Origin of the sequence: Aureimonas sp. N4, assembly GCF_001463925.1 — a bacterium.
Lineage (GTDB): Bacteria > Pseudomonadota > Alphaproteobacteria > Rhizobiales > Rhizobiaceae > Aureimonas > Aureimonas ureilytica_A.
Window position 1 is genome coordinate 1 of the sequence record NZ_BBWS01000055.1, and the last position, 192,117, is coordinate 192,117.

186 protein-coding genes, 6 tRNA genes and 1 pseudogene are annotated in these 192,117 nt (G+C 63.6%); 115 read left to right on the forward strand and 78 right to left on the reverse strand.

Translation table 11 applies throughout. The annotated features are described in order from the left end of the window. Positions 1-3 precede the first annotated feature (3 nt). Entirely contained in the window at positions 4-1,812 is a 1,809-nt protein-coding gene (locus tag AUL28_RS18550; RefSeq protein WP_058633707.1) for a DEAD/DEAH box helicase, read from the reverse strand. A 710-nt stretch (positions 1,813-2,522) separates the two neighbouring features. On the opposite strand from AUL28_RS18550, the gene AUL28_RS18555 reads away from it, so the two are divergent. From AUL28_RS18555 to AUL28_RS18570, 4 genes are all read left to right on the forward strand, one after another. Further along, on the forward strand, positions 2,523-3,539 hold the full coding sequence (locus AUL28_RS18555) for a sulfate ABC transporter substrate-binding protein (protein ID WP_062235565.1): 1,017 nt from the start codon (positions 2,523-2,525) through the stop codon (positions 3,537-3,539). 186 nt (positions 3,540-3,725) lie between these two features. Next, a complete protein-coding gene (cysT, locus tag AUL28_RS18560) occupies positions 3,726-4,577 on the forward strand; it encodes a sulfate ABC transporter permease subunit CysT (RefSeq protein WP_062235568.1) in 852 nt (283 codons plus the stop codon). Beyond that, positions 4,567-5,457, forward strand: a complete 891-nt coding sequence (gene cysW / locus AUL28_RS18565; protein WP_062235571.1) for a sulfate ABC transporter permease subunit CysW — start codon at positions 4,567-4,569, stop codon at positions 5,455-5,457. The genes cysT and cysW overlap by 11 nt, the downstream gene beginning before the upstream one ends. 17 nt (positions 5,458-5,474) lie before the next feature. Then, complete coding sequence (locus tag AUL28_RS18570) at positions 5,475-6,518, forward strand: sulfate/molybdate ABC transporter ATP-binding protein (protein ID WP_062235574.1); 1,044 nt, start codon at positions 5,475-5,477, stop codon at positions 6,516-6,518. An 11-nt stretch (positions 6,519-6,529) separates the two neighbouring features. On the opposite strand, the gene AUL28_RS18575 is transcribed toward AUL28_RS18570, so the two are convergent. Together AUL28_RS18575 and AUL28_RS18580 are read right to left on the reverse strand one after the other, a co-directional pair. Next, positions 6,530-7,462, reverse strand: coding sequence for a response regulator transcription factor (locus AUL28_RS18575; RefSeq protein ID WP_062235576.1), 933 nt, complete (start codon positions 7,460-7,462; stop codon positions 6,530-6,532). Next, positions 7,455-10,844, reverse strand: coding sequence for a hybrid sensor histidine kinase/response regulator (locus AUL28_RS18580; protein ID WP_062235579.1), 3,390 nt, complete (start codon positions 10,842-10,844; stop codon positions 7,455-7,457). Before AUL28_RS18580 ends, AUL28_RS18575 begins: the two co-directional genes overlap by 8 nt. Positions 10,845-11,002: 158 nt before the next feature. Here AUL28_RS18580 and urtA point away from each other — a divergent pair, with 158 nt between their 5' ends. The 5 genes from urtA to urtE all read left to right on the forward strand — a co-directional run bounded on the left by urtA (position 11,003) and on the right by urtE (position 16,775). After that, complete coding sequence (urtA, locus tag AUL28_RS18585; protein ID WP_374701441.1) at positions 11,003-12,307, forward strand: urea ABC transporter substrate-binding protein; 1,305 nt, start codon at positions 11,003-11,005, stop codon at positions 12,305-12,307. Positions 12,308-12,425: 118 nt separating this feature from the next. Continuing rightward, positions 12,426-14,081 (forward strand): urea ABC transporter permease subunit UrtB, encoded by a 1,656-nt coding sequence (urtB, locus tag AUL28_RS18590; protein WP_082640572.1) that lies wholly within the window; start codon positions 12,426-12,428, stop codon positions 14,079-14,081. Further along, positions 14,078-15,235 carry an urea ABC transporter permease subunit UrtC gene (urtC, locus tag AUL28_RS18595; protein ID WP_062235581.1) on the forward strand — a complete coding sequence of 386 codons (1,158 nt, stop codon included), beginning with the start codon at positions 14,078-14,080 and terminating at the stop codon, positions 15,233-15,235. Before urtB ends, urtC begins: the two co-directional genes overlap by 4 nt. A 5-nt stretch (positions 15,236-15,240) precedes the next feature. Further along, positions 15,241-16,080, forward strand: coding sequence for an urea ABC transporter ATP-binding protein UrtD (gene urtD, locus AUL28_RS18600; RefSeq protein ID WP_244493567.1), 840 nt, complete (start codon positions 15,241-15,243; stop codon positions 16,078-16,080). Positions 16,081-16,082: 2 nt separating this feature from the next. Beyond that, positions 16,083-16,775: an urea ABC transporter ATP-binding subunit UrtE gene (gene urtE, locus AUL28_RS18605; RefSeq protein WP_062235583.1), complete on the forward strand. Its 693-nt coding sequence runs from the start codon at positions 16,083-16,085 to the stop codon at positions 16,773-16,775. 3 nt (positions 16,776-16,778) lie between these two features. Here urtE and AUL28_RS18610 read toward each other — a convergent pair whose 3' ends face one another. Next, complete coding sequence (locus AUL28_RS18610) at positions 16,779-18,749, reverse strand: acetoacetate--CoA ligase (RefSeq protein ID WP_062235585.1); 1,971 nt, start codon at positions 18,747-18,749, stop codon at positions 16,779-16,781. Positions 18,750-18,908: 159 nt separating this feature from the next. Between AUL28_RS18610 and AUL28_RS18615 the strand changes: the two genes are divergently transcribed. Next, positions 18,909-20,954, forward strand: a complete 2,046-nt coding sequence (locus AUL28_RS18615; RefSeq protein ID WP_062235590.1) for a WecB/TagA/CpsF family glycosyltransferase — start codon at positions 18,909-18,911, stop codon at positions 20,952-20,954. Positions 20,955-21,077: 123 nt separating this feature from the next. Here the strand turns inward: AUL28_RS18615 and AUL28_RS18620 are convergent, their stop codons facing one another. After that, positions 21,078-22,598, reverse strand: coding sequence for a phospholipase D-like domain-containing protein (locus tag AUL28_RS18620; protein ID WP_062235593.1), 1,521 nt, complete (start codon positions 22,596-22,598; stop codon positions 21,078-21,080). A 379-nt stretch (positions 22,599-22,977) separates the two neighbouring features. Between AUL28_RS18620 and AUL28_RS18625 the strand changes: the two genes are divergently transcribed. After that, entirely contained in the window at positions 22,978-25,278 is a 2,301-nt protein-coding gene (locus AUL28_RS18625; protein WP_062235596.1) for a mechanosensitive ion channel family protein, read from the forward strand. Positions 25,279-25,290: 12 nt separating this feature from the next. Here AUL28_RS18625 and AUL28_RS18630 read toward each other — a convergent pair whose 3' ends face one another. From AUL28_RS18630 to AUL28_RS18660, 7 genes are all read right to left on the reverse strand, one after another. Further along, positions 25,291-26,313 carry a LacI family DNA-binding transcriptional regulator gene (locus tag AUL28_RS18630; RefSeq protein ID WP_062235599.1) on the reverse strand — a complete coding sequence of 341 codons (1,023 nt, stop codon included), beginning with the start codon at positions 26,311-26,313 and terminating at the stop codon, positions 25,291-25,293. A gap of 122 nt (positions 26,314-26,435) precedes the next feature. Then, a complete protein-coding gene (locus tag AUL28_RS18635; RefSeq protein WP_062235602.1) occupies positions 26,436-27,446 on the reverse strand; it encodes a zinc-dependent alcohol dehydrogenase family protein in 1,011 nt (336 codons plus the stop codon). A 67-nt stretch (positions 27,447-27,513) separates the two neighbouring features. Continuing rightward, positions 27,514-28,284 carry an L-iditol 2-dehydrogenase gene (locus AUL28_RS18640; protein WP_058633692.1) on the reverse strand — a complete coding sequence of 257 codons (771 nt, stop codon included), beginning with the start codon at positions 28,282-28,284 and terminating at the stop codon, positions 27,514-27,516. 34 nt (positions 28,285-28,318) lie between these two features. After that, entirely contained in the window at positions 28,319-29,443 is a 1,125-nt protein-coding gene (locus AUL28_RS18645) for an ABC transporter ATP-binding protein (RefSeq protein WP_062235605.1), read from the reverse strand. Positions 29,444-29,454: 11 nt separating this feature from the next. Next, positions 29,455-30,282 carry a carbohydrate ABC transporter permease gene (locus AUL28_RS18650; protein ID WP_062222335.1) on the reverse strand — a complete coding sequence of 276 codons (828 nt, stop codon included), beginning with the start codon at positions 30,280-30,282 and terminating at the stop codon, positions 29,455-29,457. Positions 30,283-30,293: 11 nt separating this feature from the next. After that, positions 30,294-31,184: a carbohydrate ABC transporter permease gene (locus AUL28_RS18655; RefSeq protein WP_062235608.1), complete on the reverse strand. Its 891-nt coding sequence runs from the start codon at positions 31,182-31,184 to the stop codon at positions 30,294-30,296. A 187-nt stretch (positions 31,185-31,371) separates the two neighbouring features. Next, the gene (locus AUL28_RS18660; protein ID WP_153005285.1) at positions 31,372-32,652 is read right to left on the reverse strand and encodes an ABC transporter substrate-binding protein; all 1,281 of its coding nucleotides are present in this window, start codon (positions 32,650-32,652) and stop codon (positions 31,372-31,374) included. Between the two features lie 353 nt (positions 32,653-33,005). Between AUL28_RS18660 and AUL28_RS18665 the strand changes: the two genes are divergently transcribed. The 3 genes from AUL28_RS18665 to AUL28_RS22815 all read left to right on the forward strand — a co-directional run bounded on the left by AUL28_RS18665 (position 33,006) and on the right by AUL28_RS22815 (position 35,510). Then, complete coding sequence (locus tag AUL28_RS18665) at positions 33,006-33,992, forward strand: tagatose kinase (protein ID WP_062235614.1); 987 nt, start codon at positions 33,006-33,008, stop codon at positions 33,990-33,992. Position 33,993: 1 nt separating this feature from the next. After that, positions 33,994-35,262: a D-tagatose-bisphosphate aldolase, class II, non-catalytic subunit gene (locus tag AUL28_RS18670; RefSeq protein ID WP_062235616.1), complete on the forward strand. Its 1,269-nt coding sequence runs from the start codon at positions 33,994-33,996 to the stop codon at positions 35,260-35,262. Positions 35,263-35,342: 80 nt separating this feature from the next. Next, positions 35,343-35,510: a hypothetical protein gene (locus AUL28_RS22815; protein WP_156420074.1), complete on the forward strand. Its 168-nt coding sequence runs from the start codon at positions 35,343-35,345 to the stop codon at positions 35,508-35,510. A 1-nt stretch (position 35,511) separates the two neighbouring features. Here the strand turns inward: AUL28_RS22815 and AUL28_RS18675 are convergent. Continuing rightward, positions 35,512-35,586 (reverse strand) — tRNA-Val (locus AUL28_RS18675). A gap of 110 nt (positions 35,587-35,696) precedes the next feature. Next, positions 35,697-36,467, reverse strand: coding sequence for an HAD family hydrolase (locus AUL28_RS18680; RefSeq protein ID WP_082640574.1), 771 nt, complete (start codon positions 36,465-36,467; stop codon positions 35,697-35,699). Positions 36,468-36,717: 250 nt separating this feature from the next. On the opposite strand from AUL28_RS18680, the gene rpiA reads away from it, so the two are divergent. From rpiA to AUL28_RS18705, 5 genes are all read left to right on the forward strand, one after another. Then, the gene (rpiA, locus tag AUL28_RS18685) at positions 36,718-37,413 is read left to right on the forward strand and encodes a ribose-5-phosphate isomerase RpiA (RefSeq protein ID WP_062235619.1); all 696 of its coding nucleotides are present in this window, start codon (positions 36,718-36,720) and stop codon (positions 37,411-37,413) included. 95 nt (positions 37,414-37,508) lie between these two features. Further along, positions 37,509-38,039, forward strand: a complete 531-nt coding sequence (locus tag AUL28_RS18690) for a DUF2059 domain-containing protein (protein ID WP_058599575.1) — start codon at positions 37,509-37,511, stop codon at positions 38,037-38,039. A gap of 81 nt (positions 38,040-38,120) precedes the next feature. Continuing rightward, complete coding sequence (gene gor / locus AUL28_RS18695; protein ID WP_062235622.1) at positions 38,121-39,515, forward strand: glutathione-disulfide reductase; 1,395 nt, start codon at positions 38,121-38,123, stop codon at positions 39,513-39,515. After that, positions 39,508-40,155, forward strand: a complete 648-nt coding sequence (locus AUL28_RS18700; RefSeq protein WP_058599577.1) for a gamma-glutamylcyclotransferase family protein — start codon at positions 39,508-39,510, stop codon at positions 40,153-40,155. Before gor ends, AUL28_RS18700 begins: the two co-directional genes overlap by 8 nt. Before the next feature lie 157 nt (positions 40,156-40,312). After that, on the forward strand, positions 40,313-41,695 hold the full coding sequence (locus tag AUL28_RS18705; protein WP_062235626.1) for a class II 3-deoxy-7-phosphoheptulonate synthase: 1,383 nt from the start codon (positions 40,313-40,315) through the stop codon (positions 41,693-41,695). Positions 41,696-41,782: 87 nt separating this feature from the next. Here AUL28_RS18705 and AUL28_RS18710 read toward each other — a convergent pair whose 3' ends face one another. Next, positions 41,783-42,466 carry a DedA family protein gene (locus AUL28_RS18710; RefSeq protein WP_062235630.1) on the reverse strand — a complete coding sequence of 228 codons (684 nt, stop codon included), beginning with the start codon at positions 42,464-42,466 and terminating at the stop codon, positions 41,783-41,785. 240 nt (positions 42,467-42,706) lie between these two features. On the opposite strand from AUL28_RS18710, the gene AUL28_RS18715 reads away from it, so the two are divergent. Both AUL28_RS18715 and gltX read left to right on the forward strand, forming a co-directional pair. Then, positions 42,707-43,021 (forward strand): hypothetical protein, encoded by a 315-nt coding sequence (locus AUL28_RS18715; RefSeq protein WP_156420075.1) that lies wholly within the window; start codon positions 42,707-42,709, stop codon positions 43,019-43,021. A 51-nt stretch (positions 43,022-43,072) separates the two neighbouring features. After that, complete coding sequence (gene gltX, locus AUL28_RS18720) at positions 43,073-44,446, forward strand: glutamate--tRNA ligase (protein ID WP_062235635.1); 1,374 nt, start codon at positions 43,073-43,075, stop codon at positions 44,444-44,446. A gap of 33 nt (positions 44,447-44,479) precedes the next feature. On the opposite strand, the gene AUL28_RS18725 is transcribed toward gltX, so the two are convergent. Beyond that, on the reverse strand, positions 44,480-46,795 hold the full coding sequence (locus AUL28_RS18725; protein ID WP_062235639.1) for an NADP-dependent malic enzyme: 2,316 nt from the start codon (positions 46,793-46,795) through the stop codon (positions 44,480-44,482). Between the two features lie 203 nt (positions 46,796-46,998). Here AUL28_RS18725 and AUL28_RS18730 point away from each other — a divergent pair, with 203 nt between their 5' ends. Both AUL28_RS18730 and AUL28_RS18735 read left to right on the forward strand, forming a co-directional pair. Beyond that, positions 46,999-47,832 (forward strand): UDP-2,3-diacylglucosamine diphosphatase, encoded by an 834-nt coding sequence (locus AUL28_RS18730; protein ID WP_058599583.1) that lies wholly within the window; start codon positions 46,999-47,001, stop codon positions 47,830-47,832. 88 nt (positions 47,833-47,920) lie between these two features. Beyond that, positions 47,921-49,174, forward strand: a complete 1,254-nt coding sequence (locus tag AUL28_RS18735; protein ID WP_192843495.1) for an MFS transporter — start codon at positions 47,921-47,923, stop codon at positions 49,172-49,174. Here AUL28_RS18735 and dgcA read toward each other — a convergent pair. Then, a complete protein-coding gene (dgcA, locus tag AUL28_RS18740) occupies positions 49,126-50,112 on the reverse strand; it encodes an N-acetyl-D-Glu racemase DgcA (RefSeq protein ID WP_062235645.1) in 987 nt (328 codons plus the stop codon). The genes AUL28_RS18735 and dgcA overlap by 49 nt on opposite strands. A 126-nt stretch (positions 50,113-50,238) precedes the next feature. Between dgcA and AUL28_RS18745 the strand changes: the two genes are divergently transcribed. From AUL28_RS18745 to AUL28_RS18760, 4 genes are all read left to right on the forward strand, one after another. Then, entirely contained in the window at positions 50,239-51,423 is a 1,185-nt protein-coding gene (locus AUL28_RS18745; RefSeq protein ID WP_062235649.1) for an ABC transporter permease, read from the forward strand. Further along, complete coding sequence (locus tag AUL28_RS18750; RefSeq protein ID WP_058599587.1) at positions 51,404-52,243, forward strand: ABC transporter ATP-binding protein; 840 nt, start codon at positions 51,404-51,406, stop codon at positions 52,241-52,243. The genes AUL28_RS18745 and AUL28_RS18750 overlap by 20 nt, the downstream gene beginning before the upstream one ends. Beyond that, positions 52,233-53,900 (forward strand): MlaD family protein, encoded by a 1,668-nt coding sequence (locus AUL28_RS18755; protein ID WP_062235653.1) that lies wholly within the window; start codon positions 52,233-52,235, stop codon positions 53,898-53,900. Before AUL28_RS18750 ends, AUL28_RS18755 begins: the two co-directional genes overlap by 11 nt. A gap of 91 nt (positions 53,901-53,991) precedes the next feature. Continuing rightward, on the forward strand, positions 53,992-54,588 hold the full coding sequence (locus AUL28_RS18760; protein WP_062235657.1) for an ABC-type transport auxiliary lipoprotein family protein: 597 nt from the start codon (positions 53,992-53,994) through the stop codon (positions 54,586-54,588). 397 nt (positions 54,589-54,985) lie between these two features. Here AUL28_RS18760 and AUL28_RS18765 read toward each other — a convergent pair whose 3' ends face one another. After that, the gene (locus tag AUL28_RS18765) at positions 54,986-62,101 is read right to left on the reverse strand and encodes a hypothetical protein (protein ID WP_062235659.1); all 7,116 of its coding nucleotides are present in this window, start codon (positions 62,099-62,101) and stop codon (positions 54,986-54,988) included. 396 nt (positions 62,102-62,497) lie between these two features. On the opposite strand from AUL28_RS18765, the gene AUL28_RS18770 reads away from it, so the two are divergent. Together AUL28_RS18770 and AUL28_RS18775 are read left to right on the forward strand one after the other, a co-directional pair. Then, on the forward strand, positions 62,498-62,836 hold the full coding sequence (locus AUL28_RS18770) for an Hpt domain-containing protein (protein WP_156420076.1): 339 nt from the start codon (positions 62,498-62,500) through the stop codon (positions 62,834-62,836). Positions 62,837-62,873: 37 nt separating this feature from the next. Beyond that, entirely contained in the window at positions 62,874-63,194 is a 321-nt protein-coding gene (locus AUL28_RS18775) for a 2Fe-2S iron-sulfur cluster-binding protein (RefSeq protein ID WP_062235666.1), read from the forward strand. 6 nt (positions 63,195-63,200) lie between these two features. Here AUL28_RS18775 and AUL28_RS18780 read toward each other — a convergent pair whose 3' ends face one another. Further along, on the reverse strand, positions 63,201-63,806 hold the full coding sequence (locus tag AUL28_RS18780; RefSeq protein ID WP_062235670.1) for a DUF922 domain-containing protein: 606 nt from the start codon (positions 63,804-63,806) through the stop codon (positions 63,201-63,203). A gap of 126 nt (positions 63,807-63,932) precedes the next feature. On the opposite strand from AUL28_RS18780, the gene folP reads away from it, so the two are divergent. After that, positions 63,933-64,796 carry a dihydropteroate synthase gene (folP, locus tag AUL28_RS18785; protein WP_062235672.1) on the forward strand — a complete coding sequence of 288 codons (864 nt, stop codon included), beginning with the start codon at positions 63,933-63,935 and terminating at the stop codon, positions 64,794-64,796. Next, a complete protein-coding gene (gene folK / locus AUL28_RS18790) occupies positions 64,793-65,311 on the forward strand; it encodes a 2-amino-4-hydroxy-6-hydroxymethyldihydropteridine diphosphokinase (RefSeq protein ID WP_062235675.1) in 519 nt (172 codons plus the stop codon). Before folP ends, folK begins: the two co-directional genes overlap by 4 nt. Here folK and AUL28_RS18795 read toward each other — a convergent pair. The 3 genes from AUL28_RS18795 to AUL28_RS18805 all read right to left on the reverse strand — a co-directional run bounded on the left by AUL28_RS18795 (position 65,308) and on the right by AUL28_RS18805 (position 68,457). Then, positions 65,308-65,835: a hypothetical protein gene (locus tag AUL28_RS18795; RefSeq protein WP_062235678.1), complete on the reverse strand. Its 528-nt coding sequence runs from the start codon at positions 65,833-65,835 to the stop codon at positions 65,308-65,310. The two genes, folK and AUL28_RS18795, sit on opposite strands and share 4 nt — an antisense overlap. Before the next feature lie 112 nt (positions 65,836-65,947). Continuing rightward, a complete protein-coding gene (locus tag AUL28_RS18800; RefSeq protein WP_062235681.1) occupies positions 65,948-67,003 on the reverse strand; it encodes a YcjF family protein in 1,056 nt (351 codons plus the stop codon). Continuing rightward, the gene (locus AUL28_RS18805; protein ID WP_062235683.1) at positions 67,000-68,457 is read right to left on the reverse strand and encodes a YcjX family protein; all 1,458 of its coding nucleotides are present in this window, start codon (positions 68,455-68,457) and stop codon (positions 67,000-67,002) included. The genes AUL28_RS18800 and AUL28_RS18805 overlap by 4 nt, the downstream gene beginning before the upstream one ends. Before the next feature lie 354 nt (positions 68,458-68,811). On the opposite strand from AUL28_RS18805, the gene dksA reads away from it, so the two are divergent. The 4 genes from dksA (at position 68,812) to cckA (ending at position 73,922) form a co-directional block, all read left to right on the forward strand. Next, positions 68,812-69,228, forward strand: coding sequence for an RNA polymerase-binding protein DksA (gene dksA, locus AUL28_RS18810; protein WP_058599599.1), 417 nt, complete (start codon positions 68,812-68,814; stop codon positions 69,226-69,228). 72 nt (positions 69,229-69,300) lie between these two features. Next, complete coding sequence (locus AUL28_RS23385; protein ID WP_244493568.1) at positions 69,301-70,338, forward strand: hypothetical protein; 1,038 nt, start codon at positions 69,301-69,303, stop codon at positions 70,336-70,338. Between the two features lie 341 nt (positions 70,339-70,679). Then, complete coding sequence (locus AUL28_RS23390; protein ID WP_062235689.1) at positions 70,680-71,267, forward strand: hypothetical protein; 588 nt, start codon at positions 70,680-70,682, stop codon at positions 71,265-71,267. An 84-nt stretch (positions 71,268-71,351) separates the two neighbouring features. Continuing rightward, entirely contained in the window at positions 71,352-73,922 is a 2,571-nt protein-coding gene (gene cckA / locus AUL28_RS18825; RefSeq protein ID WP_374700782.1) for a cell cycle histidine kinase CckA, read from the forward strand. On the opposite strand, the gene AUL28_RS18830 is transcribed toward cckA, so the two are convergent. Together AUL28_RS18830 and AUL28_RS18835 are read right to left on the reverse strand one after the other, a co-directional pair. Then, positions 73,923-74,843 carry a pseudouridine-5'-phosphate glycosidase gene (locus AUL28_RS18830; protein WP_062235692.1) on the reverse strand — a complete coding sequence of 307 codons (921 nt, stop codon included), beginning with the start codon at positions 74,841-74,843 and terminating at the stop codon, positions 73,923-73,925. After that, the gene (locus AUL28_RS18835; protein ID WP_062235695.1) at positions 74,840-75,802 is read right to left on the reverse strand and encodes a PfkB family carbohydrate kinase; all 963 of its coding nucleotides are present in this window, start codon (positions 75,800-75,802) and stop codon (positions 74,840-74,842) included. The genes AUL28_RS18830 and AUL28_RS18835 overlap by 4 nt, the downstream gene beginning before the upstream one ends. Positions 75,803-75,948: 146 nt before the next feature. On the opposite strand from AUL28_RS18835, the gene recA reads away from it, so the two are divergent. From recA to AUL28_RS18850, 3 genes are all read left to right on the forward strand, one after another. After that, positions 75,949-77,028 (forward strand): recombinase RecA, encoded by a 1,080-nt coding sequence (gene recA, locus AUL28_RS18840; protein ID WP_058602449.1) that lies wholly within the window; start codon positions 75,949-75,951, stop codon positions 77,026-77,028. A 169-nt stretch (positions 77,029-77,197) separates the two neighbouring features. Then, positions 77,198-79,846: an alanine--tRNA ligase gene (alaS, locus tag AUL28_RS18845; protein ID WP_062235698.1), complete on the forward strand. Its 2,649-nt coding sequence runs from the start codon at positions 77,198-77,200 to the stop codon at positions 79,844-79,846. 361 nt (positions 79,847-80,207) lie between these two features. Continuing rightward, positions 80,208-81,458: an MFS transporter gene (locus AUL28_RS18850; RefSeq protein ID WP_062235980.1), complete on the forward strand. Its 1,251-nt coding sequence runs from the start codon at positions 80,208-80,210 to the stop codon at positions 81,456-81,458. A gap of 9 nt (positions 81,459-81,467) precedes the next feature. On the opposite strand, the gene AUL28_RS18855 is transcribed toward AUL28_RS18850, so the two are convergent. Next, a complete protein-coding gene (locus tag AUL28_RS18855; protein ID WP_058602451.1) occupies positions 81,468-82,685 on the reverse strand; it encodes an NADP-dependent isocitrate dehydrogenase in 1,218 nt (405 codons plus the stop codon). Positions 82,686-82,887: 202 nt separating this feature from the next. On the opposite strand from AUL28_RS18855, the gene AUL28_RS18860 reads away from it, so the two are divergent. After that, on the forward strand, positions 82,888-83,670 hold the full coding sequence (locus tag AUL28_RS18860) for an RNA methyltransferase (protein ID WP_062235701.1): 783 nt from the start codon (positions 82,888-82,890) through the stop codon (positions 83,668-83,670). Beyond that, a complete protein-coding gene (gene murI, locus AUL28_RS18865; RefSeq protein WP_062235704.1) occupies positions 83,667-84,449 on the forward strand; it encodes a glutamate racemase in 783 nt (260 codons plus the stop codon). The genes AUL28_RS18860 and murI overlap by 4 nt, the downstream gene beginning before the upstream one ends. 20 nt (positions 84,450-84,469) lie before the next feature. Here the strand turns inward: murI and AUL28_RS18870 are convergent, their stop codons facing one another. Next, on the reverse strand, positions 84,470-84,985 hold the full coding sequence (locus AUL28_RS18870) for a hypothetical protein (protein WP_062235707.1): 516 nt from the start codon (positions 84,983-84,985) through the stop codon (positions 84,470-84,472). A 113-nt stretch (positions 84,986-85,098) separates the two neighbouring features. On the opposite strand from AUL28_RS18870, the gene AUL28_RS22300 reads away from it, so the two are divergent. From AUL28_RS22300 to AUL28_RS18885, 4 genes are all read left to right on the forward strand, one after another. Further along, positions 85,099-85,257: a YqaE/Pmp3 family membrane protein gene (locus AUL28_RS22300; protein ID WP_082640577.1), complete on the forward strand. Its 159-nt coding sequence runs from the start codon at positions 85,099-85,101 to the stop codon at positions 85,255-85,257. Between the two features lie 204 nt (positions 85,258-85,461). Next, positions 85,462-86,079, forward strand: coding sequence for a 30S ribosomal protein S4 (gene rpsD / locus AUL28_RS18875; RefSeq protein ID WP_058602455.1), 618 nt, complete (start codon positions 85,462-85,464; stop codon positions 86,077-86,079). A gap of 99 nt (positions 86,080-86,178) precedes the next feature. After that, the gene (gene ttcA, locus AUL28_RS18880) at positions 86,179-87,063 is read left to right on the forward strand and encodes a tRNA 2-thiocytidine(32) synthetase TtcA (RefSeq protein ID WP_062235710.1); all 885 of its coding nucleotides are present in this window, start codon (positions 86,179-86,181) and stop codon (positions 87,061-87,063) included. Then, positions 87,060-87,884, forward strand: a complete 825-nt coding sequence (locus tag AUL28_RS18885) for an inositol monophosphatase family protein (RefSeq protein ID WP_062235713.1) — start codon at positions 87,060-87,062, stop codon at positions 87,882-87,884. The genes ttcA and AUL28_RS18885 overlap by 4 nt, the downstream gene beginning before the upstream one ends. Positions 87,885-87,917: 33 nt before the next feature. Here the strand turns inward: AUL28_RS18885 and AUL28_RS18890 are convergent, their stop codons facing one another. The 9 genes from AUL28_RS18890 to purC all read right to left on the reverse strand — a co-directional run bounded on the left by AUL28_RS18890 (position 87,918) and on the right by purC (position 95,113). Next, complete coding sequence (locus tag AUL28_RS18890) at positions 87,918-89,195, reverse strand: multidrug effflux MFS transporter (RefSeq protein ID WP_062235717.1); 1,278 nt, start codon at positions 89,193-89,195, stop codon at positions 87,918-87,920. A 162-nt stretch (positions 89,196-89,357) separates the two neighbouring features. Continuing rightward, positions 89,358-89,702, reverse strand: a complete 345-nt coding sequence (grxD, locus tag AUL28_RS18895) for a Grx4 family monothiol glutaredoxin (protein ID WP_062235720.1) — start codon at positions 89,700-89,702, stop codon at positions 89,358-89,360. A gap of 91 nt (positions 89,703-89,793) precedes the next feature. Next, positions 89,794-90,030 (reverse strand): BolA/IbaG family iron-sulfur metabolism protein, encoded by a 237-nt coding sequence (locus tag AUL28_RS18900; protein WP_062235723.1) that lies wholly within the window; start codon positions 90,028-90,030, stop codon positions 89,794-89,796. Between the two features lie 71 nt (positions 90,031-90,101). Beyond that, a complete protein-coding gene (gene purL, locus AUL28_RS18905; protein WP_062235983.1) occupies positions 90,102-92,312 on the reverse strand; it encodes a phosphoribosylformylglycinamidine synthase subunit PurL in 2,211 nt (736 codons plus the stop codon). Between the two features lie 85 nt (positions 92,313-92,397). Then, positions 92,398-92,691 carry a hypothetical protein gene (locus AUL28_RS18910; RefSeq protein WP_062235725.1) on the reverse strand — a complete coding sequence of 98 codons (294 nt, stop codon included), beginning with the start codon at positions 92,689-92,691 and terminating at the stop codon, positions 92,398-92,400. Between the two features lie 103 nt (positions 92,692-92,794). Further along, a complete protein-coding gene (locus AUL28_RS23395; RefSeq protein WP_244493570.1) occupies positions 92,795-93,346 on the reverse strand; it encodes a hypothetical protein in 552 nt (183 codons plus the stop codon). Further along, positions 93,343-94,026: a phosphoribosylformylglycinamidine synthase subunit PurQ gene (purQ, locus tag AUL28_RS18920; protein WP_058602313.1), complete on the reverse strand. Its 684-nt coding sequence runs from the start codon at positions 94,024-94,026 to the stop codon at positions 93,343-93,345. Before purQ ends, AUL28_RS23395 begins: the two co-directional genes overlap by 4 nt. A 12-nt stretch (positions 94,027-94,038) precedes the next feature. Continuing rightward, positions 94,039-94,281 carry a phosphoribosylformylglycinamidine synthase subunit PurS gene (purS, locus tag AUL28_RS18925; protein ID WP_062235728.1) on the reverse strand — a complete coding sequence of 81 codons (243 nt, stop codon included), beginning with the start codon at positions 94,279-94,281 and terminating at the stop codon, positions 94,039-94,041. 67 nt (positions 94,282-94,348) lie between these two features. Then, the gene (purC, locus tag AUL28_RS18930; protein WP_058602324.1) at positions 94,349-95,113 is read right to left on the reverse strand and encodes a phosphoribosylaminoimidazolesuccinocarboxamide synthase; all 765 of its coding nucleotides are present in this window, start codon (positions 95,111-95,113) and stop codon (positions 94,349-94,351) included. Positions 95,114-95,313: 200 nt separating this feature from the next. Here purC and AUL28_RS18935 point away from each other — a divergent pair, with 200 nt between their 5' ends. Further along, positions 95,314-96,075: an HpcH/HpaI aldolase family protein gene (locus AUL28_RS18935; RefSeq protein ID WP_062235732.1), complete on the forward strand. Its 762-nt coding sequence runs from the start codon at positions 95,314-95,316 to the stop codon at positions 96,073-96,075. A 6-nt stretch (positions 96,076-96,081) separates the two neighbouring features. Here AUL28_RS18935 and AUL28_RS18940 read toward each other — a convergent pair whose 3' ends face one another. Further along, a complete protein-coding gene (locus tag AUL28_RS18940) occupies positions 96,082-96,639 on the reverse strand; it encodes an RBBP9/YdeN family alpha/beta hydrolase (RefSeq protein ID WP_062235989.1) in 558 nt (185 codons plus the stop codon). Between the two features lie 43 nt (positions 96,640-96,682). Beyond that, the gene (gene cls, locus AUL28_RS18945; RefSeq protein ID WP_058602316.1) at positions 96,683-98,128 is read right to left on the reverse strand and encodes a cardiolipin synthase; all 1,446 of its coding nucleotides are present in this window, start codon (positions 98,126-98,128) and stop codon (positions 96,683-96,685) included. 218 nt (positions 98,129-98,346) lie between these two features. Here cls and AUL28_RS18950 point away from each other — a divergent pair, with 218 nt between their 5' ends. Beyond that, entirely contained in the window at positions 98,347-99,162 is an 816-nt protein-coding gene (locus tag AUL28_RS18950) for an endonuclease/exonuclease/phosphatase family protein (protein WP_062235735.1), read from the forward strand. Positions 99,163-99,206: 44 nt separating this feature from the next. Here the strand turns inward: AUL28_RS18950 and purB are convergent, their stop codons facing one another. The 3 genes from purB to AUL28_RS18965 all read right to left on the reverse strand — a co-directional run bounded on the left by purB (position 99,207) and on the right by AUL28_RS18965 (position 102,666). Further along, positions 99,207-100,514 carry an adenylosuccinate lyase gene (gene purB, locus AUL28_RS18955; protein WP_062235738.1) on the reverse strand — a complete coding sequence of 436 codons (1,308 nt, stop codon included), beginning with the start codon at positions 100,512-100,514 and terminating at the stop codon, positions 99,207-99,209. 91 nt (positions 100,515-100,605) lie between these two features. After that, positions 100,606-101,610, reverse strand: coding sequence for a P1 family peptidase (locus tag AUL28_RS18960; RefSeq protein ID WP_062235741.1), 1,005 nt, complete (start codon positions 101,608-101,610; stop codon positions 100,606-100,608). A gap of 3 nt (positions 101,611-101,613) precedes the next feature. Then, positions 101,614-102,666 (reverse strand): ABC transporter substrate-binding protein, encoded by a 1,053-nt coding sequence (locus tag AUL28_RS18965; RefSeq protein WP_082640578.1) that lies wholly within the window; start codon positions 102,664-102,666, stop codon positions 101,614-101,616. 142 nt (positions 102,667-102,808) lie between these two features. Here AUL28_RS18965 and AUL28_RS18970 point away from each other — a divergent pair, with 142 nt between their 5' ends. Beyond that, entirely contained in the window at positions 102,809-104,023 is a 1,215-nt protein-coding gene (locus AUL28_RS18970) for an ABC transporter substrate-binding protein (protein ID WP_062235745.1), read from the forward strand. 43 nt (positions 104,024-104,066) lie between these two features. On the opposite strand, the gene AUL28_RS18975 is transcribed toward AUL28_RS18970, so the two are convergent. The 5 genes from AUL28_RS18975 to AUL28_RS18995 form a co-directional block, all read right to left on the reverse strand. After that, positions 104,067-104,405, reverse strand: a complete 339-nt coding sequence (locus tag AUL28_RS18975; RefSeq protein WP_058635383.1) for a DUF3140 domain-containing protein — start codon at positions 104,403-104,405, stop codon at positions 104,067-104,069. Between the two features lie 83 nt (positions 104,406-104,488). Then, positions 104,489-105,781 carry a branched-chain amino acid ABC transporter permease gene (locus AUL28_RS18980; RefSeq protein ID WP_062235748.1) on the reverse strand — a complete coding sequence of 431 codons (1,293 nt, stop codon included), beginning with the start codon at positions 105,779-105,781 and terminating at the stop codon, positions 104,489-104,491. Beyond that, positions 105,781-106,773 carry a branched-chain amino acid ABC transporter permease gene (locus AUL28_RS18985; RefSeq protein ID WP_058635381.1) on the reverse strand — a complete coding sequence of 331 codons (993 nt, stop codon included), beginning with the start codon at positions 106,771-106,773 and terminating at the stop codon, positions 105,781-105,783. Before AUL28_RS18985 ends, AUL28_RS18980 begins: the two co-directional genes overlap by 1 nt. A gap of 28 nt (positions 106,774-106,801) precedes the next feature. Further along, a complete protein-coding gene (locus AUL28_RS18990) occupies positions 106,802-107,506 on the reverse strand; it encodes an ABC transporter ATP-binding protein (RefSeq protein ID WP_062235751.1) in 705 nt (234 codons plus the stop codon). Next, positions 107,503-108,297, reverse strand: coding sequence for an ABC transporter ATP-binding protein (locus AUL28_RS18995; RefSeq protein WP_244493573.1), 795 nt, complete (start codon positions 108,295-108,297; stop codon positions 107,503-107,505). Before AUL28_RS18995 ends, AUL28_RS18990 begins: the two co-directional genes overlap by 4 nt. A gap of 210 nt (positions 108,298-108,507) precedes the next feature. Here AUL28_RS18995 and AUL28_RS19000 point away from each other — a divergent pair, with 210 nt between their 5' ends. The 6 genes from AUL28_RS19000 to AUL28_RS19025 all read left to right on the forward strand — a co-directional run bounded on the left by AUL28_RS19000 (position 108,508) and on the right by AUL28_RS19025 (position 113,892). Next, a complete protein-coding gene (locus tag AUL28_RS19000; RefSeq protein WP_306302770.1) occupies positions 108,508-109,017 on the forward strand; it encodes a flavin reductase in 510 nt (169 codons plus the stop codon). A 57-nt stretch (positions 109,018-109,074) separates the two neighbouring features. Beyond that, positions 109,075-109,977 (forward strand): AAA family ATPase, encoded by a 903-nt coding sequence (locus AUL28_RS19005; protein WP_374701442.1) that lies wholly within the window; start codon positions 109,075-109,077, stop codon positions 109,975-109,977. Between the two features lie 97 nt (positions 109,978-110,074). Beyond that, positions 110,075-111,232, forward strand: coding sequence for a vWA domain-containing protein (locus AUL28_RS19010; RefSeq protein WP_244493571.1), 1,158 nt, complete (start codon positions 110,075-110,077; stop codon positions 111,230-111,232). Positions 111,233-111,242: 10 nt separating this feature from the next. Beyond that, positions 111,243-111,572, forward strand: a complete 330-nt coding sequence (locus AUL28_RS19015) for an XdhC family protein (protein WP_082640579.1) — start codon at positions 111,243-111,245, stop codon at positions 111,570-111,572. Next, positions 111,572-112,279, forward strand: a complete 708-nt coding sequence (locus AUL28_RS19020; protein WP_062235757.1) for an XdhC family protein — start codon at positions 111,572-111,574, stop codon at positions 112,277-112,279. Before AUL28_RS19015 ends, AUL28_RS19020 begins: the two co-directional genes overlap by 1 nt. After that, positions 112,276-113,892, forward strand: coding sequence for an NTP transferase domain-containing protein (locus tag AUL28_RS19025; RefSeq protein WP_062235759.1), 1,617 nt, complete (start codon positions 112,276-112,278; stop codon positions 113,890-113,892). The genes AUL28_RS19020 and AUL28_RS19025 overlap by 4 nt, the downstream gene beginning before the upstream one ends. 4 nt (positions 113,893-113,896) lie before the next feature. On the opposite strand, the gene AUL28_RS19030 is transcribed toward AUL28_RS19025, so the two are convergent. Further along, complete coding sequence (locus AUL28_RS19030; protein ID WP_062235762.1) at positions 113,897-114,097, reverse strand: DUF2256 domain-containing protein; 201 nt, start codon at positions 114,095-114,097, stop codon at positions 113,897-113,899. A 187-nt stretch (positions 114,098-114,284) separates the two neighbouring features. Here AUL28_RS19030 and AUL28_RS19035 point away from each other — a divergent pair, with 187 nt between their 5' ends. Next, positions 114,285-114,569 carry an usg protein gene (locus tag AUL28_RS19035; RefSeq protein WP_058635374.1) on the forward strand — a complete coding sequence of 95 codons (285 nt, stop codon included), beginning with the start codon at positions 114,285-114,287 and terminating at the stop codon, positions 114,567-114,569. Here AUL28_RS19035 and radC read toward each other — a convergent pair whose 3' ends face one another. The 3 genes from radC to phaC form a co-directional block, all read right to left on the reverse strand. Beyond that, entirely contained in the window at positions 114,570-115,307 is a 738-nt protein-coding gene (gene radC, locus AUL28_RS19040; protein ID WP_244493574.1) for a RadC family protein, read from the reverse strand. Between the two features lie 61 nt (positions 115,308-115,368). Continuing rightward, positions 115,369-116,220, reverse strand: a complete 852-nt coding sequence (map, locus tag AUL28_RS19045; protein WP_062235767.1) for a type I methionyl aminopeptidase — start codon at positions 116,218-116,220, stop codon at positions 115,369-115,371. Positions 116,221-116,352: 132 nt separating this feature from the next. Then, complete coding sequence (gene phaC / locus AUL28_RS19050; protein WP_062235770.1) at positions 116,353-118,161, reverse strand: class I poly(R)-hydroxyalkanoic acid synthase; 1,809 nt, start codon at positions 118,159-118,161, stop codon at positions 116,353-116,355. A 175-nt stretch (positions 118,162-118,336) separates the two neighbouring features. Here phaC and AUL28_RS19055 point away from each other — a divergent pair, with 175 nt between their 5' ends. The 5 genes from AUL28_RS19055 (at position 118,337) to recJ (ending at position 124,392) form a co-directional block, all read left to right on the forward strand. Further along, positions 118,337-118,747 (forward strand): hypothetical protein, encoded by a 411-nt coding sequence (locus AUL28_RS19055; protein WP_156420078.1) that lies wholly within the window; start codon positions 118,337-118,339, stop codon positions 118,745-118,747. A 129-nt stretch (positions 118,748-118,876) separates the two neighbouring features. Then, positions 118,877-120,088, forward strand: coding sequence for an LL-diaminopimelate aminotransferase (locus AUL28_RS19060; RefSeq protein ID WP_062235779.1), 1,212 nt, complete (start codon positions 118,877-118,879; stop codon positions 120,086-120,088). A 52-nt stretch (positions 120,089-120,140) separates the two neighbouring features. After that, a complete protein-coding gene (locus tag AUL28_RS19065) occupies positions 120,141-121,445 on the forward strand; it encodes a homoserine dehydrogenase (protein ID WP_062235781.1) in 1,305 nt (434 codons plus the stop codon). 85 nt (positions 121,446-121,530) lie between these two features. Further along, complete coding sequence (glpX, locus tag AUL28_RS19070; RefSeq protein ID WP_058602126.1) at positions 121,531-122,520, forward strand: class II fructose-bisphosphatase; 990 nt, start codon at positions 121,531-121,533, stop codon at positions 122,518-122,520. 75 nt (positions 122,521-122,595) lie between these two features. After that, entirely contained in the window at positions 122,596-124,392 is a 1,797-nt protein-coding gene (gene recJ / locus AUL28_RS19075; protein WP_062235784.1) for a single-stranded-DNA-specific exonuclease RecJ, read from the forward strand. Between the two features lie 119 nt (positions 124,393-124,511). Here the strand turns inward: recJ and AUL28_RS19080 are convergent. From AUL28_RS19080 to AUL28_RS19100, 5 genes are all read right to left on the reverse strand, one after another. Further along, positions 124,512-124,586, reverse strand: a tRNA-Glu gene (locus AUL28_RS19080). A gap of 147 nt (positions 124,587-124,733) precedes the next feature. Beyond that, a tRNA-Glu gene (locus AUL28_RS19085) sits at positions 124,734-124,808 on the reverse strand. Positions 124,809-124,954: 146 nt separating this feature from the next. Next, positions 124,955-125,029: transfer RNA gene (locus tag AUL28_RS19090), tRNA-Glu, on the reverse strand. 59 nt (positions 125,030-125,088) lie between these two features. Then, positions 125,089-126,177, reverse strand: a complete 1,089-nt coding sequence (locus AUL28_RS19095) for a YcbK family protein (RefSeq protein ID WP_156420079.1) — start codon at positions 126,175-126,177, stop codon at positions 125,089-125,091. A gap of 168 nt (positions 126,178-126,345) precedes the next feature. Then, a complete protein-coding gene (locus AUL28_RS19100) occupies positions 126,346-126,786 on the reverse strand; it encodes a VOC family protein (protein WP_058602108.1) in 441 nt (146 codons plus the stop codon). Between the two features lie 336 nt (positions 126,787-127,122). On the opposite strand from AUL28_RS19100, the gene AUL28_RS19105 reads away from it, so the two are divergent. The 5 genes from AUL28_RS19105 (at position 127,123) to AUL28_RS19125 (ending at position 128,821) form a co-directional block, all read left to right on the forward strand. Further along, a complete protein-coding gene (locus AUL28_RS19105; protein ID WP_156420099.1) occupies positions 127,123-127,713 on the forward strand; it encodes a cold-shock protein in 591 nt (196 codons plus the stop codon). Further along, positions 127,710-128,180, forward strand: a complete 471-nt coding sequence (locus tag AUL28_RS19110) for a DUF192 domain-containing protein (RefSeq protein WP_156420080.1) — start codon at positions 127,710-127,712, stop codon at positions 128,178-128,180. Before AUL28_RS19105 ends, AUL28_RS19110 begins: the two co-directional genes overlap by 4 nt. A gap of 104 nt (positions 128,181-128,284) precedes the next feature. After that, positions 128,285-128,361: transfer RNA gene (locus AUL28_RS19115), tRNA-Pro, on the forward strand. 45 nt (positions 128,362-128,406) lie between these two features. Next, positions 128,407-128,712, forward strand: coding sequence for an ETC complex I subunit (locus AUL28_RS19120; RefSeq protein WP_058602124.1), 306 nt, complete (start codon positions 128,407-128,409; stop codon positions 128,710-128,712). Between the two features lie 33 nt (positions 128,713-128,745). Next, positions 128,746-128,821, forward strand: a tRNA-Arg gene (locus AUL28_RS19125). A gap of 58 nt (positions 128,822-128,879) precedes the next feature. Here AUL28_RS19125 and AUL28_RS19130 read toward each other — a convergent pair. The 11 genes from AUL28_RS19130 to AUL28_RS19180 all read right to left on the reverse strand — a co-directional run bounded on the left by AUL28_RS19130 (position 128,880) and on the right by AUL28_RS19180 (position 133,939). After that, positions 128,880-129,986: a tyrosine-type recombinase/integrase gene (locus AUL28_RS19130; RefSeq protein WP_062235790.1), complete on the reverse strand. Its 1,107-nt coding sequence runs from the start codon at positions 129,984-129,986 to the stop codon at positions 128,880-128,882. A 331-nt stretch (positions 129,987-130,317) separates the two neighbouring features. Continuing rightward, positions 130,318-130,581: a hypothetical protein gene (locus AUL28_RS19140; RefSeq protein WP_062235796.1), complete on the reverse strand. Its 264-nt coding sequence runs from the start codon at positions 130,579-130,581 to the stop codon at positions 130,318-130,320. Continuing rightward, positions 130,578-130,841, reverse strand: coding sequence for a hypothetical protein (locus AUL28_RS19145; RefSeq protein WP_062235798.1), 264 nt, complete (start codon positions 130,839-130,841; stop codon positions 130,578-130,580). Before AUL28_RS19145 ends, AUL28_RS19140 begins: the two co-directional genes overlap by 4 nt. Beyond that, positions 130,831-131,013, reverse strand: coding sequence for a hypothetical protein (locus AUL28_RS23075; protein ID WP_062235801.1), 183 nt, complete (start codon positions 131,011-131,013; stop codon positions 130,831-130,833). The genes AUL28_RS19145 and AUL28_RS23075 overlap by 11 nt, the downstream gene beginning before the upstream one ends. Next, positions 131,010-131,483, reverse strand: coding sequence for a hypothetical protein (locus AUL28_RS19155; RefSeq protein ID WP_062235804.1), 474 nt, complete (start codon positions 131,481-131,483; stop codon positions 131,010-131,012). The genes AUL28_RS23075 and AUL28_RS19155 overlap by 4 nt, the downstream gene beginning before the upstream one ends. Next, positions 131,477-131,731, reverse strand: coding sequence for a hypothetical protein (locus tag AUL28_RS19160; RefSeq protein ID WP_156420081.1), 255 nt, complete (start codon positions 131,729-131,731; stop codon positions 131,477-131,479). The genes AUL28_RS19155 and AUL28_RS19160 overlap by 7 nt, the downstream gene beginning before the upstream one ends. After that, entirely contained in the window at positions 131,728-131,880 is a 153-nt protein-coding gene (locus tag AUL28_RS22825; protein WP_156420082.1) for a hypothetical protein, read from the reverse strand. Before AUL28_RS22825 ends, AUL28_RS19160 begins: the two co-directional genes overlap by 4 nt. Continuing rightward, complete coding sequence (locus tag AUL28_RS19165; protein ID WP_062235810.1) at positions 131,877-132,311, reverse strand: hypothetical protein; 435 nt, start codon at positions 132,309-132,311, stop codon at positions 131,877-131,879. Before AUL28_RS19165 ends, AUL28_RS22825 begins: the two co-directional genes overlap by 4 nt. Next, positions 132,308-132,592, reverse strand: coding sequence for a hypothetical protein (locus AUL28_RS19170; protein WP_156420083.1), 285 nt, complete (start codon positions 132,590-132,592; stop codon positions 132,308-132,310). Before AUL28_RS19170 ends, AUL28_RS19165 begins: the two co-directional genes overlap by 4 nt. A gap of 108 nt (positions 132,593-132,700) precedes the next feature. Beyond that, positions 132,701-133,270: a hypothetical protein gene (locus tag AUL28_RS19175; RefSeq protein ID WP_062235817.1), complete on the reverse strand. Its 570-nt coding sequence runs from the start codon at positions 133,268-133,270 to the stop codon at positions 132,701-132,703. Positions 133,271-133,336: 66 nt separating this feature from the next. After that, positions 133,337-133,939 (reverse strand): helix-turn-helix domain-containing protein, encoded by a 603-nt coding sequence (locus tag AUL28_RS19180; RefSeq protein ID WP_082640581.1) that lies wholly within the window; start codon positions 133,937-133,939, stop codon positions 133,337-133,339. 99 nt (positions 133,940-134,038) lie between these two features. Between AUL28_RS19180 and AUL28_RS22830 the strand changes: the two genes are divergently transcribed. The 8 genes from AUL28_RS22830 to nusG all read left to right on the forward strand — a co-directional run bounded on the left by AUL28_RS22830 (position 134,039) and on the right by nusG (position 137,537). Further along, positions 134,039-134,269: a helix-turn-helix domain-containing protein gene (locus AUL28_RS22830; RefSeq protein WP_156420084.1), complete on the forward strand. Its 231-nt coding sequence runs from the start codon at positions 134,039-134,041 to the stop codon at positions 134,267-134,269. After that, on the forward strand, positions 134,266-135,153 hold the full coding sequence (locus AUL28_RS19185) for a hypothetical protein (RefSeq protein WP_062235822.1): 888 nt from the start codon (positions 134,266-134,268) through the stop codon (positions 135,151-135,153). The genes AUL28_RS22830 and AUL28_RS19185 overlap by 4 nt, the downstream gene beginning before the upstream one ends. A 174-nt stretch (positions 135,154-135,327) precedes the next feature. Beyond that, positions 135,328-135,744, forward strand: a complete 417-nt coding sequence (locus AUL28_RS19190) for a hypothetical protein (protein ID WP_062235825.1) — start codon at positions 135,328-135,330, stop codon at positions 135,742-135,744. A 141-nt stretch (positions 135,745-135,885) separates the two neighbouring features. Continuing rightward, a complete protein-coding gene (locus AUL28_RS19195) occupies positions 135,886-136,206 on the forward strand; it encodes a DUF6074 family protein (protein WP_062235828.1) in 321 nt (106 codons plus the stop codon). After that, positions 136,203-136,436, forward strand: coding sequence for a hypothetical protein (locus tag AUL28_RS19200; RefSeq protein ID WP_062235831.1), 234 nt, complete (start codon positions 136,203-136,205; stop codon positions 136,434-136,436). The genes AUL28_RS19195 and AUL28_RS19200 overlap by 4 nt, the downstream gene beginning before the upstream one ends. After that, complete coding sequence (locus AUL28_RS19205; RefSeq protein WP_156420085.1) at positions 136,433-136,858, forward strand: hypothetical protein; 426 nt, start codon at positions 136,433-136,435, stop codon at positions 136,856-136,858. Before AUL28_RS19200 ends, AUL28_RS19205 begins: the two co-directional genes overlap by 4 nt. After that, positions 136,855-137,022, forward strand: coding sequence for a hypothetical protein (locus AUL28_RS22835; RefSeq protein WP_156420086.1), 168 nt, complete (start codon positions 136,855-136,857; stop codon positions 137,020-137,022). Before AUL28_RS19205 ends, AUL28_RS22835 begins: the two co-directional genes overlap by 4 nt. Then, complete coding sequence (gene nusG, locus AUL28_RS19210; protein ID WP_062235836.1) at positions 137,019-137,537, forward strand: transcription termination/antitermination protein NusG; 519 nt, start codon at positions 137,019-137,021, stop codon at positions 137,535-137,537. The genes AUL28_RS22835 and nusG overlap by 4 nt, the downstream gene beginning before the upstream one ends. Positions 137,538-137,653: 116 nt before the next feature. On the opposite strand, the gene AUL28_RS19215 is transcribed toward nusG, so the two are convergent. After that, positions 137,654-137,896, reverse strand: a complete 243-nt coding sequence (locus AUL28_RS19215) for a hypothetical protein (protein ID WP_062235839.1) — start codon at positions 137,894-137,896, stop codon at positions 137,654-137,656. An 863-nt stretch (positions 137,897-138,759) separates the two neighbouring features. After that, positions 138,760-139,200 (reverse strand): hypothetical protein, encoded by a 441-nt coding sequence (locus AUL28_RS19225; RefSeq protein WP_062235845.1) that lies wholly within the window; start codon positions 139,198-139,200, stop codon positions 138,760-138,762. 77 nt (positions 139,201-139,277) lie between these two features. Between AUL28_RS19225 and AUL28_RS19230 the strand changes: the two genes are divergently transcribed. The 21 genes from AUL28_RS19230 (at position 139,278) to AUL28_RS19330 (ending at position 163,311) form a co-directional block, all read left to right on the forward strand. Continuing rightward, on the forward strand, positions 139,278-139,763 hold the full coding sequence (locus tag AUL28_RS19230; RefSeq protein ID WP_156420087.1) for a terminase small subunit protein: 486 nt from the start codon (positions 139,278-139,280) through the stop codon (positions 139,761-139,763). Then, a complete protein-coding gene (gene terL, locus AUL28_RS19235) occupies positions 139,711-141,255 on the forward strand; it encodes a phage terminase large subunit (protein ID WP_062235850.1) in 1,545 nt (514 codons plus the stop codon). The genes AUL28_RS19230 and terL overlap by 53 nt, the downstream gene beginning before the upstream one ends. After that, positions 141,252-143,195, forward strand: a complete 1,944-nt coding sequence (locus AUL28_RS19240) for a hypothetical protein (protein ID WP_062235853.1) — start codon at positions 141,252-141,254, stop codon at positions 143,193-143,195. Before terL ends, AUL28_RS19240 begins: the two co-directional genes overlap by 4 nt. Then, entirely contained in the window at positions 143,192-143,419 is a 228-nt protein-coding gene (locus AUL28_RS19245) for a hypothetical protein (RefSeq protein WP_062235856.1), read from the forward strand. The genes AUL28_RS19240 and AUL28_RS19245 overlap by 4 nt, the downstream gene beginning before the upstream one ends. A gap of 1 nt (position 143,420) precedes the next feature. Beyond that, positions 143,421-144,452 (forward strand): hypothetical protein, encoded by a 1,032-nt coding sequence (locus AUL28_RS19250; protein ID WP_062235859.1) that lies wholly within the window; start codon positions 143,421-143,423, stop codon positions 144,450-144,452. Positions 144,453-144,464: 12 nt separating this feature from the next. Continuing rightward, complete coding sequence (locus AUL28_RS19255) at positions 144,465-145,445, forward strand: phage major capsid protein (RefSeq protein ID WP_062235862.1); 981 nt, start codon at positions 144,465-144,467, stop codon at positions 145,443-145,445. 83 nt (positions 145,446-145,528) lie between these two features. Then, positions 145,529-146,029 (forward strand): hypothetical protein, encoded by a 501-nt coding sequence (locus AUL28_RS19260; protein WP_062235865.1) that lies wholly within the window; start codon positions 145,529-145,531, stop codon positions 146,027-146,029. Positions 146,030-146,035: 6 nt separating this feature from the next. Continuing rightward, on the forward strand, positions 146,036-146,431 hold the full coding sequence (locus AUL28_RS19265; RefSeq protein ID WP_062235868.1) for a hypothetical protein: 396 nt from the start codon (positions 146,036-146,038) through the stop codon (positions 146,429-146,431). Next, positions 146,428-147,975, forward strand: a complete 1,548-nt coding sequence (locus AUL28_RS23080; RefSeq protein WP_062235871.1) for a hypothetical protein — start codon at positions 146,428-146,430, stop codon at positions 147,973-147,975. The genes AUL28_RS19265 and AUL28_RS23080 overlap by 4 nt, the downstream gene beginning before the upstream one ends. Then, entirely contained in the window at positions 147,972-148,400 is a 429-nt protein-coding gene (locus tag AUL28_RS23085) for a GNAT family N-acetyltransferase (RefSeq protein ID WP_062235874.1), read from the forward strand. Before AUL28_RS23080 ends, AUL28_RS23085 begins: the two co-directional genes overlap by 4 nt. Then, positions 148,393-149,913, forward strand: a complete 1,521-nt coding sequence (locus tag AUL28_RS19280; protein WP_062235877.1) for a tail fiber domain-containing protein — start codon at positions 148,393-148,395, stop codon at positions 149,911-149,913. Before AUL28_RS23085 ends, AUL28_RS19280 begins: the two co-directional genes overlap by 8 nt. After that, positions 149,913-151,580: a transglycosylase SLT domain-containing protein gene (locus AUL28_RS19285; RefSeq protein ID WP_062235879.1), complete on the forward strand. Its 1,668-nt coding sequence runs from the start codon at positions 149,913-149,915 to the stop codon at positions 151,578-151,580. Before AUL28_RS19280 ends, AUL28_RS19285 begins: the two co-directional genes overlap by 1 nt. Next, a complete protein-coding gene (locus AUL28_RS19290) occupies positions 151,577-155,179 on the forward strand; it encodes a hypothetical protein (RefSeq protein WP_062235883.1) in 3,603 nt (1,200 codons plus the stop codon). The genes AUL28_RS19285 and AUL28_RS19290 overlap by 4 nt, the downstream gene beginning before the upstream one ends. Positions 155,180-155,227: 48 nt before the next feature. Continuing rightward, positions 155,228-155,863 (forward strand): hypothetical protein, encoded by a 636-nt coding sequence (locus AUL28_RS19295; protein ID WP_156420088.1) that lies wholly within the window; start codon positions 155,228-155,230, stop codon positions 155,861-155,863. Then, entirely contained in the window at positions 155,860-156,219 is a 360-nt protein-coding gene (locus AUL28_RS19300) for a hypothetical protein (RefSeq protein WP_062235889.1), read from the forward strand. Before AUL28_RS19295 ends, AUL28_RS19300 begins: the two co-directional genes overlap by 4 nt. Beyond that, the gene (locus AUL28_RS19305; RefSeq protein ID WP_156420089.1) at positions 156,209-157,195 is read left to right on the forward strand and encodes a hypothetical protein; all 987 of its coding nucleotides are present in this window, start codon (positions 156,209-156,211) and stop codon (positions 157,193-157,195) included. The genes AUL28_RS19300 and AUL28_RS19305 overlap by 11 nt, the downstream gene beginning before the upstream one ends. Further along, positions 157,192-158,175 carry a DUF7483 domain-containing protein gene (locus AUL28_RS22840; RefSeq protein WP_156420090.1) on the forward strand — a complete coding sequence of 328 codons (984 nt, stop codon included), beginning with the start codon at positions 157,192-157,194 and terminating at the stop codon, positions 158,173-158,175. Before AUL28_RS19305 ends, AUL28_RS22840 begins: the two co-directional genes overlap by 4 nt. Beyond that, positions 158,172-158,669: a hypothetical protein gene (locus tag AUL28_RS19315; RefSeq protein WP_062235898.1), complete on the forward strand. Its 498-nt coding sequence runs from the start codon at positions 158,172-158,174 to the stop codon at positions 158,667-158,669. The genes AUL28_RS22840 and AUL28_RS19315 overlap by 4 nt, the downstream gene beginning before the upstream one ends. A gap of 420 nt (positions 158,670-159,089) precedes the next feature. Beyond that, the gene (locus tag AUL28_RS19320; protein WP_156420091.1) at positions 159,090-162,548 is read left to right on the forward strand and encodes a hypothetical protein; all 3,459 of its coding nucleotides are present in this window, start codon (positions 159,090-159,092) and stop codon (positions 162,546-162,548) included. A gap of 47 nt (positions 162,549-162,595) precedes the next feature. Further along, the gene (locus AUL28_RS19325) at positions 162,596-162,820 is read left to right on the forward strand and encodes a hypothetical protein (protein WP_062235904.1); all 225 of its coding nucleotides are present in this window, start codon (positions 162,596-162,598) and stop codon (positions 162,818-162,820) included. After that, on the forward strand, positions 162,817-163,311 hold the full coding sequence (locus AUL28_RS19330) for a lysozyme (protein ID WP_062235907.1): 495 nt from the start codon (positions 162,817-162,819) through the stop codon (positions 163,309-163,311). The genes AUL28_RS19325 and AUL28_RS19330 overlap by 4 nt, the downstream gene beginning before the upstream one ends. A gap of 41 nt (positions 163,312-163,352) precedes the next feature. Here AUL28_RS19330 and AUL28_RS19335 read toward each other — a convergent pair whose 3' ends face one another. After that, entirely contained in the window at positions 163,353-163,610 is a 258-nt protein-coding gene (locus tag AUL28_RS19335) for a hypothetical protein (RefSeq protein WP_156420092.1), read from the reverse strand. Between AUL28_RS19335 and lysC the strand changes: the two genes are divergently transcribed. The 5 genes from lysC (at position 163,600) to AUL28_RS19355 (ending at position 167,425) form a co-directional block, all read left to right on the forward strand. After that, on the forward strand, positions 163,600-163,893 hold the full coding sequence (lysC, locus tag AUL28_RS19340) for an Rz1-like lysis system protein LysC (RefSeq protein ID WP_062235914.1): 294 nt from the start codon (positions 163,600-163,602) through the stop codon (positions 163,891-163,893). The two genes, AUL28_RS19335 and lysC, sit on opposite strands and share 11 nt — an antisense overlap. A 29-nt stretch (positions 163,894-163,922) precedes the next feature. Beyond that, positions 163,923-164,369: a hypothetical protein gene (locus AUL28_RS19345; protein ID WP_062235917.1), complete on the forward strand. Its 447-nt coding sequence runs from the start codon at positions 163,923-163,925 to the stop codon at positions 164,367-164,369. 151 nt (positions 164,370-164,520) lie between these two features. Then, positions 164,521-165,063, forward strand: a complete 543-nt coding sequence (locus tag AUL28_RS19350) for a DUF6932 family protein (protein WP_062235920.1) — start codon at positions 164,521-164,523, stop codon at positions 165,061-165,063. Further along, a complete protein-coding gene (locus tag AUL28_RS22845) occupies positions 165,060-166,058 on the forward strand; it encodes a hypothetical protein (RefSeq protein ID WP_156420094.1) in 999 nt (332 codons plus the stop codon). The genes AUL28_RS19350 and AUL28_RS22845 overlap by 4 nt, the downstream gene beginning before the upstream one ends. 665 nt (positions 166,059-166,723) lie before the next feature. Then, positions 166,724-167,425: a pyridoxamine 5'-phosphate oxidase family protein gene (locus tag AUL28_RS19355; protein ID WP_156420095.1), complete on the forward strand. Its 702-nt coding sequence runs from the start codon at positions 166,724-166,726 to the stop codon at positions 167,423-167,425. Positions 167,426-167,431: 6 nt separating this feature from the next. Here the strand turns inward: AUL28_RS19355 and metC are convergent, their stop codons facing one another. Next, entirely contained in the window at positions 167,432-168,613 is a 1,182-nt protein-coding gene (metC, locus tag AUL28_RS19360; protein ID WP_062235927.1) for a cystathionine beta-lyase, read from the reverse strand. A 192-nt stretch (positions 168,614-168,805) separates the two neighbouring features. Between metC and AUL28_RS19365 the strand changes: the two genes are divergently transcribed. From AUL28_RS19365 to AUL28_RS19385, 5 genes are all read left to right on the forward strand, one after another. Further along, entirely contained in the window at positions 168,806-169,825 is a 1,020-nt protein-coding gene (locus AUL28_RS19365) for an amino acid ABC transporter substrate-binding protein (RefSeq protein ID WP_058602104.1), read from the forward strand. A 75-nt stretch (positions 169,826-169,900) separates the two neighbouring features. Beyond that, positions 169,901-171,091 carry an amino acid ABC transporter permease gene (locus AUL28_RS19370; protein WP_062235930.1) on the forward strand — a complete coding sequence of 397 codons (1,191 nt, stop codon included), beginning with the start codon at positions 169,901-169,903 and terminating at the stop codon, positions 171,089-171,091. A gap of 10 nt (positions 171,092-171,101) precedes the next feature. Then, entirely contained in the window at positions 171,102-172,592 is a 1,491-nt protein-coding gene (locus AUL28_RS19375; RefSeq protein ID WP_062235933.1) for an amino acid ABC transporter permease, read from the forward strand. A gap of 77 nt (positions 172,593-172,669) precedes the next feature. Then, positions 172,670-173,452: an amino acid ABC transporter ATP-binding protein gene (locus AUL28_RS19380; protein ID WP_058602101.1), complete on the forward strand. Its 783-nt coding sequence runs from the start codon at positions 172,670-172,672 to the stop codon at positions 173,450-173,452. Positions 173,453-173,567: 115 nt separating this feature from the next. Then, the gene (locus AUL28_RS19385; RefSeq protein ID WP_062235938.1) at positions 173,568-174,728 is read left to right on the forward strand and encodes an AI-2E family transporter; all 1,161 of its coding nucleotides are present in this window, start codon (positions 173,568-173,570) and stop codon (positions 174,726-174,728) included. Positions 174,729-174,796: 68 nt separating this feature from the next. On the opposite strand, the gene AUL28_RS19390 is transcribed toward AUL28_RS19385, so the two are convergent. After that, a complete protein-coding gene (locus tag AUL28_RS19390) occupies positions 174,797-175,789 on the reverse strand; it encodes an OmpA family protein (protein WP_082640583.1) in 993 nt (330 codons plus the stop codon). A gap of 476 nt (positions 175,790-176,265) precedes the next feature. On the opposite strand from AUL28_RS19390, the gene AUL28_RS23090 reads away from it, so the two are divergent. Continuing rightward, on the forward strand, positions 176,266-176,418 hold the full coding sequence (locus AUL28_RS23090; RefSeq protein ID WP_192843497.1) for a hypothetical protein: 153 nt from the start codon (positions 176,266-176,268) through the stop codon (positions 176,416-176,418). A 673-nt stretch (positions 176,419-177,091) separates the two neighbouring features. On the opposite strand, the gene AUL28_RS19395 is transcribed toward AUL28_RS23090, so the two are convergent. Then, positions 177,092-178,243, reverse strand: coding sequence for an FAD-dependent monooxygenase (locus AUL28_RS19395; RefSeq protein WP_062235941.1), 1,152 nt, complete (start codon positions 178,241-178,243; stop codon positions 177,092-177,094). 12 nt (positions 178,244-178,255) lie between these two features. Next, entirely contained in the window at positions 178,256-178,501 is a 246-nt protein-coding gene (locus tag AUL28_RS19400; protein ID WP_058602390.1) for a zinc-finger domain-containing protein, read from the reverse strand. 129 nt (positions 178,502-178,630) lie between these two features. Here AUL28_RS19400 and AUL28_RS19405 point away from each other — a divergent pair, with 129 nt between their 5' ends. The 3 genes from AUL28_RS19405 (at position 178,631) to AUL28_RS19415 (ending at position 180,655) form a co-directional block, all read left to right on the forward strand. Beyond that, positions 178,631-179,404, forward strand: a complete 774-nt coding sequence (locus AUL28_RS19405) for an alpha/beta fold hydrolase (RefSeq protein ID WP_062235944.1) — start codon at positions 178,631-178,633, stop codon at positions 179,402-179,404. A 121-nt stretch (positions 179,405-179,525) separates the two neighbouring features. Next, the gene (gene cysE / locus AUL28_RS19410) at positions 179,526-180,347 is read left to right on the forward strand and encodes a serine O-acetyltransferase (protein WP_058635348.1); all 822 of its coding nucleotides are present in this window, start codon (positions 179,526-179,528) and stop codon (positions 180,345-180,347) included. 98 nt (positions 180,348-180,445) lie between these two features. Continuing rightward, positions 180,446-180,655 (forward strand): DUF3126 family protein, encoded by a 210-nt coding sequence (locus AUL28_RS19415; RefSeq protein WP_058602374.1) that lies wholly within the window; start codon positions 180,446-180,448, stop codon positions 180,653-180,655. 51 nt (positions 180,656-180,706) lie between these two features. Here AUL28_RS19415 and AUL28_RS19420 read toward each other — a convergent pair whose 3' ends face one another. Together AUL28_RS19420 and AUL28_RS19425 are read right to left on the reverse strand one after the other, a co-directional pair. Next, positions 180,707-181,303 carry a transglutaminase-like cysteine peptidase gene (locus AUL28_RS19420; RefSeq protein WP_062235947.1) on the reverse strand — a complete coding sequence of 199 codons (597 nt, stop codon included), beginning with the start codon at positions 181,301-181,303 and terminating at the stop codon, positions 180,707-180,709. A 451-nt stretch (positions 181,304-181,754) separates the two neighbouring features. Beyond that, a complete protein-coding gene (locus AUL28_RS19425; protein WP_062222484.1) occupies positions 181,755-182,360 on the reverse strand; it encodes a PilZ domain-containing protein in 606 nt (201 codons plus the stop codon). A gap of 165 nt (positions 182,361-182,525) precedes the next feature. Here AUL28_RS19425 and AUL28_RS19430 point away from each other — a divergent pair, with 165 nt between their 5' ends. Both AUL28_RS19430 and AUL28_RS19435 read left to right on the forward strand, forming a co-directional pair. Further along, complete coding sequence (locus AUL28_RS19430; RefSeq protein WP_062235950.1) at positions 182,526-183,278, forward strand: rhomboid family intramembrane serine protease; 753 nt, start codon at positions 182,526-182,528, stop codon at positions 183,276-183,278. Positions 183,279-183,354: 76 nt separating this feature from the next. Beyond that, positions 183,355-183,789, forward strand: coding sequence for a CBS domain-containing protein (locus AUL28_RS19435; RefSeq protein WP_058635420.1), 435 nt, complete (start codon positions 183,355-183,357; stop codon positions 183,787-183,789). A 7-nt stretch (positions 183,790-183,796) separates the two neighbouring features. On the opposite strand, the gene AUL28_RS19440 is transcribed toward AUL28_RS19435, so the two are convergent. The 3 genes from AUL28_RS19440 to folE form a co-directional block, all read right to left on the reverse strand. Further along, positions 183,797-184,783, reverse strand: coding sequence for a patatin-like phospholipase family protein (locus tag AUL28_RS19440; protein WP_062235953.1), 987 nt, complete (start codon positions 184,781-184,783; stop codon positions 183,797-183,799). Positions 184,784-184,872: 89 nt separating this feature from the next. Further along, positions 184,873-185,310, reverse strand: a complete 438-nt coding sequence (gene hisI / locus AUL28_RS19445; RefSeq protein ID WP_062235956.1) for a phosphoribosyl-AMP cyclohydrolase — start codon at positions 185,308-185,310, stop codon at positions 184,873-184,875. Continuing rightward, positions 185,307-185,930: a GTP cyclohydrolase I FolE gene (gene folE / locus AUL28_RS19450; RefSeq protein WP_058602379.1), complete on the reverse strand. Its 624-nt coding sequence runs from the start codon at positions 185,928-185,930 to the stop codon at positions 185,307-185,309. Before folE ends, hisI begins: the two co-directional genes overlap by 4 nt. A 225-nt stretch (positions 185,931-186,155) precedes the next feature. Between folE and AUL28_RS19455 the strand changes: the two genes are divergently transcribed. The 3 genes and pseudogenes from AUL28_RS19455 (at position 186,156) to thrS (ending at position 188,971) form a co-directional block, all read left to right on the forward strand. Further along, positions 186,156-186,602 (forward strand): iron-sulfur cluster assembly scaffold protein, encoded by a 447-nt coding sequence (locus AUL28_RS19455; protein WP_062236010.1) that lies wholly within the window; start codon positions 186,156-186,158, stop codon positions 186,600-186,602. Next, a pseudogene (yidD, locus tag AUL28_RS19460) lies at positions 186,599-186,853 on the forward strand (membrane protein insertion efficiency factor YidD); the annotation flags it as partial. The gene AUL28_RS19455 and the pseudogene yidD, both read left to right, overlap by 4 nt. Before the next feature lie 156 nt (positions 186,854-187,009). After that, on the forward strand, positions 187,010-188,971 hold the full coding sequence (thrS, locus tag AUL28_RS19465) for a threonine--tRNA ligase (protein ID WP_058635343.1): 1,962 nt from the start codon (positions 187,010-187,012) through the stop codon (positions 188,969-188,971). Between the two features lie 48 nt (positions 188,972-189,019). Here the strand turns inward: thrS and AUL28_RS19470 are convergent, their stop codons facing one another. After that, positions 189,020-190,129, reverse strand: coding sequence for a hypothetical protein (locus AUL28_RS19470; RefSeq protein WP_062235962.1), 1,110 nt, complete (start codon positions 190,127-190,129; stop codon positions 189,020-189,022). Positions 190,130-190,284: 155 nt separating this feature from the next. On the opposite strand from AUL28_RS19470, the gene AUL28_RS19475 reads away from it, so the two are divergent. The 3 genes from AUL28_RS19475 to AUL28_RS19485 form a co-directional block, all read left to right on the forward strand. Further along, positions 190,285-190,869, forward strand: coding sequence for a nitroreductase family protein (locus tag AUL28_RS19475; RefSeq protein WP_062235964.1), 585 nt, complete (start codon positions 190,285-190,287; stop codon positions 190,867-190,869). Then, entirely contained in the window at positions 190,869-191,504 is a 636-nt protein-coding gene (locus tag AUL28_RS19480) for a flavin reductase family protein (protein WP_058635340.1), read from the forward strand. The genes AUL28_RS19475 and AUL28_RS19480 overlap by 1 nt, the downstream gene beginning before the upstream one ends. Positions 191,505-191,590: 86 nt before the next feature. After that, a partial coding sequence (locus AUL28_RS19485; RefSeq protein ID WP_156420096.1) for a DUF2336 domain-containing protein occupies positions 191,591-192,117 on the forward strand: 527 nt, incomplete at its 3' end.

The window sequence follows — 192,117 nt, forward strand, 5'->3', positions numbered from 1 at the left end:
GGCTCAGTCTCGGTTAGCGCGAGGCTTGCGCGGACGACCCTCGGGCTTGCCCTCGGAGCGGTTGCCTGCGGGGCGGCGATCCGGCTTGCCCGGGCCGCCGGGCTTTTTGTTGAAGCGCGGGCGCTCGGTCGAACGCTCTGCAGGGCGTTCGCCTCGTGGCGCGGGACGCTCGCCCTTCGGTGGCGCGTCGGCCGAGGCGATCGTGATGTCGTCGTCCAGTCCTTCGGCACTGGCGGCAAAGCGCTTGGCGGCCGCGTCCACGATCTCAAATCGGGTTTCCCGATCGAAAATACGGATCGCGCCGATGTCTTCGCGAGTGATCTTGCCCCGGCGGCAGAGGAGCGGCAGCAGCCATTTCGGATCGGCATTGTTGCGGCGGCCAATATCCATGACGAACCACGAGGTCGGCCCGACGTCGCGCGAACGCGGCGCGCGCTCGGCTCGATCGCTGCGCTCGGGGCGGCCCTCGTCCTCACGGCGGGGCTTCACGCTGCGCGGCTCGCCGGGATCATAGACATCCTCCGGCGCGGGCAGGCGCTGGCGGTACAGGCGGGCGAAGGCGCCGGCGATTTCCTCGGGCGTGCGCTTGGCGATGAGATCGCGCACGACGTCCTGATCTTCCTCGCCGATCTCCTCGGACAGGATCGGGTCGCTCAGAAGCCTTTCGCGATCCAGCGCACGAATCTCGTCGGCGGACGGTGCCGCCATCCAGTTCGGCTTGATTCGCGCATCCGACAGGAGGCGCTCGGCCTTGCGACGACGCGACAGCGATACGAGCAGAACCGATACGCCCTTGCGCCCGGCACGGCCCGTGCGGCCGCTGCGATGCTGGAGCGTTTCCGCGTCGTTGGGGAGTTCGGCATGGATGACGAGGCCAAGGCTCGGCAGATCGATGCCGCGCGCGGCGACGTCGGTCGCCACGCAGACGCGCGCGCGACCATCGCGCAGCGCCTGCATGGCTTGATTGCGCTCGGCCTGACCGAGCTCGCCGGACAGGGCGACGGCGGCGAAGCCGCGATCGACGAGCCCGGTGTGGAGGTGGCGGACCTGTTCGCGCGTGTTGCAGAACACGATGGCCGACTGCGAATCGACCTGACGCAGGATGTTGACGACCGCGAGTTCGGACTCGGTCGGCGCAATGCGCACCGCGCGATATTCGATGTCGGCATGGCCGCTATCGCGCGACGTGGCCTCGATTCGCATCGCATTGCGCTGGTAGCGCTTGGTCAGGCTGACGATGGGCTTGGGCAGGGTCGCCGAGAACAGCAGCGTCCGACGCTCGTCGGGCGTGGCTTCCAGAATGAATTCGAGATCTTCGCGGAAGCCGAGATTGAGCATCTCGTCGGCTTCGTCCAGCACGACGACGCGAAGACGGCCGATCAGGAGACGACCGCGCTCCAGATGGTCGCGAAGGCGGCCCGGCGTGCCGACGACGATATGCGCGCCGCGCGCCAGAGCGCGCTGCTCGGCGCGCGGGTCCATGCCGCCGACGCAGGTGATGATGCGCGCATCCACCTTCGAATAGAGCCATTCCAGCTCGCGCTGAACCTGAAGCGCCAGTTCACGCGTCGGCGCGACCACCAGCGCCAGCGGCTCGCCGGCTTCCGGCAGGGCGTCTGATTCGCCGAGCAGCGTGCTGGCGAAGGCGAGGCCGAAGGCCACTGTCTTGCCGGAGCCGGTTTGGGCCGAGACGAGGAGATCGCGCTCGCCGACACTGGGGTCGAGAACGGCGTCCTGAACGGGCGTCGGGTCTTGGTATCCACGCTCCTCGAGCGCGGCGGCGAGGGCGGGGTGTGTCGGGCGGAAGGGCACCGGATTTTCCTTGAAGACTGTGCCGTTCCATCGAACGACGGCTGATGGCCGTCGCTTCCCGTCATGGCTCCATTGATCACGCGGGATCGCAATCCCTATCGCGCAATGGGCCAGCCTTCCGGCACCCATAGAAAGCCGGCTCGCCGATCCAAACGCGAGAATGACGCGTCTATACGCGCAAACACGGGAGATGGCGACCCCTTGTCGAACAGGGCGTGCAGCGGCTCGCGAATGGAACCGTAAGCCCTCTGATCAGATCGCCAGTGCGATGTTCAAAGCCGCCAGCCAGAACACCGAAGACAGGAGAGCCCCGATCGTCAGGCCTCGCCCCATGGCGAGGGGATCAAAAGAATGATGCATCGAAGTCCTCCCGTTGAAGGCAGCGTTGGAGGTTTTCCTCGTTTCTGAGCGTCTGCCCTCGATCGTTAAAATTGCACCCTTTTTTCCTTACGACAAAGGATTTTTGCGCACGATTCCTTTTGCGAAGCTGCCGCCGGCGGAAAAAGGAAGATGGTCATCTCCTGAGTTGCGTAGCTCGAAGTCTCGACGGATGAGCCGTTCCCGGCTGAGGGTAGAAATTTCCCATCGATCGGCCTGTCGCGATCGTTCTTTTCTCTCTTGCGGCCTCGACCGGCCGCTTCGCCGCCTTGTTTGGAATCGTTTCGAAAGCGAGGATCAATCCATTCTATCGATGGAGTTTGATGTAACCCATGAAACGACTTTCCTTCGGACTTCTCGCCATGGGTCTCGTGATGGCGGCGGTACTTCCGGCCGGCGCGCAGACGACGCTCCTCAACGTGTCCTACGATCCGACGCGCGAACTCTATCGTGACTACAATTCGGAATTCTCGAAGTTCTGGCAGGGGCAGGGCCATGACGCGGTCACCGTTCGCCAGTCGCATGGCGGATCGGGCGCGCAGGCGCGTACGGTGATCGACGGGCTGGACGCCGATGTCGTGACGCTGGCGCTGGAGGCCGACATCGACGCCATCGCCAAGGCGACGAAGAAGATTCCCGGAGACTGGCGCACCCGCCTGCCGCACAATTCCGCACCTTATACCTCGACCATCGTTTTCCTTGTGCGCAAGGGCAATCCCAAGGCGATCCATGACTGGAACGACCTGGTGAAGGATGGCGTGCAGGTGATCACACCCAACCCGAAGACGTCGGGAGGTGCGCGCTGGAACTATCTGGCCGCTTGGGCCTATGCCAACAAAGCGTTCGGCAACGATCCGGAAAAGACCAAGCAGTTCGTCGGCAACATCTATCGCCACGTTCCCGTTCTCGACACCGGCGCTCGCGGCTCCACCACGACCTTCGTACAGCGCGGCATCGGCGACGTTCTCCTTGCTTGGGAGAACGAGGCGTTCCTGGCGCTGGAAGAACTCGGCCCCGATCAGTTCGAGATCGTGGTGCCCTCCATCTCGATCCTCGCCGAGCCGCCGGTCGCGCTGGTGGATGGGAATGTCGATGCCAAGGGCACACGCGAGGTCGCGACCGCTTATCTTCAGCATCTCTACAGCGATGCCGGCCAGACGATCGCGGCCAAGCACTACTATCGCCCCTCCGAGCCGGAGAAGGTGACCGATAAGGCGCTTCTGGAGCGCTTTCCGAAGCTGGAACTCGTGTCGATCGACGATCCGCAGTTCGGCGGTTGGGCGAAGGCGCAGCCCGAGCATTTCGGAGACGGCGGCATCTTCGACCAGATCTACAAGCCGGGCAAGTAAGCGACCCGTTCCCCAAGCGTTCCTCCCACGACTTGGGGACTTCACCCCGGCGGGACTTGTCCCGCCGGGTTCTTTGTACGGATAATGCCGGGTCACGGCAGGAATGAAGGGGTTCTCATGCTCGACCGGACGGCTTTCCGGCGGCGGCTTTTTTCGCGCTCGATGCTCCCTCGCGTGGCTTGAGCGATGGCGTCGTCCGTTCTGCCGCGCTTTCGCGCTCCCAGCGTCATACCGGGTTTCGGTCTCGCGCTCGGTTTCACGCTGACCTATCTCACGCTCCTCGTTCTTATCCCGCTTTCGGCCTTGGTTCTGCGCAGTTCCAGCCTTGGTTGGGAGGAGTTCGTGCGGCTGGCCCTCGATCCGCGCGTTCTGGCGGCGCTGCGCCTGTCCTTCGGCGCGTCCTTCTTCGCGGCGCTCATCAATGCCGTGTTCGGCCTGCTGATCGCTTGGGTGCTCGTGCGCTACGATTTTCCTGGCCGGCGCTTCGTGGATGCGGTGATCGATCTGCCTTTCGCGCTGCCGACCGCCGTTGCCGGCATCGCGCTGACGGCGCTCTACGCGCCCAATGGATGGGTCGGGCAATTTCTGGCGCCGCTGGGCATCAAGGTCGCCTACACGCCGCTCGGCATCGTGGTGGCGCTAGTCTTCGTGTCGCTGCCCTTCGTCGTGCGCACCGTACAGCCCGTGCTGGAAGAGATCGACGCCGAGGTGGAGCAGGCGGCTGCGACGCTCGGCGCCAACCGCTTCCAAACGGTGACCCGCGTCGTCCTGCCCAGCGTCATGCCGGCTTTGCTGACGGGTTTTGCTTTGGCGCTCGCCCGCTCGGTCGGGGAATACGGCTCGGTCATCTTCATCGCCGGCAACATTCCCTACGTCTCGGAAATCGCGCCGCTGCTGATCGTGATCCGATTGGAAGAGTTCAACTATGGCGGGGCGACGGCGGTCGCGGCCATGATGCTCGCGATCTCCTTCCTGATGCTTCTCGCCATCAACCTCATTCAGGCCTGGAGCCGGCGGAGATACGGTCATGGTGCTTGACGCCTCCTTGGGTGCGACGCCCGCCGCTCCCACGCGCCGCCGACCGGTGACGAGCGAAGCGCCGGCGGTCAAATGGACCCTGATCGCCGTCGCGCTGGTCTTTCTTGCCTTCTTTCTGTTTCTGCCTCTGGTCGCCGTCTTCGTGGAAGCCTTCCGCAACGGGCTGTCGCTCTATTGGCAGGCGATCATCGAGCCCGACGCGCTGGCCGCGATCCGCCTGACGCTTCTGGTGGCGGCGATCTCGGTGCCGCTCAATGTCGTGTTCGGATTGGCTGCGGCCTGGGCGATCGCGAAATTCGAGTTCAAGGGAAAGGCGCTGCTGATCACGCTGATCGACCTGCCATTCTCGGTCTCGCCCGTAATCGCGGGTCTCGTCTACATCCTCCTGTTCGGAGCGCAGGGCTATCTCGCGCCGCTGCTTCAGGGCACGGGAATCCAGATCGTCTTCGCGTTGCCCGGCATCGTGCTCGCCACCGTCTTCGTCACGCTGCCCTTCGTCGCGCGCGAGCTGATCCCGCTCATGCAGGAGCAGGGAACGGGAGACGAGGAGGCGGCCATCTCACTGGGCGCGAGCGGCTGGAAGACCTTCTTCCGGGTCACGCTGCCCAATGTGAAATGGGCGCTGCTCTACGGTGTGCTTCTGTGCAACGCCCGCGCCATGGGTGAGTTCGGCGCGGTCTCGGTCGTTTCGGGCCGTATTCGCGGTCAGACGAGCACGATGCCGCTGCATGTCGAAATTCTCTACAATGAATACAGCTTCTCCGCTGCCTTTGCGGTCGCGTCCATTCTGGCCTTCCTGGCGTTGATCACGCTTGGCCTGAAGGCGCTTCTGGAATGGCGATACGCCGGCGACATGGCCTCTTCGCGCGGCGGACATTGAGTTTGGGAAACAGCTTCATGGACATCAAAGTTCGCAATATCCGCAAGGAGTTCGATCGCTATCCCGCGCTGCATGACGTTTCGCTGGATATCCGCTCGGGCGAGCTGATCGCGCTTCTGGGGCCTTCCGGCTCAGGCAAGACGACTCTGCTTCGGCTGATCGCGGGACTGGAATTCCCGACCGCCGGGCAGATTTTCTTCGGCGCGGAAGACGCGTCCGAGAAGAGCGTTCAGGAGCGTAATGTCGGCTTCATGTTCCAGCACTATGCGCTGTTCAAGCATATGACCGTCGCCGAGAATATCGGCTTCGGTCTTAGCGTTCGCGACCGAGCGACCCGGCCCGGCAAGGCGGAGATCCGCCGCCGCGCCAGCGAACTGCTCGATCTCGTGCAGCTGTCAGGTCTTGAGAAGCGCTATCCCAACCAGTTGTCGGGCGGTCAGCGGCAGCGCGTGGCGCTGGCGCGCGCGCTCGCCATCGAGCCGCGCGTCCTGCTTCTGGACGAGCCCTTCGGTGCGCTGGACGCGAAGGTCCGCAAGGATCTGCGCCGCTGGCTTCGCGAACTGCACGACAAGATCGGCCTCACAACCGTCTTCGTCACCCACGATCAGGAGGAGGCGCTGGAACTGGCGGACCGGGTCGTGGTCATGAGCCAGGGCCGGATCGAGCAGGTCGGCTCGGCCGACGACATCTACGACCGTCCCAGCACGCCTTTCGTCTTTTCCTTCATCGGTCAGTCGAACCGGCTGCCCGTCGACGTGCGCGGCGGCGAAATCCGCCATGGCGACATCGTTCTCGGCCGAACCGCCGAGGCCGACGGGCGCTGGAACCTCTATATGCGCCCGCACGATCTCGATCTCGTGGATGCCGGGGCGCCGGGGCTGACGGGTACCGTGTCGCTGTCGCGCCGCGCTGGCGGCTCGCGCATCTCCGAGTTCGAGTTCGGCCCGGAGCGGCACCGGATCGAGGTCGAGCTGCCCGCCGACTTAGGCGGCGAGCCCGGCACCGAACTGCGCGTTCGCCCCCGCCGCTGGCAGCTTTACCGCGAGGGCGCGGCGGCCTGAGGGGCAGCCTGTCAGCGCTCGCTCAGCGTCTTCATCACGAGAAAGCTTGCCGTCGCCCGGTTCTCGACGCCGAGCTTGGTGAAGACGACCTCCAGATGCTTGTTCACCGTCCTCGGGCTGAGATCGAGGATGGTGGCGATGTCGCGGTTGGATTTGCCGCGCGTCAGCCAAAGAAGCACGTCCGCCTCGCGAGCGGTAAGGTTGAAATGCCGGCGCAGCAGAGCTTCCTCGCCCGCTGTGTCGTCCACCGTCAGGCGAAAGAGATGCTCGTTCTCGCCCACCTTGCCGAGGGGGCTGAGTTGAAGGCGCATTCCGTCCTCCGACGTCAACTCACCGCCGGGCGGCGAAGGCGCAGGTGAGCCGGCGCGAAGCCAGTCGCGTAGCGGGGCGGGCAGGGCGGGGCGGCCCTCGACCTCCGCCAGAGCGCCCGCCAGAAGGCGTGTGGCCTGTGGTGTGGACCAGAGAACGAGCCCTTCGCCATCGACCGCCAGAAGAAACCGGCCGGCCGTGTCCAGAGCCGCGCGGGCGTTCTGCGCAGCGCGGGCATTGGCGAGATGAACGCGCATTCGCGCCAGAAGTTCGTCCGGTACGATGGGCTTGGTGACGTAATCGACGCCGCCCGCGTCCAGCCCGCGCACGACATGTTCCGTTTCCGCGAGCCCGGTCATGAAGATCACCGGCACATGGCGCAGAGCGGCGTCGGCCTTGAGGCGGCGCGTCGTCTCGAACCCGTCCATGCCCGGCATGACGGCGTCCATCAGAACGATGTCGGGCGTGATGGCCTCCGCGATGCCGAGCGCCTGCGCGCCGTCGAGCGCGACGAGAACGGTTGCCCCGCCAAGCTCGATCGCGTCCGTCAGCATGCGCAGCGTGTCGGGCGAATCGTCCACGACGAGAACGATGTCGCGCTCCCGCTCGGGCGTGGACGTTGCCTTGCTAGTCATCCCGCGCGGTCTCCAGCGCCTCCGCCAGCCGCTTGAGATCGAATCCGTTGAGGTGAACCCTCATCGCTTGGCTGAAGGGTCGATATTGCGGATCGTCGTCCAGAGCGGCCAGCTTCTGTTCGATCCCCCTTGCATAGCCGATCCGGCAGAAGCGGAGAAGTTCGGCGATGTCGGCGGGCGGAGGAAAGCGGAGCGGTTGGGTGACCGGCTCGGCGGCTGGCTTGGCGGTCGCGCCCGTCCATTCCAGTCCGAGCACATCGCGCACCGTCGCCAAGAGTTGGCGCAGGTCGAAGGGTTTGGGCAATTGGGCCGCCGCGTCCGACCCGCTCTCGCCCGCGCGGGGCGCTTCGGCGAAGGTGGCTGAGAGCATGACCATGCGTCCCGTCTGGCCGCTGGCCCGCAGCGCTGTCGCCAGTTCCCATCCGTTCATACCGGGCATCTGGACATCCAGAAGGAAGAGATCGGGCCGCATCTCTGCGGTCACAGCCAGGGCGGCAGGCCCGTCGGGCGCTGTCAGAACGATAAAGCCGAGCGGGCGCAGAACCTCGACCATCAGATCGCGATGTGTTTCGTCGTCGTCCACAACGAGGACCGTGCGGCGCGAGCCGGCATAGCCCTCGATCGCAAGCGGTGCGCCGGGGTCGGCGGAAACAGGGACGGTCGCCTCACGCGTGGCGGCGACGGCCGAGAGCATCACCCGCACTTCGAACCGGCTTCCCTTGCCAGGGGCGGAGGAAACCTTGATGTCACCGCCCATGAGATTGGCCAGAAGCCGCGTGATGGTGAGCCCCAGGCCGAGGCCCGGCGCCTTGCCCTGCGCGGCGCTGCCCCGCTCGAACGGCTCGAAGATACGCTCCAACTCAAGCGGTGGAATGCCAGGGCCCGTGTCGGACACGGTGATGATGGCAACCTGGCTGCGATAGGCGACATCGAAGCCGACGCTGCCGGCTTCCGTGTATTTCACGGCATTGGAGAGGAGATTGATGAGAATTTGGCGCAGTCGCTTCTCGTCGGTCCGCACCACTTCGGGGAGCGTCTCCGGCCGCGTGAAGCGAAACTCCAGCCCCTTGGCGCTGGCCTGGAGGCGGAACATATCGACGAGCTGAGCCAGAAAATCGCCGAGGCGCACCTCGCCGCGCTGGAGCTGAAGCCGCCCCGTTTCGATCTTGGAGATATCCAGAAGCCCGTCGATCAGGCCCGACAGATGCTCGGCCGAGCGGCGGATCGTCTTGATGCCACCGAGCTTGGCTTGCGGGATGGCGGTATCCTGTTCCAGAAGCTGGGCATAGCCGAGGACGGCGTTGAGCGGCGTGCGCAATTCATGGCTCATGCCGACGACATACCGGCTTTTCGCCAGACTCGCCGCTTCGGCCATTTCCTTGGCTTTTTGGAGGGCCGCATCGGTGCGCCGATGCGCCTCGATTTCCTTCAGGAGCAGCTGTGTTTGGCGGGCCGATTCCTCCTGCGCCACCCGCCGCGATTCCTGCGCCAGCACGAAGAACCATGTGGAAACACCGGCCACGATCATCAGCACGAAGAAGGCCGCCCAAAGGGCCTTCGCGATGACGTCCGTATCGTCGGGGCTGGCCAGGATCGCCTGATAGTAGATCAGCGACAGAACGACCGAGATGACGCCCGCCAGAAGGGCGAGGCCGCCGATATAATGGCCGACCTTGGCGTCGATCCTTCGGCGCAACCGCTCCGGCAGGGCCGCCTTGCCCGCCGATGCCATCTGCGCGGAAAAGCGCGCCTTGGGTTTGCAGAGATCGTGGCAGCGCGCGTCCAGTGAACAGCAGAGCGAGCAGATCGGCGCGGCATAGGCCGGGCAATAGGCCATATCCTCGGGCTCGAACGGGTGTTCGCAGATCGAGCAGGTGATCTCCGTCCGCGTCTGCCACTCGGCGCGCGGCTTGCGGGCGAGATAGAACCGTCCGCCCGTGGCAAATGCGATGATGGGCGCGGTGACGAGGGCGACACCCAGCGCCACGAAGGCCGACAACGCCTGAGCCGTTTCTCCGAACACGCCGCCGAAGGCCAGAAGCGATACCAGCGTCGCCAGACCCATCGAACCCAAGCCCACCGGGTTCAGGTCGTAGAGATGCGCGCGCTTGAACTCAATGCCTTTGGGCGAGAGGCCGAGCGGCTTGTTGATGGCGAGATCGGCCACGATCGCGCCGAGCCAGGCCACCGCGACATTCGCAAAAAGGCCGAACGTCACCTCTAGCGCCTCGTAGATCCCGAGTTCCATCAGAAGGAGGGCGATGGCGACGTTGAAGACCAGCCAGACGACGCGGCCGGGATGGCTATGGGTGAGGCGCGAGAAGAAGTTCGACCATGCGAGCGACCCCGCATAGGCGTTCATCACGTTGATCTTCAGCTGCGAGACCACGACGAAGGCCGCCGTGAGGAACGCCGCTGCCACCGGACTCGGCAGCACGTAGCCGAAGGCGACGTCGTACATATGCGCAGGCTCGGCTGCGTGTTCGGCCGACACGCCGGCCCGCAGCGCGAGAACGGCGAGGAAGGAGCCGAACAGGAGCTTGGGCGCACCGAGCACGATCCAGCCCGGCCCGGCCGATAAAAGCGCCAGCCACCAGGATCGCGTCGCCGGGTCGCGCCAGGATGTCGTCTTGGGCTTGGGGAGAAAGCGGAGGATATCCACCTGCTCGCCGATCTGCGGCATGAGCGCCAGAATGACCGACGCCGCCGCGCCGAACTTCACCAGCGACAGGCCATTCCCATCCCCAACGTTCAAGCCGGGGAAATGCAACCAGGCCTCGACCGAGCCCCAGTCGTGCCAAAGGATGAAGCCGACCGGCAGAATGTTGAGACCGATCCAGAGCGGCTGGGTGGCGAGCTGGAACCGGCTGATCCAGGTGACGCCGTGGGTCACGAGGGGCACGACCGCGACAGCCGAGATGATGTAGCCGAGCCAAAGCGGCAGGCCGAAGGCGAGTTCCAGCGCCGCCGTCATGATCGACGCTTCCACCGCGAACAGGATGAAGGTGAAGGTCGCATAGATCAGCGATGTGACGGTCGAGCCGATATAGCCAAAACCCGCGCCGCGCGTCAGAAGGTCGATGTCCACCCCATAACGCGCGGCATAGAGGCTGATGGGCAGGCCGGTGACGAGTAGAAGGAAGCCGACGACGAGAATAGCCAGCGCCGCGTTCGAGAAGCCGAAGGAGAGGGTGATCGCGCCGCCCACGGCCTCCAGCGCCAGAAAGGAGATCGCCCCGATCGCCGTCTGCGACACTTGCGGCGCGCTCCAGCGCCGGGCGCGCTTGGCGGTGAAGCGCAGCGCGTAGTCTTCAAGCGTCTGGTTGGCGACCCAGCGATTATAGTCGCGGCGCACGGGCAGGATACGCTGGCGTCCCGTCATGTCGAACGTCCTGATCAGCGCCGACAGGGCGCGCTTCCTCCATAGCCGGATCGCGCGGCGAGGGGGTACGTCATTTGACGTATACCCGCTCTTCACCATTCCGCCGATGGTCCCCCACGGCGGCAATGAGAGCCGCGACGAATTTGAGGGGACCTTCCATGCGACTTTCCCGAAAGGCCGGCTGGCTCTTGGGCGCTTACGCCGCCACCATGCTCTCGGGCCTCGGCGCCCATGCCGCCGAGGATACGATCAAGGTCGGCATTCTCCACTCCCTGTCCGGCACGATGGCGATTTCAGAAACGACGCTGAAAGACGCCATGCTCATGCTCATCGACGAGCAGAACAAGAAGGGCGGTCTTCTCGGCAAGAAGCTCGAAGCCGTCGTCGTGGACCCCGCGTCCGACTGGCCGCTTTTTGCCGAGAAGGCTCGGCAGCTGATCGCGCAGGACAAGGTCGCCGCGACCTTCGGCTGCTGGACCTCGGTGTCGCGCAAGTCGGTTCTGCCGGTCTTCAAGGAGCTGAACTCGATCCTCTTCTACCCCGTGCAGTACGAGGGCGAGGAGTCCGAGCGCAACGTCTTCTACACCGGCGCTGCCCCCAACCAGCAGGCCATCCCCGCCGTCGACTACCTCATGAAGGAAGGCGTGCAGCGCTGGGTTCTGGAGGGCACGGACTACGTCTATCCGCGCACCACAAACAAGATCCTCGAAGCCTATCTGAAGTCCAAGGGCGTCGCGGCCGAGGACATCAAGGTGAACTACACGCCCTTCGGCTTCTCCGATTGGCAGACCGAAGTCTCCGCCATCAAGGACTTCAGCGGCTCCGGCAAGAAGACCGCCGTGGTCTCGACCGTGAACGGCGACGCCAACGTGCCCTTCTACAAGGAACTGGCGAACCAGGGTGTCTCGGCCGAGACGACGCCGGTCATGGCCTTCTCGGTGGGTGAAGAGGAACTCGCCGGCATCGACACCGCGCCGCTCGTCGGCCATCTCGCGGCCTGGAACTACTTCGAGTCGGTCGACACGCCAGAGAACGAAGAGTTCATCGCGAAGTGGAAGGAGTTCACCAAGGACCCCAAGCGCGTAACCAACGACCCGATGGAAGCCAGCTATATCGGCTTCAACATGTGGGTGAAGGCCGTCGAGGCCGCTGGCACGACCGATCCGGACAAGGTCATCGACGCGATGGTGGGCGTCGCCGTTCCCAACCTTTCGGGCGGTTATTCCTCGATGGGCGCGAACCACCACATCACAAAGCCGGTGCTGATCGGTGAAATCCAGGCCGATGGCCAGTTCGAGATCGTGGACCAGACGCCCGGCCTCGTGCTTGGCGATGCGTGGTCGGACTACCTGCCGGAATCGGCGCCGCTGATCGCCGACTGGCGCAAGCCCATGAGCTGCGGCAACTTCAATACGAAGACTGGCAAGTGCGGCGGTGCCGACGCCAAGGCAGCCTCCAACTAAGCCCAACGCGCCCGCCCTATCTGCGCGGGTGAGCCCGGCGAAACGGCCCCCCGCCGAGGGCGGGCCGTTTTCTCGTCTGATCGGCCGATGATCCGGCCCTCTCGAAACAGGCTTTTCCATGTTGAAGATGCTTCGCGCCCCATGGGCGGGCACTTTGGAGGCGTTGGCTCTCGGGCTTGCGCTTCTTCTGGGCCTCGCTCTCGCGACCGCTGGTCCCTCTCGCGCGCAGGGAGCGGACCCGGCTGCCATCATCGCCGGCTTTGCGGGCAAGAAGAGCTTCGAGGAGACCGAGGCCAATGTGCGCGCGCTGGCCGCGACGGGTGATCCCCGCGTGTCGACCACGCTGGACGCGCTGGCCTCCGGCGATCTCTATTACTCCAAGACCGACAACCGCGTCGTGATCGCGAGTGGCAAGGGAGCCTCCTTCGCCACCTCCGACCCGCTGACCGGCGCGTCGCTGGGCGATGCGCCGAAGGCGAGCCTGGAAAAGGTTCGCGTCAAGAATTCCATTCGCGCGCTCGTGGCGGAGTTGAAGGGCGGGCTGACGCTCGGCTCCAGCGACCCGGCCGAGCGCATGGCCGCCGCCGTCAGCCTGTTCGATAAGGCCTCGCCCGATCAGCTGGCCGTGCTGGACTCTGCCATCGCCAAGGAAACCGATCCGGCGATCCGCGCGCGGTTTGCCGAGGCGAGGGCGGTGGCCGTGCTGCGCTCCGACCGCCCCTCGGAGGAGCGGCGCGAGGCGGCGCAATTGGTGGCCGCGCGTGGCGACCGTGCCGCGCAGAACGTTCTTTCGGCCTTCACCGCTGACGCCGATCCCGCCGTCGCAAAGGCTGCCACCGCTGGCGCCGCTTCGATCGCCCAGACGATCGCGCTTTGGGGGCAGGCGCAAAACATCTGGTACGGCCTCTCGCTCGGCTCGGTCCTGCTTTTGGCCGCGATCGGCCTCGCCATTACCTTCGGCGTGATGGGTGTCATCAACATGGCGCATGGCGAGATGGTGATGATCGGCGCCTACACGACCTTTGTCGTGCAGCAGGCGCTGCGCCTCCACGCGCCGCAATGGCTGGACTGGAGCCTCGCGCTCGCCCTGCCGCTCGCCTTTCTCGTCGCCGGCTTCGTCGGCTTCGTCATGGAGCGCGGCATAATCCGCTTCCTCTATGGGCGTCCGCTCGAAACCCTGCTCGCAACCTTCGGCGTGTCGCTGATCCTCCAGCAGGCGGTTCGTACGCTCTTCGGCCCGACCAACCGCGAGGTGTCCAATCCCTCTTGGATGTCCGGCTCCTTCGATGTCGGTCTCATGGCCGTTACCTGGAACCGGCTCTGGATCATCGTCTTCGCGCTCGCCGTCTTCGCCGCGCTTCTCTTCGCGCTGAATCGCACCTCGGCCGGCCTGAAGATGCGCGCCGTCACGCAGAATCGGCGCATGGCCGCCGCCATGGGCATCCGCACGCCGATGGTGGATGCCATGACCTTCGCGCTCGGCTCCGGCATTGCCGGCATGGCAGGCGTCGCGCTCAGCCAGATCGACAATGTGTCGCCCGACTTGGGCCAGGGCTACATCATCGACAGTTTCATGGTCGTGGTCTTCGGCGGCGTCGGCAATCTCTGGGGCACCCTGGTCGGGGCCATGAGTCTGGGCATCGTCAACAAGTTCCTTGAGCCCTATGCCGGCGCGGTGCTCGGCAAGATCGTGGTTCTCGTCCTCATCATCCTCTTTATCCAGAAGCGCCCGCGCGGCCTCTTCGCCCTCAAGGGAAGGTTCGTCGACGCATGATCACCGCTCGCTTTCTGGGGCCTCGTGCCCTCTGGCTCGCCGGACTTCTCGTTCTCGTCGCCGTGCTCGTGCCCCTCTCGAACCTCACGCTCGACGTCGGCCATCCCTTGCGCGTGCCAGACCATCTCGTACCCCTTCTCGGCAAGTATCTGTCCTACGCCATCCTGGCGCTCAGTCTCGATCTCGTCTGGGGTTACGTCGGAATTCTCTCGCTCGGCCACGGCGCGTTCTTCGCGCTCGGCGGCTACGCGATGGGCATGTATCTCATGCGCCAGATCGGTAGCCGGGGCGTCTACGCCAATCCGGTCCTGCCAGATTTCATGGTCTTTCTGAACTACAAGGAACTGCCTTGGTTCTGGCACGGGTTCGACCAGTTCTGGTTCGCGGCGCTCATGGTGCTGCTGGTGCCGGGGCTCCTGGCCTTCCTCTTCGGCTATTTCGCGTTCCGCTCGCGTGTCACCGGCGTCTATCTCTCGATCATCACGCAGGCCCTGACCTACGCGCTGCTCCTCGCCTTCTTCCGAAACGACATGGGCTTTGGCGGCAATAACGGCCTGACCGATTTCAAGGACATTCTCGGCTTCTCCATCCAGGCGGGCTCGACCCGCGCCGCGCTCTTCGCCGCGACGGCAATCGTGCTCGCGCTCTTCGTGCTGATGGTTTCGGCGGTGACGCGCTCCAAGCTCGGGCTCCTGATGGTGGCGGTGCGCGATGCGGAAAGCCGCACGCGGTTCCTGGGCTGGCGAGCCGAGCATGTGAAGCTTTTCGCCTTCACGCTGTCGGCCGTCATGGCGGGTGTGGCCGGCGCGCTTTACGTGCCGCAGGTCGGCATCATCAATCCCGGCGAGTTCGCGCCGCTCAACTCGATCGAGGTCGTGGTCTGGACGGCGGTCGGCGGGCGCGGAACGATCCTCGGCCCCGTGCTTGGCGCGCTACTCGTCAATGGCGGCAAGAGCTATTTCACCGCCGCCGCGCCCGAAAGCTGGCTCTTCGTCCTCGGCTCGCTCTTCGTGGTGGTCACGCTCTTCCTGCCGCGCGGCATCGTCGGCACGATCGATCATGGCTGGCGCGCCCTAACCGAGCGCCGCCGCGCGGCCCGTGCCGAGAAGGGCGTCGCTTCCGACGCCGCCACCAACCCTAGCCCGGCGGAGTGACCCTCATGAGCATGACGAACGCGACCCCGGCGCGCATTTCCCCCCATCCTTACGCGACGCTTCTGGCCGAGGCCCGCGAGAAAGAGGCTGCCGGCCGCCCGCCACGCGGCGAGACGCTTCTCTATCTCAACGGCGTGACGAAGAGCTTCGACGGCTTCAAGGCGATCAACGATCTCTCGCTGGTGGTCGCGCGCGGCGAAATGCGGGCGATCATCGGCCCGAACGGTGCCGGCAAGACGACGATGATGGACATCATCACCGGCAAGACCCGGCCAGACACCGGCGAGGTCTATTTCGCCGGAAACACCGATCTGACGCGCCATGACGAGGCGGAAATTGCCTCCATGGGCATTGGCCGCAAGTTTCAGAAGCCCACCGTTTTCGAAAGTCATACGGTGGAGGACAATCTGGTTCTCGCACTCTCTGGTCACCGCGGCATCTTCTCGACGCTGTTTCACAAACGGTCAGAAAGCGATTCCAAGCGGATCGATACAATCCTCGAAACCGTTCGCCTGACGGCCAAGCGGCACCTGCCGGCGGCCGATCTCAGCCATGGGCAGAAGCAATGGTTGGAAATCGGGATGCTGCTGGCGCAGGACCCCGAACTCCTTCTGGTGGACGAGCCGGTGGCGGGCATGACCGACGCCGAAACCGAGGAAACGGCCAAGCTCCTGCGCGAGATCGCCGAGACGCGCTCCGTCGTCGTCGTCGAGCACGACATGCACTTCGTTCGCGCATTGGGCGTGAAGGTGACGTGCCTGCACGAGGGCCATGTTCTGGCCGAAGGCCCGCTCGATCAGGTCTCGTCCGATCCGCGTGTCATCGAAGTCTATCTGGGGCGCTGACCATGCTGAGTGTTTCGAACGTCGATCTCTACTACGGCGCGGCGCAGGCTCTGCGGGGCGTTTCCATCGAGGCCAAGAAAGGCGAGATCACCTGCGTCCTCGGCCGCAACGGCGTCGGCAAGACCTCGCTCATGCGGGCCATCGTCGGGCAGCAGGCGATCCGCTCCGGACAGATCGCGCTGGATGGCTCCGATCTGAAAGGCGAAGCGCCTTATACGCGCGCCCGTCGCGGCATCGGCTTCGTGCCGCAGGGGCGGGAGGTGTTTCCGCTGCTTTCTGTGAAGGAAAATCTCCAGACGGGGTTTGCTCCGGTCAAGCGCGGTGAGCGTACGATCCCCGATCATGTGTTCAAGCTTTTCCCGGTCCTGAAAACCATGCTCTCACGGCGCGGCGGTGATCTGTCGGGCGGCCAGCAGCAGCAACTCGCCATCGGCCGGGCCTTGGTGACGCGCCCCAACCTTCTCGTGCTGGACGAGCCGACCGAGGGCATCCAGCCCTCGATCATCAAGGATATAGGCCGAGCCATCCGCTACCTGAAGGAGGCGGGCATGGCCGTTCTCTTGGTCGAGCAATATCTCGAATTCTGCCGGGAACTGGCCGATAAGGTCTATATCATGGACCGCGGGCAGATCGTGTTCGAGGGCGTCGGGGCCGATCTGGACGACCCCGACGTGCGCAAGCATCTGACCGTCTGACGCTCAGGCGCGGAGTTCCGGCAGGTCGCGATAGAGGTCCAGAGCCTCGGGGTTCGCCAGAGCCTCCTTGTTCTTCACCTCGCGGCCATGCACCGTATCGCGCACGGCCAGTTCCACGATCTTGCCGCTTTTGGTGCGCGGGATGTCGGAGACCTCCACGATCACGGCCGGAACATGGCGGGGCGACGCGCCCGCGCGGATCGTCCGACGGATCGTGTCTCGCAACGCGTCATCCAGCGTCGCACCGTTGCGCAGCGTGACGAAGAGCACGACGCGTACATCCCCTTCATGCTCCTGCCCGATGCAGATGGCCTCGTTGATCTCGGGGATTGTTTCCACCTGCGCATAGATTTCGGCCGTGCCGATCCGCACGCCGCCGGGGTTGAGCGTCGCATCCGAGCGGCCGTGGATCACCAGCCCGCCATGCTCAGTGCGCTCGGCGAAGTCGCCATGGCACCAGACGCCGGGAAAGCGCTCGAAATAGGCGGCGCGATATTTCGCGCCGCTGTCATCGGCGAAGAAGCCGAGCGGCATCACCGGGAAGGGTTGGGTGCAGACGAGTTCGCCCTTTTCACCCACCGCAGCCGGCTTGCCCTCGTCCGTCCAGACCTCGACCGCCATGCCAAGCCCCGGCCCCTGAATCTCGCCCGGCCAGACGGGCCGCGTCGGATCGCCGAGCACGAAGCAGGAGACGATATCCGTTCCGCCCGAAATCGAGGTGAGATGCAGGTCGGTCTTGATGCCCTCGTAAACGAAGCGGAAGCCCTCGATGCTGAGCGGCGAGCCCGTGGACATCATGGCCCGAAGCTTCGTCAGGTCATGGCTCTCGGCAGGGCGCACGCCGGATTTGCGTAGCGCGTCGATATATTTGGCTGATGTGCCGAAATGGGTCATGCCCTCCCGCTCGGCATAGTCGAACAGCACGGCGGGGGAAGGGTGGAAGGGCGAGCCGTCGAAGAGCAGCAGCGTCGCCCCGCGCGCTAGACCCGACACGAGCCAGTTCCACATCATCCAGCCGAGCGTCGTGAAATAGAAGAGCCTGTCTCCGGGCTTCACGTCCGTATGCAGCCCGTGCTCCTTCAGATGCTGAAGCAGAACGCCGCCGGCGCGGTGGATGATGCATTTGGGAGCGCCCGTCGTGCCGGACGAAAAGAGAATGAACAGAGGATGGTCGAACGGCAGACGCTCGAAGCGCAGCTCGGCCGGCGCGAAGTTTTCGATATAGGCATTCCAGCCGATCGCCTTCGGCAGCGCCGATGGATCGAGACCGTTCTCTGTCAGCGGAATGACGACGACACCTTCCAGCGAGGGAAGCTGCGGTAGAACATCGGCCAGCTTGTCGCGCAGGTCGATCCGCTTTCCGGCATACCAATAGCCATCGACGGTCACCAGCAGCTTGGGCTCGATCTGGCCGAACCGATCCAGAATGCCGCGCGGCCCGAAATCCGGGGAGGCGGAGCACCAGACGGCGCCGAGCGAGGTGGCCGCCAGCATCGCCGCGATGGATTCGGGAATGTTCGGCAAAAGACCGGCCACGCGGTCTCCCGCCGCAATGCCGGCAGCGGCCATAGCCTGTTGCAGGCGGGAGACTTCGGCCCTCAACCGGTTCCAGGACCAGCGGCGCTCGCTTTTGTCTTCGCATAGGGAAATGATGGCGTCGGCCTCGCCATCGATTCCATCCAACTTGCGCAGGAGGTTTTCGGCGAAGTTGAGCCTGGCTTCCGGCAGGAAGCGCGCGCCGGGCATGGCGCTTTCGTTCTCGATTGGCACCGAGCCCTTCTCGCCGACGACGCCGAAGAAATCCCAGACGGCATCCCAGAACGCGGTCGGTTGTCTCAGCGACCAGTCATGCAGCGCCGGCGTGTCGGCAAAGCTCGACCCCGACCGCTTTTCGCAGAACGCGCGAAACGCCGCCATGCCGGACGCGGCTGCGCGGTCGGCTGACGGGCTCCAGAGCGGAAGGGAAGTGACCATGGATCGGGCCTCGCTGAAATGGGATGAAACGATGGGAGTATGACGTGGGCTCAGGCGTCAAGAAGTCACTGTAAACCAAGTCCACAGATGATCTTGGGAATGAAACATCCTGTTAAAGGCCGTCCTCATACCTTGGCTCCGATACGGAAGGGCCACCGGATGATATCGACGATCGATTACCTCGGGATGCGATTTCTCGACGCGAATCTGGCCGGCGTTCGGTCGGCCTTCCGCGAGGCGCTGCGGGGGCGATTCGGCTATGTCGTCACGCCCAATGTGGACCATGTCGTTTCCTATCATCGTGGCGACGCCGCCTTGCGCGAAGTGTATGATGGTGCGCTCTTTCAGATTTGCGACAGCCGCGTCCTATCGCGACTGGCTGGCCTGTCGGGTCTTCACCTGACGCCTTGTCCCGGCTCCGACCTGACGCGGGACCTGCTCGAACGCCCGCTCTTTCCGGCGATGCGGATTGCCGTGATCGGCCCCGATATGGACGCCTTCCGCGATCTCCAGCAGCGCTTTCCCTCGGTGTCATTGACGCTGATTCCATCGGCGCAAAGGCTCTCCATCGGCTCGCCGGAATGGAAGGAAACGGTGGCGCGCACGGCAGGCACGCGGTGGGACCTGCTGCTCGTCTGCTTATCCTTCCCCAAACAGGAGTTCTTCGCGCACGATCTCGGCCGGGCGGGGCGGGTGCATGGGTTGGCGCTTTGCGTCGGGGCGAGCATCGATTTCCTGACCGGGCGGCAGAAACGCGCGCCCGAATTCTTTCGCAAGGCCGGGCTCGAATGGCTGCACCGTTTGGCGCAAGACCCTCGGCGAATGGCCTCGCGCTATCTTCAGCGGGGGCCTGCCGTCTTCGCCTTGGCCGGCCGGGAATGGGCGCGACTGCGTCAGGAGGGACCCATGGTGGCGGATCGGCCAGGGTCGCCCAAACGCGTTCTTTTTCTCACGACCGTCATGCCGCACGAGCGGATGACGGGCGGCGAAATCGCCTCCATGAACTTCATCGATGGACTCAAAGCCTCGGGCTGCGAGGTCGAGGTGATCGCCTATCGGCGGGAGGGACAGGCGGACGACCTGCCGGTCGGTTTCCTGTCGCCCGTGGACTGGCCGATCGAGAGTGCGGGTCGTCCCGTGCGCAGCGGGGCCTGGATGGCGTCGGCCTTTCTGGCGAGGCGTCCTTATTCCGTGCAGAAATACGTTTCCCGCGCCATGCGCCGCTTCGTGCGCTTGCGCTTGCGCAGCGTGCGCGCGGATCTGGCTGTGATCGACCATGCCCAGGCCAGTTGGCTTCTTCCGCTTTTGCCCGCCGATCTGCCGACCGTTCTGATCGCTCACAATGTCGAGCATCAGCTTTACGAGGGGCATGGCGACGCCCTGTCCGGTGTGGCGAAGCCCCGTCTTCGCGACCGTCTGAAAGCGCGGATCTATCGACGCGAGGGCGAACGGCTTCTAGCGGTCGAGCGGAAGACCATGGCCCGTGTGCGAGAAGTCTGGACCCTGGCGGAGGATGATGCGGCGGCCTTGACCCGCCTGTCGCCGCAGACGCCGGTTCGCAGTTTCGGCTTGCCCGGCCAACCCTTCCTGTTGGCGGCGGAGACCCTGCCGGAGCCGACGATCGATGTCGGCCTTTTGGGAAGCTGGGTCTGGGACGTCAATCGCGCCGGCCTTGACTGGTTTCTCACGGCTGTCGCACCCCGCTTGCCCGGTCATGTGAAAGTCGTCGTCGGCGGCAAATCGCTCCATCCGCCGGGTACCGTGATCGGCTCCGTTCGCTTCGCCGGGTTCGTGCCGGATGCCGGGGCGTTCTTGCGGTCCTGCTCCGTGGTGGTCATTCCTAGCACCACGGGATCGGGCGTGCAGATCAAGACGATCGAGACCCTCGGGCTGGGCGTACCCACCGTCGCGACGACGGTTGCCCTCCGCGGCATCGACGATCCGCCGCTGGATCTGCGCCTTGCTAATAGCGCGACCGATATGGTCAACGCCATTCTGGAAACGCTGCAAGCACCGCGCCCGGACGGGCGCGATGGCGCGGCCTGGCGTCTGGCGCGCGAGCGGGCCTTCGAAACCGATATTCGAAACGCTTTGTCCGGGCTGTTGTCGCCGCAGACGAGCGATAGGACCTCGAAGGACGTGGCGGATCGTATTCGGTCGACGCGGCAAGCGCCGCCGGCGCGGATCACGGAAGACGCTGCATAGGAGCTATGTGCAGGCTGCGCTTCTCCTGCACGAGCAAAGCTGGTTTATTCAGCAGGCAACACTTCCTCCCAGATCGTTGCACGTTTCGAGCCCGCTCCGTCCTCCCCGGAGCGGGCTTTTTCTTTAGGTCTTCCGGCGCCATTTCCCGCTGGGGCGCAGCCGGCGAAACAGCCCGCGCTTGCTGAACGGTTCGAACATCTCGTCTGGTCCTTCGGGGTCGAGCACCTCGTTGTCGGCCAGCCATTCTTCGATCGACGTCAGTTCCGGCGGCTCGTAGGGGCGCAGAGACTTGCCGGAATCACGTAACGCTTCGATGGCGGCGATCAGCGAACCGGTTCGCTCGATCTCGGCCGTGACTTCGCTCTGCGGTCTGTTCAGATGCTCGGCCAGAAGATCGTCCCGCAGCGCCCGGATCGTTGAGGCCTTATCGAAATTGCCCGGAAGCGCGGTATCGACCGTCACGTCGCATTCCGTGTCGAGGCGCATGGAGCGATTGTTGAGGTTGGACGAACCGACGCGCAGGATGCGGTCATCCACGATCAGGATTTTGGCGTGCACATAGATCGGGTCGCCGCCCTCGGTGAAGGGGTGGTAGATGCGAAACCGTCCATGCCGGTCATGCCGGCGTAGCACCTCGTGCAATCGCGCGCGCGCCGTATCCATCGCCAGCGGTTCCAGCCAGCCTTGCGCGGACAGTGGATTGATCAGGACGATCTCGGGGCCGTCCTCCTCATCCAGGCGTTTGGCGATGGCCTCCGCGATCCGCCGCGAGGCGAAATACTGGCTCTCGGCATAGATCACCCGCCGCGCGGTGGCGATCTGTTCGAGATAGAGGTTTTCGATTTCGAGGATCGGGCCGTGCGACGGATTGGGCGGGCTCGACCGTGATACCGCCATTCTCACATTCTCGAAATGGGGAACCAAGCGCTCCGGCCAGGGATCGTAGACCCGGCCCAGCGGCTCCATCGGGCGTCCTCCGGCATCATGCCAACGATCGCGCGCGACCTGCGCGAGGGCGAGGGCCATCGGCCCGTCCACGGCCGTCGTCGCATCGTGCCATGGCTTGTGCGGTTTGCCGCTGACCAACAGACGGCGCGGGTCGTGGTGGATATGGGCCCGCGTGTCCCAGCGTTCCTCGGTCATGTCGATGCCGCCGCAGAAGGCGAGGCTTTCGTCGATGACGACGATCTTTTGATGGTGGGAGGCGCCGGGCGGGTGCACGCTGTCGAGCTTGGTGTGAATGCGGTGATGGGCCATCCACTTGAACACGGTCAGCATGGTCGAGCCGCGCGTCAGCGTCTTCAGAGCGCCGAGGTCCCAGCGCAGAAGGAAGACTTCCAACGCCGGGTTCTGCTCGACCAGCCAATAGATGAAATCGCCGATCTTTTCAGGTGCCCGATCCCCGGCGGATCGGCCGAGGCGAATGCGGGCGTCGAAGTCCCAGCCGATCAGCACGATGCGCCGCTTGGCCCGCAACATGGCCGCGCGCGCATGGGCGAAATAATCATCCGCATCGATGATCAGCGCGGCGCGATGGGCTTCGGCGACGCAGAGGCAGTTTTCGAGGGGTCGAAAGGGCGAAACCTCGGCCTCTCTTGAAAGGGCCGGGGGCGAGGCAGGCGTTTCCGGGGCTCGACCGTGCATGGCGTCCTTCGATGCTTCCAGGCTTTGGGGATCATAGGCTCCCCGATGTGCAGTCCTATGACGCTCAGGCGCCTAACGGGTTCGTGAGAACATGCGTCACGTTGTCGTTCGGGCAAGCGGTGAAGGCCTCTACCGACGGGGTTTGAAGAAATCACGCCTGCGTGAACTCATATAATTTCCATCCAGGGGCTGACGATTGGGAAAAGCTCACCATTCTTTTGCTGCATGGCAGCATCAAAGGCGGTTGACCCCGCATCTCGACGGGCTTGAGTTCCGCCCGGCTTTGACAAACCGACAGCGCTCGACCCGGACGCTTTGATGATCGCTGAGTGGCAGCGATTTCGCGTTGCGGTCCGGAGCGAAACCGAACGAGGCCTCCTTGCAGAAGCTCTTCGCCGCGATCGCAACGCTTTGCCTGTTTTATGCGACACTCGGCTTCCCATCGACGGCACGGGCCCAAATCCCCGCTATTCCCGGACTCACGACGGCCGCAGCGTCCAAATCGGAAACCGCCGCCAGCGCGGAGACGAACCCGCAGGCCGATCGTGAAGCCCTCCAGAGGGTGATCGGCCTCCTGTCCGACGATACGAGGCGGGCCGCACTTCTGAACGAATTGCGGTCGGTGGAAAGTGCGTTGGGCACCAACTCTTCCGGCACGGCCGACGCTGGCAAGGCGACCGGCGCGCCCGCCGAGGCGCCGGCGAAGGACGAGGCCGCGCCGATCATCGGCGACAAGGGCTTGATCGGCGCGATCTCCTCCAGCCTCGCGGAAAGCGGGCAGGGCATGGAAGCCACCAGCCTCGGCGCTCCCGTGGAAGAAAAGCTCGGTCGCGCCGTGGATGAGCTTCAGGCGCGCATCGACAGCTCGCTGGGTGGGCAGGCCACGATCGACTTCCTTCAATGGGCTCTGCCGGGCGGTGCCGTGGTCATCGGCCTTGTTCTCATCCTGTTCCGCAACAGCTGGCTGCGACGCCATCGCGAGTTGCAACAACGGCCGGGGGGCACGGCCTTCCAGATTGCGCGCGCCATTGCCAAATGCGTTCCGTTCGGCCTCATTCCACTGTTTCTAGTGGTGGCTGCGGCCTCTGGCTGGGCGGCTGCCTTCGCGCCCTCCTGGCAAGACGGGCGTTTGTTCCTGGCGCTTTTCTCGCCGCTCTTCGCCGCGCTCGCGACGCGCCAGATTCTCTACTATCTCCTGATGGCGCTGGGGCCTTCTCGGGGTTGGCGTCTCGTCGGCTATGCGCAGCGGCGGCTTTTGGGTTGGGTCGGCCTTCTCGCGGCCCTGGCGGCGACGGCGGGCGTGCTGCGCGAGTTCTCGCTGCGGGTGGTCGTGGGCTTCGACGTGGCAGACGTCGCCTCGCTGCTGATCGACCTCGGCCTCGCCGTGCTGACGGCGGCCTTCATCCTGCGCCATCGCCTGACAGTGCGTAGCCTTCTGATCCGAGGCCACCGCGACCGGGAGGGGCAGGACCATTCATCCGGCATCTTCTCGTCGGCCTTCCACGCGCTCGCCGGCTCCTGGCATCTGGTTGCCTTGGCCTTCGTCGTGGCCAATGTCGTCGCGCGCCTCACCGGCACGGGCAATGGCCAATTCATTCTCGAAAGCTCGGGCGCGCTTCTCTACATCTTCGGCGGCCTTGCCCTGCTGGCGGTCGCCAATGCCGGCTTCAAGCGCATGGCGGACAGCATAGGCCGTGGGCGTGTGACGCTGCGCAGTGCCATCATGCTGCGCTATCTCGATATTTTCCACCTCCTCTTCCAGATCGCCGTCGCGGCCTTCGTTCTGGTGCAGGCCGTCGATGTCTGGGGGTTCGATCTCGCCGGCTGGCTCGGCTCGGAGCGGGGGCAGCGTTTCCTGCGCCCGGCCTTGTCGCTGATCCTGGTGCCGGCCGTGATCTATGCGATCTGGACGACGATCGACACGGCCGTCACGCATTCGCTTCAGCCGACCGACAGCCGAGGCCGAACGCGCAACCGCTCGGGCCGCATTCGCACGCTTCTGCCTCTCCTGCGCAATCTCGTCTTCGTCGTGCTGTCGGTCGTCACGGTGATCGCCATGCTCGCCAATATCGGTGTGGACGTCACGCCGCTTCTGGCCGGCGCGGGCGTTATCGGCTTGGCCTTCTCTTTCGGCGCGCAGCAGCTCGTGCAGGATGTCATCACCGGCTTCTTCATCATCTTCGAGGACACGATCGCGGTGGGCGATGTCATCTCGACGGGAGATCGGACGGGCACGGTCGAGGGCCTGACGATTCGCACCGTGCGTATCCGCGACGGAAACGGGGCGCTTCATTCCGTGCCCTTCAGCCAGATCAAGGCCTTGCAGAACAATTCGCGCGGCTTCGGCATCTTTCCGCTCAACGTCTCCATCGCCTTCGGCGCAGACGTGGACCGGACCATGGAGATCATGCAGGAGGTCGGCCGCGATCTCCTGACGGACGCGACCTATGGGGATATGATGCTGGCGCCGATCGAGATATGGGGCGTGGACGGGTTCACGCGTGAGGGCGTGGTGATCAAGGGCGCGATCCGCTGCAAGCCGCTCCAGCAATGGGGGGTCGGACGCGAGTTCAATAGACGGCTGAAGCGCCGACTGGATGACGAGCATATCCGCTTCTTCGCCGCCGAACAGCGCATTGCCGTTCACGACGATCAATCGCTCCGCGTCGTCGCCAACTGACCGAGAGCGCCGTCAGGCGGATTCGCGAAGCACCATCTGCGAGGGGAGGAGCACATGCTCCTCTTCCGCAGCGTCCAGGTCAGGATCGCCTTCCCGCTCGGCGGCGATCTTGCGCAGGAGGATGGCCATGGCTCGCCCGCCGATCTCGCTATAGTTCTGCGCCACCGTGGTCAGCGGCGGACTGGCGAAGCGCGAGAGCGGATGATCGTCATGCCCGGCGATCCGCAACGCGCTGTCGCCCTCGTGCCCGACCTTCACTCCGGCCTTCCAAGCGGCGGATAGCGCTCCGAAGGCGACGCGATCATTGGCGCAGAGGAGGGTCGAAGTCGGAAACCCGTCCTCGCGCAGGATGCGCGACACCTCGTCAAAGCCGAAGCTTTCGAAATCCCAAGTCAGCTCGGCGCTGATCGGCACGACATGAGGCTGGAGCCCCAACCGATCCATGGCTTCGATATAGGCGAGGCGGCGGTTGGAGGCGTTGCTGTTGACCTCCGGCATACCGAGAAAGCAGGGCGGGGTACCGGAGCGGCAGAGATAATCCACCATGATCTGAAACGAGCGACGATTGTCGGTCCCGACGAAGGCCGTACCCTCATCCAGCGGCAAGTCCACATAGATGAGCGGGATCGCGGCGGAGAAGCGCTCCAGCGCCGCCGCGCGGGAATGAAGCCCCAGCGGCGCGACCACGGCCCCCGCGACGTTCATCGACGTCAGCGTTTCCAGAGCGCGCTCTTCCAGTTCCGGGTCGCCGTCCGACGAGAGGACGAAGGTGAGGTAGCCTTCCTCGCGCGCGATCGCTTCCACGCGCCGGGTCAGGGCATTGTAGAAGGGGTCGGCCGATGTCGGAATGAGCATTCCGATGATATTGGAGCGGCGACGATTCAGGTTGACCGCGAACATATTCGGCCGAAATCCGGATTCGCGGATGGCCGCTTCAATCATCTCGCGCGTCTTGCGGCGAACCGAATTGGGGTCGTTGAAATATTTGGAGACGGTCGGACGTGACAGGCCGACGAATACGGAAAAATCCTCCATCGTCCTGACCGGCCTGTCCATTCCTCTGTCCTTTCTCACCGGTGCTCTCGGCTCCGGTCCATGCCCATAGGCCTCCCGTCTCGATCCACACAGACGCGCCGTCTCCGTCAAGACGCGATCAATCAGCCTGCCGCGAACTGAACCTTCATGGTGGCTGCGGATGCGCCGCCTTTCTCGAAAAAAGGCAGCATCTCGGCCATGGGCAAGCGGTGCGAAACGAGCCGCGCCATGGTTCCGTCATCGGCTTGGAGAAGCGTCAAGGCGTCTTGGATCTGGCCGTTCAGCGAATGCGAGCCGCAGAGGCGGAGTTGCCGTCGGAATATTTCGAAGGGCGAGATGGCGATGCGCGCCTCCGGCGCACAGACGCCGAAGAACAGGACGGTCCCGCCATCGCTCGCATAATCGATCAGGCTCTCGGCAACGCCCGCGACGCCGGTCGCATCCGCCACGAAATCGAAGCCCTGCCGTTGTCCTTTCAGCTGATCCGAGCCGGAAGGCAGGGCGCCGAGGCCGAGACTGTCCGCAAAGGCGAGACGGGATTCGTTGAGATCGGCCACCGACACCGATTCGACGCCGCGTGCCTTCAGCGCAAGCGCGAGCAGAAGGCCGATCGGGCCGGCACCGACGACGAGGGCCTTCTCCGGGCGTCGCGGATCGCTGTCGAATCCGGATGCGCCCAATCCATTGAGGACGCAGGCAAGCGGCTCGGCCAAGGCGGCCCGATCGAACGGAAGCGAGCCGATTGGGTGCAGATGCTTGGCTCTTACGACGCTGAATTCGGCAAAGCCGCCGTCATGCGTGACGCCATAGGCCTTCAGATCGGTGCAGAGATTGGTGAGACCCCGCCGGCAAGCCCGGCAGGTGCCGCAAGGAATATTCGGATCGACGGCTACCCGGTCGCCTACCAACACGCTGGTCACGTCGTCGGCTACCGCTTCCACGATCCCGGCATATTCATGCCCCGGCACGACAGGAAAGGCGCTCGAACCGTAACGACCATGGAGCACGTCGATGTCGGTATGGCAGAGGCCGGATGCCATGACGCGGATCAGCGCATGGCCGGGCTGGAGTTCGGGCTCCGCCAAGTCGGCGAAACGCGCCTCGCCTTTGCCGACGAAATGAATGGCCTTCATGGGATCGACCTTGGGAACGCTTTGAGAGGAGGCGTGCCGACGCGCATGTGCCGGCACACCGCGAGCTTCAGCTCATCCAGTTGCCGCCGTCGACATTATAGGTCTGGGCGAGGATATAGTCGCTGTCGGCCGAAGCCAGGAACACGGCGAGGCCTTTGATGTCGTCGGGCGTTGCGAAGCGGCCGATGGGCACCGACTTGGCGACCTGCGCCTTTTTCTCGCCGGGCGCGAGCCCTTCCCACTTGGCGAACTCCGCATCCACCACTTCCCAATGCTCGCCATCCACCACACCGGGCGCGATCGCGTTCACATTGATCCCGTGCTTCACGAGAGCCAGCGCTGCGGATTGCGTGGCGGAGATGACCGCGGCCTTGGAGGCGCAGTAGAGCGTCACCAGCGCTTCGCCGCGCCGTCCCGCCTGGCTCGCCATATTGATGATCTTGCCGCCGCGACCGCGCTGGATCATGACGTTGGAGACCGCCTTCATCATGAAGAGTGGTCCCTTCAGATTGATGTCGAAGACGCGCTCGTAGCTCTCTTCGGTGATGGCGTTGATTGGCGCCATGTCGAAGATCGCGGCGTTGTTCACCAGAATGTCGATGCCGCCGAACTCGGCATCGACTTCGGCGACGAGTTTTTCGATCTCCTCGACCTTGGTGACATCCAGCGCCTTGGCCGTTGCGGCCGGGCCGATTCCGGCGGCCGCCGTGCGGGCCCGCTCGATATTGATATCGGCGATGATGACCTTTGCACCTTCCTTGACGAAGGCTTCGGCAAAGCCGAGGCCGATGCCACGCGCGCCACCGGTGATGAGGGCGATCTTGTTCTGAAGTCTCATGAAATATTCCCTGGGAGAAGGGCTTGGGGAGGGGTCAGCGGACGGCCTTGGAAATCGATCCGGCCAGCGCATGGCGATGGAGCCGGGGCAGGGCATGGCCATTGCCGTCGAAGAGATGAGCCGCGTTCGGGTCGAAGCTGAGCTGCACGGTCTCGTGAAGACGCGCCGTGCTGTCACCGCCCGCTTCCGCGATGATCAGGTCGCCATTGCCGGCCTGGATGTAAAGATAGGTCTGGCCGCCGAGCCGTTCGATCACGACGATCTCGCCGGGCAGCATGGCTTGCCCACCGGGAGAAAGATGCTCCGGCCGGATGCCGAGCTGGAGCTTCTCGCCGGGCCTCGCCCCTTCGCCGAAGACGGGCACCTGCAGCGTCGCGCCTGAGAGAAGGCGCACAGTGACGCCCTCCGGCCCGGTGCTCACGACCTCGCAGTCGAGGAAATTCATCTTCGGGGAGCCGATGAAGCCCGCGACGAAACGGTTGACCGGGTGATGATAAAGCTCCAGCGGGGTGCCCACCTGCTCGATCCGCCCGTCGCGCAAGACGACGATCTTGTCGGCCAGGGTCATGGCCTCGACCTGATCGTGCGTGACATAGATCATGGTCGCATTCAGTCGCTCGTGCAGGCGCGACAGCTCGATGCGCATCTGAACACGCAGCGCCGCATCGAGGTTGGAGAGCGGCTCGTCGAACAGAAAGACCTTGGGCTCTCGCACCATGGCGCGGCCGATGGCGACGCGCTGACGCTGGCCGCCGGACAGCGCCTTGGGCTTGCGGTCCAGATAGGGATCCAGCTGAAGAAGGCGGGCGACGTCCTGAACCTTGCGGTCCTGCTCGGCCTTGGGAACCTTAGCGAGCTTCAGCGCGAAGGCCATGTTCTCGCGAACGCTCATATGCGGATACAGAGCGTAGGTCTGGAACACCATCGCCAGGCCGCGCTCGTCGGGCGGGATGTCGTTGGCACGCTTGCCGTCGATGTCGAGATCGCCTTCGGTGATCTCTTCCAGCCCTGCGATCATGCGCAGAAGCGTGGACTTTCCGCAGCCGGACGGCCCGACGAAGACGACGAATTCGCGGTCTGCGATGTCGAGGTTCACGCCCTTGATGACGTCCACCGCCGCGAAGGACTTCTTGACGTTCCGAAGGTGCAAAGTGGCCATGGGGAACTTCCTTACTTGACGGCGCCGAAGGTGAGGCCGCGCACGAGCTGGCGCTGCGTCATCCAGCCGAAGACGAGAATGGGGGCGACGGCGAGGGCGGAGGCCGCCGAAAGCTTCGCCCAGAAGAGGCCCTCGGGCGAGGAGAAGGAGGCGATGAAAGCCGTCAGCGGAGCGGCGTTCGAGGCCGTCAGGTTGAGGCTCCAGAAGGCTTCGTTCCAGCAGAGGATGGTGGAGAGAAGCGCCGTGGACGCGATGCCGGGCAGGGTTAGCGGCAGGAGGAGATGGCGCATCTGATCCTTAAACTTGGCGCCATCCATGCGCCCCGCCTCCAGGATCTCGTGCGGCACTTCCTTGAAGAAGGAATAGAGCATCCAGACCACGATCGGCAGGTTCGACAGGGTGAAGACGATGATGAGGCCGAGCCGGGAGTCGAGAAGGCCCGTATCGCGGAACAGGAGATAGATCGGGACAAGCACGCCGACCGCCGGGAGCATCTTGGTGGACAGCATCCAGAGAAGCAGGTTCTTCGTCTTCGGGCCGGGGTAGAAGGCGGCCGCATAGGCGGCGGGAACGGCGATGGCGAGCGAGACGATCGTCGCGCCGATGCTTTCGATCACGCTGTTCAGGGCATAGCGCATGTAGTCGGCGCGCTGGTTCACAGCGGCGAAATTCTCCAGCGTCGGCTCGAAGAAGAATTTCGGCGGCGTCGCCACGGCGTCGATCTCGGTCTTGAAGGCGGCGAGCGCCATCCAGAAGATCGGGAAGAACATCAGCAGCGCCGCTGCCCAGCCGATCACGCCGGCCCAGAATGTCGCGCGGCTCGCACGTCGTTTGGCCATGGATCGCGCTCCTAGTTTTCGAGGTTGCGGGCGACGGTGCGGATCAGCACCGCGGCGACGACATTGGCGAGAAGGATGGCGACCACGCCGCCGGCGGAGGCTCCGCCGATGTCCCACTGAAGAAGGGCCTTCAGGTAGATGAAATAGGTGAGGGTGGTGGTCGCGGAGCCCGGGCCGCCCGATGTCGTGACCTGAATTTCGGCGAAGACCGACAGAAGGAAGATCGTCTCGATCATCACCACGACGGAGATCGGCCGCAGGAGATGAGGCAGGATGATATGGCGGAACATCACCAGCCCGCGCGCGCCGTCGAGCCTTGCCGCCTCCATCTGCTCGCGGTCGAGCGACTGCATCGCCGTCATCAGGATGAGCGTGGCGAAGGGAACCCATTGCCATGCCACGATCATGATCAGCGACAGCATCGGATATTGGACGAACCAGTCGATGGGCGTCAGCCCGACGCTGCGAAAGATCGCGGCGAAGAAACCGTTCACGGGGTGCATCAGGAGGTTCTTCCAGATCAGCGCGGCGACGGTCGGCATGACGAAGAAGGGCGCGATGACCAGCAGGCGCGCGATGCCGCGTCCCTTGAAGTCCTGATCGAAGACGACGGCCAGCAGCGTCCCGAAGACGATGGTCAGCGCCAGAACCGAGCCGGTCATGATCAGCGTATTGGCGATCGCGTTCCAGAGCCCGGCGCTCTTCAGGAGAAAGCGATAGTTCGAAATACCCGCAAAACCCGTCAGGAACGGGTTCAGAAGATTATAATGCTGGAACGAGAACCACAGCGTCATCGCCAGTGGGACAATCATCCAGGCGAGAAGAAGGACGACCGACGGCGCGAGAAGTGGCCCGGTTCGAACGGCGCGTCTGGATCGACCAGCGGCAGCGACGGCGCTCATGATCGGTTCTCCCTCGAAACGAAAGGCTTGGCCATCCGATCACCAACCCATGCGGGGGTCGCGGTCGACACGGCAGTGGTCGAACGCAGCTCGGACATCCGGGGCGAGCCCGGAGTTCAACGAACAGCCTCGACAAAGGCGGGTAAGGGTCATGGAGGGCCGGCCTCGAAAGGCCGGCCCGATCCGCTTATTTCGGGTAGCCGGCCTGTTCCATCATGGCTTCGACCTGACCCTGAGCGCCATCGAGAGCGGCGTCCACCGACTGCTGACCGGCGACCGCCGAAGAGACGGCCTGACCGACGAGCGTGCCGATGGCCTGAAATTCGGGGATCGCGACGAACTGGATGCCCGTATAGGGAACCGGGTTCAGCGTCGGCTTGGTCGGATCGGCGGACTCGATCGCCTTGATCACGGTCGCGGCGAAGGGGGCGGCCTTCTGGTAGTTCGGGTTGTCATAGGTCGACTGGCGCGTGCCGGGCGGCAGGGCCACCCAGCCCTCTTTCTCGCCGACGAGCTTGATGTAGTCCTTCGACGTCGCCCATTTCACGAAGGATTTTGCCGTGTCGGCCTTCTTGGTCGATTTCGGGACGGCCAGATTCCAAGACCAAGCCCACGATGACCCGTTCGGCGTGACCTTCACAGGTGCCTTGGTGAAGGCGATCTTGTCCGCCACCTGGCTCTGCTTGGGGTCGTAGAGGCGGCCGGCGGCCGAGGTCGCATCGATCCACATAGCGCAATGGCCGGTGGCGAAGAGCGCCTGATTTTCGTTGAAGCCGTTGGACGTGATGCCGGGAGGACCATAATCGGCCATGGCCTTCACATACCAGCCGATCGCATCCTTCCAGGGCTGGGAGGAAATCTGCGGCTTCCACTCCATGTTGAACCACTCGCCACCATAGGTATTCACGAGTGTACCGAGATAGGCCATGTTCTCGCCCCAGCCCGGCTTTCCGCGCAGGCAGAGACCATAGACGCCCTTCGACTTGTCGGTGACCTTGGCCGCGTATTCCGCGATCTGATCGTAGGTCGGAGCCTCCGGCATCTTGATGCCGGCCGCATCGAAGAGGTCCTTGCGGTACATGGTGAAGGAGCTTTCTGCGTAGAACGGCACGGCGAAAAGCTTGCCGTCCACGGTCAGACCCGCCTTAACCGGGGCGATCAGATCGGCATAGTCATAGTCGCTGCCGAGATCGTCCAGAGCCGTCAGCCAGCCGGCCTTGCCCCAGATCGGGGTTTCGTAGCCGCCGATCGTCATGATGTCGAACTGGCCGCTGCCGGTCGCGATGTCTGTGGTAACGCGCTGGCGCAGGACGTTTTCTTCGAGCACGACCCAGTTGATCTTGTTGCCCGTTGCCTTCTCCCATTCGGGCGAGAGCTTCTGCATGACGATCATATCGGCATTGTTGACCGTGGCGATCGTGATGTCTTCCGCCGAAGCGAGGCTCGCCGAAAAGCCGAGCGCCGCCATCGAACACGCCGTCAACAACGCAGTCCGCTTGATCCGCATAGTGTTCCTCCTCCTACGATGCGTTGCGCGAAACTATGCACGCGTAAAAGAATGTGTCAAATCCGTAACCCATATCGTTTGTGCGAAAACCAATAATTCCTCGCCGCACTGCAAACTTCGCTCTGCTGCAGTGCGTTCGCCGCGACGGTGCATGGAAGCCACGAGGCCAATCAGCCGACAGGCTTTTCGCGCGTAAACTTTGATTGACAGTTGAACAGGGCTTCGACAGTCTGTGCGAAGCCCCGAACGAGCATGACTGGGACTGAGACGCGAACATGTTCCAGGAGTGCGCGGGGGGCCGAGAGGGAGATGACATGACGATTCGCACGGCGCGGGGTCTCGCCCCCGAAGCCCTCGGGCCGACGGTGACGATCGGGGAAATCCTGGTGGAGATCATGGCGGAAACGCCCGGCGTCGGCTTTCTGGAGCCGCAGCTTCTGACGGGCCCTTACCCAAGCGGCGCGCCGGCCATCTTTATCGATCAGGTGGCGCGCCTCGGCGGTGCGGCCGGCATTGTAGGCTGCGTGGGCCATGACGATTTCGGACGGTTGAACATTGAGCGCTTGCAGCGCGACGGTGCGGATGTTTCCGCCATCTCGATCCACCCCGAGCTTCCCACGGGCAGCGCCTTCGTGCGCTATCGCCCGGACGGTGCGCGCGATTTCGTTTTCAATCTGACGCGCTCGGCTGCGGGACAGATCAGCTTGGACGATGCCGCGAAGGCGCTTCTGGATCGGGTAGGGCATCTTCACGTCATGGGCTCGGCCCTGTCGATTCCCGGCGCCTGGGACTTGATCCGCTACGGACTGGATCGGATCGCGGAGTGCGGCGGCTCGGTGTCGCTCGATCCCAATGCCCGCAAGGAGTTGCTATCGGGCGACGAGGCGGCCGGGCAATTTGCCGCAATCCTGGCTGAGGCAGACCTCTTGCTCCCCTCGGGGGACGAACTGTTCGCTGCCGCTGGTTGCGAGGGCGAGGACGCGGCTCTCGCAGCTCTTTTCGCCCAAGGCGTCTCGGAGGTCGCGCTGAAGCGTGGGAACAAGGGTGCGACGGTTTTCCGCCATACGGGCGAGCGGACGGATGGCGCGGCTTTCCAAGTCGAAGAGATCGATCCGACGGGCGCCGGCGATTGTTTCGGGGCGGCCTATCTCACATGCCGGCGCATGGGATTTCCGCCGGACCGCGCCCTTCTCTACGCGAATGCCGCCGGCGCGCGGAACGTGACCCGAAAAGGCCCGATGGAAGGCGCGGGCAGCTTCGATGAACTCGACACCTTTATCGCCAACACATCGAGGGCCTGACATGTCGTCTTTTCTCACTGGTCTCGCGGGCGACCTACGCGCCGGCCATCCGCGCGGCGTGACATCCGTTTGCTCGTCGCATCCGATCGTCATCCGCGCCGCCTTGCGCCGCGCTGTGCTGGATGAAAGTGAAGTCCTGATCGAGGCGACCTGCAATCAGGTCAACCAGTTTGGCGGCTATACCGGGATGCAACCGGCCGACTTCGTGCGATTCGTTCTGCAGATCGCTGATGAGGAAGGGTTGGCGCCGGCGCGGATCGTGTTCGGCGGCGATCATCTCGGGCCCAATCCCTGGAAGGGGGATGCGCCAGAGGCCGCGATGGAGAAAGCGGAGGCGATGGTCGAAGCCTATGTCGCCGCCGGCTTCCGAAAGATTCATCTGGACGCATCCATGGGCTGCCTCGGCGAGCCGGTGGCGTTGGACGACGAGACGACGGCGGGCCGCGCTGCGCGTCTGGCCAGCCGGGCGGACGCTGTGGCCCGAGAGAAGGGCCTGCCACTTCCGCTCTATATCATCGGGACGGAAGTGCCTGTGCCCGGCGGAGCCGACCACGCTCTCAGCGATCTTCAGCCCACCGCGCCAGAAGCGGCGCGGCATACGATCGAGGTTCATCGCCGAATTTTTGCAGAGCGCGGGTTGGACGGCGTTTTCGAGCGAGTCCTGGGCGTCGTGGTTCAGCCGGGTGTGGAGTTCGGCAGCGAGAACGTCATTCCCTATCAGCCCGAAAAGGCGACCTTGTTGAATGCTGTCCTGGAAGAGGAGCCCAAGCTCGTCTTCGAAGCGCACTCCACCGACTATCAGTCGCAGGCCGCACTGACGGCTCTGGTGCGGGACGGCTATGCGATCTTGAAGGTCGGGCCGGGTCTCACCTTCGCCCTGCGCGAGGCCTTGTACGGGCTGGATCTGGTGGCGAGCGAGTTGGAGCCGACCTACGGCGACCGGCCGCTGCGCGCCGCCATGGAGCATATCATGCTGCGCGAGCCCAAGGATTGGAAGGGGCACTATCACGGCACGGATGCCGAGCAAGCGCTGCAGCGCCATTACAGCTATAGCGACCGCATTCGCTATTACTGGAATCGCCCGGAGGCGGAAGCCGCCGTCGCTCGCTTGCGCGATGCGCTGGACGGGCGCGTGATCCCCGAGACGCTGATGCGTCAGTTCCTGCCTTTCTTGGATGTTGGGCTCGGGCGGGCCGGAAGCGTGGACAACATTCTTATTGCGTCCGTCGATCGCGAGCTCGCCACATACGCCGCAGCCTGCCAGGCGTAAGCGCCGAAAAGGCTTGGAAACGAGGGGCGACACGGTTTGCCCTTCGCTTTCGACACTCGCGGCGAGTCATAGGCCGATAAATGAGTTCCGCTAAGGAGCCGCTCGCTACCGATGGCGAGCGTCGGTTCATGATCGGAGGGAGGATCGCCGCCGCAATCAAACGCATCGCCGGCGGGATCATCGTGTCGCCGCAAGGCTCGATAAAACCCGTGAGCCACTCGTACAGCTTAACTTATGCGGTGATTTGAATGGTGGGCGCGACAGGGATCGAACCTGTGACCCCCTCGGTGTGAACGAGGTGCTCTCCCGCTGAGCTACGCGCCCGCTCTTGCCGTTCGTTGTCGGCCAGCGGTGAGTGGTCGTATAGAAGCGAACGGCGCGGGCGTCAATCGGATCGATGCGTTTTTCAGCCTGCGTGCGCCAAGTCTCTGTTTTTACACCGCTTGAACGCGCAAGGCGCGAGGTTCGAAAAGCGAATCGATCAAATGCGGGGTCAGATCGGAGAAGCGCTCGATGGAGCAGGTCGCGCCCGAACGGGCCTCCGAGCCCGGATCGTAACCGAACAGCACGAGTATGGATGGCACGCCCGCCGCCCGCGCAGCGAGAATGTCCGTGTTGGTATCGCCAACCATGAGAGCGTTTGACGCCGAGCCACCCGCTTGTTCGATCGTGCCGAACAGATGAATCGGATCGGGCTTGCGCGCCGAGAACGTGTCGGCCCCACAGATCGTCGAGAAGCGCGACGCGAGTTCCATTTCTTCCAATAACCGCCGCGCCAGACGCTCGGTCTTGTTGGTGCAGATCGCAAGCGTCAGCCCGGCTTCGCTCAACCGATCCAGCATGGCGAGGCCACCGGGAAACAGCGCGGATTCCACTGCGATATGGGCTTCGTAATGTTGCAGAAAGCAGGCTGTCTGCTCGGCGAGTTCCTCGGCCCCAAGCGGGCGCTCCGCCAGCCGGTAGGCCTCACGCAGCATGGCCTGCGCTCCGTGACCGGCATGGGGACGCACGATCTCCAGAGGAAGCGGGGGGAGGCCGATACGGGACAGGCAATGATTGAGACTGCCCGCGAGGTCGGGCGCGGTGTCCACCAACGTTCCGTCGAGATCGAAGACGATGGTCCGCTGCGATGGTCCTCTGGTAGCCGCTTCGAACAAGTGGGCTTCGTGGGCCAAGGAACGATGGATCGGGAGGGCTGCGCTCATGATCGGACTTTGGCCTCAAAGCAGGGAGGGTCAAGCGGACAAGGCCCGAACGGGGCTCAACGAAGGATCAGGACGCCGTTCGGGTCTTTGCCTGACGCAGGCGAGCCACAGTCTGGCGCTCAGGCCATCAACAAACCGTTAGGGACGATCTGTCGGGATGACGGCTGCCGAGATCACCCTGAGCGTTTGGCGATGGCGGCGCGATATCGTAAAGCGACGGCTTAAAGGCGCGCTACGGAGGGACAGAGCAATGGATGCGGCAGCGATGAAAGACGAGGTCGCGCGTGCGGCGCTCGCCCATGTCGAGCCGGGTATGCGGCTTGGCATTGGTACGGGGTCAACCGCCGAGGCATTTATTCGCGCTCTGGCCGGCCGCGTGTCCGAAGGATTGCGGATCGTCGGTGTGCCGACCTCTGAGCGCAGCGCCAAACTGTGCGGCGAACTCGGCATTCCCTTGGCGACGCTGGAAGACCTGCCGGAACTCGATCTGACGATCGACGGGGCCGACGAGGTGGACGCGAGGCTTCGTCTGATCAAGGGCGGCGGCGGCGCGCTTCTGCGCGAGAAGATCGTGGCCGCGGCCTCGGCGCGGATGCTGGTGATCGCTGATGCGTCCAAGAAAGTCGAGCATCTCGGCGCCTTCCCGCTGCCGATCGAGGTGAACGGCTTCGGCGTCCTGGCCACGACGCTGGCGATCGAGAAGGCCGGCGCGATGCTGGGGCTTTCGGGCTCCATCCGCCTTCGCATGGTGGGCGACAAGCCCTTCATCACCGACGGCGGGCATCTCATCATCGACGCATCATTTGGCCTCATTCCCGATCCAGAAGCCCTGTCTGCTGCTTTGCACGCCATTCCGGGCGTGGTCGAGCATGGTCTCTTTCTCGGATTGACGTCCTCCGTGCTCCTCGCCGGGCCGGAAGGGGTCGAGCGGCTCGGCGCTGCGTGAGGCGCGCCGGTCGCATCGGGATATTCGGGGCTTGCGGCTCGAACCGGAGTTTGGCACGGGTGCGCCGATCAGGAATTGATGGAGTAGGAAGTCCGATGGTTTTCAGCCAAACGCTGCGTGGCGGTCTCTTCGCTGCAGTGACCCTCGTGGGTCTGGCGGTCTCGCCCGCTCTGGCGCAGGAGATTAGCCCGTCGCATCTCGCCGCCGCGCGTGAGGCTGTGGACGCGATCGACACGAGCGAGCAGTTCGATCAGATCCTTCTCAATGCCGCGACGCAGATCAAGGCGGAGCTGATCGTCAACAACCCGGATCTTCAATCGAAGATTTCCGAGATGGTCGATGACAGCGCGATCGCCCTTGCGCCCCGTCGCGCCGATCTGGAAAACGAGATCGCCCGCGTCTACGCCAAGATGTTCACCGAACAGGAGCTGCGCGAGATCTCGCAGTTCTACAATTCGGAAGCCGGGCGCAAGTTGATCAAGCAGGGTCCGCAGGCAACGCGCGAGATGATGGCGGCCGCCGATGTCTGGACCAACGGTATCGTTCGCGACCTGCGCGACAGTGCCATGAAGGGGATGCAGAAGCTCGCGCCTGCGACGGCGGCGGCTCCCGCAAAGTCGAAGTGACGGTCGCGAATCGTCCGCTATAAGGATTCATAAGGGCGGCCACTCGGTCGCCCTTTTTCGTGACGGAAGAGGCGTCTTGGCATGTCGGCATTCGACTACGACCTGTTTGTGATCGGCGGCGGTTCAGGTGGCGTGCGCGCGGCGCGACGAACAGCGGCCCTGGGGCATAAGGTTGGCATCGCCGAGGAATATCGCTACGGCGGAACCTGCGTCATCCGCGGCTGCGTTCCCAAGAAGCTACTCGTCTACGCCTCGCAATATTCGGAAGCCTTCGAGGACGCGGCTGGCTATGGCTGGTCCGTCGGGGAAACGAAGTTCGACTGGCCGAGCCTGATCGCCGCCAAGGATCGCGAAATCGATCGGCTGGAGCAGATCTATCGCCGCAACCTCGAGAAGGCCGGCGCCGAGATCCTCAAGAGCCGCGCCGTGTTGGAGGGACCGAACCAGATTCGCCTCCTTGCGACCGACAAGATCGTCACTGCCGAGCGCATCCTGATCGCGGCCGGCGGGCGCGCCAATCCGTTCGCCGACATGCCGGGCGCGGAGCACTGCATCACCTCGAACGAGGCTTTCCACCTCCAGCGCCTGCCCGAGTCGATCGTGATCCTCGGCGGTGGTTACATCGCGGTCGAGTTCGCCAATATCTTTCTCGGGCTCGGCACCGCGGTGACGCTGGTCTATCGCGGCAAGGAGATCCTTCAGGGCTTCGATGACGATCTGCGCCATGAACTGCACCAGGCCATGCTGCGCAAGGGCTGCCGGATCGTCTGCGAGGACACGCTCGTTCGGGTCGATCAGAAGGCGGACGGCCGTTTTCAGGCGCACCTGAGGGGCGGAGAATGCCTCGACGCGGACGAGGTGATGCTCGCTGTCGGTCGCCAGCCCAACACGATCGACCTCGGCTGCGAGAAGGCCGGCGTCGAGCTGGATTCCAAGGGCGCGATCAAGGTCGACGACTATTCCCGCACCAGCGCCGAGAATATCTGGTCGATCGGCGACATCACGGGCCGTATCCAGTTGACGCCGGTCGCCATCCACGAGGCCATGTGCTTCGTCGATACCGTATTCCTGAACAAGCCGACCAAGCCGGACTTCGACCTGATCCCGACCGCCGTGTTCTCGCAGCCCGAGCTGGGAACGGTCGGCCTGACGGAAGCCCAGGCGGCCAAGGATCTCGGCGATCTCGACATTTTCCGCGCCCGCTTCAAGCCGATGCGCCACACGCTGACGGGCCGCGAGGAGTTCATGTTGATGAAGCTCGTCGTGGACGCCAGGACGAATGTCGTGGTTGGCGCCCATATTCTGGGACCCGATGCCGGCGAGATGGGGCAGCTTCTTGGCATCTGCGTGAAGGCGAAGTTGCGCAAAGACGATTTCGATCGCACCATGGCGCTTCACCCTTCGGCGGCAGAGGAACTGGTCACCATGTACGAGCCGACCTATCGCATTCGCGGCGGAGCGCGCGTGGATGGCTGATGTCGAGCCGCCTATTCATCAGGACGATCCGCAGCTGGAGCGGCTCGCCCGTGAGGGGCGGGTCATCGCCTATTTCGGCTATGGCTCGCTGGTGAACAAGCGGACGCTGCGCACCAAGTTCTTGGGCATTCGCCGTGCCGAGGTCTTGGGATGGCGGCGGGCCTGGCTGCCGCGCAAGGGGCAGTCCATGGCGCTTCTGTCGGTGCGGCCGGACGAAGCGGCGCTGACGCAGGGCGTCGTCGTCTACGATCTGGCCGACCATCTGCCATCGGTGGACGAGCGCGAGGCGGCCTATCATCGCCGCGTCGTTATGCCAGGCCATATCACCATTCGCGGCCACGCCCTCCCGGATGTGCCGCTCTTCATCTACGAGGGCAAGCCGGAGGAACCGGACGCCTCGCAGACCGGGGCGGCGATTCTGCAATCCTATCTCGACGCGGTGATGCAAGGCTTCTACTCGCTTTACGAGGAGGCCGGGCTGCGGCGTTTCATGGCGGAAACCGAGGGGTTCGAGACCTCCATCCTGAAGGATCGCGCCGCGCCGCTCTACCCCCGCCCGGTGACGCTGGCCGACGGCGAGGCGGAGCTGTTCGACCGCCTCGTCACCCAGCGCGGCGCGCGCTTCATCGAGTGCTCGTGAGAAGCACGTAAAGCCATTCGTGACAAATGCTGCGGTTCGTGCCACTACGCCACGACCGAGCGTTGATGGCCTCTTGATTGGCCTGCCCGCGAAGCCGTCCCGAAAAGACAGAACCCGAAGGGAGACGGCCGGACAAGGCTCGGGAAAGGAGAGGTTCATGGCCAAGGATTGGAACCCCGCGAGCTGGCGCAGCAAGGCGATCGAGCAGGTCCCGCTCTATCCCGACCCGAATGCCCTGGCGGAAACCGAGAAGCGCCTTGCCACCTTTCCCCCGCTTGTCTTTGCAGGCGAAGCGCGAAAGCTGAAGCGGGCTTTGGGCGACGTGGCCGAAGGCCGCGCTTTCCTGCTTCAAGGCGGCGACTGCGCGGAAAGCTTCGCCGAGCATGGCGCGGACAATATCCGCGATTTCTTCCGTGCCTTCCTCCAGATGGCGGTCGTCCTGACCTTCGCGGCCTCGTCGCCGGTGGTGAAGGTCGGCCGCATCGCCGGCCAGTTCGCCAAGCCGCGTTCGTCGGGTTCGGAAACCAAGAACGGCGTGACGCTGCCGTCCTACCGGGGTGACATCATCAATGGCATCGAGTTCGAGGAAGCCTCGCGCATCCCGAACCCGGAACGCCAGGAGATGGCCTACCGGCAGTCGGCGGCGACGCTGAACCTGCTGCGCGCCTTCGCGCAGGGCGGCTACGCCAATCTCGACAATGTGCACCAGTGGATGCTCGGCTTCGTGTCCGGCTCGCCGCAGGCGGAGCGATACGGCGAGCTCGCGGATCGCATTTCCGAGACCATGGCCTTCATGCGCGCCATCGGCATCGATTCCGAGACGCATCCCTCGCTGCGTGAGACCGACTTCTTCACCAGCCACGAGGCGCTGCTGCTGGGCTACGAGCAGGCTTTGACGCGCGTCGATTCGACCAGCGGCGAGTGGTACGCGACATCGGGCCACATGATCTGGATCGGCGACCGCACGCGCCAGATCGACAACGCGCATGTCGAATATTGCCGTGGCATCCGCAATCCGCTCGGCCTGAAATGCGGCCCGTCGCTGGCGCCGGACGATCTCCTGCGCCTGATCGACATTCTGAACCCGCAGAACGAGGCCGGCCGCCTCACGCTGATCGGCCGCTTCGGCCACGAGAAGGTCGGCGATCATCTGCCGGCGCTGATCCGTGCCGTGGAGCGGGAAGGGCGTAAGGTCGTCTGGTCCTGCGACCCGATGCATGGCAACACGATCACCGTGAACGACTACAAGACGCGCCCCTTCGACCGCATCCTGAGGGAGGTCGAGACCTTCTTCGAGGTTCATCGTGCGGAAGGCACCCATGCCGGCGGCATCCATGTCGAGATGACCGGCAAGGATGTCACGGAATGCACGGGTGGCGGCGCGCGTCCGGTTCTGGCCGAAGATCTGTCGGATCGCTACCACACGCATTGCGACCCGCGTCTCAACGCCGATCAGGCGCTCGAGCTGTCCTTCCTCGTGGCGGAGCGGATCAAGAAAGAGCACGAGACCCGCGCACCGAAGTCCGTCGTCAATTTCTGATCGGCTAGTCTCTCTAGCGTTAGAACGAAAAGGCCGGGTCGATCGACCCGGCCTTTTTCATGTCGGCTATAAGGGAATTAAAGGCCGTCAGCGGCGTGGGGCGTCGCGATCGGACGAGACGGGGCGGGAGCCGACCTGCGCTTCCACAGGCTCCGTTCCTGCAGTTTCGTCGCGGTCCTTGCGCAGTCGCGACACCAGACGATCCCGGATCACCGAGCCGCCCTGCTGCCATGCGAAGAACAGCATCAGCGCGAGGGCCAGCACCGCGAGGAAGATCATCATGCCGTGTTCCATCATCTCCAGATGCTGGAACACGGAAGTGATCGAATAGCCGAAGACATAGCCGATCGTCGTGAACAGGCCGGCCCAGATCGCCGCGCCGATGAAATTCAAAATCATGAAGCGGGGAACGCTGATCGAGGATAGGCCGAGCGCGATCAGACCCGGCATCCGCAGCCCGTAAATATACCGATTCACGATGACGAAATAGGCTTGGTAGCGATCCACGAGACGCAGCGCCTTGGTGAATTTCGGCTTGCGCTTCCAGCGCTTGACCCATTCGCTGTTGGAGAAATATCGCGAAAACAGGAACACGGCCAGATCGCCGCAGAAGGAGCCGATGAAGGCGAGGCTGCTCATGAGCCAGAGCGGATGCGTTCCGCGATAGGCGAGGAAGCCGCCGATAATGGCAAAGACTTCGCCTTCGAAGAACGTGCCGACGAACACGATGCCAAGACCGAAACGGTCGATCAGTGCAAGGATTTCGTACACGCGTGCTCCGGTGACTCGGCGACCCCGTGGGGTCATCCCACCCTATGTCGGGCGCGAGGGAGAATTTGCAAAGGCTAAGTTTGCCTCGGCCCTTTCCGTTCCCCATTCGGGGTTCGTCTGTTGCCCTAGAGTTTCGACCTGTCGATAAGCTGGATCAGGGAAAAGCTCTTCGCGGCGATGCCTATCTTTTGTGCCATGCGAACGTGCCATCTTCATGACTTCCATTCGAGAGACCGCGACGTGCCGATCGAATTTCCTCCACTGTCCGACATCGCAACCGCTTTTGTTTTTGTGGGTTTGCTGTTTTTCCTGCGCTTCATTCTGGCCGTACGTCGTCTGCGCGGCGAAAGCCGTCAGGCGGAGCCCTTCCTCGCCGCGATGGCGCATGTTCGGATCGCGGGCAGTTTTGGCGATGAGTATGAGCCGGAGCGCCGCCATGCCTTGCGCCAGATCTACATCGGGGTCGTTTTTTGGGTCGTTGGGTTCGCGCTGCTCTTCTGGATCCTTGTGGCACATCTCCTCGGGCTCGCTCCGCCGATCAGCACAGGCACCTGACAACCGCCCTTTTCATTGCGGGACAAGCGGCCATGCGCTATCGCCCGCCGCATGACCCACTCCGTCCGCTTCGCGCCCTCTCCAACGGGCTATCTCCATATCGGCAATCTGCGCCCCGCGCTGTTCAACTGGCTGTTTGCGCAGCGCGAGGGCGGGCGCTTCGTCTTGCGCTACGACGACACGGATACCGAACGCTCCAAGCGCGAATATGCCGACGCAATCCTAGAGGACATCCGTTGGATCGGCATTCAGCCGGACGAGATCGCCCGGCAGTCCGATCGCATCGCGCTCTATGACGCCGCTGCCGAGCGCCTGCGCGTCACGGGCCTGCTCTATCCCTGCTTCGAGACGGCGGACGAGCTGGAGCGTCGGCGCAAGCGGCGCATGGCGCGGGGGCTGCCGCCGATCTACGGGCGCGAGGCCCTCGCCCTGACGGAGGTCGAGCGACAGGCGTTCGAAGCCGAAGGACGTCGGCCGCACTGGCGGTTCCGCCTTCCCAATTTCCGCGACGATCCGATGCAGCCGGAGCGCACGGAGGTTCATTGGGACGACGTGGTGCGCGGACGGCAGACGGTGGATCTGGCGTCCTTGTCCGACCCCGTCCTGATCCGCGAGGACGGAACCTATCTCTATACGCTGCCCTCCGTGGTGGATGATGGCGAGATGGGTATCACCCATGTGCTGCGCGGCGACGACCATGTAACGAACACGGGTGTTCAGATCGCGCTGTTCGAGGCGCTGGATTATCGCGCGCCGGCTTTCGGCCACTTCAACCTCCTGACGACGATCGACGGCGAGGGCCTGTCCAAGCGCACCGGCGCTTTGTCCCTCAGGAGCCTGCGCGCAGACGGTTTCGAGCCCATGGCGGTCGCCTCGCTGGCGGTGCTGACCGGCCTGTCGGGCTCGATCGAGGCCATGCCTTCGCTGGAAGCGCTCGGCGAACGGCTGAACTTCGACGGCGTTTCGGCGTCGAGTTCGAAGTTCGATCCGGCGGAGCTGACGCGTCTCAACGCCGATCTCGTTCACGCCATGCCGGTGGAGGTCGTCGCCGAGCGGCTTCTGGAATGGGGCGTTCCCGACAGCGATCTCGCTCCGTTCTGGAGTACCGTGAAGGGTAATCTTTCCAAAGTGCCGGATGCCCAGGAATGGGCTGCGATCGTCTATGGCGACGCGCGAGCGGACCAGGCTTTCAATGATGAGGACGCCGCCTTCCTGCGAACGGCGTTCGATCTTCTGCCGCCCGCGCCTTTCGACCGTTCGACGTGGAAGACCTGGACCGACGCGATCAAGCCCGCGACAGGTCGCAAGGGAAAGGGGCTCTTCATGCCGTTGCGCCTGGCCCTGACCGGCCTCGATCACGGACCGGAACTGGCGGAACTGCTACCGCTCATCGGCCGCGAGCGCGCCTTGCAGCGCCGGCCCTGAGGGCCGGCGCCAAATGCCTCGTGATGCCAGCCGCTAGCGGCTGGCGTCTCCCTGCTGCACGGCCTGGGCGACCGCGATCGCCGCCATGTTCACGATGCCGCGTGACGTCACGGACGGCGTCAGGATGTGCGCCGGCGTCGCCGCACCGAGCAGGATCGGGCCGACGTGAAGCGCATCGGTCATGACCTTCACGACATTCATCGAGATGTTGGCCGCGTCCAGCGACGGGAAGAGCAGGAGGTTCGCGTCTCCCGTCAGCGTCGAGTTCGGCATCACGCGCTGACGCAGCGTCTGCGACAATGCAGCGTCGCCATGCATCTCGCCGTCGATCTCCAGATCGGGCGCGCGCTGATGAACCAGCGATAGCGCCTCGCGGAGCTTGATCGCGTCCGGGTAGTCGCTGGTGCCGAAATTGGAATGCGAGAGGAACGCGGCGCGCGGCGTGATGCCGAACCGCTTGACCTCCTTGGCCGCAAGACAGGCGATCTCGGCCAGTTCCTCGGCGTTCGGGTTCTCCTGCACATAGGTGTCGGCGAAGAACACCGTGCCATACTGAGACAGAAGAAGGCTGAGACCCGAAAGGCGCTTCACGCCCGGCGCGATGCCGATGACCTGCTTGATGTCCCGGATATGGCGCGAGAACCGCCCGCCCAGGCCGCAAAGCATGATGTCGGCGTCGCCGCGTGACACGGAAACCGCCGCGATCACCGTCGTGTTGGTGCGCACCAACGCGCGCGCCGTGTCCGGGTTAACGCCGCGCCGGCCGACCTTCGAGAAATAATGATCCACATAGTCGCGGTAGCGCGGATCGTCCTCGGGGTTCACCACCTCGAAATCCTGGCCTTGGCGAATGCGCAGCGCAAAGCGTTCCAGCCGAGTCTGGATCACGCTCGGACGCCCGACCAGAATCGGCTGGCAGATCTTCTCCTCCAGCATGACCTGCGCCGCGCGCAGCACGCGCTCGTCCTCGCCATCGGCGAAGATGACCCGCTTGCCGGAGTTGCGCGCGATCTGGAAGATCGGCTTCATGACGAGGCCGGAGCGGAACACGAAGCGGTTCAGCCGGTCGATATAGGCGTCCCAATCGGCGATCGGGCGCGAGGCGACGCCGGAGGCCTCGGCGGCCTTCGCGACGGCGGGCGCGATCTTGAGGATCAGGCGCGGGTCGAAGGGCGAGGGGATCAGATATTCCGCGCCGAAGACCGGCGTCTCCGAGCCATAGGCCTTGGCCGCGACTTCCGAGACTTCCTCACGCGCCAGCGCCGCGATCGCGTCCACGGCCGCGATCTTCATCTCCTCGTTGATCGTGGTCGCGCCGCAATCCAGCGCGCCGCGGAAGATGAAGGGGAAGCAGAGGACGTTGTTGACCTGATTGGGGAAGTCCGACCGCCCCGTACAGATGATCGCGTCCGGCCGCACGGCGCGCGCGAGATCGGGCATGATCTCCGGCGTCGGATTGGCGAGCGCCATGATCAGCGGCCGGTCGGCCATCTTCTCCAGAAGCTCGGGCTTCAGCACGCCCGCCGCCGACAGGCCGAGGAAGATATCCGCGCCCTCGATCACCTCGGCCAGGGTCTTGGCCGCTGTCTCCTTGGCATAGACCGCCATCCAGCGATCGATCCGGCCCTCGCGGCCTGTGGAAACGACGCCATCCTTGTCGGTGCAGATGATGTTCTCGACCTTGGCGCCGAGCGAAACCAGAAGGTTGAGGCAGGCGATGGCCGCCGCGCCCGCACCCGAGGTGACGATTTTCACGTCCTCGATGCGCTTGTTGCCCAGAAGCAGCGCGTTGCGCACCGCTGCCGCGACGATAATGGCCGTGCCATGCTGATCGTCATGGAAAACGGGGATGCTCATGCGCGCGCGCAGGCGCTCTTCGACATCGAAGCACTCGGGTGCCTTGATGTCTTCCAGATTGATGCCGCCGAAGGTTGGCTCCAGCGCGGCCACGACATCGACGATCCGGTCGATCTCCTGCGCGTCGATCTCGATATCGAACACGTCGATATCGGCGAATTTCTTGAAAAGGACGGCCTTGCCTTCCATCACCGGCTTGGAAGCGAGGGGGCCGATATTGCCGAGGCCCAGAACCGCCGTGCCGTTGGATACGACCGCGACCAGATTGGCGCGGCTCGTGTAATCGGCGGCGAGATTGGGGTCGTCCGCGATCGCTAGGCACGGCGCGGCAACGCCCGGCGAATAGGCGAGCGCCAGATCGCGCTGGTTGCCGACGGGTTTAGTGGCCTGGATCGCCAGTTTACCGGGCTTGGGATGGCGGTGGTAGAAGAGCGCCTGCTCGTTCAGGTCTGCGGCGGCTGCCTGCCGTTTGGTTTCGTCGGCGCTCGACATGCTCTCTCCATCGCTGCAATTCAGGGCGAACGCGATGACTTGGGAGCACGCGCGTCCACGTCCTTTAGCCTCTAAGCCAGATGCGCCCCGAAGGGCAATCGGCAAGACACGGGCCGACGCGCCGGCGCGGCGTCATACGCCTGCAACAGGCTTAAGGCAGTTTAACGATCGCGAGGCCGAAGAGCGAACGGGCGGGCAGGCAGATGGAACAATGGAATGCGACCCGCCATGTGCGAACCTTGTTCCTATCGGACATTCATCTGGGGTCGAGGGCAGCGCAAGCCGATCTGCTGATCGATTTCCTGCGCTGCGTCGATGCCGAGAAAATCTATCTCGTCGGCGACATCGTAGATGGATGGCGTCTGAAGCGCACGTGGCACTGGCCCCAGTCGCATAATGATGTCGTACAGAAGCTCCTGCGCAAGGCTCGCAAGGGCACCGAGATCATCTACATTCCCGGCAACCACGACGATTTCCTGCGCGATTTCGTGGGAACACATTTCGGCGGCATCGAAGTCCGGCTGAACGACGTCCACACGACGGCCAACGGTCAGCGCCTTCTTGTAATGCATGGCGACGAGTTCGACGTGGTGGTGCGCCATGCCAAGCTCATCGCCCATCTCGGCGACTGGGCCTATGATATGGCGATCGCCATCAATGTCGCGCTGAACTGGACGCGCCGACGCCTCGGCTTCGGCTACTGGTCTTTCTCGTCCTGGGCCAAGGGCCGCGTGAAGCGGGCCGTGAACTTCATCGGCGCCTTCGAGGAAGCGCTGTCGGGCGAAGCCAAACGGCAGGATTGCGAAGGCGTGATCTGCGGCCATATTCACCATCCCAAGATCGAGACCCTCGGCGACATGCTCTATGTCAACACCGGCGACTGGGTGGAGAGTTGCTCGGCCATCGTGGAGCGCCATGATGGAACGCTGGAACTGGTGCATTGGACAGCCTTCGAGCGTGTGGATGAGACGAGCGATCCTCGGCTCGGCCTGCGCTTCCTGAAGCCGCGCGAGCGTTTGCCGGAAGCGGCCGAATAAGGACGCTGGCCGCATCTCCAAGATGAAGGGTTTGTCGGGCCGGGCTCGGTTTGATAGGCGGATGGTCCAACCGCCGCGAGCCTCGTTCATGACATCTGATCTTTCGGTGCCGGCCGCAACGCGGCGCATGTTCGACCGGCGGATGTCCTTCGTCTTTGCCGGCAATTTCGTAACGCTCGGTATCTTCTTCCCCTTTTTCCCAGTCTGGCTTGGGCACAAGGGGTTGGATGGCGACGAGATCGGTTTGATTCTCGCGCTTCAGATCGGGCTGCGCGTTCTCGTCTGCCCGCCTGTTCTGCGCCAGGCCGATCGCTCCCGGGATCGAGCCCATCTGCTGATCGCAGCGGCTTTCGCCAGCCTCGTAGCCTCGCTGCCCTTCTTCCAGGTCGAGGGATGGAGCCCCATTCTTCTGGCGACATTGGTTCTGGCGGCGGTGTGGTGCCCGGCCATTCCGCTGACCGATGCCATCGCGCTGTCGGGGGTACGGCGGTTGGGGTCGGATTACGGGCGCTCGCGCCTTTGGGGTTCGATCAGCTTTATCGCCGCCAATATCGCTGGGGGTGTTCTGATCGGCTGGCTCGGCGTCGGTCGGTTTCCTCTCGTGCTTTGCTTGGCATTTCTGACGGCGGCTCTGGTGACGCTGGCCGCGCCGCGGTTGGGGCAGCCTCTCAAAGCCTCACCTCTGCCACTCGCGCCACCGCAGGAGCCTTGGACGCCGTCGCCATCCTTGGTTCAGCGCCTGCGGCGGCTTGGTCCCGCGCCGGATATGAAGCGGCTTCTGCCGCCACTCATCGGCATCGCGCTGATTCAAGCGAGTCACGCGCTTCTGAACGGTTTTGCGTCGCTCCAATGGGCCAAGCTCGGCTATGGCGCGGTCGAGATCGGTGTGTTCTGGGCGATCGGCGTGGTGGCCGAGGTCATTCTGTTTCGCTTGGCGGCCCAGCCGCTTCGTCGCTTCGGCATCAAAGCCGTGCTGCTGGCGTCCGCGCTGGTGGCCGCCGCGCGTTGGACTCTCTTCACGCATGATCTCGGTTTGGTCGGCTTCGCGCTTCTCCAGACCGCCCATGCGATGACCTTTGCCGCCGCGCATGTCTCCCTGCAAATGCTGATCGGCTCGTCGGTCGCGGAAAACCGCTTCGGCGCGGCCCAAGGGTTGAGCTTCGCGCTTCAGACGACGCTCATGGCCTCAGCTACGTTCGGCGGCGGCGTTCTTTATCAACAAGGCGGCGCAGAGGCCTTCTACGCCATGGCCGCCATGGCAATTGCCGCTTTCGTCATCATCGCCTTGTCGCCTCAGCCCCAAAGCGCGGGTGAGGGCGGGAAGACCCGCGAGCCGCCATAGCGCAACCCATTCGGCCGGTCTTCGCGCAGCAGCAAGGGGCCGTCGAGATCGACCAGTTCCGCCCCTTGCGCCAAAAGGAGCGCCGGCGCCATGGCGAGCGACGAGCCGACCATGCAGCCGACCATGACCCCGAACCCGAGGCGCCTCGCTTCCTCCAGGAAGACCAAGCCCTCCGTCAAGCCCCCGGTCTTGTCGAGCTTGAGGTTCACGTAATCATAGCGGCCGATCAGCGTGTGAAGGTCGCCGCTTCCATGCACGGATTCGTCGGCGCAGATCGGGACGGGATGCGGGGTTCGAGCCAGGATGTCGTCCTGCCCCGCGGGAAGCGGCTGCTCCACGACGAAAGCGCCGATCGACGCCGCGACGAGCAGATGGGTTTTGAGATTGTCGCTGGTCCAGCCCTCGTTCGCATCGATGATCAGGCGCGTGCCAGGCGCGGCGTCGCGCACTGCGCGCATCCGGTCCGCATCCTCCGCGCCTCGCCCGACCTTGACCTTCAGCACGCTGCGATTCGCCACGGCGCGGGTTGCCGCCGCCATCTCGTCCGGAGATCCGAGCGAGATCGTGTAGGCTGTGTCGACCGGATTTAGACCGGGCAGCCCGGCCAAGGTGGACGCGGACGTGCCGGATATCTTGGCCTCGAGATCCCAAAGCGCGCAGTCCACGGCGTTGCGCGCCGCGCCAGGCGGCATGATCTTCGCCAACTCCTCCCGAGTCAGCCCGTCTTCGAGGGAACTGCGCAAGGACTCGATGGCCTCGACGACGCCGTCCACGGTTTCGCCATAGCGCGCATAGGGAACGCACTCGCCCCGGCCGATCGCATCGCCTTTCGTGATCGAGCAGGTAACGACCACGGCTTCGGTCTTGGCCCCGCGCGCGATCGTAAATTGTTTGGCCAGCGAAAAAACGTCCACTGTGACCGAAAGACGACTCGTCATTTTTATCCCTTAACCGATCTTAACATCACTATTCGGCGTCACAGGCGGACGCTACGTGTGCAATGCAGGATGTGGAAGAGCCGCGTATCGGGCTGTCCATCGCCAACAGAGGCTGTAACTCTCGGAATGCTCAATAAACCCAAGTCCGACGAGGGACGCGGCCGCGGGGAAGCCGAGGCCGCTCCCCCTTCCATCGAAGCTGAAAAGAACCAGAAGGGCATCGTGCTCAAGCTGGCCGGCGACTGGCTGTCCCGCACGATCGGCTCCGTCGAGGAGAAGATCACCGAGACCAGCAAGGCCGATCTCGGCAAGTCTCTCGTCGTGGATTGCAGCGGTATCGGCCGCATGGATACATCGGGCGCGTTCCTGATCGAGCGTCTGGCCCGGCAGATGGGCGAGAAGGGCCGCAAGGTCGAGTTTCGCGGCGCCGATAAGGACAAGACGCTGTTCGAGGCCGTTCGCAAGGCTTTGGACGTCAAGCGCACACCACCGCAGGCGCCCAAGCGCACCAGCCTGACGGACGTCTTCGCCAAGATCGGCGAAGGCGTCTTCGCCATGGGGCGCGAAGTGACGAGCGGCCTCAACATCGTAGGCGCCGCGCTCTACGGCGCGGGTCGGCGCATGACGGGCCAGACGCAGATCCGGCCGGCCGCGATCGTCAATCAGATGGATCGCATGGGCGTTCGCGCGGTGCCGATCATCGCCCTCATGAGCTTCCTGATCGGCGCGGTCATCGCGCAGCAAGGCGCGTTTCAGCTTCGCAATTTCGGCGCGGAAATCTTCGTCGTGGATCTCGTCGGCATTCTTCAGCTGCGCGAGATCGGCGTTCTCCTGACCGCCATCATGATCGCGGGCCGCTCGGGCAGCGCGATCACGGCCGAAATCGGTTCGATGAAGATGCGCGAGGAGGTGGACGCGCTGCATGTCATCGGACTCAATCCGATTGGCGTTCTGATCTTCCCCCGCCTCGTCGCGCTGGTGATCGTTCTTCCGCTTCTGGCCTTTATCGCCGATCTGGCCGGACTTCTGGGCGCAATCGTCGTCACCTGGGTGTATTCCGGCATCACGCCGGATGCCTTCCTCATGCGCTTGCGCGGCGCCATCGATGTCGGCACCGTGTTCGCCGGCCTCATCAAGGCTCCGTTCATGGCTATCGTCATCGGCATCATGGCGTCCATGGAAGGCATGAAGGTCGGCGGCAGCGCCGAAAGCCTCGGTCGCCACGTCACCGCATCGGTGGTCAAATCCATCTTCCTTGTCATCCTGATGGATGCTGTTTTCGCGATTTTCTATGCCGCCATCGGATACTGACAAACATCGCAAGACCGATCACGACGTGATTATCCGTGCCACGGATGTGACCGTTCGCTTCGGTTCGAAAACCATTTTGGACGGGCTCTCGCTGGATGTTCGGCGTGGCGAAATCCTCGGCTTCGTCGGCGCGTCCGGCACGGGCAAATCCGTGCTGCTGCGCACGATCCTCGGTCTCAATCCCAAGCAGGGCGGAAAGATCGAGGTCTTCGGCGTCGATTACGACCGGGCGAGCGACGCCGAGCGGCTCACCGTCGAGCAGCGCTGGGGGGTTTTGTTTCAGCAGGGCGCTCTGTTCTCGTCCTTGACGGTGCTGGAGAACATCCAGGTTCCCATGCGGGAATATCTCGATATCTCGCCGCAGCTGATGGAAGAACTCGCCCGGCTCAAGATCGATCTCGTCGGCCTTGCGCCCGATGCGGCGGAAAAATACCCGTCCGAATTGTCGGGCGGCATGATCAAGCGCGCCGCACTCGCGCGAGCGCTCGCGCTCGATCCCGACATCGTCTTCCTGGACGAGCCGACATCGGGCCTCGATCCGATCGGCGCGGCCGATTTCGACGAATTGATCATGACGCTGCGCGATACGCTCGGCCTCACCGTTTACATGGTGACGCACGACCTCGACAGTCTATTTATGGCGTGCGATCGAATCGCGGTGCTCGGGCAGAAGAAGGTCCTCGTCGAAGGGCCGCTCCAGACCATGCTCGAGAACGACGACCCTTGGGTTCGATCCTATTTCCACGGCAAGCGCGCCCGGACTGTGGTGCCGAAAGACGAAAATCCGCACTACGCGGTGAAGGACAGTGATGGAAAATAGAGCGAATTACGTCCTTGTCGGCATTTTCACGGTCGTCGTTCTCGCCCTGAGCTTCGGCTTTGTTTACTGGTCGGCCAATGTGTCGGACAAGGACCAGCGCACGACGCTGCTCATCCGCATCGAAGGCTCCGTCTCCGGCCTCAGCCAAGGCAGCCAGGTTCTGTTCAACGGCTTGAACGTCGGCTCGGTGCAGGGCCTCAAGATCGATCCCAACAATCCGCGCGTTGTTATCGCCACGACGCAGGTCGATCGCACGACCCCGATCACCACATCGACAACTGCGACCATCGGTTTCCAGGGCCTGACCGGCATCGGCTTCATCGGCCTGACGGGCGGCAATGTGAACGATCGCAACATTCTCCAGTCCGCGATCGAGCAGGGCACGACGCCCGTTATCCGCGCCAACCCGTCCGATGTGACGGACATTCTGGCAACGGCACGAGACATTGCCGATCGCGCCAACAATATACTCGGCGAGTTCGAGTCGATCGTTCAGGCGGTGGGCCCTTCGGTGCGCACAACGGCCGAAAATGTCGCGCAGACATCCACCAATGTTCGCACCTTCACCGATAGTCTGGCCGCCAATGCCAACCAGATCGATGACTTTCTGGGCAGCTTGGCTCGATTGTCCACGAGCGCCAACAATGTCGCCGAGCGTCTGCCGCCCCTGATCGACAGCGTCGGCAATTTCATCTCGGCGCTCAATGTCGGGGCGGTCAACGACTCCATCCAGAACATTGCCGCCATCACGCAGAGCGTTCGCGGACAGACGGACAATTTCGTTACCGCCCTCGCTTCCATCGGCGAGACGGCACGCAGCCTCGGCTCTGTCGGCGAAGTCATCCGCCAAAACACACCGAGCCTGAACGCCTTCCTTGGACGGCTCGATCCGATCAGCGCAACGGCGGACCGGGTCGCGACGAAGCTGGACACGACGTTGGGCGACGTGAATCGACTCACCGCCGCCGTCAATGCCGACGAAGTTCGTTCCGTGGTGGACAATGTTTCCGGCTTCGCCGCCGCGCTGAATGGACAGTCGAGCCGGATCGGAACGGTGGTAGCTGCCACCGATACGGTGCTCGCAACGCTGAACAACGCTCTCACCGGCGTGAACGGGACACGGGCACGCGTCGATAATCTTCTCGCCGGCATCCGCGCGGACGACATTTCGCGCGCCGTCAACAATGTCTCGTCGGCTACGACGAACATCGCCAGCGCGGCCGACTCGGTCCGCGCTGTGGCGGACGACATCGGGAGCCGACGCGAGGACATCAACGCCATCATCGGCAATGCCCGTGACACGAGCGCCAATCTGAAGGTGGCGTCGGCGCAGGTTCAGACCGTGATCAACTCGGTCAACAATCTCGTCAACAGCCCGGACGGGCAGGGCTTGACGGCCGAGGCACGCGATACGCTGCGCACCATTCGCCAGACGGCGCAGACCATCCAGGCGGCGGTCGGCCCCATCTCGTCCAATCTCGACAGCTTCACGGGTCAGGGCCTTCAGGAGGTGCGCAATCTCGTTCGCGAGACGACGCGCGCCGTGACGCGGATCGAGCAGGCGATCACCAACCTGTCCGCCAATCCGAGCCGTATCCTGTTCGGCGGTGATGGTGCCGGTGACATCCGACAGTTCGATGGGCGCACCCGCCGCTGATGTCTCGAGCGTCGTCGACTGCATCTTGCAGTCGACGGCTCCTATTCCACGCGGCTCCGCCGCCCCTCTCTCCATGTATCGAGGACGAAGGATGGCCCGTCAGCCCTCTCTCCAGATTGTTTCGGTTTCGTTGCTGGCCATGCTGCTTTCGGGCTGCGCGTCGCTGAAGGAACCGCCGGCCACGTTCGAACTGTCGGCGCCGCCCCCGGCCGCGACGCGAAATGCAGCGACGCGCGCGCAGATTCTCATCCCCGAGCCCACGGCCGCCAAGTCCCTCGACAGCCAGCAGATTGTGGTTCGTCCGACGCCCCAGACCATCGAGACCCTCGCCGCCAGCCAGTGGAGCGATCGTCTCCCGCGCCTCGTCCAGCTGCGCCTGCTTCAGGCTTTCCAGAATACGGGCCGGGTCGGCGCGGTCGGCGTTCCCGGCCAGGGCCTCGCCATCGACTATCAGATCGTCACGGAGCTCCGGCGGTTCGAGGTGACGGTGGATGGCGGGTCGATGGTCGTGGTCGAGATCGCCGTGAAGGCCTTGAACGACAAGACCGGCGTGGTCCGCGCCACCCGGATCTTCCGTGGCACGGCACCGCTCGCCGGCACGGGCAACGCGGCCTATGTCGCGGCGCTCGACAAGGCGTTCGGGGAAGTTGCGGACGAGATCGTCGGCTGGACGCTGAAGCTGATCTGATCCAGCGCCTCAAAGAGTTATGCTTCGAAAGCCCGCCTCGTCTGGCGGGCTTTTTTGTTGCCGCGAGTCCGGGCGTCATACTGCAGCGCCAGCAATTCTCGGCGAGTGCAAGATCGTGGAGACCCAAAGGCGTATCGACGACGCGCGAGAGACGGCGGACTTCGTGGGTTTTCGTGTCGGCTTCCGGATGGTGGCCTTGGCGCTTCGCCCTGGAGGTGACACCCCTGTCCGCCTGACGATCGCCGGACAAAGACGCGACTGTGCACTTGGATCGTTCGCGCGCTGCGCTCGGTTCATCCGAGCCGAACCCTGATCTGCTACCTGCACACACGTCCATCCAAACGAAAACGGGCGGCCCCAAGGGACCGCCCGTTTGATTTGGAGAGGAAAGCTTGTCTTATTCGAAGCGGCCAGAGGCGTGAGCTAGCATCGTGTAGACCTTGCCGGTATCCGATGTCAGGTAGCTCTTGCTCTTCGAGTTGTCCGGATCGTTGCGAGACGCCTCCTGCAGCAGCATTTCGAAGTCGCCGATGTAGCGATCGACCGCGTGCTTGAAACTCGCATCGCGCTGATACTTGCGACGGATCTCGTCGAATGTCTGCTGACCCTTCATCGTGTAGAGCCGACGCGTAAAGACGTTCCGCTCGCCACTGCGGTAGCGGTCCCAAAGTTCGACCGACACATTGTGGTCGATGGCGCGGGCGATATCGACCGACAGCGAGTTGAGCGAATCCACGACATGGGCCTGAGAACGCTCGGCGCGGGCTGGCGCCTCCGCCGGAACCACAGGCGTCGTTGCTGGCGCTTCGGCGGAAGCGTCAGTGTCGTCATCCTGCGAGGCGCGGCGCAGAAGATCAGACACCCAACCCCCTTGGCGATCGCCGTCCGACGCCGGGGTCTCAGTCGCAGCTTCCGGCTGAGCCGCCGGACGCAGCGGGGAGAGATCGGCGCGCGGCGCGACGGGTGCCGGTGCCGCCGCGCGGATTTCGACCGATCCACGCGTGTCGCGAGCCAGATTGCCGTCGGTGACGAACCCTCCCGCCATGCGGGTCTCGATCTCGTTCCGGCGAGCCGCTTCGGCCCGCTGCTGCACGGCCGGGGCCGGACGAACAGCTACGTCGGTTGAACGCGAGCTGAGCGAAGTCGAGCGCGAGGCACCGGCATCGGGCGTGCGCACGTCGAGGGAGCGACCCGACTGGGTCACGATATCCGTCAGCTCGCGCAGGGCGCGGATCTGGTCGGACACGGCGCGGCGCATGGCACGGGTGCTTTCCTTGGTTTCCTCGGGGAGTTCGAAGACGCCCTTGCGGATTTCGGTGCGCGCCCCTTCCAGTTCGCGGCGGATGTCCGCTGCGGCCCTGTGCATGTCGCTCGTCGCGCTGCCGAAGCGCTGCGTCGCCTCTTCGACCACGCCACGGATCGTCTCCCGAACCTGCTCTGCGGCAGCGGTGGACCGACGCTCGGTCTCCTCGAGATGGCGACCGGCTTCTTCCAGCGTGCTGGTGAGTTCGCCGCTGATCGTCTCCACCACGGTGTGCGAGCGACGCTCGGCTTCCGCAAAGAGCCGATCCACCACGCCCTCGAAGGACAGAAGCATCTTGCCGACATCGTCGGAACGCGTGGCGAGACCGCTGGCCAGAGCCTCGAGGCCTTCGCGGCGCCCTTCCAGGGTTTCCTGCAGGTTCGACTGCGTGGCGTCGAGAAGCGCCGCAGCCTCGGTCAGCATCTTCTCGTGCTCGCCGAGCTTTTCGCCGAGCGTCGACAGACGCACCAGAGCCTGCGCGGTCGTGTCGTCCATGCGAACGACATTGTGCTCGAGACGCTCGGACGACGCGGCGATCTCGCTGCCGACGCGATCCGCCTCGTCGCGGAACCGAGCGCCGGTTTCGCTGAGCGCCGATTCGGCCCGGCCAAGATTCTGCGCGGCATTGTCGAGGAGATGCCGCAGAGCGGAGTTGCCGCTTTCCAGACGCTCCGCCAGCGAACCGATGTCGCGGCCGAGAAGCTCGCGAGCGTCGGAGATGGAGGAGGTGAGGGAGCCGGAACGATCGTCCAGCGCCGCCAGAAGACCCGACGAGGATACGCCGAGATGTTCGACGGTCTCTTCGGCGCGGCGAACGAAATCCGCCACGATGGCGTCGTTCTCGCTGCGCAGACGATCGGCAACCTGACGGGCGGCCTGTTCCAAAGCCTCGACGGCGCGCGAACCGGTGTCCGACAGGCGATCCACGATCGGACGGGTTTCCGTGTCGATGAGGCGCGCGATCTCGGCATTGCGGCTGGCGAGGAGATCGGCCAGATCGCGGGTGCGCTGGCTCATCGCCTCGCCGACCGCGTCGGCGCGTTCCACGAGATGGCTCTCGGTGGCTGCAACGCGCTGCGACAGCTCGTGGCCGAACGCACCGGTCGATTCGGCGATCTGCTCGCGGATGCGATCGGCTTCCACCCGGATGGCCGTGGCAACACCCGACAGGCGCTGCGTAATCTCCGATCCCTCCGCCATGAGGTTTTCGCGGGCCAGTTGCGCATCGCGAAGGATCTGACCGGCCATGCCCGTCGCATCTTCTCGCATGGTGCCGGACACCGACGCCAGCTCGCTGCGGATACCCGAGGCGGCCGCTTCGATCTCGGCGCGCAAGGCCGCGGCCGAGGCGCTCAGATCGTCGCGAACACCCTCGGTTGTGCCGTCGATGACCTGCGACAGCTGCACCGAAAGGCCCGAAAGTTCGGCGGCAAAGCGCGTCGCGCGCTCGTCCAGGGAGGAGGAGGACCGATCCGTTTCGCCGCGAATCTGCGCGGTTGCGTCCTGGACCCGAAGGGCGAAAGCTTCCGCATCGCCACTGAGGCGGTTGCGAGCGGCTTCGGCCTGCTCGCTCATCGACAGGGCAACGGCGTCCAGCTCTTCGGAGAGGCGCAGGGCATCGGCCGCCAGACGCTCGCGCGTCTCGCCGGCGCCGGCTTGGAGACGTTCCGTCGCCGCAGACACTTCGTCCACGATCCGACGCGCCTGCTCGGCGACCTCGTCACGCAGACGATCGGTCTCGCCGCGCAGCGTGGTGGCGACAGTGCCGACCTGCTCCGCGATGCGACCGGCGTCTTCGAGAAGGAGACGACGCGACGACTCGCCGGTTTCGTGAAGATGTCCGCTGGCATTCTGGAACTCGGCCACGATCGCCGCCGCCTGTCCGGCGACCTCGCGCCGAACGAGATCAGAACTCTCGCGGATCTGGATCGCGGCAGCCGCCACCTCCTCGCGGATCTGGCCGGCATCGGCGGCGAACTGCTCGCGGGTCTGATTGCCCACGATGCGCAGCTTGTCGGCCGCGCCTTCGAAATCGCCAGACAGGGCGATCGCTTGGTTGGCGACGACTTGACGAGCCGCTTCCGCATCCTGACGCAGACGCTCAGCCATGTCCTCAAGACCACCGGCGAAGTCGTTCGCCACCAGCGCGAGGCGCTCGCGGGCCGCTTCGGCCTCGGCGCGCATTGCGAGGGACGCACCGCTAATCTGCGCGCTGAAGCTCGTGCCCTCGACGGCGAGGCTCTCGCGAACCTCTTCGGCTTCCGTGCGCATCCGGGTCGCGACATCGGCCACCGTGCGGCCGAGCGTTTCGGCTTCTTCGGCAAAGCGCTGACGCGCATCCTCGCTCAGCTGGCGGATCGTCTCGGCCGTGGCCGCGATGCCCTCCGCCACGCGATCACCTTCGCCGGACAGTTCGGTGCGGGCCATGGCCGACACGTCCTGCACCGACTGGGTGACGAGGCGAATGCGATCCTCGAACTTGCCGACCTCTTCGACGAACTTGGCCTGTGCCTCTTCCGAGGATGTGCGGAAGACGTTGCCCAACTCGCCGATCACCAGGGCAATCTTCTGCGTTTCGGACTGGAGGCCGAGGCGAGCGCGATCGGCTTCCTCACCCATATTCGTGGTGGCTGCGACGATCGTATCGCGCAGCGTGTCGGCAATCAGCGTCGCGCGACCCGACAGGGTGCGCTCCACATTGGCCAGACCCCGCTCCAGGGTCGAGGTCATCGATTCCGTGCGCTCGTCCACCGCCAGCGCCAGGGTAACGACACCGGCTTCGAGAGCCGCGACGATTTCCTCGCGCTTGGTTTCGAGCGAGCGCGTCACGTTGCTCGTGCTCTGCTCCATGACGCGGCGAACATCGTCCGCGCGGTCGCCGAGAGTGGCCGCAAGCGAACTCGCGACATCCTCGATCGCGGAGGTCAGATTCTCGCGGCGCTCGTCCATCGCGGCGGCCAGCTGGCCGTCGGACTCAAGCAAAGCCTCACGCAGCGCGCCGATGCGCTGGTCCAACGTGCGTGCGATCGCGGCGTTGCCCTTGTCGAGCTCCTCTCCGAAGCTCGCCGTGCGTGCGTCGAGATCGGTGAGCAGGGAGGACTGGGAGGCATCGGCCAGTTCGCGCATGGCGATGACGCGGTCGTCCAACCCGTCCAGCAGCGCCAGACGCGCGGTTTCCACACTTTCGCGCAACTGGGTTCCACGACCTTCCAGACCTTCCAGAAGCGAGGAGAGGGCGGTCTCGACAGCGGAAAGGATGGTGCGCGCGCTCTGATCGGCCTCCTGCGAGAAGGCGCCGCTGCGCGATTCCAAGCTTCCGACGAGGCTGTCGCGGGACGTGTCAATGAGGTTGCGCAACTCGTCGACGCGGGTCGAGAGATCGGCGGCAATGCGCTCCACCGACCCTTCGAACACGGCCTCGACACCCGATGTCTGCAGCTCCAGGCGCGTCAGGAATTCCTGGCGACGGTCTTCACCCGAGGTCAGAACGGATTCCAGACGACCGATCACGTCTTCGCTGACGCGTGAGGTGTAGAGGTTGAGCGACTCGGTCAGGCGCTCGCCGCTATCGCGCATGAAGGCCTCGCTGGCGGCGAGGCGATCGGACAGGCTGGTGGAAAGGAGACTGGTGCGCTCATCGATCTCCGACAGCAGGCGGCCGGAATGATCCGACATAACGCTGCTGAAAGTCTGCGAACGGGCGTCCAGAGCGCTGTCGATCTGACGGGAGTGTTCGTCCAGCACGACGTTGATCGCGTCGCGCTTCTCGGCCAGCAGGGCATTGATGCGGGTGAGGCGATCGTCGAGATCCGATCCCAGAAGGTTCCGGCCGTCCTCGATCAGACGCTGAACCTTGTCGGCATGCGTATCGAGCGACTGGCGAAGCTCGCCTGTCTTGCCGTCGAGACCCGCCACGAGGCGTTCATCCGCGCCTTCCAGTGCGCCTTCGATGCGCGTCACGCTCGCCTCGACCGCCTGCGTGATGGCGAGGCTCTTTTCATCCAGCGTCGCCGCCAGCGACTGCTGGGCGAAGGAGAGGGACGTGTCGATGTCGGCCGCGCGATCGCTCAGAACCGAACCGAGCGTTCCGATTCGCTGCTCGAACGTGGTGTGAAGCTCGTTCGCCTTGGACTGGAACACGGCATCGACATGCGCCACCGCCTCGTTCGCCGTCTGCGAGATCGTCGCCTGACCGCTGGAGAAGGCACGGCCGATTTCGCCCGTGCGCTCGGACAGAACGCTGGCGAATTCGCCGGTGCGTTCGCGCAGCGCCTCGGCGATGCGATCGGCCGAGCGGTCGATGGCCGCAGCGCGGGTTTCGATCGCCGTGACGAGAGCCGAGCCCTTGCCGGACAGGGCCTCCTCGAGTTGGGCCAGACGCTCGTCGAAGCGACCCAGAACCTCGGCGTTGCGCTCGTTGAGCAGAGCCGTCGCGCGCTCGATCCGGGCGTCGAACCCTTCGTCCATCAGGCCGACGACGCGCTGCGCCTCCGTCGACAGGCGTTCGGCGCGCTGGTCGAGCTGGCCGGTAAGCGAACCAACCAGAGCCTCGCTGTCGGCGCGCATACGGGCCGAGCGGGCGTCGATCGTATCGGCGATGACCTTATCGAACTCCACCCCTTGGGTCGAGAGCGTCTCGGCCCGTTCGGCGAGGACCCGCAGAACCGACTCGTTGGACTCGTTCAGGCGGGCGTTCGTCTGCTCGTTGACTTCGGACACATGCCGCAGAAGCTCGGCGGAACGGGCTTTCAGGGCCTCCATCTGTTCGGCAAGGGAGCGGGCGATCTCGTCAGCGGTCTGGCGAAGCTGGCCGGTCGTGATGTCGGCGGTCTGGCTGATGCGCTCCACCACGGCTTGGCTGTTGCCGAGAAGGGCACTGTCGACCTCGCGGCTGCGCTCGTCGAACAGCGCCATCAAGGCACGGCTGCGCTCGTCATAGGCGCGCGAGAGTTCGGCGCTGCGCTCGTCCAGAAGCGCGTTCAGGCGGGCGGAGGCTTCTTCCACCTGCGAGAGGATACGACCGGACACGCCATCGACATCGCCCACGAGACGGTCATGCGAGCCGACAATGGAACTGCGCAGATTCTCGGCATGAGAGAGCATGGCTTCGCGCTCGGTGCCAAGATCGGCGACGAGCGAGCGAATCTTGACCTCATTGTCGGCGTAGGCGCGCTCCAGCGAGGAGACCTCTGCGTTGACGAGGGTTTCGAGTTCGCTCATGCGGGCCAAGGCGCGCTCGACGCCCTCGCCGAGGACGGAGACTTCGCGGCGCACGGCCTGGCCGACCGTAGTGACACGATCCGAGGCAAGGCTTTCCGGCTCGGCGAGACGCAGCGCGACCTCGGCCAATCCCCGGCTCATGAGACGCAGATCCTGCGAGCGACGCATCATGACCGAGAAGCCCATGATCATGAGCGGGGGCAGGACAACGGCGGCCGCAAGCGGTGCCAGCAGAGGAACGATATTGGAAGCGAGGCCAGACTCGCTGGCAAGGAAGGAGTAGGAGGCGGAGGCCGACAGGGCCGCCCAGGCAGCCGCGACGACGCCGCCGATCACGACCGGCTTGTTGGACGTGCGACGGCTCAGAAGCGCGTCTGCCATGACGGCAGCCGAGCGCTGCTCGTCATTGGCGACATCACCCTTGAAGGACCGGGAACCGCGCACCGGGTCCGCCAAAGGCGCGGCGGCGGAATGGCGCGGGTCGGCCTTCTGGGACGGCGCGCGGGAGCGACGCTCCGAACGGATGCGCGAGCTTTCGTCCGCTGCGGCCAGAACGGTGGCCGAAGGCTTGTCGTCCTCGTTGCTCGCCAATTCGGGCTGGGTCGCGTTCTGGGCGGCTGCACCGATCTGCACCACGGGTGCCTTGTCCAGCGGCGCGTCAGCTTGGCTCAAGGTGTCGAGCGGTAGAAAGTCGGTGTCTTCGAAGCGGAACTCGTCCAGACCCTGGGTGGCGTTATGGGGCGAGCCGAGATTGGCTTCGTCGCGCAGGGCCTTCGTGGCTTCCTCGACCGTGCGGTCGAAATCGCTCAGAGCGAATTCGATCGACATGTCGTCGGCGCGAAGCGTCTGCTTCTCGACATGGCCTGCCGCCTTGCCGGAAAGACTGGTCGTCTCTGCTTCCGGCTTGAGAAAGTCCTCGTCCTGGAGGGCGGCCTCCAGTTCGTTCACGGCTTCCTCGGAAAGCTGTTCGGCCGTCTTAATCTTCGACATCGTGCGCCGCGCCTCGATACTCGTTACATTGGGCTCGATGCATCAGGCCGACCATGCAATGCATGTCCCGACGCCGTTGGCTTCGAACCTCGCCACCCTGCCGCCCGCGAATCCACGCAAACGAAGGGCATATCCCTAACGTCTAAGGTAAATACGGGAGCGTCGGAAGGAAACTGCAAAATCGGGAGAAGGCGACAAGTTTAAACATTTGGTTAACGTTCCGCCCGTCCCTGTTGCCGTCTCGCGTCTTCGTCAGCATTCGGAATAACCCATTTCGCCGCTCGAAGGGCGACAATGACGAAGCGGACCTCACCTCACCATTCAAAACTTCCGTAGAATTTAACTTTCCCCTGCTTTTTGAATGGGCCTCTGACCAACACGGATCGTCGGTGGACTGTGCCAGCATCCTCTCAAGAGCCGGCTATATTTACTTTCTCAGCCTTGCTGCACTGCTGCGACGGCGATGAGGTCCTGGCTCGCGACGTCGCCGCGCTGATGTGCATCGAGATCGATCGGGCACGTCGGACCCTGGAGGACGCGGATGGCGACGCGCGGCAACGATGCGCGCACGCGATCAAAGGCGCTGCGCTGAATTGCGGTGCCGTCAATCTCGCCTGCAAGGCGGCTCGTCTGGAGGAGGTGCCGCACGATCGCGTCCGGATTCGTGAGATGATGGAGGAACTCGCGCTCGTCGATCGTGAGCTGCGGGTTCTGGAGGTCGGCGCTGAATCGTGAGGTTGACCTCATCCACGCCTCGGTCTACCCGACAGTCATGACCGCCATCGTCTTCATCGCCCATGACGGCACGCGTTATGACATCGATGCTCCCAATGGGTCGAGCGTGATGGAAAATGCCGTGCGTAACGATATTCCCGGCATCGATGCCGATTGCGGCGGGGCCTGTGCCTGCGCGACCTGCCACGTCTATGTGGACGAAGCTTATGTGGCGCGAATTCCCGAGATGCAGGCCATGGAAGAAGACATGCTGGACTTCGCCGTGGATGTACGAGCGAACTCGCGGCTGTCCTGCCAGATTCGCATCCATCCCGAACTCGATGGGCTGACGGTGCGTGTGCCCGAGCGCCAGCCCTGAGGCGCCCTATCTGGACGCGACCCGATGAAGCTGTTGGTTGATCTTGCGCTCCAGTCTCGCGTCGATACGCTTGGACTCAGCGGCATCGAAAGCGAGTTGCTCGTCGTCGTGCTGCTTGAGAAGCGCTCGGGTTTCTGAATTGACGAGAGCCTCCATGCGGGCGCAACTGGGCTGCGGTTTGAGCGAGCGGATCGTGGCCTCTATCCGCTTCAGCCAGGATTTGGCGATGCGCGAGTGCTCCGCCTCATGGGTGGCGATGTCGTCGCGCAGGATTTTCCAGAGGATCTGCGTCTCTCTCGAGCCGTTCTTCGGCCCGCTCCAGCGCGGCAGGGTCGTGTGCAGGTCGAGGCGAACCTCGGCGTGGGCTATGCCGCAGCCCCCGGTCGTCGGCTTGTAGGTGGCATTGGCTTTGAAGGCCACGTCCGTCGAGCCAGCGTGGCGCTCGCCCTGGCCAAGGTCCGGGCCCTTCATGCCGAGTTCGCGATACAGATCATCGAAGCTTTTGCCTCGAACCATGAAGAAGGTCGTCCGCTCCCGAATCTCCCCCGATATGGCATGAGTGGCCGGCAGGGTGGCGCCGACGGTCAGGCACAGGGCGAGAATTCGTTTCATGCGTCGCTCCCACAGGCTTGAAACATTCCACCCCTACGCTAACCGATCGTTGACGCGGCACAAGCCATTTGTGTGAGGAATTTTCGCTTTGTTTTCTCTGATTGTTTCCTTTCGGTCTTTCGTCTGATGCCCGCCGAAAACGTCCGGTCGCGCGTCTGGACCCTTGCTCACGGCCGAAGCCTGGAGCTCGGATCGCAGTCCGTGCTTATGGGCATCCTCAATGTGACGCCTGATAGCTTTTCCGACGGAGGTGCCTATCGCGGCGACGTGTCGCGGGCTGTGGATGCGGCTTTGAGAATGATCGAGGAAGGGGCGGCGATCATCGATATTGGTGGCGAGTCGACCCGTCCGGGCGCCGAGCCGGTGGCGGCGGAAGAGGAGCGCCACCGCGTTCTGCCCGTCATCGAAGCCTTGGCGTCACGGTCGGATTGTCTGATCTCGATCGACACCTATCGCAGCGAAACGGCCCGGGCCGCCGTCCAAACCGGGGCCCATATCGTCAACGACGTTTGGGGCGCTCAGCGCGATCCCGCCATTGCGGAAGTCGCGGCGACGACCGGGGCAGGGCTGTGCCTGATGCACACGGGGCGCGAGCGCGTTCGCGAGTCCGATGCGATCGCGGATCAATTTCAATTTCTGGAAACGTCGCTGCGAATTGCCGCAGATGCCGGCGTCTCGACCGCGCAGATCGTGCTCGATCCCGGTTTCGGGTTTGGCAAAGATGCCGCGGAGAATATAAATCTGATGATGCGGCTCGATGAGCTGAAAGCTTTCGGATACCCGCTTCTGGTCGGCACGTCCCGTAAGCGTTTCGTGCGCTCGACCTTGGATCATAGCGAAGCGGACGCGGATGTCGCAACGGCTGCGACCAGCGTTCTCCTGCGGGAGCGAGGCGCCGCCATCTTCCGCGTTCACCGGATCGGTCCGAACCGGGACGCATTGGCTATGGTGGACGCAGGGCTTCACGCGATGGCGATGGCCAAATCATGAGGTCTGTCTGGATCGGTCTGGGTGGAAATCTCGGTGATCCACAGCGCCAGATGGGAGAAGCCCTTCGGGCCTTAAATGCGCGAGACGACGTCTCTGTCGTCGCCGTCTCGTCACTCTATCGCACGCCCCCTTGGGGGCTGACGGAGCAGCCGGATTTCCTGAACTGCTGCGCGGGGCTCGAAACGAACCTGCCGCCCGATGCCGTGTTGCGCATCTGCCTCGACGTCGAGCGCCAGCTCCATCGCGAGCGCGGTGTGCGTTGGGGGCCGCGCACGATCGACATCGACCTTCTGGATTATGACGGGTTGGTGACCGAGACCGAGGAACTCGTTCTCCCGCATCCTCGAATGACGGAGCGCGCCTTCGTTCTCGTCCCGCTGGCAGAAATCGCCCCCGAACTCAAGATAGCAGGTCGGTCGGTCGCCGCCTGGAGGGACGCAGTGGAGCGCGGCGACATTCTCCAGTTGCAAACTGATCCGGATTGGTGGCGAACCGAACGGTCGATCTGCGATTAGTCGATCGACGCGCGCTTGACGGTTTCGTCGCGCTTCAGATGCATCCCGATCACCGGCACCAGCTCATTGGCGACTTGCACGGAGATCGTGACGTTCAGCTTGTCCTTGCCGTCGATGCGCGCCACCATCGCGCCCTTCAACTGCTTGCGGTCAAGGCCAACCGTGATCTTATCGCCCGCCACGTCTCCCGACACGATGTCGAGGCCCTTGCCGGCGGAGCCGTCGAGGAAGGAGCCCTTGTAGGAGGAGCCGCCCTTGATGAAGGTCGCCGACATGGGTTGTGAGAACATGCCAACGCGGCATGAGCCATCCAGCGACATGCCGACATCCTTCATCGGCTTGGCACCCGTCAGATCGCAGACGAACTTCGTGCCTTTATACTTGCCGGCGACGATCTCGCCCGGGCCGCTCCAGCGGCCGAAGACGTTCTGAAAGAAGGCCTCGTCCTTGTCCGCGGCCGAAACGGGCACGGATGCGCCGGACAGAACCAGAAGAGCGAGGCTGGCAGCGAAGGGGCGAACCATGGAAGACCTTCCGGAGTGTTCGGGAAGCGGATCGATACCCCCTTTTATCACGCCGGAGGGTTAATCAAACCTTTCGCCAAACCGTCCAAACGCTCACTGTTGCCGGAAGACCTCAGCGCGACGTTTCGCCCGACCCCGGCGTAAGGTCGCGCAAGAAGTCTCCGATCTTCGGCCTTTGAACCGAGAGGAAGGGAAGCGGGCGGCACAGGTCCATGGCGGCCAGACCCACCCGCGCCGTCAGCAGGCCGTTGACGACACCTTCGCCGAGCTTCGAGGAAAGACGCGCGGCGAGCCCGTGGCCGACGACCTGCTGGACCAGACTGTCGCCCACCGCGATGGAGCCGGTGACCGCGAGATGAGCCAGCACATCCCGCGTCAGACGGACAAGACCGATCGTGCCGGGGCGCGCGCCATAGAGTTCGGACACCATACGAATGACACGCAGCGTCTCGAACAGGACGAAGGCGAGATCGACGACGGCACGGGGGCTGACGGCGGTGACGACCGACACCCGCCTGGACGACGCCAGAACCAGCGCTCGCGCTTTCGCATCGAGAGGCAGAAGCAATTCGCGTTCAGCCAGGCCGATGAGGTCCCGTCCGTCGATGATATCGTCGGCCGTATCCTTTAGGCGCGCGCGGCCGCCGGCGGTTTCCGGGCGGCTCGACAGGATGGAGACCAGCCGCGAAACGACAGAGCGCGCCTTCCGTTCGTCATCCGTGCGATACGCCTCCAGACCCTCGCGACGTTCCTTCTCGACGGTGTTGAGGCGAAGGAGACCGCGCACTTCACGCCCGATCACGCCCAGCAGCCCGAACAGTGCTGCCGCACTCAGTCCGAGAGCCAGCCAGCCCAGCCAATCGGCCCGCGCGAAAAGATCACGGATGAAAGCGTCGAGGGCCAAGCCGAAGGCGAGGGAGACGATCGCGCTCAACGCACCGAGGAAGATCTTGCCGAAGGAAAAGCCGCGGCGCCGTCTCGCTGTTGCGGGCGCCGCGTCCAGAGCCTTGGCCGCTTCCATTTCCAAGGCTTCATCGGGCTCGATCGTGATCCGCTGAAGATCGGCGATCGCTCGCGGCGCGCGTGACGGCTCCTCGCGCGGTGGGGCCGGCGTCGAAGCCGGATCGATGCGGAAAGCTGCGGGGCGTCGGGGCGTGTCCTCGCTCATGCCAGACGATCTCCGATCAGGAACTGGAGGGCCCGGTCGAGCCGGATATGGGGCAGAGAGAGAAGCAAGCCATCCTCCGTCCGCTCCAGCCGCGGCGGGCGGAAGCGAACGAAGCTCACGGGTGGCTGGCGGTTCGTTGCGGGTTTGATGTCCCGTAACAACCGGCCGGGATCGTCTGGCAAATCTCCGGGGAAAATCGCCGTCTCGGTGTCTCCGTCGAAGCGCTCGCCGCCGATTTCCTCGCCGTGGATGGGCGTGCCGACAATGACAGGAAGGGTTTCACCGCGATCGGATACGCTTGCCTCGCGCGTGGCGCGAATCGCGGCCATGGCGATCACGTCGGTCTGCGCGCCCGAAAAATTCGCGCGGGTCATCGCATCCTGCACCAACCGGCGAACGATGTTTTCCAGCTTCTGGTGATCGCCACGATGCAGATGATCGGCCTTTGTCGCGGCCACCAGGATGCGGTCGATCCGCCGTGTCAGGAACGAGCCGAGCCAGCTCGATCGTCCGGGGCGGAAGCAGGAGAGAATGTCGGAGAGGGCGAGTTCCAGATCGCGCACGGCTTCCGGGCCGGCGTTGATCGCCTGAAGCGCATCGATCAGAAGGATCTGCCGGTCCAACCGCGCGAAATGCTCGCGAAAGAAGGGTTTCACCACCACCGTCTTGTAGGCCTCGTATCGGCGGGCATGAAGCGCACCGAAGCTGCCCTTCTCGTATAGGGTTCCGGCTTCGAGAGGCAGCGGCGCGAAGGTCAGCGCGGGCGAACCTTCGAGATCGCCGGGCATCAGGAACCGCCCCGGAGGAAGCGTCGAAAGCGCCGTGCGATCGGCGCGGCAGGCTCGCAGATAATCCGCGAAGGTCGAGGCGAGGCGAAGGCTTGTCGGCTCGTCGGCAGGAGCGTGCAGGTCGAGGCCCTCGACGAGGTCCAGAAACGGTCGGGCGATTGCCGCGCGCGAGGGCAGGCGGGCGCGCTCGAGCGACTCGCGCGAGAAGTCCTCGAAACTCTTGTCGATCAGCGGAAGGTCCAGCAGCCATTCGCCGGGATAGTCCACGATATCGACCGAAAGCTTGCCTGCGGAGAAGAAGCGTGACCAACCGGACGCCGACTCGAATTCGATCGTCAACCGAAGCTCCGAGATGGCCCTTGTCGATTGCGGCCAAAGGCGATCGGTCAGGACCGCGCGCAGATGCTCCTCGTACTGGAAGCGCGGAACGGCATCGTCTGGCTGCTCCTCCAGAAAGGCGCGACGAATTCGCCCGCTCGCCTGCGCATCGAAAAGCGGGAGGCGCCCCCCGTGAACCAGATTGTGGACGAGGGAGGTGATGAAGACTGTCTTGCCCGCCCGAGACAGGCCGGCGACCCCAAGCCGCAGGTTGGGATGAAACAGACCCGCCCCGCGATCGGTCAGGTTGTCGAAAACGATTCGCGCTTCGTCGGCAAGGGAGGTCATGAAAGCGGCGGGAGCCTCAATGTCGGTTGAGCGTCCATATAAGGATGCAGAACCGGTTCGAAAGCCTATCGATCCGCGACCGGTCCGGTCTCGAGCGATTCGCTTTGAACGGTCGATACGCCCTCGTGTTTTGCACTGCGAAGCCGTTCGTAAACCCTCGAGTGTGGTTGGATCGGGTGGGTATCAAGACGATCCGACGCTTCCCGCGCCGCTCAGCGCATGTTCCCGGGATCAAAACTCGTTGTCCGACGGAAGCTTAGGCGCGATCGATGCGTTACCTCATCCGTGCGCGAGACGCTTGTTCGGTGCCGACGGCATGGTTATAAGCGCCCCAACTTGGCTTGGAGGTGGCATATGAGCGAAACCTTACCCATTGGAACTGGCGTTCCTGAGGACGGGCCGTTCATGAACGACCGGCAGAAGGAATATTTCCGCCGTAAGCTCCTGGCTTGGAAGAATGACATTCTCCGCGAAGCCAAGGAGACTCTGGACGCCTTGGCGACGGAAAACGCCAATCAGGCCGACGCGGCGGACCGAGCCTCGTCGGAAACCGATCGCTCGATCGAGCTTCGGGCTCGCGATCGCCAGAGAAAGCTGATTTCCAAAATCGACGCCGCGCTGGAGCGGATCGAAGATGGAACCTATGGTTACTGTGAAGAAACGGGTGAGCCGATCAGTCTGAAACGGCTGGACGCGCGTCCCATAGCAACCATGACGCTCGAAGCACAGGAACGACACGAACGCCGCGAGAAGGTTTATCGCGACGAATGACGAGGCTACGCTGCGCAAACGATCGCAGCCGCACTCGAATGGGATAGCCACAACAAAAAAGCGGGCTGCTGAATGCAGCCCGCTTTTTTGTTGTTTGTTGGAGAAGAGGGACTGGGATTTGGCTCCACAGTCCCGCCTGCTTGTCAGCGCCGATCCGGCGAGACGTCCAAGCTAAAGTCGTGGAGCAGCCGCTCCATCTCTTCTTCGAGCGTTAGATTGCGTTCCGCCTTTGGCGCATCGGCAATCGTTGGGCTTGTCGCAGGGTTTTCCGGCGGCCTGGGAGCCACGGGGGGAGCCTCGGGTGGTTTCGCCTGCGCCGGGGCGTCGATGACGGGAGCGGCCGTAGGAGCTGGCCGAGGCTCCATCGTCGGTGGTGACGCCGGGGCCATGCTCGGCGGCAAGGGCGTCGTGCGACGGGATTGGATCGTCGAAGCGAAGCTTCGAACCGTCAATGGCGCTGGGCCTTCAGCTAATGGCGCTTCCGTTCCCCTTGGCTCCATCGGCTCGGCGTTCTGGCTCATCCAATTCGACGGGTCGCGCGCAGGCGGACTCGACGAAGGCTCGATCGCGAGCGGCGAGGTTGGCGTCAGGGTGGGCTCGGTGCGAACAGGCGCGGGCGAAAAGGAAACGGACGGCGTCGGCGACCAAAGCGAGCGAGCGAGACCCGACATGGGCGATGCCGCCGGGCTGATCGGCGCGGGAGCGGGAGGGGGCGGCTCGGATGCCTTTTCGTCGGCTGACAAAGACGGCGGCGTCACCGGAGGCGCGACACGCGGCGTGTTGGCCAGAGTCGGTGTTGCCATGGAGCGCGGAGCGCCGCCCTGTGTGTTCTGTGACGACACGGGCGGAAAGACCGGATTGGGGCGGGGTGCTGGCATGACTGGCACGGGCGCTGGTTCGGGCGAGGCCGGCTTCTGCAAATCGACTTTCGGAGAGTTCTCCTCTGATGACCCGAACCCGACCGCAGACGCCACCGCCGCCTCGCGCGGCATCGGAGCCGGAGATACCGGACGGTCCTCAGCCAACGGTCCCGCCACGGGAGCAAAGGCGACCTCCCTTGCTTCGATCGGGCGCGCCGGAGGGGCCAGAACCGGCGGGGCAGGCACCTGACGAACAGGTTCGGGCTGCGCCGGCGCAATCGAAACGGGCGGGGCCGGCATGGCCGGCGGCGGTGGCAAGGGCACAGGCCGTTGCGGCGCAACGGCGATCGGCGCCGCCTCGGGCGCACGCGGTGTGGGGACTGGCATAGGTTCGGGCGCGGGAACCGGTACGCGGACGGGTTCGGACGGCGCGCCGCGTTGTGGCTCGGGGGCGAGCATCATCGAAGGTTCGATCGCTGGGCGAGCCGGCGGCGCATCTCGCCGAGGCTCCATCACAGGGTCGCCGGCTCTTGCGGTCTGAATGGCGAGTGGAACCTCGGGCAGAATCGGCTCGTCCCGCATGATGGGGTGATGCGCGGGTTCGGGCGTCTCGGCGGCACGGGGGGACGGGGGCGTGCGGCGATGCGGCAAGGGGGCACCTGCCGGGCGCTCACCCATATCGGGCTCCTGCCGCGCCGGCGGAGCACCGGGCGGAACTCGGCGCGCCACCTGACCCCGGAAGATACTCTGTTCCACCACGAGATCGTTGGACCCGCCGATCAGAATCAGATGCTCCGCTTCGTCGCGGCGCACCAGAACGAGCTTGCGACGCTGGTCCACGGCGATCGCGTCCAGCACCGCGAGACGTGGCGCGCGATGGCGACTGCCGATCCCGCTGCCGCCGGCAAAAATGCGCTTGGCCAAGCCGACCAGCAGCAGGACCAGGAGGATGACCACCGCCGCTGCCAAAATCACCGAAACGATCGGCGCCAGATTCTCACCGACCACGCCGGCCAACCATTCACGCATTCACCATACCTCCGCGATGCCGGCGGTCCGTTCGTCGTTGACGTCTCGGGACCGCAATCGGTATTCGGTTCTTATGTCGCTGCCCGTCCTGATACAGGGTCAGGTCAGCTTCGGCCCATACTGCCGTGTCAGGATGACGTTCGGCAATGACGGGCGCAAATTCGACAGAATCTCGTGCGCTTCGCGCCGTTTGGTCGTAACCTTTCCAGCCCGTTATCGGAAGGGCCGATGCCGATGCATGGAGCATCCCCTGTGGAACAGACAGCGCCGGTTGCGCCAACTCCCCTGAGCGACAAGCCCTTGATCGATCGCCATCCTGATTCGACCGGGGTGCGGCGAATCCTGTTTCTGGCCGGGTTCCTCTTCGTCTTCGCGGCGACACTTGCCCTGTTTGGCCATGTCTATGGAGCGATCGCTCTTCTCGGTATTTTCGGTCTGCTGGCCATGGTCGGGATCGCCGCCGTCTTCGGTTTGGCGCTCGGACTGTTGCAATTCGGCTTCAAGCGGATGGATCAGGGAATCGCCAAGGCGTTTCTGGACGATCTGCCGACCGGAACGCTCGTGACCGACCGGCGAGGGCGCGTGGTCTATGCGAACCGGGCTTATGGGGTTCGCACCGGGGCTCAGTCCGCCGGCGAGGTTCGCACGCTCGAACGCCTTCTTTCGCGGGAGCCCGAGGCATCCGAAGCGATCTATCGGCTCGCCAATCTGGCGCAGGAGGGCATGGTTGGTCAGGAGGAGTTCCGACTGACGCGTGAACTCGGCAGCCGGACCGCCGAAACCTCGCCGCGCTGGTACCGCGCCTCCGTGCGCCCGCTGACCGCCGAGAACGGCTCGCTTCAAGTCTGGCAGATCGCCGACATCACACCGGAGCGCGAGGAGCAGGAGAGCTTTTTCCGCGATCTCCAGCACGCCATCGACTATCTCGACCACGCGCCGGCGGGTTTCTTCGCCGCCGATGATTCGGGTCGTCTCGGCTATATCAACGCGACGCTCGCCGAATGGCTTCGGATCGATCTGGCATCGTTCAAGCCCTATGGGCCGTCGATCTTCGACTATCTGCGCGAGGAGGATGCGGCGCTGCTGCGCCGCACGAAGCATATCCGCGACGACAGCGGCATCTCATCGGTCGATCTCGACCTCGTCACGTCTTCGGGCCAGCGCTTGCCTGTCCGGCTTCTTCGCAATTTCGCACCTGCCGGAGAGCGCCTAAAAGGCGTCACCCGCACGCTCGTTCTGAACCGAGTGGGTGCGGGCGAGCAGGAACAGGCCTTGCGCGCGGCCGAGGTACGATTCACGCGCTTCTTCAACTCGTCTCCGATGGCCATTGCGGCGCTCGACGCCAACGGTCGAATCGCGCGTGCCAACGGCGCGTTCGGTCGTCTATTTGGCGAGAGTGCCGCCATCGGCGCGCAGCCGATCATGGATTGTGTTCGCGACGAAAATCGCGAGGCGATCCGGCAAGCGCTGCAAGCCGCCGCGCGCGGGCAGGCGGACATTCCTCCGGTGGATGCCGAGCTTCTCAGCGAGCCCGTGCGCTCCACGCGCCTCTACGTTAGCGCAAATGCCGACATTCACGATGGAACCGGCGAAGTCGCCATCCTCTATGGCGTCGACATCACCCAGCAGCGCACGCTCGAAGACCAGTTCGCCAAGAGCCAGAAGATGCAGGCGATCGGCAATCTGGCCGGCGGCATTGCGCATGACTTCAACAACGTCCTGACGATCATCACGGCGTCGGTGGACTTCCTGCTCCTGAATCATCGCTCGGGCGATCCGTCCTTCCAGGATCTCCTGCTGATCAAGCAGAGCGCCAATCGCGCGGCCTCGCTGGTCCGGCAGCTTCTGGCCTATTCACGCCGTCAGACCATGCGTCCCAAGATGCTGAATCTGACCGACGTCATCGCGGATATGCACCTTCTCTTGAAGCGCATCTCCGGCGACCTCGTCAAATTGGAGCGCCACCACGCGCGTGATCTCTGGCCTGTCATGGCCGATATCGGACAGTTCGAGCAGGTCGTCACCAATCTCGTGCAAAACGCGCGCGACGCCATGGCGACACAAGGGACGGTGACGATCTCGACGCGCAACGTTTCCGCCGCCGAAGTGCCGGGCTTCGGCTATGGCGAGTTGATCGAAGCCGATTACGTGCTGATGGAAGTTTCGGATACGGGCTCCGGCATGCCGGCCGATGTCGCGGAGCGGATCTTCGAACCCTTCTTCACGACAAAGGAAATCGGCAAGGGTACGGGCCTCGGCCTGTCCATGGTCTACGGAATCGTGAAGCAGTCCGGCGGCTTCATCTTCGTGGAGTCGCGACAGGGCGAAGGGACGGTGTTCCGCATCTTCCTGCCGCGTCACATTCCGGCGGAGATCGCCGCACCGCGGCCCGAGCAGTCGGGCGTGCAGGCGGCAGGCGCCAAGATGGACCTGTCGGGCACTGCGTCCATCCTGCTCGTCGAGGACGAAGACAATGTTCGCGCCGGAAACGTACGCGCTTTGAAGATGCGCGGATACGATGTCCACGAGGCGGCGAGCGGGCTGGAAGCGCTGGACGTGATGGAAGAACTGGACGGCAAGGTCGATCTCGTCGTGTCGGACGTCGTGATGCCGGAAATGGACGGGCCGACGCTGCTGCGCGAAATGCGCAAGGTTCGGCCCGATCTCAAGTTCATCTTCGTCTCAGGCTATGCCGAGGACGCCTTCGCCAAGAATCTGCCGGAGGGGGAAAAGTTCGGCTTCCTGCCGAAACCCTTCTCCCTCCGTGACTTGGCGGTCGCCGTTAAAGAGGCGCTCGAAGAGTGATCAGCGGATCGGACGCTTGGCGAGGCCGACCGCGACGCGAGCGGCCAGCCGAGCATTCGAGCGGACGAGGTCGATATTGGTCGCCAGCGACTTGCCCTCGCTGAGTTCAAAGATCTTTTGAAGCAGGAAGGGCGTCGTCGCCTTGCCGGTGACACCCTTCGCATCGGCATCCGCCAATGCCGCATCGATCCAGCCGCCGATGGTCGCGCTGTCGATTTCCAGCTCTTCGGGCAGAGGGTTGGCGATCAGCATACCGCCATGGATGTCGAGCCGTTCGCGAACGCGTTGGAATTCGGCGATCTCGTCGGCCGAATCCATCCGGATCGGCGTCGCGATGCCGGATCGGCGCGACCAGAAGGCGGGCAATTCGTCCACGCCGTATCCGACGACCGGAACACCCTTCGTTTCAAGAACTTCGAAGGTCTTCTTGAGATCGAGGATCGCCTTGGCTCCTGCCGACACGACGACGACGCGCGTCTGAGACAACTCGTCCAGATCGGCCGAAATGTCGAAGCTGGTCTCGGCGCCCTTGTGCACGCCACCGATGCCGCCCGTCGCGAAGACTTCGATACCCGCCAAACGCGCGGCGATCATCGTGGCGGCGACGGTGGTCGAGCCCGTGCGACCGGCCGCCACAGCATAGGCAAGGTCGGCGCGCGAGAGTTTCAAAGCGCCCTTGGTCTGCGCCAATGTCTCGAGCTGCGCGTCGGTCAGGCCGACATGCAATTTGCCGTCGATCACGGCGATCGTTGCCGGTTCGGCGCCTTCCTCGCGAATGATGGCTTCTACCTCACGCGCCATATCGAGGTTCTTCGGCCAAGGCATGCCGTGGGTGATGATGGTCGATTCCAGCGCCACGACGGCGCGGCCGAATTGTAGGGCCTCGGCGACGGAAGGAGAAAGATGGATCATGTCGTTCATGCGGATCGGTCCTGGTGGACGGGGGTGGGAGAGGGAAGCGCGGCCGCCAAGGAGCGGCATTGCGGCAAGGACTGGGGGGGAAGTTCGTGCGCGATATGAAGCGCCGAAGCACACATTCCAACGCGCGCGGCCTCGGTAAAGTTTGTGCCGGTGACCGATTCCAGAATGGTGATCGCCGCCAACGTATCGCCCGCGCCTGTCACGTCGCGAATGGCTGGGACTTGCGGGGGCGACTGAAGGACGAGACCGTCTTCATTCAGAATAGCCGCCGAGCGCGGGCCGTCCGTCACGACCGCCCGTCGTAGGCCAAGCTCGCGTAACGCCTGCGCGAGATGCTCGACCGGGCTGTCCTTCGGTCGGCCCGCGAGCGAGGCGGCTTCGGTACGGGACAGGAACAATGCCGTCAACCGGGGCAGACATGGCCGCAGGCGCAAAACCTTGGAGGGAGAAACCGCAATCGCGAAAATCGGCCCGTTCGTCTTGTGCTCGGCCAGATAGGCCAACGTTTCGCTTGGTAAATTGGCATCCACGACGCAGGCCTGCGCCGCGTTCAGGCGATGCCGCAAATGGGCGCGTTTCAGCGCTCGGGGCGTCAGGAGATCGTAGATGTCCATATCTGCGACGGCCGCGCGCAACTCGCCGGTATCATCCAGAATCGCGGTATAGCTGGCCGAGCGGCGATCCAGCCAGGATAGTGCGCCGTCCCCGATCCGCTCGGCTTCCAAGGCGATCTCGATGGACGCAGCGATCGGATCGCCGCCGCGGGCGCTCACGACATGCGGGGCGGCGCCTTGCCGGGCCAAAGCGCGAGCGACGTTGAAGCTCGCGCCACCGATGAATTCCCGGCACGAACCGGGGTTCGATGCCGCCGCTTGAAACGGCACGGATGACCGCGCCACGCGGTCGAGATGCGCCCCTCCGAACAGGACGACATCCAACCCGTCGATAGGGAGCTTCATGCCGCTTTCTCCGGGTGGATCATCGAGAACGCAAATGAGAACAAAAAGGGAATATCCCTTGAACGATGAGAACGAAAAGAGTACATACACGTCACAGCCAAGCGGATTGCACCCGGTTCGCCCACATGAAATAAGGTCTTGTTTTCATGGCCCAAAGCTCACTCCGTCTCGTTGAGGATACTTCGGTGGACAAGAACAAGGCGCTCGATGCAGCGCTTTCGCAGATCGAACGGGCCTTCGGCAAGGGCTCTATCATGCGTCTCGGGCAAACCGAGAAGCTCGACATCGAGACGGTTTCGACCGGATCCCTCGGCCTCGACATCGCGCTCGGGATCGGCGGCCTTCCGAAGGGACGCATTGTCGAAATCTATGGCCCGGAATCCTCGGGCAAGACGACCCTGGCGCTGCACACTGTGGCCGAAGCGCAGAAGGCCGGTGGCATCTGCGCGTTCGTGGACGCCGAACATGCGCTTGATCCCGTCTATGCCCGCAAGCTCGGCGTCGATCTCGACAATCTCCTGATCTCGCAGCCCGACACCGGCGAGCAGGCGCTGGAAATCGTGGACACGCTGGTTCGCTCCGGCGCGATCGATGTTCTCGTGGTCGATTCGGTGGCAGCGCTCACGCCTCGGGCCGAAATCGAAGGCGAGATGGGCGACTCGTTGCCGGGCATGCAGGCGCGCCTGATGAGCCAGGCGCTGCGCAAGCTCACCGGCTCGATCTCGCGCTCCAAGTGCATGGTCATCTTCATCAACCAGATCCGCATGAAGATCGGCGTCATGTTCGGCTCGCCCGAAACGACCACGGGCGGCAACGCACTGAAATTCTACGCCTCGGTTCGTCTCGACATTCGCCGGATCGGTTCCATCAAGGAGCGCGAAGAGGTGACGGGCAACCAGACGCGCGTGAAAGTGGTGAAGAACAAGCTGGCCCCGCCGTTCAAGCAGGTCGAGTTCGACATCATGTATGGCGAGGGCGTGTCCAAGATGGGCGAGCTCGTCGATCTGGGCGTCAAGTCCGGCATCGTCGAGAAGTCCGGCGCTTGGTTCTCGTATAATTCCCAGCGTCTCGGCCAAGGCCGCGAGAACGCCAAGGCGACCATGCGGGACAACCCGGCCTTGGCGGCGGAGGTCGAATCGGCCATCCGCCAGAACGCCGGCCTGATCGCGGAGAAGCTTCTGGATGCCGGCCCCTCCGAGGACGGCGACGACGACGGCGAAGCCTGATGAACAGAAAACGCCCGCCTCTCTGGCGGGCGTTTTCGTATGTGGGTGTCTCTTGGCTTCGCATGGCCGTTGCAAGCCCGACATAGACAGGGTTTTGCCTCGCCGCTAAAAGGCTTGCGCGGAGCGGTAACCATGCCCCGGCCGCGTTTTCCCAATTGAAGGTTTTTCCATGAGTGGCGTGAACGAGATCCGGTCGACCTTTCTTCAATATTTCGCGAAGAACGGGCATGAGCCGGTCGCCTCCTCGCCGCTCGTGCCGCGCAACGACCCCACCCTGATGTTCACGAACGCCGGCATGGTGCAGTTCAAGAACGTCTTCACCGGGTTGGAGAAGCGCGATTACACGCGGGCGACCACCGCGCAGAAGGTGGTGCGCGCCGGCGGCAAGCACAACGATCTCGACAATGTCGGCTACACCGCGCGGCATCACACCTTCTTCGAGATGCTCGGTAATTTCTCCTTCGGCGACTATTTCAAGGAAGAGGCGATCAGCCTCGCCTGGAACCTCGTCACCAAGGAATTTGCGCTCGACAAGAGCCGTCTGCTCGTCACCGTCTATTCCGAGGACGAAGAAGCCGCGCGGCTTTGGAAGAGCATCGCCGGTTTCTCCGACGACAAGATCATCCGCATCCCGACCTCGGACAATTTCTGGACCATGGGCGAGACAGGCCCTTGCGGCCCTTGCTCCGAGATCTTCTACGATCAAGGCGAGTCGGTCTGGGGCGGCCCTCCGGGTTCGGCCGAGGAAGATGGCGACCGGTTCCTGGAATTCTGGAACCTCGTCTTCATGCAGTTCGAGCAGGTTTCGCCGGGTGAGCGCGTGGCGCTCCCGCGTCCCTCGATCGATACGGGCATGGGGCTGGAGCGTATCGCCGCGATCTTGCAAGGCGTGACCTCGAACTACGAGATCGATCTGTTCCGCCGCCTAATCGCCGCCGTCGAGGAGGCGATCGGATCGCGGGCCGAAGGCGATGCCCTGGCCAGCCACCGCGTCATCGCGGACCATCTGCGCGCGACAGCCTTCCTGATCGCGGACGGTGTGCTGCCCTCCAACGAAGGGCGCGGCTACGTGCTCCGCCGCATCATGCGGCGCGCGATGCGTCACGCCAAGCTGCTCGGTGCGCGTGAGCCCGTTCTGTTCAAGCTTCTGCCGACGCTCGTGTCCGAAATGGGCCGCGCCTATCCTGAGCTTGTGCGCGCGGAAGCACTGATCTCCGAGACGCTGAAGCTGGAAGAAAAGCGATTTCTGACGACGTTGGATCGCGGCCTGATCCTCCTCAACGAGGCGTCGCAAGACCTCGCGCAGGGGGACAGCCTCGATGGCGAAGTCGCCTTCAAGCTCTACGACACCTATGGCTTTCCGCTCGACCTGACGCAGGACGCGCTTCGTGCACGGGGAGTCGGAGTCGATCTCTCCAGCTTCCAGTCGGCTATGGAACGTCAGAAGGCCGAAGCCCGCGCGAGCTGGGTCGGCTCCGGCGAGGCGGCGGCCGAGACGGTGTGGTTCGCCATTCGCGAGCGCGAAGGCGCGACGGAGTTTCTCGGCTACGACACGGAAGCGGCCGAAGCCGAAGTTCGCGCCATCGTGCGCGATGGCGCCGAGGTGGCGGAAGCGAAGGCCGGCGATGCGGCGGCCGTGGTGCTCAACCAGACGCCTTTCTATGGGGAGTCGGGCGGCCAGGTCGGCGATACCGGCGTGCTCAAAGGCGAGGGCTTGCGCTTCGAAGTGGAGGACACGCAGAAGGTCGCCAATGGCTTGTTCATCCATCGTGGCAAGGTCACGGAAGGGACGCTGAAGCGCGGCGCGGCTCTGGAGCTCGTGGTGGACCACGCTCGTCGTTCGAAGATTCGGTCCAACCATTCCGCGACCCATCTTCTGCACGAGGGTCTGCGCGAAGTTCTGGGAACGCATGTGGCCCAGAAGGGCTCGCAGGTCTCGCCCGATCGCCTGCGCTTCGACTTCTCCCATCCCAAGCCCTTGGACGCTCCCGAGCTGGCGCGTGTCGAGGAACTCGCCAATGCGGTCATTCTTCAGAACACATCCGTCGAAACCCGACTGATGGCCGTGGACGACGCGATCGCGCTCGGAGCCATGGCGCTGTTCGGCGAGAAGTATGGCGACGAGGTTCGTGTCGTTTCCATGGGCGAGCCCAAGGGCGAGAAGGCGGCCTATTCGATCGAGCTTTGCGGCGGAACGCATGTCCGCTCCACCGGCGACATCGGTCTGATCCATGTTCTGTCGGAGAGTGCTGTCGGCGCGGGCGTTCGCCGTGTCGAGGCGCTGACCGGAGCAGCGGCGCGGGACTATCTCCTGGAGCAGGACGCCCGTGTGAAGCGGATTGCCGCGACCCTCAAGGCCGCTCCGAGCGAGATCGTGGAGCGTGTCGAGGCTCTGGCGGAGGATCGCCGCCGCTTGGAGCGTGAGCTGACGGAAGCCAAGAAGAAGCTGGCTTTGGCCGGCGACGGGCAGGGCGCATCCTCTACTCCCAAGGAGATCGGTGGCGTGTCGTTTGTCGGGCGCGTTCTGGACGGCGTGGCGGCGAAAGACCTCAAGGGTCTGGTGGACGAGGTCAAGGCTGGCCTCGGCTCCGGGATCGTGGCCTTCGTGGGCGTGGCCGACGGGAAGGCCAGCGTCGTGATCGGCGTCACCGAGGATCTGACCTCCCGCTTCAGTGCCGTGGATCTGGTCCGGGCCGCCTCGGAAGCGATCGGCGGCAAGGGCGGCGGCGGTCGCCCGGACATGGCTCAGGCAGGCGGGCCGGATGCGGATCGCGCTCAGGACGCCGTGGCCGCCGTGGAAGCGAAGCTCGCATCCTAAGACTATTTTGGCCTTCCCGTCATTATCCGATGGAGCTTACGGGCAGGCTGTGGCCGTAGTCGATGCTAACCCAGACAGCGCTCGTTCGGGGAGGCAACACAGGTTGATTTAAAAAGGGGCGGCTTCATGGGCCGCCCCTTTTTCCATTCCGCCACCGCCCCATCGCGGACCGACGGCCGCAAGAAGTGATTCCGCGCCACTTTGATCCGCAGGCTGGCGCAGGTCGCCGCCTGACTCCGCAGCGGGCGACCCGAGGGAAACCTAACTTTCTGTCCACCTCTTCCGAACTCCGTTGAAGGCGATCACGGTCGCGTTATCGTCCAGCTGGCGGATCATTCATTGGGAATGGGAGGTCAGAACGATGTCCGTTATCAGTTCAGCCGTCAGCGACCTGAAATCCTTGAACGCGTCGCAACGTCATACCTTGCTCGCGTCCTATCTCGGTTGGACGCTCGATGCGTTCGACTTCTTCCTACTGGTCTTCGTCCTCAATGCGATCGCGCAGGAGTTTCGCGTGGGGCTCGAAGCGGTGTCCTACACGCTCTTTCTGACGCTCGCCGCCCGTCCCGTCGGGGCGCTGATTTTCGGCCTCGCGGCGGATCGCTTCGGGCGGCGACCGATCATGATGACCAATATTCTGATCTACTCCGTTCTGGCTTTCGCTTCGGCCTTTTCGCCGAGCCTCACTGTTCTCATCGTCTTGCGGACGCTCTACGGTGTCGCGATGGGCGGTGAGTGGGGAATCGGCTCGTCACTGGTGATGGAAAGCGTGCCTGAGCGTGCGCGAGGTGTCGTGTCGGGTATCCTTCAGGCGGGCTACCCATCGGGGTACCTGATCGCCTCGCTGGTTTATCTGATTGCCTTCCCGCTGGTCGGATGGCGCGGCCTGTTTATGATCGGCATCCTGCCCGCGCTGCTGATCCTCTACATCCGGCGGACGGTGAAGGAGTCCCCTGCGTTCGAGGGGCGGAGGGCCGCTCGTCCTCTGTCTTTGACGCAGGCGTTGAAGGGAAATATCGGCCTGCTGATCTGGGCGGTTCTCTTGATGACCGCGTTCAACTTCTTCAGCCATGGCACGCAGGACGTTTATCCGACCTTCCTGGAGAAGCAGCTCGGCTACTCCAGCACCGTCACCGGAACGATTGCGATCATCTACAATATCGGAGCGATTCTCGGCGGCGTCTGTTTTGGCGCTTGGTCGCAAACGCTCGGCCGTCGGCGTGCCATCGTCGTGGCCGCCCTTCTGGCGATCCCGGCAGCAGGGCTTTGGACTTACGCTCCGAACGCGCCGCTGTTGGCCCTCGGAGCCTTCCTGGTTCAGTTCTGCGTGCAGGGGGCCTGGGGCGTCGTCCCGGCGCATCTCAACGAGATTTCGCCGCCGGATGTGCGAGGCACTTTCCCTGGAACGGCCTATCAGATCGGCAATCTTCTGGCCTCGGGCAATGCGACGATCCAGATCTCGCTCGCCGAGCATTGGGGCGGGAACTATGCGCTTGCGCTTCTCTCGACCATTCTGGTCGTCGCGGTGGCCGTCGCACTTCTCGCCGGCTTCGGCGTCGAGCGGCGCACCGCAGATCTGACAGCCGGCGCGCAGGGCGCGCCGGCTGAATAGAGCTTGAGATCAGGCCGAGGCCATCGCCTTCTTGAGGTTCTCGTCGATCTTGTCGAGGAAGCCGGTCGTGGAGAGCCACGGCTGGTCCGGCCCGATCAGGAGGGCAAGATCCTTTGTCATGTGACCGGCCTCGACGGTATCGATGCAGACCTTCTCGAGCGTGTCGGCAAAGCGCTTCAGCTCGGCATTGTCGTCGAGCTTGGCGCGGTGCGCCAGACCACGGGTCCAGGCGAAGATCGACGCGATCGAGTTGGTCGAGGTCTCCTGACCCTTCTGGTGCTGGCGGTAGTGGCGCGTCACGGTGCCGTGCGCGGCTTCCGCCTCGACCGTCTTGCCGTCCGGCGTCATCAGAACCGAGGTCATGAGGCCAAGCGAGCCGAAGCCCTGGGCCACGATGTCGGACTGCACGTCGCCGTCATAGTTCTTACAGGCCCAGACATAGCCGCCCGACCACTTGAGCGCCGAGGCGACCATGTCGTCGATCAGGCGGTGCTCATAGGTGAGCTTGCGGCTGTCGAACTCGGCTTTGAACTCGGCGTCGAACACCTCTTGGAAGATATCCTTGAAGCGGCCATCGTAGGCCTTCAGGATCGTGTTCTTGGTCGACAGGTAGACCGGATAGCCGCGCAGGAGGCCGTAGTTGAACGAGGCGCGGGCGAACTCGCGGATCGAGTCGTCGAGATTGTACATGGCCATCGCGACACCGGCGGAGGGCGCCTGATAGACCTCGTGCTCAATCACTTCGCCATCTTCGCCGACGAACTTGATCGAGAGCGTGCCCTTGCCGGGGAACTTGAAATCGGTCGCGCGGTACTGGTCGCCGAAGGCATGGCGGCCGACGATGATCGGCTGCGTCCAGCCCGGAACGAGGCGCGGCACGTTCTTCATGATGATCGGCTCGCGGAAGATCACACCGCCGAGGATGTTGCGGATCGTGCCGTTGGGCGACTTCCACATCTTCTTGAGCTTGAACTCTTCGACGCGCTGCTCGTCCGGCGTGATCGTCGCGCACTTGACGCCGACGCCATGCTTCTTGATCGCGTTGGCGGAATCGACCGTGACCTGATCGTTGGTCGCGTCGCGGTTCTCGACCGAAAGGTCGTAATACTCGAGGTCGATGTCGAGATAGGGGTGGATCAGCTTGTCCTTGATCGCCTGCCAGATGATCCGGGTCATCTCGTCGCCGTCCAGCTCCACGACCGGATTTTGGACCTTGATCTTCGCCATATGCTGCTTTCCCCAGATGGCCCCGGCCAGGCGGCCGGAGTGGTGTTGGACAGAGGGCGGGAGTGCCCCCGGCGTGATGGGGCGGCTATAACACCGGCGTCGAGCCCCGCAAAGCCGTCCGCGAGGCTGACGAAGGCTTTGCGCGGGGCGCAAGCCGCGCTAATGGCAGGCAAAGCTAACGAATTGAACGAAAGGGTTCGCCTTGGCCGGCACGAACCGCACCGACGAGAACCTGACCGAGGGACCCGCGATCATTCTGGTGGAGCCTCAGCTCGGCGAGAATATCGGCATGGTGGCGCGGGCCATGGCGAATTTCGGTCTTGCGGACCTGCGGCTGGTCAATCCGCGCGATGGCTGGCCGAACGAGAGGGCGCGAGCGAGCGCCTCGCGCGCCGACCATGTGATCGACGCCGTGAAGCTGTTCGATACGGTCGAGGCGGCGGCGGCGGATCTCACTTATCTCCTGGCCACCACGGCCCGACCTCGCGACTCCGTCAAGACGGTGCGGGGGCCAGACAGCGCGGCAGGCGAGCTGCGCGCGCGCATCGGTTCGGGACAGAAGGCCGGCATCCTGTTCGGGCGCGAACGCTTCGGCCTTTCGAACGAGGAGGTCGATCTGGCCGACGAGATCGTGACCTTCCCGGTCAATCCGGCCTTTGCCTCGCTCAATATCGCGCAGGCCGTCCTGCTGATGAGCTACGAATGGATGAAGTCCGGGTTGGACGAGAACGCCGCGCCGCGTTTCTCGGCGCCCGAGATCGCCCCGGCTGAGAAGGACAATCTCTATCGCTTCTTCGATCATCTGGAAGGCTCGCTCGACGCCGCCGGCTATTTCTTTCCGCCGGCCAAGCGCGAGGTGATGGTGCACAATCTTCGCATCATGCTGACGCGCGCGGGTTTCAGCGGACCCGAACTCAGCACGCTTCACGGCGTTCTGCGCTCGCTCGATCGCAAGGTCTCGAAATCGGCCGGAGAAGGCGAGTGAGCGAGGGGCCGGTTCTCCTGTTCGATTCCGGGCTCGGCGGGCTGACGGTTCTTCGCGAAGCGCGCGTGCTCATACCCGAGCGTCGCTTTCTTTATGTCGCCGACAACGCGGCCTTTCCCTATGGCAATTGGGAAGAGGAGGCGCTGCGCGAGCGAATCGTCACGCTGTTCGGGCGCTTGATCGAAGAGCACCGGCCCTCGATCTGCATGATCCCGTGCAACACCGCATCGACCCTGGTGCTGGGAGACCTGCGGGCGGCCTATCCCGGCATGAGCTTTGTCGGCACCGTGCCGGCCATCAAGCCGGCAGCCGAGCGCACGCGCTCGGGGCTCGTCAGCGTTCTGGCAACGCCGGGTACGGTCAGGCGCCAATACACGCGGGATCTCATCACCCAATGGGCTTCGAAATGCGAGGTCCATCTGGTGGGCAGCGTCCACCTCGCCGCGCTGGCCGAAGATTATCTACGCCACGGCTTCGTGGACGAGAATGCCGTTCAGGCCGAAACCGCGCCATGCTTTATCGAGCGCGACGGGCGGCGGACGGACATCGTGGTTCTCGCCTGCACGCATTATCCGTTCCTGGCCAACCGAATGCGCAAGACGGCGCCCTGGCCGGTGGACTGGCTGGACCCGGCCGAAGCAATCGCGCGGCGTGCGCTTTCGCTTCTGCCGTCACAAAGCGGCGAGGCGCCGGACGGCCCCGACCGCGCGATCTTTACGGCAGGCGAGCCGGACGCGGCCACGCGCGCTCTCATTCGCGGGTTCGGCTTGCGGGCCTGAGCAGCTCGAGGACGGATGTATCAGCTCTTTTGCAGCGTGACGTTCGACGTCGTGCGGCTCTGGCCGTCGACCCGATCCGTTACGGTTAGCGTGAAGGCCCCGTTGCCGCTGTTGCGAATGGTCATGACGGCATTGCGATCGCCATGCACCGGCTGAGGATAGACGAGATCGAGGGTCAGCGTATCGCCACGCAGGCGCCCGTTTCGCAACTGGGCCGGACCACGGCTTGACCCCGTATAGGTACCCGAAAAGCGGCCCGTCGACGGGTCGTAGCGGATATCGGCCCCGATCTCACGGCGCACGATAATGGCGGCCCGGCAGGTCCCGTCCATCCGCAAACGGTTGGCGCTGGCTGTTGCGCCCGTCAGAGAGCACGACACGCGGCGAGGGGAGGAATCCTGCTCGCGCTGCACCGTGCCACCGCCGGCAAAGCTCCCGTTGAACCGCTGGAAATAGCCTGCGTCGGCCTGAGCCGGGGAGATGAGCCCGAAGAGGAGAAGCGCCGCGATCGGCCGAGAGGTGCCGCTCTTGATCATGATCCCTATCCTGTTTCCGGAGGCCTAGGAGGAGGCCCGTCTTAAGGGGTTGAGACGGGAACGAACGGAGTGGGTGATCGTTCAACGGACATTGAGGCACGAACGAGTTTTCCATGGACCTGATCAAGATCATCTTCGCCATCCTGCTTCCCCCGCTCGGGGTCTTCATGGAAGTTGGCCTCGGCAAACACTTCTGGATCAACATCATCTTGACGCTGCTCGGCTATATTCCCGGCATCGTCCACGCTGTCTGGGTGATCGCCCGTAAGTAAGCCACGTCATTGTCTTGACGGTTTGTGACAGATCCATTATGGGGCTCGTATCAGCGGATCGAAAGGTCCGCTGTTTCTTTACGTGTCCCGTGGGTTGATCGCGTTTGTCGCGGCATCCCTGTCAGCTCGCCGCAGGGTGAGCAAAGGAGGGCGCGTTTCCTCGGCTGGCGGAATGGTCCGCTGGCTCTCCTTTTGGGAAATGCGATGTCTAAGCGCGAAGCGTCTAAGTACAAAATCGATCGCCGCATGGGCGAGAACATCTGGGGCCGTCCGAAGTCCCCGGTGAACCGCCGCCAGTACGGCCCGGGCCAGCATGGCCAGCGCCGCAAGGGCAAGATGTCTGACTTCGGCACGCAGCTGCGCGCCAAGCAGAAGCTCAAGGGCTACTACGGCGATCTGTCCGAGAAGCAGTTCCGCAAGATCTACGAAGAGGCCGCCCGTCGTCGCGGCGACACTTCGGAGAACCTGATCGGCCTGCTCGAGTCGCGCCTCGATGCGATCGTCTACCGTGCGAAGTTCGTTCCCACGATCTTCGCCGCTCGTCAGTTCGTGAACCATGGCCATGTCACCGTCAACGGCGTGCGTACGAACATCGGTTCGTACCGCTGCAAGCAGGGCGACGTGATCGAGGTTCGTCAGAAGTCGAAGCAGCTGACCGTGCTCATCGAAGCCACGCAGCTCGCCGAGCGTGACGTGCCGGACTACCTCGAAGTCGATCACAGCAAGATGGTCGCGACGCTGCAGCGCGTTCCGGGCCTGCACGATGTTCCGTATCCGGTGATCATGGAACCGAACCTCGTCGTCGAGTTCTACTCGCGCTGATCGGTCGTCCATCGACGCACCTTTTCGAAAGGCCGCCATCGGGCGGCCTTTTGTTTTTATGGCTTGGTTGTTACAGCCTGCCGTGAAGGAGCAAGCGACATGCTGGACGAGGTCAGGCCAAGCGAGGCGGGCGCGGGTGAGGCGGAGTTCGAACCGGGCGAGGGCGCGCATCCGCTGTTTCGCGACTCTCCCGATTCGGTCAGTTTCAAGAAGCTGCGCAAGCGGCTCCTGCGGCAAGTTCGCGAAACGCTTCAGACCTATGCGATGGTCCGGCCCGGTGCGCGCTGGCTGGTTGGTCTGTCCGGCGGCAAGGATTCCTACACGCTGCTGGCGCTGCTGGTCGATCTTCAATGGCGCGGGTTGCTGCCGGTCGATCTGCTGGCCTGCAATCTCGATCAGGGCCAACCGAACTTTCCCCAGCACATCCTGCCCGATTTCCTGATGCGCCATGGCGTCCCGCACCGCATCGAATATCGCGACACCTATTCGATCGTGAAGGAAAAGGTGCCCGAGGGCGCCACGACCTGCGCGCTCTGTTCGCGACTGCGGCGCGGCAACCTGTATCGGATCGCCCGCGAGGAGGGCTGCGAGGCGCTGGTTCTCGGGCATCACCTCGACGACAGCATCGAGACCTTCTTCCTCAACATGCTGCATGGCGGCAAGCTTTCGGCGATGCCGGCCAAGCTCCTGAACGACGAGGGCGATCTCACCGTTCTGCGCCCTCTCATCCGTTCCTCGGAAGAGGATATCGCGCGCTTTGCCGAAGCGATGCGCTTCCCGATCATTCCCTGCGACCTTTGTGGGAGTCAGGAAGGTCTTCAACGCAGCGCGCTCAAGACCTTTCTCGCCGATCTCGATCGGCGCTTTCCCGGCCGCAAGGAAACGATCGGGCGCTCGCTGTCGAGCGTGAAGCCGAGCCATCTGCTCGACCCCGCCTTGTTCGACTTCGCCAATCTGCATCCACAAAGGGACGAGACGCCGTGACCCTGCCTATCGACGAACTGGCCCAGATTCTGCGAAACGCCGCCAAGGCCGAAATCATGCCCCGCTTTCGCAGGCTGGGGGATGGAGACATCCGGGAAAAGACGTCGGCCGTCGATCTCGTGACCGAGGCAGACGAGGCGGCGGAACGCTTCATCAAGCGTGAGTGCGCTGTCCTGATGCCGAGCGCACTTTTCGTCGGAGAGGAAGGCGTGGCGGCTGATCCGGCCCTGCTGTCGCGGATCGCGGACGCCGATCTTTCCATCATCGTGGACCCGATCGACGGCACCGCGAATTTTGCGGCGGGCGCGCCTTTGTTCGGCGTCATGGCGGCGGTCGTCTCGAAAGGCGAGACGGTCGCGGGCTTGATCTACGATCCGCTGGGCGATGACTGGATGTTGGCCGAAAAGGGGTCGGGAGCCTATCTCGTGCGCACTGACGGCGAGCGGGTTCGGCTGCGGGCTGCGGCTCCTGCACCGGTGGCGGACATGATCGGCGTCGCATCGTCTTCAATGCTACCGAAGGATCAGCGCCGCGCGTTGCTGACCCGGCTCGCGGAAACCCGCATCCTCGCGAACTACCGCACCGCTGCGCATGAATATCGTCTCACGGCGTCCGGCGCGCTGCATTATCAGTTCTACGTCAAGCTCATGCCCTGGGACCATCTGGCCGGCTCGCTACTCCTGGAGGAGGCCGGCGGCTACGTCCGCAAATGGGATGGCTCGCCTTACCGTCCAACCGACGTCAATGGCGGCCTTCTTACCGCGCCGGACGCGGAGAGCTGGCGCGAGTTGCGACAGCTCATCGGCAGCGATATCGCTTGAAGGATAAGGCCGGTTCAGTGAACCGGCCTTTTTTCATTCTGCGGCCGCGTGAGAATGCGTGACGAGCGGATCCTCTCGGCTGGGCGCGCGATCTCTTGCGAAGAGCTTGCCGTTTTCCGCGATCAACGCGCAAAGAAGAGCCCCGATCGAAAGGACGACATAGCCGCTCAGGAGGGGAATGAGCGTTCCGTCATAAAGGTAGCCGATCGTTGCCCCAAGCACGCCGCCGCCGAAGGTCTGCATGAAGCCCAAAACGGAGGAGGCTGTTCCTGCGACATGCCCCAGAGGCTCCATCGCCAGAGCGTTGAAGTTCGTGCCGATGAAACCGAACAAGCAAAGCGTCGCGATAATCCCGACCAGGAAGACCGGGAAGGGCGGCACGCCGCCCGACAGCAGCGCGATCGTCAGATGCAGGATGTTGAAGGCGAGGAACAGACAGAGCGCACCGTGCGACAGACGTCGCATTCCGAAGCGCACCACGAGGCGCGAGTTAGTGAAGGACGCGACCGCCATGAAGATCGCACCGGCCGAGAAGTAAAGCGTGAAAGCCGGCCCCAGCGCGTAGATCGTCCCATAGACCTGCTCAGCCTGGTTGATAAAGGCGAAGAGAACACCAAAGGTGAGGGCGGTCGAAAGCGTATAGGCGAAGGCGCGCCGGTTGGTCACGACCAGCCTGAAGGCGCCTGTCACGCGGCTCATCGTTAGCGGAATGCGATCTTCGGGATGCAGGGTCTCCGGCATTCGGAAATAGGTCCAGACCGCCACGAAAGCGCCGAACGCGGAGATGGCCAGAAAGATCTCGTGCCAATCGCCAAACAGAAGGATCAACTGGCCGAGATTGGGGGCGATGACCGGGATGACCATGAAGATCATCATGACGAGCGACATGACGCTGGCCATGCGCGCGCCGCCGAAACAATCCCGGACAACCGACACCGCGATGACGCGGGTCGCCGCCGCGCCAATGCCTTGGATCGCGCGTAGGGCCAGCAGGATTCCGAAAGTCGGGGCGAACACGGCCGCGATCGAAGCCGCCACATAGATCGCCAGCCCGAACAGAAGCACCGGACGCCGGCCATAACGATCCGACAGTGTGCCGTAGGCGATCTGCGCGATACCGAAGCCCATCACGTAGGACGAGATGACGAACTGCGCCTGATTGGGATTGGAAAGTTCGAGCGATCGCGCGATGCCCGTGAGCGCCGGAATGAAGATGTCGATCGCGGCGGCGTTCAGCGCCATGATGCAGGCGATAAGGGTCACGAGTTCCCAATAGGGGATCCCGCGCGTACGATCCGGCGCGTCCGACATAGGCTCAATCTTTCTTGATGCCGCTTTCGTCTACAGCCTCCCACGCCAAATGGAAAGGGTGACTGATTGGTGCGGGGCTCATGAGCGCGCACCCGGTCTGAAACGAAAAAAGCCCGCTTCGGTTCGAAGCGAGCCTTTATCAGCGGTAAAAAGAAACGTGGTTTACTGCGCGGCCGCGACGCCCTTGGCCTCGATGCCGCGTTCGCCGAAGAAGTCCTGCAACTCGCCCGCCTGGAACATTTCGCGCAGAATGTCGCAGCCGCCGACGAATTCGCCCTTGACGTAGACTTGCGGGATGGTCGGCCAGGAGCCGTATTCCTTGATACCGTTGCGCAGATCGTCCGACGACAGGACGTTGACGCCCTTATAAGGGACGCCGAGATAATTCAGGATCTGAACGACTTGGCCGGAAAAACCGCACTGGGGGAAATCCGGAGTGCCCTTCATGAAGACGATCACGTCGTTCGTCTTCACCTCGTTGTCGATCCAATCGATGATGCCGCTCATGGCCGGGTCCGTTTTCTGGTTGGCCTTCGTCCGTCAGGCGAAGGAAGCAATCTGATCGCGACCGACGAGCGGGGCCGCGTCTGCGTTGTAGTTATGCTTTCGGCGCGCTGGTTTGAAGGGCGAGGGCGTGAAGCACACCGCCCATATTTCCCTGCAGGGCCTGATACACCATCTGATGCTGCTGCACGCGCGACTTGCCGCGAAAACTCTCCGCGACGACCTCGGCGGCGTAGTGATCCCCATCGCCCGCGAGATCGCGGATCGTGACCACGGCATCCGGGATCGCTTGGCGGATCATGGACTCGATGTCGTGAGCGTTCATCGGCATGCCGTCGGTCTCCTCAAGGCTTTCAGGTCCGGTTCGAAGATAGAGGCTTCGCCCGGACCCGGCAACGCGTCTCAGGCGGCGCTGGCGTCCACGGTGCCCGACATGAAGTTCGGGAACCAGCTTTCATGCGTGACGATTAGGCGCTCGATCTCCAGCGACAGAGCGCCGTTGACGACCAGCGCCGTTCCGCCCACCGTGCCGAGCTCGCGCAGCGGTATGCCCTGCGCGTCGGCTTCCAGCGAGGCGGCATCCTTTGCAGATACGGCCACGACGTACCGCGCCTGATCCTCGCCGAAGAGCGGGCCGTGCAGCGCGCCGCCGCCGACATTCACCTTCGCGCCGCGTCCGGACGCCATGCACATTTCCGCCAGCGCGATGCCGAGGCCACCGTCCGAGAGATCGTGGCAGGCCGTGACGCGGCCGGAGCGGATCAGCTTGCGCACGAAATCTCCGTGGCGCTTCTCCATCTCCAGATCCACTGGAGGCGGCGCGCCCTCTTCGCGTCCTTCGACTTCGCGCAGGTAAACCGAGCTGCCGAGGTGTTGCCCGTCCTGTCCCACCAGGAACAAAACGTCGCCGTCGCGCATCCCGCCGATCGTCGCGGTGAACTGGCGATCCTCGATCAGACCGACGCCGCCGATCGTGGGCGTCGGCAGGATCGCGCGGCCTTGGGTCTCGTTGTAGAGCGAGACGTTGCCGGAGACGATCGGGAAATCGAGCGCGCGGCAGGCAGCGCCGATCCCTTCCACGGCCTTGACGAACTGGCCCATGATCTCAAGCTTTTCGGGATTGCCGAAATTGAGATTGTCGGTCGCCGCTAAGGGCTCTGCGCCCACCGCCGTCAGGTTGCGCCAGCATTCGGCGACAGCCTGCGCGCCGCCCTGCCAGGGATCGGCCTCGCAATAGCGCGGCGTCACGTCGGACGAAAAGGCGAGCGCCTTGGTCGGGTGCCCATCGACGCGCACGACGCCGGCGTCGCCGCCCGGCCGCTGAAGCGAATTGCCCTGGATCAGCGTGTCATATTGCTCGAAGACCCAGCGGCGCGAGGCGATGTCGGGCGAGCCGAGCACCTTCAGAAGCGCCTGCGCATAGTCGCGGGGCTCAGGGATATCGGCGAGATGTACCACCTTGGCGGGTTTGGGCTCGGTCCAAGGCCGATCATATTCCGGCGCTTCGTCGCCGAGTTCCTTGATCGGCAGATTGGCGACTTCGGTCCCGTCGAACAGGATGCGGAAGCGAAGATCGTCGGTCGTCTTGCCGACCACCGCGAAGTCCAAGCCCCATTTGCGGAAGATCGCCTCGGCGACCTCCTGCTTGGAGGGCTCCAGAACCATGAGCATCCGCTCCTGGCTTTCCGACAGCATCATTTCGTAAGGCGTCATGCGCTCTTCGCGCACCGGCACCTTGTTGAGATCCAGTTCGATGCCGAGATCGCCCTTCGCGCCCATCTCGACGGCCGAGCAGGTGAGACCTGCTGCGCCCATGTCCTGAATGGCGATGACCGCGCCGGTCTGCATGAGCTCGAGGCAGGCTTCAAGCAGGCATTTCTCGGTGAAGGGGTCACCGACCTGGACGGTCGGGCGCTTCTCTTCGATCTTCTCGTCGAACTCGGCCGAAGCCATGGTCGCACCGCCGACGCCGTCGCGCCCGGTCTTGGCACCGAGATAGACGACCGGCTGCCCGACGCCCTTCGCCTCCGACAGGAAGATCGCGTCGGCCTTCGCGAGACCGGCCGCGAAGGCGTTGACGAGGCAGTTGCCGTTATAGCGCGAGTGGAAGTTCACCTCGCCGCCGACGGTCGGCACGCCGAAGGAATTGCCATACCCGCCGACGCCTGCGACGACACCGGCCACGAGGTGGCGGGTCTTGGGATGGTCCGGCGCGCCGAAGCGGAGCGCGTTCATGGCCGCGATCGGCCGCGCGCCCATGGTGAACACATCGCGCAGAATGCCGCCTACACCCGTTGCCGCGCCCTGATAGGGCTCGATATAGGAGGGGTGATTGTGCGACTCCATCTTGAAGACGACGCAGTCGCCGTCTCCGATGTCCACGACGCCGGCGTTTTCGCCCGGTCCCTGAATGACGCGCGGCCCCTTGGTCGGCAGCGTGCGCAACCAGCGCTTGGAAGACTTGTACGAGCAGTGCTCGTTCCACATCGCCGAGAAGATGCCGAGTTCGGTGATCGTCGGCTCGCGGCCGATCAGATCGAGAATACGCTGATATTCGTCCGGCTTCAGCCCGTGACTGGCGATGAGTTCGGGCGTGATGGCAATGTTGGTCATGAAGCCTCCGAACGAGAGGAGAGAAACGCGCTTGGCCGCTCTTCGCATTGGAAAAGCGCGATCACAAGCGGAAAGAGAGGGGTTTTCAACGGGCGTCCACCCAGTCGGACCGGGTACGACACGCGCCGACATCGGCAGCGGCCCGCAGAATCTGGACGTCGTCCTCTACCTGGCTCACCGCGCCGGAAATGCGGCGTTGGAGAATCAACAGCGTATGGTCGAAACCGCCGCCGCGCTTGGCGGAGCGAAGACAGATGGCATATCCACGCGACGGATCGCCAAACAGGAAATTGCGAGTGCGCTGGAAGGAACGGCCACGATAGACCGCGTGGCCCGTCTCCCCAAGATATTGCCGCTCCAAGGCATTGGGGGCTTCCATGGAGGGGGCGCCTTGCGAGGAGGAGGGAGCCGCAACGGACTGGCAGCCTGATGTCAGTCCAAGAGCCAGGCCCAGAACGCAGACAGACAAGCGCGGCGTCATGTCAGGCCGAACACTCGCCCGATCCTGCCTTCCAGCGGGCCAGATCGCCTTCGAGGCGCGAGCGCATGGACGTGTTCAGAAGAGGGCCGTAGGTCTCGACATCGGCCGATCCTGCCCGTCCCTCGACCACCAGAAGCGGCCTGGCCTCCATGCGGCCTTTCGGGACCAGAAGGAAGCGTGGACGCCCGGAGAACGAGGAGAGCTCCGGCGCTAGAGAATAGCCGGTGAAGGCCGGATCGCGGCTTTTGATCCAGCAGCGATTGGCCGTCAGCGCCAGACGCTCCATGCGATCCAGCCCGGTATCCACTTTCGGCGTCGGCATGGGCTTCTGCACCGAAGGGGATACGACCGGCGACGCACAACTGGCTAGGAAGGCGAGCATCAGACCGATTAGCGCGGCAACGGACCCGAGCGCTGCGCCAAAGACACCGAGCAGCAGCCCGACCGTACCCATCATGACCGCGACCAAGCCGAACGCGATCGGGGACAAAACGACGAGGGCCGGCAGGAGCGCGGCGATCAAGAGATATCGCGCGAGATGGGCTCGGCTCACGCGGCCAGACCGTGCGGCGAAAGACCCAGCGCGCTTTCGAAAATGCCTCGCCCGTCCGTTCCGCCGTGTTCGGGCTCGATCAGATTTTCCGGATGAGGCATCAAGCCGAGAACGTTGCCCTCGGCGCTGACAATGCCGGCAATGTCGTTGATCGCGCCGTTCGGGTTGGTGCCCTCCGCGTAACGGAAAGCCACATGACCCTCGCCTTCGATCCGGGCGAGCGTCTCGGGATCGGCGAAATAATTGCCGTCATGATGCGCCACGGGGCAGCGAATGATCTGACCCTGCGTATAGGCGTTGGTGAAGCGCGTAGAGGCGTTCGCGACCTGCAGCTTCACTTCGCGGCACACGAATTTCAGGCTCGTGTTGCGCATCAGCGCGCCCGGCAGGAGACCGGCTTCGCAAAGGATCTGGAAGCCGTTGCAGACACCGAGAACCGCCACGCCCTTCTTCGCCTTCTCGGCGACGGCGCGCATGATCGGCGAGCGCGCAGCGATCGCGCCGCAGCGCAGATAATCGCCGAAGGAGAAGCCGCCGGGAACGACGATCAGATCGACATCGGGGATCTCCGTGTCGGTCTGCCAGACGGTGACGGGCGCTGAGCCGGAAATCTTGGTCAAGGCCGCGATCATGTCGCGGTCGCGGTTGAGGCCGGGAAGAAGAACGACGGCGGATTTCATGATGGTCCGACCTCAGGCGATCTGAATGGCGTAATTCTCGATGACCGTGTTGGCGAGGAGCTGTTCGCACATCGCCTTCAGATCGGCCTCGGCCTTGGCGCGGTCGGAGCCTTCGATTTCGACGTCGAAGACCTTGCCTTGGCGAACGGCACCGACGCCCCCGAAGCCGAGCGTTCCGAGCGCTCCTTCGATCGCCTTGCCCTGTGGGTCCAGAACGCCGTTCTTGAGGGTGACGACGATGCGAGCCTTGATCACGGTATAAGCCTGCCTTGAGAATGAACCAGTCGAAGAGCCGGCGCCGGTTGCGACGCCGGCAGAGGCGTCACTTGACCAACACCGGCCCGGAAGGGCGGGGCGGCTCGTTTTCGTTCATGATGCCCAGCCGGCGGGCGACTTCCTGATAGGCCTCGACCAGTCCGCCCAGGTCGCGACGGAAGCGATCCTTGTCGAGCTTGTCTTGGGTTTGCGTGTCCCAGAGCCGGCAGGAGTCGGGCGAGATTTCATCGGCCACGACGATGCGCATCATGTCGCCTTCGAAAAGGCGGCCGGTCTCGATCTTGAAATCGACCAGCTGGATGCCGACGCCGAGGAAGAGGCCGGACAGGAAATCGTTGACGCGGATGGCAAGCGCCATGATGTCGTCGATTTCCTGCGGGCTGGCCCATCCGAAGGCTGTGATATGCTCTTCCGACACCATCGGATCGTCGAGCTGATCGGCCTTGTAATAGAATTCGATGATCGAGCGCGGGAGGACCGTGCCTTCTTCGATGCCGAGGCGTTTGGCGAGCGAACCCGCCGCCACGTTGCGCACCACGACCTCGAGCGGAATAATCTCCACTTCCTTGATCAGCTGCTCGCGCATGTTCAACCGACGAATGAAATGCGTCGGAATGCCGATCCGGTTCAGATGCGTGAAGATATACTCGGAAATCCGATTGTTGAGGACGCCCTTGCCGTCCACGACCTCGTGCTTCTTCTTGTTGAAGGCGGTCGCGTCGTCCTTGAAAAACTGGACGAGTGTGCCGGGCTCGGGACCTTCGTAAAGGATTTTCCCCTTGCCTTCGTAGATACGGCGGCGACGTGACATGGACATTGCTCGATCGTTAAAAAGGCGAGTCGTTGGAAAACTCGCGATAAACCGCATGCTTAAGCCGGCTGCATATCCCAAACGCGGGGTCTAAACAATCGCCTCGCCGAATTTGTCGGGCCCAGCGGCGAGAACTGGCACCCCATCTTGCCAAACGGACCCGGCTCGTTCGATCTGCAAAAAACCAATGGAGGCAAGCGATGACGATCCCGACTCTGCGAAGCATTTTGGGTCAGGAGCGCGCCGCGCTCTCGGCCTGGTCCGGTCTGGGCGATGCGGTGGTTCACGAGACTTTATTGCGCGCCTTCGACGCCATCACGCTCGACGTGCAGCATGGGTTGCAGGGCATATCGGAAATCCGCGAGGGATGCGCCCGCGCGGCCTTCCTGGGCAAACCAGCCATCGTGCGCGTGCCCGTCGGTGATCTTGCCATGGCGGGCCGAGTGCTGGATTTCGGCGCGACGGGCGTCATCATGCCCATGGTGGACAGCGCGGAGGAGGCAAGACAGTTTGCTCGTGCGTTGCTGTATCCCCCGCTTGGAACACGGTCCTTCGGGCCGGCCAGAGCGGTCGATCTGTTCGGGGCCGCGTCGGGCGCGGCCTATATCGACACGGCGCAGGAAGCGATCGTATCCCTTGCGATGATCGAGACGGCGGGCGCATTCCGCGAGATCGACGCCATTCTGGATGTGCCGGAACTCGGCGGCGTGTTCGTCGGCCCGTCCGATCTGTCCTTGGCGCTGACCGGGCGTCTCGATCCGAACGGCACGGGCACGGACGAAGCAGCGCTCTCGATCTGCCGCAAGAGCAAGGCCGCTGGCAAGATCGCCGCCGTCTATGCCGCGAACGCGCCCGATGCGCGGCGCTATCAGGCCATGGGCTACGATCTCATCTGCGTCGCCAGCGACGTGTCCCTGCTCAAGCAGGCGTCGTTGGCGATCTGCGCGGACATCCGGGGGTAGCGCGCGTCAGGGCGCGGGCAGGCGGGACAGGAACTTGCCGAAGGTCAGGAGCCCCTCCGGCCAGGGCCCGTGCCCGCTATCGCCGTTCAGATGACCCGACTCGCCAGCGTCGATGAACAGCGAGCCCCAGGCCCCGGCGGCTTCCTCGGCCGCCTCGAAGCTGGAATAGGGGTCGTTTCGGCTGGCGACGACGACGGATGGGAAGGGAAGCGGATCGCGCGGATATGGCCCGAAGCTCATGAGATGCTTCGGCCGGATCGTGTCGTTCTCGACATCCGGCGGCGCCACGAAGAAGGCGCCCGCCACTTTCTTGCGAAACTGCGGGATGGCCTGCACGACGCTGGTGACGCCGAGCGAATGGGCGACGATCACCGGCGGGCGCTTGGCTGCGTTCACGGCTTCGGCGACGGTCTTGATCCAATCCTCGCGGACGGGTTTCGACCATTCGAGTTGCTGAACCCTCCGGGCCGTGGAAAGCTTCTGCTCCCAACGGGTCTGCCAGTGATGTTCGTCCGCTCCCTTGTATCCGGGAACAATGAGGATATCGGCTTCTGATACGCGCATCGCCCGCAGATGCGAGCGACGAGCCATCATGTCAAGAAGAGCGCTACAGAAGCGGGCTGATCAGGCGGGTGACGTTCTCGGTCAGCTGGACGAAGAAACCGCGCCGGGACCATTCCTCAAGCTTGAGGCGATGGCTCTTGTAGCGGTAATCGTCCTCGATCACGCGGAGATCGCGCACCACGTCTTCGCTATAGGCGATCAGCGTCACCTCGGAATTCAGCTCGAAGGAGCGCCGGTCCATATTGGCCGAGCCGATGATGGCGATGTCGTCGTCGATCGACAGGTGCTTGGCGTGCAGGAAGCGCTCCCGATAGAGCATGACCTCGACGCCGGCTTCCAGAAGCTCGTCGTAATAGGATTGCTGGGCCCGGTCGATCAGCCAGCTATTGGTGGTGGACGTCACGAAAAGCGTCACGCGCACGCCCTTCGACACCGCCGTTCGCATGGCAAGCAGCAGCGGCTCGTTCGGGATGAAATAGGGCGTTGCCAGCACCACACGTCGCCGAGCGCTGTAGATGAGGTCGGTGAAAAGAATATCGACACCGGCATCGGGATAATCCGGGCCGCTGGGCAGAACTTGCGCGGTGGCGGTGCGCTCCAGCGAGGGCGGCGGAGGCTCGGGCATGAGGTCCGGCGAGGCGATGTCCTCCTCGGTTTCCAGATACCAATCGCCGATGAAGATCGCCTGGAGTTCCAGAACCACCGGGCCTTCCACCCGCGCCATCAACTCGCGATAGAAGGTTTTCGGCTCGTATTCGATCCGGTGCATATTCTGCGATCCGACCCAGCCGATGCGCCCGTCCACCACTACGATCTTGCGGTGGTTGCGCAGATCGAGCCGGGTGGCCTGATTCCAGAACCGCAAGGGGAGGATCAGCCGAAGCTCTACGCCTGTGCCCTCCAAGCGCTTGGCGATGGCGCGCCGATCGCGAGAGGACCCGACCGCATCGATCAGGAGGCGGCATTTGACACCGCGCTTGGCTGCACGCTCCAGGGCGCTCAGAACACGATTCCCGGCCTGATCGTTCTGCAGGATATAGACCATGACATGGGCGTGGTGGACGGCGTGGTCAATATCCGTCGCGATCCGATCCACCACGCGGTTGTAGTCGGCGTCCAGCACGATGCGATTGTCCGGGAGAACCGGAAACCGGCCGATACGATGCACCAGACGCCCGGTGAGCTGGTGGTGCGGCCGCAAGGCACGCAGCGCACCCATGGCCCGCAGCGAGATATGGTCGATCGCCTTGCGGATGATGTCCGGCATGGCTTCCAGCCGGTCCCGCCGCCATTTCGGGTGCCGCGCATTGCCGACCGCGAGATAGAGCAGCAGCGCCGCCCAGGGCATGAAGAAGAACAGAAGCAGCCACGCCTGGGCCGCGACGGGCGAGCGCCGGAACGGAATATAGATGACGGCGCCGATCAGGATCGACCAACTCAACATGGCGATGAGAACCGGCCAGATCGTACCGTCGAGAAACTGAATCATTCTGCCCCGATGCCGCCATCCGCTGGGTTCAAGACTGGCGCCGCGAGGAACGCGCCTTGCCGGAGGCTCTGCCCGAGGATATGGGCACGGGCAAGATCGGGTCCAGCGTTCAAAGCCATATCCTCCGGCGGTTTGTTGTCCGTCGATCGATGCGGAACCCATCGGCGCCAAGACCTTTAACCGGCGGCGTCGAAGCAGGTGAAGGAAGCCAAAAGACCATGCTCCGCATCGTCTATGCCAACCTCGGCTATTCGCGCGCCATCGACGGGTCGCTGGGGCATCACGTCAAGCGCGTGCACCACCATGTCTTCACGACGCGTAACGTGCAGCTTCGCAGCCTTCATCATGTGCGGGACCGCCTGCGCGAATTGCGCCCGGACCTCAGCTGTTTCGTGGAAATCGATCGGGGCTCGCTGACCAACGGCTTCTTCGATCAGTCGCGTGCCCTGGTGGAGGATCACCACACCACCGTTCGGATCGACAACAAATACAGCGCCGAGCGCAAGTTCCGCCGCTTGTCGGTCTCTCGCGGCAAGTCCAACGCGTTTCTGGCATGCCGGCCGCTGACCTATGTCGCGCGCTATCTCTCAGTCGGAAAGAAGCGCTTGGTCTATGATTTGGAAATGGCCGGCATCCGGGTGCTCGTCGCGCATCTGTCGTTGCGATACCGGGTGCGGTGCGTTCAACTCGCCGAGCTTGCGCGCTGGGTGGAGGAGCGGGACGGGCCAAGTGTCGTGATCGGCGATTTCAACCTGTTTCGCGGCTCGGGCGAGCTACAGCCGCTTCTGGCCAGCGGGCGCATGGCCCATGCCAATGCGGATGCCGGCCCGACCTTCCGACTCGGCCCCTACAGAGCGACGCTCGACACCTGCCTGATCTCGCGCGATCTCATGAATCATTGCGAGCTTCACATTCTCGATCAGCCCTTTTCGGATCATCAGATGATCCAGCTCGATATCAAGGGTTTCGAGAGAAACGAAGCGCCGCCCCTGGCGACGCCGCTGCTGGTTTCGGCGCAAGCCGAGCCCGCCTGAGTGGGACGGGCGGCTCGCAGAATGGGCAAGCCGCCGAGCCCGGATCAGGCCGCTCCAAAGACGCGATTGAAGATCGTGTCCACATGCTTGGTGTGGTAACCCAAGTCGAACTTCTCGCGCAGGTCCGCTTCCGAGAGCGCAGCCGTCACGTCCTTGTCGGCCAAAAGCTCGGTGAGGAAGTCCGCGCCGTGCTCCCAGACCTTCATCGCGTTGCGCTGAACGAGACGATAGGCATCCTCGCGGCTGACGCCAGCCTGGGTCAGCGCCAAGAGGACGCGCTGCGAGTGAACAAGGCCCTTGAACTGGTTGAGGTTCTTGTCCATCCGCTCGGGGTAGACGAGCAGCTTGTCGATCACGCCGGTGAGGCGCGCCAGCGCGAAATCGAGCGTGATCGTCGCGTCGGGGCCGATATAGCGCTCGACCGAAGAGTGCGAGATATCCCGCTCATGCCAGAGCGCGACATTCTCCATCGCGGGAATGGCGAAGGAGCGGACCATACGGGCGAGACCCGTCAGGTTCTCGGTCAGAACTGGGTTGCGCTTGTGCGGCATGGCCGAGGAGCCCTTCTGGCCGGGCGAGAAATACTCCTCGGCTTCCAAGACTTCGGTGCGTTGAAGATGACGGATCTCGGTCGCGAGGCGCTCGATCGATGAGGCGATGACGCCGAGCGTCGCGAAATACATGGCATGGCGATCGCGTGGGATGACCTGCGTAGAGACCGGCTCCGGTTTGAGACCCAGCGCGGCGGCAACATGCTCTTCCACACGCGGGTCGATATTGGCGAAGGTGCCGACAGCGCCCGAGATCGCACAGGTTGCGATCTCCTCACGCGCGGCCACGAGGCGGTTGCGGCAGCGATCGAACTCGGCATAGGCGAGGGCGAGCTTGACGCCGAAGGTCGTGGGCTCCGCGTGGATGCCGTGCGAGCGGCCGATCGTCACCGTGTCCTTGTGCTCAAAGGCGCGGCGCTTGAGCGCGGCCAGAAGCGCGTCGAGATCGGCCAAAAGCAGGTCCGAAGCCCGCACGAGCTGGATGTTGAAGCAGGTGTCGAGCACGTCGGACGACGTCATTCCCTGATGGATGAAACGCGAGTCCGGGCCGACGAATTCGGCGAGATGCGTCAGGAAGGCAATGACATCGTGCTTCGTCTCACGTTCGATCTCATCGATCCGCTCGACATCGAACGTGGCCGCGCCGCCCTTTTCCCAGATCGTCTTGGCAGCGTCCTTGGGAATGACGCCGAGTTCGGCCAGCGCGTCGCAGGCATGGGCCTCGATCTCGAACCAGATGCGGAACTTGGTTTCCTGAGACCAGATGGACACCATTTGAGGTCTGGCATAGCGCGGGATCATGGGAGCGGCCTTGCAACGGAAAGGGATGAAAGGGCTCTAACAGAGCTCTTCTCCAGCCTCAATCCATGCTCGGGCGCGCTGAGGAACGGGATTAAGCCATGTCCCGCCACGCGAGAAGCGGCGCTGAGGTCGGAGCCGAAGCGGCATGGAAGACGCCGCGCGCGATCGCACGGGCCATGACGACGGAGGCGGCGGCCGCCAGTTCCAGTCGATCGGAGGGGCTGAGGTCGCGCGGCGCGGTTCCGGTGGCGGCGGAAAAGACGAGGTCGCCGTCGAAATCCGTATGGGCCGGATAGAGCGCCCGCGCGAAGCCGTCATGGGCGGCGACAGCGAGGCGCTTGAGTTCCGGCTTGCCGAGGTCGAGGTCGGTCGCGATGACGGCGATGGTCGTATGAGCACCCGCGCGAAGATCGAACTTCGTTCGCAGTCGGGATGCATCCTGGGGCAAGCGATGCGGGTGCCCAAGCCCGCCGAATTCGTCACCATATTCGAAAGGAGCGGCCCAGAAATGGTGGGACGAGCCGACCATCGGCGAGCCGACGGCATTGACCGCGACCAGCGCACCGACCATTGCGCCATTCCGCAGGACAGCTGATGCCGAGCCCAGCCCGCCTCGGCAGGTCGCGGTGGTCGCCCCCGTGCCGGCCCCGATGCTCCCCAGCGGAAAGTCGAAGCCCGCTTGTTCGGCCGCCGCCATCCCCAGCTCGCGGTAGGGCGAATGAAGGCCCCAATCCTTGTCGCCACCATTGGCGAGGTCGAACAGGATCGCGGCCGGCACGATGGGCACATATTGGCCGGCGACCTCGAACCCGCGCCCCCGAGCGCGCAACACGCTCTGAACACCCGAGGCCGCATCCAATCCGAAGGCCGAGCCACCGGAGAGAACTAGCGCATCGACTTGCTGCACGAGGTTCTGAGGGTTCAGAAGCTCCGTGTCGCGCGTTCCCGGCGCACCGCCCAGGATTTCGACTGCAGCATGGGCTGGCTGATCAAAGAGGATCGCGGTCGAGCCCGACAGAAGCTGATCGCAACTCGCGTTGCCGACCTGAAGGCCTCGAACGTCGGTGATGAGATTGCGCGGGCCGGGCTGCCACATGTTTCACCCCTGATTCTCGGTGACGAATCTGTCGCCCTGCCAGCGATAGACCTGAAATGGTACGACATCGGCAGAGCCTTGCGCGTCGAACCGAACCAGCCCGCCCGACGTCACGAAGGTTTCGGCGTCGAGCAAATCTTTCAGGGTGCGGCTTTCAGCCTTCGCCCGCCTGATGGCCTCGATCGCGATCTCCGTGCCGATCCGGGCGATGCGGGCATAGCCTTCATCCGCCGGCGCCGTCTCGCTTGGGATCCAGCTCACATCGAAGCCGGAGGCGATCGTCAGGACGCCATTGGGCAGCGGCACATCTCCCGGTTCGTCCAACAGCGACTCGCCGCTCGCGAACTGCAGGCCGGGGGTCACATCGAGCGCATCGCGCGCGACGATCGCCACATCGCGTCGCGTCCCGAAAACGAGGACATGACGCAACCCGCTCTGCGCAATCCGGCGCGCAAGGCCGAACTGTTTTTCCTCGGCGGGTCGGAAATTGTCGACAAGGGTCGGCCGAAGCCCTTGCGCTTCCAGAAGGCCGCGCACGGCCTCTGCCAGATCGCTTCCATAGGACGATCCGTCCTCCACGATGCCGAAGGGCTCGCCGTTCCAGCGCGCGCGAACGAAACTCGCGACGGCGGCAGCCTCCGCCCCTGAGCCCGGCGCCAGTCGCCAGATCAGGCCGCCGCCGTGCTCGCGCCTTGCCAGGACCTTGTCCGAGCGCGCTCCGATATCGAGCGTCGGGATGCCGGCTGCAGACAGAACGGGCAGGGCGCCTTCCAGCGCGCCGGTGCATAGAAAGCCGACTGCGATTTCGGCCCGAGCCGCGACGATCTTTTCGGCCGCTTCCCGTCCGGCGTCGCGCTCGCAACCCGTGTCGAAATCCGCGAGTGGCAGCGAGCTGCCGTCGACGGCCGCACGCGCGCCGTCAACGGCCTGTCGGCCGAGAATGGCGTTCGGGCCACTCAGCGGGACAGCGACAGCAATGCCGTCCGCCAAGGCTATGCGGGGCTTTGGTAGAAGCATCAGAAGGGTCGCAAGGACGATTCGCGGCGGCAGGGTCATACGGGGGAACCTAGCCCAACTCGGGAGGGCGACGCGAGACACGGGAGCTTAACTTGACCGGCCATTCTCGCGCCGTTTAACTCCGCCCGAAGGGCTCAGCCGCATCACGCGCCGGGCCGGACACGATAGGAGAATCAACCGCATGGCAGGCTCACCCAAGACCCTTCTGGCCGCCAGTTTGGCTGCCTTGACCTTCAGCGCGTCCCCGGCTGCTTTCGCGCAGGACGCGGCGGTCAAGCTCGGCTTCATCGGCGGCATCACAGGGCCGATCGAGAGCCTCATGCCACCGATCACCAATGCGGCCAAGCTCGCGATTGCCGAGGTGAACGAGCAGGGCGGCATCGGCAAGAATGGCGCGAAGGTCGAGATGGTCATCGGCGACGATGGCTGCATCGACGCGGCCCGCGCTTCCGACGCTGCCGACCGTCAGGTTAACTCGGAAAAGGTGGCGGGCATCGTCGGCGCCATGTGCTCGGGTGCGACCATCGCGGCGGCCAATGCGGCGGCTATACCCGGCGGCGTGGTCATGGTTTCGCCGGCTTCGACCTCGCCCGCTGTCTCGGCCTTGAAGGACAAGGATCTCGTCTTCCGCACCGCCCCGTCCGATGCCTATCAGGGTGAGGTTCTGGCGCGCGTCGTCAAGAAGAACGGCATCAACGAAGTCGCCGTCACCTACGTGAACAACGATTATGGCACCGGCTTCGCCCAGTCCTTCAAAACCGCCTTCGAGGCGGCGGGCGGCAAGGTACTGGCATCCGAAGCGCATGAGGACGGCAAAGCCGATTATCGCGCCGAGATCGGCTCGCTGGCGTCTTCGGGCGCGCCGGCGCTCGTGGTTCTCGCCTATGTCGATGGCTCGGGCGGGCGCATCGTTTCGCAGGCCCGCGAGACCGGCGACTTCTCGACCTTTATCGGCGGCGACGGCATGGTCGGCGCGGCGCTGACCAATGTCAGCGGCGGCGACGAGAAGCTGATCCTGACCCGGCCGGGTGGCAGTGCGGCAGCGGGCGCGGCGAAGTTCGCGGAAGCGGCGAAGGCGGCCAATCTCGACCCGGCGGCGACCTATGCCGCAACCTCCTACGACGCGACTTTCGCCCTGCTTCTGGCGCTCGAAAAGACCGGGGGAAGCCGCGAGGGCCTGTCGGCGGCGCTGCGCGACGTAACCAGCCATTCCGGCGAGGTCGTCCTGCCCGGCGAATGGAAGAAGGCCAAGGCGCTGATCGATGCCGGCCAGAAGGTCAATTACGAGGGCGCGTCCGGCTCGCTCGAGTTCGACGCCAATGGTGACGTGCCGGGCTCATATGACGAGGTCACCGTCAAGGACGGGAAGATCGTTCCGGTCGGCCCCGCGCAGTAAGATTAATAAGGCCCCGTCCGCGGAATCGGACGGGGCCTTTTTCTCAATCCTTCAAGGGGTCGTGGCCCCAGTTCATCAGTGAATAGCGCCAGTTCGTATCTTTGATGTCGCCCTTGGGCTTCTGCTTCGAATGGCGTTTGATGTAGCCGATGACCTTCTGCATATGCGCCCACTGATCGTCCGTCAGATCGGCTTTCTTGGTGTGTTTGATCTCGATGATCGCATGGCCGGACTTGTGGCCGACGGACTCACCACCCGTCTCACCCTTCTGGCCGACCTCTTTCGACTCTGCGGAGTCCAGCCATTTTTCGAGTTCGCTCGGCGTCATATTCACCAGCGAACGAAACTCGTCCCAAATCTCCTGATGGTCATCTGTCGCCATGGCTCTGCTCCGTTGCCCGATCTTGGCTGGCGCAACGGGGTGATGCGGCGGCGGTTCCGAAGAAGCCGCCGCACCTGCCTGATCTAGTGTCGCAGCCGTTCGGGCAGAACCCCATCAGGCGCAAAGCGCAGGACAAGCGTGATGGTGAGGCCGATGACGAAGACGCGCATCTGCAGCGCGCGCGAGTCGAGATCGGCGGGCGGGACCCAGCCGAACCAGGACGAGCCCCAATCGCGCGCCAAAGCGAAGAGCGACAGGGCGGCCGGCTCCGACATGGTCCAGACGATGTAGACGAAGACCGCGCCGAAGATCGCGCCGCGATTGTTGCCCGCGCCGCCGAGGATCACCATCACCCAGATCAGGAACGTGTGGTTCAGGTCCACGAAGCCGGACGGGTCGAAGATCGAGGTGAAGTGAACCAGGATCGCGCCGCCGAGGCCCATGAGCATGGCGCCGAGAACGAAGATTTCCATCCTCCGCCCGTCCACATTCTTGCCCATCGAACTTGCCGCCGCCTCGTTGTCCCGGATGGCGCGCATCATACGCCCCCAGGGGGCGCGGTAGGCGCGTTCCAGAAGCAGCGTGACCACGATTAGGATGAGAGCCGTCAGCGCGAGATAGAGGCTGCGCGCCCAGAGGAAACCGATCTCGTTCGGCGTCGGCACGGGCCAGGGCAGAGGCGAGACGGTGAGCGTGCCGCGTGTCAGCCAGTCGGCATTCTTGAGGAAGGTCTTGATGATCTGCGCGATGCCGAGCGTCGCAATCGCGAGGTAATCGGCGCGCAGACCGAGGCAGATTTTGCCGATCACGAAGGCGATCCCCCCCGCGACGATGCCAGCCGCGATCCACCCGACCGCGACAGGCAAGCCGAATCCGCCGATAAAGCCAGCCTCGGCTTCGATGGCCGTGGTGGCCGGGTCGAACTTGGCTGAGACCAGCATGAAGGCGATGGCCGCCGTCGCCAGCGTCATGGCGGTGACGAGCCCCTTCGGCACACCGATGCGCCTCGCCTGCGACACGAGGGCAACCAGCAAAACCGCGCCGAACAACCAAACCAGCGCCTCGCCCAGCATCGGCGCGCCCGTCCCCGCCCAGAAGGCCGGGTTGACCGGAAAGGTCATGAGGACCGAGGCCGCCGCGCCCGCGACGATGAAGCCCATGATGCCGACATTGAAGAGGCCGGCATAGCCCCACTGGATGTTCAGGCCGACCGCAATGACCGCATAGGCCGCCGCTTCCACGAGCATCCGCGTCGCATAGGCCGAGCCCTGCAGCGCATAGATGATAAGCACGAGCGCCAAAAGCGCGGCGACGAGCAGGATTTCGCGGCGAAGCCCGCTCGCCGGGCGAGCACGAGAGGCGGAAGCATCAGTCATCAGAACACCCGTCCCTTGAAGATGCCGGTCGGCCGGTAGATCAGGACGGCCACGAGAATGAAGAAGGGCACGACGAGCCGATATTCCGTTGGCACCATGGCGAGGCTCGCCGGGATTTCCGTTCCGGCTGGAAGCCAATCCCGGAAGGGCCGCAGTAGAACCGAGAAGTTGAAAACCGCCAGCGTCTCGGCAAAGCCGATGAGATAGCCGCCCGCGATCGCGCCATAGGGCTGGCCGATGCCGCCGACGATGGCGGCGGCGAAGATCGGCAGGAGGATGTTGTAGGCGAGGTCGGGCTTCAGCTGCACGTCCATCGCCAGCATCGTCCCCGCGATGGCGGCGAGGCCCCCACCGATCGCCCAGGTCGCCTTGACGACACGCTCGATCGGAATGCCCGTCACGCGCGCCAGATCGGGATTGTCCGAGACGGCGCGCATGGCCTTGCCAAGGCGCGAGCGCGTCAGAAACAGATGCAGCGCGATGACCGAGAGAATCGTGAGCGCGATGAGCACGAGCTGCGGCTCGGTTAGAATGATGGGGCGTCCGCCGGTCGGGATGCGATAGATCGCCTTGGGTGCGTCCAGATACATGTCGCGCGAGCCGGTGCCGCCGAACAGGCGGATCACGCCTTGGAGCATCAGCGTGACGCCGATCGACGCCATGACCAGCACGACGGGCTTCGCCCCCCGCCGGCGCAGCGGCTGGTAGAAGGCCTTGTCTAGCCCGATGGCGAACAGCGCCGTCAGCCCCATCACGACAGGCAAGAGCGCCAGCACGAGCGGAATGGGCAGGCTGACGCCGAGCGTCGAAAGAAGGCCTGCCAGTGCCAGCGCGATGAAGGCGCTCGCCGTCATCATGTCGCCATGGGCGAAATGCGCAAAGCGCAGAATGCCGAAGATCAGCGTCACGCCGACTGCACCCAGCGCATAGACGGAGCCGATGATCAGCCCGCCGACCACGCCGCGATTGATGAAAAAGATCAGCTCGTCCACGGCTGGCCCCGTTGTCTTGATGCTGGCGTCAGCCGCCGAGGAAGGATTTCGCGACGTCGGGATCGGCGAGAAGCGCCGCGCCGCTATCGGTGAATCGATTGCGCCCGCCGGCGAGCACGAAACCCTTGTGCGCGATCCCCAGCGCCTGCTTGGCGTTCTGCTCCACCATCGCGACGGTCACGCCGGTCGCGTTGATGGCGAGGATGCGATCGAAAATCTCGCTCATGAAGAGCGGTGATAGGCCGGCCGTCGGCTCGTCCAGAAGGATCAGCTTGGGATCGATCATCAGCGCGCGACCAACCGCCACCATCTGGCGCTGGCCGCCCGACAACTCGCCCGCCGGCTGGTTTCGCTTGGCCTTCAGCGGCGGGAAGATCTCGTAGACGCGATCGAGAAGGGCAGACACGTCATCCTTGCGGACATAGGCGCCCATTTCCAAGTTCTCGTGCACACTCAATGTCCGAAAGACATTGTGCTCCTGCGGCACGAAGGCCATGCGGAGAGCGCTGAGGCTCTCGGTCGGCCGGTTGGTGATGTCCTGCCCGTCGAAGGTGATGGAGCCGGAGGACACGCGCAGCAGTCCGAAAATGGCCTTGAGAGTCGTGGACTTGCCCGCGCCGTTGGGTCCGACGATGACGCCGATTTCGCCCGCTTCCAGCGAGATATCGACGCCGTTCAGAATGGTGGCCGCGCCATAGCCGGCGACGACACCGCGAACCGAAAGAAGGCTCATGCCGTGGTTCCGGGCAGGCTGGTGGCGTGTCCTGTGGGCGAGCCGCCGAAATAGGCTTCCACCACACGCTCGTCGGCCTGGATCTCGGCGAGCGAGTCTTTCATCATGACCGACCCGGCCGCCATGACGACGACGGGGTCGCAGAGGCGGCCGATCAGGTCCATATCGTGCTCGATGACGAAGAACGTGTAGCCGCGCTCGCGGTTAAGCCGTTCGATATTGCTGGCGAGATCGTTGAGAAGCGTGCGGTTCACGCCGGCGGCGATTTCGTCGAGCAGCACGACCTTGGCATCCACCATCATGGTGCGGCCGAGTTCGACCAGCTTCTTCTGGCCGCCAGAGAGATTGCCGGCCAGCTCGTTCTGCACATGGCCGATCTGGAGAAAGTCCACGACCTCTTCGGCGCGCTCGCGCACGCCGCGCTCGAACTCTCGCACCTTGCGACCGCGAAACCAAGCGTCGAACAGGTTCTCGCCGGGCTGACCCGCCGGCACCATCATCAGGTTTTCCAGAACGGTGAGGCGCGAGAACTCATGGGCGATCTGGAAGGTGCGCAGGAGGCCACGGCCGAAAAGCTGATGCGGCTTCAGGCCCGTGATCTCCCGACCATCCAGAAAGATGGCGCCCGAACTCGGCTCCAGATTGCCGGCCACCATGTTGAACAGGGTCGACTTACCGGCACCGTTCGGCCCGATCAGCCCGGTAATGCTGCCCTTCTCGACGGAAAGACTGCAATCATTGACCGCCACGAAGCCGCCGAAGCGACGGGTGACTTTCTTGACTTCGATCATTGGAGCCATGACGGGTCGCTCCGTTCGGCGGGCGCATGTGATGCGACGATGAAAGGCGAAGCGGCCCCCATACGCGATGCCGGTGATTTGTCAAATCCCGAGCGACCGCGAAAGGACCGGGCGCAGGGCCATTCATTCTTCAACAGACTCTTCTATCTTAAGCGGACGACTTGCATCCTCCGCGAGTCGGGAAGCTCTGGGAAAAGCCTTGTGTTGAAGTCCGGTGTCGCCTCTCATCCCCCTGCCGACCGCGTGCATTTCCGGGAGGCGATGAGCTATTTCGCCGCGCCGGTCTGTCTCGTGACGACGGATGGTCCGGCCGGCCGACGAGGCGTGACGGTGACGTCGGTCTGTTCCGTCTCCGACGAACCGCCGACGGTTCTCTTCTGCTTGAACCAGACCAGTCTGGCGAACACGCGGTTCGACCAGAACGGTGTCTTTGCGGTCAATCTTCTGGCATCCCATAACGAGCCGGTCGCGCGCGCCTTCGCGGGAGAAGGCCAGTTGGAGCTCGAAGCGCGATTTGCCGCAGGGCGTTGGACGCGTCTCGTCACGGATGCGCCCGTTCTCATGGACGCGCTGATCAGCTTCGATTGCCGCGTGATCGACAGCCGCCCGGTTGCTACGCACCGCGTGATCGTCGGCGAGGTTCTGGCCATCGGGGAGCCGACGGCCGGCAACAGCCTTTTGTATCGCGCACGAAGGTATCATAGCCTCTGAAACGGTTCCGCGCGGGCGAAGCTACAGTCATCTGGGAGGATGAAGACCGTGAGTGATCTGCCGGCCCATATCGATGAGACCATCGAACTCCTGGCGGCTGCGGACTATGTGGCAGATCGGTCCTTAGCGACCGTCCTATTTCTGGCGCTCAGGATGGGTCGTCCCTTGTTTCTCGAAGGGGAAGCGGGCGTGGGCAAAACCGAACTGGCCAAGGTTCTGTCCAAGGCGTTGGACCGCCCGCTGATCCGGCTCCAGTGCTATGAAGGTCTCGACCTCTCGTCCGCCGTCTACGAGTGGAACCACGCCGCGCAGATGATCGAAATCCGGCTGCGCGAGGCGGCCGGCGATGCCACAAGCGATGCGCTTCGGGCGGATATTTTCTCCGAACGCTTTCTGATCCGCCGACCCGTCCTCCAGGCGCTCGAAGGCGAAGCGGGCCGCGCGCCGGTTCTGCTCATCGATGAACTCGATCGAACGGACGAAGCCTTCGAAGCCTTTCTGCTTGAGGTTTTGTCCGACCACCAGGTCAGCATTCCCGAATTCGGGACGATCCGGGCGCAGGAGCCGCCGATCGTTATCATCACGACCAACCGCACGCGCGAAATCCACGACGCGCTGAAGCGCCGCTGCCTCTATCACTGGGTCGATTATCCCAGCGCCGAACGGGAACTGTCGATTATCAGGTTGAAGGCACCCGGCGCGAGCGAGGATCTGTCGCGCGAGATCGTCAGCTATGTGCAGAAGCTGCGCGCAGCCGATCTCTTCAAATCGCCGGGCGTGGCCGAGACGATCGACTGGGCCACCGCGCTGACCGAACTCGATGCCATCGCGCTCGATCCGTCGCTGATCTCCGACACGCTCGGCGTTCTCCTGAAATATCAGGACGATATCGCCCGGATCGAGAAGGGCGAAGGCCGCGAAATCTTGAATGCGGTGAAGCGTGAACTGGCGGTCGGCTGACGACATGCCAGCGACGGGCGACTTAGACACCAACCCAAATAACGGTCGCTTCGGGGACAACATCGTCCATTTCGCTCGGGCGCTTCGTCGCGCTGGAATGAAGACCGGACCGTCCGAAACGCTGGACGCGATCGAGGCGCTCCGCCTCGGCGGGATCGGCTCGCGCGAGGATGTCTATTGGGTTCTGCATTCCGTTTTCGTGCATCGGCGCGAGGACAGCGTGGTCTTTGCCGAAGTCTTCGACACGTTCTGGCGGTCGCGCCAGCTGATCGAAAAAATGCTGGCTCTGTTTTCCGGTCGTGCCCCAGCACGGCCGGCCGAGAAGCGGGCGGGGGCGCAACGGGCCGCTGACGCTTTCTCTCAGGAAGCACAGCCCGGAGCTCCGCGTGAGAAGCCCATTCTCGACATCGACGCGCGTTTTTCCATGTCGGGTGACGACGTGCTGCGAACCAAGGATTTCGCGCAGATGACGGCGGCCGAATTGGAGGACGCCAAGCGAGCCGTGCGCCGCATCGCCTTCTCGGGCGACGAACGCCGCACGCGGCGGTTCCGCCCGGCTCCTCATGGCGAGCGGATCGATATGCGCGAAAGCCTGCGCGCCAGCGTGCGAACCGGCGGCGCCTTGCTTCTCCCGAAATGGCGCACCGCGCGAACGCGCCCGCCGCCGCTCGTGGTGCTCGCCGATATTTCCGGCTCCATGAGCCAGTATAGTCGGCTGTTCCTGCATTTCTTTCACGCGATCACAGCGCATCGACGGCGTGTCCATACGTTTCTGTTTGGGACGCGGCTGACCAATATCACGCGCGAACTGACCCGCCGCGACCCGGATGAAGCGGTCGATCGCGCGGCCTCGGCCGTGCGGGACTGGTCCGGCGGAACGCGGATCGGCGAGGCTTTGGAAATCTTCAACAAGGTTTGGTCGCGCCGCGTTCTGCCCGGCGGCGCGACGGTGCTGCTGATCACCGATGGTCTGGAACGCGATCAGACGGAAAGACTGGAAGAGGCGATGGAGCGGCTCCATTTGTCCTCCCGTCGGCTCATCTGGCTGAACCCGCTGCTGCGGTTCGACGGGTTCGAGGCCAAGGCCAAGGGAATGAGGGCGATGCTGCCGCATGTCGATGAGTTTCGACCGGTCCACTCCGTCGCCTCGTTGGATGCGCTCTGCAAGGCACTGACGCAAGACCGGGCGGATCGCGGCCACCTATCGCCGCAGCACTGGTTGCGCTCCGATGCGTTGAACCGCGAGATGGCTTGAGGACGAGACGATGGAAACGCTGCACGCGATGAGCGACGTCCTGCAAATTGCCGAAGACTGGAGCCGTGACGGGCGCGGCGTCGCCTTGGCCACCGTCGTGGAAACCTGGGGCTCGGCGCCGAGACCCGTTGGAAGCCATCTGGTGATCGATGCAGCCGGAGATTTTGCCGGTTCCGTCTCCGGCGGCTGCGTCGAAGGCGCAGTGGTGGCGGAGGCGCTGGACGTGATTGAAACCGGCGCGCCACGCATGCTGGAATTCGGCGTGGCGGACGAAACAGCCTGGCGGGTCGGCCTCTCCTGCGGCGGGCGCATCTGCGTCTATGTCGAGAAGGTGGCCTGATGGATCTCGCGCTTCTGGAAGCTTTGAACGAAGAGCGCCTCGCTCGCCGCGCCTGCATTCTCGTCACGGACCTGACCAGCGGCTCGCAGCGCCTCATTCGCGAAGCCGAGGTCGAAGCGGACGAACTCGCGCCGGACCTTTCCAAAGCGCTTCAAAGTGGAAAATCGGGACGCTTGGGCGGCGACCTCTTCCTGAACGTGCATCTGCCCCCGCCGCGCATCGTCGTGATCGGGGCGGCGCATATATCGCAGGCCCTGGCGCCTATGGCGGAACTCGCCGGGTTCGATCTGGAGATCATCGACCCGCGCACGGCGTTCGCGACGCCCGAGCGCTTCCCTGGCATTCGTCTGCAAGCCGAATGGCCGGAACTCGTCCTGAAGGATCGGCCGCTCGATTCCTATTGCGCGCTGGTGGCGGTGACGCACGATCCCAAGATCGACGATCTCCCCTTGATCGAAGCGATCAAGGCCGGCTGCTTCTATATCGGCGCGCTTGGAAGCCGGAAGACCCATGCCAAACGGCTGGAGCGGCTGGCTGCAGCGGGATTGCCGGACCATAAGACGGCTCGGATCGAAGCGCCCATCGGGCTCGACATCGGCGCTGCGACGCCCGCCGAAATCGCGGTGGCAATCCTCGGCTCGGTTATTTCCGCTTTTCGCAAGCGGAAGATGCACGCCGAGCGGCGCGGCGAAACGGAGGCGTCGTGAAGTTCGGGCCGGTCGAGAGTCGGTCAGCTCAAGGCTGCATTCTCGCCCACGCGACGCAGGTCGGCGGCAGCAAACTGCCCAAGGGGCGGTGTCTGACGTCAGATGATGTGGAGCGTCTTCTGGCGGCCGGGATCGATCGCGTCATCGTCGCACGGCTTGGTCCAGACGATCTGCCCGAAGACGAGGCCGCCGCCACGATTGCCGACGCCCTGGTGAGCGACGAGATCGGCGCGGCGCCGGCCGCCACGGGCCGAGCCAATCTCTTCGCGGGCGAGGCCGGGGTGTTTCTCGCCGATCGCCGTCTCGTGAATGCGATCAACCGCGTTCATCCCGGCATCACGCTCGCGACGCTTGACGATTACACGAGCGTCGAGGCCGGCCGCATGGTTGCGACGGTGAAGATCATTCCGCTGGCCGTGCCGCGTGCCGCAGTCGAGCAGGTCGCCGACTTGCTGGCCGGCGAGGCGGCGTTCCGCCTCGCGCCGTTTCGCGGGCGCGGCGTCGGTTTGGTGCAGACCGTTCTTCCCGGGATGAAGCCCAGCATTCTCGACAAGACAGCCTCCGTCCTGGCCGAACGGTTGAAGCGAACGGGCTCGAATATCCTGCGGGAGGAGCGGGTCGGGCATGACGAAAACGAATTGAGGCGAGCCCTCTCGCAGGCTCACCCGGACGAAGCGATGACAATCGTCTTCGGGGCTTCGGCCGTGATCGACGAGGATGATGTCATCCCGGCTGCGATCCGGCTGGCCGGCGGCCAAGTCGATCACCTCGGTATGCCCGTCGATCCCGGCAATCTCCTGCTGCTGGGGCATCTTGGCGAGCGGATCGTCATCGGCGCACCGGGCTGCGCGCGCAGTCCGCGTGAGAACGGATTCGACTGGGTTCTCGACCGCTTGTTGGCCGATCTTCCAGTCTCGTCGCGGGAGTTGACGGGTCTTGGCGTGGGAGGCCTGCTGATGGAAATCGCCTCGCGCCCGCAGCCTCGGGAGATCAATCGCTTGGAGGCCCGTACCCCGAGGATCGCGATCGTCGTCCTGGCGGCAGGCCGCTCCAGTCGCATGGGCGGGCCGAACAAACTCCTGGCGAGGTTCGATGGTCAGCCGCTCCTTCGCCGCTCCGTGGAAACGGCGCTCGCATGCGGCGCGGTATCGGTCCACGTCGTTCTGGGTCACAGGTCGAGCGAGTTGAGGCGCGCGATCGAGGGGCTGGACGTCGTGCTACACGACAACCCCAATTATGCCGAAGGCCTATCGACCTCGCTCAAGCGCGGCTTCGAAGCGGCTTCCCAGGATGCTGATGGCGTCCTCGTCATGCTTGCGGATCAGCCCCTGCTGACGCCCTCCCATCTCGACACGCTGATCGCAGCCTTCGTACCCTCCGGAGAAGGTTCGATCGTTCTGGCCTGCGACGGAGAGCGACGCGCCAATCCCGTGATCCTGTCGATTGATTTTCGCGAAGACATCGCCAGGCTCGAGGGCGATGTCGGTGCGAGACAGCTCGTGCAGCAGCACCACGACATCGTTCGCGAGATCGACATCGGCCCCGCCGCCTCGTTCGACGTCGATACGCCCGAACTGATGGAGCTAGCGGGAGGCGTTCTCCCCCCGGCTTGATCCATCAGTTCGGCGATGCGCGGGTAATTCGATCCGCCTGAGCCATTCCGTCATGCCGCTTGCGGCTGGCTTCTTTCTGGCAGCGATCCGAGCAGTAGAGAACCTGATCCCAGGTGCGCGCCCAAGCCTTGCGCCAAACCATCGGCTTTTGGCATTCGCGGCAGAGTTTGGAAGGAAGGTCGGATTTCTTTTTCATTTTCGGCATGAGGCGGAGATGGTCTGTCGCTGGAGCGAGACCAGCGCCCTGCGGCAACTTACCTCCATGGTTGGCCTATCGCGTTGCACAAATTTTGTGCCGGCCTTTAAAATAGCCAAACTGCAAGGCTTCGTTAAGCTTGGGGGCGCAGCCTTGTCTCAGGCGCAGTTCAGCGCCGCCTGCGAAAGGATGCGACATGCCGACTGCACGCGTGCCCGACCCGCAATTCCGGAAGATGCTTTCGGGCTTCGGAATGACCTTTGCGGAGATTCTCTACCGGATGCCGGATCATCCGAGCTTCCTGCAAAGTTTCTCCTGGCAGTTCGAGGATATGGCGCCGGACTATCCGCGCCTGCGCCGCTTTCTCGACCACTGGGAGCGGGAAATCGAAGCGAAGATCCATTCGGTTCGCATCTCGCACGAGCGGCTCATCCGCCCGCAGGAAATCCGCCTCATGCGCGAGGTCGGACATCTGCATTGATCACATCAGGCGCAGGCTCTTGAAACTCGTGTGCCCGTTGCGGCCGATGATCAGATGATCGTGGACGGTGATGCCGAGCGGTCGGCATGTGTCCACGATGATCTTGGTCATCTCGATATCGGCATTGGACGGCGACGGGTCGCCTGACGGGTGATTGTGCACGAGCACGAGCGCACAAGCCGAAAGCTCCAGTGCGCGTCGAATGATCTCTCGCGGATAGACTGGGGTATGATCGACCGTGCCGGTCTGCTGCACCTCGTCTGCGATCAGCGCGTTCTTCTTGTCGAGAAAGAGAACGCGAAACTGCTCGCGCGTCTCATGCGCCATCGCCGCATAGCAATAGTCGATAACGGCTGACCAAGACGACAAAACCTCGCGCGAGCGCAGGCCGGAGCGAATGGCGCGCTGAAGGAGAGCGGCGATGATGCGAAGATCCAAGGCAGAGGACCGACCCATTCCGTCCACTTCCTGAAGGAGATGGGTCGGCGCGTTCAACACATCTTCCAGCGTGCCGAAGCGCTGGAGCAATGCCTTGGCGATCGGTTTCACGTCACGTCGCGGAATGGAGCGGAACAGGACGAGTTCCAGAAGCTCGTAGTCGGCGAGCGCCGTCGCGCCAGCGTCCGCGAACCGATCGCGCAGCCGGTCGCGATGCCCGTCATGATGCTTGGGTTCGGGCGCGGGCTTGATGGGCGCGACTGGAATGGGTTCTGCCGTCCGAAGAAGCTCGGTCGGCAGAAAGCCCGAGGCTTCATTCAGTCCCTTGCGATCCTTGCGGGGCGGCACCGGCAGCGAGCTTTCAGGCGGAGATTTCTGCCAGACGCTCGGCCGAGAAGCCCGGCATGTCGAGCCCGGCCGGAGAATAGGTGAAGACCTCGCACCCACCCTCGGTCACCCCGACCGTGTGCTCGTACTGCGCCGTCAAACTGCGGTCGCGCGTCACGGCCGTCCAGCCGTCGGGCAGAACCTTCACATGCGGGCGACCGAGATTGATCATCGGTTCGATCGTAAAGATCATGCCGGGGCGCATCTCCACGCCTTCGCCGCGCCGGCCATAATGCAGGATATTGGGGGAATCGTGGAACAGCTTGCCGACGCCATGGCCACAGAAATCGCGCACGACGGAGCAGCGCTCGCCCTCGGCATAATCCTGAATTGCCGCGCCGATGTCGCCGATATGGCCGCCCGGCTTGACCTCTCGAATGCCCAGAACGAGCGAGCGATAGGTGATTTCGCAAAGCCGCTCGGCCGCGCGCTTCACCTTGCCGACCAGATACATGCGCGAGGAATCGCCGTAGAAGCCATCGACGATGAAGGTCACGTCGATATTCACGATGTCACCTTCGCGCAGCGGCTTGTCGTTCGGAATACCGTGGCACACGACATGATTGATCGAGGTGCAGACGCTTTTCATGTAGCCGCGATAGTTGAGGGTCGCGGGCAGGGCACCGGCATCCATCGCGAACTGAAACACGAAATCGTCGATCGCCTGCGTAGCGACGCCGGGCTTCACGAGATCGGCGAGCTTGTCGAGGCAGGTCGCCGTCAGCAGGCAGGCGCGGCGCATCCCCTCGAATGCTTCGGCTCCGTAAAGGCGGATCGAGCCGGTGTTGCGCAGGGGCTGGGCTTCGGCTTCAAGATAGATGGTCATCGGGCAGCAATTCGATCCAAGACCGCGACAAGGCGGTGTTTTCTGGAGATGTCGCACCGATAGGCCCCGGCTTCAACCCCGCCCGCGCTGTGCGGCAGCGTGGGCGGGCAGAGCGGAACCGGATCGGTTCGTTCAACCTCTGACGTAGCGCCCCGGCGCGTCTTCGATCGGTGTGAGAACGCCGCCGCCCGGCTCGCGCGCCGGCACACGCTCTCCGGCCATCGGCTCAATCCAGACCTGCCAATGCGGCCACCAAGAGCCGGGCGTTTCTTCGGTCGTGTTCCACCAATCCTGAAAGCTCACGTCCCGCGACGGCGCAGCCCCGGTCCAGAAGCGGTATTTCTGCTTGGAAGGCGGATTGACGACGCCGGCGATGTGGCCGGACGCCGCGACCACATAGGTGGATGGTGCGCCGAAGGCGAGGCTTCCCTCATAGACGCTGATCGCGGGCGCGATGTGATCCTCCTTGGTCGCGAGATGGTAGACCGGCAGATCGATGGTCGAAAGGTCGAGACGAACGCCGCCGATCTCCATCTCCTTGCGGGCCAGCCGATTCTCGAAATAGCAGGCGCGCAGATAGAAGAGGTGGTTGGCCTTGGCCATGCGCGTGGCGTCGGCATTCCAGAAAAGAAGGTCGAACGGCGCGGGCTCTTTGCCCTTCAGATAATTGCTGACGACATAGGGCCAGATCAGCTCGCCCGAGCGCAGGAGATTGAAGGTCGCCGCCATGCGCGTACCTTCGAGATAGCCGCGCTCCATGGTCTTTTCGAGCTCGGCTAGTTGCTGCTCGTCCACGAAGACCTTGAGGTCACCCGAATGGCGAAAGTCGATCTGGGTCGTCAGAAAGGTCGCGGAGCGGATGCGCTCGTCGCTGCGCGCCTTGAGATAGGGCAGCGCCGCGCCCAGAAGCGTGCCACCCACGCAATAACCGACGGCATTCACCTCGCTTTCGCCCGTCACCTGCTGAACGGTGTCGAGGCCGAAGACGAGACCTTCCTCGACATAGTTCTGCCAGTCCTTGTCTGCGTGCCGGGCATCCGGATTCACCCAGGAGATCACGAACACGGTATGGCCCTGCTCGACCATCCAGCGGATCAGAGATTTTTCCGCGTTGAGATCGAGAATGTAGAAGCGGTTGATCCAGGGCGGCGAGATCAGGATCGGCCGTTTGAACACCGTCTCGGTGGACGGCGCATATTGGATGATCTGGCACAGTTCGTTTTCCGCGATCACCTTGCCGGGCGTGGTCGCGACGTTCTCTCCGACTTTGAAACTGTTCTCGCAGGACTGGCGCAGCTTCAGGAAGCCTTCGCCGCGCGCCATATCCTCTGCGAACATGCGCATCCCGCGAACGAGATTCTCGCCGTTTTCGGCCATGGTCTCGCGATACAGTTCGGGATTGGTGGCGAGGAAATTGGCGGGCGACAGCGCGTTCACGATGGCGCGGGTGTAGAAGATCGCCTTGTGCCGCGTGTGCGGATCGACCCCTTCGGCATCCTGCGCCAAGCCGTTGGCCCATTCGCTGACGACACCATAACTCTCCCGCAGGAAGGCGAAGAGCGGGTGGCGCTGCCAATCTTCGTCGGCAAAGCGTTTGTCCGGCGCGGGCGGGGCAACCGGCTGGCCCGCCGCGCGAGCCATGGAATTGGCCCAGATGCCCATGAAGCCCGACATCAGCTTGGCCTGGGCCTGAAACGCGCGCTGGTGGTCGCTCAGCCAATAGTCTCCGACCTCCGACAGAGTCGAGACGACGTCCGTGTAGCTAATCGGCCCATCGCGCACTTCGCCCCGTTCGCGCGGCTCCACCCACGCGGCCGCCGCCTTGCCGAGATGTTCGAGCATCCGCGCCGCGTTGCGCGCGAAGGCCTCGGGGTCGCGCACGGCATAGCCTTGGAAACTATCGATCCCGGCTTGGAAGGGGGCGGAGCGTTGGTCGTTCATGAAGTCTCCTCGTCGGTCGGAGATAAGCATGTTTTGGTGATCGTTTCAGCGATTGCCAGCGTTTCCGCTCCGGTTTTCGTCGCGGCATTGCAGCAAGACACGCGATGGAACGGCACCATTCCCAAGGGCGCGTGGTTTAGGTAAAGAGAACGCGGTGTGGAGCGGGAAGCGGTGTATGGCAATGCTACGGTTGAGAATGGCGGCGACGCTCGCCCTTATCGGCGCGCCTCTCTCGGCCTGCCAGCCGCTTTTGCCGCGCGACGACACTCCCACCATTCTTCCGCGTCTGGGCGCTGCGCCGGCCTCCGGCCCCTCGGCCCAGCGGCTCGATGAAAATGGATATCCATTGATCGGCGCATTCCCTAAGGCGGCGGCGCCGCAGGTTTCGAACGAAGAGGTACAGGCGACGCGCAACCGTTTTGCGAATGTCGCCGCGCGCGCCACGCCGCCCAACGACGCCGCCTATCAGCGCCGTGTCGGCGAACTCAGCCAGATCGCGGCGCAGCAGCAGAGCGACGCCGATGCGCGGCTTCGAGCCGCGACCACCGGATCGGCGGCGGACGCCGCCAGCAGCCGGGCGCAGTAGAGCGCCGCCGACCGATCCCACGGTCGATGTGCCCGGCTTCAGCGGACGCTCAAAGCGAGTGAACAGTGACGCGCGCCTCCCCATGGCCCAGCGCGTCCGATCGTCCGTACCGATTCGAAAGCAAATCCCATGACCGAAGAATTCCATAAAGTCCGCCGTCTCCCTCCCTATGTCTTCGAGGAGGTGAACAAGAAGAAGGCGGCCGCTCGCGCGCGCGGCGTCGATATCATCGATCTCGGCATGGGCAACCCGGACCTGCCGACACCGTCCTTCGTGGTCGACAAGCTCTGCGAGGCGATTCGCGATCCGCGCACCCATCGCTATTCCGCCTCCAAGGGCATTGCCGGCCTGCGCCGCGCCCAGGCTGCCTATTATGCGCGCCGCTTCAATGTGAAGCTCAATCCCGACACGCAGATCGTCGCGACGTTGGGCTCCAAGGAAGGCTTCGCCAATATGGCGCAGGCGATCACCGCGCCCGGTGATGTCGTGCTCTGCCCGAACCCCACCTATCCGATCCACGCTTTCGGCTTCCTGATGACGGGCGGAACGATCCGCTCGATTCCGGCGCGTCCCGATGAGGACTTCCTTCGGGCGATCGACCGCGCGGTGCGCCATTCGATCCCCAAGCCTATCGCGATCATCCTGAACTATCCGTCGAACCCGACGGCCTACGAGGCGACGCTGGACTTCTACGCAGAGGTCGTGAAATTCGCCAAAGAGCATGAGATCATCATTCTCTCCGATCTCGCCTATGCCGAAATCTTCTTCGACGGCGCGCCGCCGCCTTCCGTCCTCGAAGTGCCCGGCGCGATGGATGTGACGGTCGAGTTCACCTCCATGTCCAAGACCTTCTCCATGCCGGGCTGGCGCGTGGGGTTTGCCGTGGGCAACGAGCGCCTGATCGCGGCTCTGGCGCGCGTGAAGTCCTATCTCGATTATGGCGCCTTCACGCCGATCCAGGTGGCCGCTACAGCCGCGCTGAACGCCGGCGATGCGGCCATCGAAGAGGTGCGCTCGGTGTATCGCCATCGCCGCAACATTCTGGTCGAATCCTTCGGTCGCGCCGGCTTCCATGTCCCGCCGCCGTCCTCGACCATGTTCGCTTGGGCGCAGATCCCCGAGGCCTACCGGCATATGGGTTCGGTGGAATTCTCGAAAATGCTGATCGAGAAGGCCGATGTTGCGGTCGCTCCAGGTGTCGGCTTCGGGGAATATGGCGACGATTTCGTCCGCATCGCTCTGGTCGAGAACGAGCATCGCATTCGCCAAGCCGCCCGCAACCTGCGACGCTTCCTTGCAACGGAGCAGGATCAGGGCCAAAAGGCCGCAGCCGGCGCGTAACGCGCGACGGCGGCAGCAACCCATTCGCAGAGCTTTGACCCAAGGACATATCATGGATCGCCCGATGCGGCTCGGCATTGCCGGGCTCGGTACGGTCGGCGCCTCGCTCGCCCGGCTGATCGCCTCGAACAAGGATGCCTATGCATTGCGCGCCGGGCGCCCGGTCGAACTCGTCGCGGTCACCGCGCGGGATCGCTCGAAGGATCGTGGCGTCGATCTGTCCGGGGTCCAGTGGTTCGACGATCCGGTCGCTCTGGCGTCTCATGCTGAGATCGACCTGTTCGTGGAACTCGTGGGTGGAGCCGAAGGGGCTGCCTTCGACAGTGTGAAGGCCGCGTTGAACCGTGGCCTTCCGGTCGTCACCGCCAATAAGGCGTTGCTCGCCCATCATGGTGTGCAACTCGCCAAGCTGGCGCAGCGCAAGGGAACGACGATCTTCTTCGAGGCGGCCGCCGCGGGCGGCATCCCCATCATCAAGACGATGCGCGAGGGCCTGCGCGGCAACAAGGTCAGCCGCGTCTATGGCATTCTGAACGGCACCTGCAATTACATGCTGACTCGCATGGAGCGGGAGGGCATCGCGTTCGACGACTGCCTGAAGGACGCGCAGCGTCTGGGCTATGCCGAGGCCGACCCGACTTTTGACATTGGCGGTTTCGACGCGGCCCATAAATTGGCGCTTCTGACCTCGCTCGCCTTCGGCTGCGAAATCGACCTCGATTCGATCTTCATCGAGGGCATCGAGGCGGTGACGACCGAAGATATCGAGGCGGCGGCCGATCTCGGCTATCGCATCAAACTTCTGGCCGTCGCCCAGCGCACGGAATCGGGCATCGAGCAGCGTGTTCATCCGACCATGATCCCGGCGCATTCCGCCTTGGCTCAGGTCGATGGCGTGACGAACGCTGTGGCCGTAGACACCGATCTTCTTGGCTCGATTCTCCTGGTCGGGCCGGGGGCGGGCGGCAATGCGACGGCCTCGGCCGTTCTATCGGATGTTCTGGACGCGGCGCGGGGCGTTTCCATGCCTGCCTTCGGTCTGGAGCCTGCAAGTCTTGCGCCCTACAAGCGGGCCCGGATGCGCGCGCATGAGGGCGGCTATTACATCCGCCTCAGCGTTCTGGATCGTGTCGGTGCTTTTGCCTCGATCGCGCGCCGCATGGCGGAGAACGAGATTTCTCTGGAATCCATCGTCCAGCGCAAGCGAGACGGTGCGGGCGAGCGGGACGCCGCGCCCGTCATCCTGATCACCCATGAGACGACGGAAGCGGCGGTTCGCAAAGCGCTCGATGCCGTCTCGAAGGATGGCCACCTCAAGAGCGAGCCCCGCATGGTTCGTATCGAGGCTTTGGACTAAGAAAAAAGGCAGGAGCGCCTATCATATGTCGGCAACGGAACGCCGAAATATCGGGCCTTAGCTCTCGAGCCGGAGGATGGTAGCGATGTCGGAGCGAGTGGACGAAGACTTGCAGTCGCTCGACCGCGTTCTGTCGATCGAGATCGCGCGTGTGACCGAGCGTGCCGCCGTGGCCGCCGCGACGCTTCGCGGGCGCGGCGACGAGCGCGCGGCCGACCGCGCGGCCGTCGATGCCATGAAGCGCGAATTGGCGGCGCTCGCCATCCAAGGCACGATCGTGGTGGGCGAGGGTGAGAAGGATCAAGTGCCCTCGCTCTATATCGGCGAACAGATCGGCGCCGGCGGCTTCTCGGCCGACGTGGCGCTCGACCCGCTTGAGGGCACGACGCTTTGCGCCAAAAGTCTGCCCGGCGCTCTGACGATCCTCGCCATTGCGCGGCAGGGAAGCCTGATGCACGCGCCCGATGTCTATATGGAGAAGATCGCGGTCGGTCCGGGCTTTCCCGATGGCATTGTCAGTTTGGACCGCAGTCCGGCAGACAATCTCAACGCGCTGGCCGCCGCAAAAGGCGTGTCGGTCGGTCAGATCACGGCCTGTATTCTCGATCGCCCGCGCCACGCGAAGCTAATCGAGTCGATCCGCGAAACCGGCGCAGCGATCCGGCTGATCGGCGACGGGGACATTGCGGGCGTGATCCAAACCACCAGTCCCGCAGAGACCGGCATCGACATCTATATGGGGATTGGCGGCGCACCGGAGGGTGTTCTCGCTGCGGCGGCTTTGGCCTGTATGGGTGGTCAGATGGAAGGTCGTTTGCAACTCAACACCGGCGAAAAGCGCACCCGAGCCGAGAAGCTCGGTCTCGGCGATCCCGACCGCATCTATCGGCTGGCCGATATGGTGCGGGGCGACGTCGTATTTGCCGCAACGGGTGTGACCGACGGTAATCTTCTGGACGGCGTTCGATTCCATCAGGGGCGGATCGAAACGCACACGCTGGTGATGCGGATGCAGACGCGAACGATCCGCGATATTCGCGCGCGCCATTACGAGTTCGAAAAATTCGGGCTTTGACGCAAGGCTCATGGCTTCTGCTCGCAAAAAGCGATGGGGGACCATCATGGCCGAGTCACGCCCACATAGGCAGACATGACCGCCGAGCGCAGAACGTTTCTTCAAGTCGAGCAGTCGGCGTCCGGCCGTCGCTGGGTTCACGCATTGAACCTTCGGGATGAGGCGTCAGCTTCGCGGATTGCGCAGCTTCACGCGATCCCCGATATGGTGGCTCGCGTTCTGGCGGCTCGGCGCGTCGGACCGGACGAGGCGGCGCGCTTTCTGGAGCCCACCATCCGCGACCTTATGCCGGACCCGTCCAGCCTGACGGATATGGACAAGGCGGCTGCGCGGCTGGCCGACGCGATCGCCCGCCGAGAGAAGGTCGCGATCTTCGGCGACTACGACGTGGACGGCGCGGCTTCCTCGGCCTTGCTGGCTCGTTATCTCCAGCATTTCGGCCTCGACCCCATCGTGCGCATTCCCGACCGTCTGACGGAGGGCTACGGGCCGAATCCGAATGCCATGCGGGACCTGATGGACGGTGGCGCGCGGCTGATCGTAACGGTCGACTGCGGTACGGGCAGCTTCGAGGCGCTGGAGGCCGTCGCCGCGCGGCGGGTCGATCTGCTCGTTCTCGACCATCACCAGACGGGCGGCCTGCTTCCGCCCGCCCATGCCATCGTCAATCCGAACCGGCAGGACGATCTTTCGCAGCAGGGGCATCTTTGCGCGGCGGGCGTGGTGTTCGTCACGCTCGCGGCCGTATCGCGCGAACTTCGCCGTCGCGGCTACGATCCGTCCAGCCTGCCGCCCCTCATGGACGATCTCGATCTCGTTGCCCTGGCGACGGTCTGCGACGTCGTGCCGCTGCAAGGATTCAACCGGGCCCTGGTGGTGCGCGGGCTGGCCACCATGCGCCATCTCCGCAAGCCGGGCATCAAGGCTCTCGCTGAAATCGCGCGCCTGTCCGGTCCGATCGACACGTTCCATCTCGGCTTCCTTCTCGGCCCGCGCATCAACGCGGGCGGTCGCATCGGCGAAGCCCATTTGGGCATAAGACTTCTCGTAACGTCGGACGATCTGGAGGCGCGGGCGCTTGCCGAGCAGCTCAACCTCCTGAACGCCGAGCGTCAGGCCATGGAACGCGTGATGCTGGACGAAGCCGAGGCCGAGATTCGAACGGAAATTGGGACGGGTGAGGGGCCCTCGGTCCTGATCGCCGCCCGGGCGAATTGGCATCCGGGGATCGTCGGGCTTCTGGCTGCGCGTCTCAAAGAGCGCTTCTCGCGCCCGGCTTTCGCCATTTCCTTCGACGCGACCGACCGTGGAACGGGATCAGGGCGCTCGATCCCCGGTTTCGATCTCGGGCGCTTCGTGCGGCGCGCGGTCGAGACGGGAATTCTCGTGAAAGGGGGCGGACATGCGATGGCCGCCGGTTTGACGATCGAGCGTGCGCGTCTGGGGGACTTCCGCGCCTTGGCGGAGGAGCAGGCCGGCAAGGTCGTTCCGGACCTGATGGCGAGCGATGTCATTGAGATCGACGCGGCCATGTCCGCCTCGGCGCTGTCGTCCGAGACCTATTCGCTGGTGGAGAAGGCAGGCCCCTATGGCGCCGGTCATGCCGCGCCCATTTTCGCTTTACCGCGACATCGCCTGACCCATGCGTCCTATGTTGGGACAGGTGGTCACATTCGTATGACACTGAAGGCTGCCGATGGTGCGCAGGCGTCCGCCATCGCCTTCCGGGTCGAAGGGACGCCCCTGGGTGAGGCGTTGATGGCGTCACGAGACAGGGCGATCCATGTGGCTGGGACGCTGTCCATGGATCGTTATGGCGGGCGTGAGAAAGTGACGATGCGGGTCGTAGATATGGCTATCCCGTCGGAGTGACACAGGTTCGGAGCCTGATCGACCAACGATCCTCGCTCAGCCCAAAGTGAGCGAACCCATTGCGTGCCTAGTCGGGCGAACGCCGCAAGACACAAACTAGATCATATTACGGAGGCTTGTGGTACGCCCGAGGGGAATCGAACCCCTCTCTCCACCGTGAAAGGGTGGCGTCCTAACCGATAGACGACGGGCGCGGACAAGGGCGTCTATAAGGTGAGTCGCGTGTTATGGCAAGCCATTATTGCACTTCAAAGACGCACCACCGCTCGGTAAGCGGCACACAAAAGGAGCCCGAGCCAAACTCGGAATCACGCTTGAATGGCTTGAGACGGACAGAAGAGTGGTACGCCCGAGGGGAATCGAACCCCTCTCTCCACCGTGAAAGGGTGGCGTCCTAACCGATAGACGACGGGCGCGGACGAGGGTCTCTATAAGGTGAGTCGCGTATTATCGCAAGCCATCATTGCAATTCGAGGACACGCCACCGCTCGAAAAACAACGCTCATAACGAGACCGAGCCAAACTCGGAAGCACGCCTGAATGGCTTGATATGCGAAGAATGTGGTACGCCCGAGGGGAATCGAACCCCTCTCTCCACCGTGAAAGGGTGGCGTCCTAACCGATAGACGACGGGCGCGGACAAGTGTTCCTATGCAAGGAAGGCCGCAGATTCGCAAGCCCTCTTGCGAGTGAAAATCACCCGGTTCGGCGCATGCCTCGGCACGGCCAATTCCAGTCCCGGCGCGGGCCGACATCGATATGGATGGAGGCCGTATGGCAATAGGTCCCGACGCCGCCGCGCACGGGCAGCGCGCGCACGAAGCGAGCCACTTCCTGTCCATTGACGCCCGGCACATGAAGGTCGGCGGCCTTGCATTGCATATGCAACGATGCCTTCGCGCCGTTGACGCGGCGATTATGCGACGGTGAACGGAAGCCTGACGTAATGACCACCTTCTGATGAAAGCGCGTCTCGATCTGCGAGATCAGCGACATCAGATTGGAGTCGAAGCAATTCGTCACGACGTCTTCACGCTGGATCAGAAGGCCACTCGGCGCGAGGCGTGCGATGCCGCTGAGCGAGGCCAGCTGATAGCTGTCTCCGAGATCGTCGATCAGTTCCGAATCCACCGACGCGCGCTGGCCGATTTCGAAGAGGGACTTGGGGTTGACGCCGGGAAGCCCATTGTCGGCCGGGTTCTGCTTGTCGTCGCTTCCCGCCTGATGAATGATGACCCGCTTGCTCTTGGTGCGATCGGCGTTGCGCAAGGGGACCTTGGCCTCGGATTGCGTATAGAGAGATGCGTAAAGAGAATGATCGGCTTCCGGCCCGCCGCTGCGCGGCTGCGAGAAGGCGGTAACGACCGGCGCCGAAAGTGGCGTCAGCAGGCTGCGCGATTTGGCGTCTGCCGGCCGATCGGCGGCCGCCACCTGCATTGGCGCTTGACGATCCGCAGGGGCGGGGGTTGCGATCGATCTGGCGATATCGCCCGACGCCACCTTTCGGAGCGTCTCCGCCTGCTTTTTGGCCGGTTCCACTGGACTGGGCGCTGCCACCTCAGGAGGGCTGGTGACGTCGGGCGTCAACTTTCCATCCGATTGGATGATCGATGCGATGTCCTTGGGTTCGTTCGCCTTCGGGGTATGAGAGAATCCGAAGGCCGATGTTTCATCGACAGCGGACACACATCCCGTCACCAGGGACGAGGCACTCGCGAGGCCCGCGACAATCCAAACGCAACGCGCTTGTCGCCAGTAACTCTTGGTCGTCAATCGCTCGTCCACCCTTTGATGCGTCGCAGAACCGGCGTCTTAAAAAAGAGCGCCGATCCGAGGATCGGCGCGACCGGCCTTGCAAGCGTCTCAAGTTCCCATGCGCCCGCCTGTTCGGCGCAGCTCCTGACATGGAGAAACATTAACACCGAATGAAGCGCGGTGCCACTACTCGGCGCCTCACCAGGAACCTGTGTTCTCCATGCTCGCCCAAGGTTCCTGCGGCGGCTTGCTCGAACCTTTCTGGAGAAGTTCGAACGATATATTGTCGGGCGACTTCACGAAGGCCATGCGCCCGTCGCGCGGCGGCCGATTGATGGTGATGCCCGCATCCATCAAGCGCTGGCACGTTTCGTAGATGTCGTCGACCTCATAGGCGAGATGGCCGAAATTCCGGCCACCGCTATAGGTTTCCGGGTCCCAATTATAGGTCAGTTCCAGAAGCGGGGCGCTCTGAGCGCGACCTGTTTCGACGTCGTCCGCCGCTGCGAGAAAAATCAGTGTGAATCGACCCGCTTCGCTTTCCGATCGCCTGATTTCCACCATGCCCATATGGCGGCAGTAGAAATCGAGAGAGCGATCGATGTCGGTGATCCGAACCATAGTGTGAAGATAGCGCAAGGATTCCCCCGTCGTAATGTGTTCGCGCTATCTGGTGCCCGAAACGATGCCGAAAAGGGTTCGGCGGAATTGTTCCGGTCTCCCATAAAATTTGGTCGGTTTTATTTCGCTCAGCATCCGTTAGCTGCGACTGTGACGTAAGGGGATCGCCCGTCGGGAAAATCGTTAAAATTCGATCAAAAGGATTTCCAAAAGCACTTGATTATCTATTCTCATCAACAGAGGCGGTGTCGAAGGACGATTGGCGGCGAATCGATGTGAGACCAGCGTGTCGCATGCGGTTTGGACAGGGGTGGAAATGCGTGTTGTGTATCGGCAAGCGAAGCGATGGCCCATATGACGGGGCACGCCTGCTCTTGCCCCACCGAAACGACTGACGGTCACGCGGAACTGGCGGAGCCGGCGCAGGTCGTATCCGGTCGCATCAAATGGTTCGATGTCGCGAAAGGGTTCGGGTTCGTCGTGCCCGATGACGGATCGGCGGATATCCTTCTCCATGTAACCTGCCTGCGGAGGGATGGTTATTCTACCGTTCTTGAGGGCGCGACCATCGTCTGTGAGGTTCAGAAAGGGGGACGTGGGCTTCAGGCTTCGCGCGTTGTGTCCATGGATGCGTCGACGGCCGTTTCGTCCGGCACAGCTGGCGCACCGATGCGGACCCATGTTCAAGTCGATCCGTCGAGTGATCTGGAGCTGGCGAGCGTCAAATGGTTCAATCGGACCAAAGGCTACGGCTTCCTCTCACGAGGCGAGGGCACCGAGGACATTTTCGTCCATATGGAAACGCTGCGCCGTTATGGCATGACGGAGCTACGACCCGGCCAGTCGGTGCTTGTCCGATTCGGTCTCGGCTCGAAAGGCTTGATGGCAGCCGAAATCCAACCTCTTGGGCCGACTGCTGACGAACACGGCGGTGAAGAAACATGATGCTACGGACCAAATCGACAGTCGCGGCCCTGGGATTGGCGGCACTGACCATTGCGGGCGTCCTGGCTGTCACCACGCAATCCTCGGGGTCAACCGCAACACTGGTGACTTCGAAAGGGCGCTTTCCGATCGAGGTTGAAGTGGCCGATACCCCGGGTCAGCGCGAAGTCGGCCTCATGAACCGCGAGTCGCTGCCGCATGATACGGGGATGCTGTTCGATTTCGGTCAGACACGCGATGTCGATATGTGGATGAAGAATACGCTGATTCCGCTCGACATGCTGTTTCTGGACGAGACGGGACGGATCGTGCGGATCGGCGCCAATGCCCAGCCTTTGTCCTTGGACCTGATCTCTTCGGGCGGCCCGGTTCGCTACGTGCTTGAGATCAATGGGGGCGCGGCGGCCCGGTATGGAGCGACACGCGGCGACAGGCTGGAACACGCCGTCATCCCGTCCCGAAACTGATCGTTCACACAGCTCTTGGAAAGCTGGAATGAGGCGCGGGCGTCTCTTGACCCGAGCTCATCCGCAGGGCATACCCCAGATCGTTCCAGTCGTTTGGGGCCGTTCGGAGCGTAGCGCAGTCTGGTAGCGCATCTGGTTTGGGACCAGAGGGTCGCAGGTTCGAATCCTGCCGCTCCGACCATGTCTTGAAAGGACTGGTTGGCTCAAGAGGTTGGAGATCGTTTTCATGGTGGCCCGGATTTATCGTCCTGCACGTACGGCGATGCAGTCCGGCAAGGCGAAGACCAAGGAATGGCTGCTCCAATACGAGCCTGCCGCACCGAAGGTCGTTGAGCCTCTGATGGGCTATACATCCTCGTCCGATATGCTGTCGCAGGTCCGTTTGTCCTTCGAAACGAAGGAACAGGCGATTGCCTATGCCGATCGCTACGGTATCGCGTATCGCGTCGAGGAAGAGCACGTGTCGGTTCGTCCGAAAGTGTCCTATTCCGACAATTTCCGCTACGATCGCATCGCGCCCTGGACGCACTGAACCATCGGAGCGCCGCCGACGCGGCGCTCACCGGGCCCCGTAGCTCAGTGGATAGAGCACCGGCCTTCTAAGCCGATGGTCGCAGGTTCGAATCCTGCCGGGGTCGCCATTTTCTTAATGAAATCAGTTGGTTATATGGTGGTTCGCCGGGGTGGTTCGCCAGCCGGTTAGCCAGCCCGCCGCCGAAGCGCCACGACCTTGTTCATGCCCTCCATAGCAAGGCGAATCTGAGCGGCCTCGCGGCTGTAGAGTTCGGCGTGTTCGATGTCGTCGTGGCCGAGAATGTCCATGATCTGCCGGGTGCTCGCATCGCTCTCCGCGAGAATGCGCCCGAGCGTCTTGCGCAGCCCATGGAGCGTGCAGCCCTCGGGCAGCTTGGCCGATCTGGTCCATGTCCGCATCCGCCCGGTGAGGGACTTATCCGAGTAGGGGTTTCCGTGGGCGGTGACGATCACCGTCTCGCCTCGGATCGTGGAGCCGTCCAGCACCTCGGAGAGCATCGGCACGATGGGAATGGTCAGCTGCTTCCCGGTCTTTTTCTGCTCCAGCACAAAGGCGTCGATGCTGACGCTCTCGCCCTTATCGCGAAACGTCAGCGTTTTGCGCTGGTCCCATCGAAGGCGCGTCACGTCGCTACGGCGATTCCCGAGCCAGAGCGCAATTGCGTAGACGAGTCGCGGGTTCGACCCGATCGGCCAGCGCTTCTCGAACTTCTCCATTTCCTCGTCGGTCCAGGCGCGCCGCCCTTTGTATTCGGGGCGCCACTTCATCGCGAGCGTCGGGTCGAAGTCGATCCATTCCTCATCGAGCGCGACGGTCATCATGCGGCGGATCGCGACCATCTGATTCCGCGCAGCGTGGGGCGTATCGGCTTTGTCCGAGAGAAGCGCCTTCATGTGCCTGCGCTTGAAGTCCTCGACACGCTGGTCCTTCCAGAGGTCGGGATGCCCTTCAAGGACCGGCGTCAGCAGGAAGGCTTCCGTCCACCTCGTGTTGTTGTGCTGTGTGGCGGGCTCTAGGCGCTTCCAGTCGGCCGATTGCTTCACCAGCCGCCACGCCGCCCCGAATGTGCGGGGTAGGGCGGCGTTGGGGTGTGTGCGAACCTCGGCCTTGACCGGCTTCCGACCTTCGACGGCTGCCCGATAGGCTTCCTCGAACTCGGGATCGCCGGGCGCGCCTGGAAGAGCGATGGTCTTGCCGCCGCGTCGGAAGCGCCAGCGCTCCTTCTCGTGCCGGTCTCGATATTTGCCCGCGCCGGGATGATCTTCGCTCACTTCACGTCGCCATTTCGGGAGGGGGATTCGTTCAGGATCATTGCTCTTGTCTCCATAACCGCCGTCGCTTAGGTAAGGGAGGGCGCTTATTCGGTCAATAAGCGATGGCGGTTAGGAGGGGTCTTTGACAGAGATAGCGATGGCGGTTAGTCCCAAGCGAATGGGCCGACCGCCGCTAAAAGCCGAAGTGCGAACTGTGAAAACGACCGTTCGAATGACGGAGGATGTCGCGCGCCGGATTGAGGAAATCGTCGGCCCCAATCGGATGGCCGTCTTCATCCGAGAGGCGATCGAAGCAGAGCTGGAGCGCCGCGAACGGCGCCCCGACTGATTATCGGGCAGAGGCGTTCCCGGCCCGCGCCAGGATGGCGTCGATCCTGTTCCCGCCTTCGTCGCGGGCAGGCAGATCGGTGAAGAACATGTCGAGTTCGACGCGATCCCAGATCAGGCGCTTGTCCACGGTCTTCGGCTTTGGCATCCGCCTGTCCGCCACCATCTCATCGAACTTGCTGATCCCGACGCCCACGTAGCGGGCCGCGTCGATGCGATCCATGCCGCGCGGCGGATAGGGGAGATTGTCGCGCTGACGGCTCATGGAAGTTCCTCCCCCTTGTTGCGGCGGGTGGCCGAGGTGATGGGCTCGAACGGCCCGAAATGGTGAGGATGCCGGGACGAGCCCAGCAATTCGCGGACGGACAGGACGAACGGCGCAGCGTGCGGGCGCCGGGCCATCACGTAGCCCTCGACCGGCTCGCACATGACGCGGATCGGGCCGCCGGGTGACATCCAGCGCTTGGGGATTGGCGCGCCGGGCGTGATCGTGTGGACTTTACGGTGGCTCGGATCATTCGCCATCGGACGACGCCTCCGTGACCTTCGCGAGCGCATTGCGGCTCGTCACCATCTGGTAGCCGTCCGAGAACCGGACGCAGCATGAGTTCATCGTGCCGCGCGCGGTCACCGTACAGGTTTGCCCCTTCCGGCCCTGGCGATCCCATCGATAGAGGTAGAGACGTGCGGCGATCACTGCGGCGCCCCCTCGGCCTTCTTCGCGTGCACGGCCTTCCAGACCGCCAGATATTCGTCGCGGGGCAGGCGCTCTCGCATCTCGGCGACGAATAGGGCGCAATCCGTTTCGTGCTGCGCGTTGGCGAGTTCGACGCGCTGCCGCTTCTGCTCGGGCGTCTCTGGCCCGGCAGCGAGCCGTATGGCTTCCCGGCGCTGGTGCTCCTCCCGGCGCATGACCTTGAGGGCACCACGGATCGCCCGGACGACCTCCTTCCGGTGTCTCGCCGCCTGCCTGGCGCGATAGAGCCAATGGAGATCGACGCGACGGCCAACGGCCTTGTAGGCTTCAGCCGAGGTGATCTGCGTTTCGATGCCGGTCACCTCGGCCGACAACTCGTTGATGATGCGCTCGGCATCGCCTTCGCTTGCGATGTCGCGCGCCAGCCGGCCATCCGGCAGCTTGAGGGTGGGGTTGATGTGCTTCAGCACCTCTCGTCCTCCTCGGCCGCCGAGGCGATACCGCGTCGGACCAGTTCTCCGTCGATTGTGCGCTCGATGGTCTGCCACCATGCTTCCGTCTTGGCGTTGTCAGCATCCATCTCAGCTTCAACGGCAACAATCAGGGGTACGCCAGGGAAGGCCGACTGGACCGCTTGGAGTCCGTTTTCTCCTCGTGCGATAGCTTCGGCAGCCACCTTGGTCATTTCGGCCATGATCTGCTTGCGCATGTCGGTCATGCCCATGGCTCCTGCGGATCTTGCTCGTCGTCGTCGCCGAAATCGTCGTGGTCGCGCGTCATCTGCTCGATGCGGCGCTGTGCCTCGCGATCGATCAGGGTCCAGTTCCAGACCTCGGGGAGGTCGTTCAGGGTGAGGCCGTCTCTCATGCGCTGACACCTCGTGCATCGCGCCTGATCTGCGCCGAGAGGCGATCCCCGATGTAGAGTTCGGGGGTGTCATCGTCGGACGCCCAATCGATCTCGCACGTCGCCATCGCAAGGCATTTGACGCCGAGTCCTGCCGCCGTCGTTGCCGGAATGGAGGCGATCTTCTCCACGACATCGCGCCGGACTTCGTAAGCGGCCATGTCGCGCGCAGACGCTTCATCCGACTTGTCGTCCCGTGTTTCGTCCATGACCGCGAGTTCGGCCTTCCAGGCGGTGAGCAATTCATCGCCCAGCCGAAGCAGTTCGGCGTCCGCCAGTTCTGCGGCCGGGGCCGCGATGGGCTGACACTGCGACGCCAGAACGGCAGTTGCCGCTAGAAGGCCGGCAGCCCCGCCTTTACCGAGATGGGAGAGTGCTTCCCGGCGGGTCATCGTGCCTCCTCCAATTTGGCGATGGCGCGATTGACAGAGCCGTGAACGAGAGCCGCCACATGGTGGAGCATGTCCGTCTGCTCCCGGTTCAGCCCGTAGGTGAAGCCTGGTGTGTTGGCATTCAGCTTGAGTTCGCTTTCCAGCAGGTTGATCGCGATAAGCGATTCCGCGCGGGCATAGGCGAGCTGGTCCAAAGCGTCCGAGATCACAGCCTCCGCAATCACTGTTGCGTCTTCGGGCGGTTTGGTGCTACGATTTGTCCTGTTCATAGAAATCTCCATGGTGGGGGATCGCTGGAACCATGGCTCGGAGGGGTTGCCGCCCCTGCCGGGCTTTTTCGTATCGAGCGGTGAGGGAAGCGACCTTGGCATTCCAAGGTCGGGTCGGGCTCAGGCGTTGTGCTGGGAGCGTCCGGCAGCGATGGCGGCTTGCGTCATATCGCGAGCAAAAACCGGCTCGCTGGCGAAGCGCGCTGATACGACCTCCATCAGGAGATGAGCGTTCGGCGCGATGGGCCTTCCTGGGCAGGGCGTGAACAAAAGGAACGGGGTCTGATCGGCGTCGTGCTGATAGCCGTGGCAAATCAGGAGACCGCTGACCTCGAGCCAGATAATGACATCGCTGGCGGCACCAGTCTTGATGGCGGAGATTACAGCTGGCGCGCTCGTCAGATAGTAGCCGCAACTCGCGATCGCACAGACCGCATCATTGAAAAACACTTCATCGTCCGATGCGCGCTTAGCGATGATCTGTATGACATCGAAGGCGCCAGCCTTCGGATTCTCGTCGATTGTGAAATAGATGCTGTCGTTCGTCAGGTTGACAGCAGGGATGACGCCGAGATCGTAAATTAGATTGCACAGCGCCTCGGCTTCGGTGACGAGACGCGTGCCCACGCGGCATTCGGGCTCATCGGTGGCAATGCTGGTCGTGGAGTTGGGTGTGGTGGGTGTGGACATATGGCCTCCGTATCTGCCATCTGAATAAGCCACATCCGCTACAATGCCGTCAACCAAAAAATAAGCCTATAAGGCTACAACCGCTTCAGCGGGGAAGTGTCGGCTTTCGACCAAGACAGCCACAGATCGGATCGGGCCGATATCCTGCGGTGGGTTGTTCATGGCGCGAACGCTAACTTCTCCGTCATTCCGAGGTGGCCCAACGATGCCGATGACCTCCTTTCCATCCTTCAGCCGTAGAAAGCAGATTCGGTCATAGAAGTCTCGGATGACTGAAGGTGGCCAACTCTCGAACCGTAGTAGGTCACCTTTATGAAAAGCTGGCCATAGATAGTTGCTGGAAACCTCAATCCAGAACTCTCTTTCATCGGTTACATCGTTCGGAGAAACCGTTCTAACATGGCGGAACAATCCCTCTTCCATAACTGAGCCGTCATCTCGGGCGTAGCCGTAGACTTCCACTTCGAATGCATCTCCTTCGATGTGGTATAGACTATAGGAAGGCACTTTCAGAGCCTTCGAAATCCGCTCGATCCATTCGAGGGTGAGCTGCATTTCGCCGCGCTCGAGCTTAGAGATCGTGACGAAATGTACATCCAGCAGGTCAGCCAGAGCGCGCTGGCTCACTTTCCTGAGCTTCCGCATCTCACGAATTCGGTTTGTAGCCATGCGCGCCTCGGTAGGCGCGTGTAGCTGATCTTGCTTACACGCGCGCGGTGGGTTATGTAGCCTATTAGACTACTATCCCGAGAGTGTTAAGGATTAGCCATGTTGTCTCCGCGCGAATGGCGGAAGCAGATGAAGCTGCCCCTGGCTGGCGCAGCTTCTCTTGCCGGCGTCACAGGGAAAAACCCAGGGCGAACTTGGCAGCGATGGGAACTCGGCGAGCGCCAGCCTCCGCTGTCGATCATTCTCAAGATCGACGCCCTGAGCGGTGGGCGCGTCTCGACGGCCTCTTGGTTGGCTGCAAAGCAGTCTTTTGAAGCCCGCGCCCGATGACGAGTGCTTCGCTGCCTGCGCAAAACTCTCGCCTTGCCGAGTGCGAAAAGGTCATTGAGAAAGGCCTCTCGACGTTTGTCGATGTCGGAAATGCGCTAGTCGAGATTCGCGACGACAAGCTCTACCGAGAAACGCATCAACGGTTCGAAGACTACTGCCGAGACCGCTGGGACCTCGGCAGGGCGCGAGCTTATCAGCTGATCGACCACGCTCGAACCGTTGCCGCGATCAAGACGGCTTCTGGCGTTTGTCTACCGGCGGTAGACATTTCAGAGCGCGATACCCGCGATATCAAGGCGGACCTGCCTGCCGTCGTGGAGGAAATCAAGGCGAGAGTGGCGGTCGGTGAATTGCCGAGCAAGGCCGCAGCTGATGCGATCCAGGCTAAGCGAGACGAGAAAGCCGAAGAGCGGCGCCAGCGTGAGGCAGAAGCTGCCGAGCGTCTTCGTGTCCGCGAGGAGCAGAAGGCCCAGCTTTCTCCGGATGTTCGTCAGCGCTTGGAGCATCAGCAATCCTATCGCAAGCGGGCGGCCGAGAGTGACGCGCCATCCGTCCATCGCATTGCCGAACTCGAGGACGAGTTGGCGGCATCAAAGGCCGAAATCGAGGCACTGAAGACCGAGCTTGTAACCAAGGGCGAGCGGATTGCAGAGCTATCCCGGCTCGAGGTGATGGAAACGCTGTTCAACGAGGGCGGCTTCGAGGCTGTGATCGCCGCGAAAGACCGCGTTCTGTGGAGCAAAGACGCGATGATCCGCACTCAGGGCGAGAGCTTGGATAAGTGGAAGAACGAATGCCTTAGCCTCCGCAAGCGCCTCAAGGTGGAACAGCCGTCATCGCAGACCATCATCGACATGCAGTCGGGAGAAATCCGCAATGCCTGATCGAGATGGGGGCAAATTCTCCAATGGGGTCCGCTCGTGAGCGGGGAGGGTAAACGAAAAGCTGACGTGACCGGGCGAACCACTGGCCGGTCGAAGGCTCACAAGTCGCTTGTGGACTTGCCCTCAGGCCAATGGCTGTCGCTGCCTCGCGAGATGCTCGAAAGTCCGGCATTCATGGCTCTCAGTATGCCGGGGCTTCGCTGCATCATGAGATTGGTGATCGAGCATCTGGCGCATGGCGGGGCCGAGAACGGCAACCTGAAAGTCACCCACGCTCAGTTCGTCGAGTACGGTGTCGGGCACAACTCAGTGAAACCTGCGTTGATCGAAGCCGAAGCCCTAGGGTTCGTCGAGCTCACCTACCAGGGCGGGCGGTCCTACGGCGACACGAGGATGCCCAGTCGCTATCGACTGACCTTCCCGAACAGTCGGAATATGCCGCAAACGCACGAGTGGTACGCGATCCAGACGCTGACCGAAGCTCGTTCGCGTGTCGCCCGCGCCCGTCTTGAATGGGAGGCACAGCGCCCAAAAAGGGCATCCGCCGCCAACAAGTCCAATCTGCCCACCGGCAAAGTGGGAGCCGCATGAGACACGATCCTCGCTCCCTCAAGTGGGAATGTCCCACTCCCTCAAGTGGGAATGTCTTCACCGTTCCCCACTCCCTGAACAGGGAATCCATACCCACTCCCTCAACTGGGAGTCCTTTCTATATTCTCGGGGGAGGGAAGCGTGAGCGATAGGCACACCGACTTGCCGCTCTTCCGATGGCAGCCCCCAAAGGTCGAGATCATCCCGTTCCCCTGCCGAGCTAGGGTCGGGAAAATCCGCCAAGCCGCCGAACTCGTCCTCGCCAGCCCCACGGAACGAGCCTCCGCCGCGCGGTGGCGTCAGATGACAGACGGCATCGCTCGCCAGATGGAGCGCGCCGGCATCCCAGACGAGACAATCCAAGCCGAGCTTCAAATCTTCACCCACGCCGTCAACGCCGAGGTTATTCGGCGCTCGCGCGGTCAACGAACCTACAATCCCGAAGGAGGCGAAATCGCATGACGCGCCGGAAGATCGACGCCAGCAACATGACCGAACTTCGCACCATCGCATGTGACGCGATGAAGCGGATGATGGAGCGCCTTCGGGCGCTGCCGGAGGACGAATTCCAAGCCGTGAAGGCCATTAACGAGGCCGACCGTGAAGCGCTTCCCGGCCCTCTGGCTGAGGTGGACTTCATCGCCGGGGCCATCGACGCTGTGGAGCGCGGTCGCCAGGGAGATGCAGCGTGAAGACGACACGACGCGGTTTCTTCGGCGGGATGGCAGGGGCTGCTGTGGCGGGGCCATCTCTGGTCAAGCAGGCGGCCGCGCAGGCTCTGTCCGGCGGTGGTCTGGCTCAGTCCGCCGGGTTCGCCAGCGGCATCGGCTACAACACTGCCGTCAATCAGATTGGGGCCATAGGCGTCTCGGCGAGCCATCTCGATTACTTGCGCTCCCGCATCAAGGCGTTGCGCGGTCTGACAGCGGACGAGCGCCGCGAAGAGATCCAACGCATGGGGCTCGATCTGGACCTGTCGGAGGTGGCGACGCTGCGCTCGGTCAGCGACCGGCACAAGATGCCGATGCTCGCCGAGCGGCGGTTCGAGCGCCAGCGAGAGCAGGAGCTATCGCGGCTGGTGAAGGAGCTTCTGCATTGGGAGAAGCAGGCATGAAGGCGACATGGATGTGCTTCCCGATCGGCGGGGCAATCGGATGGTGCGCGTTCGCGGCGGCGGGCTTCGCATTCCCGGCGTTCGATAGCGTGTCGTTCCTTGCTGGGATCGCGACTGGCGGGCTGTCGGCAGGCGTCGGCTTGATCATGGGGAGGGCGGCATGAAGTGGTACGTCGTGAAGACCAACCCTCGCTGTGAGGATCGGGCGGCGCTGTCGATCGCTCGGGCCGGCTTCGGGGTCTACCTACCGACGTTCAAGAAGGAGTTCCGCCACGCGAAGGCGAAGCGCTGGATCAGCCGCCGCTATCCCGTGTTCGTGGGGTATTTGTTCGCCGAACTCGACGACGGCAGCGAGGCGCATTTCGGCAATGTGCGACGGTGTGACGGGGTGAAGGACTTCCTCGGCAAGTCGGCGGCGGGAAACTGGATCGCGGACATCCCTCAGAGCGACGTAGAGGCCATCCGGGCATCGGTCACCTCGGGCGCCTTCGACCAGCTGCGACCGCTAGCGGAGCGCCTGAAGAAGGGCGACCGGGTGATGATCGACATGGGCGCGATGATCGGCCAGCACGCGGAAGTCACGGAAGTTGGGAAGGCTCGCGCGTCCGTTCTGGTCGAGATGTTCGGAAGCCGACACGTTGCATCCGTGCCGATTGACTGTCTGAAGACAGCAGCTTAGATTGCGGTTGCGCAATGCGTCCGACTGACTGGAGCTTTTGAGTTGCCGGCGGGACGATGGGGAGGGTTCCGCCTCCCCAATGGTTTGCATGGGCGTTTTTGCGATATGCCTTTTCGCTATGACCCAAATGCTGGGTAAACAGCTTTGAAAAAGTACGAAAGCGCGGCGCAAATAAACGTGCCCTTGAACGCAAAATTAAAAATCTGATTCCACTGCCGCCGGTGGGTATTCTGCTTTATCTCGTACGCGTTGAGCCCTTTGAATAGCTCCTTCGGTCCCCCTATAGCGGTGACCAGCGCGCAAATGACCGTCATGAAATCCAAGTAGGCGGTCAGATTGTTGAGAGTGTTGGTGCTCATTACTCTCCAATCCCTTCAAATTGCTAATATAACGCGGTCCTGTCTGCGACAAACGCCGACGCGTAGAGTTGGGCGCACACCCTAACGGTATTAAGCGGGCGTGAAGGTTTTTTCCTCATTCTGAGGGCTGCTGAACGTGCGACACGGTGAACCTGCCTGCCGTAGCCTTGCTGGGCGGTAAGCGCAAATGTGGGGGAAATGGCAGTCCCCACCACGTTCGGAAATGATGGGCGCCCTCTGCCCAAGGGCGCCCGTCACTCCCAGACTTGTAAGGGCCGTATGTGCCATCTGAGCGTCGGACCTCGCTCACGTAGAGAACGAATGTTTGCCTTATCAGTCCGCCGAAAGCTCACAATCAGTAATTCAGATTGTTGGCGAACGTATTTGACCGCCATCGAAAACGGCCGGCTGTGCTCAACAGACCAATAGAGGAATAAGAAAGAAGGTTTCTTCTTGTTCTCCAGTATGATTTCTCCCCTCTCCACCACATCGCTCATCAGTAATAGATCGGTGAAGCAAAGGTCAGGGTGTCGCTCTAGTATGTGGCGGATCGAATGGTTCGACAGGTAGATAATGGGATGCTTGACCGCAGTTCTATCCGCAATCTCTATCGGAAGATGCCCTATCTGCAGCATATCCCGATGACCCAAAAATAGCTGCTGCAGGTGACTGAGTTCTACGCCCATGCACCTTAGGAATCAGGCCGTTTCCAATGAGTCAATCGGGCCGGGACAGGATACTTCTATCATTGAAGCGCCTGGACGATGGCCTGATTCTTCAAGTGATTCTAAGTATTGAAAAATCTGGCGGTCCGGTAAGATCCGATAGGCGAAGTCGACCGATTGACGTTCGATTCGTGACAATTAGCCTTCGGGTGGAGCCGTAAGACGGAACACAGCTTCGAACGGTTGGCCGTCGTCGCTGGTGCCCTTGCACCTGATGCGTTTGTGTCCAGCTTTGTAGTTCCCGTATCGGCAGCTGCCTGTTGCAGCGAATTCTTTGGTCGCACCTCCTGCCGAGAAGATTACCTTATCGATCGCGAACAGGTCGGTGTCGGGTGTGGGATTTGGCCGATCCATCCCAGAGAAGGTGATGATGCTCCCGCGCTTGAACACGAAGTAGAAGCCTGTTCGACCATTGTCATAGGTCGAGTTCATGAGCTTGGTGTCGCATTCCTTCGTCATGTTGTTCCGGCCGAGAACGAACTTCTCACAGACGCCCTTTCCGAAAGCCATCTGCTGCGCTTCAGCGCTAGGGGCCGATAGTGCCAAAGCGGTGGCGACGAGGAAGAGCTTCAGTTGCATCGGTCAGCCTCACAGATAAGGAGGCCTAGCCTATCCACGCGCATAGGTGGTGGGCAAGGGCCTGCATAGGATGCCTTATGGGTCGCCCATCGGAGTACACAGAAACGCTTGCCGACATGATATGCGAGCGTATCGCGAATGGTGAAAGCCTCCGTGCGATTTGCCGGGACGATGGGATGCCTGCTCAGTCGACCATCTTCAAATGGCTGGGCGAGCGAGACGAGTTTTCGAAGCAATACGCCCGCGCGCGCGAAGCCCAGGCTGAGGTTCTGTTCGACGAGATCCTGCACATCGCCGACACGCCCATGGAAGGCGTCAAGACAAAGACGATCGGTGACAAGACCGAGACGCAGACGGGCGACATGATCGAGCATCGCCGGCTTCAGGTGGATGCCCGCAAATGGATGCTCGGGAAGATGCAGCCGAAGAAGTACGGCGAGAAGCTGGCTCTGACCGGTGCGGATGGCGGCGCGATCGAACACGTCGTATCGGCCAAGGGAATGACCGACGATGAACTTGCACGTATCGCCAGCGGAGGCGGCGAGGGAGCTTCTGAGGCGTAGGCGAGCCCGCGAAAGCCTGATCGGCTTCAGCCAGGCGATCGAGATTCCCGGTAAGCCGATCGAAGACGACGAGGACGACGACCAGTTCGTCAGCCCAGCCGCGATCGAGACGGGCGTTGCAGACCATCACCGGTTGCTGATGCGGGCCTTCGAGCGCTGCGTCGACACGCGCCACGGTCGGCTCATGATCTTCATGCCTCCTGGTTCAGCCAAAAGCACCTATGCCAGCGTGGTCGGCCCGACCTGGGCGATGGCGCGTCGACCCGGCATGAAGGTGATCGCCGCGAGCTACGGTTCGGATCTGTCTCGCAAGCTCGGGCGCCGCTGCCGCTCCATCGTGAAGCAGCCGGGCTTTGCCGGCCTCTACGCCACGGGGCTGTCGAGCGAGAGCGCGGCGGCCAACGAATGGGCCATGACGAACGGCTCGGAGTACATGGGCGGCGGCATCCTGTCGGGTATCACCGGCAACCGCGCCCATCTCGTGGTGATCGACGACCCGGTGAAGGGCCGCGAGGCCGCCGACAGCCCGACGATCCGCAAGAAGACGATCGAAGCCTATCAGGACGACATCAAGACGCGCCTCGTGCCTGGCGGCTCCATCGTCCTGATCCAGACGCGCTGGCATGAAGAGGATTTGGCGGGATCGATCCTGCCCGAGGGATACGACGGCCAGTCCGGCGCCATCATGTGCCGCGACGGACAGGTCTGGGAGGTGATCTGCCTCGCGGCCAAGGCGGAACGGGACGACGACCCGCTCGGCCGGAAGGTCGGCGACTATCTCTGGCCCGAGTGGTTCGACCGGGAGCATTGGGCGCAGTTCGAGCGAGTGCCGCGCACATGGGCGTCGCTCTACCAGCAGCGGCCGGCGCCTGATGCGGGCGACATCTTCAAGCGGGAATGGCTCCAGTTCTACGACGAGCTTCCCGCCGGCTGCCGCTTCTACGGCGGTTCGGACTATGCGGTCAGCGAGGACGGCGACTGGACGGTCCACGTCGTCGTGGCGATCGACCGGGACGGCAATCTCTACGTTCATGACCTCTGGCGAGGGAAGGGCGAGCCGGACATCTGGGTCGACCAGCTTCTCGACCTCGTGGAGGTGCACAACCCGCTCGGTTGGGCTGAAGAGCTCGGCCAGATCTCGCGCTCGGTCGGCCCGTACCTTCGGACCCGGATGCGTGAGCGCAAGGTGTTCTTCGCTCGTGAGCAGATCGCATCGACCGAGGACAAGGTGGCTCGCGCCCGTTCGCTGCAAGGTCAGATGGCCAGCGGCAAGGTGTTCCTCCGACGCGGTGCCGCCTGGCTCGCCGATCTCGTGTCCGAGTTCATGGTGTTCCCCAACGGGCGGCATGACGACCAAGTGGACGCGATCACGAAGGCCACGCAGCTGCTGGACCGGATGCGCGCCAAGCTCGCGCCGAAGGCCACCGAAGACAAGAACCCCTACCTCGCGAAGAACGCCTTCGCGCTCAAGACGCCCAAGGAACGCCTGTGACCACAGAAGCCGAACCGACCGGCCCAGAAGGCATCTCGCCCGAGCGCTGGAACACGCGCATCAGCGAGGCGGCCAACGTCGAGCGCGAATGGCGCGACAAGGGCAAGGAAGTCGTCGACATCTACCGGGCCGAGAAGACGGCAGACGGATCGGCCGGGCGCGGGCGGTTCAACATGCTCTTCGCCAATACGTCGATCCTCTTCCCGAGCGTCTATCAGCAGCCGCCGCAGCCTGACGTGCGTCGACGCTTCCAGCGGCCCGACGATCTGGCCGATGCGGCGTCCGGCGTTCTGCAGGGTGCGCTCACCGCCGCATTCGACGAAGCCAACCTGGACGCGGAAATCCGCCGCGCCGTGCAGGAGGTGCTTCTGCCAGGACGCGGCACGATCCGCGTTCGCTGGCTGCCGACGCTCAAGCCGCAGCCGGTCATCGGTGCCGATGGTCAGCCCCTCATGGGCGAGGACGGCAAGCCGCAGACCGAAGAGCGCAAGGTCTGGGAGGTGCTGGACTACGATCACATCTATTGGGAGGACTTCGCGCAGGAGCCCGCGCGGCGCTGGAAGGAATGCCAGTGGGTGGCCTTCCGGCACTACCTGACGAAGGCGGAACTCAAGGCCGAGTTCGGCGACAATGCTGAGATCGCGAAGAAGCTCAGCGATGACGCTTGGGTGCGCGGCACGTTCATTCACGCCCCGGCCGAAGAGAAGACGCCATCCTCGAAGGCGATCAACGCGGCCGAGCCTCGCGTCATGGTCTGGGAATGCTGGGACAAGGGCCAGCGCTCCATCGACTGGATCGTGCCGGGCCAGAACCCGACGCTTCTTCGCTCCGACGAGGACAGCCTCGACCTCAAGGGCTTCTTCCCGTGCCCCGAGCCGATGCTGAGCATCTGGACGACCAAGAACATGGTCCCGGTGCCCGAATACGAAATCTGGCGCGATCTGGCCGCCGAGGTGGCGCGCATCACCGAGCGCATCGACGCCATCATGAAGCGCATGAAGGTGCGCGGCCTCTACAACGGCTCGATCGAGGAACTGGCCGAGGCGCTGGACGGCCCTGACGGCAAGATGGTGGCGGTGGCCGGCGTCGATATGGCTTCGGCCATGAACCAGAACGTCTGGATGATCCCGCTCGACATGCTCGCGAGCGCGGCGGTCGCGCTCTACAACGCGCGGGAGCAGGCCAAGCAGGCTCTTTACGAGGTGTCCGGCATCTCCGACGTGCTGCGCGGGGCCTCGAACCCGAACGAAACGGCGACCGCACAGCGCATCAAGGGCAACTTCGGCACTCTGCGCATCGACGACCGGCGGCGCGCGCTGTCGGCCTTCCTGCGCGATCTGACGCGCATCTCAGCGGAGATACTGGCTTCGAAATTCTCCGCCCCGACCCTCTCGCTCATGTCGGGGCGCGAGGTAACGCCGGAACTGGAGGCCTATCTACGGAACGAGTCGCAGCTGATGTGCCTCGTGGATATCGAGACCGACAGCACTGTGGCGGCCGATCAGGCGAGTGAGCAGGAAGCGGCCCAGGCTCTCGTCGCGGCGATCGGCGGCTTGATACAGACCTTCGGCCCCCTGGTTCAGGATGGCACGATCCCGAAGCAGTTCCTCGTCGAGATGCTGAAGATGATCCTGAAGCCGTTCAAGGGCTCGCGCGACGTGCTCGACATGATCGGGCAGGCCGCGCAGATGGCCGAGCAGCAGCCCGAACAGCCTCCGCCGCTCGATCCGAAGGTGGAAGCCATGAAGGCCAAGCTGGAACTCGACGGCAAGAAGGGCGAGCAGGAGATGCAGATCCGGCAGGAAGAACACGCCTTCGACATGCAGGAGCGCGCCGACAACATGAAGATGCGTCAGATGGAGTTCCGCGCCGACATGGAGCAGCGCGGCATCGAAGCCGAGCAGAACCGCCGCGAGCGTCTATTCGGGGTGCCTGCATGACCACCTACGTCATTCGCGACGGCAAGCTCGTCGAGAAAGCCAAGGCCCTCCAGTCGGACGGGCCTTTTTTCATGCGCGACATCGAACCCTACGAGAGCCCGATCACGGGCCTGACCATCACGTCGCGTTCGCACCGCCGCGAGGAAATGAAGCGTCACGATTGTATCGACGCAAGAGACCTCAAAGGCGAACTCCGAGCCAATGGCACGAGACATCGAGGCTGACATGAGCAACACGACCGACGCCGGCACCGATACGGGCGCCGAGAACGACATCACCGTCGATAGCGCGCTGACCGAGGCCTTCGCCGAAGTTCGAGCGAGCCAGGACGCGAACACGGAAGGTCAGCCGGCGCGCGATGGCGCTGCCGCTGATGCCTCCAATCCCATTTCCAGCGAGACGCCCGCCGCCGGTGCCGAACAGGCCAACGCGACGCCCGATCACTGGTCGAACGAAGAGCAGGCCGCCTTTGACGCGCTGCCGCCCGAGACGAAATCGCTCGTCGAGAAGCGGATCGCGGCCATCGAAGCGGATTACACGAAGAAGACGGAAGGCAGCGCCGAGGCGATCAAGCTCGCCGACGAGGTGCGCGCGGTCGTCGATCCCGGTTTGCAGAGCCGGCTCGAAGCCAGCGGCATGTCGATCGGGCAGGGGGTCGCCTACCTTGCCAATCTGGAGCGTTTCGCCAGCGAGAAGCCGGCGGAATATCTCGCGTTCGTCGCTCGGCACGTTCAGGGCATGGGCGTCGATGTGGCGAAGGTGCTGGGGCTCGGCGGTCAGCCGCAGAGCGAGGCCCAGCCCGGCGACGACGGGTTCACCGACCCGACCATCTCGCGCCTGGAAGAGCGCCTGAACCGCTACGAGCAGTCGCAGGTCGAACAGACGCGGCAGCGCGTTCTGAACGACGCCGGCCAGCAGATCGCAGCCTTCCGCGATGCCAAAGACCCCTCCGGCAATCCTCTGCGCCCGCATCTCGCGGACGTGGAAAACGACATGGCGGCGCTGATCCGCGCCAACCCGAAGATGACGCTCGAAGAGGCTTATGAGCGCTCGACCTGGAGCAATCCGGCGGTGCGCACGAAGCTTCAGGAAGCGGAGCGGGCGGCAGCGGCGCAGAAGGCCAGGGACGAGGCCGCCGATGCGCAGAAGGCGCGGCGCGGCAACATTCGGCCCGGCTCTCGCAACATGGCTCCTTCGCAGGCCGTGGACAGCATCGACGATGCCGTCTCGCAGGCCTTTGCCGAAATCAACCGATAAAGGAACAGGACAATGGCGGCTCTCAGTGCCGACGTTCGCGCCCAGCTCGTGGCGCTGACCATCTCGAAATACAAGCGCAAGTTCTACGACAACATCACCGGCTCCAACATGCTGTTGGCCACGCTGGAGAAGAAGGGCAAGATCACGTCCGTCGACGGCGGCGTGGACATCCGTGGCCAGATCATCATGGATACCGAGCTTTTCGCTTGGTACGAGGGCACGGACACCCTGACCCGCGCGCAGAAGAAGACGATCGGCGACGCGGCCTATTCGCCGGCCCAGGCGGTCGCCTCGATCACCCTGACGGGCGAGGAAACGGCGAAAAACAATGGCGAAGCCGCAATCAAGAAGCTGATGCGCGGCAAGGTCATGAACGCCGAGAACACTCTGAAGACGCAGATCACCAACGCGACCTATCGCGACGGCTCTGTGGCGAAGTCGTTCGTCGGCCTCGACGCCATCGTGGCCCAGGACCCGACGACCGGCACCGTGGGCGGCGTGAACGCGGCGACGAATGCGTGGTGGCGGAACAAGGTCATCACCGTGACGCTGACCGGCGCGGCCAACGCCGACGAGCGCTATCGCCGCCTGAAGCAGGGCATGAACACGCTCTACCGCAAGGCGTCGATGGGCACCGAGAAGCCCGACCTGATCACGCTCGACGACGAGACGTTCGGCGTGTTCGAGGACGGCCTTCAGGAGAACGCACGCTATCAGGACGCTTCGGCGGCCAAGCTCGGGTTCGACGCCTACAAGTTCAAGTCGGCGTCCGTAGTGAGCGAGTCCGATGGTTCGGCGCACCCGACTAACGGCGGCTTCATGCTGAACACGGACTATCTGAACCTCGAATATTACGAGGGACGCGGCTTCGAACCGCTCGATCTGCCCGAGTCCACGCCGGACCTCGACGCGGTGACGAAGCATATCGCCTTCATGGGCGCGCTCACCTGCTACAATCGCAGCCGGCAGGCGCGCCTCATCATCGTCCGCTAAGCCGGGCGATCCGAACCGAACACAGCCGCTGCGGGGCAACTCGCGGCGGCTTTTTCGTGCCCCTCCCACAAAGGCCAAGGCCCATGACCCCGAAATTCTACGACCGCGCGATGGACACCGGCACTGTCGGCGAGGACGGCAAGCCCGTCTATCGCATGGCGACCTACATGCTGTTGCAGGTGGACGCGAACAACACCGTCGATCGAGAAATCCGCGACGAGGACAAGGACCGCTTTCCTGCCGAATATGCGATTTACGAGCGCACGAAGCAGCCCGACGCCGATGGTTTCCCGCTGGCCGCTTGGCCGGGCGTGAACGCGGCCGAGCGCCAGGGCCTCGCCGATCGCGGCATCTTCACTGTCGAGAAGCTGGCCGAAACGAACATGGCCAAGGCGCCCGCCGACATGCGCGAGGCGCAGGCGCGCGCGAAGGACTTCCTTCAGAAGACCAGCGAGGACGGCCCAAAGCTCGCCGCGCGCATCGCCGAGCTCGAAGACGAGAACGCGGGCCTGAAGGAGCAGATCGAGGACATGAAGTCGGCGATCGAAGACCTGAAGGCGGAAGCTGCCAAGCCGAAGAAGTAAGCCGCCATGGCGACCGTCCTCGACCTCGTAAAAGCATCGGCGATCCGGCTCGTGCAGCCGGTGCCGAGCGCCGCGATGAGCAGCACCGATCCGCACGTCGCGCAGATCCTCGCCGCCATGGTGACATCGGCCGACGAACTGCTGGGCCGGTATCCGCTCAAGCGCCAGCTGTTCGGCGGCTTGTGGCTCCGGGACAAGGACGGTCGCAGCCTCTCGGCCCCGAACGCCGACACCGACACCGTTCTGATCGACGAGACGCTGATGCGGTCCTCGATCATTTGGCGCTGGCGCTACACGAACGGCTACGACTACGCGGAAGAGTTCCGGGCCGCCGAAGAGCGCCTGTCCATCCTCGCGAACGATTATACGAAGGCGCAGCGCGGGGGCTCGATCCAGGGATGAGGCAGCCGCTTCTGAACCGCGCGCGCCCCGGTCTGGCCCGCAACGTCACGATCGACATTCCCGCACCGTTCGGCGGCATCAACGGCGTGGATGGCCTTGCCGGCGGCGCGCCTCCGACCGACGCCATCGACCTCGTGAACTGGATGGCCGTGGAAGGCGCGCTGGAGACCCGGCCGGGCCACCGGATCGCGCTCGATCTCGAAACGGCCAAGCCGGTCGGCTTCCTCGAAGCCTTCGACGACGGCGACGTGCAGTCGATCGCAGCCTCGAACGGCAAGCTGTTCCGCTTGGCCGGCTTGCCCCTTACGAAAACCGAACTAGGGACCGGCCTCGGCTCCGACCGCTGGTCCTTCGCCATCATGAACCGCCGCATGTTCCTCGTGAACGGCGAGACGGCACCGCGCGCGGTCTACCAGGGCGCTCTCGTGACGCCGACCTTCCAGAAAAAGAGCGACGAGACGGCCGACCTCGACCTCACGAAGCTGTTCCGCGTCCGCGCCCATGCCAAGCGCCTGTTCTTCGCGCAGAAGGGGTCGGCCCGGTTCTGGTACACCGCCGCGCCCGGAAATATTCAGGGCGACCTTCAAAGCTTCGACCTGTCGGGCGTCGGCAACCGGGGCGGGACCATTGTGGACATCGCCACCATCACGCCGGACGGCGCGCGCGAGGGCGACGACGACGCGATCGTTTTCTTCATGTCGAGCGGCGACGCGATCATGTATCGCGGCTCGAACCCGAGCGATGCGGCTTTCTGGACCCGCGTGGGCGTGTTCACGTCGGCAAGGCCTATCGCCTCGCTCACCTACGGCGCGGACGTTCTGACGGCCTCTGTGGACGGCTACGGTGAGCTTTCTCGTCTCCTGCCGTCCGGCCGCTCGCCGATCGCGGGCTTCGGCGCCAAGCTCGGGCCGCTCGCCACGCGCTCGACGGCGCGCTTCGGCGCGAACGAAGGGTGGCAGATCACCTATGACGCCCGCCGCCGGCTGATCCTCGTGCATGTGCCGCAGACGCCGCGCTTTTGCGAGCAGCATGTCATGAACGCTGCGACCGGCGCGTGGACGCGCTGGACGGACCTGCCGGCCACGGTCTGGGGACTAATCGGCGACGCGCTCGCCTTCGGCACTCGTGACGGCAAGATCGCGGTGATGGAAGGTGCGAACGACAACGGCAAGCCCATCGTCGCGACCGGCCAGCCGACATGGCAGCAACTGGGCGCGGCAGGCCGCGTGAAGAAGATCAACGGCGTCCGGCCCATCGTCATCACGCGCGGGACGCCCTCGATCAGCACCGTCCTGGCGGCAGACTTCCGCGCGCCGGCCTATTCCGCCCCGGAGACCATTCCCATCCCGGCCGATGTCGGGGTTTGGGACAAGGGTGTCTGGGACAAGTCCGTCTGGGGCGGCGCCGAGCGCGTCACCAGTCTGCGGCAGGCCGGCGGCGTGTCGGGCAATTACATCGCGGCGGGCCTGCGCGCCGACACCATCACGGACCCGCTCCGGTGGGTCTCCATGTCGCTCCAGGCCGAAATCGGGGGCGCGGCGTGACCTATCGAATCCTCTTCGGTGAAAGTGATCTCGTGTCGCGCTGGATCGCGGCCCAGATCAAGGACGCACCGGACCTGACGGGAGCCGTGGCGTTCGGAGCGGTGCGCGAGGACATGCTGATCGGCGGCATCGCCTTCACCGAGCATCGCGGAACCGAGGTGCGCGTCACCATCGCCGGCTATGGCTCTTGGTTGACGCGCCGCCTTCTGCGCGCCGGGTGCGCCTACGCCTTCGAAGACCTCGGATGCCGGCGCATGACGGCGATCATCAAACGAACGAACCGGGCCTCGCGCACGGTCTGCGAGCGCATCGGCTTCAAGCTCGAAGGCACTCACCGGCAGGCCTACGAGGACGGCGGAACGGCGCTCTCCTACGGGATGGTGCGCGACGAATGCAAATGGCTGAAGGGGTCTGATCGTGGGTAAGAAGTCGCAGCCGCAGGCACCCGATCCGGCACAGACCATCGCCGCGCAGTCGGCCGCCAACAAGGATGCGGTGCGAGAAAGCGCCAAGGCCAACGCCGTCGATCAGTATTCTCCTTGGGGGTCGACGACCTACCAGAAGAACGCCGAGGGAATGCCGACCTCGCAGACGATCAGCCTGTCGGACCAAGGGCAGCGGATCTACAACGGGCAGCAGAACATCGCCGAAGGGCTGACGCAGAAGGCCGGCGAACTGGCGGGGCGCATTCCGACCGGGCCGATGGACGTTTCCAACCTGCCGGCGCGCGTCACAGCCGTTGGCAGTGGGCCGCAGATGGGCGGCGTCTCGGCCGCTGGCGCCGACCCCTCGTCGCTCGGCCTGACGACGGGCGTCAACGTGCCTTCGCTCCAGATGGCCGTCGCCTCGCGTTCCGGCGAGCTTCAGCGCGACATCAACTCGCGCACGGGCGAGGTGTCGAACCTCGGGATGCAGGACTATGGCGCGGCCACGAAGGCGACGCAGGACGCCACCTTTGGAAAGGCGCAATCCCTTCTGAAGCCGGGTCAGGATTTGGAGCGCTCGCGGCTCGAACAGTCGCTTTCCGATCGTGGCATTCCGCTCGACAGCGCGGCCGGTCGCGCAGAACTGACCCGTATGGCGCAGTCGCAGAGCGAAGCGAACAACCGCTCGGCCTATGACGCCGTGGCCGCCGGCAGCGCCGAGCAGTCCCGCCTCTTTGGTCTTGATGCCACGCGGACGCAGATCAACAATTCTGCCGCTGGCCAGCGCTTCGGCCAGGATTTGAACGCGGGCCAGTTCCGCAACGACGCGACCGATCGCGCCTTCGGGCAGGATCTATCGTCTGGCACGTTCGCCAACAATGCCGCTGGACAGCTGTTCGGCATGAACATGCAGAACGCAGCCTTGAACAACAGCGCGCGCGGACAGGCCTTCGATCAGGCGATCGGCTCCCAGGGCTTCAACAACAACACCGCGCAGCAGGGCTTCCAGAACCAGCTGACCGGCGCGAACTTCCAGAACGACCAACGCTCAGCGGCGCTGCAGGAAGCGCTCGCGCTTCGCAATCAGGACTTCAACGAGGCGTCGGCCCTGCTTCAGGGTGCGCCGGTCATGGGCACGCCGTCCTTCATGAACACGCCGACCTATTCCATGCAGCCTGTGGACGCTGCCGGCATATACCAGCAGGATTATGCGAACCGTGTTCAGCAGTCGCAGGCGCGGCAGGCCAACGGCAACGCGGCCATGTCGGGGCTCTTCGGTCTTGGCAAAGCGGCCATGATGTTCTCCGACCGCCGTTTGAAGACGGATGTTCAGCGTGTCGGCACCGGCTGGCGCGGTCTGCCCCTCTACCTGTTCCGCTACCTCGCCGGCGGCACGCACCATGTCGGCGTCATGGCGCAGGACGTGTTCGCCGTCGCGCCCGAGGCGGTTCATGCGATCGGCCGCTACCTCGCCGTCGATTATCGCGCCCTTTCGCAGATGGAGCCCGCCTGATGGCCTACGACAGCAACGAGGTTCAGGCCTACATCCGCGACGCGGCGCGGCGTCGAAACATCGACCCGAACACGGCTCTGCGTGTCTTCAAGCAGGAGAGCTCGTTCAACCCGCTCGCGCAGAACATCTCGAACAAGGAAGAGAGCTACGGCGTCACGCAGCTGAATGCGAAGGGCGGCCTCGGCGCGGTGGCGCTCCAGAAGGGCATCAATATTCGCGATCCGAACACCTGGCGCCAGCAGATCGATTTCAGCCTCGATACCGTGGCGAAAGACGGCTGGCGGCAGTGGTACGGAGCGCGCGATGTGGGGATCGGGCGATGGGACGGCATCAATGGTCGCACGGCGGGCGGTGGCCAAACGTCGCCTCTGGTCGACGCCGTGGCGGCGCGGAATAGCGGAGCCGACACGCTGGCTGGCGGTGCTGCGAATGATCAGCTTCAGGGCGGCCAGCCCGCCGCGCCGAGCGTGAACATCTCCTTGCCGTCCGAACGGAAGATGAAGGCGGCCGAGAGCGTTCTTGAGAACACCGGCAAGAATATCTCGCACCCGTTGCAGCTGGTCGGTGACCTCGCGCAGACCTGGGCGGCTACGCGTGAACTGAACTCTGGCGACAAGCAGGAGGCGTCGGCGCTTCAGCAGTCGCTCGCTGGCCTTGATCCGCAATATCAGATGGCGGGTCAGCTTCTCGGCGGGCGCGACGGCGCGGCGAAAGCGATCCTGGCGTCTCGCGAGGAAGCGTCAGCGAAGGCGAACCGCGAAGAGGCGCGATCGGATCGTCTGGCCGCACAAGGCTACCAGCGGGACCAAGACAAGCTCCAGAACGACCGCGCCGACCGCAGCCTCGCGCTTCAGGAGGAAGTTGTGCGCCGAAAGGGCGAGGGCTTCCGCACCCTGACGCCGGACGAGGTGAAGCAGCGCGGCCTTCCTCCCGGCTCATATCAAGTCGGATCGGACGGCAAGATCGACGAAATAGGCAAGAGCGGCCAGACGATCAACGTCAACGGCACCTCCAGCGAGTTCCGCAAAAAGGCCGACGAGCGCATGGTGAAGCGCTTCGGCGACATCGCAGAAGGCCAGACCGCCGCGGCGAACACCGTCCAGACGATCCCGGTCATGCGCGATCTTCTCGCGCAGGCTCCGACCGGGCCGCTGGCTGGCCGACTGGCCGAGCGCTTCCCCGGCTTCTCGACGGCCGGCGACGCCTTCCAGGCGACCGTGAACCAGATCGCGCCGACACTGCGCATTCCCGGCTCAGGCGCCATGTCTGATCGCGACATGGATGTGCTGATGGGCTCGTTCCCGCGTCTGCGGAATGACCCGAACGCCAATGGCCTGATCATGGGCCTGTTCGAGAAGAAGGCACAGCTGAACCTCCAGCGCTCCGATATCGCGAACAAGGCGCTGCGCGGCGAGATCGATCCGGCCGAAGCCGACCGCCAGCTTTCCACGCTCGATCAGACGCCGCTTCTCGACGAGAACATGCGGGCCTCGCTGACCGGCAAGGCTCCGCAGCAGCCAACCTCCCAAGACGGCGTTCCGCTCGGTGGCCTCGTGCCCGGTTCCGACGCCGGCAAGAGCGAAGCCGCTCCGGTGCGCCGCGCGCGCAATCCGCAGACCGGCCAAGTGTTGGAACTGCGCAATGGACAGTGGGTGCCCGCACAATGAACGGCCTTCCTCAGCTTCCTCCGGGGTTCGTGCTGGACGACGAGCCGGCGCCGATCGGTGCCATGCCGCCGCTGCCGCCCGGCTTCGAGCTTGAGCCCGACCAGCCGCAGACCTTCGGCGGCGCGGCCATGAACGCCACAGCCGGCGTGAACGAAGCGCTCTATGGGGCGCTCGGCGCGCCTGTTGACCTCGTGCGCGGCGGCATGAACCTCGCCACACGCGGCATCAACGCCGTGGCCGGCACTGACATTCCTCAGATCCCCGAAGACAGCTTCGGCGGCTCGCGCTCGATCGCGAACGCCATGGGCGCGATCCGGCCGGAACTCGACCCGGCGAACACCAAGGCCGAGACCTCGAACGACCGCATCGCGCGCGGCGTGGGGCAGGGTGTGGGCGGTGCAGTCCTGCCTGCCGGCGCTGTGGGTGCGGCGAAGCGGGCCGGTGTCGCGGTGTCGCCGCTCGTCGAAGCCATGGCGGGCCGCTCGGGCAGCGTCGGTGCTGTCTCGGCCGATGCCGTTGCAGGCGGCGCGGCGGGCGCTGGCTCGGCCACGGCGCAGGAGTTCACCAGCGACAAGTTTGACCCGCTGTCGGGCTTGGCAGGCGGCATTGTGGGTGGTGGCCTTGGTGCGGTCGCCACGGGCATTCCCGTGCTGACCCGCGCGGTTGCTGAGGCGACGGGCAACTTCACCGCACCGATGCGCCAAGCGGGCCGCGAACGGCTGGCCGGCGAGCGTCTAGTCGATGCGGCGAGCGATCCGCGCGCTGCGATGCGCAAGCTCGACGAAGTGCAGGCTCCGCTCGTGCCAGGCTCCAACCCGACGACGTTCCAGGCGACGGGCGACATGGGCCTTGGCGCGCTCGAACGCGAGGCACAGACGCGCTCGCCCGCCGACTTCATGCAGCGCCGGGCCGACCAGAACACCGCGCGCCGCGAGGCGCTGGAAGGCATCCAGCCGGACGGCGCACCGGAACAGGTCTCCCGCGTCCTGCGCGATCAGTTCAAGGCGCTGGACGCCGAGACGGCGAAGGCGGTGGATGACGCGCGGACTTGGGAAGAGGGCGCGCGCCGCTCGCTCGGCTCGGGCCAGCGGCCGGAAGACGCAGGCGACGCCGCGCGTCAGAGCCTTCAGCGTAACCGCGACGCGGCCATGGAGCGAGAGAACCGCCTTTGGGGTGCGGTCGACCCTGACGGCACCCTCGGCCTCCCGCCCCAGGACACGAAGCGCGTCGCACAGGAAATCGTCGCCGATCTTCCGAAGCTGGCCAAGCCGCCGAGCTCTGAAGAATCCGCGATCTATTCGGTGATCGGCGACGTGGGCGACGTGGTGTCGTTCAAGGAACTCAGCGCCTATCGCTCCCGCGTGTCGCAGGCTATCGCCGATGAGCGCGCTCGTAGCGGCAAGTCGCCCGCCTGGGCTCGACTGGTGCAGCTTCGCGGTGCTATCGAAAGCGATCTGGAGAACGCCGTCTCGCGCAAGGTGCTTGTCGAAGAGCAGGCCGTGGCAGCGGGCCAGATGCGCGAGGAAGACACGCTTCTCGCCAACATGAAGAAGCAGCAGGAGCAATGGTACGCTGAGCGCGCCGAAGCGTCGTCCGGGAATGGTGGTGGTGCGACTGTTGGCGGACGTGGAACCGGCCGACCACCTGCCGCTGTTGGCATATCTGGAGCAGCAGGCGAAACTTCGCAGCGACTTGGGCCAACTTCGGGCGATCCGCGACTATCGCAAGATGCTGGACGAGGAAGCGGCCAAAACAGCGGGCTGACTGCGGCCGACATCCGCGCGAAGAAGCCCAACGATCCATTCTTTGTGCGCTCGGGCGACAATCAGTCGTTCGTTCCCGTCGCGCCCGGCAAGCCTGATCTTGGGACAGCCCCGAACCTGCGCGGCGGAGGCGATCTGCCGATCCGCGTTCGGCGTGGCGATTTCACGAAGCACATCGCGTCACCCGTGCACTATTCCGACGCGGAAATCCTGGGCTATTCCGACCCATGGGAGATGCTGACGGACATCTCAGGCACATGGACCGAGATGCGTCGCGGCGACAAAGGCCGCATTCTGCTGGTGAAGCCGGCGCCCGAGTTGAACGGTGTCGCAGCGGTCGAACTCGCCAAGGTGGACGGGGCCGACTACTGGCGCGTCGTCACGGCGGGCCGGCGTCGAGAGGATCAACTGGGGGATCGGCTTGCGGTCAGGGAGCGGACCCCCGATGGTCGTTCCGGTAACGACCTTCCACTTGTGCGCCGTCCTACAGAGACCGGACAGGAACAGCACTTCGCGCGGGCCGCAAGCAGTCCTGATAATAGCGCGCCGGGTGCGCCCGAACAAGGTTTCCGCCCGTTCGATGCCGAAGCGAAAGGCCGTCTGGACACGGCGACAGAGGCGACCCGCCAGCGCGCGGCGACCTTCGACAACCGCCAGCTTGGGCCGCTGCTTGCACGCCCTGCCGACCATTCGCCCTACAACGTCGAAAGCGCTCGCGTGGCGGCCCGTGTCTTCCAGCCGGGAGCGAGCGGTTTCGAACGTGTCCAGCAGTACCGTGGCGCAGCCGGGCCGGAAGGCATGGCCGCAATCGAAGCCTACGCCGTGGACAGCCTCCGCAAGGCGGCGATCGACCGCGACACGGGCCAGATCAACCCGGCGAAGCTGGAAAGCTGGCGTCGAAGCCATGCCGACGCGCTGCGAGCCTTTCCCGAGCTCGACATCAAGATCGGTACGGCTGGTGACGCGGCGCGAGCGGTGGAGCAGGCCGCGACCGCCCGCAAGGCAGCGCTCGACGAGACGCAGCGTGGCGCGCTCGGCCGCCTGATCGGGGTGGAAGACCCGGAGAGCGTCCGCAACATCGTCGGCGGGCTCTTCTCGCGCCAGGACGCGGCCGAGCAGCTGGCGACGCTCCGTCGTCGTGTGGGTGGCGACAAGGACGCCCAGCAGGGCCTTCGGAAGGCTGTCGCAGACCATGTGATGACGCGGTTCGTCTCGAACACCGAGGCGGCGACCAGCGGCCGGGAGCTTCTGCGCGCCGACCAGCTTCAGACCTTCGTGAAGACGAACCGAAACGCCCTGCGCGCCGTGTTCACCGAGCCCGAGGTGAATGTGTTGGAGGCGGTTGCGGCCGATCTCCAGCGGGCGAACCGCTCGAACGCTTCGGTGAAGATCCCGAACCAGTCGAACACGGCGCAGGACCAGCGCTCCATCCTGCAGAACGTCATGAATGCCGGCCTGGAGAACTGGACGACGGTGGCGGGTGGCACGGCAGGCGCGGCGGTCGCAGGTGCACCGGGCGCTCTGGCAGGCGGCGGGCTCGCGGCGCTCTTCAACGCCATGCGGCTGAACGGCATCAACTCGGTGGACGAGCTCGTGCGCGATGCGCTCCTGAACCCGGAGCGAGCCCGCTTCCTTATGGCGAAGGTGCCGACCGATCAGAGGCAGGCCGATTTCATGTTCGGTGCGCTCGCGCGGCGTTACGTGAAGGCGGCGACGGTCGGCGCGGCGGTCGATCCGAAGGACGAGAAACCGAAGCGTGGGCCGGTCGCGCTCCCACCTTGGATGACCCAAGCCGAGCCGCCGTCCGCGCTCCAGCGCGCGCTGGCCGAGCGCTGAACGGCCCATCTCATTCGTCTCTCAGGCTCGCTTCGGCGGGCCTTTTTCATGGAGGCAGCATTGCCGTTCCAAGACAATCAGTTCCAGCGAACGCAGAACTTCACCCGCGACCGTGACCTCGGCCCGCCCGAGAGTACGATCGAGGCCGAAAAGGTGGATGACGAACTCGACAATCTGGCCAATGGTCTGACGGCGGTGAAGACCGCGCTATCGGACCTGAAGACCAGCGTCGAAAGTGGGCAGGGCGCGGCCTACTCGAAGGCCCAGAGCGACGAGCGGTTCGTGAAGGCGGCAACGGCTCTGTCCGACATCGGCGCGCTGGCGAAGGCAGGCGACAAGACGACCGGCGCCATCTCGCTCGGCGGCAAGCCCGGCGCGGCGAAGGGCACAGTCACGGGTGGCACGGTGACGTTCGACTATGCCGATGGGAATGTGCAGTCCGTGACGGTGGCGGGCGCTGTGACCTTCGACTTCGCCAACCTGCCCGAAATCGGCGGGACGCTTCAGATCAATATCGCCATCACGTCTGGCTCGATCACCATCAATGGCACGACATGGTGGGAGTTGGGCGGCGGGTCCAAGTCCACGAATTTCGCCGATCTCGGCGTCACGCTGCTGACCGGCCGCCCGTATCGAATGGTGATCGAGATGGTGGCCGGCTATCGCACGGGCATCCTCCAATGATCTCGACGCACGACATGGCCCTTCGCCAGGGCAACACCTTTCGGCGTCGCTTCCGCTTCCGTGGCCTGTCGGGCGACGTGCTCAACCTGACCGGATCCGTCATCGCCTTCTCGGCCGGCACGGGCTGCAACCGCATCCAGTTCGAGACCGGCCGCGATGCGGGGCTGACGATGACGCCGCTCTTGGGTGAAGTGGAACTGCTTCTGACGGCACCGCAGACGCGCGAGATGACGGTTGGCATCGTGCCTTACGAAATCGAACGCCGCATCTTGGACGAGCGCACCGGGCAATGGGACGAAACCACGATCCTGACGGGCTTCATCGTGGTCGAGCGGGGTATCAATGATGAGCGGTGACATCGAGACGGTCGAAATCCTCGTCGCGGGCATTCAAGGACCAATCGGGCCGCCCCCGCGCCACACCTGGGACGGCTCGCTCCTGTCCTTCGAGCGTCCGAACGGCACCTTCGCGCCCGGCGTCGATCTTCTCGGCCCGCGCGGCTTCTCGGCCTATCAGGTGGCCGTCGCAAACGGGTTCGTCGGCACGGAAGCACAGTGGCTCGCAAGCCTCGTGGCGGGCCGCGTCATCAGCCGGTTCGAGGTGTCTTCCGGGGGCGATCTGCTGATCCACTATTCCGATGGGACGGTCCAGAACGCGGGCGCGCTGCCGCAAGCCGTCGTCTCAGACGCGAAATGGTCAGGCTCGCCGCTGTCCATCGCGAACGGCGGCACGTCCTCGAACACTGCCACAGGCGCACGTCAGTCCCTTGGCCTCGGCGCTTTGGCGACCAAGGGCAGCGTCAACGATGGCGACTGGAGCGGTGCCGACCTCTCGGTCGCGAACGGCGGGACCGGGGCGAGCACTGCTGCGACGGCTCGGTCCAATCTCGGACTCGGCAGCGTCGATAACACGGCCGACAGCGCCAAGCCGGTCTCCACGGCGCAGCAGGCGGCCATCGAGGCGGCGCGCGACACGCGGATCGCGAAGGCCGGCGACCGCATGGAAGGCTCGCTATCCAGCCGCGTCTTCCCGCACGGGAGCAAGGGCAGCGTGACGGAAGTGTTCCGCTATTCGGACGGCAACACGCATTCCGTCACCGTAGCGGGCGCCTTGGTCATCGACCCGACCGGGCTCGCGGAGGGCGACGTGATGCAGGTCAACGTCCTCTATCAGTCCGGCTCGATAGCGGTCTCAGGCACCACGCAATGGGAGCTTGGGGGCGGGGCAAAATCGTCGAACCTCGCCGATCTCGGTGTCACGCTCACCGCGAACGCTGCCTATCGCATCGTCTTTGAAGTCGTCGCCGGGGTGCGGACGGGAGTGTTCCAATGAGCCTGATGTCATCGAAGAAGCTGCTGATGCAGGGTGCGCGGAAGCTGCGGCCTCAGGACGTTTTTTCTACCACGCTTTGGACGGGAACAGGGCAGGCGGGGCAAACTGTCAATCTCGGGATCGCGCCCGCCCTATTGTGGGACAAGATACGAGATACTGTTCAGAGCGATCATTATCTGACGGACAAAGTGCGTGGCTTCGACAAGCGTCTGAAGTCAAATTTAACAGATGCTGAAGGCGGTAGTGGATCGTCTGTAGCTGGCTCAACCTATACGCCGGTCATGACAGCGAGTGGACGAACATCGGTGGCTTGGTCATTCCGCCGCGCCAAGAAGTTCTTCGATATCGTCACCTACACGGGAAACGGCCAATCTGGACGGCAGATACCGCATGGTCTTGAGGCTGAACCGGGGATGATCGTCGTTAAACGGCGGGACGACGCTTCCGGTTGGGCCTGCCGTGTCTTCGCGGGACAAAATCTGCATTTTCTACTCAACAGTAGCGCAGCCGGCGGCACGTCCACCAGTGATGCGCCTGTTGTGGAAGGGCAGATATATTCGCCAACAAGTACTACGTTCACGGTCGGACCCGGAGCTACAAGTCAGAGAAACGTCAATGCTGCCGGCGCCGCCTATGTCGCCTACATCTTCGCGAAAAACCCCGACCTGATCGACTTTGGCAGCTATGTCGGAAACGGCTCTTCGAACGGCCCAGCTGTCACATGTGGCAAGGGTTGGAAGCCGCAATGGTTGATGGTCAAGCGCACCGATAGCGCGGGCGATTGGTATATCCTCGACACGGCCAGAGGCCCATCCAACCCGCTCGGGAACCCGCTTGCCGCAAACCTCGCAGATGCTGAGTTCAACGGCGCATCCTCCTACGGCGTGAACTTCACAGCCTCTGGTTTCCAGCCCTATGGAACGTCCGTCAACGTGTCGGGCGGCACCTTTGTCTACATGGCCATCAGGAGCCCCACATGACCGTCGCCGCCTACCGCAACCGCGTGTCCGGCCGCTATCCCGTTACGCTGGAAGAGGTGCGCCAGTCTGCCGGCGCGCTGTTTGGCGACGAGCCGCCCGTCGAAGTGCTGGAAGAACTCGGCCTCGATCCGGTCGAAGCCCTGGAGCCGCCCACCTACGATCCGACCACGCACATGCTGACCGAAGGCGATCCGGTGCTCTCGGGCGGTGTCTGGCGTCAGACATGGGCCGTCGTCGCGCTTCCGCTCCCGCCCGTGCCGGAAGAGGTCTCCCGTCGTCAGGCGAAGCGTGCGCTGTCCGACGCGGGCCATCTGACAGCAGCCAATGCGGCCATCGAAGCAATCCCGGGCAAGGCTGGCGATGACGCGCGGATTGATTGGGCCGACGCCGGATATTTCCGCCGCGACAACCCGCTCATCCTTGGCATCGGCTCCGCGCTCGGCCTGACCGAAGCGCAGATCGACGACCTGTTCCGAGCCGCCGCCGCGATCTGAAATCCCCTCACAATTTGAAGCCCACATGGCCGCCGCGAGCGGCCTTTTTCATGCCTGGAGAACCCTATGGCCCTCGAAACCGTAGACATCGGCCTCGACCAGACCTGGCGCCTCATCTCGAACGCTGCGAGCGGCCCGTTCCGCGCGACGGTGCGCTCGGGCGCGGCGCTCTTCTCGATCGGCGACAGCGCGCCCGCAGCGGACTCGCTGCCCGGCCTGCCGTCGTCCTCGCTCAACTTCGACACACTCGCCGCGAAGGTCTGGGCTCGTGGCGCGGGCGTTGGCGCGGTGGTGTCTGTCCTGCGCACGGTGGACGCCAGCAACCCGGCGATCACGACCCTGCCGGCTCTGACACTCTCGGCCTCGTCCTTCGCTTCGACGCTCGCAGCCGGCGCCGATATCGCGACGATCGGTGGGCGCGTGTCGGGCGACAAGATCGAGAGCATCAGCCCGAACGATGGGCGGATCGTGCTGTCGTCTGACGGAACCAAGCTTGTGCGCGGCCTGACGGCGACGACGGACGCGCCGATCAAGGTGGAAATCGTCCGCTCGCATCCGCTGGCGCCCAACACCCCGCAGCGCCAAACTTTCACGCTCATGGTCGCTGTGCCGGCGCTCGCCATCTCGGGAACGCCCGGCACGGTTCGCGCGAGCTATCATTTCCACTTCCTGCCGACCGTCACGGGTGGCTCGGGCGACAAAAGTTTCACGCTCACCGGCAAGCTGCCTGATGGCCTGTCGTTCTCGTCGCAGTCCGGCACGATCTATGGCCGCCCGCTGACCGGCGGGCAGAGCTTCAGCGGGTCGATCGGGGTGTCCGATGGTACCGGCGCGGCCAGCCTGCCGGTATCGTTCACCGTTGCCGCGCGAGGGGACGGGCAAACGCGCCTCGTCAACACCGTCCTGGGTGGCCTGATCTGCAACAACGTGCTGCCGACCTCCGGCAGCAAGACGCGGTTCAAGGGCCGTCGCGCCTACCCGTTCGGCCTCTTCACGCCGCCGTCCATCCAGCCGACCTTCTGCCCGTGGTGGACTAACGGCACCTATGCGCAACGCGAGGTCGCCGCCGCGCAGGACATCACCATCACCAAGGCGTCGGTGGTCTACAACGGCGTGTCGGTGCCCGTGACCTACAATGGGTCGCGCACCTTCACGATCCCGGCCGGGGTGGCCGAGTTCTCCTGCGATCCGATCCCGCCGACGGCGTTCGGCGTGTCGCAGTTCGCCCCGCGTTCGTTCGTTGAATACCGCCACCTGTTCGATCTCGTGGCCGGTCAGAGCGCGCCCTATTGCGATTACTCGACCGACTTCAATCAGTCCTGGCGCGGCACCACGAGCGATCTCGGGGACGACGTGGACGCGACCGGCCCGATGACGGTCTCTAACACGCCGGACGCGCTCAACATCTTCTTCCCGTCCATGATGCTGGGTGTGCTCCCCGTCGGCGCCACGTCGCTCGGTCTCCTGGGCGACAGCATTTTCCGCCAGCAGAACGACACGGGCGGCCTTGGTCGTGCCGGCGGCGGCTACACCAAGCGCGCCGCCTATGCCGAGGGCATCCCGTTCGTCACGATGGCGGTGGGCGGGCGTACGGCCGAACAGACCGCCAACTCTCCGAAACTCCTGTCATTGCTGGAGGCCGGGCGCTTCACCGACATTCACATCGGGCTCGGAACCAACGAGCTCGCCGGCTCCCGCGATCTGTCGCTCATCATGGCCGACAACCGTGCGATCTGGGCTTCGGCTCGCAAGGGCGGGGTGCGGAAGATCATCCAGAGCAACATCCAGCCGCGCACGACGGACAACGCGTTCAAGTGCACGGATCTCGCCAATCAGGTTCCCGTCGCCGGGTTCGAGGCCGGCGGTCGCCGCGACCAGTTCAACACGGCACTGGCGGCCGAGCGCGGCGTCAACGGTGGCCCGGATGTCATCTTCGATTTCGCCAGCTATTGCGCTGACCCGGTGAACCCGAGCCTCTGGCGTGTCCCGGCCTTCACCGCCACGGTAACGGCCGATGTCGTTGCTGGGGCGACAAATGTTCAAATGAGTGCGGCCCCTAACAGTCTCGACAACCTGGTGTTTGAACCCGGCAACGCCAGCAACGTGGACATCGGCGGGCAAGGTGGCCCACGTGTCGCGTCCGTCTCGGGGTCGGCTTCGCCCTACACTGTGTCGTTCGTGCCAAGCACGACGAACCCGTGGAATGGCTCGGCCGATGGCGCGCTCGGTACGCCCGGCAAGGCGCATCTGGCGGGGACTGCCGTCAAGGCGACACTCGGCACGGACGGGACTCACGCGGCAACTGGAACGCACTACCCTGCGGGTGGTGATCTTCGGTCCATCTATCGCGACCTTTCATCCCCGCAACGCGGCAACATCGCGGATGTTCACAGCTTCAACAGCCGTCTGGCCTTCAACAACGGGGTGATCCAAGCCAGCGTCGCGGTCCTGGAGAACAGCGCCGACATCATCACGATGATCTCGCCGCCGTGGGACTGCAAATGTCCGCGCTTCTGGTTCGGCGGGTTCTACGGCAAAACCGGAACCGGCGAGACAGCGGTCGGCAACGATGTGAACTACGAACTCGCGCTCATCGAGATCAACGACGTGAAATACACGCTCCCGTCGGGCGGGTCTGAGGCCTTTGTCGTTCCGAACGGCGGGTTCAAGGGCACGGACATCAACGAGATCAAGATCCCGGCCAACTCCACCGTGCGGGTAGGCTGGGCGCTCAACGTCGCGCCGGGCGGGTCGTATCCTTCGACGGCAGGCATCCGCGTACCTGCGTCGGTGTTCGCTACCGCTTCCGGCCGGGGCGACGCAGGGTCGGCCAATGCCACCTCCCGCAAGTCGTTTTTGCAGACCAACACCACAGGCACGGCCGCTGCGACGCGGGACAACGCCATCGTCGGTGCTCCGGTGGCGATCACCTGCCTACCGGACGGAGCCGCAGCGATTGCCGCAGCTAAGTCAGCTGTCGTTCTTGGAGACAGCATCGGCTGGATGCAAAATGACTTCCAGGCGGGCTTCGGCATCACAAGCGCCGATTTCGCGACGCAGGGCTATGTCAATCGCGGCCTCAGCCGCCCGACGAAGGGACGCATCCCGTTCACGAACCTCTGTGTGCCGGGCTCGCGCTTCCGCGATCTGACGCTCAGTGGCGGCGGCGGGGAGGCGGGAACGGCAGGCTTCGCTATGCGCAAGGCGTTGCTGGAGGCGGCGGGCTATCCGTTCTCGACGCGGTTGGTTCAGATGGGCATCAACACTGTCTCCAATGACGCGGCGGCGCTGACCCTCACTAAGGCGGCGGAGGCGTTTGCCTTTGTGGCGACCCTCGGCGGCAACGGGCGGAAGACCCTCGCGACGACGCTGACGCCTCAGACGGTGCAACTCAACGACACCAACTGGACCAGCGCCAATGAAGCCAGCCAGACTCGCGCCTCAGATGGCGGCCATGCCGCCTATGACGACTGGATCATGGGCAGGCCGTTCAATGTGGATGGCGTGATCGACGTTCGGCCCGCATTCGAGGGGCCAGCCGGAGCGCGCAAGTGGGGGGTGCCGGCGAACAATTCCGGCACTCTCTCGGCTGATGTGGCCGTGGGTGCGAACTCCATGACGCTCAGCTTCAAGCCGACTGAAGGTGACACGCTCGTGATTGACGCTGGTATCTCGGCCAGCGTCGAGACGTTCATCGTGACGACCGTCTCGGGGTCGGCCGCGCCTTTCACTGTGGGGCGCAAGGGTACGTTCACAAAGGCGCACACGACGGGCGCAGCGGTGGCCGGCACTTACACCTCCGATGGCACCCACACCTCGCGGCAAAGCTCTGTCGCAGGCGCCATCTTCTTAGACGCCAGTAAATCTCTCATCGTCTGACGACAGCCTGGCCATAGCGCCGGGCACCCCCTCACAGTGGAGATCCCATGACCCTCGTTGCCAACTGGCGGCGGGTTTTGTCGCGCGCGTGGTCGGTCAGGTTCATCGCCCTGACCTTCGTCCTGATCGTGCTCGACTTCGCCTTGCCCGCCTTCGAAGAAAGCCTCGGCCTTCCGCCGCGCACCTTCGCGCTGATCTCTGGCGTCACCAGCGCCGCCGCATTTGTGGCCCGCTTGGTCGTCCAGCCGGCGGTTTCGGGAGGCCAGCAATGAGCCAGCCCACGAAGACCTCGCGCGTCGGCGGCTCTCGCCTCAAGAAGGGAGGTGTCGTCCTCGCTCTTGTGCTCGGCACGATCGGCACATGGGAGGGCGTGCGCACCGTCGCCTATCCCGACATCGTTGGCGTGCCGACCGTATGCTTCGGCGAGACGCGAGGCGTGAAGCTGGGCGATCGGTACACGCTCGAGGAATGCCGGGTGATGCTCGGCGAGGGCGTGAAGCAGTTCGAGGCCGGAATGCGCGGCTGTCTCCGCAACCCGGACGCCATCCCCGACAAGCCGTATGCCGCGATGATCTCGGTCACCTATAACATCGGCACGGCCGGATTCTGCAACTCGTCCATGGCGCGCCGGCTGAACGCGGGCGACATCAAGGGCGCCTGCGACGCGCTGCTCGCTTGGAACAAGGCTGGCGGGCGCGTGGTGGCCGGTCTGACGAACCGCCGGCAGGATGAACGCCGCTTGTGCCTGGAAGGTGCGGGATGATCGGCGCACTCGAAGCCATCAAAGCCGGCGTCTGCCTCATCCTAGGCGCTGCCTTGGGCTGGGTGGCTTCCAGCCTCATTGCCCTGCCTGACGCCCGCGAGCAAGGCGCGCAGACCGAGCGCATGGTCTGGCAGCAAGCCCAGCGCGCCGCCGAAGCCAAGGCCGAGGCAGACCGCCAAGCCGCCCAATTGCAGATCGACGCCATAGAGCGCGACTACCACCAGCGCGAGGCCGATCGTGCGGCCCGCATGTCGGCTCTGGAAGCCGCCCTCGAACAAGAGCAAGCCGATGCCGTCCAATCCCCGCCGCCTGTCGCTGGCAGCGCTCCTGCTTGCCGTCCTGCTGTCCCAAAGCGGCTGCGCGACGCGCTCTCCGGTGTCGGTGCCCCCTCGACTGCCAACCGTGCCGCAAACGCTCCTGCTGGCCTGCGCTGACCCCGTGGCGCTGCCCGACCGGGATCTCACCACGGCCGAGACGGTGCGGCTCTGGGGCAGGGACCGAGCTTCGCTGGGCGAATGCCGGGATCGGCATGAGGCGCTCGGCTCCGCTGTGACGACCATCCAATCCCAGGGCCAGCCCTGAACTTCCGCATCCCGAAAGGCATTCTGAGAATGAGCACCGAAGGCGAGGGCGCTGCCATGAACGCTCCGAAATTCGATTGGACGATCAACGTCTCGACCATGATCGCGATCGGCGGCGTTCTCGCCGCTGCCGCTCTGGGGTTTGTCAATCTGCGCGATCAGGTCAACATCCACACGCGCGAGATCGATGGGCTGACACGAGTCGATGCCGACATGATCATCAAGCGGGACGCGAGGATTGCAGAGGTCGATCGCCGCCTCGCTGGCGCGGATGAAGTACGCTTCCGGGTTCAGGCGGCGGAAGAGGCGCTGAAGGCCACGAACGCCCGTGTGGACGCCTCTCTAGCAAACATCAGCCAGCGCCTTGCCGAGATCAACCAGGCGCTCGGCGGGCTCGATACGAAAGTGGCGGTTCTGACCCAACGGCTCGAATTGCAGGCGCCGGGCCGGCGTGCGAGCATCATGCCTGGTCCTTGATTGACCAAACGCGCTGTCGTACGAGGGCGCTCGGAAGTCATCATCAAAGCGCCTCTCAATATTAACCAACAAATGGTTAAACAAAAAAATAACTTCTCAGAGGCTCTTCACTATCTTAGGTTGATATCGAACCAAGATAGGCGAATCATAAATGTTCAATGCGCATGGTTACCTCGAACCGGGTTTCCACGATATGGACTCCGAAGAGATGTCGGATGCATTCGTCAATCAGTTTCCTAACTCGACAAGTAGAGCCCCGATTTTTTCTGGGTTCAAGGCTCATTCAGAAGCATTGACAAAGATCGTTTCAGCTTATCAGCAATTCATAAATGGTAGCTTTACGACTAACAAAAACGATCCAGGTGATGTCGATTTGGTCGTATTTGCCGACATGACTTTAGTGGACAATCTAAGCCCAGCGGATCAGGAAATGCTAACTGCTCTCGTGGCTGGAAAGTCCACGAAGGACAAGTTCATGTGCGATGCATATTTTTGCGTTCAACTCCCAGAAGACCATCCGCAGTTTCCGCAAACAAGGGCGCAGCGTAAGTATTGGATGGGAGAGTTTGGCTTCGACCGCGTAGACATTCCAAAGGGGATTGTTCGACTCACTGTGGCGTCTTCTCCTGCAGGACTGTCGATTGCGGAGAGCGTTGAGGCAGAGCCCGTTTGCGACTCCGAGTCGGCACAATGAGCGTTTGGGAAGGTATCGACAGCTTCGAGGCTGAAGCACGCATGCGTGCGTTGACGAGACGCCTTGTTGAGCTTGAAGATGCTATAGGCGAAAGTCAGCGTTTGATGGCTGCTATGACGGGCAGTTTCTCAGCGCGCTTGGCTTACACAAGTCTCGACAGTATGAGAACTGCGCTTTTAGCTGAACGTATTGAGCTAGTGTCTCATCGGCGGGGAGAGGTGGTGAACGTTGCATTGAGCGGTGATGCATTCGATGATCATACTGCAGATATAGGCAGTCTTGGATTCTTTTTGATCAGATTGCAAAAGCTTTACACCAGCATCGCGCAAGCCCTCACTGTTGGGCCGAAGCTTCGGGGGCCGATACATCGGGAACTATCGGCAATCACGAATATGAGGATGGCAAGTGTTTACCCTTCTTCATTTGGTGTTGAGCTTGTTATAAGTCAGAAGTTTGATATTTTTGGAGAGAGTACTGCATCCTCGTCATTGAATACACTTTTCAATTTACTCAACTCCACTACCCGAGAGGCTGAGGTAACTCGCCTGTCAGCGGAGCTTGGGCCTCGATCTATCAATCACCTACGGCATGTGCTCGACGATTTAGGGAAGGTAAATAGCGGCGCTACTCTGTCGTGGAAAGATGTGTCTGGGACAGAGTACAGGTGGAACGCACCCGTCGCGACTGTCAATTCGATGAGGGCATCACTCTCTCGCTTCAGGACGGTGTTTCTCGGGGAACAGCAAGCTATAGGCGTGCTCGTAGGGGCAAATCTACTACGCGATAGATTCGAACTTCAGGTAGATGACGGTACGGTTATCGAAGGGAAGGTCGCCCGTAGCGCGAAAATTGCGCTGCGAGAATTATTTGGGCGTAGGTGCCGTGCGCTTTTAGACATCACACGCGTATATGACACGGCGACGAAAGAGGACAGATCTTACGCCACACTCACTGAACTGACTGGCGAGCAAAACGAAATAGCTCATCGCGGCTAGGCTGCCCGATGGGTCCAGTATCCTCTTGCTTAAGTTTCAGGAAGACCGGTCGCCCGGCACGGCTTGAATCTATCTAATTTTGAACCAAGTGCTCGGATTGTTGGACACAAACATTGCGGCCTTTACGCAGCGCTTTGAGTTGCAGACCCCGACCGGACGCCGTGCGAGCATCGTGCCGCCCCCCTGATCAGTTCGCCAGATTCTTCGGGACAAAGGAGGAACGATGCGGCGAACCGGCCGAGTTAACCAACTGAATTTGCACGATAGTGGTCATCCTGCCGGGGTCGCCATTCTTTTCTCGAATTTTCCGGTCGATGTACGGCGATCAGCCTTTTACGTCGTAGTTTCGCTTAGCATCCGACGCCCAAACAGCGTTTGGAGATATCGCGCTGCCACCTGAGGCGGTGGTTTTTATCGATCCGACCTTCAGAAGCCCTGTAGACCGCAGGGTCGATCCTCCATGCGATGGATAGCCGAGGGTGTCGCGCCACGGAGCGGGAGCTTTGTCGTGGCGCGACTCGATCAGAAAGCGTCGCCGAAGCCTTCGGTCCAAGCGCGCCAGTCGGCGCTGCCTGGCCGGTATGGGTTGTCCTTACGGGTGCGGTGCCTAGCTTTGGCGTCTTCGCCTTCCCGTCTTACGATGTCGTTTCGAGTCATGGTGGATCGTGCGTCGTGCATCGCGGAGCTCCTTTCGTCCGAAGGCGCGCGAGATAGAGCATGGATGGTGCAAGATCAAGGCGAAGACCGAAAGGTCGATTATTCGATTCGAGGAATGGATCAAGATGAGAGTCGAAGGCGAGCTCGAAAAGCTGGAAGCCTCGATCTGGCAGCGATGGGAAGAAGCGGTCCTGGATCGCCGTCATCCGTTCAGGCTGCTGACGGTCTCGACGATTGGGGTGGAAGGAGCGCCTCGTGCAAGGATGGTGGTCCTGCGAGACGTCGCGTCTCCCCAGAGACGGCTCTCGTTTCATACGGATGCAAGATCATCCAAGGTTGGAGACATCGCGGCGGATACGCGCGTCAGCCTCTTGGTGTGGGATGAGGTCGATCGTGTTCAGCTGCGCGCGGAAGGCGAAGCATCCCTTTGGCGAACGTCGACCTCAGAGGGCGCGGCAGCCTTCCGCGGACTGAGCGACGATGCGCGAAACGCCTATCGAGGTCTTGTTGCCGCTGGTTTGCCGATCGGTCATCCCGACGCCGCGTGGCCGGAGAGCGTGGCGGGCCACGACATGGCGGAGCAGAATTTCGTTCTGGTCCGCTGCGTCATCCGACGCTTGGAATGGTTGCAGCTGCAGGACGGGCGGCAGAGCCGAGCTGAGTTTCTCTATTCCGAACGCGGCGCAATCCGGCGTTGGATTGCGCCCTGATCGCTTTCAGCCGATCGCCGAGATGGCCGCGAAGCCGGCTTCGAGGTCTTCCTGGAGGTCGTCGACGTTTTCCAGCCCAACCTGGAGCCGGATGACGGGTCCCTCCGTTGGGGCCTTCGCGAAAAGCCGGTCCGACAGATCCACCTGCAAGGCGAGGCTCTCGAACCCGCCCCAGGAATAGCCGAGGCCAAAGATGCGCAGCGCGTCCAGGAAGGCGTCGGCTTCGCGATTTCCCCCTCCATTGAGAACGAACGAAAACAAACCGCTCGCGCCTTTGAACTGCCGCTTCCAGAGGTCGTGACCGGGAAAGGAGGGAAGGGCGGGGTGAAGAACCCGAGCGACGCCGCTGTGACCCTCCAGCCATTGCGCCAGACGAAGCGCCGCCTGCTCGTGGGCGCGCAAGCGAACTTCCATCGTCTTCAAACCGCGAATGGTGAGATAAGCATCGTCGGGCGCTGCGTTGATGCCGATCTGCATCTGCGCCTCACGCAGCCTGGTATAGGTTGCGGCCGTCGCCGAGACGCTGCCCAGCATGATGTCGGAATGTCCGCCCGGATACTTGGTCAAGGCATGGATCGAAAGATCGACCCCGAAGTCCAACGGGCGAAGGAAGAGCGGCGTCGCCCAGGTGTTGTCGATCATCGAAACGGCGTTGCCCGCTCTTGCGATGTCGGCCATCACACGGATGTCGATCATTTCGAAGGTGTTGGATCCTGGCGCTTCCAGGAAGACGACGCGGGTCGTGTCGCGCATCAAATCTTTCAGACCCGCACCGATCGCGGGATCGAAATATTCGACCTCGACCCCCATTCGCGTCAGCAGCGTATCGCAGAAATGGCGGGTCGGACCATAGACGCTGTCGATCACCAGACAATGATCGCCGTGAGACAGAAAGGCGAGCAGAGGAATGCTGATCGCGGCGAGGCCCGAAGGAACCAGGATCGTGCCCGCTGAGCCTTCGAGATCGTCCAGCGCGGCCTCGAGCGCATCCGTCGTCGGCGTTCCCCGCAGCCCGTAGAGATAGCTGTGATCGCGCCGCCGCATTGTCGCGGCGTCAGGAAATAGAACTGTAGAGGCATGAACCACGGGCGGATTGACGAAGCCATGGTATTCGTGAGGATCATAGCCCGCGTGGATGAGCCGGGTCGATGCTCTGAACTGGTGCTTATTGTCAGTTGGGCTGCTCACGCTACGGGCATCCTGAGAGAGATTTAAACAGGGTCGGTTCGAGCCAGGACAAAATCTTGGGAGAAAATTTGTCACCTGCTTGACCTGCGCAGTTTTATGGCATGAACCTGACGCTCGCAACGTTTCGAATTGCCCTTGTTGGGATCAGCAAGCGGTGAACGATCCTCCACCCGAATGCAAAAAGGTATTGGGATGAAACTGAAGCTTCTAGCCGCCGCGCTCTGCCTGTCCGCCGTTGGAGTTGCTGCGACTGGCGCTTCCGCTGGAACCTTGGACGACACCAAGGCGCGCGGGACCGTTCGTTGCGGCGTGAACACCGGCCTGCCGGGCTTCGGCTACCAGAACGACAAGGGTGAATGGGCCGGTCTGGACGTCGACTATTGCAAGGCCATTGCGGCTGCGATTTTCGGCGATGCGAGCAAGGTCGTTTACTCGCCGCTCTCGGCCGTTCAACGCTTCCCGGCCTTGCAGAATAGCGAGATCGACGTTCTCGCTCGCAACACGACCTGGACGATGAGCCGCGATACGGCACTGGGGCTGACCTTCGCGGGCGTCAACTTCTACGACGGCCAAGGTTTCATGGTCCGCAAGTCGCTGGGTGTGAATTCCGCGCTGCAGCTGTCCGGCGCCACGGTCTGCGTGCAAAGCGGAACCACGACGGAACTGAATCTGGCGGATTACTTCGCCGCCCATAACATGCAATACAATCCGGTCGTCATCGAGGCCCAGTCGGACGTGAACGCTGCCTATGAGAGCGGCCGCTGCGACGTCCTGACCACCGATCAGTCGGGCCTCTACGCGTCCCGCCTAGAGCTGGGCAGCCCGGACGATAACGTGGTTCTGCCGGAAATCATCTCCAAGGAGCCCCTTGGTCCTGCCGTTCGACAGGGCGACAGCCAATGGTTCAATGTCGTGAAGTGGACACACTTCGCGCTGCTCGACGCCGAAGAGCTCGGCGTCAATCAGGCCAATGTCGAGGAAATGAAGAACTCGACCAACCCTGAGATTCGTCGTCTCCTCGGCGTCGAAGGCACATTCGGCGCGGATGCCGGTCTGACCAACGACTTCGTCGTTCGCATCGTCAAGGCGGTCGGCAATTACGGCGAGATTTTCGAGCGTAATGTCGGTCAGGACTCGCAGCTGAAGATCGCGCGTGGCCAGAACGCTTTGTGGACCAAGGGCGGCCTCCAATACGCTCCGCCGGTGCGCTGATCGGGCTTGTCTGATGAATCCCGTCGCCGGCTTCTAGCCGGCGACGCTACCTTATCTCCCAGTACAGGGACGCCCATGACGGTCGATACCGGAACGATGCCAGCCAGTCGCTCTCGCGATTCGATGTTTACCAATCCGAAGGTGCGCAGCATCGTCATCCAGGTCGCCCTGATCCTGGGCCTCAGTGTCTTCGTCTGGTGGATCGTCGGCAACACCGCGCAGAATCTGCAGAACGCCAATATCGCATCGGGCTTCGGCTTCCTCAGCACGCGATCCGGCTTCGACATCTCGCAGGTGCCGATCCCCTACACCAACAATGCCACCTATGGGCGGGCCATCCTTGTCGGCCTGACCAACACGCTGATCGTGGCCGGCACAGGCATTGTCTTCGCGACGATCCTCGGTTTTCTCATCGGAATCGGCCGCCTGTCGCATAATGCGCTCGTGCGCGGCATATCGACCGTATACGTCGAAACCTTCCGCAATATCCCGCCGCTTCTGGTGATCCTGTTCTGGTATTTCGGCGTTCTGGCCGTGCTGCCGCAGCCGCGACAAGCCATCGAACTGCCGTTCGACAGTTACATTTCCAACCGTGGTCTCCAGACGCCCAGCGTTCAGTTCGGCCCCGAGGCCTGGCTCACCTTTGCGGCGTTCATCGTCGGCATTGTCGCCACGATCGCGTTGTCCTCGGCCTTCAAGGCGCGGCAATTGCGCACCGGCGAACGGCCCGGGCTCTTGCTGCCCGCGTTGGCCCTTATCATCGTCTTGCCGATCGGCGTGTTCCTCGCAACGGGCCTCCCTGCAACGCTCCAAATTCCGCAACGCGGGACGTTCAATCTGACGGGCGGGTTCCAGATCAGACCCGAGTTCCTGTCGATCTTCCTGGCCCTGTCGGTCTACACGGGCGCGTTCATCGCTGAAATTGTGCGCGCGGGCATCCTGTCGGTGTCCAAAGGTCAGACGGAGGCGGCAGCGGCTCTCGGTCTGCGTCGAGGGCAGGGGCTGCGCCTCGTCATCGTCCCCCAGGCCTTCCGCGTCATCATCCCGCCGCTCACCTCCCAATATCTCAACCTGATCAAGAACTCGTCGCTCGGACTGGCGATCGGCTATCCTGATCTCGTCGCGGTCGGCTCGACGGTGCTGAATCAATCCGGGCAGTCGATTGAGGTCGTGGTCATCTGGATGGCGGTTTATCTGGGCATCAGCGTGACGGTTTCGATCATCATGAATCTGTTCAACCGCCGCATGAAACTGATCGAGCGCTGAGGACGAGACCATGGAAGAACAAGTCTCACGCTTCGTCGCCGGAAGCTATCTACAGCCTCTTCCACCGCCAGCCGCTGAAGGCGGTTGGACCGGACGAATTCGGAAAAGCTTCTTTGCGACGCCTTTGGACGCCGTCCTGTCTCTTCTGTCGGCCCTGCTGATCGGATATATCGCCGTCGGCCTCTATCAATGGGGCATCGCCAACGCGGTCTTCAGCGGCGAAAATCGAAGCGCATGTTTGGGTGACTCGGTTGGGGCTTGCTGGGCCTTCATCGGAGCACGCTTCCAGCAGTTCATTTTCGGGCTTTACCCTGTCGAAGAGCGGTGGCGGGTGGTTCTCGTCTTCGCTTTGCTCGTGGTGCTCCTGGTTCCGCTGGCAATCCCGCGCGCGCCCTTCAAGCGGCTGAACGCGTCCTTGATGTTCTTCGTGTTTCCGCTGGTGACGATCGTTCTCCTGACCGGCGGACGTTTCGCCATGACGGGCGCTTCGATCGCGCTTGCCTTTGCGTTGGCGGCGGCGGTCACGTTGTTCCTTTGCGTCGGGATCAGCAGTCGCGCCGGTTCCTATGTCCTGATGAAAGCTGCTGTCGGACTGACGGTCTTCGGCCTTTTGGCCGCTTTCGCGGCACCCTATTTGAACTTCGATCGCTTCAGCGTTCTGACCTTCCGCTTCGACACCCTGTCCTTCGTCGCGCTTCTCGCTTCGTTGTTGGCGATCACTCTGTCCTTCGTCACAGCTCTTGCGACCCTGGAAGAGAAGTCCGGCGCTTTGCGCTTGGTCTATCCCACGCTGGCGGCATTGTTCTTCGTGGCGACCCTGACGACGGATTTCGGTTTGGCACCCGTGCCGACCAATCTCTGGGGCGGTCTGCTCGTGACGCTGGTGGTCGCTCTGACCGGCATCGCCTTGTCCTTTCCCCTCGGCATCCTTCTGGCGCTCGGCCGTCAGTCGAGTATGCCAGCGGTTCGCCTGCTTTCGGTCGTCTTCATCGAGTTCTGGCGCGGTGTTCCCCTGATCACCGTTCTGTTCATGGCGACCTTCATGCTGCCTCTGCTTCTGCCGAGCGGCGTTAGCTTGAACCAGCTTCTTCGTGTGCTGGTCGGCGTCTCGCTGTTCGCGGCTGCCTATATGGCCGAGGTCATTCGCGGCGGACTGCAGGCCATTCCCAAAGGCCAGTATGAAGGCGCCGATGCGATGGCGCTGACCTATTGGCAGAAGATGCGCATGATCATTCTGCCGCAGGCCCTGACGCTTGTGATTCCCGGGATCGTCAACACGTTCATCGGCCTGTTCAAGGATACGAGTCTGGTCTCGATCATCGGCCTTGCGGATCTTCTGGGCGCTGTCCGGCGCGGCTTCAACGATCCCGCCTGGATCACGCCGACCACGCCGGCGACGGGCCTTGTCTTCGCGGCCTTCTCCTTCTGGATCTTCTGCTTCGGCATGTCGCGCTATTCCATCTTTATGGAGCGTCGCCTTTCGAGGGGACACAAGCGCTGAGCCCTCTCAGCCTTTCCTCTTGCCGCTGATCGGTTCGGGCCGATCTCTGTCAGCACCCCATTTCTGGACGATACGCCATGACATCCTCCGCTGCCGAATCCACCATCGTTCCCGCCGGCCAACTCGGCCCGGTCGCCATCGAACTCACGCAGGTCAACAAGTGGTATGGCGAGTTCCATGTGCTTCGTGACGTGAACCTGAAGGTTCAGCGCGGCGAGCGCATTGTGGTCTGCGGTCCTTCGGGCTCGGGCAAATCCACGATGATCCGCTGCATCAACCGTCTGGAAGAGCACCAGAAAGGAACGATCGTCGTGGACGGCGTCGAGCTCACGAACGATCTGAAGAAGATCGACCTCGTGCGTCAGGAGGTTGGGATGGTGTTCCAGCACTTCAATCTCTTCCCGCATCTCACCATCCTCGAGAACTGCACCTTGGCCCCAATCTGGGTGCGCAAGATGCCGAAGAAGAAGGCCGAGGAGATCGCGATGCACTACCTGACGCGGGTGCGCATTCCCGAGCAGGCCAACAAATATCCCGGCCAGTTGTCGGGCGGCCAGCAGCAGCGCGTGGCTATCGCGCGCGCGCTCTGCATGCGGCCGAAAGTGATGCTGTTCGACGAGCCGACCTCGGCGCTCGACCCGGAAATGGTCAAGGAAGTGCTGGATACGATGGTGGGGCTCGCCGAAGAAGGCATGACCATGATCTGCGTCACGCACGAAATGGGTTTCGCGCGTCAGGTCGCCAACCGCGTGATCTTCATGGACGCCGGGCAGATCGTGGAGCAGAACGAGCCGAACGCCTTCTTCAACAACCCGCAGCACGAGCGCACCAAGCTCTTCCTGAGCCAGATCCTGCACTAAGATCGGTTCGGTCTGCCGGCTGGGACGGGCTCGGCTGGCAGCCTCGGATCGCTACCATTCCTTAGGGAACGGGCGGGAGAGGGCGGCATTTTCCTTCAAACAAGGACATGCCGCCATGACGGACGACGGAGACAGGCCGAAGCGAGAGGCGACACGAATCGTCTCGCCCAATATCGGCCTGATCAACACGCAGACGATCCAGATCGGCCCGCGTTGGGCGGTGATCGGAATCTTCCTGATCCTGTTTTTCGGCGCGCTTTATCTTTCTCGCGACTTTATTCTGCCGGTCGTTTTTGCGCTTCTTTTCATGCTGGTGCTGAGCCCGATCGTCCGCGTCGCCAAACGGCGCCTCGGGTTTTGGGAGCCTGTGACGGCGGCAGCCCTTGTCTTCGGCACGCTGCTCGTTATCCTTTCGTCCTTCTATGCCTTCAGCGGCCCCATCGCGGAGATCGCGCAAAACGCGCCTCGTTACATCGAGGCGGCGAACGAAGAGGTTTCGGTTCTTCGAGAGCGCTTTGCCGTGGTTCGCGACGCCAAGCGCGAGGTGCATCAGGCTGCGGGTAAGGATACGGGCGCGGAGCCGCCCGAGGATGTCGTCATCAGCGGCCCGAGCCTTCTGGGAAACATGGCGGCGGTAATCCCGCGCATCGGGGCCAGCATCGCCTTCGCACTGATCTTTCTGTTTTTCCTTCTGTCCTCGGGAAGCCTTTTCTACCGCAAGACGGTCGAGGCCCTTCCGAGCCTTTCGGACAAGAAGCGGGCCCTCTCCATCGCGTCCGATATCGAAACCGAGTTGTCGCGCTATCTCTTCGCCATCACCCTCATCAATCTCTGCCTAGGCTTGGCGATCGGTTCGGCGATGGCGCTGGTCGGGCTTCCCATGCCGGCAGTGTTCGGCGCGCTGGCTTTCGTTCTGAACTTCATTCCCTATCTCGGCGCCATCGCAGGGATTGGTCTTGTCGGGCTGGTGGGGCTCACCGAGTTCGGGAGCGACGCCCATGCGCTCGTGCCGCCTCTGGTTTATCTCCTGGTCACCTCGATCGAGGGACAGTTCATCACACCCATTCTGGTCGGGCGGCGGCTGCGCATGAACGCGGCCGCGGTCTTCTTGTCCGTGGCGTTCTGGGGCTGGATCTGGGGTGTCGTCGGTATGTTTCTGGCGGTGCCGCTCATGGTCTGCGTCAAGATCGTGGCGGGTTATATCGAGAGCCTGCATCCCCTTGCCAATTTCCTCGCCGCCGAAGAGGCGCAGGAGGAGACGCCTCCTTCTCCCTAACGATCGTCCAAAAAGAACGGGGCCGGGCGCATCTGCGGCCCGGCCCCATCATCTGCGCTTATCCGGCGTCAGCGGTTGCTGGTCTCAACTGGTTTGACCAACGATGTGATGCGCCGCAGCGTCACGCGACGGTTCTCGCGGTTCGGCTCCTGCGTGTTCACTTTCAGATTTTCTTCGCCATAGCCCTGCGTCACCAAATTCTCGGCCGGCACTTCGAAATATTCGGTGAGAGCGGTGGCGACCGCTTCCGCGCGCCGATCCGACAGGGCGAGATTGGCGACATTGCTGCCGACCGCGTCCGTGTGACCTTCAAGCAGGAAGACCTCGCCCGGATTCTCGTCGATGACGCGTTTCACGGCATCGGCCAGAGCTTGCAGGTTGCGAGCTTGGGCCTGCTCGATCGTCGCCGAACCGAAGCCGAAATTGATCGTGTTGAGATCGATCCGCCGAACCTTGTCGCGAATGCGGGCTGAGCGTCGCACCTCATCGACGGAATAGATACGTTCCACCGTCTCCACCGGCGGCGCGACGATGGTTTGATAGTAGAGATCCTCGTCGGGTCGGGACACGTCCACGACATAACGATCCTCAGGAATGGTCAGGCGCAGAGGCGGAAGATCCGCGCCCACGTCGGCATAGTCGTTCCGCCGCGTGTCGTCCTCGGCATATGGGTCGTAGAAGAGAACGACTTCCCGCCCGTCCGGCATGATCCGAGACCGCTGGACGATGTCACCATATTCGTTTTCGATCGTGACGACCTCGACACCGTTCGGCCGCCGGATCGTCTGACGCGTCAAGCCACGCGGCAACTGCTCGAACCGAACGTCCTGCGACCCTTGCGTCAGGCGCGGATTGTCGTCCGAGCGGATGAAATAGGCTGCCAGACCGCCCGCCGCCGCGCCGGCGACGCCCGCGCCGACCAAGGACAGGATGTCGCGGTTCCCAACCCGCTCCACGACCTGAACATTGGGCGGGAGCACAGGCGCAGGCGGAGCCTGAATGGGTTGCCCTTCGGCTTGTCGCACAGGCGGTACGGCGATCGGCTGCTGCAACTGCTGCACGCGGGCATCGCTCCGACTAACGCCGCCTTGAGGGACCGGCGCGGTCTGAACTTCGACGGGAACGGGCTGGGGAGCCTCGGCCGCCGGGGGCGCAAGTTGCGCCGCGGCTGGATTGGCCGGCGCAGGGGGAGGCGTCGCCCCTTCCTGCACCGGCGGAGCGGGAACGCTGCCCGGTGCAGCGGGCGGAGTGTCGCTTCCCGCCGGTGGAGGCGGAGCCGGCGGCGTGCCCGGTACGACCGGTGCGGCATCGGGCGCTGCCGGTGCGGCGGTTGGCGCGGTTGGCGCGGTGGGCGCTGCGGCAGGAGCGGCTCGTGTGGCAGGGTCCGCATTGGGCGCGGCCGGTTCTTGCCCAGGCTGCGGAGGGGCGGGCGGTACAGGCTCCGTCTGTGGCGGTGTTGCAGGCCGCTGCGCCGCCGGTGCGTTCGCTGGAGGCGGCGTTTCAGCTTCAGGCTTAGGGGGCGGAGGTGGGGCGTCTGGTGTCTGGGAAGCCGGGGCTGCGCGTCGTTGTGGTGCTGGCGCAGGCTGCTCGCCTGCCGGCCGGGGCGGCTCGGAGGCTTCGGGCTTCGCTGGCTCTGGCGCGGCAGGGGCCGGTTCTGGGCCTGGATTGGGGGCTGGGGCTGCGTCGTTGAGCGTGCCCTGATCCGTCGGCATGTTGCCGCGAGTTCCCTCCGGCGCATTGGTCGGGGGACCGGAGTCTGGAGCGGCAGGCTTGGACGGCGTCGAAGCGCCACCGGGGCGCGGCGCGTTGGGCGTGGCGGGCGGAGTTGGCGTGTCGCGGGCGGGCGCTTCCGGCTCCGGCGATGCGTCAGGCTTCGACGGCGCTGGTCGCTCGGGCGGTGCCGGTCGCTCGCGAGCGGGCGGCTCGGCGGGTTCTGCGGCAGGCGGCGGCGGAGGTGCAGAATCAGGAGCGGGTTCCCCCGGCGGTGCAGCGTCCGGTGGAGCCTGCCCCTCGGCGGGCGGAGGTGGTTGCTGCGCAAGGGCAGCCAGAGGGCCCGTAAGTGCGGTCGATGCGGCGAGCGCCGTGATCGCCAGAAGACGCCCTGCACGTTCGAAATTCGGCATAAAAGACCTTTCCATCTGTCCCTTGCGGTTTCCAGCTCGCGAAAGCGCCGCGCCGCCATCGCAAACCGGATGCGCGTTCGGAAAACCGAAACACTGGTGAAAGGAGCTAGGTCGTGGGAGGCGGAGGGAAAGCCGGGGCCTGTGCGGCGGAGGCCCACAGACGCGTGAACGTGACACAGGCTGCTGGAAGGTCTGGCATTAAACGGGCCACAAAGACAGCCTCGGCTTTCTTTGTGTAGCTCAGAGCGGCGGCGCGATCGGTTCGGCACGCCAATCATAAAGCCAGGATAGGTCCGCCCGCATGGCGGCCTCCGGGCGCACCCGCATTGCGAGGTTACGCGCCAAGCTGAGCGGCCAACCGAGATGATAAACCCGCCGGTGGAAGCTGACACGCTTCAGCACCCGCTGAATGCGCGGAAGACGGGTCGCGGCATAGGCGGCCAACCCCTCTTGGATCGTCGCTTTTGTCGCGAGACAGGATGCCAAGACCCAGGCGTCCTCCAGAGCCATGGCCGCACCCTGCGCCGCGAAAGGGAACATCGCATGGGCGGCGTCGCCGATCAGAACGATGCGCTCTCGCGAGCGAAGGCGATCGACCGCATCGACCGTCAAGAGCGGCCAAGCCCCGAGATAGTCTCCACGCGTCAGGAAGTCGCTCAGACGCGGGTTCCAATCCCGAGAGTCGGGAGCGCCGTGAGGAACGCCGACGGGTTCGACGACGACCAGGTTGCGCTCGCCGGACTTGCGCATGGGGTAGGACACGGCGTGAGACGAAGGCGCCAGCCACGCTTCGATCTCCGGACCGGGTGCATCTGCAATCGAGAAACGATGAGCGACGAGTCCGCTATCGACCGACGGCTTGCAACCCGCGAAGGCTGCGACGGGCGAATGGACACCATCGGCACCGATCAGCAGCGAGGTTTCGACTGCGGTCTGCGAACCATCCGCGCCTAGAAACCAGACGGACAGTCCGTTCGCCTGGGATTCTACGCGCTGAAAACTGAGCCCCAGCCGGACTTCCACGGAGGGGGCAGCCATCGCCGCGTCCAAGAGGACAGATTGGAGATCGGCACGGTGAACGGCGATATAGCCGTCCTGCCCCGACTCGACGGGAACACGAGCCAGAAGCCCGTCACTCGCGCCATCGCGCAGCGCGACGCTGCGCGCCGAAAACCCACGTTCCGCCAATGAGGCTTTGAGCCCGAGCTGATCGAGAACACTGAGTGCGTTAGCGGACAGTTGCAGCCCCGCGCCAACCGGCTGGAGGCTGGGCGCGCGTTCGCAGACGATGCTGCGACAACCCGCTTTGGCCAGAGCCAAGGCGCAGGCAAGACCCGCCACGCCCGCTCCGACGATCAGGAGTGGGCGTGACGCGAGGTCCGTGTCCTTCAAAGCCGACGCCTGTCAGGCGGCCTTGTCGTGATAGGCGCAGCCCGCTGGGAGCGTTTCGTCGCGCTTCAGCGCGGGATTGTAGCGATAAAGGGTCGAGCAATAGGGGCACACCTTCTCGCCTTCATCGCCCATGTCCAGATAAACATGCGGATGATCGTAAGGCGGGTGAGCACCCACGCACATGAATTCAGCGACGCCGATCTCGATCACGTCGTGCCCGGCGCTGTTCTGGAAGTGAGGCGTGCCATAACCGGCCATGAGGCTCTCCATGCGACCCTTGGTCTGAAATCGGCCGGACCTTAATCCTGCGAGCGTTAAAAGAACAGGGTGGTCGAGCGGCTCGGATCGCGATAACGGGTCGAAACATCGCGAGTTGGAAGGGCTGTCATGGCTGAGTTCGAGAACGGCGGCTTTCGCCTTCATTATATCGATGAGGGTGACCCGGAAGCCCCAGCGGTTCTCCTCGTTCACGGCTTCGCTTCCAGCCTCAAGGTCAATTGGGTCGATCCCGGCTGGGTGAAGACCCTGACCGACGCCGGTTATCGCGCGATCGCCTTCGACCATCGGGGCCATGGCGAGAGTGACAAGCCGAGAGCCGGCGCTGCCTATACGCCCGAAGCCATGGCGTCGGATGTGCTGGCTCTCGCCGACAGGCTCGACCTTCGAACGGCCGCCCTGTTCGGCTATTCCATGGGTGCCCGCGTCTCGGCCTTTGCGGCGCGTCGCTATGCCGAGCGTTTTCCGCTCCTGGTCTTCGGCGGCCTCGGGATCGGTCTGGTCGAGGGCGTGGGGGATTGGGACCCGATCGCCGAGGCGCTTCTCGCGCCCTCGCTGGAGGATGTCTCGCACGAGCGAGGACGCATGTTCCGGGCTTTCGCCGACCGAACGCGAAGCGATCGATTGGCGCTGGCTGCCTGTATCGAGACATCGAGGAAGGAACTCACGGCAGAAGACGTCTCGCGCATTGTCCAGCCGAGCCTGGTGGGCGTCGGGACGAAGGACGATATTGCCGGCTCCGCTCAAGCTCTGGCGGACCTCCTGCCGAACGGCGAAGCCTTCGACATCCCCAACCGCGATCATATGCTGGCCGTGGGCGATCGCCTCTTCAAGGCCAAGGTCTTGGAATTCCTCGACGGGCACCGGGCGCTGATCGAGCGCTGAGCTGGCGAGTTGGAACGGGCGGCGTTTTTAAGTTAAGGCAGGGTGCTGGCAACGGTCGGGCGCAGGCTTACCTTCTGGTGAGCCGGCGTCGAAACGCACATGAGACGAAAGCGACAGGACGATGACTGTGATTCCCGCTTCCTTCGCGGATCGTGTTCATTCGGTCGATCCGATCTGGACGCGTATGCGAGAGGAAAGTTTGCGTGCCGCCGAGCGCGAACCCGCGCTGAGCGGTTTCCTTTATGCGGCGGTGCTTAACCAACGCTCGGTGGAAGCGGCCGTGGCGCATCGCGTGGCGCAGCGGCTGGATCACCCCAATGTGCCAGCGTCTCACATCGAGCAGGCCTTTGCCGACATGGCGACGGCCCATCCCGAATGGTCCTACGAAGTGCGAACCGACCTTCAGGCCGTGTTCGACCGCGATCCGGCCTGCGAGCGCTATATCGAGCCGCTCCTGTTCTTCAAGGGTTTCCAGGCCATCCAGACGCATCGTCTGGCGCATTGGCTCTGGCATGTCGGGCGGACGGATTTCGCACTCTATCTCCAGTCCCAGTCCTCATCCGTTTTCCAGACGGATATTCATCCGGCCGCGCGCATGGGAAAGGGCATTTTCCTGGATCATGCGACCGGGCTCGTGGTCGGCATGACCGCCGTTGTCGGCGACAATGTTTCGATCCTCCAGGACGTGACGCTGGGCGGGACGGGCAAGGAGTTCGGCGACCGGCATCCCAAGATCGGCTCCGGTGTGTTGATCGGCGCGGGCGCCAAGATTCTCGGCAACATCCATGTCGGCGCCTGCTCCAAGATCGCTTCCGGCTCGGTGGTTCTGCGGGAAGTGCCGGCCAACTCCACCGTTGCGGGCATTCCCGCCAAGATCATCGGCACCTCCGGCTGCGCCGAGCCGGCATCCGCCATGGATCAGAATTTCAGCCGCGAGGATTGAGGTTCCGTCCTCGCGACCGACAAAGGCCCATGAGGCCTGATATCCCCAAGCCTTGGCTACCATCCCTGCCTTGGCCGTCCCGACAAGGAGTTCTGGACTTGAAACCCGACGAAATCCGCAAGCTCGAAGCCTTCTTCAAGCGCACCTTCAAGGGTGTCGAGCTAAAGGTGCGCCCGATGCCCAAGCGGAACGATACGGCCGAGGTCTATCTCGATGACGAGTTCGTCGGGACGATCGGGAAGGATACGGACGAGGGCGAACTCTCCTATCACTTCACCATGACGATCCTCGACATCGATCTCGACTGAACCGACAAAGGCCGGCGCTCTCGCCGGCCTTTTGTTGAGCGCAGGCCTTCGTTAGCGAACGCTGCCGACCAGCATTTCGCGGCCGTCGTCGATCGAAACCCATTTCGACGAGTCGCGCTCCGACTGGCGCTTGAGATACTGATAGGGGGTCAGCGTCCAATCCAGAACACGCTGGTCTAGATTGTCGAGGATCATGTCGCCGCGATCGGTGCGAACGGTCAGCACCGCATGACCTTCGCCATTGCTCTGGCGCACGACGGTGAGCAGGAGAGCCGAGCGCGGAAAGCCCTCGCGTTCCAGCATATACTGCTTGAGCAGCGCGAAATCCTCGCAGTCGCCCTCCGTCGTCGGATAGGCCCAGTGCTCGGGAACCCCATAGATTTCCTGATCGGTCTTGGCGGTGATGCCGATATTGACCGATGAATTGACCTCCATGATCGCGGCCCAGGTCCGATCCGTGATCCGAACGCTGGCGACCTCGGCATTGGGCCCGCATTCCGCCGGATAGGATTTGCAGAAGTCGAAATGGCCCACCGGCTGGGAGGTCGGGCCGCGCGTCGCCATCGCAGCTTCCGCGCCCACGAGAGGCGTGAAGAGACCGACGATGAGAGCGGCAAGAGCCAGAAGCGATTTGGTCGAGGTGAGCACGATAGACCTCCCGAGGACTTGGGAGGACCTTCGCAGCCCAGGTTGACGAATTCTCGAACGAGAACTGCCGGATTTTACGCAAGTCCGAAGTCGAACAGCAGGTTTTTGCCGCTATTACCACTTCGATACTTGTGTCAACGAGGCCTTATAGCCGTTGAGACTTTGTTCGCCATCAACTCTTTCGGTTACGAAGGTGAAGGTCATCGATCACCTGAGGCGCGGCGAAACGGGGCGCGGCGGTTCGGCCGTTAACACATCAGGCGGCCTGACGTTAAGACCTCTGAACACGAAAAAGGCGGTGCGACCTTCGCCGCCCGCCGCTGCACCGATGTTTCGGACGCGCTGGTCCGTTCCGAGCCTCGGACCGGGTCTCCTGAGCTAAATTGCGTTATCCACAGAAGCTTCGCCCGCTTTCGGCAGGCAGCCCCGATCCAGACGCGAGGTGCTTCGTTCAGCGGAATGATTCGTTGAGCGTGTCCGCCGTCTGGAGCGTACTGAACTCGATTGCGAGACCGTCTTCCAACTGACGCACGACCCGTCCCGGCATGGTGCCGAGCGTGAGCTTCGACCCATTGGCGGGCCGCACGGCGCAGGCGACGGCCGCGCCGGAGAGCGAAAGATCGATGATCTTAACCTGATAGCGGCGTCCGTCGTCCAGAACCATCTCGATAATGGGGTTGCGCGGCTGGATACGCTCGTGCCGGCGATCCTCGGGCAGGGCGAGTTCATGCCGGTTGGCGAGCCACGTCAGCTGCGCTGCGAGTTTCTCACGCTTGCGTTCCGTCGCTTGAATCTGCACGGCGAAGCCGCCGCGGAACTGCCGCACCACGTTTCCCTCGATCCGCCCGATGTGATCGACATAGAGGATCACACGTTCGGACGTTCGAGGCTCGACGGCCGAAATCACAGCGATGCCGCCGGGGCTGACATTGTCCACGCGGCACGGAAACTCGTTCTGGTTCTCCAGCATGAACCGGCCCAGCAGATCCACCTTCACGCGGTTGTGGTGCCGTCGGTCTTCCGTCACGAGCGGAACTGCGGGGAGAACGTCCAGCATAAGGTTTCGCTGCCATCTGATCGCTGTGCTGAACGAACCCTATCGAAGAATGGTTAAGAGTTCCGGTTGCGAAAGGATGGACGTGGCGTCCGTACCATCAGGCCGGTCCGTTGGACTTTGCGCCGTCCCGACGTAGAACAGAACCGCCAATCCAAGGAGTGCCGCGTGTCTCTCGACCCTGCCCATATGTCTGGCGAGAGCCGCCCGCCTCGCTCCGTATCGCCTGTCAACGTGCCCGGTATCGTTCTGGCGCTGATCGCGATCTTCGCGGGAATTCACTGGCTTCGAACCAGTTGGCTGTCGCCCGAGAACGATGTCTGGACGCTCGTGAACTTCGCCCTGATCCCTGGCTGCTACAGCGATCTCGATCAGGTCTGCGCGCTCCGCGAGTCATGGGCCGGCCTGATCTCTCCGCTCAGCCACGCGTTTCTTCACGGCGACTGGACGCATTTTGCGACCAACGCCATCTGGCTGCTCGCCTTTGGAACGCCCGTCGCGCGGCGTTTGGGAACGGGCGGCTTCCTGATCTTCTCCGCCCTCGGCGCGATGGCCGGCGCGGCGCTGTTTTATGCGCTGAATCCGACGCTGATCCAGCCGATGATCGGCGCATCCGGCGTGGTCTCCGCGCTGATGGGGGGCGCTGCGAGATTCGCCTTGGGATCGATGGGTCGGCTGCAATCCTCCGACGTGGCCTATGCTCCGAGACTGTCAATCCGGCAGAGCCTTTCGGACCGGACCATTCTGTTCTTCATCCTCATCTTCTTCGGCACCAATCTCCTGCTCGGCTCCGCGGGCGGAGCGATCTTCGGGGAAGCCGGCGCCATCGCCTGGGAAGCGCATGTCGGCGGCTTCCTGTTCGGTTTCCTGGGGTTCGCGCTGTTCGATCGTCGCCAGCACATCTGGCAGGAGCGCTTCTAGACGCGCTGGAGCGCCGAGGTTGCCAGCAGGCCTCTCTCGTCGCAGGATGCACTGTCCGATGGAAAGGGAGGTCCAGATGACAGTGCAGACCATTCTCGAGGCCAAGGGGCGCGATGTCGCCACGGTCGATCCCTCGCACAGCCTCGCGGAGGTGATCGAACATCTTCATGAGAGGCGGATCGGCGCGTTGATTGCGCTCGATGCCGACAATCGGTTGCTGGGTCTGATCTCGGAACGAGATATCGTTCGCCTTCTGGCCGAGCACGGTGCGGAGGCTTTGTCGCAAAGCGTCGGGGACGTGATGACGCGCCAACTCGTGACGATCGACGAAGCGGCGACGATCGATGACGCAATGGGACTGATGACGCGCGGCCGGTTTCGCCACCTACCAGTGGTCCGGGACGGGCGATGCGTCGGCATCATCTCGATCGGCGACGTGGTGAAGCGACGGATCGAGGACGCCGAGCGCGAAGCGGAAGACCTGAAAACCTATATTCACGCCGGCGTATAAGCGGTCCTCAACGACCCGGCAGGGAGTGGCAGAGACGCTCGATCTCGTGCATTCCCCGCATGGCTTCCTCATAGCCGAACGCGATACATTCGCGCGCCCGAAAGAACTCGGACAGTCCGATTTCGCGGACGCGCGGATGAACGGTATAGTCGGGCGGGTCTCCCGCCAGACGCGAGCGCGAAATGCGGTCCTGAATGATGTTGAAGGCATCGACCATCGAGCGGCCGATGCCGATCCGATCCGGCTCGCGCGCGCCCCGCGCCGATTGAGCCAGAGAGGGATCGATGGCGCTCGCGTCGTCCGGGCGCTGCGGCAAGGCATTCTCCGCGCTCATGCGCAGCACGGCCGCCCGCCCGAACAGGTCGTAGTGGAGATTGACCGCCACCACCAAAGGCTCTTCCACGGCCCGACAGACCGAGACCGGCACCGGGTTCACGAGCGCACCGTCCAAGAGGCGTCGGCCATTGCATTCGACCGGGGGGAAGACGCCCGGCAGCGCGTAGGAGGCGCGCATGGCCAGAACCAGAGAACCGGAATCCAACCAGACCTCGTGCCCGCTTCGCGCCTCCGTCGCCACACAGACGAGCGGCCGGGTGAGCTCTTCGATCCGAAGATCCGCCAATTCGGCGGCCAGGCGACGATGCAGCCGCGCGCCGCCGATCAACCCGCCACCGCCCCAGCGAATATCGAAGAAGCGCATCATGCCGCGCCGCGTCAGCGAAAGAGCGAACTGCTCCAGTTCATCGAGATGACCGGCGAGATAGCAGCCGCCGACAAGCGCGCCGATCGATGTGCCGGCAATCATGCTGATCGGGATTTCGGCTTCCGTCAGGGCCCGGATGACGCCGATATGCGCCCAGCCCCGCGCCGCGCCGCCGCCCAGGGCCAGTGCAACGCCGCGCTTGGGCGCGGCGGGCTTCGGCGAACTCTTGGCCGACTCGCCGCCTATGCTGCCACCGGCCGGAGCACTCCGCCTGAAAACCAGATCGAGCATGAGGGCCTCCCGTCACCGTTTCGGCTCGTTGGTTCGAGCTTATGCGACCACCGCTTTCCAGTTTGCTGACCGGAACGGTTGACGGTCTGCTAACTATGCTGCGTTGCAGCGCGTGGCTCCGTGTCTAGCAAGCGATAACGACCGTTTGACGAAACGACCTTTCGATAGAAACAGGTCGTGCGGCCTGTGTGGCAGGTGTCTTCCGGCTTGGCGACATCGACCTTCAGCCAAACCGCATCCTGATCGCAATCGACCCGGACTTCGCGAACCACTTGCAGCGCGCCCGACGTTTCACCTTTTTTCCAGAGGCTCTGGCGCGAGCGGCTGAAATAATGCGCGATCCCGGTCGAGAGGGTGAGATCGAGAGCCTGCGCGTTCATGTGCGCGACCATCAAGAGCTCTCCGGAAGCGGCATCGGTGACAACAGCGGTGACGAGCCCCGATGCGTCGAAACGGGGCAGGAGTTCCACCCCTTCCTCCAATTCGGCCTTCGTCGCTGCCGTGGCAAAAGGTGCGGCGTCGCTCACTTCGCGCCGACCATGGTCAGGAAGCGGGTCTGTTCGCTTTTATCGTCCCGGAAGGTCCCGTAGAAAGAGGTGGTGATCGTCGTGGAGCCCTTGGTGCGAATGCCGCGCATGGACATGCACATATGCTCGGCTTCCAGCATCACGGCCACACCGCGCGCGCCGAGCGCGCCGTCGATGATGCCGGCGATCTGTTCGGTCAGCGCTTCCTGCGTCTGCAGGCGGCGAGCATAGACTTCCACGATGCGTGGAATCTTGGAAAGGCCGACCACGCGCCCGCCATTGGGCAGATAGGCGACATGCGCCTTGCCGATGATCGGCACCATGTGGTGCTCGCAATGCGAGGTGAAATCGATGTTCTTCAGGAGAACCATGTCGTCATAACCTGCCACCTCATCGAAGGTGCGGTTCAGGATCGACGCGGGCTCTTGCCGATAGCCGGAGAACAGTTCCTCATAGGCTTTGACGACGCGCCTCGGCGTGTCGAGCAGGCCTTCGCGTGAGGGGTCTTCGCCGATCCAACGCAGGAGAGTTTCCACCGCCGCTTCGGCTTCTTCCCGCGAAGGGCGGTTCGTCTCGTCCGGCTGCATGGTCTGACTGGTCTTTCTGACGATCGCGTCCATCACTTCATCCCGAACTGGTTTCGGGCGCGGCTTTTCTCGCGGCACAAGCACCGCAAGCCCCACCGACATCGAACCGCTTGATGTTGGAAAGCTTCGATGGCGTCAAGCAAAGACGTTTCTCTGCTGGCGCTGCCGCTTCCTGTCATCTTGTCCGACCCCTATATGACGGGGACGATCGACGGTTTGAAGAGGACCGTCGGTGAACTGTCTGTCGCGAGGCCGATCATGATCGACGATCTCTACAATGCCCGGATCCTCGAATTCGCCGGCAACATCTCTCGGCTCGGGCGGTTGGACGATCCCGACGGCACAGCAAAGGCGCATTCCAAGCTTTGCGGCTCGACCGTCATCGTCGATCTCAAGCTGAAGGACGGCGTGGTGGCCGAGTTCGCGCATGAGGTGCGCGCTTGCGCGCTGGGGCAGGCGTCGTCCGCCATCATGGCGCGCAATATCGTCGGCGCTTCGCCGCAGGAATTGCGCGATGTGCACCGGGCCATGCAGGCGATGCTCAAGGCCGGCGGCGCGCCGCCCGAAGGTCGCTTCGCGGATTTGAAATTTCTGGAGCCCGTGCGCGATCATAAGGCGCGCCATGCCTCGACACTTCTAACGTTCGAAGCTGTGGAAGCCGCCCTCGATATGGCGGAAGCGGGCCGGGCCGGCGCGGCGGCGTGAAGCGGCTGGGACGCAACTATACCGGCCCCTGGCGCAAGACGCCCGGTCGGCTCCTTGGCGTCGGGATCGTTCGGTTCTATCAGATCGTCTTCTCGCCGCTCGTCGGCGGGCATTGCCGCCATGTGCCGACATGCTCGGAATATGGATACGAGGCGATCGCGCGCCACGGGCTTAGGCGCGGCGGATGGTTGACCGCGCGCCGCGTGGCGCGTTGCGGGCCGTTCGGCTGCGCGGGACATGACCCCGTTCCGGACTGAGCTCTGTCTCTAGCAAGCTCAGGAAAGGCTTCGCGCTTGCGAAGGCTCTTACGCGCGCCTAGAAGCCAAAGCCTCGCAGACAGAAGCGCTGCGGCCATCGATCGACAGGCTTTCCCGCATGGTAGGCGGGGGTGAGCGGAAAGGATAATCATGATCGACGTCACGTTTCCCGACAATTCCGTGCGGTCCTACGAGCCCGAAACGACTGGCGCGGCTGTCGCCGCCGGCATTTCGAAGTCGCTCGCCAAGAAGGCCATCGCCTATGCACTGGATGGCGAAGTGCGCGATCTCTCGCAGCCGCTCGGCGGCGCGGGCCGGATCGAAATCGTCACGCGCGAGGACGAGCGTGCGATCGAGCTGATCCGCCACGACGCGGCCCATGTCATGGCCGAGGCCGTGCAGGAACTCTGGCCGGGCACGCAGGTCACGATCGGTCCCGTCATCGAGAATGGCTTCTATTACGACTTCGCCAAGGAGACCCCGTTCACGCCTGATGATCTGCCCGTCATCGAAAAGAAGATGCTGGAGATCATCCGTCGCAACGCGCCGTTCACGCGCGAGGTCTGGTCCCGCGACGAAGCGCGCCGCGTGTTCGGCGAGAAGGGCGAGACGTACAAGGTCCAGCTGGTCGATGCGATCCCAGAGGATCAGGACGTCAAAATCTATCGTCAGGGCGAATGGTTCGACCTTTGCCGTGGTCCGCACATGGCCTCCACGGGCCAGATCGGCGAAGCCTTCAAGCTGATGAAGGTGGCCGGCGCGTATTGGCGCGGCGACTCGAACAACCCGATGCTGACGCGCATCTACGGCACAGCTTGGCGCACGCCCGAGGAGTTGAAAGCCTACCTCACCATGCTGGAGGAGGCCGAGAAGCGCGATCACCGCCGCCTCGGCCGCGAGATGGACTTGTTCCATTTCCAGGAGGAGGGACCGGGCGTCGTCTTCTGGCACCCCAAGGGCTGGTCGCTGTTCCAGGACCTCATCGCCTATATGCGTCGCCGTTTGCGGGCCGATTACGCCGAGGTGAACGCGCCCCAAGTTCTCGACAAGTCGCTGTGGGAGACCTCCGGCCACTGGGGCTGGTATCGCGAGAACATGTTCCAGGTGCAGTCCGCTGGCGACGAAGCCGAGGACAAGCGCGTCTTCGCGCTCAAGCCCATGAATTGCCCCGGCCACGTCATGATCTTCAAGCATGGCTTGAAGTCCTACCGCGAACTACCGATCCGTTATGCCGAATTCGGGACGGTACATCGTTATGAGCCGTCAGGTGCGATGCATGGTCTCATGCGCGTTCGCGGCTTCACGCAGGACGACGCGCATATCTTCTGCACCGACGAGCAGATGGAAGCCGAGTGCCTGAAGATCAACGATCTGATCCTCTCGGTCTATCGCGACTTCGGCTTCGAAGAGATCATGGTCAAGCTCTCGACGCGGCCGGAGAAGCGTGTTGGTACCGATGAGATGTGGGACCGCGCCGAGTCTGTCATGCGCGACGTGCTCAAGACGATCGAGGCGCAGTCGGGAGGCCGCATCAAGACGGGCATCAACGAAGGCGAGGGCGCGTTTTACGGGCCGAAGTTCGAGTATACGTTGAAGGATGCGATCGGCCGCGAATGGCAGTGCGGCACGACGCAGGTCGACTTCAACCTGCCGGAGCGGTTCGGTGCCTTCTATATCGACTCGAACTCCGACAAACGCCCGCCAGTCATGATTCACCGCGCCATCTGCGGTTCGCTGGAGCGGTTCCTCGGCATTCTCATCGAGAATTTTGCAGGCCATTTCCCGCTTTGGATGGCGCCGACGCAGGTCGTCGTCGCGACCATCACATCCGAGGCGGATGAATACGCCGCTGGCGTCGTGCGCGAATTGCGGGCTGCCGGGATGCGGGTGGAGAGCGATCTTCGCAACGAGAAGATCAACTATAAGGTCCGCGAGCATTCGCTGGCCAAGGTTCCGGTCATCCTCGTCTGCGGAAAGCGCGAGGCGGAGGAGCGTTCGGTCAACCTGCGCAGGCTCGGCTCGCGCGATCAGGAAGCGATGAGCCTGGATGCAGCCAAAGCGCTTCTCCTGGCGGAAGCCGTCGCGCCGGACCTCCGCTCGGCAGCGGAATGAAATAAAGGGCGGCTTCTCGGAGCCGCCCTTTTTTTCAGAAGCGCCGGCTCAGTCGCCGGTGCCGATATCGGGGCTGTTGGGATCGACCAGATCGCTCGTCAGCACCTCGACGTCTGAATCTACGCCGCTTTTGACGGCGAACTGACGTTGGAACAGTCGGTCCTTGTTGCGCGCGACGATCACATAGTCGCCTTCCGCCAGAACCATGGACGGAAAAGCACCGACGCTTTCGCTGATGAGGTCACCCTGCATGCTGGTGATCGACCAAGCCGTGTCGGCCAGAGCTTCGCCGCCATGTTCGCGCACGAGCTTCATGGTCAGTTGCGCGGCGCGCTGGGTCATGACGGCATCCGTGATGCGCCCCGACTCGACTCGTACTTCCGCTCGGGACACGGCATTCACATCGCCATAGCGCGACACGACATGGTAGTTCCCGGAGTTCAACCTGATGACGACACCCGGCTCGACTTCGGATGCGACGAGCCGGCGATCGTGTTCGTCGGTCGCCTCGCTGAAAATGTCGAAGTGAACCTTGTCCTTGGTCAGCACCGTGTCCACCGAGGCTTTGGCCGACAGGCGCAGTCCACCCGCATCGATCGCGACCGTCTCGCGTGTTTCCCGCCCACTGAAGTCGATGCGCTTGGTGACGCCCGCTCGCCCGAATCCGACATGCAGAATGTAGGGTCCGGGCGGAACGTCGAAGACCGCTTCACCGCCCTTGGCCACCGCAATCACCGGCAGCTTTCCATCAGCAGCGGGATCGGGCGAGAACAAGCGCCAGACGAGATCGGATGGGATCGACGGGCCGTCTTTGCCAAGGGTCGCATGCAAGGTCAGCGCGTTGGGCGGTCTGGTGATGTTGAGGCTGGGCTGGGGCTGGGGCGCAAAGGCGGGTATCGTCGGCAGCTTGAGGTCCGACCCCTGCAGACTGGGCGGGGGTTGGGGTAGGGCGATCGGCTCCAGCTTCTTCAAGCCGCGCGATGTCGGAATGCCGAGATCGACAGCGGCCGGGTCCTTGGGGATGGCGGAGGGCGAAGCGTATGCGCCGGGCCCTTCGGGTTCGTGCCCACCGCCGCCGGGAGGCGCCTGCTGCGCGAGGGCTGGCTGTAGAAACAGGATGGAGAGGGCGAAAGACGCGGTCCCGAAACCTGGGCGCATGTTCGGTCTCCCTTTTGCATGATCGCTCGTCTGTTGAGCGAGAAGGCATAGCTCATTTCAAGGCGAAAAGGCGACCGTTCCCCTCATCGACGGAGGCGGTTTGCAAAATGCACGCTTTCGCCTAGCTCTGTGCCAGCACGAGAGAGGATAGTTCCGTGATCGAAGCCAAGACCCTTCTTGCGACCCGACGCTCCGTCCCGATTCCCGCCTTGACGGCCCCCGCACCAGACGGCGCGGAACTGACCGACATCCTCACCGAAGCGACGCGCGTGCCCGACCATGGCAAGCTTACGCCCTGGCGCTTCATCCTGTTTCGCGGCGACACGGCGAACGCCATGGGCAAAGCTCTGGCCGACTTGGCCGAACGTCGCGAAGGGCAGGCTTTGAGCGAGGGACGGCGGACCTTCGAGGAGAATCGCTTCACGCGCGCTCCGCTCGTGGTCGGTGTCGTCTCCACCGCCAAGCCGCATTTCAAAATTCCCGAGTGGGAGCAGGTCTTGTCCGCCGGTGCGGCGACGATGAACCTGATCCATGCCGCCCATGCCCGTGGATATGGCGCCAACTGGATCACCGAATGGGTGGCCTATGACGACGAGGCCAAAGCCTTGATGGGAATTGCGCCCGACGAAAAGGTTGTCGGGTTCGTCTACATCGGCACGCCGACGGAGAAGCCGAGCGATCGTCCGCGCCCGGATCTGTCGACCGTCGTGTCCGAAGCCTCGCTTCCGGCCTCAGCCTGATGTTCTACGAGACCGCCCACAACGACCATGGTCTGCCGCATGATCCGTTCAAGGCCATCGTCGCGCCCCGGCCGATCGGCTGGATTTCAACGCGAGCGAAGGATGGTTCGGTCAATCTCGCGCCCTATAGCTTCTTCAACGCGATCGCGGACGATCCCAAGCTCGTCATGTTCTGCTCGTCGGGTCTGAAAGACACCGCGAGCTTCGCCATCGAGAGCGGCGAGTTCGTCGTCAACCTCGCGACCTTGCCACTGGCCGAGGCGATGAATCGATCGTCCGCGCCGGCTCCACGGGGATCGAGCGAGTTCGAGATCGCCGGGCTGACGGAAGCACCCTGCCGGCTCGTATCGGCACCGCGCGTTGCTCAGTCCCCGGCCGCGCTGGAATGCAAGGTCACCCAGTCGTTCCGCCCGCTCGGGCTCGATGGCCCGTCGCCTTCTGCCGTCATGGTGATCGGGCAGGTCGTCGGCATTCATATCGACGAGCGAATCCTGCGAGATGGGATGCTGGCGATGGACCTTGCCGAACCGCTCACACGGCTCGGGTATCTCGACTACGCCGTGACGCGAGAGGTCTTCGCCATGGTGCGGCCCAAGCGTCCGGACGCGAGCGACCAAGCCCCGCGCCATCCTTAGCAACAGGTTCTTAAACGTGGTGAAGATTTGTTAAAGAATTTGGGTGCAGAAATAGGGCCTATGCCCTGTTTCCGAGGCCAGTTCGAATGCTCGCTCATCACTTCGTCAAATGGTGTGAGACCGCCAGCACAGCGGAGCGCTGCGCTGGCGTAGCCTTGTTGGCCGATGCCGTTACGGAACAGAAGTTCCTACCCAAGGAAACGCGGGAGGCGGAAGCGGCCCTCTTATTTGCGCTGGACGACATCTCGCCGCGCGTCCGCCGTACGATGGCAGTGCATGTTGCCGCATCCGAGCGGGTTCCCCGGCAGTTGGTTCTGTCGCTGGTCAAAGATGTGGACGATGTGGCAACCCCTGTCATCGGGCAGTCTCCTCTGCTGACGGGGTCGGATCTGGCGAGCCTCGCGCGGACGGGCAGTCGCGCTGCCCGGCTTGCTTTGGCGCGTCGGGCTGGACTGCCGGACGAGGCCTGCCGCGCACTCGCGCATGGCGACGATGCCGATGCGGCACGCGAAATGATCTGCAACCGTCAGGCCGCTCCGTCCGCTGACACGCTGCGAATTGCGGCGCAGCGCTTCGGCGGGGACGGGCGTATTCGCGAGCTTCTCCTGGAGCG

Bases quoted from the DNA above. Each gene is read 5' to 3' on its own strand.
- AUL28_RS18555 (WP_062235565.1), top strand. From the start codon at position 2,523: ATGAAACGACTTTCCTTCGGACTTCTCGCCATGGGTCTCGTGATGGCG.
- cysT (WP_062235568.1), top strand. From the start codon at position 3,726: ATGGCGTCGTCCGTTCTGCCGCGCTTTCGCGCTCCCAGCGTCATACCG.
- cysW (WP_062235571.1), top strand. From the start codon at position 4,567: ATGGTGCTTGACGCCTCCTTGGGTGCGACGCCCGCCGCTCCCACGCGC.
- AUL28_RS18570 (WP_062235574.1), top strand. From the start codon at position 5,475: ATGGACATCAAAGTTCGCAATATCCGCAAGGAGTTCGATCGCTATCCC.
- AUL28_RS18575 (WP_062235576.1), bottom strand. From the start codon at position 7,462: ATGACTAGCAAGGCAACGTCCACGCCCGAGCGGGAGCGCGACATCGTT.
- AUL28_RS18580 (WP_062235579.1), bottom strand. From the start codon at position 10,844: ATGACGGGACGCCAGCGTATCCTGCCCGTGCGCCGCGACTATAATCGC.
- urtA (WP_374701441.1), top strand. From the start codon at position 11,003: ATGCGACTTTCCCGAAAGGCCGGCTGGCTCTTGGGCGCTTACGCCGCC.
- urtB (WP_082640572.1), top strand. From the start codon at position 12,426: ATGTTGAAGATGCTTCGCGCCCCATGGGCGGGCACTTTGGAGGCGTTG.
- urtC (WP_062235581.1), top strand. From the start codon at position 14,078: ATGATCACCGCTCGCTTTCTGGGGCCTCGTGCCCTCTGGCTCGCCGGA.
- urtD (WP_244493567.1), top strand. From the start codon at position 15,241: ATGAGCATGACGAACGCGACCCCGGCGCGCATTTCCCCCCATCCTTAC.
- urtE (WP_062235583.1), top strand. From the start codon at position 16,083: ATGCTGAGTGTTTCGAACGTCGATCTCTACTACGGCGCGGCGCAGGCT.
- AUL28_RS18610 (WP_062235585.1), bottom strand. From the start codon at position 18,749: ATGGTCACTTCCCTTCCGCTCTGGAGCCCGTCAGCCGACCGCGCAGCC.
- AUL28_RS18615 (WP_062235590.1), top strand. From the start codon at position 18,909: ATGATATCGACGATCGATTACCTCGGGATGCGATTTCTCGACGCGAAT.
- AUL28_RS18620 (WP_062235593.1), bottom strand. From the start codon at position 22,598: ATGCACGGTCGAGCCCCGGAAACGCCTGCCTCGCCCCCGGCCCTTTCA.
- AUL28_RS18630 (WP_062235599.1), bottom strand. From the start codon at position 26,313: ATGGAGGATTTTTCCGTATTCGTCGGCCTGTCACGTCCGACCGTCTCC.
- AUL28_RS18635 (WP_062235602.1), bottom strand. From the start codon at position 27,446: ATGAAGGCCATTCATTTCGTCGGCAAAGGCGAGGCGCGTTTCGCCGAC.
- AUL28_RS18640 (WP_058633692.1), bottom strand. From the start codon at position 28,284: ATGAGACTTCAGAACAAGATCGCCCTCATCACCGGTGGCGCGCGTGGC.
- AUL28_RS18645 (WP_062235605.1), bottom strand. From the start codon at position 29,443: ATGGCCACTTTGCACCTTCGGAACGTCAAGAAGTCCTTCGCGGCGGTG.
- AUL28_RS18650 (WP_062222335.1), bottom strand. From the start codon at position 30,282: ATGGCCAAACGACGTGCGAGCCGCGCGACATTCTGGGCCGGCGTGATC.
- AUL28_RS18655 (WP_062235608.1), bottom strand. From the start codon at position 31,184: ATGAGCGCCGTCGCTGCCGCTGGTCGATCCAGACGCGCCGTTCGAACC.
- AUL28_RS18660 (WP_153005285.1), bottom strand. From the start codon at position 32,652: ATGGCGGCGCTCGGCTTTTCGGCGAGCCTCGCTTCGGCGGAAGACATC.
- AUL28_RS18665 (WP_062235614.1), top strand. From the start codon at position 33,006: ATGACGATTCGCACGGCGCGGGGTCTCGCCCCCGAAGCCCTCGGGCCG.
- AUL28_RS18670 (WP_062235616.1), top strand. From the start codon at position 33,994: ATGTCGTCTTTTCTCACTGGTCTCGCGGGCGACCTACGCGCCGGCCAT.
- AUL28_RS22815 (WP_156420074.1), top strand. From the start codon at position 35,343: ATGAGTTCCGCTAAGGAGCCGCTCGCTACCGATGGCGAGCGTCGGTTC.
- AUL28_RS18680 (WP_082640574.1), bottom strand. From the start codon at position 36,467: ATGAGCGCAGCCCTCCCGATCCATCGTTCCTTGGCCCACGAAGCCCAC.
- rpiA (WP_062235619.1), top strand. From the start codon at position 36,718: ATGGATGCGGCAGCGATGAAAGACGAGGTCGCGCGTGCGGCGCTCGCC.
- AUL28_RS18690 (WP_058599575.1), top strand. From the start codon at position 37,509: ATGGTTTTCAGCCAAACGCTGCGTGGCGGTCTCTTCGCTGCAGTGACC.
- gor (WP_062235622.1), top strand. From the start codon at position 38,121: ATGTCGGCATTCGACTACGACCTGTTTGTGATCGGCGGCGGTTCAGGT.
- AUL28_RS18700 (WP_058599577.1), top strand. From the start codon at position 39,508: ATGGCTGATGTCGAGCCGCCTATTCATCAGGACGATCCGCAGCTGGAG.
- AUL28_RS18705 (WP_062235626.1), top strand. From the start codon at position 40,313: ATGGCCAAGGATTGGAACCCCGCGAGCTGGCGCAGCAAGGCGATCGAG.
- gltX (WP_062235635.1), top strand. From the start codon at position 43,073: ATGACCCACTCCGTCCGCTTCGCGCCCTCTCCAACGGGCTATCTCCAT.
- AUL28_RS18725 (WP_062235639.1), bottom strand. From the start codon at position 46,795: ATGTCGAGCGCCGACGAAACCAAACGGCAGGCAGCCGCCGCAGACCTG.
- AUL28_RS18730 (WP_058599583.1), top strand. From the start codon at position 46,999: ATGGAACAATGGAATGCGACCCGCCATGTGCGAACCTTGTTCCTATCG.
- AUL28_RS18735 (WP_192843495.1), top strand. From the start codon at position 47,921: ATGACATCTGATCTTTCGGTGCCGGCCGCAACGCGGCGCATGTTCGAC.
- dgcA (WP_062235645.1), bottom strand. From the start codon at position 50,112: ATGACGAGTCGTCTTTCGGTCACAGTGGACGTTTTTTCGCTGGCCAAA.
- AUL28_RS18745 (WP_062235649.1), top strand. From the start codon at position 50,239: ATGCTCAATAAACCCAAGTCCGACGAGGGACGCGGCCGCGGGGAAGCC.
- AUL28_RS18750 (WP_058599587.1), top strand. From the start codon at position 51,404: ATGCCGCCATCGGATACTGACAAACATCGCAAGACCGATCACGACGTG.
- AUL28_RS18755 (WP_062235653.1), top strand. From the start codon at position 52,233: ATGGAAAATAGAGCGAATTACGTCCTTGTCGGCATTTTCACGGTCGTC.
- AUL28_RS18760 (WP_062235657.1), top strand. From the start codon at position 53,992: ATGGCCCGTCAGCCCTCTCTCCAGATTGTTTCGGTTTCGTTGCTGGCC.
- AUL28_RS18765 (WP_062235659.1), bottom strand. From the start codon at position 62,101: ATGTCGAAGATTAAGACGGCCGAACAGCTTTCCGAGGAAGCCGTGAAC.
- AUL28_RS18775 (WP_062235666.1), top strand. From the start codon at position 62,874: ATGACCGCCATCGTCTTCATCGCCCATGACGGCACGCGTTATGACATC.
- AUL28_RS18780 (WP_062235670.1), bottom strand. From the start codon at position 63,806: ATGAAACGAATTCTCGCCCTGTGCCTGACCGTCGGCGCCACCCTGCCG.
- folP (WP_062235672.1), top strand. From the start codon at position 63,933: ATGCCCGCCGAAAACGTCCGGTCGCGCGTCTGGACCCTTGCTCACGGC.
- folK (WP_062235675.1), top strand. From the start codon at position 64,793: ATGAGGTCTGTCTGGATCGGTCTGGGTGGAAATCTCGGTGATCCACAG.
- AUL28_RS18795 (WP_062235678.1), bottom strand. From the start codon at position 65,835: ATGGTTCGCCCCTTCGCTGCCAGCCTCGCTCTTCTGGTTCTGTCCGGC.
- AUL28_RS18800 (WP_062235681.1), bottom strand. From the start codon at position 67,003: ATGAGCGAGGACACGCCCCGACGCCCCGCAGCTTTCCGCATCGATCCG.
- AUL28_RS18805 (WP_062235683.1), bottom strand. From the start codon at position 68,457: ATGACCTCCCTTGCCGACGAAGCGCGAATCGTTTTCGACAACCTGACC.
- dksA (WP_058599599.1), top strand. From the start codon at position 68,812: ATGAGCGAAACCTTACCCATTGGAACTGGCGTTCCTGAGGACGGGCCG.
- AUL28_RS23385 (WP_244493568.1), top strand. From the start codon at position 69,301: ATGCAGCCCGCTTTTTTGTTGTTTGTTGGAGAAGAGGGACTGGGATTT.
- AUL28_RS23390 (WP_062235689.1), top strand. From the start codon at position 70,680: ATGCGCGGGTTCGGGCGTCTCGGCGGCACGGGGGGACGGGGGCGTGCG.
- cckA (WP_374700782.1), top strand. From the start codon at position 71,352: ATGCATGGAGCATCCCCTGTGGAACAGACAGCGCCGGTTGCGCCAACT.
- AUL28_RS18830 (WP_062235692.1), bottom strand. From the start codon at position 74,843: ATGAACGACATGATCCATCTTTCTCCTTCCGTCGCCGAGGCCCTACAA.
- AUL28_RS18835 (WP_062235695.1), bottom strand. From the start codon at position 75,802: ATGAAGCTCCCTATCGACGGGTTGGATGTCGTCCTGTTCGGAGGGGCG.
- recA (WP_058602449.1), top strand. From the start codon at position 75,949: ATGGCCCAAAGCTCACTCCGTCTCGTTGAGGATACTTCGGTGGACAAG.
- alaS (WP_062235698.1), top strand. From the start codon at position 77,198: ATGAGTGGCGTGAACGAGATCCGGTCGACCTTTCTTCAATATTTCGCG.
- AUL28_RS18850 (WP_062235980.1), top strand. From the start codon at position 80,208: ATGTCCGTTATCAGTTCAGCCGTCAGCGACCTGAAATCCTTGAACGCG.
- AUL28_RS18855 (WP_058602451.1), bottom strand. From the start codon at position 82,685: ATGGCGAAGATCAAGGTCCAAAATCCGGTCGTGGAGCTGGACGGCGAC.
- AUL28_RS18870 (WP_062235707.1), bottom strand. From the start codon at position 84,985: ATGATCAAGAGCGGCACCTCTCGGCCGATCGCGGCGCTTCTCCTCTTC.
- AUL28_RS22300 (WP_082640577.1), top strand. From the start codon at position 85,099: ATGGACCTGATCAAGATCATCTTCGCCATCCTGCTTCCCCCGCTCGGG.
- rpsD (WP_058602455.1), top strand. From the start codon at position 85,462: ATGTCTAAGCGCGAAGCGTCTAAGTACAAAATCGATCGCCGCATGGGC.
- ttcA (WP_062235710.1), top strand. From the start codon at position 86,179: ATGCTGGACGAGGTCAGGCCAAGCGAGGCGGGCGCGGGTGAGGCGGAG.
- AUL28_RS18890 (WP_062235717.1), bottom strand. From the start codon at position 89,195: ATGTCGGACGCGCCGGATCGTACGCGCGGGATCCCCTATTGGGAACTC.
- grxD (WP_062235720.1), bottom strand. From the start codon at position 89,702: ATGAGCGGCATCATCGATTGGATCGACAACGAGGTGAAGACGAACGAC.
- AUL28_RS18900 (WP_062235723.1), bottom strand. From the start codon at position 90,030: ATGCCGATGAACGCTCACGACATCGAGTCCATGATCCGCCAAGCGATC.
- purL (WP_062235983.1), bottom strand. From the start codon at position 92,312: ATGACCAACATTGCCATCACGCCCGAACTCATCGCCAGTCACGGGCTG.
- AUL28_RS18910 (WP_062235725.1), bottom strand. From the start codon at position 92,691: ATGGAAGCCCCCAATGCCTTGGAGCGGCAATATCTTGGGGAGACGGGC.
- purQ (WP_058602313.1), bottom strand. From the start codon at position 94,026: ATGAAATCCGCCGTCGTTCTTCTTCCCGGCCTCAACCGCGACCGCGAC.
- purC (WP_058602324.1), bottom strand. From the start codon at position 95,113: ATGTCACGTCGCCGCCGTATCTACGAAGGCAAGGGGAAAATCCTTTAC.
- AUL28_RS18935 (WP_062235732.1), top strand. From the start codon at position 95,314: ATGACGATCCCGACTCTGCGAAGCATTTTGGGTCAGGAGCGCGCCGCG.
- AUL28_RS18940 (WP_062235989.1), bottom strand. From the start codon at position 96,639: ATGCGCGTATCAGAAGCCGATATCCTCATTGTTCCCGGATACAAGGGA.
- cls (WP_058602316.1), bottom strand. From the start codon at position 98,128: ATGATTCAGTTTCTCGACGGTACGATCTGGCCGGTTCTCATCGCCATG.
- AUL28_RS18950 (WP_062235735.1), top strand. From the start codon at position 98,347: ATGCTCCGCATCGTCTATGCCAACCTCGGCTATTCGCGCGCCATCGAC.
- purB (WP_062235738.1), bottom strand. From the start codon at position 100,514: ATGATCCCGCGCTATGCCAGACCTCAAATGGTGTCCATCTGGTCTCAG.
- AUL28_RS18960 (WP_062235741.1), bottom strand. From the start codon at position 101,610: ATGTGGCAGCCCGGCCCGCGCAATCTCATCACCGACGTTCGAGGCCTT.
- AUL28_RS18965 (WP_082640578.1), bottom strand. From the start codon at position 102,666: ATGACCCTGCCGCCGCGAATCGTCCTTGCGACCCTTCTGATGCTTCTA.
- AUL28_RS18970 (WP_062235745.1), top strand. From the start codon at position 102,809: ATGGCAGGCTCACCCAAGACCCTTCTGGCCGCCAGTTTGGCTGCCTTG.
- AUL28_RS18975 (WP_058635383.1), bottom strand. From the start codon at position 104,405: ATGGCGACAGATGACCATCAGGAGATTTGGGACGAGTTTCGTTCGCTG.
- AUL28_RS18980 (WP_062235748.1), bottom strand. From the start codon at position 105,781: ATGACTGATGCTTCCGCCTCTCGTGCTCGCCCGGCGAGCGGGCTTCGC.
- AUL28_RS18990 (WP_062235751.1), bottom strand. From the start codon at position 107,506: ATGAGCCTTCTTTCGGTTCGCGGTGTCGTCGCCGGCTATGGCGCGGCC.
- AUL28_RS18995 (WP_244493573.1), bottom strand. From the start codon at position 108,297: ATGATCGAAGTCAAGAAAGTCACCCGTCGCTTCGGCGGCTTCGTGGCG.
- AUL28_RS19010 (WP_244493571.1), top strand. From the start codon at position 110,075: ATGAAGACCGGACCGTCCGAAACGCTGGACGCGATCGAGGCGCTCCGC.
- AUL28_RS19015 (WP_082640579.1), top strand. From the start codon at position 111,243: ATGGAAACGCTGCACGCGATGAGCGACGTCCTGCAAATTGCCGAAGAC.
- AUL28_RS19020 (WP_062235757.1), top strand. From the start codon at position 111,572: ATGGATCTCGCGCTTCTGGAAGCTTTGAACGAAGAGCGCCTCGCTCGC.
- AUL28_RS19030 (WP_062235762.1), bottom strand. From the start codon at position 114,097: ATGCCGAAAATGAAAAAGAAATCCGACCTTCCTTCCAAACTCTGCCGC.
- AUL28_RS19035 (WP_058635374.1), top strand. From the start codon at position 114,285: ATGCCGACTGCACGCGTGCCCGACCCGCAATTCCGGAAGATGCTTTCG.
- map (WP_062235767.1), bottom strand. From the start codon at position 116,220: ATGACCATCTATCTTGAAGCCGAAGCCCAGCCCCTGCGCAACACCGGC.
- phaC (WP_062235770.1), bottom strand. From the start codon at position 118,161: ATGAACGACCAACGCTCCGCCCCCTTCCAAGCCGGGATCGATAGTTTC.
- AUL28_RS19055 (WP_156420078.1), top strand. From the start codon at position 118,337: ATGGCAATGCTACGGTTGAGAATGGCGGCGACGCTCGCCCTTATCGGC.
- AUL28_RS19060 (WP_062235779.1), top strand. From the start codon at position 118,877: ATGACCGAAGAATTCCATAAAGTCCGCCGTCTCCCTCCCTATGTCTTC.
- AUL28_RS19065 (WP_062235781.1), top strand. From the start codon at position 120,141: ATGGATCGCCCGATGCGGCTCGGCATTGCCGGGCTCGGTACGGTCGGC.
- glpX (WP_058602126.1), top strand. From the start codon at position 121,531: ATGTCGGAGCGAGTGGACGAAGACTTGCAGTCGCTCGACCGCGTTCTG.
- recJ (WP_062235784.1), top strand. From the start codon at position 122,596: ATGACCGCCGAGCGCAGAACGTTTCTTCAAGTCGAGCAGTCGGCGTCC.
- AUL28_RS19105 (WP_156420099.1), top strand. From the start codon at position 127,123: ATGACGGGGCACGCCTGCTCTTGCCCCACCGAAACGACTGACGGTCAC.
- AUL28_RS19110 (WP_156420080.1), top strand. From the start codon at position 127,710: ATGATGCTACGGACCAAATCGACAGTCGCGGCCCTGGGATTGGCGGCA.
- AUL28_RS19120 (WP_058602124.1), top strand. From the start codon at position 128,407: ATGGTGGCCCGGATTTATCGTCCTGCACGTACGGCGATGCAGTCCGGC.
- AUL28_RS19140 (WP_062235796.1), bottom strand. From the start codon at position 130,581: ATGAGCCGTCAGCGCGACAATCTCCCCTATCCGCCGCGCGGCATGGAT.
- AUL28_RS19145 (WP_062235798.1), bottom strand. From the start codon at position 130,841: ATGGCGAATGATCCGAGCCACCGTAAAGTCCACACGATCACGCCCGGC.
- AUL28_RS19160 (WP_156420081.1), bottom strand. From the start codon at position 131,731: ATGACCGACATGCGCAAGCAGATCATGGCCGAAATGACCAAGGTGGCT.
- AUL28_RS22825 (WP_156420082.1), bottom strand. From the start codon at position 131,880: ATGAGAGACGGCCTCACCCTGAACGACCTCCCCGAGGTCTGGAACTGG.
- AUL28_RS19165 (WP_062235810.1), bottom strand. From the start codon at position 132,311: ATGACCCGCCGGGAAGCACTCTCCCATCTCGGTAAAGGCGGGGCTGCC.
- AUL28_RS19170 (WP_156420083.1), bottom strand. From the start codon at position 132,592: ATGGAGATTTCTATGAACAGGACAAATCGTAGCACCAAACCGCCCGAA.
- AUL28_RS19175 (WP_062235817.1), bottom strand. From the start codon at position 133,270: ATGTCCACACCCACCACACCCAACTCCACGACCAGCATTGCCACCGAT.
- AUL28_RS19180 (WP_082640581.1), bottom strand. From the start codon at position 133,939: ATGGCTACAAACCGAATTCGTGAGATGCGGAAGCTCAGGAAAGTGAGC.
- AUL28_RS22830 (WP_156420084.1), top strand. From the start codon at position 134,039: ATGTTGTCTCCGCGCGAATGGCGGAAGCAGATGAAGCTGCCCCTGGCT.
- AUL28_RS19185 (WP_062235822.1), top strand. From the start codon at position 134,266: ATGACGAGTGCTTCGCTGCCTGCGCAAAACTCTCGCCTTGCCGAGTGC.
- AUL28_RS19190 (WP_062235825.1), top strand. From the start codon at position 135,328: ATGGCTCTCAGTATGCCGGGGCTTCGCTGCATCATGAGATTGGTGATC.
- AUL28_RS19200 (WP_062235831.1), top strand. From the start codon at position 136,203: ATGACGCGCCGGAAGATCGACGCCAGCAACATGACCGAACTTCGCACC.
- AUL28_RS22835 (WP_156420086.1), top strand. From the start codon at position 136,855: ATGAAGGCGACATGGATGTGCTTCCCGATCGGCGGGGCAATCGGATGG.
- nusG (WP_062235836.1), top strand. From the start codon at position 137,019: ATGAAGTGGTACGTCGTGAAGACCAACCCTCGCTGTGAGGATCGGGCG.
- AUL28_RS19215 (WP_062235839.1), bottom strand. From the start codon at position 137,896: ATGAGCACCAACACTCTCAACAATCTGACCGCCTACTTGGATTTCATG.
- AUL28_RS19225 (WP_062235845.1), bottom strand. From the start codon at position 139,200: ATGCAACTGAAGCTCTTCCTCGTCGCCACCGCTTTGGCACTATCGGCC.
- AUL28_RS19230 (WP_156420087.1), top strand. From the start codon at position 139,278: ATGGGTCGCCCATCGGAGTACACAGAAACGCTTGCCGACATGATATGC.
- terL (WP_062235850.1), top strand. From the start codon at position 139,711: ATGAACTTGCACGTATCGCCAGCGGAGGCGGCGAGGGAGCTTCTGAGG.
- AUL28_RS19245 (WP_062235856.1), top strand. From the start codon at position 143,192: ATGACCACCTACGTCATTCGCGACGGCAAGCTCGTCGAGAAAGCCAAG.
- AUL28_RS19250 (WP_062235859.1), top strand. From the start codon at position 143,421: ATGAGCAACACGACCGACGCCGGCACCGATACGGGCGCCGAGAACGAC.
- AUL28_RS19255 (WP_062235862.1), top strand. From the start codon at position 144,465: ATGGCGGCTCTCAGTGCCGACGTTCGCGCCCAGCTCGTGGCGCTGACC.
- AUL28_RS19260 (WP_062235865.1), top strand. From the start codon at position 145,529: ATGACCCCGAAATTCTACGACCGCGCGATGGACACCGGCACTGTCGGC.
- AUL28_RS19265 (WP_062235868.1), top strand. From the start codon at position 146,036: ATGGCGACCGTCCTCGACCTCGTAAAAGCATCGGCGATCCGGCTCGTG.
- AUL28_RS23080 (WP_062235871.1), top strand. From the start codon at position 146,428: ATGAGGCAGCCGCTTCTGAACCGCGCGCGCCCCGGTCTGGCCCGCAAC.
- AUL28_RS19285 (WP_062235879.1), top strand. From the start codon at position 149,913: ATGGCCTACGACAGCAACGAGGTTCAGGCCTACATCCGCGACGCGGCG.
- AUL28_RS19290 (WP_062235883.1), top strand. From the start codon at position 151,577: ATGAACGGCCTTCCTCAGCTTCCTCCGGGGTTCGTGCTGGACGACGAG.
- AUL28_RS19295 (WP_156420088.1), top strand. From the start codon at position 155,228: ATGGAGGCAGCATTGCCGTTCCAAGACAATCAGTTCCAGCGAACGCAG.
- AUL28_RS19300 (WP_062235889.1), top strand. From the start codon at position 155,860: ATGATCTCGACGCACGACATGGCCCTTCGCCAGGGCAACACCTTTCGG.
- AUL28_RS19305 (WP_156420089.1), top strand. From the start codon at position 156,209: ATGAGCGGTGACATCGAGACGGTCGAAATCCTCGTCGCGGGCATTCAA.
- AUL28_RS22840 (WP_156420090.1), top strand. From the start codon at position 157,192: ATGAGCCTGATGTCATCGAAGAAGCTGCTGATGCAGGGTGCGCGGAAG.
- AUL28_RS19315 (WP_062235898.1), top strand. From the start codon at position 158,172: ATGACCGTCGCCGCCTACCGCAACCGCGTGTCCGGCCGCTATCCCGTT.
- AUL28_RS19325 (WP_062235904.1), top strand. From the start codon at position 162,596: ATGACCCTCGTTGCCAACTGGCGGCGGGTTTTGTCGCGCGCGTGGTCG.
- AUL28_RS19330 (WP_062235907.1), top strand. From the start codon at position 162,817: ATGAGCCAGCCCACGAAGACCTCGCGCGTCGGCGGCTCTCGCCTCAAG.
- lysC (WP_062235914.1), top strand. From the start codon at position 163,600: ATGCCGTCCAATCCCCGCCGCCTGTCGCTGGCAGCGCTCCTGCTTGCC.
- AUL28_RS19345 (WP_062235917.1), top strand. From the start codon at position 163,923: ATGAGCACCGAAGGCGAGGGCGCTGCCATGAACGCTCCGAAATTCGAT.
- AUL28_RS19350 (WP_062235920.1), top strand. From the start codon at position 164,521: ATGTTCAATGCGCATGGTTACCTCGAACCGGGTTTCCACGATATGGAC.
- AUL28_RS22845 (WP_156420094.1), top strand. From the start codon at position 165,060: ATGAGCGTTTGGGAAGGTATCGACAGCTTCGAGGCTGAAGCACGCATG.
- AUL28_RS19365 (WP_058602104.1), top strand. From the start codon at position 168,806: ATGAAACTGAAGCTTCTAGCCGCCGCGCTCTGCCTGTCCGCCGTTGGA.
- AUL28_RS19370 (WP_062235930.1), top strand. From the start codon at position 169,901: ATGACGGTCGATACCGGAACGATGCCAGCCAGTCGCTCTCGCGATTCG.
- AUL28_RS19375 (WP_062235933.1), top strand. From the start codon at position 171,102: ATGGAAGAACAAGTCTCACGCTTCGTCGCCGGAAGCTATCTACAGCCT.
- AUL28_RS19380 (WP_058602101.1), top strand. From the start codon at position 172,670: ATGACATCCTCCGCTGCCGAATCCACCATCGTTCCCGCCGGCCAACTC.
- AUL28_RS19385 (WP_062235938.1), top strand. From the start codon at position 173,568: ATGACGGACGACGGAGACAGGCCGAAGCGAGAGGCGACACGAATCGTC.
- AUL28_RS19400 (WP_058602390.1), bottom strand. From the start codon at position 178,501: ATGGCCGGTTATGGCACGCCTCACTTCCAGAACAGCGCCGGGCACGAC.
- AUL28_RS19405 (WP_062235944.1), top strand. From the start codon at position 178,631: ATGGCTGAGTTCGAGAACGGCGGCTTTCGCCTTCATTATATCGATGAG.
- cysE (WP_058635348.1), top strand. From the start codon at position 179,526: ATGACTGTGATTCCCGCTTCCTTCGCGGATCGTGTTCATTCGGTCGAT.
- AUL28_RS19425 (WP_062222484.1), bottom strand. From the start codon at position 182,360: ATGCTGGACGTTCTCCCCGCAGTTCCGCTCGTGACGGAAGACCGACGG.
- AUL28_RS19435 (WP_058635420.1), top strand. From the start codon at position 183,355: ATGACAGTGCAGACCATTCTCGAGGCCAAGGGGCGCGATGTCGCCACG.
- AUL28_RS19440 (WP_062235953.1), bottom strand. From the start codon at position 184,783: ATGCTCGATCTGGTTTTCAGGCGGAGTGCTCCGGCCGGTGGCAGCATA.
- folE (WP_058602379.1), bottom strand. From the start codon at position 185,930: ATGGACGCGATCGTCAGAAAGACCAGTCAGACCATGCAGCCGGACGAG.
- AUL28_RS19455 (WP_062236010.1), top strand. From the start codon at position 186,156: ATGATCGACGATCTCTACAATGCCCGGATCCTCGAATTCGCCGGCAAC.
- thrS (WP_058635343.1), top strand. From the start codon at position 187,010: ATGATCGACGTCACGTTTCCCGACAATTCCGTGCGGTCCTACGAGCCC.
- AUL28_RS19470 (WP_062235962.1), bottom strand. From the start codon at position 190,129: ATGCGCCCAGGTTTCGGGACCGCGTCTTTCGCCCTCTCCATCCTGTTT.
- AUL28_RS19480 (WP_058635340.1), top strand. From the start codon at position 190,869: ATGTTCTACGAGACCGCCCACAACGACCATGGTCTGCCGCATGATCCG.